Source organism: Pseudomonas saudimassiliensis (assembly GCF_000939975.1).
Lineage (GTDB): Bacteria > Pseudomonadota > Gammaproteobacteria > Pseudomonadales > Pseudomonadaceae > Halopseudomonas > Halopseudomonas saudimassiliensis.
The window spans coordinates 648,364-877,698 of record NZ_LK391969.1 but is presented as its reverse complement, the minus strand read 5'-3'; the positions used below and the strand labels follow the sequence as shown (position 1 = coordinate 877,698).

209 protein-coding genes, 5 tRNA genes, 1 pseudogene and 1 riboswitch (1 of these 216 only partly in view) are annotated in these 229,335 nt (G+C 63.2%); of the genes and pseudogenes, 144 read left to right on the top strand and 71 right to left on the bottom strand.

From position 1 onward, the window contains the following. Window positions 1–256: 256 nt before the first annotated feature. The 7 genes from VG99_RS04170 (at window position 257) to VG99_RS04140 (ending at window position 9,602) form a co-directional block, all read left to right on the top strand. Window positions 257–1,492, top strand: coding sequence for an NADH:flavin oxidoreductase (locus VG99_RS04170; protein ID WP_044498462.1), 1,236 nt, complete (start codon window positions 257–259; stop codon window positions 1,490–1,492). A 35-nt stretch (window positions 1,493–1,527) separates the two neighbouring features. Then, a complete protein-coding gene (locus VG99_RS04165) occupies window positions 1,528–3,006 on the top strand; it encodes an FAD-dependent oxidoreductase (protein ID WP_044498461.1) in 1,479 nt (492 codons plus the stop codon). Between the two features lie 122 nt (window positions 3,007–3,128). Then, window positions 3,129–4,319, top strand: a complete 1,191-nt coding sequence (locus tag VG99_RS04160) for an acyl-CoA dehydrogenase family protein (protein ID WP_044498460.1) — start codon at window positions 3,129–3,131, stop codon at window positions 4,317–4,319. A 10-nt stretch (window positions 4,320–4,329) separates the two neighbouring features. Further along, a complete protein-coding gene (locus tag VG99_RS04155; RefSeq protein WP_044498459.1) occupies window positions 4,330–5,460 on the top strand; it encodes an acyl-CoA dehydrogenase family protein in 1,131 nt (376 codons plus the stop codon). Between the two features lie 41 nt (window positions 5,461–5,501). Beyond that, window positions 5,502–7,169: a class I adenylate-forming enzyme family protein gene (locus VG99_RS04150; RefSeq protein ID WP_044498458.1), complete on the top strand. Its 1,668-nt coding sequence runs from the start codon at window positions 5,502–5,504 to the stop codon at window positions 7,167–7,169. A 21-nt stretch (window positions 7,170–7,190) separates the two neighbouring features. After that, on the top strand, window positions 7,191–7,982 hold the full coding sequence (locus tag VG99_RS04145) for an SDR family NAD(P)-dependent oxidoreductase (protein ID WP_044498456.1): 792 nt from the start codon (window positions 7,191–7,193) through the stop codon (window positions 7,980–7,982). Window positions 7,983–8,021: 39 nt separating this feature from the next. Next, window positions 8,022–9,602, top strand: a complete 1,581-nt coding sequence (locus tag VG99_RS04140) for an MFS transporter (RefSeq protein ID WP_044498455.1) — start codon at window positions 8,022–8,024, stop codon at window positions 9,600–9,602. 141 nt (window positions 9,603–9,743) lie between these two features. Here the strand turns inward: VG99_RS04140 and VG99_RS04135 are convergent, their stop codons facing one another. The 3 genes from VG99_RS04135 to VG99_RS04125 are packed head-to-tail and all read right to left on the bottom strand — an operon-like array spanning window position 9,744 to window position 14,025. Next, complete coding sequence (locus tag VG99_RS04135) at window positions 9,744–11,867, bottom strand: NAD(P)/FAD-dependent oxidoreductase (protein ID WP_044498454.1); 2,124 nt, start codon at window positions 11,865–11,867, stop codon at window positions 9,744–9,746. A gap of 41 nt (window positions 11,868–11,908) precedes the next feature. After that, window positions 11,909–12,745, bottom strand: a complete 837-nt coding sequence (locus VG99_RS04130; protein ID WP_044498453.1) for an alpha/beta fold hydrolase — start codon at window positions 12,743–12,745, stop codon at window positions 11,909–11,911. A gap of 2 nt (window positions 12,746–12,747) precedes the next feature. After that, window positions 12,748–14,025 (bottom strand): spinster family MFS transporter, encoded by a 1,278-nt coding sequence (locus VG99_RS04125; RefSeq protein WP_082050074.1) that lies wholly within the window; start codon window positions 14,023–14,025, stop codon window positions 12,748–12,750. A gap of 281 nt (window positions 14,026–14,306) precedes the next feature. On the opposite strand from VG99_RS04125, the gene VG99_RS04120 reads away from it, so the two are divergent. From VG99_RS04120 to VG99_RS03940, 37 genes are all read left to right on the top strand, one after another. Continuing rightward, window positions 14,307–15,041: an SDR family NAD(P)-dependent oxidoreductase gene (locus VG99_RS04120; protein WP_044498451.1), complete on the top strand. Its 735-nt coding sequence runs from the start codon at window positions 14,307–14,309 to the stop codon at window positions 15,039–15,041. Between the two features lie 10 nt (window positions 15,042–15,051). Then, window positions 15,052–15,825, top strand: coding sequence for an SDR family NAD(P)-dependent oxidoreductase (locus VG99_RS04115; protein WP_044498450.1), 774 nt, complete (start codon window positions 15,052–15,054; stop codon window positions 15,823–15,825). Window positions 15,826–15,875: 50 nt separating this feature from the next. Further along, window positions 15,876–16,502 carry a nuclear transport factor 2 family protein gene (locus VG99_RS04110; protein WP_044498449.1) on the top strand — a complete coding sequence of 209 codons (627 nt, stop codon included), beginning with the start codon at window positions 15,876–15,878 and terminating at the stop codon, window positions 16,500–16,502. Between the two features lie 10 nt (window positions 16,503–16,512). Then, on the top strand, window positions 16,513–17,598 hold the full coding sequence (locus tag VG99_RS04105) for an alkene reductase (RefSeq protein WP_044498448.1): 1,086 nt from the start codon (window positions 16,513–16,515) through the stop codon (window positions 17,596–17,598). Further along, window positions 17,595–19,448, top strand: a complete 1,854-nt coding sequence (locus VG99_RS04100; protein ID WP_044498447.1) for a long-chain-acyl-CoA synthetase — start codon at window positions 17,595–17,597, stop codon at window positions 19,446–19,448. Before VG99_RS04105 ends, VG99_RS04100 begins: the two co-directional genes overlap by 4 nt. Next, entirely contained in the window at window positions 19,448–20,539 is a 1,092-nt protein-coding gene (locus VG99_RS04095) for an MBL fold metallo-hydrolase (RefSeq protein WP_044498446.1), read from the top strand. Before VG99_RS04100 ends, VG99_RS04095 begins: the two co-directional genes overlap by 1 nt. A gap of 40 nt (window positions 20,540–20,579) precedes the next feature. After that, window positions 20,580–22,160: a DUF1302 domain-containing protein gene (locus VG99_RS04090; protein WP_044498445.1), complete on the top strand. Its 1,581-nt coding sequence runs from the start codon at window positions 20,580–20,582 to the stop codon at window positions 22,158–22,160. 110 nt (window positions 22,161–22,270) lie between these two features. Next, a complete protein-coding gene (locus VG99_RS04085; protein ID WP_044498444.1) occupies window positions 22,271–23,653 on the top strand; it encodes a DUF1329 domain-containing protein in 1,383 nt (460 codons plus the stop codon). A 183-nt stretch (window positions 23,654–23,836) separates the two neighbouring features. Further along, window positions 23,837–25,048, top strand: coding sequence for a thiolase family protein (locus tag VG99_RS04080; protein WP_044498443.1), 1,212 nt, complete (start codon window positions 23,837–23,839; stop codon window positions 25,046–25,048). A 2-nt stretch (window positions 25,049–25,050) separates the two neighbouring features. Further along, on the top strand, window positions 25,051–25,989 hold the full coding sequence (locus VG99_RS04075; protein ID WP_044498442.1) for a bifunctional OB-fold nucleic acid binding domain-containing protein/MaoC family dehydratase: 939 nt from the start codon (window positions 25,051–25,053) through the stop codon (window positions 25,987–25,989). 358 nt (window positions 25,990–26,347) lie between these two features. Beyond that, on the top strand, window positions 26,348–27,247 hold the full coding sequence (locus VG99_RS04070) for a VOC family protein (protein WP_044498441.1): 900 nt from the start codon (window positions 26,348–26,350) through the stop codon (window positions 27,245–27,247). Beyond that, window positions 27,247–28,122, top strand: a complete 876-nt coding sequence (locus tag VG99_RS04065) for a CoA transferase subunit A (protein WP_044498440.1) — start codon at window positions 27,247–27,249, stop codon at window positions 28,120–28,122. Before VG99_RS04070 ends, VG99_RS04065 begins: the two co-directional genes overlap by 1 nt. An 11-nt stretch (window positions 28,123–28,133) precedes the next feature. After that, window positions 28,134–28,943, top strand: a complete 810-nt coding sequence (locus VG99_RS04060; protein ID WP_044498439.1) for a CoA-transferase subunit beta — start codon at window positions 28,134–28,136, stop codon at window positions 28,941–28,943. Then, window positions 28,940–29,839 (top strand): enoyl-CoA hydratase, encoded by a 900-nt coding sequence (locus tag VG99_RS04055; RefSeq protein ID WP_044498438.1) that lies wholly within the window; start codon window positions 28,940–28,942, stop codon window positions 29,837–29,839. Before VG99_RS04060 ends, VG99_RS04055 begins: the two co-directional genes overlap by 4 nt. Continuing rightward, window positions 29,839–30,954, top strand: a complete 1,116-nt coding sequence (locus VG99_RS04050) for an NAD(P)H-dependent flavin oxidoreductase (protein ID WP_044498437.1) — start codon at window positions 29,839–29,841, stop codon at window positions 30,952–30,954. Before VG99_RS04055 ends, VG99_RS04050 begins: the two co-directional genes overlap by 1 nt. Beyond that, on the top strand, window positions 30,951–31,703 hold the full coding sequence (locus VG99_RS04045; protein ID WP_044498436.1) for an enoyl-CoA hydratase family protein: 753 nt from the start codon (window positions 30,951–30,953) through the stop codon (window positions 31,701–31,703). Before VG99_RS04050 ends, VG99_RS04045 begins: the two co-directional genes overlap by 4 nt. Window positions 31,704–31,712: 9 nt before the next feature. Beyond that, a complete protein-coding gene (locus VG99_RS04040) occupies window positions 31,713–32,879 on the top strand; it encodes an acyl-CoA dehydrogenase family protein (RefSeq protein ID WP_044498435.1) in 1,167 nt (388 codons plus the stop codon). 10 nt (window positions 32,880–32,889) lie between these two features. Beyond that, window positions 32,890–33,948: an acyl-CoA dehydrogenase family protein gene (locus VG99_RS04035; RefSeq protein ID WP_044498434.1), complete on the top strand. Its 1,059-nt coding sequence runs from the start codon at window positions 32,890–32,892 to the stop codon at window positions 33,946–33,948. Window positions 33,949–33,951: 3 nt separating this feature from the next. After that, window positions 33,952–35,103 (top strand): acetyl-CoA C-acetyltransferase, encoded by a 1,152-nt coding sequence (locus VG99_RS04030; protein WP_044498433.1) that lies wholly within the window; start codon window positions 33,952–33,954, stop codon window positions 35,101–35,103. A gap of 83 nt (window positions 35,104–35,186) precedes the next feature. Then, the gene (locus VG99_RS04025; protein ID WP_044498432.1) at window positions 35,187–36,419 is read left to right on the top strand and encodes a helix-turn-helix transcriptional regulator; all 1,233 of its coding nucleotides are present in this window, start codon (window positions 35,187–35,189) and stop codon (window positions 36,417–36,419) included. A gap of 141 nt (window positions 36,420–36,560) precedes the next feature. Next, a complete protein-coding gene (locus VG99_RS15920; protein ID WP_044498431.1) occupies window positions 36,561–37,445 on the top strand; it encodes an SDR family oxidoreductase in 885 nt (294 codons plus the stop codon). A 15-nt stretch (window positions 37,446–37,460) separates the two neighbouring features. Then, window positions 37,461–38,642, top strand: a complete 1,182-nt coding sequence (locus VG99_RS15915; RefSeq protein ID WP_044498430.1) for an acyl-CoA dehydrogenase family protein — start codon at window positions 37,461–37,463, stop codon at window positions 38,640–38,642. 10 nt (window positions 38,643–38,652) lie between these two features. After that, window positions 38,653–39,834, top strand: a complete 1,182-nt coding sequence (locus VG99_RS04010; protein ID WP_044498429.1) for an acyl-CoA dehydrogenase family protein — start codon at window positions 38,653–38,655, stop codon at window positions 39,832–39,834. A 2-nt stretch (window positions 39,835–39,836) separates the two neighbouring features. Further along, window positions 39,837–40,631 carry an SDR family oxidoreductase gene (locus tag VG99_RS04005; RefSeq protein ID WP_082049982.1) on the top strand — a complete coding sequence of 265 codons (795 nt, stop codon included), beginning with the start codon at window positions 39,837–39,839 and terminating at the stop codon, window positions 40,629–40,631. A 446-nt stretch (window positions 40,632–41,077) separates the two neighbouring features. Further along, on the top strand, window positions 41,078–41,548 hold the full coding sequence (locus VG99_RS04000; RefSeq protein ID WP_044498427.1) for a MaoC family dehydratase: 471 nt from the start codon (window positions 41,078–41,080) through the stop codon (window positions 41,546–41,548). 11 nt (window positions 41,549–41,559) lie between these two features. Continuing rightward, window positions 41,560–42,762, top strand: a complete 1,203-nt coding sequence (locus VG99_RS03995; RefSeq protein WP_044498426.1) for an acetyl-CoA C-acyltransferase — start codon at window positions 41,560–41,562, stop codon at window positions 42,760–42,762. A 256-nt stretch (window positions 42,763–43,018) separates the two neighbouring features. Further along, complete coding sequence (locus tag VG99_RS03990; RefSeq protein WP_044498425.1) at window positions 43,019–43,987, top strand: WD40/YVTN/BNR-like repeat-containing protein; 969 nt, start codon at window positions 43,019–43,021, stop codon at window positions 43,985–43,987. A 9-nt stretch (window positions 43,988–43,996) separates the two neighbouring features. After that, window positions 43,997–46,405, top strand: coding sequence for an efflux RND transporter permease subunit (locus tag VG99_RS03985; RefSeq protein ID WP_044498424.1), 2,409 nt, complete (start codon window positions 43,997–43,999; stop codon window positions 46,403–46,405). After that, window positions 46,402–47,550, top strand: a complete 1,149-nt coding sequence (locus VG99_RS03980; RefSeq protein WP_044498423.1) for a helix-turn-helix transcriptional regulator — start codon at window positions 46,402–46,404, stop codon at window positions 47,548–47,550. The genes VG99_RS03985 and VG99_RS03980 overlap by 4 nt, the downstream gene beginning before the upstream one ends. Window positions 47,551–47,750: 200 nt before the next feature. Then, the gene (locus VG99_RS03975) at window positions 47,751–48,971 is read left to right on the top strand and encodes a helix-turn-helix transcriptional regulator (protein ID WP_044498422.1); all 1,221 of its coding nucleotides are present in this window, start codon (window positions 47,751–47,753) and stop codon (window positions 48,969–48,971) included. A 128-nt stretch (window positions 48,972–49,099) separates the two neighbouring features. Beyond that, window positions 49,100–50,353 carry a helix-turn-helix transcriptional regulator gene (locus VG99_RS03970; RefSeq protein WP_204216687.1) on the top strand — a complete coding sequence of 418 codons (1,254 nt, stop codon included), beginning with the start codon at window positions 49,100–49,102 and terminating at the stop codon, window positions 50,351–50,353. A 111-nt stretch (window positions 50,354–50,464) separates the two neighbouring features. After that, window positions 50,465–51,316, top strand: a complete 852-nt coding sequence (locus tag VG99_RS03965) for an SDR family NAD(P)-dependent oxidoreductase (protein WP_044498421.1) — start codon at window positions 50,465–50,467, stop codon at window positions 51,314–51,316. Between the two features lie 189 nt (window positions 51,317–51,505). Further along, window positions 51,506–52,546 carry a 3-ketosteroid-9-alpha-monooxygenase, oxygenase component gene (locus tag VG99_RS03960; protein ID WP_044498420.1) on the top strand — a complete coding sequence of 347 codons (1,041 nt, stop codon included), beginning with the start codon at window positions 51,506–51,508 and terminating at the stop codon, window positions 52,544–52,546. A gap of 130 nt (window positions 52,547–52,676) precedes the next feature. Further along, window positions 52,677–53,561, top strand: coding sequence for a cache domain-containing protein (locus VG99_RS03955; protein ID WP_044498419.1), 885 nt, complete (start codon window positions 52,677–52,679; stop codon window positions 53,559–53,561). After that, window positions 53,558–54,199, top strand: a complete 642-nt coding sequence (locus VG99_RS15455) for an EthD domain-containing protein (RefSeq protein ID WP_052508689.1) — start codon at window positions 53,558–53,560, stop codon at window positions 54,197–54,199. The genes VG99_RS03955 and VG99_RS15455 overlap by 4 nt, the downstream gene beginning before the upstream one ends. 44 nt (window positions 54,200–54,243) lie before the next feature. Further along, entirely contained in the window at window positions 54,244–55,764 is a 1,521-nt protein-coding gene (locus tag VG99_RS03945; RefSeq protein WP_052508688.1) for an amidase, read from the top strand. An 82-nt stretch (window positions 55,765–55,846) separates the two neighbouring features. Continuing rightward, window positions 55,847–56,614, top strand: coding sequence for an SDR family oxidoreductase (locus VG99_RS03940; protein ID WP_044498418.1), 768 nt, complete (start codon window positions 55,847–55,849; stop codon window positions 56,612–56,614). A 14-nt stretch (window positions 56,615–56,628) separates the two neighbouring features. Here VG99_RS03940 and VG99_RS03935 read toward each other — a convergent pair whose 3' ends face one another. The 6 genes from VG99_RS03935 to VG99_RS03910 all read right to left on the bottom strand — a co-directional run bounded on the left by VG99_RS03935 (window position 56,629) and on the right by VG99_RS03910 (window position 62,698). Next, window positions 56,629–57,942 (bottom strand): spinster family MFS transporter, encoded by a 1,314-nt coding sequence (locus VG99_RS03935; RefSeq protein ID WP_044498417.1) that lies wholly within the window; start codon window positions 57,940–57,942, stop codon window positions 56,629–56,631. Window positions 57,943–58,121: 179 nt separating this feature from the next. Beyond that, a complete protein-coding gene (gene dmpG, locus VG99_RS03930; RefSeq protein ID WP_044498416.1) occupies window positions 58,122–59,147 on the bottom strand; it encodes a 4-hydroxy-2-oxovalerate aldolase in 1,026 nt (341 codons plus the stop codon). A gap of 10 nt (window positions 59,148–59,157) precedes the next feature. Continuing rightward, complete coding sequence (locus tag VG99_RS03925; protein WP_044498415.1) at window positions 59,158–60,078, bottom strand: acetaldehyde dehydrogenase (acetylating); 921 nt, start codon at window positions 60,076–60,078, stop codon at window positions 59,158–59,160. A gap of 16 nt (window positions 60,079–60,094) precedes the next feature. Then, window positions 60,095–60,886: a fumarylacetoacetate hydrolase family protein gene (locus VG99_RS03920; RefSeq protein WP_044498414.1), complete on the bottom strand. Its 792-nt coding sequence runs from the start codon at window positions 60,884–60,886 to the stop codon at window positions 60,095–60,097. A 13-nt stretch (window positions 60,887–60,899) separates the two neighbouring features. After that, on the bottom strand, window positions 60,900–61,673 hold the full coding sequence (locus VG99_RS03915) for a glucose 1-dehydrogenase (protein ID WP_044498413.1): 774 nt from the start codon (window positions 61,671–61,673) through the stop codon (window positions 60,900–60,902). Between the two features lie 11 nt (window positions 61,674–61,684). Further along, a complete protein-coding gene (locus VG99_RS03910) occupies window positions 61,685–62,698 on the bottom strand; it encodes a flavin reductase (RefSeq protein ID WP_044498412.1) in 1,014 nt (337 codons plus the stop codon). 185 nt (window positions 62,699–62,883) lie between these two features. On the opposite strand from VG99_RS03910, the gene VG99_RS03905 reads away from it, so the two are divergent. The 8 genes from VG99_RS03905 to VG99_RS03870 all read left to right on the top strand — a co-directional run bounded on the left by VG99_RS03905 (window position 62,884) and on the right by VG99_RS03870 (window position 74,098). Next, window positions 62,884–64,314 carry a coniferyl aldehyde dehydrogenase gene (locus VG99_RS03905; protein ID WP_044498411.1) on the top strand — a complete coding sequence of 477 codons (1,431 nt, stop codon included), beginning with the start codon at window positions 62,884–62,886 and terminating at the stop codon, window positions 64,312–64,314. A gap of 247 nt (window positions 64,315–64,561) precedes the next feature. Then, on the top strand, window positions 64,562–65,752 hold the full coding sequence (locus VG99_RS03900) for an acyl-CoA dehydrogenase family protein (protein WP_044498410.1): 1,191 nt from the start codon (window positions 64,562–64,564) through the stop codon (window positions 65,750–65,752). Between the two features lie 58 nt (window positions 65,753–65,810). Then, a complete protein-coding gene (locus VG99_RS03895; protein WP_044498409.1) occupies window positions 65,811–67,553 on the top strand; it encodes an FAD-dependent oxidoreductase in 1,743 nt (580 codons plus the stop codon). Then, window positions 67,534–68,295, top strand: coding sequence for a glucose 1-dehydrogenase (locus VG99_RS03890; RefSeq protein WP_044498408.1), 762 nt, complete (start codon window positions 67,534–67,536; stop codon window positions 68,293–68,295). Before VG99_RS03895 ends, VG99_RS03890 begins: the two co-directional genes overlap by 20 nt. A gap of 2 nt (window positions 68,296–68,297) precedes the next feature. Continuing rightward, on the top strand, window positions 68,298–69,332 hold the full coding sequence (locus VG99_RS03885) for a ferredoxin--NADP reductase (protein ID WP_044498407.1): 1,035 nt from the start codon (window positions 68,298–68,300) through the stop codon (window positions 69,330–69,332). Window positions 69,333–69,351: 19 nt separating this feature from the next. Further along, window positions 69,352–70,968, top strand: coding sequence for a FadD3 family acyl-CoA ligase (locus tag VG99_RS03880; RefSeq protein ID WP_044498406.1), 1,617 nt, complete (start codon window positions 69,352–69,354; stop codon window positions 70,966–70,968). Between the two features lie 78 nt (window positions 70,969–71,046). Then, window positions 71,047–72,705 (top strand): DUF1302 domain-containing protein, encoded by a 1,659-nt coding sequence (locus tag VG99_RS03875; protein ID WP_239419805.1) that lies wholly within the window; start codon window positions 71,047–71,049, stop codon window positions 72,703–72,705. Between the two features lie 13 nt (window positions 72,706–72,718). Next, a complete protein-coding gene (locus tag VG99_RS03870) occupies window positions 72,719–74,098 on the top strand; it encodes a DUF1329 domain-containing protein (protein ID WP_044498405.1) in 1,380 nt (459 codons plus the stop codon). A 71-nt stretch (window positions 74,099–74,169) separates the two neighbouring features. Here the strand turns inward: VG99_RS03870 and VG99_RS03865 are convergent, their stop codons facing one another. After that, window positions 74,170–74,955, bottom strand: coding sequence for an enoyl-CoA hydratase (locus tag VG99_RS03865; protein WP_044498404.1), 786 nt, complete (start codon window positions 74,953–74,955; stop codon window positions 74,170–74,172). Window positions 74,956–75,095: 140 nt separating this feature from the next. Here VG99_RS03865 and VG99_RS03860 point away from each other — a divergent pair, with 140 nt between their 5' ends. Genes VG99_RS03860 through VG99_RS03835 form a run of 6 tightly spaced genes read left to right on the top strand, consistent with a single transcriptional unit; the run spans window position 75,096 to window position 80,828 of the window. Then, the gene (locus tag VG99_RS03860) at window positions 75,096–75,881 is read left to right on the top strand and encodes an SDR family oxidoreductase (RefSeq protein WP_044498403.1); all 786 of its coding nucleotides are present in this window, start codon (window positions 75,096–75,098) and stop codon (window positions 75,879–75,881) included. A 56-nt stretch (window positions 75,882–75,937) separates the two neighbouring features. After that, the gene (locus VG99_RS03855) at window positions 75,938–76,918 is read left to right on the top strand and encodes a bifunctional MaoC family dehydratase N-terminal/OB-fold nucleic acid binding domain-containing protein (RefSeq protein WP_044498402.1); all 981 of its coding nucleotides are present in this window, start codon (window positions 75,938–75,940) and stop codon (window positions 76,916–76,918) included. Between the two features lie 13 nt (window positions 76,919–76,931). After that, window positions 76,932–78,068, top strand: a complete 1,137-nt coding sequence (locus VG99_RS03850) for an acyl-CoA dehydrogenase family protein (RefSeq protein WP_044498401.1) — start codon at window positions 76,932–76,934, stop codon at window positions 78,066–78,068. Next, window positions 78,037–78,459 carry a MaoC family dehydratase gene (locus tag VG99_RS03845; protein WP_044498400.1) on the top strand — a complete coding sequence of 141 codons (423 nt, stop codon included), beginning with the start codon at window positions 78,037–78,039 and terminating at the stop codon, window positions 78,457–78,459. The genes VG99_RS03850 and VG99_RS03845 overlap by 32 nt, the downstream gene beginning before the upstream one ends. Window positions 78,460–78,472: 13 nt before the next feature. Continuing rightward, a complete protein-coding gene (locus VG99_RS03840) occupies window positions 78,473–79,651 on the top strand; it encodes a lipid-transfer protein (RefSeq protein ID WP_044498399.1) in 1,179 nt (392 codons plus the stop codon). Window positions 79,652–79,661: 10 nt separating this feature from the next. Further along, window positions 79,662–80,828 carry an acyl-CoA dehydrogenase family protein gene (locus VG99_RS03835; RefSeq protein WP_044498398.1) on the top strand — a complete coding sequence of 389 codons (1,167 nt, stop codon included), beginning with the start codon at window positions 79,662–79,664 and terminating at the stop codon, window positions 80,826–80,828. Window positions 80,829–80,931: 103 nt separating this feature from the next. On the opposite strand, the gene fdxA is transcribed toward VG99_RS03835, so the two are convergent. Both fdxA and mutS read right to left on the bottom strand, forming a co-directional pair. Then, entirely contained in the window at window positions 80,932–81,255 is a 324-nt protein-coding gene (gene fdxA / locus VG99_RS03830) for a ferredoxin FdxA (RefSeq protein ID WP_044498397.1), read from the bottom strand. Window positions 81,256–81,399: 144 nt separating this feature from the next. Next, window positions 81,400–83,976 carry a DNA mismatch repair protein MutS gene (mutS, locus tag VG99_RS03825; protein ID WP_239419802.1) on the bottom strand — a complete coding sequence of 859 codons (2,577 nt, stop codon included), beginning with the start codon at window positions 83,974–83,976 and terminating at the stop codon, window positions 81,400–81,402. 85 nt (window positions 83,977–84,061) lie between these two features. Between mutS and VG99_RS03820 the strand changes: the two genes are divergently transcribed. The 3 genes from VG99_RS03820 to VG99_RS03810 all read left to right on the top strand — a co-directional run bounded on the left by VG99_RS03820 (window position 84,062) and on the right by VG99_RS03810 (window position 86,224). After that, window positions 84,062–84,580 carry a CinA family protein gene (locus VG99_RS03820; RefSeq protein ID WP_044498396.1) on the top strand — a complete coding sequence of 173 codons (519 nt, stop codon included), beginning with the start codon at window positions 84,062–84,064 and terminating at the stop codon, window positions 84,578–84,580. Between the two features lie 140 nt (window positions 84,581–84,720). Beyond that, window positions 84,721–85,761, top strand: coding sequence for a recombinase RecA (gene recA / locus VG99_RS03815; RefSeq protein ID WP_044498395.1), 1,041 nt, complete (start codon window positions 84,721–84,723; stop codon window positions 85,759–85,761). A gap of 67 nt (window positions 85,762–85,828) precedes the next feature. After that, the gene (locus VG99_RS03810) at window positions 85,829–86,224 is read left to right on the top strand and encodes a regulatory protein RecX (RefSeq protein WP_044501420.1); all 396 of its coding nucleotides are present in this window, start codon (window positions 85,829–85,831) and stop codon (window positions 86,222–86,224) included. Window positions 86,225–86,268: 44 nt separating this feature from the next. Here the strand turns inward: VG99_RS03810 and VG99_RS03805 are convergent, their stop codons facing one another. Together VG99_RS03805 and VG99_RS03800 are read right to left on the bottom strand one after the other, a co-directional pair. Then, window positions 86,269–86,667, bottom strand: coding sequence for a PA3611 family quorum-sensing-regulated virulence factor (locus VG99_RS03805; protein WP_052508687.1), 399 nt, complete (start codon window positions 86,665–86,667; stop codon window positions 86,269–86,271). 87 nt (window positions 86,668–86,754) lie between these two features. Continuing rightward, window positions 86,755–87,684 carry a DMT family transporter gene (locus tag VG99_RS03800; protein ID WP_044498393.1) on the bottom strand — a complete coding sequence of 310 codons (930 nt, stop codon included), beginning with the start codon at window positions 87,682–87,684 and terminating at the stop codon, window positions 86,755–86,757. Window positions 87,685–87,857: 173 nt separating this feature from the next. Between VG99_RS03800 and VG99_RS03795 the strand changes: the two genes are divergently transcribed. The 5 genes from VG99_RS03795 (at window position 87,858) to VG99_RS03775 (ending at window position 93,605) form a co-directional block, all read left to right on the top strand. After that, on the top strand, window positions 87,858–88,529 hold the full coding sequence (locus VG99_RS03795) for a response regulator transcription factor (RefSeq protein ID WP_044498392.1): 672 nt from the start codon (window positions 87,858–87,860) through the stop codon (window positions 88,527–88,529). Window position 88,530: 1 nt separating this feature from the next. Then, a complete protein-coding gene (locus VG99_RS03790; RefSeq protein ID WP_044498391.1) occupies window positions 88,531–88,911 on the top strand; it encodes a diacylglycerol kinase in 381 nt (126 codons plus the stop codon). Window positions 88,912–89,003: 92 nt separating this feature from the next. Then, window positions 89,004–92,477, top strand: coding sequence for a hybrid sensor histidine kinase/response regulator (locus VG99_RS03785; RefSeq protein ID WP_044498390.1), 3,474 nt, complete (start codon window positions 89,004–89,006; stop codon window positions 92,475–92,477). An 85-nt stretch (window positions 92,478–92,562) separates the two neighbouring features. Next, window positions 92,563–93,282 carry an AzlC family ABC transporter permease gene (locus VG99_RS03780; RefSeq protein WP_044498389.1) on the top strand — a complete coding sequence of 240 codons (720 nt, stop codon included), beginning with the start codon at window positions 92,563–92,565 and terminating at the stop codon, window positions 93,280–93,282. Then, complete coding sequence (locus VG99_RS03775) at window positions 93,279–93,605, top strand: AzlD domain-containing protein (protein ID WP_044498388.1); 327 nt, start codon at window positions 93,279–93,281, stop codon at window positions 93,603–93,605. The genes VG99_RS03780 and VG99_RS03775 overlap by 4 nt, the downstream gene beginning before the upstream one ends. On the opposite strand, the gene VG99_RS03770 is transcribed toward VG99_RS03775, so the two are convergent. Continuing rightward, window positions 93,596–94,810: an MFS transporter gene (locus tag VG99_RS03770; RefSeq protein WP_158023877.1), complete on the bottom strand. Its 1,215-nt coding sequence runs from the start codon at window positions 94,808–94,810 to the stop codon at window positions 93,596–93,598. The two genes, VG99_RS03775 and VG99_RS03770, sit on opposite strands and share 10 nt — an antisense overlap. Window positions 94,811–95,020: 210 nt before the next feature. On the opposite strand from VG99_RS03770, the gene VG99_RS03760 reads away from it, so the two are divergent. Continuing rightward, a complete protein-coding gene (locus tag VG99_RS03760; protein WP_044498385.1) occupies window positions 95,021–96,124 on the top strand; it encodes an AI-2E family transporter in 1,104 nt (367 codons plus the stop codon). Between the two features lie 22 nt (window positions 96,125–96,146). Here VG99_RS03760 and VG99_RS03755 read toward each other — a convergent pair whose 3' ends face one another. Both VG99_RS03755 and VG99_RS03750 read right to left on the bottom strand, forming a co-directional pair. Further along, window positions 96,147–97,205, bottom strand: a complete 1,059-nt coding sequence (locus VG99_RS03755; RefSeq protein WP_044498384.1) for a metal-dependent hydrolase — start codon at window positions 97,203–97,205, stop codon at window positions 96,147–96,149. Further along, window positions 97,205–97,894 (bottom strand): crotonase/enoyl-CoA hydratase family protein, encoded by a 690-nt coding sequence (locus VG99_RS03750; protein ID WP_044498383.1) that lies wholly within the window; start codon window positions 97,892–97,894, stop codon window positions 97,205–97,207. Before VG99_RS03750 ends, VG99_RS03755 begins: the two co-directional genes overlap by 1 nt. A 153-nt stretch (window positions 97,895–98,047) precedes the next feature. On the opposite strand from VG99_RS03750, the gene VG99_RS03745 reads away from it, so the two are divergent. Beyond that, window positions 98,048–98,138 (top strand) — tRNA-Ser (locus tag VG99_RS03745). A 176-nt stretch (window positions 98,139–98,314) separates the two neighbouring features. Then, window positions 98,315–98,686, top strand: a complete 372-nt coding sequence (locus VG99_RS03740; RefSeq protein WP_044498382.1) for a globin — start codon at window positions 98,315–98,317, stop codon at window positions 98,684–98,686. Window positions 98,687–98,766: 80 nt separating this feature from the next. Here the strand turns inward: VG99_RS03740 and VG99_RS03735 are convergent, their stop codons facing one another. From VG99_RS03735 to VG99_RS03725, 3 genes are all read right to left on the bottom strand, one after another. Further along, entirely contained in the window at window positions 98,767–99,795 is a 1,029-nt protein-coding gene (locus VG99_RS03735; protein WP_044498381.1) for a methionine synthase, read from the bottom strand. A gap of 23 nt (window positions 99,796–99,818) precedes the next feature. After that, window positions 99,819–100,802: a DUF1852 domain-containing protein gene (locus tag VG99_RS03730; protein ID WP_044498380.1), complete on the bottom strand. Its 984-nt coding sequence runs from the start codon at window positions 100,800–100,802 to the stop codon at window positions 99,819–99,821. A 312-nt stretch (window positions 100,803–101,114) separates the two neighbouring features. Beyond that, window positions 101,115–101,732, bottom strand: coding sequence for a DUF3010 family protein (locus VG99_RS03725; protein WP_204216686.1), 618 nt, complete (start codon window positions 101,730–101,732; stop codon window positions 101,115–101,117). A 14-nt stretch (window positions 101,733–101,746) separates the two neighbouring features. Between VG99_RS03725 and VG99_RS03720 the strand changes: the two are divergent. Further along, window positions 101,747–102,604: pseudogene (locus VG99_RS03720) on the top strand (restriction endonuclease). Here the strand turns inward: VG99_RS03720 and VG99_RS03715 are convergent. The 11 genes from VG99_RS03715 to VG99_RS03665 all read right to left on the bottom strand — a co-directional run bounded on the left by VG99_RS03715 (window position 102,571) and on the right by VG99_RS03665 (window position 114,964). Beyond that, window positions 102,571–103,269, bottom strand: a complete 699-nt coding sequence (locus VG99_RS03715) for a lysoplasmalogenase (RefSeq protein WP_044498378.1) — start codon at window positions 103,267–103,269, stop codon at window positions 102,571–102,573. The pseudogene VG99_RS03720 and the gene VG99_RS03715 overlap by 34 nt on opposite strands. Window positions 103,270–103,456: 187 nt before the next feature. After that, window positions 103,457–104,866, bottom strand: a complete 1,410-nt coding sequence (locus VG99_RS03710; RefSeq protein ID WP_204216685.1) for a spinster family MFS transporter — start codon at window positions 104,864–104,866, stop codon at window positions 103,457–103,459. Between the two features lie 425 nt (window positions 104,867–105,291). Further along, on the bottom strand, window positions 105,292–105,609 hold the full coding sequence (locus VG99_RS03705) for a DUF3325 family protein (RefSeq protein WP_044498376.1): 318 nt from the start codon (window positions 105,607–105,609) through the stop codon (window positions 105,292–105,294). Then, window positions 105,602–107,284, bottom strand: coding sequence for a PepSY-associated TM helix domain-containing protein (locus VG99_RS03700; RefSeq protein ID WP_044498375.1), 1,683 nt, complete (start codon window positions 107,282–107,284; stop codon window positions 105,602–105,604). Before VG99_RS03700 ends, VG99_RS03705 begins: the two co-directional genes overlap by 8 nt. A gap of 10 nt (window positions 107,285–107,294) precedes the next feature. Continuing rightward, window positions 107,295–107,594: a DUF3649 domain-containing protein gene (locus VG99_RS03695; protein ID WP_204216683.1), complete on the bottom strand. Its 300-nt coding sequence runs from the start codon at window positions 107,592–107,594 to the stop codon at window positions 107,295–107,297. Then, window positions 107,591–109,726, bottom strand: coding sequence for a TonB-dependent siderophore receptor (locus VG99_RS03690; protein WP_044498374.1), 2,136 nt, complete (start codon window positions 109,724–109,726; stop codon window positions 107,591–107,593). The genes VG99_RS03695 and VG99_RS03690 overlap by 4 nt, the downstream gene beginning before the upstream one ends. 222 nt (window positions 109,727–109,948) lie before the next feature. Continuing rightward, window positions 109,949–110,500 (bottom strand): ATP:cob(I)alamin adenosyltransferase, encoded by a 552-nt coding sequence (locus VG99_RS03685; protein WP_044498373.1) that lies wholly within the window; start codon window positions 110,498–110,500, stop codon window positions 109,949–109,951. A 3-nt stretch (window positions 110,501–110,503) separates the two neighbouring features. Then, on the bottom strand, window positions 110,504–111,232 hold the full coding sequence (locus tag VG99_RS03680) for an ABC transporter ATP-binding protein (protein WP_052508686.1): 729 nt from the start codon (window positions 111,230–111,232) through the stop codon (window positions 110,504–110,506). Next, on the bottom strand, window positions 111,223–112,209 hold the full coding sequence (locus VG99_RS03675; RefSeq protein ID WP_044498370.1) for a FecCD family ABC transporter permease: 987 nt from the start codon (window positions 112,207–112,209) through the stop codon (window positions 111,223–111,225). Before VG99_RS03675 ends, VG99_RS03680 begins: the two co-directional genes overlap by 10 nt. Continuing rightward, the gene (locus VG99_RS03670) at window positions 112,197–112,961 is read right to left on the bottom strand and encodes an ABC transporter substrate-binding protein (protein WP_239419796.1); all 765 of its coding nucleotides are present in this window, start codon (window positions 112,959–112,961) and stop codon (window positions 112,197–112,199) included. The genes VG99_RS03675 and VG99_RS03670 overlap by 13 nt, the downstream gene beginning before the upstream one ends. A 95-nt stretch (window positions 112,962–113,056) precedes the next feature. Beyond that, entirely contained in the window at window positions 113,057–114,964 is a 1,908-nt protein-coding gene (locus VG99_RS03665) for a TonB-dependent receptor domain-containing protein (protein WP_044498369.1), read from the bottom strand. A gap of 118 nt (window positions 114,965–115,082) precedes the next feature. Continuing rightward, a riboswitch (cobalamin riboswitch) is annotated at window positions 115,083–115,302 on the bottom strand. Between the two features lie 125 nt (window positions 115,303–115,427). On the opposite strand from VG99_RS03665, the gene VG99_RS03660 reads away from it, so the two are divergent. Together VG99_RS03660 and VG99_RS03655 are read left to right on the top strand one after the other, a co-directional pair. After that, entirely contained in the window at window positions 115,428–116,066 is a 639-nt protein-coding gene (locus VG99_RS03660; RefSeq protein ID WP_044498368.1) for a 2'-5' RNA ligase family protein, read from the top strand. Between the two features lie 101 nt (window positions 116,067–116,167). Next, on the top strand, window positions 116,168–116,605 hold the full coding sequence (locus tag VG99_RS03655) for a CBS domain-containing protein (protein WP_044498366.1): 438 nt from the start codon (window positions 116,168–116,170) through the stop codon (window positions 116,603–116,605). 35 nt (window positions 116,606–116,640) lie between these two features. On the opposite strand, the gene VG99_RS03650 is transcribed toward VG99_RS03655, so the two are convergent. Further along, a complete protein-coding gene (locus VG99_RS03650; RefSeq protein ID WP_044498365.1) occupies window positions 116,641–117,696 on the bottom strand; it encodes an NAD(P)-dependent alcohol dehydrogenase in 1,056 nt (351 codons plus the stop codon). Window positions 117,697–117,842: 146 nt separating this feature from the next. Between VG99_RS03650 and VG99_RS03645 the strand changes: the two genes are divergently transcribed. After that, entirely contained in the window at window positions 117,843–118,808 is a 966-nt protein-coding gene (locus VG99_RS03645; RefSeq protein ID WP_044501417.1) for a 2-hydroxyacid dehydrogenase, read from the top strand. A gap of 64 nt (window positions 118,809–118,872) precedes the next feature. Continuing rightward, on the top strand, window positions 118,873–119,745 hold the full coding sequence (locus VG99_RS03640; RefSeq protein ID WP_044498364.1) for a YihY/virulence factor BrkB family protein: 873 nt from the start codon (window positions 118,873–118,875) through the stop codon (window positions 119,743–119,745). Here the strand turns inward: VG99_RS03640 and VG99_RS03635 are convergent, their stop codons facing one another. Then, window positions 119,746–120,687: an endonuclease gene (locus VG99_RS03635; protein WP_044498363.1), complete on the bottom strand. Its 942-nt coding sequence runs from the start codon at window positions 120,685–120,687 to the stop codon at window positions 119,746–119,748. 272 nt (window positions 120,688–120,959) lie between these two features. Between VG99_RS03635 and VG99_RS03630 the strand changes: the two genes are divergently transcribed. The 5 genes from VG99_RS03630 (at window position 120,960) to VG99_RS03610 (ending at window position 125,217) form a co-directional block, all read left to right on the top strand. Further along, window positions 120,960–122,180, top strand: coding sequence for a 3-hydroxyacyl-CoA dehydrogenase (locus VG99_RS03630; protein ID WP_044498362.1), 1,221 nt, complete (start codon window positions 120,960–120,962; stop codon window positions 122,178–122,180). 146 nt (window positions 122,181–122,326) lie between these two features. After that, a complete protein-coding gene (gene cobU / locus VG99_RS03625; RefSeq protein ID WP_044498361.1) occupies window positions 122,327–122,860 on the top strand; it encodes a bifunctional adenosylcobinamide kinase/adenosylcobinamide-phosphate guanylyltransferase in 534 nt (177 codons plus the stop codon). A gap of 13 nt (window positions 122,861–122,873) precedes the next feature. Continuing rightward, the gene (gene cobT, locus VG99_RS03620; RefSeq protein ID WP_044498360.1) at window positions 122,874–123,935 is read left to right on the top strand and encodes a nicotinate-nucleotide--dimethylbenzimidazole phosphoribosyltransferase; all 1,062 of its coding nucleotides are present in this window, start codon (window positions 122,874–122,876) and stop codon (window positions 123,933–123,935) included. Further along, window positions 123,929–124,504 carry an alpha-ribazole phosphatase family protein gene (gene cobC, locus VG99_RS03615; protein WP_044498359.1) on the top strand — a complete coding sequence of 192 codons (576 nt, stop codon included), beginning with the start codon at window positions 123,929–123,931 and terminating at the stop codon, window positions 124,502–124,504. The genes cobT and cobC overlap by 7 nt, the downstream gene beginning before the upstream one ends. Continuing rightward, window positions 124,492–125,217 carry an adenosylcobinamide-GDP ribazoletransferase gene (locus VG99_RS03610; RefSeq protein WP_044498358.1) on the top strand — a complete coding sequence of 242 codons (726 nt, stop codon included), beginning with the start codon at window positions 124,492–124,494 and terminating at the stop codon, window positions 125,215–125,217. The genes cobC and VG99_RS03610 overlap by 13 nt, the downstream gene beginning before the upstream one ends. A 48-nt stretch (window positions 125,218–125,265) precedes the next feature. Here the strand turns inward: VG99_RS03610 and VG99_RS03605 are convergent, their stop codons facing one another. Genes VG99_RS03605 through purM form a run of 3 tightly spaced genes read right to left on the bottom strand, consistent with a single transcriptional unit; the run spans window position 125,266 to window position 127,749 of the window. Continuing rightward, window positions 125,266–126,021: a DUF3108 domain-containing protein gene (locus tag VG99_RS03605; protein ID WP_044498357.1), complete on the bottom strand. Its 756-nt coding sequence runs from the start codon at window positions 126,019–126,021 to the stop codon at window positions 125,266–125,268. After that, on the bottom strand, window positions 126,014–126,685 hold the full coding sequence (gene purN, locus VG99_RS03600; protein ID WP_044498356.1) for a phosphoribosylglycinamide formyltransferase: 672 nt from the start codon (window positions 126,683–126,685) through the stop codon (window positions 126,014–126,016). The genes VG99_RS03605 and purN overlap by 8 nt, the downstream gene beginning before the upstream one ends. Further along, on the bottom strand, window positions 126,682–127,749 hold the full coding sequence (gene purM / locus VG99_RS03595) for a phosphoribosylformylglycinamidine cyclo-ligase (RefSeq protein WP_044498355.1): 1,068 nt from the start codon (window positions 127,747–127,749) through the stop codon (window positions 126,682–126,684). Before purM ends, purN begins: the two co-directional genes overlap by 4 nt. 192 nt (window positions 127,750–127,941) lie before the next feature. On the opposite strand from purM, the gene VG99_RS03590 reads away from it, so the two are divergent. After that, window positions 127,942–129,141, top strand: a complete 1,200-nt coding sequence (locus tag VG99_RS03590) for a DUF2066 domain-containing protein (protein ID WP_044498354.1) — start codon at window positions 127,942–127,944, stop codon at window positions 129,139–129,141. A 55-nt stretch (window positions 129,142–129,196) separates the two neighbouring features. Continuing rightward, window positions 129,197–129,910 (top strand): DnaA regulatory inactivator Hda, encoded by a 714-nt coding sequence (gene hda / locus VG99_RS03585; protein ID WP_044501416.1) that lies wholly within the window; start codon window positions 129,197–129,199, stop codon window positions 129,908–129,910. Here hda and VG99_RS03580 read toward each other — a convergent pair. Genes VG99_RS03580 through arsC form a run of 3 tightly spaced genes read right to left on the bottom strand, consistent with a single transcriptional unit; the run spans window position 129,897 to window position 131,267 of the window. Beyond that, window positions 129,897–130,313, bottom strand: coding sequence for a DUF2069 domain-containing protein (locus tag VG99_RS03580; RefSeq protein ID WP_044498353.1), 417 nt, complete (start codon window positions 130,311–130,313; stop codon window positions 129,897–129,899). The genes hda and VG99_RS03580 overlap by 14 nt on opposite strands. Beyond that, window positions 130,300–130,917, bottom strand: coding sequence for an NAD(P)H:quinone oxidoreductase (gene wrbA / locus VG99_RS03575; protein WP_044498352.1), 618 nt, complete (start codon window positions 130,915–130,917; stop codon window positions 130,300–130,302). The genes VG99_RS03580 and wrbA overlap by 14 nt, the downstream gene beginning before the upstream one ends. Continuing rightward, window positions 130,914–131,267 (bottom strand): arsenate reductase (glutaredoxin), encoded by a 354-nt coding sequence (arsC, locus tag VG99_RS03570; RefSeq protein WP_044498351.1) that lies wholly within the window; start codon window positions 131,265–131,267, stop codon window positions 130,914–130,916. Before arsC ends, wrbA begins: the two co-directional genes overlap by 4 nt. A 160-nt stretch (window positions 131,268–131,427) precedes the next feature. On the opposite strand from arsC, the gene VG99_RS03565 reads away from it, so the two are divergent. After that, on the top strand, window positions 131,428–132,681 hold the full coding sequence (locus tag VG99_RS03565; RefSeq protein WP_044498350.1) for a YihY family inner membrane protein: 1,254 nt from the start codon (window positions 131,428–131,430) through the stop codon (window positions 132,679–132,681). Continuing rightward, window positions 132,678–133,115, top strand: coding sequence for a TlpA family protein disulfide reductase (locus tag VG99_RS03560; protein WP_044498349.1), 438 nt, complete (start codon window positions 132,678–132,680; stop codon window positions 133,113–133,115). The genes VG99_RS03565 and VG99_RS03560 overlap by 4 nt, the downstream gene beginning before the upstream one ends. A gap of 32 nt (window positions 133,116–133,147) precedes the next feature. Here VG99_RS03560 and VG99_RS03555 read toward each other — a convergent pair whose 3' ends face one another. The 4 genes from VG99_RS03555 to VG99_RS03540 all read right to left on the bottom strand — a co-directional run bounded on the left by VG99_RS03555 (window position 133,148) and on the right by VG99_RS03540 (window position 137,627). Further along, window positions 133,148–133,732, bottom strand: a complete 585-nt coding sequence (locus VG99_RS03555; protein WP_044498348.1) for a lytic transglycosylase domain-containing protein — start codon at window positions 133,730–133,732, stop codon at window positions 133,148–133,150. Between the two features lie 2 nt (window positions 133,733–133,734). Then, the gene (locus VG99_RS03550; RefSeq protein ID WP_044498347.1) at window positions 133,735–134,421 is read right to left on the bottom strand and encodes a hypothetical protein; all 687 of its coding nucleotides are present in this window, start codon (window positions 134,419–134,421) and stop codon (window positions 133,735–133,737) included. A gap of 11 nt (window positions 134,422–134,432) precedes the next feature. Next, window positions 134,433–136,169: a proline--tRNA ligase gene (locus VG99_RS03545; RefSeq protein ID WP_044498346.1), complete on the bottom strand. Its 1,737-nt coding sequence runs from the start codon at window positions 136,167–136,169 to the stop codon at window positions 134,433–134,435. Window positions 136,170–136,346: 177 nt separating this feature from the next. Further along, a complete protein-coding gene (locus VG99_RS03540; protein WP_044498345.1) occupies window positions 136,347–137,627 on the bottom strand; it encodes an OprD family porin in 1,281 nt (426 codons plus the stop codon). Window positions 137,628–137,907: 280 nt separating this feature from the next. Here VG99_RS03540 and VG99_RS03535 point away from each other — a divergent pair, with 280 nt between their 5' ends. Together VG99_RS03535 and VG99_RS03530 are read left to right on the top strand one after the other, a co-directional pair. After that, window positions 137,908–138,339, top strand: coding sequence for an HIT domain-containing protein (locus VG99_RS03535; RefSeq protein WP_044498344.1), 432 nt, complete (start codon window positions 137,908–137,910; stop codon window positions 138,337–138,339). Then, window positions 138,336–138,551: a SlyX family protein gene (locus VG99_RS03530; protein WP_044498343.1), complete on the top strand. Its 216-nt coding sequence runs from the start codon at window positions 138,336–138,338 to the stop codon at window positions 138,549–138,551. Before VG99_RS03535 ends, VG99_RS03530 begins: the two co-directional genes overlap by 4 nt. Here VG99_RS03530 and VG99_RS16350 read toward each other — a convergent pair whose 3' ends face one another. Beyond that, window positions 138,552–139,139, bottom strand: coding sequence for a cold-shock protein (locus VG99_RS16350; RefSeq protein ID WP_052508684.1), 588 nt, complete (start codon window positions 139,137–139,139; stop codon window positions 138,552–138,554). 157 nt (window positions 139,140–139,296) lie between these two features. Then, window positions 139,297–139,767 (bottom strand): Dps family protein, encoded by a 471-nt coding sequence (locus tag VG99_RS03520; RefSeq protein WP_044498342.1) that lies wholly within the window; start codon window positions 139,765–139,767, stop codon window positions 139,297–139,299. 242 nt (window positions 139,768–140,009) lie between these two features. On the opposite strand from VG99_RS03520, the gene aspS reads away from it, so the two are divergent. The 13 genes from aspS to VG99_RS03455 all read left to right on the top strand — a co-directional run bounded on the left by aspS (window position 140,010) and on the right by VG99_RS03455 (window position 150,560). Then, window positions 140,010–141,785, top strand: a complete 1,776-nt coding sequence (aspS, locus tag VG99_RS03515; RefSeq protein WP_044498341.1) for an aspartate--tRNA ligase — start codon at window positions 140,010–140,012, stop codon at window positions 141,783–141,785. 81 nt (window positions 141,786–141,866) lie between these two features. Continuing rightward, window positions 141,867–142,613: a YebC/PmpR family DNA-binding transcriptional regulator gene (locus VG99_RS03510; RefSeq protein WP_044498340.1), complete on the top strand. Its 747-nt coding sequence runs from the start codon at window positions 141,867–141,869 to the stop codon at window positions 142,611–142,613. Window positions 142,614–142,685: 72 nt separating this feature from the next. After that, on the top strand, window positions 142,686–143,216 hold the full coding sequence (gene ruvC, locus VG99_RS03505) for a crossover junction endodeoxyribonuclease RuvC (RefSeq protein WP_044498339.1): 531 nt from the start codon (window positions 142,686–142,688) through the stop codon (window positions 143,214–143,216). A gap of 44 nt (window positions 143,217–143,260) precedes the next feature. Next, window positions 143,261–143,863, top strand: coding sequence for a Holliday junction branch migration protein RuvA (gene ruvA / locus VG99_RS03500; protein WP_044498338.1), 603 nt, complete (start codon window positions 143,261–143,263; stop codon window positions 143,861–143,863). Window positions 143,864–143,908: 45 nt separating this feature from the next. Beyond that, entirely contained in the window at window positions 143,909–144,952 is a 1,044-nt protein-coding gene (gene ruvB, locus VG99_RS03495; protein WP_044498337.1) for a Holliday junction branch migration DNA helicase RuvB, read from the top strand. 78 nt (window positions 144,953–145,030) lie between these two features. After that, window positions 145,031–145,486 (top strand): tol-pal system-associated acyl-CoA thioesterase, encoded by a 456-nt coding sequence (ybgC, locus tag VG99_RS15650; RefSeq protein WP_076939720.1) that lies wholly within the window; start codon window positions 145,031–145,033, stop codon window positions 145,484–145,486. 4 nt (window positions 145,487–145,490) lie between these two features. Next, the gene (gene tolQ, locus VG99_RS03485) at window positions 145,491–146,165 is read left to right on the top strand and encodes a protein TolQ (protein WP_044498335.1); all 675 of its coding nucleotides are present in this window, start codon (window positions 145,491–145,493) and stop codon (window positions 146,163–146,165) included. A gap of 2 nt (window positions 146,166–146,167) precedes the next feature. Further along, a complete protein-coding gene (gene tolR / locus VG99_RS03480; protein ID WP_044498334.1) occupies window positions 146,168–146,614 on the top strand; it encodes a protein TolR in 447 nt (148 codons plus the stop codon). A 14-nt stretch (window positions 146,615–146,628) separates the two neighbouring features. Continuing rightward, a complete protein-coding gene (gene tolA / locus VG99_RS03475) occupies window positions 146,629–147,699 on the top strand; it encodes a cell envelope integrity protein TolA (RefSeq protein ID WP_044501414.1) in 1,071 nt (356 codons plus the stop codon). Further along, a complete protein-coding gene (tolB, locus tag VG99_RS03470; RefSeq protein WP_044498333.1) occupies window positions 147,699–148,997 on the top strand; it encodes a Tol-Pal system beta propeller repeat protein TolB in 1,299 nt (432 codons plus the stop codon). The genes tolA and tolB overlap by 1 nt, the downstream gene beginning before the upstream one ends. Before the next feature lie 44 nt (window positions 148,998–149,041). After that, window positions 149,042–149,548 (top strand): peptidoglycan-associated lipoprotein Pal, encoded by a 507-nt coding sequence (gene pal, locus VG99_RS03465; protein WP_044498332.1) that lies wholly within the window; start codon window positions 149,042–149,044, stop codon window positions 149,546–149,548. An 8-nt stretch (window positions 149,549–149,556) separates the two neighbouring features. Continuing rightward, window positions 149,557–150,372 carry a tol-pal system protein YbgF gene (gene ybgF / locus VG99_RS03460; protein WP_044498331.1) on the top strand — a complete coding sequence of 272 codons (816 nt, stop codon included), beginning with the start codon at window positions 149,557–149,559 and terminating at the stop codon, window positions 150,370–150,372. A 112-nt stretch (window positions 150,373–150,484) separates the two neighbouring features. Continuing rightward, a tRNA-Lys gene (locus tag VG99_RS03455) sits at window positions 150,485–150,560 on the top strand. Window positions 150,561–150,588: 28 nt separating this feature from the next. Here VG99_RS03455 and VG99_RS03450 read toward each other — a convergent pair. Beyond that, window positions 150,589–151,044, bottom strand: coding sequence for a hemerythrin domain-containing protein (locus VG99_RS03450; protein ID WP_044498330.1), 456 nt, complete (start codon window positions 151,042–151,044; stop codon window positions 150,589–150,591). A 166-nt stretch (window positions 151,045–151,210) separates the two neighbouring features. Between VG99_RS03450 and VG99_RS03445 the strand changes: the two genes are divergently transcribed. After that, window positions 151,211–151,672: a PA2169 family four-helix-bundle protein gene (locus tag VG99_RS03445; RefSeq protein WP_204216681.1), complete on the top strand. Its 462-nt coding sequence runs from the start codon at window positions 151,211–151,213 to the stop codon at window positions 151,670–151,672. A 12-nt stretch (window positions 151,673–151,684) separates the two neighbouring features. Beyond that, window positions 151,685–152,737: a DNA topoisomerase IB gene (locus VG99_RS03440; protein WP_044498329.1), complete on the top strand. Its 1,053-nt coding sequence runs from the start codon at window positions 151,685–151,687 to the stop codon at window positions 152,735–152,737. Here VG99_RS03440 and VG99_RS03435 read toward each other — a convergent pair. After that, window positions 152,729–153,376, bottom strand: coding sequence for a Yip1 family protein (locus VG99_RS03435; RefSeq protein ID WP_044498328.1), 648 nt, complete (start codon window positions 153,374–153,376; stop codon window positions 152,729–152,731). The two genes, VG99_RS03440 and VG99_RS03435, sit on opposite strands and share 9 nt — an antisense overlap. A 162-nt stretch (window positions 153,377–153,538) precedes the next feature. On the opposite strand from VG99_RS03435, the gene nadA reads away from it, so the two are divergent. Further along, window positions 153,539–154,573 carry a quinolinate synthase NadA gene (nadA, locus tag VG99_RS03430; RefSeq protein WP_044498327.1) on the top strand — a complete coding sequence of 345 codons (1,035 nt, stop codon included), beginning with the start codon at window positions 153,539–153,541 and terminating at the stop codon, window positions 154,571–154,573. Here nadA and VG99_RS03425 read toward each other — a convergent pair whose 3' ends face one another. After that, window positions 154,574–155,986, bottom strand: a complete 1,413-nt coding sequence (locus VG99_RS03425) for a M48 family metalloprotease (protein WP_044498326.1) — start codon at window positions 155,984–155,986, stop codon at window positions 154,574–154,576. 138 nt (window positions 155,987–156,124) lie between these two features. Here VG99_RS03425 and VG99_RS03420 point away from each other — a divergent pair, with 138 nt between their 5' ends. The 4 genes from VG99_RS03420 to VG99_RS03405 all read left to right on the top strand — a co-directional run bounded on the left by VG99_RS03420 (window position 156,125) and on the right by VG99_RS03405 (window position 163,343). Beyond that, on the top strand, window positions 156,125–156,385 hold the full coding sequence (locus VG99_RS03420) for a sulfurtransferase TusA family protein (RefSeq protein WP_044498325.1): 261 nt from the start codon (window positions 156,125–156,127) through the stop codon (window positions 156,383–156,385). Between the two features lie 131 nt (window positions 156,386–156,516). Then, window positions 156,517–158,988 carry a type VI secretion system Vgr family protein gene (locus VG99_RS03415; RefSeq protein ID WP_082049979.1) on the top strand — a complete coding sequence of 824 codons (2,472 nt, stop codon included), beginning with the start codon at window positions 156,517–156,519 and terminating at the stop codon, window positions 158,986–158,988. A gap of 6 nt (window positions 158,989–158,994) precedes the next feature. Next, window positions 158,995–162,225 (top strand): phospholipase D-like domain-containing protein, encoded by a 3,231-nt coding sequence (locus VG99_RS03410; RefSeq protein WP_044498324.1) that lies wholly within the window; start codon window positions 158,995–158,997, stop codon window positions 162,223–162,225. Beyond that, window positions 162,222–163,343, top strand: a complete 1,122-nt coding sequence (locus VG99_RS03405; RefSeq protein ID WP_239419793.1) for a T6SS immunity protein Tli4 family protein — start codon at window positions 162,222–162,224, stop codon at window positions 163,341–163,343. Before VG99_RS03410 ends, VG99_RS03405 begins: the two co-directional genes overlap by 4 nt. Window positions 163,344–163,438: 95 nt before the next feature. Here the strand turns inward: VG99_RS03405 and VG99_RS03400 are convergent, their stop codons facing one another. Further along, window positions 163,439–163,906: a peroxiredoxin gene (locus tag VG99_RS03400; RefSeq protein ID WP_044498323.1), complete on the bottom strand. Its 468-nt coding sequence runs from the start codon at window positions 163,904–163,906 to the stop codon at window positions 163,439–163,441. Window positions 163,907–163,924: 18 nt separating this feature from the next. Beyond that, window positions 163,925–164,482, bottom strand: coding sequence for a glycine cleavage system transcriptional repressor (locus tag VG99_RS03395; RefSeq protein WP_044498322.1), 558 nt, complete (start codon window positions 164,480–164,482; stop codon window positions 163,925–163,927). A gap of 206 nt (window positions 164,483–164,688) precedes the next feature. Here VG99_RS03395 and dapA point away from each other — a divergent pair, with 206 nt between their 5' ends. The 6 genes from dapA to VG99_RS03365 all read left to right on the top strand — a co-directional run bounded on the left by dapA (window position 164,689) and on the right by VG99_RS03365 (window position 171,228). After that, window positions 164,689–165,564 (top strand): 4-hydroxy-tetrahydrodipicolinate synthase, encoded by an 876-nt coding sequence (dapA, locus tag VG99_RS03390; protein WP_044498321.1) that lies wholly within the window; start codon window positions 164,689–164,691, stop codon window positions 165,562–165,564. A 32-nt stretch (window positions 165,565–165,596) separates the two neighbouring features. After that, entirely contained in the window at window positions 165,597–166,709 is a 1,113-nt protein-coding gene (gene bamC / locus VG99_RS03385; RefSeq protein ID WP_044498320.1) for an outer membrane protein assembly factor BamC, read from the top strand. A 1-nt stretch (window position 166,710) separates the two neighbouring features. Further along, window positions 166,711–167,508, top strand: coding sequence for an MBL fold metallo-hydrolase (locus VG99_RS03380; RefSeq protein WP_044498319.1), 798 nt, complete (start codon window positions 166,711–166,713; stop codon window positions 167,506–167,508). Beyond that, window positions 167,508–168,221 (top strand): phosphoribosylaminoimidazolesuccinocarboxamide synthase, encoded by a 714-nt coding sequence (gene purC / locus VG99_RS03375; RefSeq protein WP_044498318.1) that lies wholly within the window; start codon window positions 167,508–167,510, stop codon window positions 168,219–168,221. The genes VG99_RS03380 and purC overlap by 1 nt, the downstream gene beginning before the upstream one ends. A 44-nt stretch (window positions 168,222–168,265) precedes the next feature. Next, window positions 168,266–168,355: transfer RNA gene (locus VG99_RS03370), tRNA-Ser, on the top strand. A gap of 422 nt (window positions 168,356–168,777) precedes the next feature. Continuing rightward, the gene (locus tag VG99_RS03365; RefSeq protein WP_239419790.1) at window positions 168,778–171,228 is read left to right on the top strand and encodes a mechanosensitive ion channel domain-containing protein; all 2,451 of its coding nucleotides are present in this window, start codon (window positions 168,778–168,780) and stop codon (window positions 171,226–171,228) included. A 47-nt stretch (window positions 171,229–171,275) separates the two neighbouring features. On the opposite strand, the gene VG99_RS15450 is transcribed toward VG99_RS03365, so the two are convergent. Next, a complete protein-coding gene (locus VG99_RS15450; RefSeq protein ID WP_052508683.1) occupies window positions 171,276–172,502 on the bottom strand; it encodes a hypothetical protein in 1,227 nt (408 codons plus the stop codon). Window positions 172,503–172,786: 284 nt separating this feature from the next. Here VG99_RS15450 and nirB point away from each other — a divergent pair, with 284 nt between their 5' ends. The 18 genes from nirB to bamD all read left to right on the top strand — a co-directional run bounded on the left by nirB (window position 172,787) and on the right by bamD (window position 192,499). Further along, window positions 172,787–175,345, top strand: coding sequence for a nitrite reductase large subunit NirB (nirB, locus tag VG99_RS03355; protein WP_044498317.1), 2,559 nt, complete (start codon window positions 172,787–172,789; stop codon window positions 175,343–175,345). Continuing rightward, window positions 175,345–175,749: a nitrite reductase small subunit NirD gene (gene nirD, locus VG99_RS03350; RefSeq protein ID WP_044498316.1), complete on the top strand. Its 405-nt coding sequence runs from the start codon at window positions 175,345–175,347 to the stop codon at window positions 175,747–175,749. Before nirB ends, nirD begins: the two co-directional genes overlap by 1 nt. A 23-nt stretch (window positions 175,750–175,772) precedes the next feature. After that, a complete protein-coding gene (locus VG99_RS03345) occupies window positions 175,773–176,597 on the top strand; it encodes a formate/nitrite transporter family protein (protein WP_044498315.1) in 825 nt (274 codons plus the stop codon). Beyond that, window positions 176,594–178,372, top strand: a complete 1,779-nt coding sequence (locus tag VG99_RS03340) for a bifunctional protein-serine/threonine kinase/phosphatase (RefSeq protein WP_044498314.1) — start codon at window positions 176,594–176,596, stop codon at window positions 178,370–178,372. Before VG99_RS03345 ends, VG99_RS03340 begins: the two co-directional genes overlap by 4 nt. A gap of 122 nt (window positions 178,373–178,494) precedes the next feature. Further along, a complete protein-coding gene (locus VG99_RS03335) occupies window positions 178,495–180,591 on the top strand; it encodes a PhoX family protein (RefSeq protein WP_044498313.1) in 2,097 nt (698 codons plus the stop codon). 321 nt (window positions 180,592–180,912) lie between these two features. Beyond that, a complete protein-coding gene (gene gspC / locus VG99_RS03330; RefSeq protein ID WP_052508682.1) occupies window positions 180,913–181,764 on the top strand; it encodes a type II secretion system protein GspC in 852 nt (283 codons plus the stop codon). Between the two features lie 7 nt (window positions 181,765–181,771). Continuing rightward, window positions 181,772–183,826 (top strand): type II secretion system secretin GspD, encoded by a 2,055-nt coding sequence (gene gspD / locus VG99_RS03325; RefSeq protein WP_076939719.1) that lies wholly within the window; start codon window positions 181,772–181,774, stop codon window positions 183,824–183,826. Continuing rightward, window positions 183,823–185,337, top strand: coding sequence for a type II secretion system ATPase GspE (gene gspE / locus VG99_RS03320; protein WP_044498312.1), 1,515 nt, complete (start codon window positions 183,823–183,825; stop codon window positions 185,335–185,337). The genes gspD and gspE overlap by 4 nt, the downstream gene beginning before the upstream one ends. 2 nt (window positions 185,338–185,339) lie before the next feature. After that, entirely contained in the window at window positions 185,340–186,551 is a 1,212-nt protein-coding gene (gene gspF, locus VG99_RS03315) for a type II secretion system inner membrane protein GspF (protein ID WP_044498311.1), read from the top strand. A 1-nt stretch (window position 186,552) separates the two neighbouring features. After that, window positions 186,553–187,026: a type II secretion system major pseudopilin GspG gene (gene gspG / locus VG99_RS03310; RefSeq protein ID WP_044498310.1), complete on the top strand. Its 474-nt coding sequence runs from the start codon at window positions 186,553–186,555 to the stop codon at window positions 187,024–187,026. 2 nt (window positions 187,027–187,028) lie between these two features. Further along, window positions 187,029–187,574, top strand: a complete 546-nt coding sequence (gene gspH, locus VG99_RS03305) for a type II secretion system minor pseudopilin GspH (RefSeq protein WP_052508681.1) — start codon at window positions 187,029–187,031, stop codon at window positions 187,572–187,574. Beyond that, complete coding sequence (gspI, locus tag VG99_RS03300; protein WP_044498309.1) at window positions 187,552–187,953, top strand: type II secretion system minor pseudopilin GspI; 402 nt, start codon at window positions 187,552–187,554, stop codon at window positions 187,951–187,953. The genes gspH and gspI overlap by 23 nt, the downstream gene beginning before the upstream one ends. After that, window positions 187,950–188,582 (top strand): type II secretion system minor pseudopilin GspJ, encoded by a 633-nt coding sequence (gspJ, locus tag VG99_RS03295; RefSeq protein ID WP_044498308.1) that lies wholly within the window; start codon window positions 187,950–187,952, stop codon window positions 188,580–188,582. Before gspI ends, gspJ begins: the two co-directional genes overlap by 4 nt. After that, window positions 188,579–189,382 carry a type II secretion system protein GspK gene (locus VG99_RS03290; protein ID WP_052508679.1) on the top strand — a complete coding sequence of 268 codons (804 nt, stop codon included), beginning with the start codon at window positions 188,579–188,581 and terminating at the stop codon, window positions 189,380–189,382. The genes gspJ and VG99_RS03290 overlap by 4 nt, the downstream gene beginning before the upstream one ends. Window positions 189,383–189,394: 12 nt before the next feature. Continuing rightward, entirely contained in the window at window positions 189,395–190,615 is a 1,221-nt protein-coding gene (gene gspL / locus VG99_RS03285) for a type II secretion system protein GspL (protein WP_044498307.1), read from the top strand. After that, window positions 190,612–191,100: a type II secretion system protein GspM gene (gene gspM, locus VG99_RS03280; protein WP_044498306.1), complete on the top strand. Its 489-nt coding sequence runs from the start codon at window positions 190,612–190,614 to the stop codon at window positions 191,098–191,100. Before gspL ends, gspM begins: the two co-directional genes overlap by 4 nt. Next, window positions 191,097–191,852, top strand: a complete 756-nt coding sequence (locus VG99_RS15445; RefSeq protein WP_052508678.1) for a type II secretion system protein N — start codon at window positions 191,097–191,099, stop codon at window positions 191,850–191,852. The genes gspM and VG99_RS15445 overlap by 4 nt, the downstream gene beginning before the upstream one ends. Before the next feature lie 32 nt (window positions 191,853–191,884). Beyond that, window positions 191,885–192,499 carry an outer membrane protein assembly factor BamD gene (gene bamD, locus VG99_RS03270; RefSeq protein WP_044498305.1) on the top strand — a complete coding sequence of 205 codons (615 nt, stop codon included), beginning with the start codon at window positions 191,885–191,887 and terminating at the stop codon, window positions 192,497–192,499. Window positions 192,500–192,948: 449 nt separating this feature from the next. On the opposite strand, the gene rdgC is transcribed toward bamD, so the two are convergent. Next, complete coding sequence (gene rdgC / locus VG99_RS03265) at window positions 192,949–193,866, bottom strand: recombination-associated protein RdgC (protein WP_044498304.1); 918 nt, start codon at window positions 193,864–193,866, stop codon at window positions 192,949–192,951. A 194-nt stretch (window positions 193,867–194,060) separates the two neighbouring features. On the opposite strand from rdgC, the gene VG99_RS03260 reads away from it, so the two are divergent. From VG99_RS03260 to VG99_RS03250, 3 genes are all read left to right on the top strand, one after another. Then, a tRNA-Val gene (locus tag VG99_RS03260) sits at window positions 194,061–194,136 on the top strand. 13 nt (window positions 194,137–194,149) lie between these two features. Next, window positions 194,150–194,226, top strand: a tRNA-Asp gene (locus tag VG99_RS03255). 89 nt (window positions 194,227–194,315) lie between these two features. Next, window positions 194,316–195,941 (top strand): FMN-binding glutamate synthase family protein, encoded by a 1,626-nt coding sequence (locus tag VG99_RS03250; RefSeq protein WP_044498303.1) that lies wholly within the window; start codon window positions 194,316–194,318, stop codon window positions 195,939–195,941. Between the two features lie 102 nt (window positions 195,942–196,043). Here VG99_RS03250 and VG99_RS03245 read toward each other — a convergent pair whose 3' ends face one another. The 7 genes from VG99_RS03245 to VG99_RS15645 form a co-directional block, all read right to left on the bottom strand. After that, on the bottom strand, window positions 196,044–196,505 hold the full coding sequence (locus VG99_RS03245; protein WP_044501403.1) for a DUF4142 domain-containing protein: 462 nt from the start codon (window positions 196,503–196,505) through the stop codon (window positions 196,044–196,046). A gap of 318 nt (window positions 196,506–196,823) precedes the next feature. Beyond that, window positions 196,824–197,573: an alpha/beta hydrolase family protein gene (locus tag VG99_RS03240; protein ID WP_044498302.1), complete on the bottom strand. Its 750-nt coding sequence runs from the start codon at window positions 197,571–197,573 to the stop codon at window positions 196,824–196,826. Then, window positions 197,543–198,670 (bottom strand): DUF3182 family protein, encoded by a 1,128-nt coding sequence (locus VG99_RS03235; protein WP_044498301.1) that lies wholly within the window; start codon window positions 198,668–198,670, stop codon window positions 197,543–197,545. Before VG99_RS03235 ends, VG99_RS03240 begins: the two co-directional genes overlap by 31 nt. Window positions 198,671–198,707: 37 nt before the next feature. Then, window positions 198,708–198,965, bottom strand: coding sequence for a DUF2892 domain-containing protein (locus tag VG99_RS03230; protein ID WP_052508677.1), 258 nt, complete (start codon window positions 198,963–198,965; stop codon window positions 198,708–198,710). Between the two features lie 10 nt (window positions 198,966–198,975). Beyond that, window positions 198,976–199,350, bottom strand: a complete 375-nt coding sequence (locus tag VG99_RS03225) for a Rho termination factor N-terminal domain-containing protein (RefSeq protein WP_044498300.1) — start codon at window positions 199,348–199,350, stop codon at window positions 198,976–198,978. A gap of 18 nt (window positions 199,351–199,368) precedes the next feature. Continuing rightward, entirely contained in the window at window positions 199,369–200,535 is a 1,167-nt protein-coding gene (locus tag VG99_RS03220) for a zinc-dependent alcohol dehydrogenase (protein WP_044498299.1), read from the bottom strand. Window positions 200,536–200,561: 26 nt separating this feature from the next. Further along, a complete protein-coding gene (locus VG99_RS15645) occupies window positions 200,562–200,777 on the bottom strand; it encodes a hypothetical protein (RefSeq protein ID WP_076939718.1) in 216 nt (71 codons plus the stop codon). A 187-nt stretch (window positions 200,778–200,964) separates the two neighbouring features. Between VG99_RS15645 and ku the strand changes: the two genes are divergently transcribed. Both ku and ligD read left to right on the top strand, forming a co-directional pair. Next, window positions 200,965–201,840: a non-homologous end joining protein Ku gene (ku, locus tag VG99_RS03210; RefSeq protein WP_044498297.1), complete on the top strand. Its 876-nt coding sequence runs from the start codon at window positions 200,965–200,967 to the stop codon at window positions 201,838–201,840. 31 nt (window positions 201,841–201,871) lie between these two features. Beyond that, the gene (gene ligD / locus VG99_RS03205; protein WP_044498296.1) at window positions 201,872–204,460 is read left to right on the top strand and encodes a DNA ligase D; all 2,589 of its coding nucleotides are present in this window, start codon (window positions 201,872–201,874) and stop codon (window positions 204,458–204,460) included. A 48-nt stretch (window positions 204,461–204,508) separates the two neighbouring features. On the opposite strand, the gene VG99_RS03200 is transcribed toward ligD, so the two are convergent. Continuing rightward, the gene (locus VG99_RS03200) at window positions 204,509–204,844 is read right to left on the bottom strand and encodes a DUF3509 domain-containing protein (RefSeq protein ID WP_044498295.1); all 336 of its coding nucleotides are present in this window, start codon (window positions 204,842–204,844) and stop codon (window positions 204,509–204,511) included. Between the two features lie 319 nt (window positions 204,845–205,163). On the opposite strand from VG99_RS03200, the gene VG99_RS03195 reads away from it, so the two are divergent. From VG99_RS03195 to glgB, 8 genes are all read left to right on the top strand, one after another. Next, a complete protein-coding gene (locus tag VG99_RS03195; RefSeq protein ID WP_044498294.1) occupies window positions 205,164–205,679 on the top strand; it encodes a ferritin-like domain-containing protein in 516 nt (171 codons plus the stop codon). A 138-nt stretch (window positions 205,680–205,817) separates the two neighbouring features. Continuing rightward, the gene (locus tag VG99_RS03190; protein ID WP_044498293.1) at window positions 205,818–205,982 is read left to right on the top strand and encodes a con-10 family general stress protein; all 165 of its coding nucleotides are present in this window, start codon (window positions 205,818–205,820) and stop codon (window positions 205,980–205,982) included. A gap of 129 nt (window positions 205,983–206,111) precedes the next feature. After that, window positions 206,112–207,281, top strand: a complete 1,170-nt coding sequence (locus tag VG99_RS03185; protein ID WP_044498292.1) for a hypothetical protein — start codon at window positions 206,112–206,114, stop codon at window positions 207,279–207,281. A gap of 10 nt (window positions 207,282–207,291) precedes the next feature. Further along, on the top strand, window positions 207,292–208,011 hold the full coding sequence (locus VG99_RS03180) for a ferritin-like domain-containing protein (RefSeq protein ID WP_044498291.1): 720 nt from the start codon (window positions 207,292–207,294) through the stop codon (window positions 208,009–208,011). Between the two features lie 51 nt (window positions 208,012–208,062). Beyond that, the gene (locus VG99_RS03175) at window positions 208,063–208,917 is read left to right on the top strand and encodes an SDR family oxidoreductase (protein ID WP_044498290.1); all 855 of its coding nucleotides are present in this window, start codon (window positions 208,063–208,065) and stop codon (window positions 208,915–208,917) included. After that, entirely contained in the window at window positions 208,910–210,886 is a 1,977-nt protein-coding gene (locus tag VG99_RS03170) for an alpha-1,4-glucan--maltose-1-phosphate maltosyltransferase (protein ID WP_420848275.1), read from the top strand. The genes VG99_RS03175 and VG99_RS03170 overlap by 8 nt, the downstream gene beginning before the upstream one ends. A 9-nt stretch (window positions 210,887–210,895) precedes the next feature. Next, window positions 210,896–214,234, top strand: coding sequence for a maltose alpha-D-glucosyltransferase (gene treS / locus VG99_RS03165; RefSeq protein WP_044498287.1), 3,339 nt, complete (start codon window positions 210,896–210,898; stop codon window positions 214,232–214,234). Next, entirely contained in the window at window positions 214,212–216,398 is a 2,187-nt protein-coding gene (gene glgB, locus VG99_RS03160; protein ID WP_044498285.1) for a 1,4-alpha-glucan branching protein GlgB, read from the top strand. The genes treS and glgB overlap by 23 nt, the downstream gene beginning before the upstream one ends. Before the next feature lie 73 nt (window positions 216,399–216,471). Here the strand turns inward: glgB and holA are convergent, their stop codons facing one another. Genes holA through leuS form a run of 3 tightly spaced genes read right to left on the bottom strand, consistent with a single transcriptional unit; the run spans window position 216,472 to window position 220,685 of the window. After that, entirely contained in the window at window positions 216,472–217,509 is a 1,038-nt protein-coding gene (gene holA, locus VG99_RS03155; RefSeq protein ID WP_044498284.1) for a DNA polymerase III subunit delta, read from the bottom strand. 3 nt (window positions 217,510–217,512) lie between these two features. Continuing rightward, window positions 217,513–218,058: an LPS-assembly lipoprotein LptE gene (locus tag VG99_RS03150; RefSeq protein ID WP_052508676.1), complete on the bottom strand. Its 546-nt coding sequence runs from the start codon at window positions 218,056–218,058 to the stop codon at window positions 217,513–217,515. A 20-nt stretch (window positions 218,059–218,078) separates the two neighbouring features. Beyond that, a complete protein-coding gene (gene leuS / locus VG99_RS03145) occupies window positions 218,079–220,685 on the bottom strand; it encodes a leucine--tRNA ligase (RefSeq protein WP_044498283.1) in 2,607 nt (868 codons plus the stop codon). Between the two features lie 242 nt (window positions 220,686–220,927). On the opposite strand from leuS, the gene VG99_RS03140 reads away from it, so the two are divergent. Beyond that, a complete protein-coding gene (locus VG99_RS03140; RefSeq protein WP_158023876.1) occupies window positions 220,928–221,194 on the top strand; it encodes a hypothetical protein in 267 nt (88 codons plus the stop codon). On the opposite strand, the gene lnt is transcribed toward VG99_RS03140, so the two are convergent. From lnt to miaB, 5 genes are all read right to left on the bottom strand, one after another. After that, the gene (gene lnt, locus VG99_RS03135; RefSeq protein ID WP_044498281.1) at window positions 221,156–222,682 is read right to left on the bottom strand and encodes an apolipoprotein N-acyltransferase; all 1,527 of its coding nucleotides are present in this window, start codon (window positions 222,680–222,682) and stop codon (window positions 221,156–221,158) included. The genes VG99_RS03140 and lnt overlap by 39 nt on opposite strands. A gap of 15 nt (window positions 222,683–222,697) precedes the next feature. Next, window positions 222,698–223,537, bottom strand: coding sequence for an HlyC/CorC family transporter (locus VG99_RS03130; protein ID WP_044498280.1), 840 nt, complete (start codon window positions 223,535–223,537; stop codon window positions 222,698–222,700). Window positions 223,538–223,550: 13 nt separating this feature from the next. Further along, window positions 223,551–224,009 carry an rRNA maturation RNase YbeY gene (gene ybeY / locus VG99_RS03125; protein ID WP_044498279.1) on the bottom strand — a complete coding sequence of 153 codons (459 nt, stop codon included), beginning with the start codon at window positions 224,007–224,009 and terminating at the stop codon, window positions 223,551–223,553. Continuing rightward, window positions 223,999–225,012 carry a PhoH family protein gene (locus VG99_RS03120; RefSeq protein WP_044498278.1) on the bottom strand — a complete coding sequence of 338 codons (1,014 nt, stop codon included), beginning with the start codon at window positions 225,010–225,012 and terminating at the stop codon, window positions 223,999–224,001. The genes ybeY and VG99_RS03120 overlap by 11 nt, the downstream gene beginning before the upstream one ends. 120 nt (window positions 225,013–225,132) lie before the next feature. After that, a complete protein-coding gene (gene miaB / locus VG99_RS03115; RefSeq protein ID WP_044498277.1) occupies window positions 225,133–226,473 on the bottom strand; it encodes a tRNA (N6-isopentenyl adenosine(37)-C2)-methylthiotransferase MiaB in 1,341 nt (446 codons plus the stop codon). A gap of 328 nt (window positions 226,474–226,801) precedes the next feature. On the opposite strand from miaB, the gene VG99_RS03110 reads away from it, so the two are divergent. Next, complete coding sequence (locus VG99_RS03110) at window positions 226,802–227,143, top strand: DUF1820 family protein (protein WP_044498275.1); 342 nt, start codon at window positions 226,802–226,804, stop codon at window positions 227,141–227,143. A 36-nt stretch (window positions 227,144–227,179) separates the two neighbouring features. On the opposite strand, the gene VG99_RS03105 is transcribed toward VG99_RS03110, so the two are convergent. The 3 genes from VG99_RS03105 to thiE form a co-directional block, all read right to left on the bottom strand. Next, a complete protein-coding gene (locus tag VG99_RS03105) occupies window positions 227,180–227,728 on the bottom strand; it encodes a tetratricopeptide repeat protein (RefSeq protein ID WP_076939777.1) in 549 nt (182 codons plus the stop codon). Window positions 227,729–227,878: 150 nt separating this feature from the next. Beyond that, window positions 227,879–229,159, bottom strand: coding sequence for a glutamate-1-semialdehyde 2,1-aminomutase (hemL, locus tag VG99_RS03100; protein ID WP_044498274.1), 1,281 nt, complete (start codon window positions 229,157–229,159; stop codon window positions 227,879–227,881). A gap of 11 nt (window positions 229,160–229,170) precedes the next feature. Then, a protein-coding gene (thiE, locus tag VG99_RS03095) for a thiamine phosphate synthase (RefSeq protein WP_044498273.1) crosses the window boundary here: on the bottom strand, window positions 229,171–229,335 show its 3' end. The gene runs 462 nt beyond the window's last position; 165 of the gene's 627 nt are visible here — the last part of the coding sequence; its start codon lies off the right edge, out of view; it ends in the stop codon at window positions 229,171–229,173.

The window sequence follows — 229,335 nt, the reverse complement described above, 5'->3', positions numbered from 1 at the left end:
GGCAGCCGGGATGGCTGGGTCATGGAAGGCATTAGGGATAGAAAAAGTGGGGGCGGATCATTCCGCCCCTTTTTTCGTTTGTAGGATAGGGTTTTACCAGTTTCTCCGCAGCACTTTCCTTCTCCTCGTCTGATCAGACGATGCCGGTCCCCAGCGGACTTTCCAGAATCGATGCCATTCACGCTAGACAGTGTCGGTCGAGCCGTCCTCACGGGCCTGCCTGGCCGGCTGCTGTCGATCCGCTCCGGAGCTCGGCATGGCACGCATCGAACAACCATTATCCCAGGCTTATACACCGCTCAGTATCGGTCCGCTGACCCTGCGCAGCCGCTTCATCAAGTCTGCTACCAATGAGGGTATGTCCCCGGATGGGGTGCCCTCGCGTCAACTGGTGCAATTCCATGCGGCCATGGCCGCCGGTGGCGTCGGCCTGACCACGGTGGCTTATTGCGCCGTCAGCGCCGATGGTTGCACCTTGCCCAACCAGATCTGCCTGGATCGCGCCACGCTGCCGCACCTGCGGGCGCTGACCGACGCCGTGCACAGGGAAAACGGCGCAGTCTCGGCGCAGATCACCCATGGTGGTTGTTTTACCTTTATCCAGCCACCAGGGCAGGGCCGGCCGCTGTCGGCCAGCGGGGGCTTCAACAAGATCGGCTTGATGAGCGGGCAATATCTCAAGCGCGAAATGAGCGTGGCGGATATGCAGCGGGTCGCAGCGGACTTTGCCAACGGGGCCCGGCTGGCCCGGGAGGCCGGATTTGACGCGGTCGAAATTCACATGGGCCACGGCTATCTGCTCAGCCAGTTCCTCTCGCCGCTCTACAACAAACGGCGGGATGATTATGGCGGCAGCCTGGCCAACCGGCTGCGCTTTCCCCGTCAGGTGCTGCGTCAGGTGCTGGACGCGGTCGGCGATGAGCTGGCGGTGATCTGCAAGTTCAGCATTACCGAGGGAGTGCGCGGCGGTAACAGCATCGAGGACGGGGTGCAGATCGCCCGTGGGCTGGCTGCCGAAGGGGCGCATCTGCTGGTCCTCAGCGCCGGCCTGAATGCCGAGTCGATCACCACCATGTTCGGCTCGTCCTTTCCGCCGGAGAACCGGGCGGTGGTGACCAATCCGGTGATGAAGGCGGCGATGTTCGTGCAATCGCTGGTCGAGAAGCCGGTGCCCTTCCGTGAACTCTATCTGCTGGAACACGCCCGCCGCATCCGCGCCGCCGTGGACATCCCGCTGGCCTACCTGGGTGGCGTGACGTCGGCGCAGGGCGTGGCGCAGCTGATGGAAGAAGGGTTCGATACGGTCGCCATGGGGCGGGTACTGATCCATGACCCAGGCTGGGTCAACCGCCTGCGCGACGGGCAGCTCGAGCGCAGCGGCTGCACGGCCTGCAACCGCTGCGTGACCATGATGTATACCGAAGGGGGCACCAGCTGCGTGCTCAACGGACCGGGTAATGTGGTGCTCAACCGCACGCCTGCCGCCGGTTGAAGATTCCCATAACAACAACATAGAAGGACGCTGCAATGCTTGCTGACAAGACTTATTCCCCCGGCCGTGCCTGCCCGCTGGCCCAGGTACCCCATTGGGACCAGGAAACCGATGTGGTAGTGGTGGGCTTTGGCGCTGCCGGTGCCTGTGCCGCGATCGAAGCGTGCGAGGCGGGTGCCGAGGTGGTGGTGCTGGAGGTGGCCGGCGTCGGCGGCGGTAGCGCCAGCCTGTCGGGCGGCGAGGTCTACGTCGGCGGCAATGGCGGCACCGACGTGCAGCGCGAGCATGGCTTCGAGGATGCCACCGAGGATTTCCAGCAGTACCTGATGCTGGCTGGCGGCCCGGCTGCCGATGCCGAACGGGTGGCCCTCTATGCCGACAGCGGTGTCGCGCATTTCAACTGGCTGCGTGACCAGGGGGTGCCCTTCAAGGGCACCTACCTGCCGGGAAAATGGATAGAACCGCCCACCGACGATACCCTGCTGTGGTCGGGCAATGAGAAGGCCTGGCCCTATGTGGAGCAGGCCAGGCCGGCGCCCCGGGGACACACGGTGCAGTTCGTGGGTTGGGGGGGCGGTCAGGTGCTGATGGGTATTCTCTGTGCCCGTGCCGAAGCGCTGGGTGCCCAGGTGCGCTATGACAGCCGGGCCCTGGCGCTGGTCGTGGATGAGCAGCAGCGGGTGGTCGGAATAGTTACCCGGGAATCCGGCAGCCCGCGTTTTATCCGGGCGCGGCGGGGGGTAATCCTCTGCGCCGGCGGCTTCATTGGCAACCGCGCGATGGTCCAGCGCTTCGTTCCCGCTGCGCTGGACTGCGAGTTGCAGGTCAGTGCCGGCAACGATGACGGCTCGGGTATTCGCATGGGCATGAGCGTGGGTGCCGCTACCCTGAACATGCAGGAGTTTTTCGCCACCCTGCCGTTCTTCCCACCCGCCTCGCTGGTCCAGGGCATTTTCGTCAACGAGCGCGGCCAGCGTTTCGTCAATGAGGACTGCTATCACGGGCGGGTCGCGCACCATGTGCTGCGCCAGCCCAACGGGCGCGCCTGGCTGCTGGTCGATAACGAGACCTTCGGCCGGCCGGTCATCCAGCCGGATATCCCGGTAGCAGCGGTGGGTGAGAGCTGGGAAGAGGTTGAGCAGGAGCTGGGGCTGCCGGCCGGCGCCCTGGTGCATACGGTCGAGGAGTTCAATCGGCTGGCAGGGGAGGGGCGCGATCCCTATTTCCACAAGACGGCCGAGTGGCTGCGCCCGCTGACCGAGCCGCCGTTCGCCGCGCTGAGCTATTGCCAGGGCGACTTCCAGGCCCACGCCTTTACCCTCGGCGGACTGGCGACCCGGCCCAGTGGCGAGGTACTGGACGCGGACGGCCAGCCGATCGCCGGGCTCTACGCCGCCGGTCGCACTGCCTGCGGCCTGCCGCGCTGGGGCGAGGGGTACGCCTCGGGCCTGTCATTGGGTGATTCCACCTTCTTCGGGCGGCTGGCCGGCCGCCACGCCGCTTCCGCCAACTGAACAGCGCTCGTCCCGCCATCTCGTCCGTCCGGACGATTGGCGGGTTCCGGGCCGGGGTTAGAGTTGACCCATGACCGGCGACGGATTCACGGCCCGGTGCAAAACAACAAGCAGGTAACACGATGAATGAGCTAGAAGCATTTCGCCAGGAAACCCGTGCCTGGCTCGAGAGCAACTGCCCGCCTTCCATGCGCACACCCATGCCCTCCGACGAGATGGTCTGGGGCGGGCGCACCGTGGAATTCAAGCATGAGGACCAGCGCCTGTGGTTCGAACGCATGCGCGACAAGGGCTGGTTCTGCCCCGACTGGCCGGTGGAATACGGCGGCGGTGGGCTGAATCCGCAGCAGGTAGCCATTCTCGATGGAGAAATGCGTCGCCTGCATTGCCGCCCGCCGCAGATCAACCTGGGTATCTGGATGCTCGGGCCGGTGCTGCTGGAGTTTGCCAGCGAAGAGCAGAAACAGCGCTTCCTGCCGCCCATGGCGCGGGGCGAGATCCGCTGGTGCCAGGGCTTCTCCGAGCCCAACGCCGGCTCCGACCTGGCCAGCCTGCGCACCTCGGCCGTGCTCGATGGCGATGACTTCGTCATCAATGGCACCAAGATATGGACCTCCTACGGCAACAAATCCGACTGGATGTACGCGCTGGTGCGCACCGGTCCGATGGAGCCCAAGCAGGCCGGCATCAGCCTCATCGTGCTGGACATGACCTCACCCGGAGTAACGGTTGCGCCGATCGACCTGATCAGCGGCAAGTCCAGCTTCTGCCAGGTGTTCTTCGACAACGTCCGGGTCCCGCGCACGCAGCTGATCGGCGAGCTGAATGGCGGTTGGGCGCTGGGCAAGGCGCTGCTGCAGCACGAGCGCGCAGCCATGTCCAAATTCAGCGAGTCGGCGTTGCCGACCCATTTCGATCTCGACGAGTTCGTGCAGAAATACCTGGGAGCGCCGCAAACGACCGCGGAAACCGTGCTGCAGCAGCGCGCCATTGCCTGCCTGATGGAGGAAGAGGCCTTCCGCCTGACCAACCGCCGGATCTACGACACCCTGCGTGCCCGACAGGACGCGTCGGGTCTGATGGCCATCGCCAAACTGGTTCATACCGAGCAGGAGCGCAGCAAGTTCGAGTTGTTGCTGGAGATCATGGGCAATCACGCCCTGGGATGGGAAGGGGAGGGCTTCGACCAGCGTGAGCTGGATCTGACCGGCGCCTGGTTGATGAGTTTTGCCCAGACCATTGCCGGTGGTTCATCGGAAGTGCAGTTGAACGTGATCGCCAAGCGTGTGCTTGGCCTGCCGGAAGCCAAGTGAGGAGATTGCCGTGAGCCTGGTATATAACGAAGATCAACTGCAGTTGCAGGATAGCGCCCGTGACTTTCTCGCGGCGCGCTCGCCGGTAGCCGTGCAGCGGGCGCTGCGCGACGAGCGCAATCCGGCCGGCTATAACAGCGACGTGTGGAACGGCATGCTGGAACTGGGCTGGAGCGCCGTGGCGTTTTCCGAGCAGGATGGCGGGCTAGATTTCGGTTTCGCCGGTTTCGCCCCCCTGTTCGAGGAGATCGGCCGGCACCTGAGCGCTTCGCCGCTGTTGAGCAGCGTCGTGCTTTGTGGCGGGCTGATCGAACAGCTGGGTACCGAGGAACAACGCCAGCAGTGGCTGCCGTCATTGATCAGCGGCGAACGCCGGTTGGCGCTGGCGCTGGACGAAACGGCCCGGCATGCGCCGGAGGTTATTACGCTGTCGGCCCGGCGAGAAGGGGCTGGTTGGCTGCTGCACGGCGAGAAATCCTGGGTCGCCGATGGGCTGGCAGCGGATGGCTGGCTGGTGGTGGCCCGGGAGGCTGATGGCCGCTGTGGCCTATTCCTCGTGCCCGCCGACCAGCCCGGTGTGCAGCTCAGCGCCCGGCAGATGATCGACTCGCGCAACATGGCGGCGCTGCGCCTGGACCAGGTGCAGCTGGCCGAGGCTGCCCGGCTGGGCACCGCCGATGCCAGCGCCGCGCTGGACCTGGTGCTGGACCGCGGCCGCGCCTGCCTGGCCGCCGAATTGCTCGGTCTGGCGGAAACCGCCTTTGCCATGACCGTGGACTATCTCAAGACCCGGGTGCAGTTCAACGCGCCCATCGGTAGTTTCCAGGCCCTGCAACACCGCGCGGCGCGCCTGTATGCCGACTTGCAACTGGCCCGCAGCAGCGTGATGGCGGCGTTCGAGGTGCTGGATCGCGACACCGGCCCGCTGGCTGAGCGCCGCCGTCTGGCCAGCCTGGCCAAATGGCAGGCGGGCCAGGTCGCCCAGCGGGTCAGTAACGAAGCGATACAGATGCATGGTGGTATCGGCGTCACCGATGAATATGATCTCGGATTGTTCCTCAAGCGCATGCGGATGGCGCAGAACCAGCTGGGCAATGCCGATTATCACTGCCAGCGGTACGGCGACAACCGTGGCGCCTGAAACAGCCGTCGGCCCATTACAACAATTACAAAGAGGTACCCATGCACACCAGTCTTGTGGAACAGTGGCGGACGTGTCGCCAGCAGCTATTGAGCGCCCCATCACCTTTCGCCCTGGCCGATGACGAGCAGGGGCTGAAATATTTCGTCAACGCACCGGCCACCCTCACTGATGCGATTCAGGAAGGCCGCCGGCACGGGGACCTGCCATTCCTGCTATGGCGCGACCAGCGCCTGAGCTTTGCCGAGTTTTACGCCGCGGCGGATCAACTCACCGCCGCCTTGCAACAGCGCATCCAGGTCAAGGCGGGGGAGCGGGTGGCGATTGCCATGCGCAACCGGCCGGAGTGGATGGTTGCCTTCGTGGCTTGCGTCCAGGCCGGTGCGATTCCGGTGCCGCTGAACAGTTGGGGGCTGCGCGATGAGCTGCTGCATGCCATCGAGGATGCCGATGCCCGGGTCGTATTCTGTGACCCCGAGCGCCATCAGCAGCTCGATGGCAGCCTGGCGGGCCGTGCGGTAGTCCTGGTCGATGGCGATAGCCCGGACGCCCATGCCTGGCAGGCCCTGATGCGTGCCGAGCTGGCGCCCATGCAACGGGTGCAGGCAGCACCGCAGGATCCAGCCCTGCTGCTCTATACCTCGGGTACCACCAGTCGCGCCAAGGGCGTGCTGTCGTCCCATCGCGCGGTGGCCCAGTCCCTGTTCGCGCTGGATTACCAGGGCGCCTTTTCCGGCATGACCTCGCCGGAGCGAGTCAAACCGATCATCGAATCGGGCCTGCAGCCGACGGCCCTGCTGTGCTTTCCGCTGTTCCATGTCAGCGGCCTGCACGCGCAGTTCCTCAGCATGCTGCGCCATGGCCGGCGCATGGTGATCATGTACAAGTGGGATGTGGAGGAGGCGCTGCGGCTGATCGAGACCGAGCGCTGCACCCAGTTCAATGGTGCCCCGGTGATGATGCAGCAGTTGATCAATCATCCGCGTTTTGACAGCCCGGCGACCGCCACGCTGTTTGCCCTGGGCCTGGGCGGCGGCGCCTCGTCTCGGGTGATGCTCGACCGATTGATGACCTGCAAGCCGACCGCCATGGCGGGCACCGGCTACGGCATGACCGAAAGCAACGGCATCGGCGCGACCCTGGCCGGTGAGCAGTTTGTACATTTCTCGACGAGCTCCGGCTGGCCTTATCCGCTGATTGACCTGGTGGTCGGCCAATCCCCTGACCAGCCGCTGCCCCCCGGTCAGGCCGGGCCGATCTGGTTGCGGTCGGTGACCTTGATGCAGCGCTACTGGAACCGCCCGGAGGAAACCGAGCAGGCACTGCACAATGGCTGGCTGTTCAGTGGCGATGTGGGTTACCTCGATGAGCACGGCTTCATCTACCTGACCGACCGGATCAAGGACATCATCATCCGCGGCGGCGAGAATATTTCCGCGCTGGAGGTCGAGCAGCGGGCCGCCGAGCATCCGGCGGTCGTCGAGGCCGCGGCCTTCGCCCTGCCGGACGAGACCCTCGGCGAGTCCGTCGCGCTGGTTGCCCATATCAATGGCGCCGTGGACGAAGCGGAGCTGCGCGAGTTCCTGGCGACCCGACTGGCATCATTCAAGTTGCCGGGGCGGATCTGGTTTACCGATCAGCCCCTGCAGCGCAACGCCACCGGCAAGCTGCAGAAACCCCAGATCAAGCAGTCGCTGGGCTTGGCCTGAGCCACTTCGCGGGAGATTGACATGAGCAAGCTGAACGCAAAGGTGGCCATTGTCACCGGTGGTGCCCAGGGCATTGGCCGGGGCATCGTCGAGGCCTACGTCAACGCCGGCGCCAAGGTATTACTGAGTGACATCAACGGCGCCGCCCTCGACCGGGCGGTTGCTGAACTGGAAGCCATCGGCCCCGGCCAGGTGCTGGGCCGGGTGGTGGACGTTACCTGCAAGGAGCAGGTGCAGGCCATGGTGGCCGCGGCCATCGCCCATTTCGGCCGCCTGGACATCCTGGTCAACAATGCCTGGAAGGGCGCGCCGCTGGCCCGACTGGAACAGCAGAGCGACGACCAGCTGCGCGGCGCCTTCGACATGGCGGTGATGGCGGCGTTCTGGGCCATGCAAGCCGCGCTGCCGGAGTTCCGCCGGCTGGGTGGCGGGAGGGTGGTCAATCTCTGCTCGCTCAATGGCGTCAATGCGCATATGTACAGCGCCGACTACAACGCGGCCAAGGAAGCGCTGCGCAGCCTGACGCGCACCGCGGCCCGGGAATGGGCGCGGGATCAGATCTGCTGCAACATCATCTGCCCCGGCGCGGCCAGCGAAGCCTATCGGCGATTTGCCGAAGCCAGCCCGGATAATGCCGCCGCCATAGCCCGGGCCAACCCTATGGGCCGAATCGGCGATCCGCTGCAGGATATCGGCCCGGTGGCGGTATTCCTCGGCAGCGACGACTGCCGTTATGTCACCGGCAATACCTTCTTTGTCGATGGTGGTGCGCATATCAATGGCGTGCACTGGGAGCCCCAGCTGCCGTCCTGACGCCGCCCTTCGTATCGCCCCTTGCAGATGAGATCCGCCATGAACAATACAACGGCCAATCCCTGGGTGAGCTTTATCGCCCTGCTGTTTGCCACCTTCGTTACCATCGAGGCGGCGGCGTTCCAGGCGCCGGTGCTGCCCAGCGTCACCGCGCACTTTTCCATCCCGGTCAATCTGGCCGCGCTGATCCTGATCGCCTATTTCATTGCCGTCGCTGTATGCGCACCGGCGATGGGGCGCTTGGGCGACCAGTATGGGCGGCGCTACATGATCAGCCTCGGGCTGGTCATCTTCGGCCTGTCGGAACTCATGGCCGCCTGGGCGCCGGAGTTCTGGCTGTTCCTGGCGGCGCGGTTCCTCCAGGGGCTGGGCGTGGCCTGCATCTTTCCTGCGGTATTCAGTTATGTGAACCATTTGTTCCGCGAGGACCAGCGTGGCATGGCCCTGGGGGTGCTGATGTTCGTCATGACCTTCGGCGCCGCCAGTGGCGGTCTGCTGGGCGGCCTGATGATCGACTCCTTCGGTTGGCGCAGTGTCTATCTGGTCAGCGGGGCACTGGCCCTGCTGGGATTGGTCCCGCTGCTGCTGTGGGTGCCGGAGAGCAAGGGCACGCCGGCGGCGGGGCGCTTTGATTGGATGGGCGCCTTGCTGCTACTGGTGACCATAGCCGCCTTGCTGTCGCTGCCCACCTGGGCGGCCAATTTCGGCCGCGACTCGGCGGTGACCTGGGGCATCGTAGTGCTCGGCATCGTCAGCCTGCTGTGGCTGTGGCGGCACAGCGGTCGGCAGCCGGCGCCGATACTGGATGTATCACTGCTCAAGGATCGGCGCTTTGCCATTCCCAGCGCCATCTACTGGATGCAGATGATCCTCAGCAGCGGGCTGGTCTATTCACTGGCATTCTTCATCAACACCCGGCCTGGCGGCAGCGCCTCCCAGTTCGGCATGGTCACTTTGGCCTTCTTCGGCTGCACCATGCTGGCCTCGCCAATCTCCGGCCGCTTGATCGACAAGGTCGAACCGCGGTTGATTGCCACCCTGTCGCTGGTGGGCAGCCTGGTGGCGGTGGTGCTGTTCGCCCAGCTGGAGACCTCGGCGTCCCTGACCTGGATCCTGTTCCTGGTGGGCTTTCTCGGGTTGATGATGGGGGCCAACGTGCCGGCGCTGATGAAGCTGGCGCTGGGTGCGATACCGGCGCACAAGGCCGGTGCCGGCTCGGGCCTGTTCAGCATGTTACGGGATATGGGGCTGCCGACGGGGTCATCCTTTTCGCTGGCGATCTTCGGTCTGTCTTCGGCCTACCACACCCGCCGGGTAACCGAACAGACCGCGGCTGATCTGGGACTGAACGCCCCGCAGGCCGCTGAATTGCTGCAGGCGGCGAGCCAGCGTGGCAGCGAGATCGGCGCCAGCCTGAGCGCGGCACTGGCCGAATCGGGGGCTGGGGTCGAACAGGTGCTGGAGAGTATCACCGTCGCGTCGCTGGGCGGGGCGATCGGCAGTGTGGGCTATCTGCTTACCGGCCTGCTGGTGGTGGCGCTGGCGTTGACTCCCTTCCTGGGGCGCCGGGTGGATGTGCAGAAGGTGTCCGAGGAAATAGAGGGCGTCGTGCAGAACTGATCGGCAGACCGTGCCTGCGGCCAGCGTCGCCGCGGGCGATGCGGCGATCCGATCGCGGCTCCTACAGCAACAAGCGGGACCCGCAACTGCCCGTCGCGATGGCGTCCGTCAGGACGCCGGGTTGAGGGCAATCAGCACAGCTCAGAGTGCCAGCGCGATGTCCGTGGCCGAGCGCAGGGCACCTTCGATATAGCCCAGTTCATGGCTGTCACCCAGGCGGTGGATGGGCAGGCCGCTGCCGGCCAGCTCCTCGGCCAGGCCAGGGTTCGGGCCGGCGCCGATGGCCAGAACCACCGAGTCCGCGGCCATGTTCAATTGGTCGCTGTCCTGGGTGCGGTAATGCACCGCGCGCTCATCAATGCGGTCGATCTGCACGCCGGTCAGCATGAGCACATCGTGGCGCCGCAGGTTGTCCAGCACCCGCCAGCGGCGCACGATCGATAGTTCACGCCCAAGATCCGCGCCGGGCTCCAGCACCGTCACCACGCGGCCCCGCTCAATGAGGAACTCGGCCAGTTCCAGCCCGACCAGCCCTCCACCAATGATGACCACCCGCTTGCCCAGCGGCATCCACAGCTTCGACAGCTGCTTGATGGCATCGGTGCTGTTGGTGGCGCCGGTCAGGCTACCGGCCTTCATCATGGTGCGCTGGGTCAGGGACAGCTTGGCTCTGGCGATTTCCTCGGCGCGGTCACCGGTCATCATGCGGCGCAGTTCATCGCCGCTCCACACGTGCTTCAATTCGGCACCAGGTATCGGCGGCGCGGCGCGGGAGGCGCCGTTGGCCACCAGCACCTGATCGGCACCCAGCTCCTGCAGCAGGGCGGGCGTGGCGCTGGTGTTCAGCCGTACTTCGATGGGCAACTGGCTGACCTGATACACCAGGTTGTCCAGCAGCGCGCCGTTTTCCGGATAGGCCAGGGCGGCGAAGAACAGGGTGCCGCCGAGCCGGTTGCTGCGCTCCAGCAGGGTCACCCGATGGCCGCGCAGGCTGGCCAGACGGGCAGCCTCCAGCCCGGCCGGGCCGCCGCCCACCACGACGATATGCTGGGGCCGTTCGGCGGGCAGGATGACCTTCTGGCTTTCCTGGCCAGTGAACGGGTTGACCGCACACTTGACCCGCTGGTTGACGAAGATCTGGCTGACGCAGACGTAGCAGTAGATGCACGGGCGAATGGCCGCGGCGTCACCCTTGATGAGCTTGTTGGGCAGCTCGGGATCGGCCAGCAGCTTGCGTGCCATGGCGACGAAGTCGCACTTGCCCTCGGCGATGGCGCGGTCTGCGGTGGTCGGGTCCAGGCGGCCCACGGCGATCACCGGGACGCTGACGGCCTGTTTCACCTTGGCCGTCCAGTCAAGGAACCCGGCCGGCTTCTGCACCAGGGGTGCTTCGGTAAAGGCGACGCCGGTGGTGGTGGCGGCATAGGCCGACACCGATACGGCATCGACGCCGGCCTGCTCGGCCAGGCGCGCAAAGGCCTGGCACTCCTCCAGGGTGATACCGCCGTCCAGCCGTAACTCCTGGGCGTCCAGCCGCAGCCAGACACCGAAGTCGTCGCCGGTGCGCCGGCGCACTTCATGCAGTACTTCCAGCATCAGGCGGGCGCGGTTTTCCAGGCTGCCGCCGTATTCATCCTCGCGCTTGTTGTAATAGGACGAGAGGAAGCCGGCGATGATATAGGTGTGGGCGGCGTGCACCTCCACCCCATCGAAGCCGGCGCGCTTGGCGCGGTCGGCGGCATCACCGAACCACTGCACCATCTGGGCGATGTCGTCCCGGTCCATGACCCGCACCTGGGGCCTGGTCTTCGGCTTGCCGGAGCTGATGAAGGCGCCCAGCTCCTCGGCGGTGAGCGAGGCCATCATGTCGGTCTTGAAGGGCGGCGGGAACGACGGCACCCAGAGCTCGCGCCCTTCGGCGATATCGCGCACGGCGGTCTTGCCCGCGTGCTGCAGCTGGATGGCGATCTTGGCGCCATGCCGGTGCACGCGGTCGACCAGTTGGCTCAGGCCTGGCAGGAAGCGGTCATCCGACAACCCGACCTGATAGGGCTCGGCGGTCCCTGCCGGAAAGGCGATGGCACCGACGCCCATGATCAGCAGGCCGGCACCGCCCGCAGCGCGGGCTTCATAGTAGGCCTGGATGCGTTCACCACAGGTGCCATCGGATTCGGCGTAATTGGAGCCCATGGGGGCCATGATGATGCGGTTGCGCAGCTGCAGCTTGCCGATGGTGGCCGGCTGCAGCAGATGGGAATAGCTCATGGGGTAACCTCGGAACCGGGGCCGACCGGCCCCGGCGTCATTCACTCGGACAGGAAGGCAATGCATTCCCGGTTGAACAGGGCCTCGTGCTCGACCTGGACCCAGTGGCCGCAGCGGTTGAGCATGACGAAACGGGCATGGGGGGCGTTATCCAGCACCTTGAACGCCCCGGCCGGCGGGTTGAACAGGTCGTTGGTGCCCCAGAAGCCGAGGATCGGTACCTGGATTTCCTTGAGGCGCTCGGTCATGTTGGGCACCAGCATGCTGGAGAACAGATTGCCCGGCTGGGTCACCGCCACCGCTGCGCGCTCCTGCAGCAGCGCCTCGTCCAGTTGGGTCGGGTCGAACAGCTGCAGGGTCATCACATGGCGCATCTGCTCCACGCCCATGGGGCCCTGGCCGAACACCTCGACCATGCGCTGGATGCCGGGCATCTGGAAGTAGGTCTCGCGTTCTTCCACACCGCCGGGGGCCATGAGGATCAGCTTTTCCACCCGCTCCGGGTAGGCGAGGGTCGCGCCCAGGGCAATGGCGCCGCCAAGGGAGTTGCCCAGCAAGGTGCAGCGGTCGATGCCGGTCTTGTCGAGAAAGCCCTGCAGGCTGCTGACAAAGAAATCCAGGTCGTAATTGACATCATCTGGCTTGTCGGAACGGCCGAACCCCGGCAGATCGAGCACGATGTTGCGGTAGCCGGCCTCGGCGAACACCGGGTAGTTGCCCTTGAAGTTGCTGTAGCCGCTGGCCCCCGGGCCGCTGCCGTGCAGCCAGACCACGGTGGGGCCGGTGCCGGCCTCCAGATAATGCAGGGTCAGGCCGTTGTCCAGGGTGACGTAGTGGCCGGTCGGCAGGGGCAGGCTGTCGTTATGGGTGCTGTTCAAGATCAGGCTCCTTCAGGCAGGGATTCAATGGGCAGGTCGACGTCATGGCCGTCGACCTGCCGGCGGTAGTGGGGTATGGCCAGGGCCAGTGAGATACAGGGCAGCAGCAGGATGACCATGGTGGCGGCCATGGCGTAGCGCAGCGCCTCGGCACCAATGGCCAGCTCGAACACATCGCTGAGCACACCGACCACCAGCGGGCCGAGACCGACACCGAGCAGGGTCACGCCCATCAGGAACATGGCCGTGCCCTGGGCCAGGCGCGAAGCCGGGAACAGATGGGTCATGGCGCCGAAACAGGGCACCGACCACCAGGTACCGAAGAAGGCGAAGCCCAGGTACAACGCAAAGGCCGTGGGTACGGCGAGGCTGCCGATCTGCAGGGCGGACCCGGCCGGCCAGAGGAAGAACAGCAGGCCGAAGGGGATGCTCATGGCCGTGCCCAGCAGCGCCGCGCCCAGCTGCCAGCCGGTGTCACGCCGCACCATGCGGTCGGTGAACCAGCCGCAGGTCAGGGTGCCGATGACCGACATCAGGCCGCCGCCGATGCCCAGCAGCGCACCGGCCTCGGTGAGCGTCACATTGTGCGAGCGAATCAGGAAGCTGGGCGCCCAGGTACCCACAGCGTAGGCGGCGATCGCCGCGGTGCTACCGGCGAACACGATCAGCGCATAGGAGGGAGTGCGCGCCAGGGATTTCATGGTCTGGAAAAAGCTCTCCCGGGTATCCGCTGCGCTGGCCGGTTGGCGGCGTGGCGCCCGCACGGTAAAGGCCAGCAGCAGTCCCAGCAGCACGCCCGGAGCGCCGATCAGGATAAAGGCCCAGCGCCAACCGTAGGTATCGGCAATCCAGCCGCCCATGCCCAGGCCGAATACGGCGCCCAGCGCCGGCCCCATGAGAAATACCGCCAATGCGCGGGAGCGGTGCGACGGCGGATACAGATCGGACACCATGGCCACCGAGGGCGCGGAGCCTCCAGCCTCGCCAATGGCCACGCCGATGCGAAACAGCAGCAACATGGTGAAGCTGGTGGCGATGCCGCAGAGCACCGTCATCAGGCTCCAGGCGATACAGGCCAGGGCGACTACCGGCTTGCGCCCGATGCGGTCGGACAGGCGCCCCAGGGGCAGGCCGAAGACGGTGTAGAACAGGGCGAAGGCGACCCCCGAGAGCAGGCCGATGAGCGTATCGGATACCCCGAATTCCAGCTTGATCGGCTCGATCAGGATGGAGACCAGCAGCCGGTCTATGTAGTTGAAGATGTAGATCAGGGCGAGCATCAGCAGCGCATAGTGGGTACGCCAGGTGACGCTGCGCTGGGTCGTGGGGAGGGCGGCTGGCGAGCTCACGGTGTGCTCCGGTCTTATTGTTGGTTTTGCCGATCATCCACCGGGGTCACCAGCCCTTCATCGTCCATTCAGACCATGGCGGCGGGCCGCCGCAAGCCCGGTCCCGACGCGCATTCAGCTTAGTCTCAACGGACGATGTTGGGGGTTGGTCGCGCATGAATCATAGCTGCAACCGTTAATGGGTCGATGCCGTTCGGCCAATAGGAGCAGCGATGAAACTCGATAACAAGATTGCGTTCGTGACCGGAGCCGCCCAGGGCATGGGGGCTGCCATTGTCCGCCAGTTCGTGGAGCAGGGCGCCGTGGTATACGCCGCCGACATCAATGAAGAAGCCATCAACGCCAGCGTTGCCGACCTCGAAGGTCGTGCCCACGCCGTGGTCTGCAACGTGATGGACGAGGCCTCGGTACAGGCTGCCATGCAGCGTATCGCTGACGAAGCCGGACGCCTGGACGTGCTGGTCAACAACGCCGGCACCGGCTCGGTGGACAGCTTCCTCGATACCCCAGTGGAGCACTGGGATCGGGTGGTTGGCGTCAACCTCAAGGGCACCTTCCTCTGTGCCCGCGAAGCCGCCCGGCTGATGGTCTCCAAGGGCACTGCCGGCACCATCATCAACTTCTCCAGCACCGGTGCGCTGACCGGTGAAGGCCCCAGCCACTACGTCGCCTCCAAGGCGGGCGTGATGGGGCTGACCCGCAGCCTGGCCCGTGAGCTGGCGCCGCAGAAGATCCGCGTCAACACCATAGTGCCCGGCCCGACCGACACGCCAATGATGGCCGGCATTCCCGATGAATGGATGCAGGCGATGATCGCCGCCATCCCGCTTGGTCGCCTGTGCCAGCCCGAGGAAGTCGCCCGCGTGGTGGCCTTCATGGCCAGCGATGACGCCGGCTTCATCACCGGCCAGAACATCACCGTCAACGGCGGTTCGGCATTCCTCTGAGGAGAAGATCATGACAGCACGCATGCAGAACAAGGTGGCCTTTGTTACCGGTGGTGGTTCGGGTATCGGCGCCGCCACCGCACTCAAGATGGCTGCCGAAGGCGCCACCGTGGTGGTCTGTGGTCGCCGCGAAGAGCCGCTGCAAGAGGTAGTGGCAAGGATTGAAAGCGCCGGCGGCAAGGCTGCCTACCGGGTGGCCGATGTCAGCAACGAGGAGTCCTTCGTCGGGGCGATCAAGTCCACCGCCGCGGAATTCGGTCGCCTGGATGTGATGGTCAACAACGCCATGGCCTTCACCTGGGGCGGCGTCGACACCATGACCACCGCCGACTGGCACGCCAACTTCGCCACCACCGTGGACGGCACCTTCTGGGGTACCCGCGCGGCAATGCAACTGATGAAGGAGCAGGGCGGCGGCGCCATCGTCAACATCGCCTCCATCTGCGGGGTGTTCGGGACCGCCTGGATGTCCGGTTATTCCGCGGCCAAGGCGGCGGTCATCAACTTCAGCCGCGCCGTGGCGTCCGAGGGTGCACCTTACAAGGTACGTTGCAACGTGGTGGTCCCGGGTGTGGTCGCCACACCGTCCACCGCCGGCATGCTCGGCGATGACAAGACCCGCAACAACACCGAAAAGCTCATCCCCATGGGGCGCGTGGGCGAGGCCGACGAGCTGGCCAACGCCGTGTTCTTCCTCGCCTCGGATGAAGCCTCCTACATCACCGGCGCCAGCCTGCCGGTCGACGGCGGCCGCAGTTCCGATCTGTACACCGTACTGGAATGACCTGCGGGCCTGCGGGCCCGCCCCGGCAGTCAACCTGATAAGGCAACACCATGGATCAGAATACTCTACAGCGTCTTGATCGGCTGGAGTCGATCGAGGCCATCCGGCAACTGGCGGGCAAATACTCCCTGTCACTGGACATGCGTGACCTGGACGCCCACGTCAACCTGTTCGCCCCGGATATCCGCGTCGGCGGCGGCAAGGTTGGCCGCGCCCATCTCAAGAGCTGGGTGGATGACACCCTGCGCCACCAGTTCACTGGTACTTCCCACCACCTGGGTCAGCACATCATCGAATTCACCGACGCGGACCATGCGGTGGGCGTGGTGTATTCGAAGAACGAGCATGAGACCGGCGCCGAGTGGGTGATCATGCAGATGCTCTACTGGGACGACTACGAGCGCATCGATGGCGAGTGGTTCTTCCGCCGCCGCCTGCCGTGCTACTGGTACGCCACCGACCTGAACAAGCCGCCGATCGGCGACATGAAGATGCGCTGGCCCGGCCGCGAGCCCTACCACGGCACCTTCCAGGCGCTGTTCCCCTCCTGGCAGTCCTTCTGGGCCAACGCGCCGGAACGCGACAGCTTGCCCGAGGTGGCCGCACCGGCACCGGCCGAGCAGTTCCTGCGGCGCATGCGGGCAGACACGCCTGCGCCCAAGATCCGTGTGCGCTGAGGGGGCCGGAATGAATTCACTGATGCAACCCATGCGCATGGGCGAGCTCGAGCTAGCCAATCGCATCGTCATGGCCCCGATGACCCGCAGCCGCGCGGACAGCGACGCGGTGCCCACCGCCATCATGGTCGACTACTACGCCCAGCGGGCCGCGGCCGGCCTGATTGTCGCCGAAGGCACCGCGCCATCGGCCGATGGCCTGGGCTACTGCCGGACGCCAGCGATCTACAACCAGCAGCAGATTGACGCCTGGCGCCAGGTCACCGAGGCGGTACACGCCGCGGGCGGCCAGATCGTGCTGCAGCTGATGCATTGCGGGCGCGCGGCGTCACGGCACAACAAGCCGGAGAGCAGTCGTACGGTGGCACCTTCGGCGGTACGCGCCGAGATCCAGCTGTTTACCGATGCCGTGGGCATGGCCGATACGGATGTACCCGAGGCCCTCAGCCGCGACGATATCCGCCAGGTCATTGCCGACTATCGCCAGGCGGCGCTGAACGCACGGGCGGCAGGGTTCGACGGGGTGGAGTTGCACTGCACCAGCGGCTACCTGCCCATGCAGTTCATGTCGGAGAACGCCAACCAGCGTACCGATGAGTATGGCGGCAGCGCGGACAACCGGGTGCGCTTTGCCATCGAGGTATTGCAGGCGATGGCCCAGGCCATCGGCCCGGGTCGGGTCGGGGTGCGTTTCTGCCCAGGCAACAAGTTCAACGACATCGCCGACAGCGACCCGGCCGCGACCTTCGACGCCCTGCTGCGCGGCCTGGACGGGTTGAACCTGGCCTACCTGCACATCATGCGCGCGCATACCCGCAAGGTCGACGCCTTTGCCCGTGCCCGCGCCGCCTTCAGTGGGCCGCTGATCGTTAACGATGGCTTCGAGCCCGACAGCGCCGAGCAGATGGTCGCCGAGGGTCTGGCCGATGCGGTGTCCTTCGGCCGGCACTTCATCGCCAACCCGGACCTGGTCCGGCGCATCGATGAGCAATTGCCGCTGGCCGAATTCGACCGCCACACGCTGTATTCCCCCGGTCCGGAAGGCTACATCGATTACCCCGTCGCTGATTCGCGTTCTCTGGAGGAGTTGTCATGAGCACATCCCTGGCCCAGCAAGCCCCCACCGCCAGACTTCTGCCCAGCCGGGAACAGACCCAGGCCAAGCTCGACCTGCGTTCGGCTGCCGCCAGCCGGATCAAGCCGGCACAACGCTACACCGTGGCTGATCGGCTGGAAACCCAGGTGGATCGCTTCGGCGAGCGGCCCTTCCTGGTCTATGGCCAGCAGCGTTTCAGTTACCGCGAGGTGGACGAGCGCGCCAACCAGTACGCCCATGCCTTTCTCGCCCGCGGCATCAAGCCGGGGGACGTCTGCGCCATGGCGTTGGAGAACCGCCCGGATTTCTTCTTCTGCTGGTTCGGGCTGACCAAGATCGGTGCGGTGACGGCCTTCATCAACTACCACCTCAAGGGGCGGGCGCTGCTGCACGCGCTGCAGTCCACCTCGGCCAAGGCCGTGGTCATCGGCGAGGAGTGCCTGGAGGGTTTCCTCGAGACCGAGCAGACCGCCGACTACCCGCGCTGGCTGGTACCCGACAGTGAGAATCCGGTCGATCCCGGCCAGTTGCCGGCCACCCTGGACCGGCAGTTCCATGATCAGGTGCAGGATGCCTCGCGCAGTCGTCCCGATACGGCGCTGCGGGCGAACATCAAGGCTGAAGATGACATGCTGTACATCTTCACCTCCGGCACTACCGGCCTGCCCAAGGCGGCGCGCTACAGTCACATGCGCTGGATGACCTCCGGTGATGTGATGGAAGTGACCATGGAGATCACCCCGGATGACATCTTCTATTGCTGCCTGCCGCTCTACCATGGCGCTGCCGCTACCTCGGTGACCTCTACCGCGCTGGCCGCCGGTGCGTCCATCGTGTTTCGCCGCAAGTTCAGCGCCAGTCAGTTCTGGGCGGAGATCCGCCAGCACCAGGTCACGGTATTCCAGTACATCGGGGAAATCTGCCGCTACCTGCTGAACAAGCCTGCCCAGGCCAATGACCGCGAGCATGGCCTGCGCTGCATGCTCGGCGCCGGCCTGAGCCGGGATGTATGGAGCCGTTGGGTCGAGCGGTTCGGTGATCTGGACATCTTCGAGGGTTGGGGCGCCACCGAGGCCAACGCGGCGGTGCTCAACGTCGACAACCGCGTCGGTTCCTGTGGCCGGGTGCCGTTCTGGGACAAGACCAACCTGCGCCTGCTCAAGTACGACACCGGCACCCAGACCCATCTGCGCGATGCCGAGGGGCGCTACATCCACTGCCAGCCCGGTGAAGTGGGCGAAGCGGTGGGCATGATCGTCAACCACCCGGAGATTGGAGCGGGGCGTTTCGAGGGATATACCTCGCCCGAGGCGACCGAAAGCAAGATCCTGCGCAACGTATTCAGCGACGGGGATGCCTGGTGGGCCTCTGGTGATCTGCTGCGGTACGACGAGGACGGTTACTGCTACTTCGTTGACCGCATCGGCGATACCTTCCGCTGGAAGAGCGAGAACGTCTCCACCCTGGAAGTGGCCGATGCGCTGGGCGACTTCCCCGGGCTGGAGCTGATCAACATCTACGGCGTGCTGGTGCCGGGCCATGAAGGCCGAGCCGGTATGGCTGCGGTGCTGATGCAGCCGGGCCAGCAGTTCGACCCCCAGGCGTTCTTTGCCTTTGCCAATGACCGTCTGCCACATTACGCCTTGCCGGTGTTCGTGCGGGTATCGGCCATGGCCGACATGACCAGCACCTTCAAGTTGCGCAAGATCGACCTGCAGCGTCAGGGTTATAATCCGGCGCTGTTCACTGATCCGCTGTTCGTCAAGGATGACCAGGCCGGCACCTATGTGCCGTTCAGCGCCGAGGTGCTGGAGCGCCTGGAGCTGCCTGCCTTCGCCGGAGAGACCTGATGAGCGGCCTGGAGCTGCACGAAGGGCAGACCCGGGACAGGCTGAGCTTCCCCTGGGAAACCCCGCCGCAACCGGGCCACACCCGCGAAGTGGCGCCTGGGGTGTTGTGGCTGCGCATGCCGCTGCCGTTCGCGCTGGATCACATCAACCTGTACCTGCTGCGCCATGAGCATGGCTGGGTGGTGGTCGACACTGGCTTGAACACGCCCCAGAGCCGTGAGGTATGGGAAGCGGTATTTACCGAGGTGTTTGCCGGGGCGCCGGTGCTCGCGGTGATTGCCACGCATTTTCACTACGACCACAGCGGCATGCTCGGTTGGCTGGTGGATCGCTTCCAGTGCCCGGCGTACATGAGTTTCGCCGAATACCAGGCACTCTTCGTCACCCCACCCAAGGGGGATGAGCCGAACTGGGCGTTCTCCCAGTTCTTCCAGCGCTGCGGGCTGGATAGCGACCAGGTGGCGAGCTTCCGGCCGATGCTCAGCCAGATGGCCTACGACACCCACGCGCCCACCAGCTTCCGGCGGCTGCGGGAAAACGACCTGCTGAAAATCGGCGAGCGCTGCTGGCGGGTGGTCATCGGCTCGGGGCACTCCCCGGAGCACGTCTGCCTGTACAGCGAAGACGATCAGTTGCTGATCGCCGGCGATCAGATCCTGCCGCGCATTACCTCCAGCATCTTTGTCTCGGTGACCGAGCCGGAAGCCAACCCGCTGGGCGACTGGCTGGCGTCGCTGCGCCGGTTCCGCCAGTTGCCCGACGCGGTGCTGGTGCTGCCGGCCCACGAGCGGCCCTTCCAGGGGCTGCATCACCGTATCGGCCAGTTGCAGCAGCACCACGAAGCCCATCTCGAAACGCTGACCACCGTGCTGAAGACTGGGTCGCAGACGGTAGCGGCGCTGTGCCCGGTGCTGTTCCCGCGGCTGCGCGGCAGTTTCGACTTGTTGATGGCCATGGGCGAGACCCTGGCCCACATCAATTTCCTCAGGGAGGAGGGAGTACTGACCCGCACGCTGGAGGACGACGCCTGGCGCTTCGGCCTGGCCAGCAGTGGGGAGCAGGTTTTTGCAGCTGAAGACATCCACGTTTAACCAAACAGGCACGTTGTTTCACCTGAACCCAGGAGTAGTTATGCAAAACAATAACAAGAAGGTCATGCAGCGGAGTTCGACAGGGTTTGCATTTGCCTCGCTGGCGCTTGCCGTCGCCGCGTTCCCTGCCCACGACGCCCAGGCCGGCGAGACGTTCCGTTTCGACAATGGTGCCACCCTGGATTGGTCGGTCACCACCAGCTACGGTCTGGGCATCCGCATGGAAGATGCCGACTCCGACTTGCTGGATGGCCAGGCCAACGCCGATGACGGCAACCGCAACTTCGACCGTCATTCGCTGATGACCCACCGGGTCACTGCGCTGGGCGAGATGATCCTGCGCAAGGACAACTATGGCGCCGTGCTGCGCGGTAGTACCTTCTATGACGACGTCTACCATCGTGACAACGACAATGATTCGCCGGGCACCGTCAACAAGGACGGCGACCACGACAAGTTCACCAGCGATGCCAAGAAATATTCCGGGGGCCGCAGCCGCTTCCTGGACGCCTACGTCTTTGCCGACTTCGAGTTGCCCGCCCGGCAGCGCCTGGGCGTCAAGGCTGGCCGCCACGTAGTGGCCTGGGGTGAAGGCCTGTTCTACCCCGGGGTAAACGGCGTGCAGGGGCCGGTCAACGTGGTCAACTCCGGCCAACCGGGGATCGAGGTCAAGGACATCATGCTGCCGATTGGCCAGGTGTCAGCCAACTGGGAGGTGACGCCCGACTTTGGCCTGTCCGCCTATGTGCAGTACGAATGGAAGGGCAATGAGCTGAACCCGGTGGGTTCCTTCCTGTCCACGTCGGATGTGACCGGGCCAGGGCGCCAGTTCATGATTCTGGGGCCGGGGTTCAATGCGGCTTACGCCGGTACCAATGACCCCCGTGACAGCGGCCAGTATGGTATTCGCGCCATGTACCGGCCCACGTTGTCCACCGAGCTGGGCTTCTTCCATGTGCGGTACCACGACCGCAACCCGGCCGGTGTCACCATCGCCCCGGATTTCCAGAGTTATGAGATCAACTATGTCGAGGATATCAAGCTTACCGGCATGAGCTTCTCAACCAGCATGGGGGATACCCAGGTGGGTGGCGAGTGGTCATACCGTACCGGTGCGCCAGTCATGCTGGCGAATAATGCCGGAACCACCACCGGTTCCGGCCAACAGATGCAGCTGAGCTTCATTCGTGCACTCGGCGATATGCCCTGGGCCAAGTCGACCACGCTGATGGGCGAAGTGGTGCACGTGCGGGCCGACGACGTAGACAAGATCGGCGACAACGACGACTTCACCTTCAAGACCGACACCTCCTGGCAGACCAAGACCTCCACGGCCTACACCCTGCAGGCGGTACTGTCCTACCCCGGCATCTTCTCGGGCTGGGACCTGAACGTGCCGGTCAACTGGGCCCACGTGGTGGAAGGCAACACCCCGATGAAGGGTGCGATCTCGGCCGGTGCGGGAGACAAGCGCATGTCGGTCGGCGCGACCTTCAAGTACCTCGGCAACCTGGAGCTGAACACCACCTACACGGCGTACCTGTACTCGGCAGATCCCGGCCGCAACCGGATGCTGGCTGACCGCGATTACCTGACCCTTTCGGCCAAGTACTCGTTCTGACAATGAATAGCCAAGCGACTTTCCCTGTATCCGCCGGCTTAGTCTGATCAGACGATGAGGCGCTAACCGGCAGGGTAATAATGGATTGCGTATACCTGTGGAGAAGAATAATGAGTAGACATGGTGTAGTAGTTTCCCTGGCCGCCGCCATCAGCATGAGTCTTGCTGGGCTGGCCACTGCTGCCGTATCCCCGGAGGAGGCAGCGCGCCTGGGCCAGGACCTGACCTGTATCGGCGCTGAACGTGCCGCCAACGCCGATGGCAGCATCCCCGAGTTCAAGGGCACCCATGTGGGCAAGGTGCCCGGCTGGGATGCGCCGCCGCACAGCGGCGCCCATCCGGTCGACCCCTTTGCCGATGACCAACCGATCCTGGTCATCACTGCCGCCAACGTGGCCGAGCATGCCGACAAGCTGACTGAAGGCCAGCAGGCGATGTTCAAGCGTTATCCCGACACCTACAAGATCAACGTCTATGAAGGTCGGCGCGAATTTGCCTACCCCGAGGTGGCGTGCGAGCGCGCCCGGTGGAACGCGGAAAATGCCGAGATCGTCGATGATGGCTTCGGTTACACCGGCCTGGGCTACATTCCCTTCCCGATTCCGAAGAGCGCCATGGAAGTGCTCTGGAACCATCAACTGCCGTTCCGCGCCTGGACCCAGGATGAGATTCGCGATATCGCATCGGTAACTGCCAGTGGCAGCATTGGTTGGGGCCGTTCCCATGGTCGCTGCCTGGCGCCGCCCATGGATCCGGATCCGAGCCTGCGTCCGCATACCGATGACGGCGTCTCGGCCTACTGCACCACCGAGGTACTGCTGCCACTGCGTGAGCGCGGCAACTTCTCGATGAACCATGAGCCCTATAACTACCGCACCTCGGCGCGTACCGCCTGGTCCTATAACACCGGGACGCGGCGGGTACGCCTGGCCCCAGGCTATGGCTACGACCAACCGCTGGGCGGCAGTAACGGCTTGATGACCATCGATGAGGACCGCCTGTTCAACGGTGCGCCGGATCGCTACGACTGGACCCTGGTGGGCAAGCAGGAGGTCATCATTCCGGCCAACGCCTACAAGGTGCACAGCAAGGACATCAGCTACGCGGACCTGTTGACCGTCAACCATCCCAACCCCGAGTTCCTGCGTTACGAGCTGCGGCGGGTCTGGGTGATCGAGGCCAACGTCAAGGAAGGCAGCCGGCACCTGTATGGCAAGCGCCGCCTGTTCATCGACGAGGACACCTGGCACGCAGTGCTGGCGGACAACTACGACAGCCGCGGGGAGTTGTGGAAGCACGCGATCATCAACTATTACTACCATCCGGACACCAGCGCCTGGCAGGCTGGCTCCTCCTTCTTCCACGACCTCAACAGTGGCAGCTATATCGGCTATACGCTGTTCAACGAGCGTGAGCGGGCGGCCATCCTGAACAAGGGCGAAATGGATCCGAGCCAGTTCACCCCGGACCGGCTGCGCGCCCTCGGCCGCTGATCCCGGACCGTCTCGGCAAGCACAGAGGCCGGCTCCCGCAAGGGGCCGGCCTTTTGCTATATCGGGGTCGACAAAATCTCCCCAGGTAGGCTTAACGGACGATGAGCCGCCGGGCAGGGGACGCAACAATCCGGGCAGAGGGTGACGTTTTCCCGGTCGCCCGCAGCCGATGAGGGGACAGTCATGGGTTTGAAAGGAACGGCCGCCATTGTTGGCGCCGCGCAATACAAGCCGGAAAAATATTCCACCGCACCGCAGATGTTCCACCTGGAGCAGGTAGCGGACCTGGCCGCGCAGGCCCTGGCCGACGCCGGCCTCAAGGCCAGCGATATCGACGGACTGTGTATCAATGGTCCGCATTTTCATGAGGCCTCCAGTTTCGTGCCGGCAATGGCCGCGGAATATCTGGGCATCGCACTGAATTTCGCCGAGGTCGTGGACCTGGGCGGCACCACCGCCGTGGGCATGATCTGGCGCGCCGCCGCTGCCATCGAGCTGGGCATCTGCCAGGCCGTGCTCTGCGTGATCCCGCAGCGCATGGCACCCTTCGGCCCGGACGATGATCCGTCGGCCATGGCCCGGGCCATGCGTTTCGGTGGCCACAGCACCCAATACGGTGCGCCGGAAGCCGAATTCGACCTGCCCTACGGCCACATGGGCCAGAACACCGGCTACGCCATGATCGCCCAGCGCTACGCCGCGCAGTACGGCTACGACCAGCGCGCCATGGCCAAGATCGCCGTGGACCAGCGCTTCAATGCCCAGGCCCACCCGGATGCGATCTTCCGTGGGCAGCCACTGACCATCGAGGATGTGCTGGGTAGCAAGCTGGTTGCTGATCCGCTGCACATTCTTGAAATCGTCATGCCGGTCGCCGGTGGCGCCGCGGTGATCGTCGCGTCCAGGGAGCTGGCCGCCCGCAGCAAGGGGCGTCCGGCCTATATCACCGGCTTCGGTGAACGCCTGGGCTACAAATCACCCAGCTATTCGCCCGACATGACCGAAACCCCGGTCGGTCCGGCTGCCCGCAGCGCCTTCGCCATGGCCGGGCTCAAGCCCGCCGACATGCACGCGGCGCAGATCTACGACTGCTACACCATTACCGTACTGCTCAGCCTGGAGGATGCCGGGTTCTGCGCCAAGGGTGAGGGCATGCGTTTCATCCTGGACAACGACCTGACCTACAAGGGCAACTTCCCGATGAACACCCACGGTGGGCAGCTGAGCTTCGGCCAGGCCGGGTCGGCGGGCGGGTTCTCCCAGGTGGTCGAGGCCTACCAGCAGGTAGCCGGCAAGGCCGGTGATCGCCAGCTCAAGGTCTGTGATCAGGTATTCGTCTCGGGCACCGGCGGTGTCATGAGCGAGCAGGGCGCATTGATTCTTCAGGGGGCTTGAGCATGAGCAACAAACCTATGCCGCTGCCAACGGCAATTTCCGCACCCTTCTGGGATGGCTTGAAAGAAGGCAAGATCCTGTTGCAGCAGTGCAACGCCTGCCAGCACTGGATCTTCTATCCGCGGCGCCACTGCAGCAGCTGCCTGTCCCACGACCTGAGCTGGAAGCAGGTGTCGGGCGCCGGCACGCTCTACACCTACACCGTGGCCCGGGTACCGACCCTGCCCGAGTTTGCCAGTGCCGAGCCACAGATACTGGCGGTGGTCGAACTCGACGAAGGCGTACGCATGAACACTACCCTGATCGGGCTCGACCCCGGGCAGATCAAGGTTGGCATGCGCCTCAAGCCGGTGCGCGCCACCGTCAATGCCGACGGCGCTGTGCTGCTGCGCTATACCGGCGCCGACGTGCCGCTGGAGGAGCGCGACGAAGTCGTCAGGGCGCCCGAGGCACCGGCGGCCGAGTCCGGCCCGCCCAAGCGCAAGATCGACGTCAAGGACATCGAGACGCTGAAATCCCTGGTCACCGGCGAGTTCAGCGACTGGAGCAACCAGGTGCTGGTGGACCAGGAGTTGATCAACCAGTTTGCCGAGCTCTCCGGTGACAGCTACTGGATCCATACCGATCCCGAGCGGGCCCGCAAGGAGAGCCCCTTCGGCGGCACCATCGCCCATGGCGCCCTGGTGCAGGTGCTGATGTCTCGCATGCAGGTGCCGCTGAGCTTCGAGGTGACCGGTTTCACCAACATGGTGAACTACGGCTCCGAACGCCTGCGCTTCCCCAGCCCCGTACCGGCCGGCTCGCTGGTGCACTCGCGCACCCGGGTCAAATCGGTAGAGGTACTGCCGCGAGGTACCCAGATGGTGCTGGAATGCAACATCCACGTGGTAGGTCAGGAGCGCCCGGCGGTGATCAACGACCTGGTCATCCTCTACATGTAAGCGTTTGTTGTGCTGCCCGGCCTGGGTCCAGGGTCGGTTCCTTTATCGCCCACCGGTTTGTGCCATGGGCGATTTTTTTTTGCTTGTCTTGGTAGGGGTGGCTGGCGATCTGTGCAGGCCTCTGCGTTGGTATGCCCCTGCCACGACACGCCGTGAACCCATCCATGGGGGCTCGTTGATGCCATCCCTGGCATCAAACGGTCGTGGCAGGGGCACCCCAGCACGGCCTTGCACACACTCACCGCAACATGCCCGCCCACCGCAGCCCATAACGTTAGTCTCAATGGACGATGAATGCGCCGCCGCCCAAGGGCAACAATCCACCCATGCTTCAAGACCCTGAATGAGGAGTGGCGGCATGAGTGAGATTCGAGCGCTGAGCTATTTTGTCGCGCAGATTGGTGATGTGCAGAAGTGGCAACACTATGCCGAAAACGTGCTGGGCATGATGACCAGCCCGGCCGCCGGCGGCGGATTGTATATCAAGATGGACGATCGTCCGTTCCGCATGCTGATTGTCGAAGGCGCCGAGTCGCGCTACCTGGCCTCCGGCTGGGAGCTGGGCAGCAAGACCGCCTTCGACGCCATGCTGGCTCGGCTGGATGCCAGCGCGGTCGCCTATGAACTGGCCGACGCTGCTTTCTGCGCCCAGCGTCAGGTCAACGAAGCCGCGCTGCTGCAGGACCCGGCCGGCAACCGGCACGAGCTGACCTGGGGCTACCGCTCCGACTGTCAGCCCTTCGTTTCCCCCCAGGGCGTACCGCGCTTTCTGACCGGCGACATGGGGCTGGGTCACACCGTCCTGCCGACGCCGAATTTCGATGAGTGCGCCGCCTTCTACCAGAACGTGCTGGGCTTCGAAATCTCCGACATCTTCAATTTCCGCCCGGCCCCCGACGCGCCCGCGACACGCATCCACTTCCTGCATTGCGGCAACGCCCGGCACCACAGCCTGGCCATCGCCGAATACGACGTGCCAAGCAAGTGCGTGCATGTGATGGTCGAGGTTGACTCCATGACCGAAGTCGGCCGCGCCCACGACCGGCGCCAAGCCCATGGCGTACCGCTGTCCGCCACCCTGGGGCAGCACCTCAACGACAAGATGACCTCGTTCTACATGAAAACCCCGTCCGGCTTCGATCTCGAGTACGGCTGCGGCGGGCTGCAGGTCGATTGGAACCAGCACACCGCTTTCGAATTCACCAAGGTCAGCATCTGGGGACATGACTTCAATGCCGGCCGGCAGGAGGAGCAATAATGAACAAGCAGATGACTGCTGCGGATGTAGTAGGACAATTACGCGATGGCATGACCATCGGTTTCGGTGGCTGGGGCCCGCGGCGCAAGCCGATGGCGATCGTGCGTGAGATCCTGCGCAATGATGTGAAGGACCTGACCGTGGTGGCCTACGGCGGCCCGGAAGTCGGCATGCTCTGCGCGGCTGGCAAGGTCAAGAAGTTGATCTTCGGCTTCGCCACCATGGACGCCATTCCGCTGGAGCCCTATTTCCGCAAGGCCCGGGAAGCCGGCACCCTGGATGTCATGGAGCTGGATGAAGGTCTGTTCCAGTGGGGCTTGAAGGCTGCAGCCATGCGCCTGCCGTTCCTGCCTGCCCGTGCCGGCTTGGCCACCGATGTGCTGACCCATAACCCAGAGCTGAAACTCATCACCTCGCCCTATGCCGACGGCGAAGTGCTGTTGGCCATGCCGGCGCTGGAACTGGACGTGGCCTTCGTCCACGTGAACAAGGCGGATCGCCTGGGCAACACCCTGATTACCGGCAACGACGTGTATTTCGACCACCACGTCGCCCGCGCTTCCAAGCAGTGCTTCGTGTCCGCCGAAGAAGTGGTCGAGCGCCTGGAACTGGACGCGGCGACCGCCCGCTTCAGCACCTTCGAGCGCTCGATGGTCACCGGCGTGGTGGAAGCCCCACTGGGCGCGCACCCCACCGCCTGCGGCCCCGCCTATGGCTGGGACATGCAGCACCTGAAGGACTACAGCGACAGCGCCGGCGAAGACAACGGCTGGCAGCGCTACCTGGATACCTATGTCAATTGCAGCGAAGCCGACTACTGCGAGCGCAACGGCGGTGCCGAGCGCATGGCCAGCCTGCCCCTGCCGACGTTCTGAGGAGTGAGACCATGAGTTCCAATACTTTCAGCCTGGCTGAACTGATGATCGTTGCTGCCTCGGAAGCCTGGCGCGACAACGGTGAATTGCTGGCCTCGGGCCTGGGCATCATTCCCCGGCTGGGCGCCAGCCTGGCCAAGGTCAGCCACAGCCCCGAGCTGCTGATGACCGACAGCGAGGCCTTCCTGGTCGAGGAGCCGATTCCGGTCGGCCCGCGTGGCGACTATGTGCCCAAGTACTCCGGCTACCTGCCCTTCGAGCGGGTATTCGACTGCGTCTGGCACGGCCGCCGCCATGCCATGGTCGGACCGACCCAAGTCGACCGCTGGGCGCAGACCAACCTGTCGGTGATCGGCGACTACGCCAAGCCCAAGGTGGCCATGCTCGGTGTGCGCGGCCTGCCGGGGAACAGCATCAACCACCTCAACTCCTTCTACATCCCCAACCACAGCAAGCGGGTGTTCGTCGAAGGCGAGGTAGACATGGTCTCCGGCGTCGGCTTCAACCCCGAGCGCTGGCAGCCAGGCATGCGTAACGACCTGATGGGTATTGGCCGGGTGATCACCGACCTGTGCGTCATGGACTTCAATGGCCCGGATCACGCGGCGCGGGTACTGTCGCTGCACCCCGGGGTGGACTTTGCGTTAGTGCAGGAGCGTACCGGCTTCCCGCTGCTCAAGGTCGACAACCTGGGCGAGACCCCGCATCCGACCGCCGAACAACTGGCGAGCATCGCCCGGCTGGATCCGCATAACCTGCGGGCCCGCCAGCTCAAGGGCAATCCGGCCGGTATCCGTACGGCGGAGGAGGTGCGCGGATGAGCGAATTCGTCGAGCGTGAGGACACCGCGGTCTACGAGACCGAGGAACCGGTGTCCTATCGGGTAGCGGACGGCGTGGCGATCGTGACCATGAGCCGCCCGCAGTACAACAACGTACAGAACTCGCAGATGACCTACGCGCTGGACGACTGTTTTCGCCGCGCGATCAACGATGATGAGGTCAAGGTCATCGTGTTGTGTTCGACCGGCAAGCACTTTTCCGCCGGGCACGATATCGGTACGCCCGGGCGGGATGTAACCAAGTCCTTCGAGCACAAGCACCTGTGGTGGGACCACACCAACAAGCCCGGTGGCGAGTTCCTCTATGTGCGCGAGCAGGAGGTCTACCTGAACATGTGTCGGCGCTGGCGCGAGATGCCCAAGCCGACCATCGCCATGGTCCAGGGTGGCTGCATCGCCGGTGGGCTGATGCTGGCCTGGGTCTGCGACCTGATTGTCGCCAGCGACGACGCCTTTTTCCAGGACCCGGTGGTGCGCATGGGCATCCCCGGCGTGGAGTACTTCGCCCACGCCTTCGAGATGCACCCGCGTATCGCCAAGGAATTCCTCATGCTGGGCGACCGTATGCCGGCGGCCCGGGCCTACGAGCTGGGCATGGTCAACCGGTTGGTGCCGCGCGAGGAGCTGGAAAGCGCGACCCTGGAGATCGCCCAGCGTATCGCCAAGCAGCCACGCATGGGCCTGGCGCTGACCAAGCAGGCGGTCAACCATATCGAGGACCTGCAGGGCAAGCGTACCGGGATGGAGGCGGTGTTCGCCTGGCATCATTTTGCCCACGTGCACAACGAGCAGATTTCCGGCGACAAGCTCGGCGGCTTCGACGGTAAGGCTATGGCCGCTGCCAACAAGGCCCAGGCCGAGCGGGAGCAAGGCTGATGCGGGCCCTGCAAACGCGGCTGACCGACGCGCTGGGTTGCCGGTATCCCATAGTGCAGACGGCCATGGGCTGGGTGTCCGACGCCAACCTGGTGATCGCCACTACCCGCGCGGGGGGCTTCGGTTTCCTCGCCGGCGCCACCATTGCCGCCGACCAGCTGGAAGCGGAGATCCAGAAGGTGATTGCCGCCACCGGTGGCAGCAACTTTGGCCTCAACTTCCACATGTTCCAGGACAATGCTGCCCAGTGCGTCGATCTGGCCATCCAGTATCGGCTGCGGGCGGTGAGCTATGGTCGCGGGCCGGACCAGCACACTATCCGCCGCTTCAAGGAGGCCGGTGTGCTGTGCATCCCCACCGTGGGTGCGCTCAAGCATGCGCTCAAGGCAGTGGAGCTGGGTGCCGACATGATCACCATCCAGGGCGGTGAGGGCGGCGGCCATACCGGCGGCGTGCCCACCACCATCCTGCTGCCCCAGGTCCTGGCGGCGGTGGATGTGCCGGTGATTGCCGCCGGCGGCTTCTCCACCGGTCGCGGGCTGGCGTCGGCGCTGGCCGCCGGTGCCGAGGGCATCGCCATGGGCACCCGGTTCATGATGAGCAGCGACTCACCCACGCCGAAGGCCACGCTGCAACGCTATCTGGCAACCCGGGATACGCAGCAGATCCGCGTCACCCTGGCGGTGGACGGCATGCGCCACCGGATGGTGGAAAATCCCTTCATCAACAAACTCGAAGCGGCTGGCCCGATCGGCCGGCTGTGGATTGCACTGAACAGTGCGCGCAAGTGGAAAGCCCAGACCGGCATGACCACCGGCCACATGATCCGCACCTTCTTTACCGCCATCAAGGACGACCCGGGCGCCATGTCCCAGGTGGTCATGGCGGCCAACCAGCCGGTGCTGCTGCAGCGGTCGATGGTCGAGGGTTTTCCCGATGAGGGAATTCTGCCCAGTGGCCAGGTCGCCGCGGCGATCAATGAATTGCAGAGCTGCGAGGAGATCATCCAGGAGATCGCCAGCGAGGCCGAGGCCTGCCTGCAGCGCCTGTTTCAACGCATGCATTCCACCCCGGCGGCAGTGGCCGCCGACCCGACAGAGAGAGTCCAGGCATGAACCCCGCATTCAACGTGGAAATCAATCAGGGCATTGCCGAGCTGGTGATCAACAAGCCGCCGGTCAATGCTCTGGACAGCAACGAGTGGCTGGCCCTGGCGGCGCAGATTGATGCGCTGGGTGCCAACCCCGAAGTGCGTGTGCTGATCCTGCGCTCGGAAGGGCGCGGCTTCTGCGCCGGTGTGGACATCAAGGAACTGGACGCCCATCCCGAGCGCATCGTGCGGGTCAACGCCGGCAACTACGCCACTTTTAAGGCCATCCACCGCTGCGCGGTGCCGGTGATCGTCGCGGTGCACGGTTTCGTGCTGGGCGGCGGCATCGGCATGGCCGGTGCGGCGGACATCCTCATCGCCTCGCGCTGCGCGACCTTTGCCGTGCCCGAGGTGGACCGTGGCGCCATGGGCGGCGGGGCGCACCTGCAGCGGCTGTTCCCGGTGCAGAAGGTGCGCTACATGTACTTCACCGGCGAGACCGTGTCCGCCCCGGACGCCATGCAGTACGGCTTCATCGAACGGCTGGTGGAGCGCGATGAGCTGGCGGCCACGGCCCGTGACGTGGCGGCGAAGATCGCTGCCAAGAGCCCGGCGATGATCCGCATCGCCAAGGAAGCCCTCAACGGTATCGAAGACGGCAACCTGGAAGACAAGTACCGCTGGGAGCAGGGCTTCACGCTGGAAGCCTACACCATGCCGGACTCCGCCGAGACTCGCCGCGCGTTCGTTGAAAAGCGCGACGCCAGCTTCTGAGAACCTGCCATGCAACTGACCTATACCGCCAAACAACAAGCCTTTCGCGCCGAAGTGCGCGCCTGGCTCAAGGCCAATGTGCCGAACAAGCCGCTGGCCAGCTATGACACCCGCGAGGGCTTCGAGGAACACCGGGCCTGGGAAGGCAAGCTGTATGACAGCCGCCTGTCCATGGTCATGTGGCCGGAACACCTGGGAGGCCGTGGCTGCGACCTGATCGAGTGGCTGATCTTCGAAGAGGAATACTACGCCGCCGGCGCGCCGATGCGGGTCAACCAGAACGGCCAGCTGCTGCTGGGGCCGACCCTCATGGAATTCGGCACCGAGGAGCAGAAGCGCCACTTCCTGCCGCGCATTGCCTCCAGCGAGGACATGTGGGCCCAGGGCTGGTCCGAGCCCAATGCCGGCTCCGACATGGCAGCGATCCGCAGCAAGGCGCTGCGCGATGGCGATGAATTCGTGATCAACGGCCAGAAGACCTGGTCCACCCGGGCGACCTTCGCCGACTGGATCTTCGGCCTGTTCCGCACCGACCCGCAGAGCAGCCGCCACCATGGCCTGAGCTACCTGCTGGTACCGCTGGACAGCCCCGGCGTGACCATCCGCCCGATCAAGGCACTGAACGGCAAGGACGCCTTTGCCGAAGTGTTCTTCGACGACGTGCGGGTGCCGGTCGGTAACCTGCTGGGTGCCGAAGGCCAGGGCTGGCATGTGGCGATGGCCACCGCCGGGTTCGAGCGCGGCCTGCTGCTGCGTTCACCGGCGCGCTTCCAGCAGACCGCCCGGCGCCTGGTCGACCTGTACAAGGCCAACCCGCAGGTCGCCGAGCGCGATCCCGGGGTGCGCGATGCGGTCATTGAGAGCTGGATGGGCGCCGAAGCCTACGCCCACGCCGCCTACCATACCGTCGGCCTGGTCGAGAAGGGTGCCAAGATCGGCGCCGAGGCCAGTATCAACAAAGTGATCTGGTCGGAACTCGACCTGAAGATGCACGAAACCGCCATGCGCATCCTCGGCCCCTACGGCGAGCTGACCGGCCAGGCGCCGGAAGCGGTGGACCACGGCAGCTGGCTGGAGGGCTTCCTGTTTGCCCAGGCCGGCCCGATCTACGCCGGGACCAATGAAATCCAGCGCAACATCATTGCCGAGCGCATGCTCGGTCTGCCGAAAGCCTGAGGAAGCCGACATGGACTTTACCTTTACCGAAGACCAATTGGCCTTTCGCGAAGCGATCAGCCGCTTCCTGATGACCGAGGCGCCGCCGGAAATGCTGCGCGACATCTGGGATACCAATGACGGACGCTCGCCGGAGCTGCGCCGCAAGATGGCCGAGCAGGGCCTGACCGCGCTGTCGGTACCCGAAGAACAAGGCGGCCTGGGCATGGATGATATCGCCTGGTCGCTGCTGACCCAGGAGCTGGGCTACTACGCCATCGCGGACTCCATGGCCGACACCGCCTATGTTGCCACCGGCCTGCTCCGGGCACTGCCCGAAGGCACGCCGCGCCGGGACGAAATGCTTGGGCGCATCGCCGAGGGCAGCGTCCGCATTGCGGTGGGGCACAGCGTCAACCCGCTGATCGCCGATGTGCACCTGGCGGATGTGGTACTGCTGGAGCACCAGGGCGAAGTGCACGGCCTGCGCCGTGACGCCATCGGCTACGAACGCAACCCGAGCATCGACAGCTCGCGGCGGCTGAGCCGGGTTAACTTCAACCCCAGCGCCGACAGTCTGGTGCTGGGCGCCGAGCAGGGCCACGGGGTCTGGGCCGAAACCCTCAACCGCGGCGCGCTGGCGGTAGCCGGCCAGAGCCTGGGCCTGGCCCAGCGCATGCTCGACCTGTCGGTGGACTACGTGGTTCAGCGCAAGCAGTTCGGCAAGCCGATCGGCAGCTTCCAGGCGGTCAAGCACCACCTGGCTGATGTGGCGGGCAAGATCGAGTTTGCCAAGCCGGTGTTGTATCGCGCCGCCCATGCGCTGGCGCACAACGAGGCCAATGCCGACCTGCACGTCTCCCACGCCAAGCTGACCTGCTGCGAAGCGGCCTGGCTGGCCGGTCGCCACGGCATCCAGGTACATGGCGCCATGGGTTACACCTGGGAAGTCGACCTGCAGATGTTCATGAAACGCGCCTGGGCACTGGATTCGTCCTGGGGCGATCGCGCTTTCCATAAATCCCGGGTGGCCAATGCCATCCTCGCGGCCGATGCCCCTATCGGCCCGCAATTCACCTTCGGGGAGTGAATCATGGCCCAAGCCTATATCGTTGACGCCCTGCGCAGCCCCACCGGCCGGCGCAAGGGCAGCCTGGCCAATGTGCATGCCATCGACCTGGGCGCCCATGTGCTCAAGGCGCTGGTCGAGCGCAACGCCATTCCCGCCGACGAGTATGACGACGTCATCTTCGGCTGCGTGGATACCATCGGCTCCCAGGCGGGGGACATTGCCCGCACCAGCTGGCTGGCTGCGGGCCTGCCGCTGAACGTGCCCGGCACCACCGTGGACCGCCAGTGCGGCTCGTCCCAGCAGGCGCTGCACTTCGCCGCCCAGGCGGTGATGAGCGGCACCCAGGATGTGGTGGCGGTGGGCGGCGTGCAGACCATGACCCAGATTCCGATTTCCTCGGCCATGCTGGCCGGCCAGCCGCTAGGCTTTCCCGACCCGTTTTCCGGTAGCCAGGGCTGGCAGGCGCGTTTTGGCGGCCAGCCGGTCAACCAGTTCTATTCCGCCCAGCGTATCGCCAGCCACTGGCAGATCAGCCGGGCCGAGATGGAAGCCTTCGCCCTGGAAAGCCACCGCCGTGCATTGCAGGCCATCGCCGAAGGGCGCTTCGAGCGGGAAATCGTGGCCCTGAACGGCCTGGCCGTGGATGAAACGCCCCGGGAGACCACCCTGGAGAAGATGGCGTCGCTGGAGCCGGTCGATCCGCAGTTCCCGGATATCACCGCCGCGGTATCCAGCCAGACCTGCGACGCCTCGGCCGCCATGCTGGTGGTCTCGGAAGCGGCGCTGAAACGCTACAACCTGACCCCGCGGGCGCGGGTGCATAACCTGACGGTGATGGGCGACGACCCGATCTGGCACCTGACCGCGCCCATCGCCGCGACCCGCAAGGCGTTGCAACGGGCCGGCATGCAGATGGCCGATATCGACCTGGTGGAGATCAACGAAGCCTTCGCCTCGGTGGTCATGGCCTGGCAGAAAGAGCTGGACTACGACCCCGCGAAAACCAACGTCAATGGCGGCGCTATCGCTCTCGGTCACCCCCTCGGTGCCACCGGCGCGCGGCTGATGACCAGCCTGCTGCATGAGCTCGAGCGCAGCGGCGGCCGCTACGGCCTGCAGACCATGTGTGAAGGCGGCGGGCAGGCCAACGTGACCATTATCGAGCGGCTGTAGCAGCACCGTGGCGGCTCGACTGCCCCCAGGCTAGGGGGCAGCTGAGCTGCGCAGGGCGCGTGCAGCATCGCAAGGGGGCTCTGATGTCGGTGAATACTGAAGCAACTCGTTCCTCCCGGTTATCGCTGGACGAGTATGACCGCATCGTCGGCAAGATCTACTCGGGCGCACTGCATACCGAGCATCTGCATGATGCCCTGGAAGAGCTGCGCGGCCTGTTCGCGGCCAACTTCGTATCGCTCATCCTGCATATCTCCGAGGCGGAGGACGTGGCGCTGATGCTGGTGGCCGGCAGTCATCAGGTGGAAGGCCGGGTAGCGCTGTTCAAGTATTTCCCCGGGGATACACCGTTGGCGCGGCTGCCGGTGGACCGGGTGTTCTGCATCGAAGACCTGATGAGCAGGGCCGAATGGGAAAGCAGTCGCTACTACCGGGAATACGCCCGGCCCAGTGACGCCTACCATGTCATGGGCGCGGATCTGAGCACCCAGTCGGGGATCATCGGCCTGCGCATTTCCCGAGGCCATGGCCAGCCTGCCTTTGCCGAGGAGGACCGGGCGCTGTGCGCGCGGTTGCTGCCGCATCTGCGCAGCAGCCTGGACTTCCATGACCTGCTGGAACGGCGCGAGTCCATGGGCAATCTCTACTCCGAGGCGGTCAATCGGTTGTCAATTGCCAGCCTGGTTCTGGACGAGGCGGGCAACGTGCTGCAACTCAATGCGGTGGCGCGGAGCCTGCTGGCCCAAGCCGACGGGCTGAAGCTGGTCGGCTCGCGGTTGGAGGCCAGCTACCCCAGTGATAACCGCGAGCTGTACCGGTTCATCCGCTATGCCGCCGAATCCAGGGACCTGCGTACCGCGCAGGCGGTCTCCGGCGCGATATCCGTGGCTCGGCCATCCGGCCAGGTGAGCCTGGGCGTAGTCATCGAGCCCATCCGCAGCTCCGGATGGATGGAAGGGCGCGGCCAGCCGGTGGTCATGGTCTATGTGCGTGATGCGGTGGGCGACGTGCAAATGAGCAGCAAGGTGGCCCAGGAGCTGTTCGCCTTCACCCCGGCCGAAACCACCCTGGCGCTGGAGCTGGCCAACGGCCTGTCGCTGGAGGAAACCGCCGAGAAGCTCGGTATCACCCGCAACACCGCCCGCGCGCATCTGCGCTCGATCTTCGCCAAGACCGGCATCAAGCGCCAGGCCGAGCTGGTCAGGGTCATGCTCAACAGCATTGTCTCCCTCGGGCTGGGCGATATCGCCCACCTGGAGCAACGTCCAACGCCGGTAATCATCCAGCCGGAACAGCGGTTCAGGCCGGAGCGCTAGCCCCGCGTGCGCGGTGCGCACCCGTCAACTCGGCCCTTTAGTCTCTATGGACGATGATTGCAAAGGGGCCGCTGGCAACAATCATTCCCCACGCCTGACAGCGCCGCTGGGCGGCGTCGGCACACGAACAGGGGAACAGAGATGGGAATTCTTAACGACAGAGTAGTCATCATCACCGGCGCCGGTGGCGGACTGGGTGCGGCCCATGCACGGGTGTTTGCCAGTGAAGGTGCCTGCGTACTGGTCAACGACATCAACCGTGACGCCGCCCAGAAGGTGGTGGACGAGATCGTTGCAGCGGGCGGGCGGGCAGTGGTCAACACCTCCGATATCACCCACTACGCCGACAGCGAGAATGCGGTCAAGCAGGCCATCGAGACCTACGGCGACCTGCATGTGGTGGTCAACAACGCCGGGGTCAACCGCGACCGCATGTTCGCCTCCATGACCGAGGCCGAATGGGACACCATCATGGCCGTGCATCTCAAGGGCCATTTCTGCATCAGCTCCCACGCCGTGCACTATTGGCGCGACCAGGCCAAGGCCGGCAACAGGGTCGATGCGCGCATCATCAATACCACCTCCGGCGCCGGCCTGCAGGGTTCCATCGGCCAGTCCAACTACGCCGCCGCCAAGGCCGGCATCGCCGCGCTGACCCTCAACCAGGCCGCCGAGCTGCGCCGCTACGGTATCACCGCCAACGCCGTGGCCCCGGCGGCCCGCACCGGTATGACCACCGCGGTCGAATCCATGGCGACCCGCATGGCCAAACCGGACGACGGCAGCTTCGACTACTGGGCCCCGGAAAACGTCAGCTCGCTGCTGGCCTGGCTGGCCAGCGCCGAGGCGGCCCACATCACCGGTCGGGTATTCGAATCCGAAGGCGGCAAGATCTCCATCGCCGATGGCTGGCGTACTACCCAGGGCGTGGACAAGGGCGCCCGCTGGCTGCCCGCCGAAGTGGGCGAGGCCATGCAGGCCCTGCTGGCGGCCGAGATTCCAGCGCAGCCGGTATACGGCGCCTGATTCGGAGGAATCGCCATGGAATTCCGTTTCACCGAAGAGCAGCAGATGATCCGCGACACCGCCCGGGCCTTCCTGGAGGACGTGTCCACCCCGGCCGCGGTGCGCCAGGCCATGGCCACCGAAGCGGGATTTGACCCGGAACTCTGGCAACGCATCTGCCAGGAACTGTGCTTCCAGGCGATCAGCGTGCCGGAGCAGTACGGCGGCATGGGCCTGGGCTATGTCGAACTCTGCGCGGTGCTGGAACAGATGGGCCGGGTACTCCTGTGCTCGCCCTTCTTCAGCACCGTCTGCCTGGGTGTCAGCAGTTTGCTGGTGGCGGGCAACGACGAGCAGAAGCAGCAATACCTGCCAGCCATCGTCGATGGCAGCCTGACCGCGACCCTGGCCTGGACCGGCCCGCAGGCGGCGCACCACGGCGGGCAATGGGACTGCAACGCGGTGACCGCCACCTGGCGGCCCGGCGCCGACGGCTTCGAGCTGGACGGCGAGCTGCGCTACGTCATCGACGGGCATACCGCCGACCTGCTGATCATCGCCGCCCGCCAGCCGGGCACCAGCGGCACCGACGGCATCTCCCTGTTCGCGGTACCGGCCTCCACGCCGGGCATACAGCGCCAGTGGCTGCCCACCATGGATCAGACCCGCCGCCAGGCCGCGCTGCAACTCAGCCGCGTGCAGGTGCCGGGCAGCGCCCTGCTCGGCGAGGCCGGGCAGGGCGGCGCGGCACTGTGCACGCTGATCGATCTGGCCAAGGTGGCACTGGCCGCCGAGCAGATGGGCGCCGCCCAGAAGACCCTGGACATGAGCGTGGCCTACATGCAGGAGCGGGTGCAGTTCGGCCGCCCCATCGCCAGTTTCCAGGCGCTCAAGCACAAGGCTGCAGACATGCAGCTCAAGTGCGAAGTGGCGCGCTCGGCGGTGTACTACGCCGCCTGCGTCGCCCAGGAAGCCCTGAGCGCTGACGGTGACCCGGCGCTGGCTGCAGAGCTGCCCGAAGCCGCCGCCATGGCCAAGGCCTACTGCTCCGACACCCTGTTCTTCAACGCCGGCAGCGCCATCCAGTTGCATGGCGGCGTGGGTTTTACCTGGGAATATGACGTGCACCTGTATTTCAAACGGGCCAAGGCCAGCGAACTCTACCTGGGCAACGGCGATGCGCAGCGCGAGCTGATTGCCGGCCTGCTGCTGGATTGAGGAAACCAACATGAAACTGACCTTCAGCGCTGCCGACGAAGCCTTCCGTGAAGAGATCGCCGGCTGGCTACGCGATAACCTCACCGGCGAATTTGCCCAGCTGAAATTCCGCGGCGGCCCCGGCGACGAGCATATGTTCCCCGCCGAGCGCAAACGCTGGGAGCAGCACCTGGCCGCTGGCGGCTGGACCTGTGTCGGCTGGCCAACGGAATACGGCGGCCGCGGCGCTTCCATCGAGCAGCAGGTGATCTTTTTCGAGGAATACGCCCGCGCCGGTGGCCCCGGCCGTGTAGGCCACATCGGCGAAGGCCTGGCCGGCCCGACCCTGATCGCCTTCGGCAGCGAAGACCAGAAACAGCGCTACCTGCCGGGCATCCGCGCCGGCACCGAGCTCTGGTGCCAGGGCTACTCCGAGCCGGGCGCCGGTTCCGACCTGGCCAATGTGCGCACCCGCGCCCAGCAGCACGCGGACGGGCAATGGCGCATCAACGGCCAGAAGGTCTGGACCTCCCTGGCCCACGAGTCCGACTGGTGCTTCGTCATCGCCCGTACCGACCCCGACTCCCAGGCCCATCGCGGGCTGGGCTTCTTCCTGGTGTCCATGCACCAGCCGGGCATCACCGTACGACCGATCGAGCAATTGACTGGCACCTCCGAATTCAACGAGGTGTTCTTCGACGACGCCGTCGCCGCGGATATCGTCGGCGAGCCGGGTGACGGCTGGAAGGTCGCAATGGGGCTGCTGGGCTTCGAGCGCGGCGTCTCCACCCTCGGCCAGCAGATGCAGTTCCAGAACGAACTGGACGACATCGTCCGCATCGCCAAGGCCAACGGCGCAGCCAGGGTCCCGGCCCTGCGCCAGCGTATCGCCGAGGCCCACACCGGTCTGCGGCTGATGCGCTACAACGCCATGCGCATGCTCTCCGGCACCGACCAGGGCCAGCCCGACAGCTCCGCCCTGGTCTACAAACTGCACTGGTCCAGCTGGCACCGCCACTTGGGCGCATTGGCCATGGACGTGCTGGGCCCGGAAGCGGACATCATCGACGCCGCGCCCTACGAACTGACCCGGCTGCAGTCGCTGTTCCTGTTCACCCGCTCGGACACCCTCTACGGCGGCACCAACCAGATTCAACGCAACATCATTGCCGAGCGTGGCCTCGGCATGCCCAAGGAAGCCAAAGGCAGATAACCATGAAAGACCTGAAGAATCCTGAATATGTATCCGGCCACGGCCTGCTCAAGGGCAAGTCGGTATTGATCACCGCTGCTGCGGGCGCTGGCATTGGCGGCGCCGCGGCGCTCAAGGCGGTCGAGGAAGGCTGCCGCGGCATCGTCATCAGCGATGTACACGAGGGGCGCCTTGCCGCATCGGTTGAAAAGCTCAAGCAGGACACGGGCCTGGCTGAGGTCTGGGGCAAATTGTGCAACGTGACCGATGAAGCCGAGGTGCGGGCGTTGATCGACTTCGCCGAGGACAAGCTGCAGGGCATCGATGTGTTGATCAACAACGCCGGGCTGGGCACCACCAAGGCGCTGATCGAGATGGAAGACGCCGAGTGGAACAAGGTCATCGACGTGACCCTCAACGGCACCATGCGCATGACCCGTTACATGCTGCAGGTAATGAAGGCGCGTGGGCAGGGCGGCGTCATCGTCAACAACGCCTCGGTGCTGGGTTGGCGCGGCCAGAAGGAACAGGCCCACTACGCCGCCGCCAAGGCCGGCGTGATGGCCCTGACCCGCTGTTCGGCGCTGGAAGCCGCCGAGCTCAACGTGCGCATCAACGCGGTGGCGCCCTCGCTGGCCGTCCACCCCATGCTCCGCAAATCCGCCCCCGAGGCGCTGCTCAAGGAGCTGGAAGGTCGCGAGGCCTATGGGCGGGGGGCAGAGTGCTGGGAGGTCGCCAACGTGATGATGTTCTTGGCCAGTGACTATTCGAGCTACATGACTGGCGAAGTGGTGCCGGTGAGTTCGCAACAGGCCTGATGTTGTGTGTCGGTGGGTTGGTGGCTGGGTGTCCTGGTGGTTGCGCGCTTGCCGGTGGGCTACTGCGGACACGCCGTGAATACGTCCCTGTAGGCTCGCGGTTGCCATCCATGGCAACCGACGGTCCGCAGTAGCCCACCGGCAAGCACGCGTAACTGACATCGTGCAGCGGAGAAAAAAACCAAACATCTTCCAGCCTTGGGGCTAGACCTCAATCCGGAGTTGCGGTTGGGGGGTGGGGTTTTCGTTCAGCCCGCACGGAGATCGAGAGGGCGGGTCCGAGGCACCTATCTCAGACCGTCGGTTGCCAGGGATGGCAACCGCGAGCCTCCAGGGATGGATTCACGGCGTGTCTGAGATAGGTGCCTCGGACCTGCCTCATCACCCGAACGACCAGCACACGAACAGACCAGCACAACGAAATGAAGAATTCGAGGAGTACACACATGACCACTACGTTCAACAACGCAGCCGCCCTGGAACAAGCCATAGGCCAGAGCCTGGGCGTAACCGAGTGGATCACCATCGACCAGCAGCGCGTCGATACCTTTGCCGAGGCCACCGGTGACCACCAGTGGATTCACGTGGACCCGGAGAAGGCCAGGACCGGCCCGTTCGGCGGCACCATCGCCCACGGTTACCTGACGCTGTCACTGGTCAACTACTTCCTGCCGCAGTTGATGAGCGTGGAAAACCTGCAGATGGGCGTCAACTACGGCTGCGATCGGGTGCGCTTCCCGGCGCCGGTCAAGGTGGGGGCGCGGATTCGTGGCGCCGGTGAGATTACCCAGGTCGAGACCCTGGCCAATGGTTCGGTACAAGTCGTGGTGCGGGTGACGGTGGAAGTGGAGGGCAGTGAACGACCTGGCTGCGTCGTCGACACCATCAGTCGCTACACCTTCAATCAAACAGTTTGAGGAAAATCAGCATGCAAGAAGCAGTCATCGTCGCCACTGCGCGCACCGCACTGACCAAGTCATTTCGCGGCTCCTTCAATGACACCGAGGCCCCGGTCCTGGGTGGGCACGTGGTGCGGGCCGTGGTCGAGCGGGCCGGTATCGATCCGGCGGACGTGGGTGATGTGATCATGGGGGCGGCGGTGCAGCAGGGCACCCAGGGCTACAACATCGGCCGTCTGTGCACCTATACCGGCGGGCTGCCGGATTCGGTACCGGGTATGGCGCTGGATCGTATGTGTGCGTCTGGCCTGATGGCTATCGGTGAAGCAGCCAAGGCCATTATCGCCGGCGAACTGGACGTAGCCATTGGTGGTGGCGTGGAGTCCCTGTCGCTGACCCAGACCAAGCACAAGAATGCCCACCGGGCGCGCTCCGAGGCAGTGATGGAAATCGCGCCAGCGGCGTATATCCCGATGATCGAGACTGCGGAAATCGTCGCCGAGCGTTACGGCATCAGCCGCGCGGCGCAGGACGAGTACGCCCTGCAGAGCCAGCAGCGCACTGCGGCGGCGCAGCAGGCGGGGCTGTTCGACGAGGAAATCGTGCCGCTGACGGCCAATAAACTGCTGTTCGACAAGGAAGGCAAGCCGGCCGGGCATGAGCAGGTAACGGCAGACCGCGACGAGTGCAATCGGCCGAGCACCACGTTGGAAGGTCTGCAAGGCCTGGCGCCGGTATGGAAGGATGGGCAGTGGATCAAGCAAGGCCAGCACATCACCGCCGGTAATGCCTCGCAGTTTTCCGATGGTGCCGCCGCCTGCCTGCTGATGAGCCGCGCCGAAGCCGAGCGCCGTGGCCTCAAGCCGCTGGGCACGTACCGCGGGATTGCGGTGGCCGGTTGCAAGCCGGAGGAGATGGGGATCGGGCCGGTGTATGCCATTCCCAAGTTGCTGCAGCGCTTCAATCTCAAGGTCGAGGATATCGGCCTGTGGGAAATCAACGAGGCCTTCGCCAGCCAGGTGCTGTACTGCCGTGATCACCTGGGCATCCCGGATGATCGGCTGAATGTGAATGGCGGCGCGATTTCCATCGGCCACCCGTTCGGCATGAGCGGGGCCCGGATGGTCGGTCATGCGCTGCTCGAAGGGCGTCGTCGGGGTGTGCGTTATGTAGTTGTTTCCATGTGCATCGGGGGCGGCATGGGGGCTGCTGGGTTGTTCGAGCTGGACTGAGGTCCTGCCGTCTCACCGGAGCCCGCATTCTGCGGGCTCTTGCTTTTCCGGGTGACCTTTTCCTTCGGCGGGGTCGCCTGCGCCTCCCTTGATATCCATCAAGGACATAAGCCGTTTGGACGATGTTGACAGGCCGGCTGCTGGACCACCATCCAATCACTCGCTGTGCTGCCTTTATGTCTCAAGCATGAACAGCTGCAGATTCATAAAAACAACAGGTGCCCTGCCAAGGGATACCCACAGGTTGGATTGAGCCATGAGTAAATTGATCAGCTATTCCTTCTGTCTCGTAGTCATCGCCCTGGTGGCGTACGCCTTCTCTCCGCGGCAGCAGACCGATGGTCAGCAAGTCGAACTCGATCTGGCCCGCCTGCAGATCAACGATCTGGCCCGGCTGGACGACCGCGTCATCGCGGTGGGTGAGCGCGGCACCATTATCGTCAGCGATGATCTGGGTGATACCTGGCGCGAGACCCATGGCGACGACCAGTTGCCCGTCACCCTGACCGGCATCAGCCCGCTGGGCGGCGACACGCTGCTGGCGGTGGGACATGACGCCGTGCTCATGCGTAGCGATGATGCCGGCGACAGCTGGGAGGTATTGATGCAGGACCAGGAGCTGGGCGAACCGCTGCTGGGCGCCTGGAGCGCGGACGGCGAAAAGATCTTCGCCTTCGGTAGTTTCGGCAAGTTTTTCAGTTCCAGTGACCGTGGCCAGAGCTGGCAGGAGCGCGAGCTGGATATCCATGGCGAGCACCTGAACGACATGGACGGCGACGGCGAGCGCCTGCAACTGATGGTGGGCGAAATGGGCCTGGTGCTGCGCAGCCAGGACCAGGGCGAGAACTGGGAGCGCATCGAACCTTTCTACCGCGGCTCACTATTCGGCGTGGCCTACCTGGGCGATGCCGTCTGGGTTACCTATGGCATGCGCGGTCACGTTTTCGTCAGCCGCGACGATGGCCAGAACTGGAGCCAGGTCGAGCTGCCGCACCGCCTGCCGCTCTACGGCCATGCCGAGGATGCCTCGGGGTTGGTGATCGTCGGCACCGGTGGTGCCTTCGTCAAGATTTCACGCGATGGCGAACTCAAGGACACCGGCTACCTCAGTGGCCTGGGCACTTTGACCTCCGCCGTGGTATTGCCAGGCGGCGATCTCTTTGTCGCTGGCCAGCGGGGCCTGCTGCAGCAGGACCGTGGTTATCTCGCTGTCATCGGTCAATAAGGGGGAAGTATGGCCAAGCATAGTCAGATGGTGGCGCGTTGGGTGGAGTCCATGGCAGATGGGCTGCTCGGTAACCGCAAGCTGTTTCTCACGATTTTCGTCCTGATTACCCTGGGGCTGGGGTACAGCGCCACGCAGATCAAGCTCGACCCGGGCTTCAACAAGCAGATCCCGGTCACCCACCCCTACATGGAAAACTACCTGCATTACAGCGAGACCTTCAGCGGTGCCAACACCATCCTGGTGAGCGTCAACTGGAAGGGCGAAGGGGATATCTACAACGCCGAATTCCTCGATGTACTGCGCCAGGTCACCGATGAGGTGTTCTTCATTCCCGGGGTGCGCCGGGCCAGCGTGCGCTCGCTGTTCACCCCCGATGTGCGCTATGTGGAGATTTCCGAGGACGGTTTCGTGGGCGATGTGGTGATCCCACCGCATTTCTCCGGCACCCCCGAGGACCTGGAGCAGGTACGCAGCAATACCGCGCGGTCAGGCGAGATCGGCCGTCTGGTAGCCAATGACCTGAGCGCCGCCATCGTCAATGCCGAGCTGCAGGAATTCAATCCCGAGACCGGCGAGCAGATTTCCTATACCGAGATCGCCGCCCAGCTGGAAGAGATCCGTACCCGTTTCGAGAACGACAATATCCAGATCAATATCGTCGGCTTCTCCAAGCTGACCGGTGAGGTGATCGACGGCCTGCTGATGGTGATCGGTTTCTTCGCCATCGCCTTCATCATTACCGCGCTGATGTTGTGGGTGTATACCCGCTCCCTGGTGCAGACCATAGTCGCGCTCTGCGTGGCGCTGGTGCCGGTGGTCTGGTTGCTGGGTGTGCTGCCGCTGATCGGCATGGGCATCGACCCGCTGTCGATCCTGGTGCCTTTCCTGGTGTTCTCGATCGGCGTATCCCACGCGGTGCAGATGACCAACGCCTGGAAGCAGGACATTCTCGGCGGGCACAACTCCCTGGAAGCCGCGCGGGTGTCGTTCTGCAAGATCTTTATCCCGGGCGCACTGGCGTTGCTGATGAACGCCCTGGGTTTTGGCGTGATCATGCTGATCGACATCCCGATCGTGCATGAGCTGGGCCTGACGGCCTGTATCGGCGGTTTGCTGATGATTGTCACCAACAAGATGATGCTGCCGATCATCCTCTCCTACCTGCGGCTGGACCGGCGCGCCTACGCGCAGCGCGCGTTGAACGCTGATGGCAAGCATGCGCTGTGGTGGAGCCTGTCGGTACTGGCAACGCCCAAGGCGGCGCTGGGGGTCTTTGCCATCAGCCTGGTGCTGCTGGTGGCCGGGGCCTGGAAGAGCCGTGACCTGATCGTCGGTGACGTGGGCGTCGGCGCGCCGGAGCTGCGGGAGGATTCGCGCTACAACCAGGACAATGCGCAGATTTCCAGCAAATACTCCATCGGCCTGGACGTGCTGTCCATCTACCTGGAAACCGATATCGAGGAAGCCTGCCTGGATGCCGACGTCATGCGCGCGGTAGAGGAGCTGGACTTCCACGCCCGCAGCATCGACCGGGTCAGCTCGGTGCACAGCGTGGCGGGCATGGGCAAGGTGTCCATCGCCGGGAATAACGAGGGTAACCCGCGCTGGGCGGCCATTCCCGGCTCGTCCCGCGGCCTGATGCCCGGTTCGCGCGCCTATTCCAGCTCCCACGGGCTGGTGGTCGACGGTTGCCAGACCATGCAGGTGCTGCTGTTCCTGACCGACCATGAAGGTGACACCATCGCCCGGGTAACCGAGCAGGTGGAGCAGATTATCGCCAACATCGATGAGCCCAAGGTCGAGTTCAAGATGGCGGGCGGCAATATCGGCGTGATGGCTGCCTCCAACGAGGCAGTGCAGAAGGCCGAGATCCAGATGCATGGTTCACTGCTGCTGGCGGTGGCGCTGTTCTGCTGGCTGACCTTCCGCTCCGTGCGCGCGGTGCTCTGCCTGCTGATTCCGCTGGCCATCGTTGCGACCCTGTGCAACGCGGTGATGGCGGTCTTCGGCATCGGTCTCAAGGTCGCTACCCTGCCGGTCATGGCACTCGGCGTAGGGGTAGGGGTCGACTACGGTATCTACCTGTACGAGCGCATGCAGCATGAGCTGGCCATGGGCAAGGACGTGCGCACCGCCTTCTACGAAGCCATGTGCCAGCGGGGCACGGCGGCGCTGTTCACCGCCGTGACCATGTCGGTGGGTGTGGGCACCTGGGTATTCGCGCCGCTGAAGTTCCAGGCTGACATGGGTGTGCTGCTGGCCTTCATGTTCCTGGTCAACGTGTTCGGCGCCATCTTCCTGCTGCCCGGGCTGGCGGCCTGGTTCAACCGCAGCAAGCCGCTGGTGACGGTCCAGGCGGCATCGGCAACCACCGGCTATGCGGCCGCGCCGGGCGGGCCATTGACCACCCCATGAATGCCGATCAGCGATCGCTGCCGCTGGAGAGCTCGTCCTTCGACCTGTTGCTGGGCGAACTCTACGACGCGGCCATGGATGATCACAGCTGGAGCCGCTATCTGACGCGGCTGCAGCAGTTGTTCCGCGCCAACTATGTGACCCTGATCCTGCGTATCCCGCAGGATTCGGATAAGGGGTTGATGCTGGTGATCGGCGACATTGAAGGGCAGGGCAGCATCTCCTATATCACCTACCCGTTATCGGAGACGCCCTTCGTCAACTGCCCGGTCAACCAGGTGTTCACGGTCACCGACCTGATGAGCATGGACAGCTGGCGCAGCTCGGATTACTACCAGCGCTACTGTCGGAAGCAGAACGTCTTCGACGTCATGGGCGTGGATATTGCCCCGCCCAGTGGCGGGGTGTTTCGCTTCCGGGTGACCCGGGCACCGGACCAGCAGCCCTTTTCCGCAGCGGACCGGGCCCTGTGCAGCACGCTGATTCCACATATGAGCCGGGCGCTGCACATCCACAGCCTGCTCGGCCATCGCCACTCCCTGAGTGCGCTCTATGCTCAGGCGATGGGCCGGTTGGCGGTCGCCACGCTGATCCTGGACAGCAGTGGCCAACTGCTGGAGTCCAACCAGGTGGCGCGGGACATGCTGGCCGCCGGCGACGGGCTCAAACTGGTCGGCGGGCGGCTGGAGGCCAGCTACCCCGGCGACAACAAGCGGTTGTACAAATCGATCCGGGCGGCCAGCGCCTCCACCGAGGGCCGCGTGGCCTTGGCTGAGGCGTTGTCCATTGCCCGGCCATCGGGGCAGGTCAGCCTGGGCATCGTCGTCGAGCCGGTGCCCCAACAGAACTGGGATGAGGGCGAGAGCAGGCCGGCGGTGGTGATCTACTGCCGCGATGCGGTGGGCCAGTCGCTGCTCAGCACCTCCGTCACCCGCCAGGTCTTCGGTCTCACCCCCTCGGAAACAGCCTTGGCGATGGAGCTGGCCAATGGTCTGTCGCTGGAGGAGGCGGCCGCCTCGCTGGGCATCCGGCGCAACACGGCCAGGGCCCATCTACGGGCGATCTTTTCCAAGACCGGCGTACGCCGACAGACCGAGCTGGTCCGCCTGGTGCTCAACAGTGTGGTGACCCTGGGGCAGCCATGATCAGCCAAAAAGATGGATTCAGATCAGTAGTACCGATGGAGGCACGGGGGGCTGGCCTAAGCGGCTCGAACTGAGCAATATAGGCGCCAGCCTGAAGTGCCAAATAACGATAAGAGACCGGCTTCTGCGGAAGCAACAAACGGCATGAGGTTGCAGCGATGACAACAATAAGCACAACACATACACCACGTACCACAACAATGCAGTTACCGCCCAGCGTGTCCCTGTCCCTGGATGATTACGACCGGATCATCGGGCACATCCATGATGGCGGCCTGGAGACCGAGCAGCTGTCCGTAGCCCTGGAAGAGCTGCGCAATCTGTTCCACGCCAACTATGTCACTCTCATCCTGCGCATTCCCGGGGTCGAGGATGTGGGCCTGATGCTGGTGGCGGGCAATCTGGAAGGCAGTGGCAAGGTCACCTATTTCCGCTACCTGCACGGCGAGACGCCCTTCGCCAGCATGCCGGCCGATCGGGTATTCACCGTGGCCGACGTCATGAGCCCCGCCGAGTGGGAAAGCAGCGCCTACTACCGCGAATACAGCAAGAATAATGATGTCTATCACGTCATGGGCGCGGATATCTCCACCGCCGATGCCGGCGTTCTGCGTTTTCGCATCACCCGTGGCCACCAGCAACCGGCCTTCTCCGAACAGGACAAGGCGCTGTGCACGCGGCTGTTGCCGCACCTGCGGCGCAGCCTGCAGGTGCACAATCTGCTTGGGCGCAGCGAGTCGCTGGGCAGTCTCTATGCCGAGGCCATCAATCGCCTGTCGGTCGCCACCCTGGTGCTCGACGAGGCGGGGAGTGTGCTGCAGCTCAACGACGTGGCCCGGGCGCTGCTCAAGCAAGCCGACGGCCTGAAACTGGTTGGCTCGCGGCTGGAAGCCAGCTACCCCAGTGACAACCGCGAACTGCACAAGCTGATCCGCGACGTACTCGAATCCAAGGATGCACCCCAGCCCCGGGAAGTGCGCGAAGCCCTGTCCATTGCCCGGCCCTCCGGTGAGGTCAGCCTGGGGCTGGTGGTGGAACCCATCCCCGGCGCCCAATGGGCCGAAGGCCGCGGCCAACCTGCGGTGATGGTGTATATCCGCGATGCAGTGGGTAAATCCCAGGTGGATAACCGGATCGCCCGCGAGCTGTTCAACTTCACCCCGGCAGAAACCCTGCTGGCGCTGCAGCTGGCCAACGGGCTGTCGCTGGAGGAAGCAGCCGAAGAGCTGGGTATCATGCGCAATACCGCACGGGCTCATCTGCGGGCGATCTTCTCCAAGACCGGTGTGCGCCGCCAGGCCGAACTGGTCCGAGTGATGCTCAACAGCGTCGGCTCGCTGGGCCGGGGCCAGGTCAGCCCACTGGGCAATCGCGGCGCAATCATCCCGCAACCGGAGCTGCGTTCCCTGCGTAGCCGCTGAATAGGGTCTGAAGGTCGACCCCGGACGGTCGACCTGGAAAGCACGGAGGCTTCAGGCTGACCCCAAGGTCAGCCGCTAATAACGATAAAAAGCCGGCTTAGCCAAGCCAAAGGCAGAGGTACTACAGCATGACAACAACAATGACCACGGCAGTAACTGCACTCCCGATCAGCCACCCGTCCCTGTCGCTGGATGACTACGACCGTATCGTCGGTCTGATTCATGATGGCGCATTGGAGACCGAGCAACTGTCCCTGGCACTGGACGAGCTGCGCGTGTTGTTCCAGGCCAACTATGTCAGCCTGATCCTGCGCGCGCCCTGCGCCGACAGCATGGGCATCACCCTGATCTCCGGCCAGCCCGAGTGGGCCGGCAAGCTGGCCTATTTCAATGATTACCGCTGGGATGCGCCCTTGGGCCGTATGCCGGCCGACCAGGTCTATAGCATGGACCAACTGATGAGCCGCGAGGAATGGGAGAGCAGCACCTACTACCGCGACTACAGCCAGCCCAACGACGTCTACCACATCATGGGCGCCAATATCGCCACCGCCGATGCCGGCGTGCTGGGCTTCCGGCTGACCCGCAGCCAGCGCCAACCGGCTTTCGACGAACAGGACCGGGCCCTGTGCCTGCGGCTGTTGCCGCACCTGCGCCGTAGCCTGCAGGTGCACAACCTGCTGGGGCGCAGCGAGTCGCTGGGTAACCTGTACGCCGCGGCGGTCAACCGGCTGTCGGTGGCTACCCTGGTGCTGGATGCCGCGGGCGGCGTGTTGCAGCTCAACGACGTGGCCCGGGAGCTGCTGGGTCAGGCCGATGGCCTCAAGCTGGTCGGTTCGCGGCTGGAAGCGAGCTACCCCAGCGATAACCGGGAACTGCACAAACTGATCCGCGATGCGGTGGAGTCCAAGGACGCGCCGCAACCCCGGGGCGCCCGGGAGGCGCTGTCGGTCGCCCGGCCCTCCGGCGAAGTCAGCCTGGGTGTGGTGGTCGAGCCCATTGCCGGCGCCGAGTGGGCCGAAGGCCGGGGCCAGCCGGCGGTGATGGTGTATATCCGGGATGCGGTGGGCAAATCCCAGGTAGATAACCGGGTGGCCCGCGAGCTGTTCAACTTCACGCCGGCGGAGACGGCCCTGTCGCTGCAACTGGCCAACGGCCTGTCGCTGGAGGAAGCCGCCGAGGAGCTGGGCATCATGCGCAATACCGCGCGGGCGCACCTGCGGGCAATCTTCTCCAAGACCGGGGTACGCCGCCAGGCCGAGCTGGTGCGGGTGATGCTCAACAGCGTCGGCTCGCTGGGGCGCGGCGGCAATATCAGCCCGCTGCACAAGCCGATCCATGTGATCAGACGCCCGCAGCTGCGCGCGGTACCGGCCAGCTGAACGACGGGCGGCGCCCCCCGCCAGCGGTTCCTAGTCTGCGCAGACGATGAGCGCTGCGCAGCACCCTTCGATACTGCTCCCGGCATAGCCTCAGGCATTCAGGAGCAGAATATGAACAAGGTGGTATTGGTGACCGGCGCCAGCCGTGGCATCGGCCGGGAAACCGCGCTGGCTTTCGCCCGGGCCGGCTTTGATGTGGCGATCAGTGCACGGACGCTGGAAGAGGGGCAGCAGCATGAGCATGCGCTGACCGGAGCGGACGGCAAGCCACTGCCGGGTAGTCTGGCCGCGGTCGCCGCCGAGATCCGCGCACTGGGTCGCCAGGCCTGGTGCATCCCGATGAACCTGCTGGACGCCGCCTCGGTGCAGGCCGCCGCCGAGCAGTTGCTGCGGGAGGCGGGGCGCATCGATGTGCTGGTCAACAACGCGGTGTATCAGGGCAGTGACCTGAACGCCACCTTCCTCGCCCTGACACCCGACACGCTGGAGCGCATGCACCGGGGTTATGTGCTGGCGCCGGTACTGCTCACCCAGCGGCTGTTGCCGGCCATGCTGGAGCAGGGCGCCGGGGTGGTGATCAACATCACCTCGGGGGCCGGCGAGAGCAATCCGCCGGTGGCTGCGGACAAGGGCGGCTGGGGCTATGCCTATGGCGCCGGCAAGGCGGCGGTCTCGCGGCTGTCCGGCGTACTCAGGGCAGAAATGGGCGGGCAGGGGCTGCGCGCCTACACCGTCAACCCCGGGGTAGTCACCACGGACGCACTGAAGGCCACCATTGGCGAGGCCGGGGTACGAGCGCTGGGCGCCGGCTCGGCGCCGCCGCCGGTTCCGGCCGCCGTGATCTGCTGGTTGGCACTGCACGACGAGCAGGGGTTGCACCAGAAGCGCACCGTACATGCCCAGCCCTTTGCCCTGGAGCACGGCATAGTGCCGGCCTGGAACCATCCCGACCAGGCCGTCTGATGTCACCCGCTGGCGCCCTAGTCCAAGTGAGGGATGTAGCGGGCGCCATGCTGGCGCGAAGATACCGCACATCGGATGTGGTTTTCCGACAGGTTCATGCCGCCGCATCGGGCGGTGCTGCATGGTGGGCTGAACCGAGCCGTGCCGAAAAACTATAACAACGCTCAACGCTCAGTGAGGATCGGGATTATGAATCAGATGATCGAAATCAAACCCGTGGCGGAAACGGCAGAGTACCGTTACGCCCGCGGTTGGCATTGTATTGGCGAAGCAGCCAGCTTCCGTGACGGCAAGCTGCACACCCTGAATATCTTCGGCACGCGCCTGCTGGCCTTCGTCGGCAAGGACGACCAGATCGCCGTGCTGGACTCCTATTGCCCGCATATGGGCGCAGACCTGTCCCAGGGCCAGCTGGTGGATGGCAAGGTGATCTGCCCGTTCCACCATTGGCAATTCGATGCCAGCGGCCGCTGTACCGACATTCCCTACTGCAAGCGCATTCCGCCCAAGGCCAAGACCCGCAAGTGGCTGACCTGCGAGGTCAACCGGTTGCTGTTCGTCTGGCACAACCCGGAAGGCTTGCCGCCGGCAGAGGGCGTCGAGATCCCCTACTTCCCGGAAATCGACAGCCCCGAGTGGGACAACGACTGGCACCTGGACCTGATGATCATCGACACCCACCCGCGCGAACTGGTGGACAACCTGGTCGATGCGCAGCATTTCGGTCCGGTACACGATGCGCCGACCAAGTATTTCCGCAATACCTTCCAGGGGCACATCGGCACCCAGCTGTTCCACGGTGATTCCGAACGCCTGGGCGGCGACCTGGTGGCGGACTCGGCCTATTACGGCCCGGCGACCCACTTCACCCGCATGACCGCGGAATACGACGGCATGAAGGTGGAGTCGATCCTGCTCAACTGCCACGTGCCGACCAAACCGAACCAGTTCGAGCTGCGTTTCGGCGTACTGGTCAAGAAAATCCCCGGCTGGACCGATGAACAGAACCAGGCGCTGGCGCTGGAGTATGTGCAACAGAACCGCAACTCCTTCTACCAGGACGTGGATATCTGGAGTACCAAGCGGCCGGTGGACTTCCCGGTACTGGCGGAAGGGGACGGCCCCATCTACCAGCTGCGTGAATGGTACGCACAGTTCTACACCGATGAGGCCGAGATCCCGGCGGAGATGAACGAGCTGCGCGAGTTCATTACCGTCGACAATCGCTGAGCCGGACCGGCAGTGAACAGGGCCGCCCCATGGGGCGGCCTTTTTCGTTGCTGCCGTCCGAACGGACGATGTTGCCGCCGGCGGCATATCCTACCGTCAGGGCTACCCTGTGACGGATCGGGAGTTGCTGATGACACCAATGAAGAAATGGCTGGCGGCCGGTATGCTGCTGTCGGCGCTGTTCTGCGGCGTACTGGTCGCCGCTACCACGACCAAGAGTGACGAGGAGCGCGCCCGGGCGTTGCTGGAGCGGGCGGTGGCCTATTACCAGGAGGAGGGCGAGCGCGCCTTTGCCGCCTTCAGCCGGACCGGGCCCTTCTCCGAGGATGACCTGTACGTCTTTGTAGTCGACCGTAAAGGCACCATGCTGGCCAGCGGCGGCCCGTCGCGCAAGCTGATCGGGCGGGACATATCGCCCCTGCTGGATGACCAGTTGCAACTGGGGTTCGAGGCGGTGCTGGCGCAGCCGGTCACCGGCCAGATCCAGCAAGGCGAGTATCGCTGGATCAATTGGCGGCAGGGCCGGGTCGAGCGCAAGAAGGCCTTCTACCAGATCCTCGATGAACACATCCTTGCCGTCGGCTACTACATTCCCCGCTCCGATCCCGCCGATGCGCAGAACATGCTGGAACGGGTCGCGGCCGCGCTGACCGACGATGCCGAACAAACCATCCGCCAGATCAACCAGCTGGATGCCCAGTTCTACCAGGACGACACCTATCCGGTGATCATCGACAGCGAGACCGAGCGTTTCGTTGGCCATGGCTACAACCGTGGCCTGGTCGGCAGCCGCTTCGACAATGTCGACGACCATGCCGGCGAGCCCCTGGGGGCGCCGCTGCTGGAATATATGCAGGGCCGTGACACTGGCCAGTTCAGTTACCAGTGGCGCAACCCGGCGACCCAGAAGGTCGAGCCCAAGACGGCGCTGATCCAGCGGGTGGGCCGCTACTTGGTACTGGTTGGCTGGTACGGCGAGATGCCGGACAACCCGATGGCGAAGGAAAAGGAATGAAAGCTGTTTCCCTGGTTTCACGGCGCGCCGACCTGGACCGCGCCGGGTTTCGGGATTACTACGAAACCACCCACTGCCCGCTGGCCATGCAGTATTTCCCGTTCCTGGGCTATACGCGCAACCATCTGCTCGATCATCCGGAGCTGGATTTCGATTGCATCAGTGAATTCGAAGCCCCGGCCTGGCTGGATGACGTGGATGTGATGGGCTCCCGCTCCCGGCAGCTGGTCATGGACGATGAACTGAAATTCATGGACCCGGCGCGGATCCGCGTCGCCGGGGTGCGCCGGCATGTGTTGATCACCCCAGCCCGGGACCCGGCGACAGGGCGGCTCGACAGCCGGGTCCTGCTGCTGGAATGGCACGGGGACAGTCTGCTGGCCGAGGCGCGGCAGTTGGCCGAGCAACTGACGAGTGCCCGCCCGGATCTGCACGGCATGCACCTGGACCTGCTGGACAATGACCCGCGCTGCCCGCTGCCCTGTAACGCGCTGTTATGGATCGACTGGCTTGATCGCAGCGAGCCGCTACCCGCCGCGCTGACGCAATTGCCCGGGCTGCAGAGGATGGTGCAGGTCGAGCGATGTGATACCCCACTGGCGACCCTGCAGGAAAGGTTCGTCGCCTTTCAGCCGTGACCAAGACAAGACAAAACACCACACAATAAGAACAAGGAGGGGTGATGCCCGGGATAACACGACGGCATTTCCTGCAGGGCACGGCCTGCCTGGCGGCCGGCACCGCGTTGGGCCTGCGCCCGCTGCCGGCAATGGCTGCAGGCAGCATGGGTTTTAATGAATACCGGCGCTGCGATGGCCTGGAGCTGGCCCGGCTGGTCCGGCAGGGCGAGGTCAGCCCCGCCGAACTGCTGGAGCTGGCGATCGCCCGTACCGAACAGGTCAATCCCCACATCAACGCGGTGGTCATCAGGCATTATGAGACTGCGCGCCGGCTGGCCGGGGAGGCCCTGCCCGACGGCCCGTTCCGTGGGGTGCCCTTCCTGCTCAAGGACCTGGGTGTCAGCATGGCCGACACCATCACCACCCACGGCTCGCGGTTCTTTCGCGAGGCCCGGGTTGCGGCGGACGATGCCTATGTGCGCCGGGCGCGCCAGGCGGGATTGGTGATCTTCGGCAAGACCAACAGTCCCGAGTTCGGCAACAGTCCGTCCACCGAAGGCACCCTGTTTGGCGATACGCGCAATCCCTGGAATCTTGAACACAGCGCCGGCGGCTCTTCCGGGGGCGCGGCGGCGGCCGTGGCGGCGGGCATCCTGCCGGTGGCCCATGCCAGTGATGGCGGCGGCTCGATCCGCCTGCCGGCGTCCTCCTGCGGCCTGTTCGGTCTCAAGCCGAGTCGCGACCTGGTGCCGATCGGCAATGGCCCGGGCGAAGCCCGCGGCCTGTTGTCGGCGCAACATGTGATCAGCCGCAGCGTGCGTGACTCGGCCGCCATGCTCGATGCGCTGGCCTGGGAAACCCCCGGGCCGGGTTTCGGCGCGCCGGGGCAGGGCAGTTATCTCGACCAGCTGCAGCAGGCGCTGCGGCGTTTGCGCATTGCGGTGATGCGCAAGCCGCTGCTGGAGATGCCGGTGGACGCGGTCTGCCTGGCGGCGCTGGACCAGGCCGTGCAGCTGTGCAGCGAGCTGGGCCATGAGCTGGTGGAGGCGGTTCCCGAGGTGGACATGCGCGCCGCCATGCAGGCTTCCGGTACCCTCAGTGTGGCCGGCCTGGCCGAACGGGTGGCTCAGCGGGAAACCCAGCTGGGGCGCAAGGTGACCGCGGACGATCTGGAACCGGTGAACATGGAGATGCTGGCCTGGGGGCGGCAGCTCAGCGCCGTGGATTACCTGCGCGCCCAGGAAGGGTTGCGTCAGACCAGCCGTGACATGACCCGCTTCATGGAGCACTTTGACCTGGTGCTCAGCCCGACCATGACCTGGGCGCCCCCGCCGCTGGGCGTGGTGGACATGGACCTGCCGCTGGATCAATTCGGCCCGGTGGCTACCCGCAGTTCGGTATTTACCGTGCTGTACAACATCACCGGCCAGCCGGCGATGTCGGTGCCCTTGTACTGGAGCCCGGAGGGATTGCCGGTCGGCGTGATGTTCGCCGGCCGCTTCGGTGCCGAGCGCACCCTGCTGCAGCTGGCCGGCCAGCTGGAACAGGCGCAGCCCTGGTTCGATCGGCTGCCGCCGGTCTGATCCAGCTGCTTCACCAAGGAATAGAGACCGGGCTGGTCGACGTCGGCCAACCTGCAAGAGCCATCACAACAGGAGTTCAAGCATGCCCATTACCGCCATTACCGGCGCCGCCTCCGGCATCGGTGCCGCGCTATCCCGGCAGTTGCAGGAGGCCGGCCACACTGTTATCGGCATTGACCGCGCCAACAGTGACATCAACGCCGACCTGGCCACCGCTGCGGGGCGCCAGCAGGCGATCAGCGAGGTACTCGACCGCTGTGGCGGAACGCTGGATCATCTGGTGCTGTGCGCCGGTGTTGGCGTCACCGCGCCAAGTTGCGGGCTGATTCTGGCGGTCAATTATTTTGCCGCCAGCAGTCTGCTCGCGGGTCTGGCTGATGCGCTGAGCAAGGGTAGCCAGCCGTCCGCCGTGGTGGTCGGTTCGGTCGCCTCGGTGCAGCCGGGGGCGGACAAGCAAGCCATCGTCGAGCTGATGCTGGCCGGTGAGGAAAGCGCCGCCATCGAAGCGGCCAATCAGGCCGCCGAGCCGAGCATGGCCTATGCCGGTTCCAAATACGCCATCAGCGCGCTGGTGCGCCGGCAGGTGCACGACTGGGCCAGACGCGGCGTGCGGCTCAATGTGGTCGCGCCGGGCGTGGTCGAGACGCCCCTGTACCAGGCGTCCACCGAGGACCCGCGCTATGGTGAGGCGACCCGCAAGTTCGTCGCGCCGCTGGGCCGTGGCAGCCAGCCCGGGGAACTGGCCGAGGTGATCCGCTTCCTGTTGTCGCCGCAGGCGAGCTTCATCCATGGCACTGTGTTGTTTGCCGACGGCGGCATGGATGCCATGGTACGCCCCGGTCGCTTCTGAGCGCCGGGTTCCCCTCACGTTGCTGGCAACGCCTGCGCTGGCGCGAAGGCCTGCTGGCGGTACAGCCGCCACAGCAGGAACATCGCTAGCAGCAGGCTCAGGTGCACCAGCAGCAGGGCATGCCGCAGCGACTCGCCGCCACTCCAGGGCAGCAACAGGTCGCTTAACGCACCGGTCAACAGCGGCCCGAGGCCGATCCCGGCCAGGGTAGTGCAGATGGTCTGCAGGGCAATGGCGGTAGCGCGCTGCCAGGGGCTGACCATCTGCGTCAACAGATTGAAGCAGGGCGCCACCCACCACATGGTGAAGAAACCCGCCAGCGCGCACCAGAGCATGGCGGCTGGCACATCGACCGCGCCCACCCGGAACGCGATGCCCGGCGGCCAGAGCAGGTACAGCAGCATGCTGAGCAGGGTGAAGCCAGTGCCAATCAGCGGCAAGCCCAGCAGCCAGGCCGGGCTGCGCACATTCAGCCGATCACTCAGCCAACCGCTGAACAGCCCGCCCACAGCCGCGCTGCAACCGGTGACCACTCCGGCGAGGATGCCGGCACTCTGCAGCGACAGGCCATGGGAGCGGATCAGGAACGGCGTGTTCCACATGGCAAAGGCCAGCCCGCTGAAACTGAACCAGGCGCAGGCGGCGACCAGCTTGCGATAGTGGGGGTTGCCCAGCAGCTGCCCTGCCGAACGCCACAGGGTCAGCCCCGGTGCACCGGCATGCAGTGGATTGTCGAAACGGCCGCGGGGTGGCTCGCGCACGGCGAGCGCCAACAGTACCGAGATCAGCAGCGGGGGCGTGGCGATGATATGAAAGCCGGTGCGCCAGCCCCAGGTGTCGATGACCCAGGCGCCCAGGCTCAACCCGACGATGGCGGACAGCGTTGGTGCAGCGGTAAAGCAGCTGATGGCCAGGGAACGGTTGCGTGCCGGGTACAGGTCGGCAATCAGCGATAGGGAGGCAGGGGTAACCGGTGCTTCGGTCACCGCCACCAGCATGCGCGCCACCACCAGCATCGGGAAACTGACGGCCAAGCCGCAGATAACCGTGGTGATCGCCCAGACGACGCCGCACAGGGCCAACAGGCGAACCCGGGAGTGGCGGTCAGCCAGGCCCCCGGCAGGCAGGCCCATCAGGGCGTAGGCCACGGCAAAGGCCAGCCCGGAAATCAGTCCCATGGCGGTATCGCTGGCACCGAACTCGAGTTTGATGGGCTCTATCATCACCGCCATGATCTGGCGGCCGAGAAAGATGCTCGCATAACCCCCGACCAGCAGGGCCAGCACCGTATGGCTGGCTCTGCTGGTGTGGATATCGGTTGCCGACATGGTGGATCTCCTGGGTTGGGGGAGGGCAGCGGGCCTGGGAGCTGCGCCCCGGCTACGACCGGTCGGGCCGAATCCGAGGCGCGCCAGACGCGACCAGTCCAGTCCGCCGGCAGCGGTTGCGGTGCCGGCTAGCCTTGGTACGAGCTGGTGCTCGAACCATCCCAGATGGTGCCGCTGGCTCAGCCCTGGCGCTGCTTGAGCAGGGTAAGCGCGGTGTCTTCGATCATGTCTTCCTGGCCGCCAACCATGCCGCGGCGGCCCATCTCGACCAGGATTTCCCGGGCCGGTACGCCGTACTTCTTCTCGGCGCGCTTGGCGAACAGCAGGAAGGAGCCGTAGACGCCGCCATAGCCCATGGTCAGGGCGTCCTTGTCGCTGCGGATGGGGAAGTCCATGATCGGCACCACCAGGTCGTCGGCTACGTCCTGGATACCGAACACGTCAACGCCGGTCTCGATACCCATGCGCGCGCACACGGCGACCAGGATCTCCATCGGCGTATTGCCGGCGCCGGCGCCCAGCCCTGCAGCGGCGGCGTCGATACGGGTAGCACCGCACTCGATCGCGGCGATGGAGTTGGCTACGCCCATGGCCAGGTTGTGGTGACCGTGGAAGCCTATCTCGGTGTCCGGGCGCAGGGCGGCGCGCACCGCGCTGATCCGCGCGCTGACATCATGGGGCAGCATATAGCCCGCCGAGTCGGTGATGTATACGCAGTTGGCACCATAGCTTTCCATCAGCCTGGCCTGCTCGGCCAGGCCTTCGGGGCTGTTCATGTGCGCCATCATCAGAAAGCCGACGGTGTCCATCTCCAGCTTGCGGGCCAGGTTGATGTGCTGTTCGGACACATCGGCCTCGGTGCAGTGGGTGGCCACGCGGATAGTATTGACGCCGATCTCCCGGGCCATTTTCAGGTGGTCGATGGTACCGATGCCCGGCAGCAGCAGGGCGGATACCTTGGCGTTCTTCATCAATGGCACCACGGCCGACAGGTACTGCTCGTCGGTATGCGCCGGGAAGCCGTAGTTCACCGAGCTGCCGCCCAGGCCGTCACCGTGGGTTACTTCGATCAGCGGAATGCCCGCATCATCCAGACCTTTGGCGATGGCCTGCATCTGCTCCAGGCTGATCTGGTGGCGCTTGGGGTGCATACCATCACGCAGGGTCATGTCGTGCAGTGTGATTTTCTTGCCTTGCAGGTTCATGGGCGGCTCCTTACAGGGTGGCGGCAATGGCGTCGGGGTCGAAACTGCCATCGAGCATCTTCTCGGCGAACAGTTCGGCGGTGCGAGCGCCGGCGGCGGTCATGATGTCCAGATTGCCGGCGTACTTGGGCAGGAAGTCGCCAAGACCCTCGACCTCCATGAACACCGAGACGCGGTTGCCGTCGAATACCGGGCCGTTGACCAGCTTGTAACCGGGCACGTATTTCTGCACCTCGGCAATCATGCTGTGGATCGAGTCGGTGATGCGCGCCTGGTCCGGGGTGTCGGTCGTCAGGCAGTGGATGGTGTCGCGCATGATCAGCGGCGGCTCGGCCGGGTTGATGACGATGATCGCCTTGCCCTTCTTCGCGCCGCCCACCTGCTCGATGGCGCCGGAGGTGGTGCGGGTGAATTCATCGATATTCTTGCGCGTGCCCGGTCCTACTGAGCGGGACGACACGGTCGCGACGATCTCGCCGTATTCCACCGATTGCACACGGGATACCGCGGCGACCATGGGAATGGTGGCCTGGCCACCGCAGGTGACCATGTTGACGTTGAGAATCGGCTGACCTGCGTGTTCTTGCAGATTCACCGAGGGCACCACGAAGGGGCCGATCGCCGCCGGGGTCAGGTCGATCATCCATACGCCCAGCTCGTTGAGCTTGCGGCTGTTCTCGGCATGCACATAGGCCGAGGTGGCATCGAAGGCGATGCGGATGTCGTCGTCACGTACGTGCGGCAACAGGCCATCGACACCCTCGCTGGTAGTCTTCAGGCCCATTTCCTCGGCGCGCTTGAGGCCCTCGGAGGTGGGGTCGATGCCGACCATCCACACCGGCTCCAGTACCTCGCTGCGCTGCAGCTTGTACAGCAGGTCGGTGCCAATATTGCCAGGCCCGATCAGGGCACAGCGGATCTTCTTGCTCATGGGTTGCCTCCGGACGTTAGTCGATGAAACGCAGGCTGGCATTACCCAGTCCGCTGATGTGCATGTCGATATGGTCGCCGGCACTGACCGGCACCAGCGGCGCCAGCGCGCCGGACAGGATGATTTCGCCCCGGCGGAAGGGGATCCCGAGCTTGCCCAGGGTGTTGGCCAGCCAGGCGACGGCCTCGCAGGGGTGGCCCTGGACGGCCGAACCCAGGCCGCTACCGGCCGGCTGGCCGTTGCGGCGCATGTTCAGTTCAACCGCGGCCAGATCCAGGCTGCGCGGATCGATGCGCGACTCGCCCAGTGCGAAGACCCCGCAGGAGGCGTTGTCCGCCACGGTATCCTCGATGCGGATCTGCCAGTTGGCGATACGCGAATCGACAATCTCGAAGCAGGGCGCCACCGACTCGGTCGCCGCCAGCACATCGCCGGCGGTCATGCCGGGGCCGTTCAGGTCCTCGGCCAGGATGAAGGCAATCTCGCCTTCGGCGCGGGGGGCGATCAGGTTGTATTCGGCCAGGCTCACGGCGCTGTCGTCGGCCACCTGCATGCGGTCGGTGAGAAAACCGAAGTCCGGCTGGTGCACATTGAGCATGTCCTGCACGGCCTTGCTGGTAACGCCGATCTTCTTGCCGATCACGCGCTCGCCCAGCGCCTCGCGGCGCTGCAGGAACTGCAGGGAAATACGGTAGGCATCGTCCAGGGTAATCTGCGGGTAGCGCTCGGTCAGTGGCGCCAGCGCCGTGCGGTCGCGCAGGGCGGCATGCAGTTCATCGCCCAGCGCCTTGATCAGTTGTTCGTCCATTATCGGGTTCCGTTCAGGTAGGGAAGACGCTGGTTTCGGCACCGCCATCGACTTCGATGACCTTGCCGGTCACCCAGCGCGAAGCCGGGGACGCCAGGTAGAGCGCCGCGGCGGCGATATCTTCTACTTCGCCCAGGCAGCCCAGGGGCGTATTGTTTTCCATGATCTGGCGAATCTCGTCGGTCATCACCCCAGCCAGCGCGTCGGTCATGATCGGCCCGGGGGCGATGGCGTTGATGCGGATCACCGGGGCGAAGTCCTGGGCCAGCATCTTGCCCAGGTGAGTCAACGCCGCCTTGGCCGCGGCGTAGCGGCTGAAATTGCGCTGGATATAACGCGCCGCCCCGGAGGTAATGTTGATGACGTTGCCCTGGCCGGCCTCACGCATGTGCGGCGCGCACAGCTGGATGAGGTGATAGGCGCTGGTAACGTTGAAGTGCATTGAGCGGTCGAACTCCTGCCAGCTCAGTTTCAACGGACTGTTGGGCCCGCCGCCGCCGGCGTTGTTGACCAGATGGGTCAGCTTGCCGAAGGCCGCCACAGCGGCGGCAACGGCGGCTTCGCGCTGGGCGGCGTCATTGACATCGCAACTGAGCGCAATGGCCTGGCCGCCCTGGCGGCGAATCTGCTCGGCAACGGCTTCCACATCAGCCAGGGTGCGGGCGGCGCAGACGACACTGGCACCAGCCTCGGCATAGGCCAGGGCAATCGCCTGGCCAATACCCTTGCCGGCGCCGGTGACCAGGGCCACGCTGCCATCCAGGGAAAATCGCTCAAGGAGTGACATGCCGCGGCCCCTTAATCAGCGTTAGGCTGTTGATCAGCCGGGCCGTCGAGGGTCCAGAGATCGGGCAAGCCGGGGTCGGTCGCCTGGATCAGTCGCTTGAGCAGGAACTTCAGCGCCTGGGTATCGCCGACGCCGAGCTTTTCGGTGACTTCTTCCTCGACAGCCTTGGCCAGCGCCACATGCTCCAGGGAGACTTCGCGGCCTTCCCCGGTCAGCAGGAAACGCTGTTCACCGGATTGTTCGTCAGCCACGATGTAGCCCTGTTTCTGCAGGAACAGCAGCATGGAGATCGACACCTCGCGTCCGGTATAGGCGACGAAGTGGTTGATTTCCTTGAGGGTAAGGTTGTCCTGGATACTCAGTACCGACAGTACGAAGAAGGCGTGTTCATCGAGCTGGTGGTTCTGCAGCAGGGTGCGCAGGTAGGCTACCAGCTGGTAGTGGGCGCGGCCGGCCAGGTAGCCCAGCAGATCCTCGGTATAACTGCAGTCCGGGGCGACCTGCTCAATCCGCGACAGGCGCACGCCTTCGCGCGGCTTGCGTGCGGTCAGGGCATACTGGCCGCTCTGGAAGGCCAGCGGCGGCAGGTGGCTCTGGTCGAAACCGAGCACCTCGCCGACAAATATCATGTGGTCGCCGCCCTCGTACATGAAGGCGGTGCGGCACTGGAAGCGTGCAGTGCAGTTGTGCAGCAGCGGGATGTCGTTGATGCCGCGATCCAGTTCGATGCCGGCAAACTTGTCTTCGCCACGGGCGGCAAAACGGCCCGACAGGCCTTCCTGCTCTACCGAGAGCACATGTACGTTCCACTGCTTGGTATGGGCGAAGGCATCCAGGCTGTAGGCGGACTTGGCCAGACTCCACAACACCAGTGGCGGGTTGAGCGATACCGAGTTGAAGCTGTTGGCGGTAATGCCAACCGGTGAGCCATCTGCAGCACGGGTGGTGATGATGGTCACGCCCGTGGTGAAGGTGCTCAGGGCGTCGCGAAACGCCCTGGGATTGAAGCTTGCCTGAGCAGTCATATCTGCCTCGTATTATTCAGGTTCAGTGGCCGCAGTATTGGGCGGGGACACTGGCCGGTCATCGTCTTTATGGACTAACGCAGAGTGGGGATACTGGTCCGAATGGACGAGGTGCGGGGCAGGGCGCTTATCTATCTTGCGGGCTACTACGATGCTACGGCAAACAAGAACAAGGAGAAGGCTGCATGCGTGCCCATCTGCAATCCATCGACGAGTTATCTTCCCTGCTTGCAGCTCAGCGCCAGGCATTTGACCAGCAGGGTCCGGTCAGTGCCGAGCAGCGCCGCAGCCGCCTTCAGCAGGTGATCGATCTGCTGGTCGACCACCATCAGCCGCTGGCCGAGGCCATGGATGCCGACTTCGGCGGGCGCCACCCGGGCTTCGGCCTGATGAACGATGTGCTGGGGTCGCTGGGCTCACTCAAGCATGCCCGCGATCATCTGGAGGGCTGGATGGCAGACGAGCCACGCCCGGTGTTTGCCCCCTATGACCAGCTGGGCGCCCAGGGCTGGGTTCGTTACCAGCCCAAGGGTAGTGTCGGCATCATCGGCACCTGGAACGCACCACTGTTTACTTTGCTGAGCCCATTGGCTTGCGCTTTTGCCGCCGGCAACCGGGCGGTGCTCAAACCATCGGAAATCGTCCCGCGCACCGCCGAGCTTTTGGCGCAGTTGATTGGCGAACGCTTCGACCCGTTGGAGCTGGCGATCATCACCGGCGGGGTGGAGGTGGGGCAGGCCTTCGCCAGCCAGCCCTTCAATCACCTGGTATTCACCGGCAGCACCGAGGTGGGCCGCGACATCATGCGCCGGGCCGCGGACAACCTGGTGCCCGTGACCCTGGAGCTGGGCGGCAAGTCGCCGGTCGTTATCGGTGAGAGTGCCGATATCGCCGAGGCGGCGCGACGGCTGGCCATTGCCAAGGGCACCAATGGCGGGCAAATTTGCATTTCCCCGGATCGGGTATTCGTGCCGGTGGCGCAGCGCGAACAATTCATCCGCCAGTTCGCCGAGGCCTACAGCGGGCTGTACCCCACGGTGACGGATAACCCGGATCTGGTCAGTGTGGTCAATGAGCGCCATCTCCAGCGCCTTGATGCCTACCTGGACGAGGTCCGCGACCTGGGCGTGGAGGTTGTCCAGTGCCCCGACGTGGCCTTCGATGCCAGCCAGCGCAAGCGGCCCCTGAGCCTGGTGATCAATCCGCCCTTGACCAGTCGCATCATGCGCGAGGAAATCTTCGGCCAGGCGCTGGTGGTGCTCAGCTACAGCGACATCCACCATGTGGTCGAGGAGATCAACCAGGGCGAACGGCCGCTGGCGCTGTACTACTTCGGCAGCGACCAGGCCGAGCAGCACTATGTGCTGGGCCACACCCTGTCCGGCGGCGTGAGCATCAACGATGCGCTGATGCATGCGGCGCTGGAAAACGCACCCTTCGGCGGCGTCGGCGCCTCCGGTCTGGGGCGTTACCACGGCCATGAAGGCTTTCTCGAGTTCAGTCACGTGCGCACGGTATACCAGGCGCCGGCCACGGACCCGCGCGGCGACTGGGGCATGCTGCCGCCCTACCACGAGGGTTTTACTGCGGTCATGCAGTCGCAGATCAGCCGCTGAACCCGCGCTATTGATGGACCTCTCGGCCTTCCTGGCCGGGAGTTGCCCCATGCCTGCACGCCTATGCGCGCTGGGTCACCGACCGGTGGCTCGGCGTTGCCGCTATTCTGCGGTTGCCGGAATTACCTCATTTTCGCCTACTGGCCCAGCCATAGTCCGCTTTGACGATGAGTGGCCGGCACCGGCTCCAGATAATCGAAACAGCTGCGCATAGGGGCGCTGCCGATAGTCTCTGGAGGAGCACACGATGGGTGTCACCCGCGAAAGAAGTGAAAAAGAACGCGAATTGCTGGCCAGCGCACGGCAGTTGATCCCGGCCCTGCGGGCGCGAGCCGAACAGGCTGACCGGGACATGAAAGTGCCGGTCGAGACTGTGGCTGATATGCGCGAGGCGGGACTGTTCCGCGCCATGCAGCCCAAGCGCTTCGGCGGTTTCGAGATGGACCCGCGTGGGTTCTTCGAGATCCAGATGGCACTGGCCGAAGGCTGCATGTCCACCGCCTGGATCTACGGCGTGATGGGCGTACATCCCTGGCAGCTGGCACGCTTCGACGTGCAGGCCCAGGAAGATGTGTGGGGCGACAACCCCGACACCCTGGTGGGCTCGACCTACATGCCGGTCGCCAAGGTCACGCCGGTCGAGGGTGGTTATCGCATCAGCGGCCGCTGGGGTTTCTCCAGCGGCAGCGAGCACTGCACCTGGACCCTGCTGGGCGGCATCATCCCGCCGGATGCCAATGGCGAAGGCGCCGAACATGGCACCTTCCTGGTGCCGATCAGCGACTACCGTATCGAGCGCAACTGGGATGTGCTGGGCCTGCGCGGCACCGGTAGTCATGACATCGTGGTGGAAGATGCCTTCGTGCCCTTCCACCGGGTCCAGCGCACCAACAACACCAGCATGGAGGCCACCCCCGGTCGCCTGGTCAATACCAATCCGCTGTACGCCATTCCCTTCGCGCAGATCTTTACCCGCGCGGTATCCAGCTCCTGCCTGGGTGCGTTGCAGGGGGCGATCAACGAATTCCGTGCCAATGCTGCCAAGCATATCGGCAAGCACGGCGCCAAGACCGCGGAAGACCCGCTGGCCCAGGAAGTGGTGGCCGACGCGACCCTGACCCTGGACCAGCTCCGGCTGGTGCTCGAGCGCAACATGGCGCACCTGATGGAGCTGGCCGAGCGCAACGAGTTCCCCGATGTGGAAACCCGTCTGCTGTACCGCTACCAGTCGGCCTACGTGACCAATATCTGTGCCGACAAGGCCGATCAGCTGCTGCGCTGCATGGCGGCGTCCGGCCTGTACAACACCAACCCGGTGGCCCGCGTGTTCCGCGACCTGCACCAGGCGCGGGGGCATATCTCCAACAACGTGGCGGCCTTCGCCCGGACCTACGGTGCGGTGCAGCTGGGCCTGCCCAACCCTGACCCCTACGTCTGATCCAACCTGGCCGCCGGCCCGCCGGCGGCACCTGCTGAACAGTGACAAGAGTCTCGACATGCATAACAACAATGAATTCAGCGCAGAGTATGACCTTATCGTGGTGGGCTCCGGCGCGGGCGGCATGACCGCCGCAGTGACCGCCGCGGACCAGGGCCTGAAGGTACTGGTGGTGGAAAAGGCCGACCAGTACGGCGGAACCTCGGCCCTGTCCGGCGGTGGCATCTGGATCCCCAATAACCATTACTTCCGGGCCAAGGGCGGTAATGACAGTGAAGAGTTGTCCTGGACCTACCTGAAGGCCGCTGTCGGCGACCGGGTTGACGAGCGCCGCCTGCGCACCTATCTGAAGAAAGCCCCAGAAATGATCGCCTGGCTGGAAAAGCACACCCGGGTGCGTTACGCCGTGGCGGAAAAATACCCCGATTACTATCCCCACCTGCCTGGCTCGCTGCCGGGCGGTCGCAGTCTGGACCCCGAGCTGTTCGATCTCAGCCAGCTGGGTGACGAGCTGCACGCCATGCGCGAGGGTGCGCCGGGCAACATGCTGATGGGCCGCATCGCCTGGACCGCCAGGGATGCGCACCGCGCCATGTCCAAATCCCGTGGCTGGCGGCTGATGGTGCTGTGGATGATGCTGCGCTACAAGCTCGACTTCGCCTGGCGGCGCAGGACCAAGAGCAAGCGCGACCGCCGCGCGGCGCTGGGCAGCTCACTGGTAGCCAGTCTGCGTGCCTCCATGATGGACCGCGGTATCGCCCTGTGGCTGAAGACCGACATGCGTGAACTGATCGAGGAAGATGGCCGGGTCACGGGCATTCTGGTGGAGCGTGAGGGCCAGTTGCAGCGTCTGCATGCACGCAAGGGAGTGGTGCTGGCTGCCGGCGGCTTCGAACAGAACCAGGCGCTGCGGGACAAGTATCTGCCCCAGCCCAGCAATGTCGCCTGGAGCGCCACGCCCGCCGGCAACAATACCGGGGCGGCGCTGCTCGCCGCCCAGCAACTGGGCGCGGCCACCGATCTGATGGACTGGGGCTGGTGGGCGCCGAGCCTGCTGGTGCCCGGCGAGGACCGCGCCCGCGGCGTCTTTGCCGAGCGCGCCTTCCCCGGCGCCATTGTGGTCAACGGCCAGGGCAAACGCTTCGTCAACGAGGCGGCGCCTTACCTGGAGTTCGTCACCGCCATGTACGATGACCACCAGCAGACCGGCGCGAGCATTCCGGGCTGGGTGATCTTCGACAGCAAGTTCCGCTTCAACTACGCCATGGGTCCGTTGATGCCGGCGCAGATCATGCCTGACAGCCGCCTGCGCAAGGCCTGGCTGAACAACGTCTACTACAGGGCCGAGTCGCTGGACGCCCTGGCCGGCCAGATCGGCGTTGACGCCAGCGGTCTCAAGGCCACCGTGGAGCGGGTCAACGGTTTTGCCCGCAGTGGCGTGGACGAGGATTTCGGCCGTGGCGGCAACGTGTTCGATCGCTACTACGGCGACAGCAACGTCACGCCCAACCCCTGCCTGGCGCCGCTGGAGAAGGGCCCGTTCTATGCCATGCCCATGTACGCCGGCGACATCGGCACCAAGGGCGGCCTGCTGACCAACGAGCATGCGCAGGTGCTGCATGAGTCCGGCGAGCCGATCGCCGGGCTGTATGCCATCGGCAATACCTCGTCTTCGGTGATGGGCACCACCTATCCGGGCGCGGGCGGCACCCTGGGTCCGGCGATGACCTTCGGGTATGTCGCCGCGCACCATGCCGCGCAGGCCCGGCAGGAGCAGCGGCATGCAACCGCGACTGCTTGACCGGGTAGCGGTCGTCACCGGCGCCGCCAGCGGTATCGGCGCTGCGGTGGCCCGGCGCTTCGTGGGTGAAGGAGCGCAGGTGGTGCTGACTGATCTGAATGTGGAGCAGGGCGAGCGACTGGCTGCCGAGCTGGGCGACCAGGCGTTGTTCCTGCGTCAGGACGTCAGCGACCCGGCGGACTGGCAGGCGCTGGCGGCGCTGGTGCGCGAACGCTTTCCGCGGCTGGACGTGCTGGTCAACAACGCCGGCGTGCTGATTCCCGGCAGCATCGAGGAAGCCACGCTGGAGCAGTGGCACCGGCTGCTGCGGATCAATTCGGACAGCGTATTCCTCGGTTGCCAGACCGCCGTGGCGCTGATGAAGGATGCCGGCGGCGGCTCCATCATCAACATGTCCTCGATCGCGGCGCTGGCCGCGCGCCATGACTATCTGGCGTACGGCGCCAGCAAGGGGGCAGTTGCCGCGCTGACCCGCAGCGTGGCGGTGCACTGTCGCCGCGCCAAATACCGCATTCGCTGTAACTCGGTCCATCCCGACGGGGTCATGACCCCGATGACCCAGGGCGGCTATCCGCAGGGGATGGATTCATCGCTGTTTACCATCGATCACGATCCGATGAACCGCGCCTGCCTTCCCGAGGATGTCGCCGGGGCTGTGCTGTATCTGGCTTCGGACGACTCCCGGGCCGTCAACGGCATCGAGCTGCGCGTGGACAGCGGACAATTTGTAATGAGTATCTGATTATGACGACGCCCGAATACATCACCCTGGAAGTGGCCGCGGTTATCGCGGAAACCCACGACAGCTGCTCCTTCGAAATGACAGTGCCACCGGAGCTGGCGGAGCGCTTCCGCTATCGCCCCGGTCAGTTCCTGACCCTGCGCATTCCCCATGGCGACGACTGGCTGCCGCGGTGCTACTCGCTGTCCAGTTCACCCTTCGCCGAGGAAAACCTGCGGGTCACGGTCAAGCGTGTGGACGACGGGCGCGGCTCCAACTGGCTGTGTGACCAGGTCAAGCCCGGCGACCGCATCCAGGTGCTGGCGCCGGCCGGTGTATTCGTGCCACGGCAGCTGGACGGCGACTTCCTGCTGTTCGCTGGGGGCAGCGGCATCACCCCGGTGCTGTCGATCCTGCGCTCGGTACTCAGCCAGGCAGACGGCCGGGTGCGGCTGGTGTACGCCAACCGGGATGAAAAGTCGGTGATCTTCCAGGAGCTGCTGCAGGGGCTGGTGCGCGAATACCCGCAGCGGCTGCAGGTGATCCACTGGCTCAACAGCGTGCAGGGCCTGCCGAGTGTGCCACAGCTGGCCCATCTGGCCGCGGGCTTCGAGCATGCCGAGGCGTTCATCTGTGGCCCCGGCCCCTTCATGGATGCCTGTGTCGAGGCGCTGGGCGTGGCCGGCCTGCCGGGCAAGGCAGTGCATGTGGAGCGCTTTGTATCCCTGCCCAGTGAAAGCGAGCAGCCGAACGTGTCCATCGTCGAGCATCTGGGCGCGGCGGCAACCCGGCTGGTGGTGGAACTGGATGGAGAAACCCACGAGATCGATTGCGAGGAGGGCGAGCTGCTGCTGGCTGCCATGCGCCGCGAGGGCATCCAGGCGCCGCACTCCTGCCTGGTCGGATCCTGTGCGTCGTGCATGTGCACCCTGGTCGAAGGCAGCGTGGACCTGATGAACAACGACGCTCTGGACCAGCAGGAGCTGAACGAAGGCTGGACGCTGGCCTGCCAGGCGGTCGCCACCAGCGACCGGGTGCATTTGCGTTTCCCCGACTGAACAAGTGAGACAAGTAGTCATGGCCAGTGTATACCCGAGCTTTGAAGATCTGCCCGCATCCATCCCGGCACTGGTGCTGGAGGCTGCCGAACGCCATGGCCCACGCGCGGCGTTGGAGCATGGCGAGCAGCGCATCACCTATGCCGAACTGCCCGGACACATGTTGCAGGTCACGCGCGCGTTGATCGCCGCCGGCATCGGCAAGGGCGACCGCGTGGTGATCTGGGCGCCCAACTGTGTGGAGTGGGTAGTGCTGGCCCTGGGCTTGCAGGCGGCCGGTGCGGTGCTGGTGCCGCTCAATACCCGCATGAAGGGCGCCGAGGCGGCGGATATCGTCGCCCGCAGCGGCGCGCGCCTAGCCTTCGTCCAGGGCAGTTTCCTCGGTACCGACTACCCGGCGATGCTGGATCAGTACCGCCCGGCCACGCTGGAACGCATGGTCGTCATCGGTACTGCGCCGAGCCAGCCGGGCGACCAGGAACTGCAGCAGTTTCTGGCCGGCGCCGGGCAGGTACCCCTGGAGCAGGCGCTGGCCAGTGCCAGGTCGATCGCCCCGACGGATCTGTCCGACCTGCTGTTCACCTCGGGCACCACCGGCAAGTCCAAGGGCGTGATGTGCGCCCATGGCCCGTCCCTGCGCGCCTTCAACGAATATGTGCGGATCATCGGGCTGGTACCTGGCGATCGCTATCTGGTGGTCAACCCGTTCTTCCATTCCTTCGGCTACAAGGCCGGTTGGCTGACCTGCCTGCTGGGCGGCGCAACCATCCTGCCGCAACCGGTATTCGATGCCGATGAGGTCTTCCGGCGGGTGGCCGAGGAGCGCATCACCGTGCTGCCTGGGCCGCCGACGCTGTACCTGTCGATGCTCGATCACCCCGAGCTGGGCCGCAAGGACCTGTCCAGCCTGCGGGTCGCGGTCACCGGCGCCTCGACCATTCCACCGGTGCTGATCCAGCGCATCCGCCAGGAGCTGGGCTGCGCGGTGGTCACCACTGCCTATGGCCTGACCGAATGTGGCGGTCTGGCGACGATCTGCGATCCGGCGGACTCGGCCGAGGTGATTGCCGGCACCAGCGGTAAGCCGATCCCCGGCACCGAGCTGGCGATCCTCGATTCCGAGGGCAAGCCGGTTCCGGTGGGGCACAACGGCGAGATATGCCTGCGGGGCTTTCATCTGATGCAGGGCTATTTCGATGACCCCGGGGCTACCCAGGATACGTTTGATGCCCAGGGCTGGTTGCATACCGGAGACATCGGCAGCCTGGATGGACAGGGCAATCTGCGCATCACCGGGCGACTCAAGGACATGTTCATCGTCGGTGGCTTCAACTGTTATCCGGCGGAAATCGAAGCAGCGTTGAGCGAACATCCAGCCATTGCCCAGGTGGCAGTGTTGGGGGTGCCGGACGAGCGCATGGGTGAGGTCGGTTGCGCCTGCGTGGTGCTGCGACAGGGCGAGGCCCTGACGGCAGTGGAGCTGATCACCTGGAGCCGCGAGCGGATGGCCAACTACAAGGTGCCGCGGCGGGTGGAATTCTTCGAGCAACTGCCCACCAACGCCTCGAACAAGGTGGACAAGCTGCTGCTGGCTCGGCAGCTGCGGGAGGAAGAAAGCGCTTCATACTCTGTATGAGGTATGCGGTTCGCTGTCGCCATTCTGATACTTGAAGCTCGCAAACCACTGTGCGAACAACAACATCAGGAGCAGACAGTGAATAACAAGAAGATCCCTCTTGCGCGCCTTGCAGTGCGGGGTACACCCCTCGCGATGGCCGTTGCGGTTGCGTTGAACAGCCCGACGGCCACTGCCTTGCCCTCGCTGGATTTCAGCAACGGGCTGAGCATCGATTCCCAGATTACTGCCAACTACACCTATTCCTTCCGGACCCGCGGCCCTGACAGCCGCTACCTAGCCCCGGAAGCGCTGAACAACGACGACGGCACCCGCAACTTCGACCGCTATGCGCCGGTGAACAACCGGGTCAGCCTGTTCGGCGAGATCCTCGCCACCAAGGACAACTACGGTGCGGTACTGCGCGCCAGTCATTTCTATGACGACGTCTACAAGGGCACGAACGACAACGACTCGGCCGCCACGGTCAACCGCCTGGTGGGTCAGGGCGGCGACGAGCAGCACTTCGTCAGCAAGACCCGCAGCGAGAGTGGCAGCCGCTTCCAGCTGCTCGATGCCTACGTCTATGGCAGCTGGCCGATCGGCGAAGAACAGTACCTGTCAATGAATCTGGGCCGCCATCTGGTGGCCTGGGGCGAGAGTCTGTTCTGGACCAACATCAGCCAGGGCCAGGCGCCGGTGGATGCGACCAAGTTCAACGTCCCCGGTACCGAAGCCAAGGATGCCTACCTGCCGGTCAACCAGTTCTCCTTCACCTACGCGCTGAACGATCGATGGGCATTTACCGGTTTCTACCAGTTGGAGTGGGAAAAGACCCGCCTGAACCCGGTGGGTGACTTCTTCAGCACCACCGACTTCTTCGGCCCCGGCGCGCAGTTCATGCGCTTTGCCCCGGGGGTAATCGACAGTCTGCCGGACGGTGCCGTGGTGGCCAGTGCCGGCGATCGCGACCCGCGTGATTCCGGCCAATGGGGGTTGGGGGTGCGCTGGAATATCGACTTCAACACCGAGGTCGGGCTCTACCACTACCGCTATCACGACCGCGTTGCCTCCATGTTCCTGGATATGACGGGCACCACCCGCTACTCGTCCCTGGACAGCATCGACCACCTGGACGCCGCCGGCCCGGTGATCAAGTTCGGCTATTTCGAGGACATCAAGCTGACCGGCCTGAGCCTGACCTCCAAGGTGGGCGATGTGCAGATCGGCTCGGATATCAGCCTGCGCCAGGATGCACCCGTGGTGCTGGCCGGCGGTGCACCGACCACCGGTGAGCTGCTGATGACCAGTGCCAACTTCGTCTACATGATGGGTCCCAACGGCCTCGCCAACCAGACGACCCTGATGGGGGAAGTGGTCAACCAGCGCATCATGGATGTCGACACCCTCTACATGGACGCCGGCGGGGTAATCTCCACCGACGACGACTACACCTATGGCACCCAGACCCGCTCCAGCACCCTGCTGGGCCTGGGTGCGGTCCTTGATTATCCGAGCGTATTCACCGGCTGGGACCTGAGCCTGAACGCCACCTGGCAGCAGAACCTCGATGGCAGCGCCTACCAGGGCCTGGGTCGCGACGAGAAGACCCTGACGCTGGGCGCGGACTTCAGCTACATGGGCAACTTCGAGATCGGCACCACCTGGGTCAACTACCTGTCCTCGCCGGATGTCGACAAGGGCCGCCTGATGGCCGACCGCGACTATCTGTCATTCAACGTCAAATACACTTTCTGAGGGAGCAAACCGCATGCGCATGATCAAACCTCTGGGTGCGGCCGTGGTGGCTGCGAATATGCTGCTGGGTGCAGGGCTGGCACACGCTGCTGCCACGCCGGAAGAAATCGCCCGCCTGGGCAAGGATCTCACCTGTGTTGGCGCCGAGAAGGCAGCCAACGCCGACGGCAGCATCACCGCGTGGACCGGCAAATGGCTGGGCGTGCCGGATCACATGGAAGCGCCGATTCCCGGCCAGCATCCGGTAGACCCCTATCCCGATGACCAGCCGCTGTTCACCATTACCGCAGCGAACATGGCCGAGCACGCCGAGCGCCTGTCGGCCGGCCAGAAGGCCCTGTTCGAGACCTATCCGGACACCTTTGCCATTCCGGTATATGAAACCCGCCGGGACTTCCGCTTCCCCGACAGCGTCTGTGAAGCGACCCTGGAGAATGCCAAGTCAGCCAAGGTGGTCAGTGATGGTGAGGGCGTCGAGGGAACCACCGGTGGCATCCTTTTCCCCTTCCCGAAAACCGGGCTGGAGCTGATGTGGACATCATCCTTCTTCACCTACCGCCCCTGGACCGAAGAGCTGGTGTCGGATAACGCCTATGTGCTGAGCAACGGTCGCATCACCTGGGGCCAGGTGGCGTCGAAGAACCTGGCGCCGCCACTGGAGCCGGGCAAGATCGGCACCACTACCGGCGCATCATCCTACTACCGCAATGAGACGCTGCTGCCCCAGCGCGACCGGGGTGAAATCAACACCGGCATCGAGTTCTTCGACCATGCCAAGGAGCCGCGTCAGAGCTGGCGCTACGACCCGGGTACCCGCCGTGTGCGCCAGTCGCCGGAATATGGCTTTGACATGCAGTTCCCCGGCTCCGGCGGCACCATCACCGTCGACGAGGTGCGGATCTTCAACGGCTCGGGCCAGCGCTACAACTGGAAGATCGTCGGCAAGCAGGAGATGTACGTACCGGCCAACGCCTATCGCATCCACTCTCCGGAGGTGAAATATGAAGACCTGCTGACCCCGGGCCACGTCAATCCCGAGTACATGCGCTATGAGCTGAGAAGGGTCTGGGTGCTGGAAGCCAACATCAAGGACAACTACCGCCACCTGTACACCAAGCGGCACATGTATGTGGACGAGGATACCTGGCTGATGGTGATGGGCGACAACTACGACGCCCGCGGTGGCCTGTGGCGCACCTCGATGGTCAACTACTATTACGCGCCCGAAGCCCAGACCTGGCAAGCCGGTGCCGGTCTGTACCATGACCTGCAGGCACGCAGTCATCTGGCGTTCAACCTGGTCAACGAGCAGCCCAAGGGCTATCTCCTCAACCAGGGCGGGCTGTCGTCCCGCGATTTCGGCCCTGAGGCCGCGCGCCGCGCGGGTCGCTGACCACGGGTCCGCTCCTTGGCGCGGACTAGTGCTAGAAACAATAATCCCGCCGCTGGCGGGATTATTGTTTGTCAGTTGCCGGTAAACCGCGGCCGGCGCTTCTCGATAAACGCCTGCATCCCTTCCTTCTGATCCTGGGAGGCGAACAGCAAAGCGTTAGCCTTGCGCTCCAACGCCAGCGCCGCCTCCAGCGAGGCGTCCATGCCGGCCAGGATCACTTCCTTTATCTGCTCGGCGGCCAGCGGCGGCATCCCGGCAATCAATATGGCCTGCTCCAGGGCCGCAGCCTGTACCTGGTCGTCCTCCACTACCTCGCTGACCAATCCGGCGATATGGGCTTCTTCGGCGCTGATGGGCCGGCCGGTCAGCGCCATCTGCATCGCCTTGGCCTTGCCCACCGCGCGCACCAGCCGCTGGGTGCCGCCGATGCCAGGCATGATGCCGATGCGGATTTCCGGCTGGGAGAAGCGCGCGCTGCGCCCGGCAATGAGGATGTCGGCATGCATTGCCAGTTCGCAGCCGCCACCGTAGGCATAGCCGCACACCGCGGCGATCACCGGCTTGGGGCATTGCTGGATCGGCGCCCAGGTGCGTTCGGTATGGCGCTGGTAGATATCGATGGCGCCAACCCCGGCCATGCTGGAGATGTCGCCCCCGGCGGCGAATACCTTGTCACCGCCGGTGAGGATGATGCAGCGGATCTGCGGGTCGGTGGCCAGTTGGCGGAAGTGCTCGGCCAGCAGTGCCTGCAGTTCGAGGCTGAGGGCGTTGGTCACCGTTGGCCGGTTGAGGGTGAGCCGGGCCACGCCGGGGGCGGGCAGGTCGAGCAGGACGCAGGGGGAGTCGGATGAGGACATGGTAGGCCTTTGGCTGCAGAGGATGGGAACTGGCTTCGATTGTTGGTTTGGCATGGGTGTGCTTCATCGTCCGTTCAGACGAAGTGAGGAGACGGTCGAGCCCATAGAGTGAGGCCATGACTTCAAATGAGGGGTGGTGTATGCAGTCTCCCAGCCAACTGGATTATCGCGGCAAGGTGGTGCTGGTTACCGGCGGCACCAAGGGTATTGGTGCGGGTATCGCCAGTGCCTATCTGGCCGCCGGGGCGCAGGTATTCGTCTGCGGGCGCCAGGAGCCCGAGCACTTGCCCGAGGCGGACGGTCGCCAGGCGCAGTTCCTGGCCGCCGACGTACGGGATGTGGAGGCCACGGCTGCCGTGTTCGAACGTATCGGCGAACTGGCCGGCCGGCTCGATGTGCTGGTCAACAATGCCGGCGGCAGCCCCTATGCCGAGGCCGCCACTGCCTCCCCGCGCTTCAGCGAAAGCATCCTGCGCCTGAATCTGCTGGCGCCGCTGAACATCGCCCAGCAGGCCAACCAGCTGATGCAGCAGCAGGCCGAGGGCGGGGTGATCATCTTTATCGGTTCGGTCAGCGCCTCGCGTCCCTCGCCCGGTACTGCCGTCTATGGTGCTGCCAAGGCCGGCATCGTGGCGCTGGCCAGCTCGCTGGCGGTGGAGTGGGGCCCCAAGGTCAGGGTGCTGACCATCAGTCCCGGGCTGATCCGCACCGAACAATCCCATCTGCATTATGGCGACGAGGCCGGTATTGCCGCGGTGGGGGCGGGCATTCCCGCTGGCCGCATGGGCGAGCCGGAGGATATCGCCAATGCCTGTCTGTATGCCGGCTCGCCAATGGCGGCCTATTTCAGCGGTACCAACCTGCTGTTGCACGGCGGCGGAGAACGGCCAGCGTTTCTGGCTGCCTCCAATGCCGGCAAGGCGTGACCCAACCTGACGACGCCGACAACGGCAGCGTCCAATAGAACGATCAGGAGACGAACTTGGCTGAACAAGAATTGCTAGACAAGATACAGGCCATGGTCGGGCGCGAGTACGGTCGCGTCTACGCCTGGGATCGGGTGAATGCACCCATGATCCGGCAGTGGTGCGAGATCATGGGGATCAAGAATCCGCTGTATACCGACCCGGCATTTGCCCGTGCCCAGGGCCACGCCGATGTGGTCGCACCGCCCGGCATGCTGCAGGTGTGGGGCATGGGTGGCCTGGACCAGGAGAACTTCCCCGAGGGTTCGAGCAAGGAGAACAACTTCGAGGTGCTCAAGGTCATCGAGCCCTACGGTTATCCAGCGGTGGTGGCGGTCAATTCGGATCTGCACTTCGACCGCCCGGTCATTGCCGGTGAGCGTCTGTTCTTCTCCAGCAAGCTGGACAGTGTCAGCGATGAGAAGACCACGCCCCTGGGTACCGGTTTCTTCGTAACCGTGCTGATGACCTATTTCTCCCAAGGGGAAAACGGTGCCAGCGACGAGGAAGTCGGGCGCCAGCTGTTCCGCGTCTTCAAGTTCAAGCCGGCCCAGCGTCCCGAGGCCGCCAAGGCCCAAGCCCAGCCGAAGGAAGCCCCCAAGGCCAAGCGCCCGCTGCCGGGCAAGAGCGATGACACCCGGTTCTTCTGGGACGGCTGCGAGGCCGGCAAGCTGCTGATCCAGCGCTGCACCGATTGCCAGACGCTGCGCCATCCGCCCGCGCCGGTGTGCATCAAGTGCCACAGCTTCGAGTGGGACACGCAGGAAGCCAGCGGCAGGGCCAGCCTGTATTCCTTTGTCGTCATGCATTACCCGGAAGTCCCGCCGTTCGATTACCCCAACCCGATTGGCCTGGTCGAGCTGGAGGAGGGCGTACGGTTGATCGCCGGCCTGGTGGGCGTAGAGCCGGAGCAACTGGAAATCGGTCAACAGCTGCAGGTGGAATTCCAGCGTTTCGACGACCGGCAGACCCTGCCGCAATTCCGCCCGGTGGGCTGACAGGAGGCGTGCCATGGATTTTTCACTGAGTGAAGACCAGCGGGCTATCGCCGAGATGGCGGACAGCGTGTTTCGCGACTACTGCACCGATGAGCAGATGCGCGAATTCGATCTGGATGATCAGCCGTTCATGCTGCCGCTGTGGCAGACCTGCATCGAGACTGGCCTGCAGGCGCTGGCGATCCCGGAAGCCTTCGGCGGCAGTGGCATGGGGATTACCGATCTGCACTGCGTGCTCAAGGCGCAGGGCGCTGGGCTGGGCCAGGTTCCGCTGTGGCAACACCAGTTGACCGCCGCCTGCCTGGTCGCGCATGGCACCGACAGCCAGCGTGAACTGGTCCAGCAGGCCGCCGCCGGTGAGCTGCTGCTGAGCCTGTCGCTGCAAGGCCTGGCCGCTGGCCGCGGCCTGGCCCTGCAACTGGTACAGCAGGAAGGGCGCTTGCAACTGCAGGGCCAGGCCAACGCGGTGGATGTCGCCGCCCAGGCGGATCGCCTGCTGCTGGTGGCTGATAGCGCGGAAGGCCCGCGACTGGTGCTGCTCGATCCGCGCAGTGAAGGCGTCGAACTGGTAGCGGGTGTTGCCAATCACGGCCTGGCGGTAGCGGATGTGCTGTGCCGCAACGTGCTGGTCGAGGCGGACCAGGTACTGCCCGCGGCAGCCTTGCCCTGGCTCGAGCAGCGCGCCATCGCCGCGGTGGCGGCGCTCCAGCTGGGCGTCAGCGAAGAGCAGGTGCGGCGTACCGTGGAGTACATCAACCAGCGCGAACAGTTTGGCCGGGCTATCGGTACCTTCCAGGCGGTGCAGATGAGCATGGCCGATTCCCATATCGCCCTGGAAGGGTTGCGGACCGCGCTCTACCAGCTGTGCTACCGCCTGGATGCCGGCCTGCCAAGTGATTCCGAGGCGCTGGCGACGCGCTTCCTGGGTACCGAGGCGGCCCACCTGGTCGGCCACAAGACCCAGCATGTGCACGGCGGTATCGGTGTCGACCTGACCTATCCGATTCACCGTTTTCTCTACTGGAGCCGTTACCTGAGCCTGACACTGGGCGGCTCCGCTGCCACGCTCGAGCGTCTCGGTGACTGGCTGGCCAACAATGACAAGCTTGGATGGAAATATGACCTCGATGAAAACAATAACCTTTGCTGAAACCAGCCTCGGCGAGCAACTGCCCGAGCTGTCGATTCCGATCACCGTGACCCTGATCAACGGCGGCGCCATCGCCACCCGTGACTACTTTCCCGGCCACCACGACGTCGAGGCCGCCCGGGAACTGGGCTCGCCGCACATCTTCATGAACATCCTCACCACCACCGCGCTGGTGCAGCGGTTTATCGAAGACTGGGCCGGCCCGCTGGCCAGCTTCAAGGATATCCGCATCAAGCTGGGGGTGCCGAACTACCCCGGTGACACCATGACCTTCAGCGGTGAGGTAACGGAGCGGGATGAGGCCAGCCGATCGGTGGTCATCACCCTCAAGGGCAAGAATTCCATGGGCAACCACGCGGCCGGTACGGTCAGCCTGGTCCTGCCCGCATAACGGAGACGCACAGATGAATGATGCATTGCTTTCCGGCAAGGCTGCGATTGCCGGCCTGGGCGCTACCGAGTTTTCCAAGAATTCCGGGCGCACCGAACTGCGCCTGGCAATGGAAGCGACACTGGCGGCCCTGGCTGATGCTGGTATCGACCCCAAGGATGTTGACGGTTTCAGCTCCTACTCAGTGGACAAGGTGCCCGAGTACGAGATCGCCCGGCTGCTGGGCTGCGACCAGGTCAAGTTCTTTTCCCAGGTGCCCCATGGCGGCGGCGCGGCCTGTGGTCCGGTGATGCACGCGGCCATGGCCGTGGCCACCGGCGTGGCGAAGACCGTGGTGGTCTACCGGGCAATGAACGAGCGCTCCTGGTACCGCTTTGGTACCGGCAGCTACGGCTTCGGCGACACGCCGTTGTTCGATAACGTCAACTATGGCTGGTACATGCCCCACGGCTTCCATACCCCGGCCTCCTGGGTCGGTATGTTCGCCCGCCGCTACATGCACACCTATGGCGCCACCACCGAGGATTTCGGCCGGATCGCCGTGGCCGCTCGCGACTTTGCCGCGACCAATCCGGCGGCGTTTTTCCATGGCAAGCCGATTACCCTGGAAGATCACCAGAACTCCCGCTGGATCTGCGACCCGCTGCGCCTTTTAGACTGCTGCCAGGAATCCGATGGCGCAGTGGCCATGGTCATCACCTCGGTGGAGCGCGCCCGTGATCTGCAGCAGAAGCCGGTGATCATCAAGGGAGCGTCCCAGGGTATCGCCGAAGGTCAGCAAAGCATGACGTCCTTCTACCGTGACGACATCACCGGCCTGCCGGAGATGGGCGTGGTGGCCAGGGAGATCTACCGCCAATCCGGCCTGGGTCCGGATGCGATCCAGACTGCCGTCATCTATGACCATTTCACGCCCTTTGTCATGCCGCAGCTGGAAGAGTTCGGCTTCTGCGATCGGGGCGGCGCCAAGGAATTCATCCGCGCCGGGCACCATGCCCGCGGCGGGCGGCTGCCGATCAATACCCATGGCGGGCAGTTGGGCGAGGCCTACATCCACGGCATGAACGGCATCGCCGAGGGCGTGCGCCAGGTGCGCGGCAGTTCGGTGAACCAGGTGGGCAATGTGGAAAACGTACTGGTTACCGCCGGCACTGGTGTGCCGACCAGCGGCCTGATTCTGGGCGTAGCCTGAGGAGCGCAGCATGTTTGTCGATCTGACCGCGGAACAGAAAAAGCTGCGCCTGGAGGTGCGGGATTACTTCAACAACCTGATGACTGACGAGCTGCGCTGTGAGTTGCGCGGCGCGGAGGGCTCGGACACGTCGAACCGGCTGGTGCGGCAGATGGGCAAGGACGGTTGGCTGGCGGTCGGCTGGCCGAAGGAATACGGCGGGCAGGGCTATGGCCCGACCGAGCAGTTGATCTTCTTCGAGGAGGCCAACATTGCCGGCGCGCCGCTGCCCTTCGTCACCATCAGCACCGTAGGCCCGGCACTGATGCAGCATGGCTCGGCGGAACAGAAGGAAAGCTTCCTGCCGGGTATCGCCGCCGGGGAGATTCATTTTGCCATCGGCTACTCCGAGCCGGGCGCCGGGTCCGACCTGGCTACCCTGAAAACCACGGCGCGGGTCGAGGACAACGGCTTCGTGGTCAATGGCAACAAGCTGTGGACCTCCGGTGCCCATTCCGCCGACTACATCTGGCTGGCGGCGCGGACCAACCCGGAGGAGGCGCGGCACAAGGGTATTTCCATCCTGATCGTCGACACCCAGGCCGAGGGCTTCTCCCATACCCTGATCCCGACCTGCAGCAACCCGACCGCGGCGACCTACTACGACAATGTGTTCGTCCCGTCGAATCGCTTGGTGGGTGAGTTGAACAAGGGCTGGAACCTGGTGACCGCCCAGCTCAACCACGAGCGGCTGGGGCTGGGTTCCTGGTCGGATCGGGTGGTGGGGATCTTCCGCAAGGTCTATCTATGGGCGCGGGCGGAGGATGAACAGGGCCGGCGCGCGACGGATCAGGCCTGGGTGCGCAGCCTGCTCGCCGAGTGCTACGCCAGGATCGAGGCCATGCGCCTGATCAATTTCCGCATTGCCGCCGACCTGGAGCAGGGGCGCATGGATGTAGCGCTGGCCTCGACCACCAAGGTATTCGGTTCCGAGGCGGTGGTCGATATCCTGCGCAAGCTCAGCGAAGTGGTGGGCGCCAACGGCCTGATCCGCGAGGGCAGCGCCGCTGCCTTCCTGCAGGGTGAGCTGGAATATGATGTCCGTGCCTGCGTGACCCTGACCTTCGGGGGTGGGACCAACGAGATCCAGCGTGAGTTGATCGCGCAGTTTGGTCTGGGGATGCCGCGGTCGCGGTAGGTGACGCTGGGGGCGGTTCAATCCGCAATCCAGCATCCCAGCTCGATGGACCATAAAAAAGGCCGATCATCAGATCGGCCTTTTTCTACTTCCGGGGCTGAACTCAGCGCTCCAGATGCTCCAGCTTGTCCGCCACACCGTCCCACTCTTCCGCATCGGGCAGGGAATCTTTCTTTTCGGTGATGTTCGGCCAGATGTCAGCCAGTTCGGCGTTGAGCTCGATGTAGACCTGCTGGTTCTCCGGCACCTCGTCCTCGGCGAAGATCGCGTTGGCCGGGCACTCGGGCTCGCACAGGGCGCAGTCGATGCACTCGTCGGGGTGAATGACCAGGAAGTTCGGACCTTCGTAGAAGCAGTCTACAGGGCAGACCTCAACGCAATCGGTGTACTTGCATTTGATGCAGTTGTCGGTCACAACAAAGGTCATGGCTGGTCTCCCAAAAAGGCGTGACGAAAGATGGCGCGTATTCTAGCAGCAAATTTCCCGGTGGGGCACGTCGCAAGCGGATATTTACCCGCTGGCGACATTTGGCTGCAGTTTAATGATAATTAGTATCATTTATCCTGTTTTTCAGCCTGCTTCTGCCTTCCATTGATACAGTAATTCCAGCGCCTGGCGTGGGGTCAGTTCGTCCGGCTTGAGACGCTGCAGCGCTTCCAGCACCGGATGGGGCGCCGCGGCGAAGAGGTCGTTCTGCACCGGCATGCTGTGCTGGGTCGAGCCGCTGGAGAGCTGTTTCAGGCTCTGCTGCTCCAGGTCGGCCAGGTGCTGGCGTGCCCGCTCGATTACCGGTCGCGGAACGCCGGCCAATTGGGCCACCTGCAGGCCATAGCTCTGGCTTGCCGGGCCGGGTAATACGGTATGCAGGAAGACGATGCGCTCGTTATGTTCGGTGGCGTTCAGGTGCACGTTGGCCACGCCCGGGTCGCTGTCGGCCAGGGCCGTCAGCTCGAAATAGTGCGTGGCGAACAGGGTAAACGCCCGAACCTGGGCCAGGTATTCGGCGGCTGACCAGGCCAGCGACAGGCCATCGAAGGTACTGGTACCGCGGCCCACTTCATCCATCAGCACCAGGCTGCAATCGGTGGCGTTGTGCAGGATGTTGGCGGTTTCGCTCATTTCCACCATGAAGGTCGAGCGGCCGCCGGCCAGGTCGTCGCTGGAGCCGATGCGGGTGAAGATACGGTCGACCGGGGACAGCTCCACTTTGGCGGCCGGCACAAAGGCCCCGATATGGGCCAGCAGCACGATCAGTGCCGTCTGGCGCATGTAGGTCGATTTACCGCCCATGTTCGGACCAGTGATGACCAGCATGCGGGTGTCTGCGGTGAGCTGCAGGTCGTTGGCGACAAAGGGGCCGTCGAGCACCTTCTCCACCACCGGATGGCGGCCCTGTTCGATGCACAGCTGGCTGCTGCCGGGGATGAAGGTCGGGCGGCAATAGTCGAGGGTGGCGGCCCGTTCTGCCAGGCAGGTCAGCACGTCCAGCTCGGCGAGGCTGGCGGCGCTGTCCTGCAGTCGAGCCAGGTCTTCGTTCAGGCGGTCCAGCAACTCGTCGTAGAGCTGTTTTTCCCGGGCCAGGGCACGGCTGCGCGCCGACAGGGCCTTGTCCTCGAACTCCTTGAGCTCGGGGGTGATGAAGCGCTCGGCGCCCTTGAGGGTCTGCCGGCGAATGTAATCGGCTGGCGCCTGCTGCGACTGGCCGCGGGACAGCTCGATGAAATAGCCATGCACGCGGTTGTAGCCAACCTTGAGGGTCGACAGGCCGGTGCGCTCGCGTTCACGGGTTTCCAGGTCGACCAGGTATTGCCCGGCGTTCTCGCTGATGTTCTGCAGCTCATCCAGTTCGCTGTCATAGCCGGCCTTGATCACGCCGCCGTCGCGGATCACCGCGGGCGGATTGTCGATGACGGCCCGCTGCAGCAATTCGGCGAGCTCGGGGTAGGTCGAGACCGTCCGCGCCAGTGCGGCGATGTGGGGAGTGGTGACCGGCTCGAGGGTGGCCTGCAGCTCCGGCAGGGTGGCCAGCGCATCGCGCAGCCGCGCCAGGTCCCGCGGGCGGGCCGAGCGCAGCGCGACGCGGGCGAGGATGCGTTCGATATCGCCAATGCCCTTGAGCACTGGATGGATGGTCTCGTAGTGGTAGCCATCGATCAGCCCGGCGATGCTGTCCTGCCGTGCCTGCAATACGGTCAGGTCGCGCAGCGGGCGGTTCAGCCAGCGGGCCAGCAGGCGGCTGCCCATGGCAGTGGCACTGTGATCCAGCACATCGAGCAGCGTATTGTCGCGGCTGCCCGCCAGGTTGCAGTCGATCTCCAGGTTGCGCCGGCTGGCGCCATCGATCACCACGCTGTCTTCGAAGCGTTCCTGCACAATGCTGCGCAGGTGGGGCAGGGCGGTGCGCTGGGTTTCCTTGGCGTAGCACAGCAGCGCCCCGGCAGCGCCCAGGCCCAGGGTCAGGTCGGCGCAACCGAAGCCGACCAGGTCCTTGGTGCCGAACTGCTGGGTCAGGGTCTTGTGGGCGCTGTCCTGGTCGAATTCCCAAGGGGCGCGGCGGCGTACCGAGCGGCGACGCTCAATCGGTGTGTTGGCTTCCCAATCGTCGGGGATCAGCAATTCCGCGGGCGCCAGGCGTTCCAGCTCGCCGAGCAGGGTTTCCCAGCCGCCCAGCTCCATGGCAGTGAAGCGCCCACTGTTGATATCCAGGGTCGCCAGGCCGAAGCGCCGTTCGTTGCCGACCAGGGCCGCCAGCAGGTTGTCGCGGCGTTCATCAAGCAGCGCCTCGTCGCTCACGGTGCCGGGGGTAAGGATACGCACCACCTGCCGCTCGACCGGTCCCTTGCTGGTGGCCGGGTCACCGATCTGCTCGCAGATCACCACGGATTCGCCGAGCTTGACCAGCTTGGCCAGATAGCCCTCGGCGGCATGGAAGGGGATACCGGCCATGGGGATCGGTTGCCCCCCGGAGTTGCCCCGGGCAGTGAGGGTGATATCCAGCAGGCGCGCGGCCTTCTTCGCGTCCTCGTGGAACAACTCGTAGAAATCGCCCATCCGATAGAACAGCAACTGATCGGGATGCTGCTGTTTTATGCCGAAATACTGCTGCATCATCGGCGTGTGGGTAACGGATTTCTCGGCGCGGCTCATGAAGTTCCCTGATCGATAGTTCTGCAAGAAAAGGGCATAGTCTAACAAAGCGGTGCCGTCTTTCACGCAAGATGAGGAGATGCTGATGTCACACTATGATCCCTTGATCGATTCGGCTGCAGCCCGGCTGGGCAATGCCCTGCGCCAACAGGGGCTGCGGGTGACGGCCGCCGAATCCTGCACCGGCGGCGGCATCGCCGAGGCAATCACCCGGGTGAGCGGTAGCTCCGGCTGGTTCGATACCGGTTTTGTCACCTACGCCAACCACAGCAAGGCGCGCTGGCTGGGGGTGGATGAGGCGGATCTGCAGCAGTTCGGTGCAGTCAGCGAGCCGGTGGTGCGGGCCATGGCCGAGGGCGCGCTGGAAGCCGCCGAGGCGGACCTGGCGGTCGCGGTGAGTGGCATTGCCGGTCCGGAGGGCGGCACACCGGACAAGCCGGTCGGGACTGTGTGGTTTGCCTGGGCGGTGCGCGACCGGGGCGTGCTCAGTCAGTGCCGCCGCCTGCATGGCAGCCGCCGGGATGTACGCGCACAGACGGTGTTGCACGGACTGGAGGGATTGATCCGGGAACTGGAGAAACTGGCGGCTAACCGGTCGGGATAAATTGCTGATCGCCGCACAGTCTCGATGAAAGGGGGTAGGCGATTCCGGGCAACTGTGGAATAATCACTGACCATACATACAGTATTTTGTTTCTCCAATTTCGGGACGCTCGCGTACCCCCCCATACCAGAGGATGCACAATGGACGACAACAAAAAGAAGGCGCTTTCGGCGGCTTTGAGTCAGATTGAACGTCAATTTGGCAAGGGCGCGGTCATGCGCATGGGCGATCATGAACGCCAGGCGATCCCGTCGATCTCCACCGGCTCGCTGGGTCTGGATATCGCCCTGGGCCTGGGCGGTCTGCCCAAGGGCCGTATTGTCGAGATCTACGGTCCGGAATCATCCGGTAAGACCACATTGACCCTGTCGGTCATTGCCCAGGCGCAGAAGAACGGCGCCACCTGCGCCTTCGTTGACGCCGAGCACGCGCTGGACCCGGAGTACGCCGGCAAGCTGGGCGTGAATGTCGATGACCTGCTGGTCTCCCAGCCGGATACCGGTGAACAGGCTCTGGAGATCACCGACATGCTGGTGCGCTCCAACGCCGTCGACGTGATCATCGTCGACTCCGTGGCGGCGCTGGTGCCCAAGGCCGAGATCGAAGGCGACATGGGTGACCACCACGTGGGCGTGCAGGCGCGACTGATGTCCCAGGCGCTGCGCAAGATCACCGGCAACATCAAGAATGCCAACTGCCTGGTGATCTTCATCAACCAGATCCGCATGAAGATCGGCGTGATGTTCGGCAACCCGGAAACCACCACCGGTGGTAACGCGCTGAAGTTCTACTCCTCGGTCCGTCTGGATATCCGCCGTACCGGCGCGGTGAAGGAAGGCGACGAGGTGGTCGGCAGTGAAACCCGGGTCAAGGTCGTGAAGAACAAGGTGGCGCCGCCGTTCCGTCAGGCCGAGTTCCAGATCCTGTACGGCACCGGCATCTACCACAACGCCGAGATCATCGACCTGGGTGTACAGATTGGCCAGATCGAGAAATCCGGTGCCTGGTACAGCTACAAGGGCAACAAGATCGGCCAGGGCAAGGCCAACGCGGCCAAGTTCCTCGCGGACAACCAGCAGATTGCCGATGAAATCGAAAAGGCCATCCGCGACGAATTGCTGCCCAAGCCCAGCAACAAGGCCGCTGCAGCAGTTGAAGAGAATGCCGATCTCGACGGTTGATATCGTCTGCTGAGCCGTGTTCGGCAAACAGACCCTGGATACCCCGGCAGCGATCCGCCGCACCGCGATGGATCTGCTGGCCCGGCGGGAACACAGCTACGCCGAGATGCTGCGCAAGTTGCGCCAGCGCGGTGCTGCCACCGAGCTGGCGGAAATCGAACTGGATCGGTTGCAGGAGCAGGGGCTGCTCAGTGATGAGCGCTTCTGTGAAGCCTATGTCTATTCCCGCAGCCAGCGCGGTTATGGGCCGGTCCGGCTGCGCGAAGAGCTACGCCAGCGGGGTGTGGCGGAGCGGCTGATAGATGAGGTGCTGAGGGATGACGCCTGGGATTGGGGCGCCCTGGCCCAGAGCGCATTCGCCAAGCGCTTCCCCGAAGGTCAGGCCACTGATCTCAAGGAGCGTGCCAAACAGCAACGCTTCATGCAGTACCGCGGTTTCGGCGGTTACTTCCACAACATCTGATACGGTCCGAGCGTGCAACTTGCACGCCCGTTAGCCCGTATGGGTTACATCGCCTGGCAATGATCTGCCACGAAACTCTGGGTCAGTACCGGCTGGTTGGAGTCGGCCAGGACGAAATGGTAGGTCAGGGTGGCACCCATATCCAGCAGGCGGCGGAAGCGCTGATCGGCGCATACGCTGCTCTGCAACTGGCTGCGCACCACCAGCGGATCACTCTGCATGTGCGAGGCATAGACGGTATCGACGGTCAGGTGATTGATGAGTTCCTGGCCCTGGGCGGTGAAACCTTCATCGACGATGTTGGCGTTCAGTTGTCGAGGCGTTCCCTTGCTGCTCTGTTCCGCCACCGTCTTCAGGGCGGATTCCAGACGGGTTTCGCGCAATGATGCCGCCTGGCTGGGCAGAGCGATCAACAGGGTAAGCATGACGATAAGGTAACGCATTAGGGATCTCCGGCGACTTTTCATGTGTGCGAGCGTACATCTGTGACCGCCTTCACCCCGACTGGTTCTGGGCTGGCGGAAATTTACTCAGTGATGGCCAGCCGGCTCCTGTTGAACCGTGGCCGGGCTGTGCCGGCGCTGCCGATACAGCGGCACCAGCTGGGCGATCAGCATGCCGGTCAGCATCAGGCCACAGCCGATGAAGCCGCGCACGCTGAGGGTTTCGTTGAGCACCAGCCAACCGGCCAGCGCGGCAAATACCGCTTCCAGGCTGAGGATGATAGCGGCATGTGATGCTACCGCGTCCTTCTGCGCCACCACCTGCAAGGTGAAACCGATACCCACCGCCAGCAAACCGCCGTAGAGAATGGCCGGCAACGCCAGGCGGATGGCGTTCGGGTCGATTTCCTCCAGCAGCAGGGCCAGCACGGCGCTGATGAGCGCACATACCACGAACTGGATAAAGGCAACGCGAATCGGATCAAAGCGCGAAGCCAGTGTCCCGACCAGCAACACATGAACCGCCCAGCAGGCCGCGCCAGCCAGTTGCAACAGGTCGCCGGAGGCAATGCGGTAATCGGCGTTGACGCTGAGCAGCAGCATGCCCACCACCGCCAGCCCGGCGCCGCCCCAGGTCGCCAGACCGCTGCGGATACCCAGCAGCAGGCTGAACAGGGGGACCAGGATGACGTAAAGCCCAGTAATGAACCCCGAGTTGGTCACCGTGGTGAACATCAGGCCGATCTGCTGCAAGTTGATGCCCAGGGTCAACACCATGCCCAGCACCACACTGCCCAGCACCATCGGCTTGCTGAAGCGGCGTGCCGCAGGATCGGCGCTGGGCCGAACCAGCAGCACCAGCGGCAGTATCACCAGTGAGCCAATGGCAAAGCGCAGGGCGGTGAAGAGAAATGGACCGATGTGAGCCATGCCCAGACTCTGGGCCACGAAGGTGGTGCCCCAGATGAGCGCGGTAATCAACATCAGGGCGTCCGCCCGGTAGCTGCGCAGATTCATGCAAGCCCTTGTACTGTCAGAAAAAAGAGGTGAATTATGCGCAGCTCGACCGGTACAAGACAACGTGTCATTCATAGGGTTCCGGCAAACGAATTGACGGATGCTGTCTCCAGTGTCAGTCTGTGTCGCTGCGCGATGACATATCCGGACACATTACACAGGCAGGGAGCGGCATGGGGCCAATCTACGAGATTCTGATTGCGGACGACCATCCCTTGTTTCGCAGCGCGCTGTTCCAGGCGTTGAGCAGCGGGCTGAATGCCGAGATCAAGTTGACCGAAGCCGGGTCGATTGCCGAATTGCAGTCCCTGCTCGATCAGCGCAGCGCCTGGGATCTGGTCCTGCTGGATCTGAACATGCCGGGCGCCCACGGTTTCTCCGGGCTGGTACTGTTGCGCAGTCATTATCCCCATGTGCCGGTGATCGTCATCTCCGCCCAGGAAGAAGCTGCGGTGGTCAAGCGCGCCCGGGACTTCGGCGCCAGCGGCTTCATTCCCAAATCCTCCAGCCTCGAGGCTATCCAGCAGTCGGTGCAGGACGTCCTCGACGGCGATGTCTGCTGGCCCGCCCAGGTAAATGAAGCGGTCGCCCCGCTCAGCGCCGAGGAGGAGGCCATCAGCGCCCAGCTGGCCAGCCTGACGCCCCAGCAATTCCGGGTATTGAGCATGGTCTGTGACGGTTTGCTCAACAAGCAGATCGCCTACGAGCTGAATGTCTCCGAGGCCACCATCAAGGCCCACGTGACCGCCATCTTCCGTAAGCTGGGCGTACGTACCCGCACCCAGGCGGCGCTGGCGCTGCAGCATATGGAGCTGGCCAAATCGGGGCGCCAGCCCCTCGCCTGACATGGAACCGGCAGACAACCCCTATAAAGGCATCACCGGCATCCGCCGCATCTGGCGCGCCTGCGGCTATTCGCTGGATGGGCTCAAGGTGGCCTACCGGGGCGAAGCGGCTTTCCGGCAACTGGTCTGGATCGCGGCGCTGTTGTTGCCGGTGGCCTGCCTGGTGCCCGTCACGCCGACCTCCCGCGCCCTGCTGATTGCGGTGGTGCTGCTGTCGCTGGTGGTGGAATTGCTCAATTCGGCGATCGAGACGGCTATCGATCGCATCTCGCTGGAGCGGCACCCGCTGTCGAAAGCGTCCAAGGATATGGGCAGCGCGGCGCAGCTGCTCAGCCTGGTGATGATCGCCGTGGTTTGGGCGCTGGTCCTGCTCGGCAGCTGAGCGGCTTCGACTTAGGTCTGAGACCCTGCTTCTGGGCAAAGCGGGCGCTGCCTGCCAGACTACGCACTCCCCATTTTCGAGATTGACCGTCAATGATGCTTTCCGGCGGACTGGTTGCGTCCATTTTCCTGATCTACATGGCTTGCCTGTTCGCCATCGCCTTCTGGGGTGATCGGCAGACCGGCGAGTTCAGTCCCCGGGTGCGCGTCTGGGTCTACAGCCTGTCGCTGGCGGTTTGGTGTACCAGCTGGACCTTTTTTGGCGCGGTGGGCATGGCCGCGGGCCAGATCTGGGATTTTCTGCCGATCTATATCGGCCCGGTGATCCTGTTCATGCTCGGCTGGCGCCTGTACGCGCGCATGCTGGCGATCAGCAAGCAGGAAAACATCACCTCCATCGCCGACTTCATCGCGTCGCGCTATGGCAAGTCCCAGGGCCTGGGCGTGGTGGTGGCGCTGCTGTGCCTGGTGAGCGTGCTGCCCTATATTGCCCTGCAGCTAAAGGGCATAGTGCTGGGGTTCACCCTGCTCACCGGCGCGCAGGCGTCGCTGGCCGAGGGCGGGCAGGGGGCAGAAGACACCGCGCTGGTGGTGACTTTCCTGCTGGCATTGTTCACCATCCTGTTTGGCACCCGCAGCCTGGATGCTACCGAACACCACCGGGGCATGATGCTCGCCATTGCCTTCGAGTCGCTGGTCAAATTACTGGCCTTTATCGCGGTGGGTGTATTCGTCACCTTCGGGCTGTTCGGCGGCTTTGCCGACCTGCTTGAGCGGGCGGGCAATAGCCCGGAGCTTGCCGAGTACTGGCAGCGCGAGACCCTGCATACCAACCTGCTGTTCCAGACCTTCATCGCGATCCTGGCCTTCCTGTGCCTGCCGCGCCAGTTCCAGGTCACGGTAGTGGAGAATATCCAGTCCACCGACCTGCGGGTAGCGCGCTGGGTTTTCCCAGCCTACCTGGTGCTGGCCGGCTTGTTCGTGGTGCCGATCAGCCTGGCCGGCCAATTGAATTTTGGCACGGCTTACTCCCCTGATTCCTATGTCATCAACCTGCCGCTGATGGAAGGCCAGCCGGTGCTGGCGCTGCTGGCTTTCATCGGCGGCGCCTCGGCGGCCACCGGGATGGTGATCGTCGCGGCCATCGCCCTGAGTACCATGGTCTCCAATGACGTGGTGCTGCCGCTGCTGCTGCGCAACCAGAAGCAATCGGAGCGCTCCTACGAGGAATTCCGGGGCTGGCTGCTGAATATCCGCCGCAGCAGCATCTTAATCATCCTGCTGCTGGCCTATGTGGTCTATCGCGTGATCGGCAACGCTGGCAGCCTGGCCAATACCGGGCAGATTGCCTTTGCCGCGATCGCCCAGCTGGCACCGGCGATGTTCGGCGCGCTGTTCTGGAAGCAGGCCAACCGTACCGGCGTCTTCGCCGGGCTGATGGTGGGGATCGCCCTGTGGCTCTACCTGCTGATCCTGCCTGTGCTGGGTATCGATGGCATCGCGGACTGGCCGCTGCTGGCGGAGATGTACGACAACGCCTTCGGCCTGCCGGTCGATGGGCTGACCCTGGGCAGCATGCTGGCCCTGGGCTGCAACTTTGCGGTCTTCGTGGTGGTGTCCATTTTCAGCCGGACCCGGGTACTCGAACACTGGCAGGCCAGCCGCTTTGTCAGTCTGGACGGCGACCAGTGGGCCGACGGTCCCAGCCGGGCCATGTTGCGGGTTACCGTGGAAGACCTGCTGACCCTGGCGGCGCGCTTTGTCGGTGACGAGCGGGCGCGGGCCGGGTTCGAGCGTTTTGCCGAGGCCCAGGACGTGGCCTTCGTCCCGAGCCAGGTGGCCGACAGCAGCTGGATCACCCAGACCGAGCGGCTGCTGGCCGGGGTACTGGGCGCGTCCTCGGCGCGGGTGGTGGTGAAAGCCGCCATCGAAGGGCGCGACATGCACTTCGAGGACGTAGTGCGCATCGTCGACGAAGCCTCCGAGGTATTGCAATTCAACCGCGGGCTGCTGCAGGGCGCGATCGAGAATATTACCCAGGGCATCAGCGTGGTGGACAAGGAGCTGCGCTTGGTGGCCTGGAACCATCGCTACCTGGAGATGTTCCAGTACCCTGAGGGGCTGATTACCATCGGCCGGCCCATTGCCGATCTCATCCTGTGCAACGCACGCCGTGGCCTGTGCGGGCCGGGCGATCCGCAGATGCACGTGGAAAAGCGCGTCAACTGGATGCGGCGCGGCACTGCCCACCGCTCCGAGCGCCTGTTTCCCAATGGTCGGGTGATCGAGATTATCGGCAACCCCATGCCAGGCGGCGGCTTCGTCATGAGTTTTACCGACATCACCGCCTTCCGCGAGGCCGAAAAGGGGCTCAAGGAATCCAATGAGGGCCTGGAGCAGCGGGTGGCCGAGCGTACCCGGGAACTGTCCGAGCTCAACCAGGCGCTGATCCAGGCCAAGGCCCAGACCGAGCAGGCCAGCCAATCCAAGGGGCGCTTCCTCACTGCCGTGAGCCATGACCTGATGCAGCCGATGAACGCGGCCCGGCTGTTCTCCGCCTCCCTGGCCCACCAGCCGAACCTGCCCGCTGAAGCCCAGGAACTGGTGCGGCACCTGGATACCTCGCTGCGTTCGGCGGAGGACCTGATCTCCGACCTGCTCGACCTGTCACGCCTGGAATCCGACCGCATCACCCCGGAATGGAGCAGCTTCCTGCTGACCGAGTTGCTGGAGCCGTTGCGCATCGAGTTCGGCGCACTGGCGGCGGAGCAGGGCGTTGATTTGCGGGTCTACGGCAGTCGCCTGCGGGTGCGCAGCGATATCCGCCTGCTGCGTCGGGTGCTGCAGAACTTCCTCACCAACGCCTTCCGTTATGCGGCCGACTCCCGGGTGGTGCTGGGTATGCGCCGGTTGCCGGGTAAGGTACGCATCGAGGTCTGGGACCAGGGGCCGGGTATCCCCCGGGACAAGTTGCAGACCATCTTCGAGGAGTTCCAGCGGCTGGATAACCACCGCACCCAGGCCGAGAAGGGCTTGGGGCTGGGGCTGGCCATCGCCGATGGCCTGTGCCGCGTGCTCGGGCATGAGCTGGCGGTGCGGTCCTGGCCGGGGCGCGGCAGTGTGTTCAGCGTGACCGTCCCGGTGGACAGCTATGACCGCCGGGCCAGGACGCCCCACGCGCAGAACGTGCCGGCGCTGAGCGGCGCCCAGGTGCTGTGCATCGATAACGAGCCCAACATTCTCACCGGCATGAACAGCCTGCTGAGCCGTTGGCAGTGCAATGTCGGCATCGCCCGGGATCGGCGCGAAGTGCAGGCGCTGCTGGACTCGGGCTTCCGCCCGGAACTGGTACTGGTGGACTACCACCTGGACGAAGGCGATACCGGCATCGAGCTGATGACCTGGCTGCGCGGCTTGTCGGAAACGACGCTGCCGGGCGTGGTGATCAGCGCTGATGGCCGCGACGAGCTCATCATGCGCATTCGGCTCAATGGCCTGGATTACCTGCCCAAGCCGGTGAAGCCCGCAGCGCTGCGGGCGTTGATCAGTCGCTACGTCAATCTCTGACCTGGCGCTGGCAACTTGCTAGAATTGGCGCTGGTCGGTCATGCACCGACCAGCGCTTCCCCTTCATGAACCAATAGAGAATCTGATGTCCGCTTCCAGGGAGTTCCTGCTGGGTATGCGGGACACCGTCCCCATGCTTGTCGGCACCTTGCCGTTCGGTATTGTCTTCGGCACCCTTGCCGTGTCCTCCGGCCTGTCGATCACCGCGACGTTGGCCATGTCTGCCCTGGTGTTCGCTGGCTCGGCCCAGTTTGTCGCCGCGAGCCTGGTGGCCTCCGGCGCCGGGCTGGTGGTGATCCTGCTGACCACCCTGATCGTCAACCTGCGCCATGCCCTGTACAGCGCCAGCCTGCTGCCCCACGTCCGGCATCTGCCGCAGCGCTGGCGGATACCGCTGGCCTTCTGGCTGACCGACGAGAGTTTTGCCGTGGTGCATCGTCACTACCTGCTCGGCCAGGGGCCGCTGGAGCACAAGCACTGGTATTTCCTGGGCTCGTGCCTGGCGATGTACAGCCTCTGGTTCGTTTGTACCCTGGTCGGCGTACTGCTCGGCCAGGCGCTGCCGGGGCTGGGGGACTGGGGGTTGGATTTTGCCATGGTCGCGACCTTCATCGGCATCGTGGTGCCGCTGCTGCGCAACCGGCCGATGATAGTCGCGGCGCTGGTGGCGGGCGCCACCGCGGTGCTGGCCCACGGGCTGCCGTTCCAGCTGGGGCTGATGCTGGCAGCCCTGGCGGGCGTCGTGGCTGGGGTCTGGGCTGAAGGGGCCAAAGGGCGCCGCGACTCACTGCCGGAGGCACCATGAGCAGCTTCGAGATCAGCCTGATTCTGGGGATGGCGGTGATCACCTTCGCCATCCGCTACACCCTGTTCGCGGTGGGCCACCGGGTGCGTTTCAACCCGCTGGTGGCGCGCGCTCTGACCTATGTGCCGGTTGCGGTGCTGACGGCCATCGTGGTGCCCATCATGCTCATGCCCGACGGAGAGGGGCTACAGCTGTCGCTGGATAATGCCTACCTCGCCGGCGGGGTGGTCGCCATTATCATCGCCGCGCGCTGGCGCAACCTGCTTGCGACCATTGCCGGCGGCATGCTGTGCTTCTTCTGCTGGCGCTATCTCTACGGCTGAACCCGGCGGCGCATGAACATGATGCCCAGGGCCGCGCAGCAGATCAGCGCGACGAAGCCCAGGGTGCTGTTCACCAGGCCGATCTGGTCACTGGCAAAGCCAATGCTCAGGACGATGGTCGCCATGGTCAGGTAAGCCACCAGGAAAAACGCCGAATTCATCGCGCCGCGCTCGGACGGCGGCGCGGACCGGGCGATGGTCACGGTAGCGATCACGCCGATAGTGCCCGCCGCTATACCGGTCATGACCGTCGCGCCAATGAACAGCCAGACGGAGGCCTGCCACACCGCACCGCCCAGGGCAATCAGGCCCAAGATCAACAGCACGGGGCCGGCCATCAGCAGGCGATTCAGCGGCTGACGCTGGGCCGCGAACTGACTCAACCCCGCAACCAATTGCCAGGCGGCCGCAAACAGCCCCGCCAGCGCCAGGTCACTGACGCCGATCAGCTCCCGCGCCAGGGTCGGGCCCAGCGCCGAATACAGGCTCCCGGTGGACCAGGCCAGGGAAATGGCCGCGGCAGCAAAGGTGAAGGTGCCCAATAGCGCACGGGGCACCCTGACCGGCGTCGGTCGCCAGGCGCGCCAGCGGAAGTCTTGCTGGCGCTGGCCTAGGTGGGCCGGCCAGGGCGCCCGTGCGAGCATGACCAGGGTGATGAGGCAGAGGGCGATGGCCACCAGAAACGACCAGACGGTGCCGTGGTCGGTCCAGCGCAAGGTCATCGAGCTGACTGTCGGGCCGGTGGCCGCGCCAAGGGTGAAGGCGAGTGCCGACAGGGTGGCGCCGCGGGTCCAGTTGCCGTTGGGTTCCAGCTCGACCACTGCGGCGGTGGCGGCGCCGGTTACCAGGCCGGTGCCGATGCCGGTCAGCAGGCGCGCCGCCGCCAGGTGGTAGATATCCGCCGCCAGCATGAAGATGACCGAGCCGACCATGATGAACAGCAAGCCCGGTATCAGCATCTGGCGACGGCCCAACTGATCCGACAGCGAGCCCATGGTCAGCAGGGTGATGACCACACCCAGTACGTAGATCGAGAAGACCGCCGTCAATGCCGTGGCAGAGAATCCCCAGGCCTGTTGCCAGGCGGCATACAGGGGGGTCGGCATATGGCTGGTGAGGATGGTGGTAAACAATGCCAGCATGCAGGCAGCCATGGGCAGGGTATTGCTGCTTTTCAGAGCGGGGGATGCCACCGGGCTGTGCATTGATAAAGTCTCGCTAGCGGAAAACCGCACCATTATTACAGACGCAGCGATAGTATGGGCGCCACAGTCGGTATCAAGGGGGCTTATGCAGTTGCATGTGGATCACAGCTTGTAAAAGTAAAGCCGCTGCCGCTGAGCCCGCTGCTGCTATGATGACGGGGCGGTTACGCGAGAATGACCCCGGGCATTACCGGACCACAAAGGGAGCTTATGAGTACAACGCCACCCCCATCCATCATGCCGTCCAACTCGGCGGCCCGCTGGCTACTACTGCTGGTGATCATTGCCGGTATCTATTTCTTCCACGGCTTCATCGTCCCCGTTCTCGCCGCCTTGATCATCGCTTTTGCCACCTGGCCGTTGTATCAGCGTCTGATACGGCTGTGTGGCGGTAGTCGCGCGCTGGCCGCGGCCATCGCCATTCTGCTTATTCTGGGCGTGCTTATCGTGCCCCTGACCATGGCGTTCACCTTCGCCCTGGAGGAAGCCCAGAGCTGGGTAGCCTGGTTGGTGGAAGCCAACCGCGAGGGCACCGATGTGCCCGGCTGGATCGGCGCCTTACCCTTGGTAGGCACCTGGCTGGCGGAGCAGTGGGACGAATACCTGAACCATCCCCATGCGATCAGCGAGATCATCCAGATGGCGAGCGGTCAGCACCTGGGCAACATCTCCCGCATCGTCATGACCATGGGGAGCAAGGCGTTCTCTCTGGCGCTGGCGCTGCTGTTCATGCTGATCACGCTGTTCTTCCTCTACCGTGACGGGCATCTGCTGGTGCGGCAGGTGGATCGGGTCGGGGAGGAGGTGCTCCCGGCCCGCTGGCAGCGCTTCTCCCGCATGGTGCCAGCTACCGTCACCGCCACGGTCATCGGCATGGGGCTGATCGCCATTGGTGAAGGCATCATCCTCGGGATCGCCTACTGGATCGCCGGCGTGCCGTCGCCGGTGGCACTGGGGCTGATCACCGGGGTGATGGCGCTGATCCCCGGCGGCGCGCCGCTGGCGTTCACCCTGGTATCGCTGTATCTGGTGGGTAGCGGCAACACCGTGGCGGGTGTGGGGCTGTTCATCTGGGGCTCGGTGGAGCTGTTCATCGTGGACAAGACCATTCGCCCATCGCTGGTCGGTGGGCCGATCAAACTGCCGTTCCTGCTGACCTTCTTCGGCCTGATCGGTGGGGTAACCACCATGGGGCTGGTCGGTTTGTTCATCGGCCCGGTGCTGATGGCGTTGTTGCTGGCCATCTGGCGGGAATGGGTGCACGAAGAGGATACCGCCACCGCACTGATTACCCAGTACCAGCAGCGAAACTAGGGGAATCGATTCCGCCGCCCCGTCAGGGCGCGGCGGGCGACTCTGCCAGCGGTGCCGCCAACCGTGCCAGGGACAGCGGATAACCTTCGTCCAATGCGCGCCGCTGCAGCGCCTTGAGATCTTCGAGGTCGGCGTCCGGGGTAGGCCACAGCTCCGCGTGCTCGATCAATTGCACACCGGCGGGCCCGACCCGGGCCAGGGCGAAACGGAAGGGGTGATACCCGGTCATGCCGAGGCGCAGATCAGTGACCACCCACTGGTTGTCGATCAGGTCATAGCGCAGCACGTCCTGGGTAAACCAGCGCAGCCGTTGATGCTGCGGCGACTGCTCCAGCACCGGTTGGGCGGCACTGGCATGGCGCGGCAGGCGTTCCAGCTGCAGTGGTTGGCGATCGAACCAACCGGTCAACCCCTCGTAATAGTCATCCCCCGCCACGGCGACCACGCGCCACAACACCGTATTGAATGGAGTAGGGGAGGTAAAGGTCGCCTCGGCCTGGATGCCCTCGGCGGCCAGCGCCTGTGCCAATCGGTGCTCGGCCATCTGCTTGCCCGCCAGGGTGCTGGCCAGATAGACACTGCTCAGTGCCAGGGCGGCGTATTGTAGGCGCCAGCCGGCCTGTCGTTTGAAGCCCAACATCAGGGCGCCGACCACTGCCAGCAACAGCGGCAGGGTATACAGCGGGTCGATGATGAAGATGCTCGAGATCGCCACCGGTGGGGTGGGCAGCGGCCAGAACAGCTGGGTGCCATAGGTCGTGAAGGCATCCAGCAGCACATGGGTAGTCAGGATCAGCCAGATGCACAGCCACAGCCGGGTGCCGCTGTAGTGCGGGTGTGGCCGCCAGCGGCGCACCAGCCAGGCTAGCACCACGCTGAGCACCCCGAGCACCAGCAACGAATGGCTGAAACCCCGGTGGTAGGTCATGTCGGCAACGGCATCGCCGTAGTCCAGCACCACATCCATATCGGGCACCGTGCCCAGCATCGCGCCATAAAGCAGTGCTTTGCGGCCCTGCCAGCGTCCGAGCAGGGCGCCCTGGAGTGAGGCGCCCAACACCGCCTGGGTAATGGAATCCATCAGAGATTGTGCAGCTTGTCTTCTTCGATGGACTCATCCAGCAGCTCAAGCAGTGCCTTACGGCTCTTGCGCTTGGTATTACGGTGGGCAGTCATGTTCAGCTTGGCCAGTTGCGCCGCCATCGCCATGGCTTCGCTTTCCAGCGCCTCGGCGGGTACTACCCGATCCAGAAAGCCCGCGGTAACCGCATCTTCTGGCGAGAACAGTTCGGCGTTGATCACCGAACGGGTGAAGGCGCTGTTGGTCAGGCGTGCCCGGGCCAGTTCGATACCCACATGGTGCATGGTCATGCCGATGGCCACTTCATTGAGGCCGATCTTGAACGGGCCCTGCACACCGATGCGGTAATCTGCTGATAGCAGCAGGAAGGCGCCCTTGGCAATCGCGTGCCCGGTGCACATGGCTACGACCGGGAAGGGGTGCGCCAGCAGCCGGCGGGAAAGCGTCGAGCCGATCGCAACCAGCCCCTTGGCCGCCTCCGGGCTTGAGGTCATGACCTTGAGGTCATAGCCGCCGGAAAAGATGCCTTCCTTCCCCTTGATGACTACCACGGCCCGATCCTGCTCGGCCCGGTCCAGCGCAGCATTGAACGCCTCGAACAGCTCGGGGGAGAGGGCATTGGCCTTGCCATTGTCGAGACTCAACAGGGCAACACCGTCGGAAAAACTGTAGGAAACCAGCTCGCTCATCCAGGAACCTCATCAATTGTAATTAGCCAGGCCAGGGCGCAGTGTACCAAGATGAAGATGACTGGCGAGTCTGCAAATTAGGGTTTGCCAAACCGCTCTGTTTTGGGTACATTAGCGCGCCTCGGAACAGGGGAAACCCAGTGACGAGATTGCGGAGAGGTGTCCGAGTGGCTGAAGGAGCACGCCTGGAAAGTGTGTATACGTTAATAGCGTATCGAGGGTTCGAATCCCTCCCTCTCCGCCAGACAAAACGAAAAGGCCCAGCTGAAAAGCTGGGCCTTTTTCGTTTGCGCGGTGCCGCGGCAGGTGAGAACCCTAATGGTTCGACCGAAGCCTGCCACGCAGACGCTGGCACTTACCCAGATGGAACGCACTTAATGTACAAAATAAGGGAACCCCGTGAGACCTGACGAACTGGTAATGCAGAGCTATGGACGCTGCTGTGCCTCCGCCGCCTTCTTCGATGATTTCTACCGCACCTTTCTCGCCTCATCGGCGGAGGTGCGCGCCAAGTTCGAACGCACCGACATGCCGGCGCAGAAGCTGTTGTTGCGCCAGGGCATCCTGAACCTGGTGCTGTACGCACGCGGGCTGCCACCCACCAAGCTGCAGGCGCTCGCGGCGTCGCATTCGCGCGACAAGCTGAACATCGAGCCGCATCTGTACGATTACTGGCTCGATGCCCTGCTGGCGACCATCGCCACCCATGATGCTGCCTTCGACAAGGAAATAGACGATGCCTGGCGGGGTATCTTGCGCAAGGGTATCGAGGTTATCCAGGCGGGGTATTGACGCTCGGGTGCTTTCAGGCGCCCCCGCGGCGCGGCGCCCGGCCGCCCCTGGCGAGGCGATTCCGGCGCGTTACCGCAGCATCAGCCCAGCAGTTCCCGCCGGACGATATCCGCGCCGGCAGCCAATGCGTTTAGCTTGCCCCTCGCTACCTGGCGGGGCAGGGGCGCCATGCCACAGTTGGTACAAGGGCAGAGCTTGTCGGCGTCCACGAACTGCAGCGCCTTACGTAGGGTATCGGCCACCTGCTCGGGTGTTTCGATGACGTTGGTCGCCACATCAATGGCGCCGACCATCACCTTCTTGCCGCGCACCAGTTCCAACAGCTCCATCGGCACACGGGAGTTCTGGCATTCCAGTGAAATGATGTCGATGTTGGAGGCCTGCAGCTTGGGGAAGATTTCCTCGTACTGCCGCCACTCCGAGCCCAGCGTCTTCTTCCAGTCAGTGTTGGCCTTGATGCCATAGCCGTAGCAGATGTGCACGGCCGTTTCGCACTTCAGGCCCTCGATGGCGCGCTCCAGGGTAGCGATCCCCCAATCGTTGACCTCGTCAAAGAACACGTTGAAGGCGGGTTCATCAAACTGGATGATATCCACGCCAGCGGCCTCCAGCTCTCGGGCCTCCTGGTTGAGAATCCCGGCGAACTCCCAGGCCAGCTTTTCCCGGCTCTTGTAATGGGCGTCATACAACGTGTCGATCATGGTCATGGGGCCAGGCAGGGCCCATTTGATGGGCTGGTCGGTCTGCCGCCGCAGCAACTTGGCGTCTTCCACAAACACCGGCTTCTGGCGGCTGACAGCCCCGGTAACCGTCGGCACGCTCGCGTCGTAACGGTCACGAATCCGGACCGTCTCGCGTTTCGCAAAATCCACCCCATCCAGGTGCTCGATAAAGGTGGTGACGAAGTGCTGGCGTGACTGCTCGCCGTCACTCACGATATCGATGCCGGCCTGTTGTTGCTCATGTAATGACAAACTCAGGGCGTCCTGTTTGCCTTCGATCAGTTCATCGCCCTGCAACTTCCAGTCTGACCAGAGTGTTTCCGGCTGGGCCAGCCAGGAGGGTTTGGGCAAGCTGCCCGCTGTTGAAGTGGGTAACAACTTTTTCATCATTAATGCCTTATTTCAATCAGTTAAAGAGCGTAATTGGCGGACCATTGTTCGAGAAAGTTCCGGTAGGGTTTGATAAAAGTTTCCTCAACTAATCGGCCCTGCTCGCGAGCCAGTCGGCTGCGCTCTTCCCGGTCATACACAATACGCGTCAGCGAATAATCCTGGTTGTTCAGACTCGGCTGGTAGCACTTGCCTGCCGCCGAGTTCGCGTTGTAGATTTCCGGCCGGTAGATCTTCTGGAAGGTGTCCATGGTGCTGATCGTGCTGACAAGTTCCAGGTGCGTGTAATCAACCAGCAAGTCACCGGAAAAATAGAAGGCCAGGGGCGCGACGCTATTGAGAGGCATGAAATAACGAACCTGCAATCCCATCTTCCTGAAATAGTCATCGGTCAGGGAATATTCATCCTGCTGGTACTCAACGCCCAGTACCGGATGCTCATTGCCGGTGCGATGGTACACCTTGGTGTTGGACACGCTCAGGCAGATCACCGGCGCCTTGGTGAAATGCTCTTTGTAGGTCTTTGATTCCACAAACGATTTGAACAGCTTCCCATGCAGATCGCCGAAGTTGTCCGGCACGCTGAATTCAGCCCGGTTCTGGTTATGCTCATGCAGCAGAACGCTGAAGTCGTAGTCACGCACATAGGAAGAAAAGTTGTTCCCGACAATACCATCGATCACCTTGCCGGTTTTCTGATCGACAATCTGTGTCTTCAACACTTCAATAAGAGGAATGCCGGGTCCGCCGATCTGAGCATCAGCGTCCAGTTCCACGGAAATGATCTCAAGCTCGACGGCATAGCGATCGCTGTGCGGGTTATCCCAGTGCGCCAGGGTATTGAAGCGATTGTTAATCATGGTCAAGGTGTTGCGCAGGTTTTCCTGGCGATTCTCTCCCCGGGCCAGGTTCGCGAAGTTAGTGGTGATTCGCGTATTGCCGGAGGGGCGATAGTGTTCGTCGAAGCGAGTACGCTTGATGGTGAATGTCAATTCTGTGTTCATGGTAAACCTGATGCCTTGGTCTTTAGATAAAGCTGGAGTTTTTTAGTGTCGCGATTACGCCGGCTTTAGTGCTGAATAATGTTGGGTATTATCTTTTTGCCTGGCTGTATCTTAGGTCGCGAGACTGAAAGACGGTAATGAATTGATTTCACGGCATCTTTAGGGAAATTAATGATGTGATGTATAGCGGGTTGCAAAGTTGGGGCGGCAGATGCGAACAGGGGGCAGGGCTGAGGCGGGGCTGGCGGCAGCTTGGGTAGGAAGGGCAGTTGGGGGCGTCGCCCAGCTGTGAAGCTGGGCTCTCTGGCAGGGTCAGTCCAGGTAATGGCCCGCATAGGCGGTAGTGAATGCCGCCTCCTGGAACTGCTTCAGCCCGGTCTCCGCAAAGGGCACCGGCAACGGGTTATCAGCCAAGATGGCCTTGATCTGGGATGCCGAGACCAGCGCGACCTCGATACCCGGCTCGGTAATCAGCTGGATCGCAGCTTCCAGCTTGAAGCTGATTGCGCCGCCGGCAAATTTCCCTTTCTGCAGCCGCTCCTTGATAACGACTTTGTTCACCTTGTAATCCTTGAGAAACTGCACCAGATCAGCCTGAAAACGCTGCAAATCGGCGCGGGTCGGGTCCTTCTTCAAGGTGAGCTTACGGATGCGCGCATCCGGCAGGTTGAACAGCCCCTGATCCTTGTGAAGCAGGCATACCACGGCATCGCTGCCAGTCAATTCGATACCACAAATCCGCATACTCATACTCCGCTGCCGGCGGCAGCACTCGCTGATAGAAACATTGGAAGGCGACTCGGTCAGCCCGCCGTAGTGACCATTCTCGGTTAAAAAGCCGACAGGTGCACCCGGCAAGTGAACAAGGACCGACTTTACCAGCGTGGATGAAAAGGGGTACCGTGCTGGGCAGCGATAGATTTTGGTCAAGCAGGAGTCCATGGATGGCCCGACGCAGAAGTACGCCCTTTGAAGACCTCGTAACGATACTGGCCCGGCTCCCCTGGTGGGCTTGCCTCGCCATAGCCCTGGCGAGCTGGCTCTTCTTCAAATCGATAGCCGGTAGCCCGATCCAGACACCCAGTACCGTCACACCAGATGATCTGGGCGGGCTGGTAGCCGGGCAAATGCTCCGCTCCTTAGCCCTCGGTCTGCAGTAGGTAATTCCCTTTGCCTGTGTGTTAGCCGCCATCGGCTCGGTGGTCACCCGTGCCCGCCGCAGAAAACTCCTGTCCGACGTACAGGCCGCCACCCAATCCGGCCAAGCCATCGACGGACTCAGCTGGCGCCAGTTCGAACAACTGGTCGGGGAAGCCTTCCGCCGTCAGGGCTACAGCATCAACGAAACCGGCGGCAATGGCCCGGACGGCGGTGTGGACCTGATCTTGCGCAAGGATGGTGAAAAGCATCTGGTGCAGTGCAAACACTGGCGCGCTCTGAAAGTCGGCGTTGCGGTTATCCGTGAGTTCTTCGGCGCCATGGCAGTGGAGGGCGCCGCGGGTGGATTTGTTGTTACCTCGGGGCGGTTCACCAAGGAGGCCCAGGACTTTGCGTCTGGCCGTAATATTCGGTTGATCGACGGGCCCATCCTCAAACGGTGGATAGCCCAGCACAAAGCTCAGCAGGGAAAACCCGCTCCCGCACCGACCACACTCGTTACACGCGAGCAACCACGCGCACCGAGCTGCCCGCAGTGCAATGCCCCAATGACCAAACGCACCGCCAAGCGCGGTGCGAACGCCGGCAATGTGTTCTGGGGCTGCACGGGTTACCCCAGATGCCGGGCCATAGTAAGTATCTGAAAGGGATGGGCGGATAAACCATTGGGCCCTCCCCGCAACCCCACCACCCCCGCCGCAATCAACACCTGCCCCGTAAAATAAATCGTCACAATCACCGGCACCGCATACGCAAACGGCATCGCAAACTTGTTCACGCCAATTAGCGAGTCTGCTATCACAAACAGCATCGCTCCCAGCCACAGCAGCCCGGGTTTTTCTTCTACCCGGCAGGCCATGATGGCCATGGCGTAGAGGCACAGCAGGTAAATGGCGACGGGTATCTGGTAGGCGCCGGAGGCGGGTACCAGCCAGAGGGCGAGCAGCAGGCTGTAGAGGGTGACGGGGAGCATGCGCCAGCGTAGCCAGGGTTTGCCTTTGGCCATGAGAGCGAAGGCGGCGATGAGGGCGAGCTGGTTGACCAGAAAGGAGCACAGCGCCTGGATGAACAGGCCGTCGCGGTCACCGTAGTCGAGGAAGAAGTCGCCGCCGGCGGCTCCGATAAAGGCCACGCCCAGTAGTATGCCGGTGATGCCAGGCCAGGCGCGCCAGGCGAGCACGGCAAATATGAGCATGGGGATGGGTTTGAGTAGCCAGCTCAGTGGGTAGGGCTTGAGGGGCAGCAGGGCGAGGTAGATCAGCCCCAGGGCTACGGCCACGGCAAAGGCGCGGCGCTCGATGGCGGTCATGCGGTACTCCTGACGTTGTTATTGTTTTGCCAGCATGCTCGCGTTTCGGGTGCGGGCCGTCAAGTGCGGGTGTCTGGCTGGCTGATCGTCTCGCCCAAGCCAGTACAATCCGCGGACAGCGTTGCTGGAAGTCGCGCAAAAAAAGAGGGCGCTATGCGCCCTCCGAATACTGATTTGCGGTGGCCGGTTATTTCCCCTCTCTGTCCACCATGTCCTTGCCCAGTCGGGTCCAGGTCAACAGGAAGCACAGAGCGCTGGCGCCGTACAGGCAGGCCATGATGACCATGGAGGTTTGCAGGCTTTGTGCGTAGACCTGTCCACAAACGCCCTGCAGGTTCTCGGCCAGTTGACCGATGACGGCGGGGTGACACTGATTACGCGTGAGTTCGCCAGCCGCAACCCCGAGGTCGGCGACGCCGGAATTGAAGAAGATGTCGGAGATGGCGCCAATGAACAGCGGGCCGAAGCCGTAGCCAAGCAGGTTGACGAGCAGCAGCATCACTGCCGTGGCCATGGCGCGCACACGCATGCTGACCACACCCTGGCCGATCGTGTATTGAGCGGCCAGGTAGCCGTACTTCACAAAGCCGCCGATGATCAGGCCGATTGCAGCATAGAGCAGATTGTTGGTGGTGAAGGCGAAGATATAGAAGGGAATCGACAGTGCCAGGCCTATCGCCGGTACCCAGGCGATAGCGCCGGGGTGCTTTTTGTAGATCCTGGTCGCTAGCCAACCGGTGGCGAAGGTGCCAACGGCGGCGGACAGGGCAACCGGCGTGTTGATCCAGATCGCAGCCTGGCCGGCGGTAATTTCATAGGTGCGCACCAGGAAGAGCGACTGGAACGAGGAGATACCGTAACCGCAGAACGCGGCAATGGTGGCGCCGGCGGTCATCAGCCAGAAAGCAGGCTTGCCCGCCAGCTCGTGGATAGCCTCGCGCAGGCTGGCTCGTTCTTTTTTCGTGGCTTCCGGCGGATCGGTGTAGCCCCGCGGCGGCTCTTTGACCGTGAACTTGAAGATCAGGGCGACCAGCAAGCCCGGCAAACCGACGACGAAGAAGGCGGTGCGCCAGTCGAACATGTCGGTAACCCAGCCGCCGACGAGGTTGGCGACCATGGTGCCGAGCGTTACGCCCATGGCGTAGAAGCCCAGTGCCTGGGACCGTTCACGCGGGATGAAATAGTCCGCGATCAGGGAGTTGGCTGGCGGCGTACAGCCGGCCTCGCCAATACCCACGCCGACGCGACACATCAGCAGAATCCAGAACGCACCTATGGTGACCGAACCGATGGTGACTTCCGTCGCCAGGCCGCAAAGCGCTGTCATCAAGGACCACAGGGCCACGCAGACGGTCATGATCCACACGCGGTTGGCGACGTCGGCAAAGCGCGCCAGCGGGATGCCCACGGCGGTGTAGAGCAAGGCGAAACCGAAGCCGGTGAGAAGGCCGAACTGGGTGTCGGTAATGCCGAGGTCCGGCACCAGATCGGGGCCGACGACCGCTAGCAGGGCGCGGTCGACGAAATTCAGGATGTAAATGAATGTCAGCGCAAAGAGCACGTAGTTGCGGTACGCCTTGGAGCCGTAGCCGGCCAAGTGGCCTTGGGCTCCCCCCTCTCTGGTAGTGATGGCTCTCATGGAGAATACGCCTTCTAGGTCTGTTGTTATAAGTCGATGCGGGCTGTAATCGCACGCCGATATTACCCACTCCGGGCGGTGTCTGCCTGGCCCCAAGGCGGTTGAAAGCCCTATCCGACTAGACGACCTTTGTCACTATATCGGCATAGTGGGGTAGGGTGGCGCGCAGAATTGTTGCGTTTTGTCGCGAGTAATATTCAGTCGCGAGCGACTGCCAAGGCTCAGACTTGATAGTCACCGTGACGCGTAACATAGCAGCGTAGCAGCGGGACGGCTTGGCATGGTCGAGCCAAACAGCCTTTTTGAATACCAGTGCATAAGCAGGTGAAATAGCTTGAGCAGCACGCTGCTGAAACGCAGCCGAGGAGGGTTGTCGCGCACTCTTATCGAGCGCGCATAAATACCGGGCAGACCGTGCGTAGCAGCGCCGGTCGGTAGCTCAGCGCCATGGCTGTTGCTAGAGCGACAACCGGCAACAGGGTGAACCAGACCAGCACTGCCATGGACGGATGGTCGGCCTTGAAGCAGCACAGCACCGATACCGACAGCGCCAGCCACCCCAGGGTGCGCAGGTAGCCCGGGGCGACTTCATCGGCGCTGAACACCTGGCGCCAGTGCGCCGGCAGGGACAGCGCCAACCAGCTGGTCGCCAGGCCCATGCTGGCGGCGGCCGCCAGCAACCACAGGCCTGCGTTACTCATAGGCCACCCCACCGATGCGGGTGCTGTCCATGACCTCAACGGGTCTTGCCAGGCGGCGGGCCGTTAGTAGCGCTACCAGCGCACAGGTCAACAGGCTCAGGTCCACGCCGGCCACCGCCCAGTAGGGGTCAAGCAACATCGTCTTGAGCAGGTGGTCGCCGGTGGTGATCCAGTTGAGCAGTACCGCAGCGACGCAGAGCAGCGCCACGGCCCAGCATTGCTCGCGCCAGGCGGGGTTGTGCCGCGCCTGCGCCACTGGCGCACTCCGCCACAGTGCATGCAGTAGACTCAGCAGCCAGGCACCCCAGAACGCCCACTTTTCCCATTCGCCACGGCCGGGCATGGCCTCGGGCAGCAGCCGGTTGGCCGCCAGCATGGCAACCGTTGCCAGCAGCATGCCGGTAACCGTGGTGACCGCCATGGCATCAACCAACCGATAGCCCTGCAGCCCGCGTCGGGCGTGCTCCTGCTTGCGCTTCTCGACAAAGAACACAAAGCCGGTGGCGATGCACATACAGCCCAGCAAACCGCCCGCCACGTACAGCCAGCGCAGGGCCCAGTGTTCAAAGTGCTGCAGGTGCAAGCCGGTCAGGAACTGATTGACGGCGCCAATCGGATCACTCGCCGGGTCTTCGCGCAGTAGCGCGCCGGTGCTTGCCTTGAAGTGAATGCCTTCCCCAACCAGCGCCACACGATCGCTGCCGGCGCGGTAGATGCTGACGTAGCCGTTGGCGTCATTCAGGTGCTCGATAGTCAGCAGGCCAACCTCTCCGGGCATTTCGCGCTCAGCCCAGATGCGCTTGGCCTCGGCCACCATGGCATCGACGGAGGCCATCTGCGCCGGCACACCGGCTTCATCATGGGGCAAGCCGGTATGCGCCGCCTCGATCACCTCATGCCGATCATGCAGCGGTTTGAGCAAGGTGCCGGAGACAGGGAAGTAATAGATCGACGCAAAGATCACCAGCCCCGTGAAGGCAAAAAAGAAGTGAAACGGCAACGCCACTACGCCGCTCATGTTATGCAGGTCCAGCGCGCTGCGCTGGGTCCGCTTGCGTGGACGGAAGGTGAAAAACTCCTTGAAGATCTTGCGGTGCATGATCACCCCGGTGACCAGTGCGACCAGCATCACCAGCGCCGCCAGCCCCACCACAAAGATGCCCAGATTCTTCCAGTGCAGCTGCAGGCTGTAGTGCATTGGATAGAACCAGTTGCTACCGATCTTCAGCTGGTCATCGGGGAGCATGTCACCGCTGCGGGGGTCGACGGTCGCCCAGCCATGCACGTGCAGATGATCATCCGCCGGGTTCTTCGGCTGGTTGGGGATACCAAACTCGCCACCAATGCTCAGCACCGGGTCACGGTGGGTGGTGTAGGCATAGAGCGAGACCATGGGCATGGTCTCCGGCGCCGGCAGGTCACCGATTACCCGCCCGGCGGTGGCCGCCATATCCACCGGATGCGGTTTGAGATCGGCAAATACCTGTTTCAGCAGGTTGTCGTAGGACGGCATGGGCTGGGGCTCGAAGCGGGTATCGGGAGTCGCCCAACGGTCGATCTCGCGGTCGAATACCGACAGCGCACCGAAAAAAAAGACGACCATCAGCACGAATCCCAGCACCAGACCGAACCAGGTGTGTACCCAGGCCATGGATTGGCGGAAGTTGTTCAGCATCGTTCTGCTCCTATCCAACGATCATGCGCTGCAGCTGCCAGGCGGCAACCAGCATCACGGCACTGCCTGAGGCCAGTACCACCCAGACCCGCCACAGACTGGCTGCGGCAAAGGTCCAGAGAAACAGCACCAGGTACAGGAGAAAAGCCAATATCATCATCGCCTGCTCGGCGGCATGGTATTCGACTCCGACCCCATTCAGCGCCGCCACACCCAGTGCCACTACGCCCCAGACGAAGGCGTAGCAGCCAAAGATCGCGGCCAGAATGCGGGACACCACCGCAGCCGGAGACATGGTCGACAGGCTCACCAGCTGTAACTCAGCTTGGCGGTGAGTTCTCGGCCTGGATTGTAGTAATCCGCAGTACCGGACCCCACAACATGCTGCTCATCCAATAGATTGCTGACGTTGACCGCCAGATCCGTGCCCGGAGCAAGCTGGTAATTGAAGGCAGCATCAAACAGGGTCGTCGCCTCGCTCTCGCCGGTATCGTTGAAGTTGCTGAACTGGTAGCTACCCACATAACGGGCGCCCAGGCCGACACTGACATTCGTGCTCGGCACACTGTAATAACTCCATAGCGAAGCCGAGTGCTTGGGTGCGGAGACGAATTCGTTGCCCTCGATTGATACAACCCCTACGCCCCAAACATTCAGTGCCCCGCGAAGCACCTCGGTGTCCATAAAGGAGTAGCCGCCGATCAGGCTCAGGTTCTCGGTCAGCTCGGCCTTGGCCTCAAGATCCAGACCACGTACCTGCTGCTCGCCCACCGTCTGCTGTTCAATGGCACCATTCGGCTGCACGACGGCGGTGGCAACGTCATCCTGGGTCAACTCGTAGACGGCGGCCGAGAACAGCGCATTTATCGCCACCGGGGAGTACTTCACACCCAGCTCATACTGGCTGCCCCGCTCCGGGGTGACGCCGACCTCAGGTGGAGCAACGGACTCCACCATGCTGACATAGGCAGATACCTCGTCATTGACGATATAGGTCAACGCGCCGCGCAAAGAGTTTTCCGAGAAGCGGTCTGAAGACCGGATTTCGGAAAGGTGGTCGGTTTCGGAAATGTCCATGGAATCATGGCGCATGCCAAGCGTGAGAATGACCCGCTCGTAGAACGACAGGTTCTGCTGCAGGAACAGGGACTTGATGGTGCTGTCCTGATCCTTGTCCTGGTAGACGATGGCGGGCGAAACGCCTCGGTATACCGGACGGGTAACGTCTATGGGATCGGCAGAGCCATACACAGATACATTTTCGGAAGACGCATCGAGGTATTCCACCCCCACAATGGTGCTGCTATCGATATTCTCGAAGCGCGCATCGTACTGCAGCATCAGGTTGCCATTGAGCTGCTCGGCTTCACCATCAGAACCCAGGTAGCCGCGATCGACCAACGGACCGGTGCGTCCAGCAACGTCATTGATATAGACATAGCCGTACTCATCACTCAGGTCGCTGTGACGCAGGTTGCTGCGCAACGTGAAACCGTTGTCGAAATCATGGCTGAAGCTGCCGCTGATATTGGTGCGCTCGACATCGTGGAAGTTGTAACTCGGCTCACCGAAGAACGTGTCGCGATCATATTCCCGGTCCTTCGGGTAACCGCCACTGTTGGGGGTACTGTCCCGGCGCAGATGATCCACTATCAGCGTGGCCGAGGTGAAGGCGGTCGGCTCCCAGGTCAGGCCGCCCATGGCGAACCCGTTGTCATCCTGGGAGTGATCGTACTCCCGCTCGCTGTCCTGCATCTTGCCGATGAATCGATAGGCCAGCGTGTCACTGCCGCTCAGCGCATCGCCCACGTCCACGCCCGCTTCTTTATGGTCAAAGGAGCCGTAGGTGACGTATCCCTGACCAATGCGCTCGAAACGCGGCTGCTTGCTGACAAAATTGACCGAGCCGCCTGGGTCTGCCGGACCAAACAGGGTGGAGTTGGCTCCACGCAGCACTTCAATGCGCTCATAGGCAAAGGGCTCCTCGCGTACACCGCGCATCGAACCCAGGGTCAGGCCGTCCCGGTAGGTGGTGGCCTGGAAACCGCGAATCTGGAAGTAGTCGTTGCGATCGTCAGTACCGTAATAATCGGTGATCACCCCAGGCGTGTACTGGAGCACCTCTTCGGTGGTGCTGGCGCTGCGCTGTTCTATTTCTTTCTGCGTAATGACCGAAACCGAGGCCGGGGTATCGAGGAGGCTGGTCGCGACCTTGCCACCTACCCATAGCTCCTTGGCAACCACCGAATTGGCATCATCATCAACCGCCGCCTTGGCGTTGACGATAATGGGCGCGAGACGAAATGCCTCGTCACTCGCGGTGGCCTCCTGTGCGAGGCTGCTCAGGGGCACAGCAGCCAGCGGCGCGCAAAACAGGACCGCACCGGTCGTGCGTTGCCAGGGCGTGCGGGCGGGAATCAGCCGAGTCTTATTGTCAGCCATGCTCAATACCTTTCCGTTGGATCAGGCAAATGCCACGCTCTCTGCAAGCATGCATTGTAAGTAAATGTGTAAGTGATGATGCGAACGGGAGTATAAGCTAAAGAACGCAAGAACGATAATCGTTCTCACATTGGGCGGGGGAATTTACTCACAGGCTCTGTCCTCTGCTAATAGCCGAAAGCAGGCGTTGATCCGAGCAGCATTGGTCGTTGTCCCAGCAACTCAACTGTTCCCGGCCAACTCCCGCCCATAACTTCGACTAACAAACTCCGGCTCCACAACTCCCCGCCGTTTATTAATTACCAAGGTCAACACAAAGAAAAAATTACACAGCATATTGCACATCCGTGGCAGCAGCATGGGCACCTCCTTGCCTTCCTGATCGACCTCGACCATGGCGCGAATGGCTTTCTTGCAGGCGGAGCGGGCCAGGTGCAGTTGCGGGATCGGTGGGGTACCGCGCGGTAGCACGAAGCCGTCGAGACGGTCGGCTACTTCCTGTTTGTAGTGGTTCAGGCGTGTCTGCAGCCAGGCCTGGTCTGCTTCACCGACGGCGAGGCGGCCACGGATGGAGCCGTTGATGTGAAAGGCCAGTGGCTGGATGTGTTCGAGGTCGGTGGCAATGTCAGGCATGTCTTCGGGCAGGTGGGAGATGATGGCGCCGATGTGGCCGCAGAGCTCGTCGGTGATGATTTCGAAGTCACACAGCGACGCGGCTTCGTACATGAAGGGATAACACATCTCGTCGATATTCTTGCCGAATTTCAGGGCCATGGGTTACCTCGGAATGATAATCGGTGGGTCGCTGGCCAGGTCGATGTGGGCATCCACCTGGAAGGCTTGTTGCAAGTGCGGGCCGGTCAGTACTTCGGCGGGGGTGCCCAGGGCCAGCAGGTGCCCTTCGTGGAGCAGGCACAGGCGGTCGCAGTAGCGGGCGGCGAGCGACAGGTCGTGGATAGAGAGCATGACCGCGCGCCCGCTCTGGGCGTAGCGGCGCAGCAGGCGCAGGACGTTCTGTTGCTGGAACAGGTCGAGGCTGGCGACCGGCTCGTCGGCCAGCAGTAACCGGGGTTGTCCGGCCAGCACACGGGCCAGCCAGACCCGCGCCTGTTGGCCGCCGGAGAGCTGGTCGACGGGGCGGTCCAGCCAGTCCTGCACCTGAGCGACGGTGGCGGCCTGGGCGATTGCTTCCAGATTGTTATCACCCCAGGGCAGCCGTCCGAGGCTGATGACGTCGCGGACCGACAGGGCCCAGGCGCTCTGACTGTTCTGTGGCAGAAAGCCCAATTGCTGCGCGCGCTGGCGCTCGGCCACCGCGGCAAGCGGGGTGCCGGCCAGTTCGATGCTGCCCTGGTAGGTCTGGATGCCGGCCAGGCAATGCAGCAGGGTGGATTTTCCGGCGCCGTTGGCGCCGATGACGCCGAGCATTTCCCCGGCGCGCAGGTTCAAGTTGATGTTGACCAGCCGCTGGCCGACCTGAAGGTTGCGGATACTGATCAGATCCACCGTTTGCGCTCCTTCCATACCAGCCAGATAAACAGCGGTGCGCCCAGCAGGGAGGTAAGCACGCCGAGCTTGAGTTCGCGCCCCGGCGGCAACAGACGTACGACCATGTCAGCGGCGCAGACCAGGATGGCGCCCGCCAGTGCCGCCGGGACCAGCAGCCGCTCTGGTCGGTGATTGACCAGCGGACGCAGCAGATGTGGCACCAGCAGTCCGACAAAGCCGATGCTGCCGGCCACCGCCACCGAGCTGCCGACCAGCATGGCGGAGCCGAGCACGATCATGATACTGCCATGGCGGTAATTCAGGCCCATGCTGCGGGCCACCTGATCGCCCAGGCTCAGGCCGCTGAGCAGGCGACGCTGGCTGAGGATAAGCGCGCTGCCGATCAAGAGGGCGGGCAGCAACAGCCACAGGTGTTCCAGCCCGCGCTCGGATACCGAGCCAAGCAGCCAGAACACCAGTTCCTGCATGGCGTAGGGGTTGGGGGCAAAGTTCAGCACGGTCGCCAGCGCCGCGCCGGACAGGGTGGAGATGGCGAGTCCGGCCATGATTACCATGTGTGATCGGGCCGAGCCGGCCAGTGCCAGCATCAATACCAGCGCCACGGCAGCGCCGATCAGTCCGGCGACGCCGGGGGCGGCGCTGCCGAGTCCGGGAAACAGCCCGAAGTAGAACACGCTGGCAGCGCCCAGCGCCGCGCCCTGGCTGGCGCCGGTTAGGCCGGGTTCGGCCAGCGGATTGCGTAGCAGCCCCTGCAGCGCGGCGCCGCTCAGACCCAATGCCGCGCCTACCGCCAGAGCGATCAGAGTTCGCGGCAGGCGGATTTCACTGATGACGATGGCGTTCAGAGTGCTCTGGCCAGTGAGGAAGTCGTATAGCCCGGGCAGCACTGCCACCGACGTTGAGCCGACTGCCAGTGAAGTCAGGGCGGTGGCCAGTAACAGGGCTAGCAGAGCAGGAGTTATCAGTCGAGCCATTGGTTGAGTTGCCTTATCAGATCCCAGGTCCAGGGGCCGGGACATTGCCAGCGCCAGTAGTCGGTACTCAGCCAGCCATCGGCGGGAATGCTGCGGCGCAGCACCGGATGTTCGGCAAAGCGGTTAGCCAGCGCCTGATGCTCTGGCGCGGCGAACAGGATGGCATCGGGTGGGTCACTGGCGATGCGCTCCAGATCCAGTTGCACATGCCCGGAATCGGTCAGGTAGTTACGCCAGCCGGCTTGCTCGATGATCTGATGTTCGAAGGTGTCGCGGCCGGTACCTATGCCATTGGAGCCAAGCAACAACAGGCGTTTAGCGCCGGGTTGTGGTGTGCTGGGAGCGGGTGCCGGCTGTGCCAGCTCCGAATTGCGCCCCATCAATTCGAGCAAGCGCCGCTCGTAGGATTCTACCTGTTCCAGGGTGGCGGGCAGCGGCAGCACCTGCACCGGATAACCGAGGGTGTTCAGGCGCTCACGTAGCAGCAACGCGCTGTACTGACCGGCTAATACCAGGTCGGGTTGCAGTTGTACTATTTGTTCCAGGGAGCCGTCGTGGTTGGGCCACAGCTCGCTGAGCCATTCGATCGGATAGCGCAGATGCAGCGGCGAGAGGGCAGCCACGCGGGCCGGATCGGCATGGTGAGCCAGGGCCCAGTCCATGCACAGATCAAGGGAAACGATGCGCTGGGGTGGCTCGGCGGCCAGTGCCATGGTTGCCAGGCTGCTCATCAGCGCTGTTGTCAGATGCACCAGAACCCCGCGCAGCAGCCGTGTCCCTGCGGTGGTCACCGGGGCGAGACGGAGAGTGTCTTGGTGTGGCTGGCGGCGGGGGGCGGTCATTTCATTCAGAGGTTCGGAGTCCAGGTCACGCCGAGCATAGCGGTGAAGGGTGTTTCCTGATAGCCATACTCCTGTCCGTTGTAGCTATACAGCAGGCGACTGTAGTCCTTGTCCAGCAGGTTGGCCAGTTTCACATCGAAGGCCACTTCGCTACTGGCCCGCCAACTGGCGCGCAGGTCCAGGACACCATAGCCGGCCAGTTTCGATGTGTTGGTGCCATTGCCGTAACTGCTGCTGACAGCGGTGAAGGTGGCGCCGACACCGATATCGCCGAACCGGCGGTCCAGGTTCATGTTCAGGGTGCGTTTGGCGCGGTTGGGCAGAATGTGGCCCGTTTCACGGTTGCGTGGATCGATGATGCTGATACCCAGGTCACCATGCCAGCCAAACAGTTCCTGCTTCAGGGTGGCCTCGAAACCGTTGACCCGGGCGCGATCGATGTTGGCCATGGTGCTGTAGTCGGCTGTGGAGACAATCAGATCTCGGAAGTCGGTACGGTACACCGAGGCTTCCACTTGGGTGCTCGGACTGAGCTGGCTACGCCATTGCAACTCGTAGCTGCGGGACTTTTCTGGTGTCAGGTTGGGGTTGCCTTGGTAGCCACCGTACAGCGGCCAATAGAGATCAGCAAAGGTGGGAACGCGAAAGCCTTCGGCGTAGGACAGGGTTAGTTGGTTAGCCGAGTCGACCTTGTAGCTGACAGCACCATTGAACGTGTTTTCGTTGCCGAATTGCTCATTGTCATCATGACGCATGCCCAATTCAGTGCCGAAGCGCTCGGCCTGGAAGCTGTGCTGGATAAACGCAGCCTTGTTGTCGCGGTTGTCCACGGAAAAGTCGTTGCTGCTTCGCACCTTATCCTTCAGGTAATCCGCGCCCAGCCGCAGGTTATGACCATTGCCCAACGTCAATGTATTGAGCCAGTTTGCTGAGTCGCGGTAGGTGTTGTTGACGGTGCTGCCAGGAAACAGCTTATCGAAGTTTTCCTGTTTGTCTTCGCTATGTCCAAGCTCGATACGGCTGCGCCAGATATCGTTGACGCGACCGTCCAGCCACAGGGTGCTGGTGCTGACACTATACTCGTCGTGAGGGGCTGCCGGCACAGAGGCACCCCATGGTGGGATGGTGTCATCCCAGCGTCCGAAAGGATTGTCGATCTCGGTCTTGCCGCGCTGATCCAGTACGGTAAAACCGGCTTCCAGATCAGCATTGAGGCGGTGGCTCAGACTCAGCGCCAGGGAGCGGTTACGATAGGCATCATCATCTGCGTCGCTGGTATAGGATGTGCGGGTGCGGTCGATGCCGGCTGTTTCTTCCAGCCCGGCGGACAGGTTGAAACGGGTACGCTCGTTGCCGCCGGAGAGGCCCAAGGTACGTTCCCAGGTGCTGTCACTGCCACCAGCAATGCGTATGTAGGGGTGCAGGCCTTCGCCTTCGCCACGACGGGTGAAAATCTGGACTGCCCCGCCCATGGCATCGGCCCCGTGGATGGCGGAACGCGAGCCGCGCAGCACTTCAATGCGCTCGATTTGATCGACGCTGAGAAACTGCAGAGCTGCGCTACCCGCGGTGGCTGAACCGGCACGCACGCCGTCAATCAATATCAGGGTCTGGGCGGTGCTGGTGCCACGCACGTTCAGACCGAACAAGGCGCCACGACCACCATAGTTGGAAACTTGCACACCTGGCACCTGAGTCAGTAGCGTGAGCACGCTGGCCGGGCGCAGCCGCTCGATATCCGCACGGGTAAACACGGTACTGGCGGCACTGCTGTCGCTGCGCTGCTCCACGTCGCGGTTGGCCGTGATCAGGGTATCGGACAGTTTCAGTGCCTGCTCATGGGAAACAGGTTGCTCAGCCAGTGCCACGCTTGGGGCCAAGGCAATACTCAGGGCAATACGGGACAGTTTCATTCTAGATCCTCAAAAGGTCGGAGTGACTTTCGAGGAGGGCAGGTAAGCAAGTGCGGACGGAGTTGGGGGAAAAAGAAAAACCGGCACGGCACTTGACGGTGATGCCCTCCGCAACACCAGTCGATATGTCATGCGGGCCGGCCTCCGGACTCTCGACACCCATTCGCTCACCTTCCCATGCCAAGGCACAGTGGTCATTGAGCGAACGCCGATCCAAGATCGGGGTCGATTACCGTTGCGGGGGCAGTGCCGGGATTGCTCCGTCATTAGCGACAAGGGGCGCACCGGCTTTCCGTTTCATGCCTGATATCAGGCACACCTGCATGAATAGCGCGCGCATGTTAGGCCCTTGGCAGGGCAAATACAAGCGACCGGATGGCACACCGGGACGGCGATTGGCGTGCCCCCTGCGGGCAGGGCATACTGCCCGCACTTCCGCCAATCACCGGGCTGGCTGCCAAGCATGTTGTTATCCGATACCGGCGCGTCCTTTGCCAAGACCACTGTTACGCAGTTGCGCGATTATCCCGAATGGCACCGTGGCCGCCGCCGTTACGCCATCTGGATGATCCCCATCAACTGCCCCAGTGTGCTGGCCTATATCGACCAGGTCACCGCATCGTTGGCGGACCTGTTGCACCCCAGCCGGCGCCAGCCGCATATCACCCTGTTCGTCTGTGGCTTCGAAGGAGAGCGCGTCAGATATGACGATGACTTCACGCCGGTGCAGCTGCAGAGGCAGCTGGCTGATCTCGATCGGCTGGAGTTGCGGCCATGCGAGCTGCCCATCGGCGCGCCGGACAGCTTTGCCAGCGCGGCCTTTCTGCCAGTAGGCGACCCGGAAGGGCATCTGGCCTGCTGGCGCGAGGCGCTGGCGGTCAGCTGCAAGGAGATTCGTCAGGCTGCCTATGTGCCGCACATTACCCTGGGGTTATACCGGCGAGCGGTTCGCGCGCAGGAGCTGCGTCAGCGCCTGGCGCAACGGCCGATACCTGGCCTGCTGTCATTGCCGGTGAAGCGGCTGGAATACGCTACCTATGCCAGCGATGACATGTTCGGGCCGCTGGAATGTCGGCAGAAGGTGTGGTGTTGCCCTCGATGAGGAAGTTCGGCGGTATTCATGAATTTTCTTTCTTTGCCTTGCCTGCCGCTCTGATTGAATATTGACTGTTATCATCGGACCAGCAAAAACAGGAGCAGCACATGAAGACCGTGGCGCAGATTATCCAGACCAAACAGATCCAGCAGGTTCACACCATAGATGCGGATGATACTGTTCTCGCGGCCTTGCAGCGGATGGCCGAGCATAACATCGGGGCCTTGCCGGTGACGGAGAATGGCAAGGTGGTAGGGGTGATCAGCGAGCGGGATTATGCCCGCAAATGTGTGCTGCAGGGGCGCTCTTCCATCGGTACCAAGGTGCGGGAGTTGATGAACAGTCCGGTCATTACTGTGTCGCCAGGCCAGAGCGTGGCCGACTGCCTGTCGTTGATTACCCATCGCCACCTGCGCCACTTGCCGGTCATCGATAACGATCAACTGGTGGGTCTGGTGTCCATCGGTGATCTGGTCAAGGAAACCATCGCCGAGCAGGAGGAACTGATCCGCCAGCTCGAGCAATATATCCGCGGCGAAGTCTGACGGGTGCGGCGGGGCCAGCCCGCCGCACTGCCGGTTTACTCGCCCTGCAGGCTATCCATGTCGATCACGAAGCGGTAACGCACGTCGCCCTTGAGCATGCGCTCGTAGGCCTCGTTGATCTGCTGGATGGGAATCATTTCGATGTCCGAGACGATGCCGTGCTCAGCGCAGAAATCCAGCATTTCCTGGGTTTCCTGGATGCCACCGATCAGCGAGCCGGCCAGCGAACGGCGCTTGAAGATCAGGCTGAATACGTCCGGTGAGGGGTGGGGCTCGGACGGGGCGCCAACCAGCGTCATGGTGCCGTCACGCTTGAGCAGGGCCAGCAGGGCATCCAGGTTGTGCGGGGCGGCCACGGTATTGAGGATGAAGTCCAGGCTGCCGCGTGCGGCGGCCATCTGCTCGGCGTCGGTAGAAATGATGGCGCCCTCAGCGCCGAGACGTTGGCCGTCGGCTACTTTGGCCGGCGAGGTGGTGATGAGCACCACTTCCGCGCCCATGGCCCGCGCGATCTTCACGCCCAGGTGCCCCAGGCCGCCGAGGCCGACCACGCCGACCTTCTGCCCTGGGCCGACCTTCCAGTGACGCAGCGGGGAATAGGTCGTGATGCCGGCGCACAACAGCGGCGCTACCGCTGCCAGATTCTCGGTATGGGGGACCTTCAACACGAATTCCTGGCGCACCACGATGTTGTTGGCATAGCCGCCGTAGGTGTTTTCCCCGCCGCCCATGGAGTGGCCGTTATAGGTACCGACGAAGCCGTTCTCGCAGTACTGCTCCAGCCCCTCGGCGCAGGAGCCGCAGTGCTGGCAGCTATCGATTATGCAGCCCACACCGACGATATCGCCGACCGCGAATTTTTCCACTGCGTTGCCCACCGCCGCCACCCGGCCGACAATCTCATGCCCCGGCACCGAGGGAAACAGGGTGTTGTTCCATTCGTTACGCGCGGTATGCAGGTCCGAATGGCAGACGCCGCAGTAGAGGATGTCGATCTGGACATCCCCGGGGCCCGGTGTCCGGCGTTCGAAGTTGAAAGGTTGCAGGGGTTGGTCGCCGCTGTGGGCGGCGTAGCCGCGAGTCTTGATCATCTGGATGCTCCTGTGCTGATGGTCGTGAAGGAGGACAATTGCACAGGATAGGCCAGTCTCACGCAAAAGGCGTGGCCAATAACAGCAGCCGGGCGGCGCAGCGCAGCGGCTATACTCTGACCTTCTCCATCAACCGGGATACAGCGATGAAAAAGAACGTGGTGGCCTTCAACCGCCTGGCTCCGGACCTGATCGAGCGGTTGGCCGTCGATTTCAACGTCACCCAGCTGGTATCACCCGCTGATCTGCCGGCTGCACTGGCGGCGGGTCCGGTGCATGGCCTGATCGGTGCCGGCTGGCAATTGGGACGCACCCAGTTGGCCGCGGCTGAGGGGCTGGAGGTGGTATCGACCATCTCGGTAGGTTATGACAATTACGATCTCGAGTATCTCAACGAGCGCGGCATCCTGCTTACCAACACCCCGGACGTGCTCACCGAAACCACCGCGGACCTGGCCCTGGCGCTGATGCTGGCCGCAGCGCGGCGCATCGTCGAACTCGATGGCTGGCTGCGCGCGGGCAATTGGCGCGCCGGTCTGGGGCCGGCACAGTTCGGCAGTGATGTGTATGGCAAGACGCTGGGTATTGTCGGGCTGGGCAACATAGGTGCGGCAATCGCCAGGCGCGGGCGCTTCGGTTTTGGCATGCCAATACTGTATGCCGGCAATAGCCGCAAGCCCGAGCTGGAGCGGGAGCTGGGCGCCGACTTCCGCGACCTCGACAGCTTGCTTGGGGAAGCGGATTTCGTCTGCCTGGTGGTGCCGCTCAGTGAGCGCACCCGCCAGTTGATCGGCCGCCGCGAACTGGGCCTGATGAAATCCAGCGCCATGCTGATCAACGTGGCCCGCGGGCCGGTGGTTGACGAGGCGGCCTTGGTTGAGGCGCTGCGTGATGGCCAGATCCGCGCCGCCGGGCTGGATGTGTACGAAGAGGAGCCGCTGGCCGAGTCGCCATTATTCGACCTGCCCAACCTGGTCTGCGTACCCCACATCGGCTCGGCGACCCACGAAACCCGCCGGGCCATGGCGGAGCTGGCGGTGCAGAATCTGCAGCTGGCGCTCAAGGGCGAGACGCCTGTGCATATGGTTAACCCGCAGGTGCGGGCTCGGTAACTCCGGCAAAACTTTTGCTGCCAGGCGCCGTCCCACTGAAGAGACACTGTGAAAGGGGGTGGGCATGGCCTTTTTGAAAGTTCGGGTTGGCATATTTACCTTGGTCAAGCGGACCATCAAGGTATTCAACGAACACGATCTGTCGACCTATGCGGCGGCATTGGCGTATCGCGCGTTGTTTTCGATCTTCCCCTTCGTACTCTTCCTGATGGCGCTGCTGGGCTTTCTGCATCTGCCGGATTTCTTCGATTGGTTGCGGGGGCAGGCGGCGTTGGTCCTGCCGCCGATGGCGCTGGAGCAGGTTAATCCGGTCATTGATCAGTTGCAGCAGAGCCAGGGCGGCCTGGTCTCCTTCGGTATTCTGCTGGCGCTCTGGACGGCCTCGATCGGTGTCCGTTCGCTGATGAATGCGTTAAACAAGGTGTATGCCGTGGAGGAAGGGCGCCCCGGGTGGAAGCTCATGCTGCTGTCGGTGCTCTATACCATCGGCATCGCGCTGATGCTGTTGCTGGCGGCAGGCTTGATGACCCTGGGTCCGAAGATAATGACCTGGCTGGCGGGGCAGGTCGGGCTGGAGCAACTGCTGGTGGTGGTCTGGAGCTGGGTGCGCTGGCCGGTGGCGGTGCTGCTGTTGATGCTGGCCGTTGCGTTGATCTACTACGCCATGCCTGACGTGAAGCAGGACTTTCGCTTCATCACCCCGGGCTCGGTGATCGCGGTAATCGTCTGGCTGGCGGCGTCGATCGGCTTCGGCATCTACGTGCAGAACTTTGCCGACTACAACGCCACCTACGGCAGCATCGGGGCGATCATCGTCTTGCTGCTGTTCTTCTATATTTCTTCGGCGGTGCTGCTGCTGGGCGCTGTGATCAATGCCGTGATCGAACATGCCTCCGAAGAGGGGAAGGACGTCGGCGACAAGGACCCGGAAAGCTGATCACCGGCAATTGCCCGCCCGCCGAAAACCGCTGTCGCGGGCCTGGGCCTCGCTGGCGAACCAGACGATATTGCGCTCGGCTACCTGGCTGTAGCCGGGGCAGCCCTGGGGCAGGTGGTACACCTTGCTGTTGCGATTGCCGATGATGCGGCGCTCCGCCGCCGGTGCTGTACTGCTGGGTTTGGCCTGCGGCGGAACCACCCCCGCGCCGCTGTTGCGGTGATTCAGCACCCACTGCCGCTCGCCGGTGACGAAGGGGTTGTCATGCCCCATCACCCGGCTGATGCGCTGGTTGCGCTCCTGCTCCCAGGCGGTCACCGGGCGCTGCCGATCCCAGGCCATTAACAGGCGCTGCTGCTGGCTCGACATAGTCAGGTCGTAGTGATCGTGCATGTAGAACCAGACGCGCGCGACCTGGCCTTTTACCGCATCCCGTGGCTCCACGGTCCGCTCGGCGAATTCCACCTTGAAATCGCACTGGCCATGTTGGTAGGTCGTGCCCGGCAGCACACCAAAGCGGTAATTGCTGCGGTCGGCGTTGACCTCGCCAATGGCCGGCGTCAGGTTGTGCAGGTCCGCTTCCATGGCACTGAACACCGGATCGGTTTTCTTGCAATTGCTGCGGCCACCCTGCTGCCAGCATTGGCGCTGCTGGCCAAACAGCGAGGCCGGCACTATGTGCTCCCACTCGATACGCTCGGCCCGGTTGGGTTGGGCGCGGGTGCGATAGCCGCAGCTGCTGGCATCCACCCGCCCGCCGGAGCGGCCGACCCACTCCCAGCTGCAACCACAGTAGAAACTGCCGTGGTCGTTACGGTCGTGGTACACCTGCTGGCGGGCCAGGATCTTGGCGGCCTCGAAGGAGGACGGGGCGGCAGACAGAATGGATGGGAACAGAAAGACGATCAGGCAAAGCGCTAGGGTACGACTGGATCTGGACATTGAACGACTTATAGCAATGAGAACCGGGGGATCCGATACTGCGGCGCCATTGTACCGAAAGGCTAACGGAAAATGTTCGCGCCAGCCGCTTCGCCTCATCATCGAGCCAGTTCTGGGGGCGGCGAATATTCATATCCTGAATGCCGCTTATCGGCGGGTTTCGTTTTTCATCGCTCCGTGTTTTGCGTAAGGTAATGGACCGTTCGGTCCCGCCGGCAAGGCTCTGTAAGCCCGGCCCGGCGCACAAACACAATGATTCTGGAGAGGTGGTCATGGCTTCGTTTGAAGACATCAAGCAGGTAGGGGTAATAGGTGCTGGTACCATGGGGCGCGGCATTGTCATGAACTTCGTCAACGCCGGCTACCCGGTGGTCTGGCTGGACGTCAACGGCGAGATGCTGGAGAAGGGCCTGGTCGAAATCGCCAACGTATACAAGCGCTCGGTAGCCCAGCAGCGGTTCGACGAGGCCGAGGCCGAAGCGCGGGTCAAGCGCATTACCACCACCCAGGACTACGCCGCCCTGGCCGACATGGACCTGGTGGTTGAAGCTGTCTATGAAAACATGGACCTGAAGAAGACCATCTTTGCCGAGCTGGACAAGGCGGTTAAGCCGTCCGCCATCCTGGCGACCAACACCTCCTACCTGGACATCGACGAGATTGCCTCGGCTACCGGTCGTCCCGCCCAGGTGCTGGGCCTGCATTTCTTCAGCCCCGCGCACATCATGAAGCTGCTGGAAGTGGTGCGCGGCAAGGCGACCGCCCAGGATGTGCTGGACGCTTGCCTGGCGGTCGGCAAGAAGATCGGCAAGGAGGCAGTGCTGGCCGGTAACTGCCACGGCTTCATCGGTAACCGCATGCTGTCCATGTATTCGCGCCAGTCCCGCGAAGTGGTACTCGAAGGCGCTACTCCATGGCAGGTGGACCAGGCCCTGCAGGGCTTTGGCATGGCCATGGGGCCGTACCGCATGTACGACGTGGTTGGGGTGGATCTGGGCTGGCGCTCGCGGCAGCTGGCCGGGCTGGGCCGCGGCGAGCCGATTGTGTGGCTGGACAACCGCCTGTGTGAAATGGAGCGGTTCGGCCAGAAGAGTGGCCATGGTTTCTATCGCTACGAGCCGGGTAGCCGCCAGGCAATCCATGATCCGGAAACCGACATGATGGCCCGTGAAGTGGCCGAAGAAGCCGGCTACACAGCGCGTGAGGTGAGTGACGAGGAAATCGTCCAGCGCTGCATCCTGGCACTGGTCAACGAAGGCGCGCGCATCCTGGACGAGGGCTTCGCTGAAAGCGCCGAGGATATCGACCGGGTATACCGGTTCGGCTACGGTTTCCCGGCTGAGCGCGGCGGGCCGATGGCCTATGCCGACAGCCTGGGGCTGGACGTGGTGCTTGAGCAGATTCGTGAGCTGGAAGCCCGTCAGGGCGAGTTCTGGAAGCCGGCCGCGGGCCTGGTCAAGCGTGCCGAAGCGGGCGAGAAGTTCATCGGTTAAGCTCTGTACTACCATTGCGGCGCCGAGAGGCGCTGCAATGCCCGTCAGCTTGTTCCCGCCTTTACTTGCCTGCTGAAAACTTCTAGTCTGCGCCTGCTTTCAGCCTGCCGTCTGGCAGCGCTCACACGTTTGCGGGGGGCTACCTCTTGATTGACCTCATATTGGGCGGGGCACGCTCCGGCAAGAGCCGGCTGGCTGAACAGCTGGCATCGGCCTCGGGGCTTGAGGTGGTCTACGTCGCTACCAGCCAGCCGCTGGATGATGAGATGCGCGAGCGCATCCGCCACCACCAACAGCAGCGTCCTGCCCATTGGCGGCTGCTGGAGGAACCACTTGAGCTCGCGAAGGTGCTGCGCGAGCAGGCTGCGCCGGGGCGCTGCCTGCTGGTCGACTGCCTGACCTTGTGGGTGACCAATCTGCTGCTCAATGACCGATCGCAACGTTTGGAAGACGAGCGCCGGCAATTGCTGGTAGCGCTCGACGACCTGCCTGGACACCTGATCATGGTGAGCAACGAAACCGGCCTCGGGGTGGTTCCGCTCGGTGAGCTGAGCCGGCGCTATGTGGATGAGGCCGGTTGGCTGCACCAGGAGCTGGCCCGGCGTGCTGACCGAGTGCAGTTCTGTGTGGCCGGTCTGACGATGCTGCTCAAGGGTGGCCCGACAATCAACGGAAAATGATCAGGAGACGATGATGCGCACAGAGTGGTGGCAGGAGCCGGCTGCGCCGATCAATGCGACAGTGCGGGAGCAGGCCAGACTGCGGCAAACCCGCTTGACCAAGCCCCAGGGAGCGCTGGGGCAGCTGGAGCAGGTGGCCATTCAATTGGCAGGCCTGCAGGGCGTCCCGGCACCGCAGCTGCGGCGGGTATGGATCAGTGTGTTCGCAGCGGACCATGGCGTGGCGGTGGAAAGGGTTTCCACCGTGCCACAGGCGGTAACCGGGCAGATGCTGCGCAACTTCGCCAATGGCGGTGCTGCAATCAGTGTGATCGCGCGGGAGCTGGGCGCGACGCTGGATCTGCGCGATCTCGGGCTGGCGGTGCCAATCGAGCCGCTACCCGGTGTGCACCATCTCAATCTTGCGCGGGGCAGCGCCAACCTGCTGCACGAGCCTGCTCTCACACCGCAGCTGTGTGAGCAAGCGCTGCTGGCCGGGCGTCAGGCGGTGCTGGATGCGGTCGAGCAGGGCGCCCAATTGTTCATCGCCGGCGAAATGGGCATCGGCAACACCACCCCCGCCTGTGCCATGGCCAGCCTGCTGCTTGGGCGGCCGGCTGCCGAGCTGGTCGGTCCCGGTACGGGCCTGGACGCCGAAGGCCTGCGGCACAAGACGGCGGTGATCGAAGCAGCGTTGTTGCTGCATCAACCCCATTGTGCCAACGCGCAAGATGTTCTGTGCCGACTCGGCGGGCTGGAAATTGCGGCCATCGCTGGCGCCTATCTAGCGGCGGCCCAGCAGGGGCTGCCGGTCTTGGTGGATGGCTTTATATGCTCTACGGCGGCGCTCTGCGCCGTGCGGCTCAATCCGTCATGCCGGGACTGGATGCTGTTCGGCCACCGCAGTGCCGAGCCAGGCCATGTTGGGGTGCTGGCCGGTCTGGCTGGTGAGCCGCTGCTCGACGTGGGTATGCGGCTGGGCGAGGGTACCGGAGCTGCTGCGGCAGTACCGCTCCTGCGCATGGCCTGTGCCCTGCATAATGGCATGGCTACCTTTGCCGAGGCGGCAGTGGCGGCAGGCCCCGCGGCATGCTGACACTGGATCTATTGCGCCACGGCGAGACCGAGCTGGGTGGTGGCTTCCGTGGCAGTCTGGATGACCAGCTCACGCCCAGTGGCTGGCAGCAGATGCGCGAGGCGACGAAGGAGTGGGGGGACTGGGACGCGATCATCAGTTCTCCCCTGCGCCGCTGCGCCGACTTTGCCTTTGAACTGGCCAGAGAGTGCCACCTGCCGCTGGTACTGGAGGATGACCTGCGTGAGTTACATTTCGGTGAGTGGGAGGGCCGCCATGCTGCGGAGCTGATGGATATCTGCGCTGAGGACCTGGGTCGCTTCTGGGCGTCGCCATACGGCTTCACTCCGCCCGGCGGGGAGCGAATGGAGCTGTTCGATCAGCGGGTGACGAATCTCATAGATGCGCTGTACCAGCGCCGTGCAGGGGAGCGCCTGCTGCTGGTGACCCATGGGGGAGTGATACGGTTGTTGGCGGCCAGGGCTCGGGGGCTGCCGCGGGATCAATTGCTGCAGGTGGAGATCGGGCACGGCCAGCGGCTGCGGCTGCAACGAGACACCAACGGAGCGCTGCACGAATGCCCCTGCTGATAGCACTGCAGTTTTTGACGCGCCTGCCGGTTCGCCTGCCGGGCGTGCCGACTCCGACTGAAACCGGCCGTTCGCTGCTCTGGTACCCTTTTGTCGGATTGTTGATCGGCGGTCTGCTGCTGCTCGGGTACGCGCTGACCAGTAGTGTTGCCGTGTCGCTGCAGGCGGCGCTGCTGCTGGCTGCTTGGGTCTGGCTCAGCGGTGGCCTGCACCTGGATGGCTTGGCCGATACCGCTGATGCCTGGGTGGGCGGCTACGGTGATCGCGAGCGCACCCTGGAGATCATGAAGGACCCGGCCTGTGGGCCGATCGGTGTGATCAGCCTGGTGCTGCTGTTACTGCTGAAATGGGCGGCGCTGGTGGCGCTGCTGGAAGCAGGGCAGTGGGTAGTACTGCTGCTGGCGCCCTGGCTGGGTCGTTGGGTTTTGCCACTGTTGCTGCTCACCACGTCCTATGTGCGGCCCGGCGGCATGGGGCAGATGCTGAGCGACCATATGCCCAGACGCAGTCTCCCGGCACTGTTGGCCCTACATGCACTGGCCATGCTGCTGTGCGGTTGGACCGGGTTATTGGGTGTTCTGGTGGCGATACTGGTGTGGACGGTGGTACGGCACTATTTGCGTGAGCGATTGGGTGGCACCACCGGTGATACCGCCGGTGCGCTGGTCGAACTGGTGGAGATGAGCGTACTGCTGGGCTGGGCATTGCTCTGAGGCATCAGGCAATGGCGTCGCTGGCGCCATTGCCGATAATCAACCGTTTCAGTTGGCGCTGATGGGCGTACCGATCACCGGCTCGCCATTCAGCGTCGCTTCCTTGAGCATGATCTGGTAATGCTGCCCATCGGTTTCCACCTGGCTCAGGCGCACCAGCAGATACTGCCAGTCCTTGGCGAACCACAGTGTTGTTTCCCGCTTGGCATCGGGCTCGCGGACCCGCTCAACCTCGACGGCGTCGAATTGCCCGGCGCGGGTGGTGACGCGTCGTTCACCGGTGACGCGGAAGCGGTACTCTTCGACCTCATCCTCATCAAACACGCGATATTGCATCTCTTTCTTGCCCGCCATCAGGTCGCGCTGCAGTGCCAACTGATAGGTGGTGCGGTCGAGTAGTCCGGGTTCGGTGGGCAGGCTGAAGGCGTCCTTCTTGTGCTCGCCGGTTACCAGGCCCGCCTCCCAGTCGAAGGTCTGGGTGGTCACGCGGCCACGGCCGAGGCCCTTGCGTTCGTAGCGGTAACTGAGGGGTACGAGTTGATCCCCGTCCAGCCGCAGGCGACTTTCCTCGGTGAGCCGGGCAACGAACATGCCGGCGTGGAAGGACAGGGTCCAGGTACCGTCCTCATTGGCCTGCAGGCTGTGGGTGGCTTCACCGTTGACCGGGATCTTCTTCATGTCCGCGGCATAGCTGGCAGTGAAGGGAACCAGTTCCTGTGCGCTGACCAGGGTGCTGCCGAGGGCCAGTACCGCGGCAGCCAACCAGCGGCCGGGGCGGGACAAGAGCGAACTGCTGTCAATCATGCAAGTGACCTCGCGTATCTGTTTCGAATTGATCCAGCCTGAGGCCGCAGGACGCGATGGGTGTGCCATCCAGGCATGCTTGGCCGTCCTTCAACCGCAGGCGACCACTGGCATAGAGCATAGCAGCCAGCGGATAGAGTCTGTGCTCCGTAACCCGCACCCGCTCCGCGAGCGTGTCGGGAGTATCGTCGGCCAGCACCGGCACGTGCGATTGCAGGATGGCCGGGCCGCCGTCGAGCTCCTCGGTGACAAAGTGCACCGTGGCGCCATGTTCCTTGTCGCCCGCCGCCAGCGCCCGCTGGTGGGTATGCAGACCGGTATATTTGGGCAGCAGTGACGGGTGGATATTCAGCAGCCGGCCCTGGTAGTGCTGGACGAAGCCGGCGCTGAGGATGCGCATGAAGCCGGCCAGGATCACCAGGTCCGGGGCAAAGGTGTCGATCAGCGCCGCCAGGGCCTGGTCGTAGCTGGCTCGATCAGCGTAATCGCGATGATCGAGCACGGCGGTGGGAATATCGGCGTTGGCGGCGCGCTCCAGGCCGAAGGCATCGGCGCGGTTGGAGATCACCGCGACGATATCAGCCTGCTGGCGGTGCAGGGTATCGATGAAAGCCTGCAGGTTGCTGCCTGATCCGGAGATCAGGACGACGATGCGGCAACTCATCCGCGACCGTTACGCAGTACAACCGCCTCGCCGCTGGCGTCGGCGGTTTCAATGCTGCCGATGACCCAGGGTTGTTCGCCGGCGTCCTGCAATACCTGCAGGGCGGCATCCGCCTGGTCGGCGGCCACGCAGATGACCATGCCGACGCCGCAGTTGAGCACGCGGTGCATCTCGGTTTCGTCCACGTTGCCCTGCTCCTGCAGCCAGTTGAACACCGCCGGGCGCTGCCAGCTGCTCAGGTCGATACTGGCGCTGGCCCCTGCGGGCAGCACGCGGGGAATGTTCTCCAGCAGGCCACCGCCGGTGATGTGGGCCATGGCCTTGACCGCGCCGGTCTGCTTGATCAATTGCAGCAGCGCCTTGACGTAGATGCGGGTGGGCGCCATCAGCAGCTCGGTCAGCGGCTGGCCGTCCAACTGCACGCTGCCGATATCGGCGCCGGCGACTTCGATGATCTTGCGGATCAGCGAATAGCCGTTGGAATGGGGGCCGGAGGAGGGCAGCGCCAGCAATACGTCACCGGGCTGCACCTTGGTGCCGTCGATGATGTCGGCCTTTTCCACCACGCCGACGCAGAAGCCAGCCAGGTCGTAATCGTCGCCCTCGTACATGCCGGGCATTTCCGCGGTCTCACCACCCACCAGGGCGCAACCGGCCAGTTCACAGCCAGCGCCGATGCCGGTTACCACCTGGGCAGCAACGTCTACATTGAGTTTGCCGGTGGCATAGTAGTCGAGGAAGAACAGCGGCTCGGCGCCGCACACCACCAGGTCGTTCACGCACATGGCCACCAGGTCGATACCGATCTGGTCGTGCTTGTTCAGGTCCATTGCCAGGCGCAACTTGGTACCAACGCCATCGGTGCCCGAGACCAGCACCGGCTGCCGGTAGCCGGCCGGGATCTCACACAGCGCACCAAAGCCACCCAGGCCACCCATGACTTCCGGGCGCGCAGTGCGTTTGGCGACATGTTTGATGCGATCTACAAGCGCGTTGCCGGCGTCGATGTCGACCCCGGCGTCCTTGTAGCTGATGGAGGGCTTGGCGGGCTTCTGGCTGCTCATGCGTGGGGTCTCGAGTGATCAAAGTGGGGAGCGCGCTAGTGTACCAATTCATCACGCGGGCGACCATGCTCGTGCTAGTTTGCACCTCGGCGGTTGCTGCCGATCCAGTGCTTGTTTAATGTATGCGCTTCGGAGCCGTTGTTTCAGCGCTATTCGGGCGTTGGCTGTGGCAATCACCAGATGGAATTACCCATGCGTTTCATGCAAAGAATCCGGCTGCTTCTGTGGTGTGTTGCTGCGCTGGCACCGTTCAGCCTCAATGCCGCGGTATTGGACGACCTTTATCGGGTAGAGGTAATCCAGGCTGAGGATCAGAGTCGCGAGGATGCGCTGCGGGCCGCAACCCAGGTGATGTTGCAGCGCCTGGTAGGCGATGACAAGGCACTGCGCAGCGGGCCCCTGGCTGGCGCGCTGCAAAACCCGCAGGAGGTCATGCGCCGTATCGGCTCGGCAGACGGCAAGGTTCGCGTCGAGTTCGAGCCCGAGGCATTGAACGCGCTGGTGCGCGACGCGGGCGTACCGACCCTGGGGCGCAACCGCCCGGGTATCCTGCTCTGGGCGGTGGAAGCTGGCGAGTTGGGTGACCGCACCCTCAGTCCGGTGAGTCCCTGGGCGCTGACGCTCAAGGCGGCGGCGGATCATCGGGGCGTAGCGCTGAGTTTCCCCCTGGGCGATTTGCAGGACATGACCCAGGTCGACGAACAGACGATTCGCCAGGCCAGTCGGGATGAGTTGCTGGCGGCCAGCGAGCGTTATCCCGCCGAAGGTACCCTGGCACTGACGGTTACTGGTCAGGCGGAGCAGGCCGAGCTCGAATGGACGCTGTGGCTGAATGATCAGAGTGCTTCCGGGCGGATCTCGGGTAGCGCGGAGGCGGCCGCCGATGAGCTGATGGTTGCTCTGGCCAAGGCCGTATTTGCTCAATACGCGACCGCTGCCGGCACCACCCAGTCGGCGTCCGGCTGGCAGCTGCATGTGGAAGGCATCAACAGCGTAGCGGACTATTCCAACCTGCTGCGCTCAGTCAATCAGTTGGGCTCCCAGGCGCCGCGGCTGATTGCCATCGAGGGCGACAAGGTCCTGCTGCAGGTGAACTTCCCCGGCAGTGAAGCCCAACTGGAAAGGCTGATCAATCTGGATATGCGTCTGCAGCGGATTCCGGAGCCGGTAGCCGAGCCCGAGCCGCCTGCGGATGATTTGCTGGGCACGCCGGCCGACGCCGCAGCGCCGTCGCAGAGTGTAGATGGGGCAGACGCGGCGCTGGACGAGGGCGCCATGTCTGACGCCGAACTGCATGCCGAGCCGCCCGTTGCCGAGCCTGAGCCGGTTGCTGCCCCCGCCGCGCCTGCCGCACCGGCGCTACCCGCGCTGTACTTCCGCTGGCGCGGCTGATCATGAACCCATGGTCGATGCGCGACGGCGCAGCCAGCCGGTTGGAGCGGCTCTGATGCGGGCCGGCCAACCCATGCAGCTGCCCCTGGGCGTCAAGCTCAGGGACGAGGCGACCTTCGACAATTACTACGCTGGCCCCAATGCCGCAGTGCTGGCCGCGTTACAGACGCTGGCCGACCCCCAGGCGGTGCCGGCCGAGCTGTGCGTCTACCTGTGGGGTACCTCCGGCAGCGGTCGCTCCCACCTGTTGCAGGCCGCCTGTCACCGCATGGCGGAGCGGGGCGGTCTGGCCATGTATCTGCCCCTCGGAGAACTACTGGACCACGGCCCGGCCCTGCTCGAAGGCATGGAAGAATTCGACCTGCTGTGCCTGGACGAGCTGGATACCCTGGCGGGCCGGGAAGACTGGGAAGAGGCGCTGTTCCATCTCTATAACCGCATCCAGCAACGCCAGGGGCGCTTGCTGATCGCCGCTGCGGCTGCCCCGCGGGCGCTGGCCTTCCAGTTGCCGGACCTGGTTTCCCGCCTGGGCTGGGGACTGGTGTTCCAGCTGCAGGTGCTGGATGACGAGGGCAAGCAGCAGATGCTCAAGCTGCGTGCCGAACGGCGCGGGCTGCAGTTGCCCGACGAGGTCGCCCGTTACATCCTCAGTCGGGGCGCGCGGGGCATGAATGAGTTGTTCGCTGCCCTCGAACAGCTGGACCAGGCCTCCCTGCAGGCCCAGCATCGGCTGACCATTCCCTTCGTCAAACGCGTCATGCAGTGGTAGCGTTCGACCGCACTCGCATCGCCTGGAAGCTCCAGCGCACATAACCCAATGCAGCAATGAAATAGGTCACGCTGGTGCCGACCAGGACGGCGCCGTACAGCTGGCGCTCCGGCTGCAGGCAGGCCAGCACGCCATAGGCGAAATACAGGTTGATGGCGAAACACAACCAGGCATGCACCCGTGGGTTGCCGCTGATGATCCCGGGCAGGAAGATCAGCAGCGGGATCAGCATGAACACACCGATCACCAGCGGGTTGGCGCCATGCAGGTCCCGAAAGAAGGCGTTGTAGACAAACAGGCACGCCAGCAGCCCGACGTAGGCCAGGCCGGCTATCGCTCGGCTGACCCGGATCCGCGGTTGCAGGTAGCTCAGGGACGGCAGCGGCTTGTCAGCTCTGGACATGGGCGGCTCCGGCCAACAGCTGGCGGGTAACCGTGGCCACGCGCTTGCCGAGCGCCCGGCACAGGGCGGACTCGTGGTTGTCGAGTGGGCGTGCACCATCGCCCCCGGCCAGATGGCTGGCGCCGTAGGGCGTACCGCCGCCACGGGTCTCGGTGAGTGCGGCCTCGCTGTAGGGCAGGCCAACCAGCAGCATGCCGTGGTGCAGCAGCGGCAATTGCATGGACAGCAGGGTGCTTTCCTGGCCGCCGTGCATGCTGGCGGTGGTGGTGAACACGGCGGCGGGCTTGCCGGCCAGGCTTCCCGACAGCCACAGGCTGCTGGTGCCGTCGATGAAGTATTTCAGCGGTGCCGCCATGTTGCCGAAGCGGGTAGGGCTGCCCATGACCAGCGCCGCGCAATGCTTGAGGTCATCCTCGGTGCAGTAGAGCGCACCGCTGTCCGGGATCTCCGGTGCAGTGGCGCGGGTCTCGGTGGTGACCTTGGGCACTGTCCGCAGGCGTGCTTCCAGGCCGGCCTGTTCGATACCTTCGGCGATCAGGCGGGCCATCTTCGCGGTAGCACCGTTGTGGCTGTAGTACAGCACCAGAACATAGGGATCATTCATGCGTAGAGCTCCAGAACCCGCTCCGGCGGACGGCCAATGATGGCCTTGCCCTCGCGGATGATGATGGGGCGTTCAATCAGGCGAGGATAGTCGGCCATCGCCTGCACCAGCTCGGCCTCGCTCAGGTCGGCATCATCCAGGCTCAGTTCCTGGTAGATATCCTCGCCCTTGCGCATCAGCTCCCGCGCGGACAGCCCGAGTTGCTGCAGCAGGGCGCTGAGCGTGGCACTGTCGGGCGGCGTCTCCAGGTACTGGATGACCTCCAATTCATCCCCTTGCTGTTCCAGCAGCGCCAGGGCCTGGCGCGACTTGGAGCAGCGGGGGTTGTGATAGATGCTTACCCTGGACATGGCAATCTCCGTTCGGGTCGGATTCGGTCCGCCTGGCTATGGCCGGGGCGGGGTATGGAGGCTATTCTAAGCCCTTGAAGACCATTGACAACCTGCGGGCACCACCAGCTCCGGTTTTTCACCGGTAGGCTGATCCGCTGTGGAAGGATCTGACCCGTACATGCCGCGTCGTTTGCAAGTGTTATGGCATTTCTGCCGCTATCTGATCCGACGCTTCGGGGAGGATGACTGCGCCAAGAATGCCGCCTCGCTGACCTATACCACCCTGTTTGCGGTGGTGCCGGTGATGACCGTCACCTATGCGATGCTGGCAGCCATACCGGCCTTCAACCAGGTCGGCGGTCAGGTCGAAGCCTTCATCTTCGATAATTTCGTGCCATCGACCGGGGCGGCTCTGCGCGGTTACCTCCACGAGTTTTCGCAGCAGGCGCGCCAGTTGACGGGCATTGGCGTGGCGTTGTTGATGGTAACGGCGCTGTTGATGCTGCTGAATATCGAAAAATCCTTCAATGCCATCTGGCGCATTCGCTACCCACGCCGGGGTATTTCCAGTTTCCTGCTGTACTGGGCGGTATTGAGCCTGGGACCACTGCTGCTGGGCGCGGGATTTGTCGTCAGCACCTATCTGGCGTCGCTGTCGTTTCTGTCCGGGGATGCGGTGCTGGCTTCCGCCTGGCGGGGGTTGCTGGGCTGGCTGCCGCTGATGCTGAGCATCGCCGCCTTCACCCTCATCTACGTGGCGGTGCCCAACACCCGGGTGCGGCTCAAGCACGGCCTCGCCGGCGGTGTGCTGGTGGCGCTCCTGTTCGAAGGGGCCAAGGCCAGCTTCGCCCTCTACGTGGCCCTGTTCCCCAGCTTTCAGCTGATCTATGGCGCCTTCGCCGCCTTCCCGCTGTTTCTGTTATGGATCTACGTCAGCTGGATCATCATCCTGTTTGGCGCCGAGCTGGTGTGCAACCTGGGCAGCAGTTCCGCCTGGCAGCGCCCGGCCTATCCGCCGTTGATCTATCTGCTGGGGCTGCTCAGGGTCATGTTGCAGGCGCAGAAGCATGGCCGGTCAGTGACTCTGGCGCGGGTGAATCTCGCCGGCTGGGGGATGCCCGAAGACCTCTGGCTGCGGTTGACCGACTGGCTGGAAGTCCGGCGCATCATCACCCGGGTGCAGCAGGGCGGTTACGTGCTGAGTCGGGATCTGGACCAGATGGAGCTGGTCGAGCTGATCGAGGAGATGCCGGAGGCCTTGCCGAGCGTGGCCTCGCTGCCACTGCTGCTGCAGGGCGATGGCGCCTGGTATCCCGCGGTGCGCAAGGCGTTGGTAGAACTGGAAGATAATCGTCGCCGGATCATGGCTGGCAGTGTGAAAAGCTGGCTGGGTGAGGGCGACAGGGCTATTGGGGCAGGGGAGAACACATGAGAGCAGGACTGTACGGCATGCTGCTGGGCGCCGCCTTGCTGTTGGTGGGCTGTGGCGAGCAGCAATGGCTGGACCACAAGGGCAACACCCTATCCAGGGCGGATCTCCAGGGCCGCTGGATGGTGGTCAACTACTGGGCGGAATGGTGCGCGCCTTGCCGCCATGAGCTGCCGGAATTCAACCACCTGGCGGAAAACCCCGAGGTGGTGGTGCTGGGGGTGAATTACGACGGCATCACCGGCGAGGCGCTGAGCGACCTGGCGGATGAGATGGATATCCGCTTTGCCGTGGTTGGCCAGGATTTTGCTGACAGCTTCGGGCTTGAGCATCCCCAGGTGTTGCCGACCACCTATGTCTTCAATCCCGAAGGCGAGTTGCTGCATAGCCTGGCGGGGCCCCAGACGGAAGAAACGGTGCTGGCACTGATGCAATAAACGGTGGCGGCGTGCCGTGCACCCTGGCCTGATCAGTCCTTCACGTACCAATAGCGATACCAGTACTCCTGCACCTTGTCCGGGTAGCGATGGCTGCCCAGGCTGCCGTTGTAGCGTGCCAGGGCCCGGCGCAGGTTGCCCTTTTCCAGATCCAGATAGTATTTGAGGATAGTGCAGCCGTACCGCAGGTTGGTCGCCAGATCGATGAGGTTGTCCTCCGGGCGGCCCAATTCGTTCTTCCAGAATGGCATTACCTGCATGACGCCCTGGGCGCCCACCCGGGACAGGGCGTAGCGATCAAACAGGCTTTCCACATGGATAACTGCCAGCACCAGGTCGGGCTTGAGCCCGGCCCGCCGCGCCTCACGGTGGACCAGTTGCAGAAAGCGCAGCCGCTCAGCCTCGTCGGGCAGGTAATGGCGCAGGCGGGTCGACATGTCCAGCAGCCAGACTTCGGCATCGAAGGCGTCAGCGAAGCTGTCCGCCTGGGAGACGGTGTGCATCAGCAGCGCCCGCAGCTCGGGGTCGACCGGCGGTGAGGCGGGCTGGTTGGCGGCCGTTGCCACCGGGGGTAAGCCCAGGACCAGGCAAAGCACTATCCATGTGCGGTGGGGCATGGTCAGGGTCGCGGATCGGCGTTCAGGGCCTGGAGAAACTCGTACTGCAGCTCGGGGTCGGCGATGGTCAGCACCATGAGCATGTTTTCCAGTTGGTTGGATTCTTCTTCCAGACCCAGTTCGTTGAGCCGGTGGATCCGGTAGACCCATTGTTCCACTCCGCTTTCCTCCAGGTTGTCGTAGACCAGGGCGACCGCCTCGCGCAATACGGCGCGCAACTCCCGGCTGATCAGCAGGGTCTGTTCCGCCACCACGGTGGGGTTGGCCCGTGCTACCAACTGGATGGTGCGCAGGTTGGTAAAGTCCAGGTCAATGAACTGTTCATCCAGCAGGTTCAGCCGCACCACGCCGTCATGATTGGTGCGCAGGGTGAAGCGCCGATCCTCGGCAATGAGGATGACCGGTTGGTCGTCCCAGGGCAGCGACTGGTGGCTTTCATGGCTGTTGGCCACCCGGTCCCGGGCATCGAACTCGGTGACCCGGTGCAGTTGCTGTTCGGTTACCCGGATCGTCCGCTGCGGTGAGGTCAGCACCAACTGCTCACCGGCATCGATGAGCAGGTTGTGGCTGACCAGTTCCCGCTCCACCCGAGTCGCAACGCCACCAGGCGGTTGCGGTTGGCTGCTGCAACCCACCAAGGTCAGTCCCGCACATAACCACAGGGCCCAGGGCAACATCGGATGGCGCATACCGGGAGACCTCATTGGGAGCGGGTGCGTTCGATCAGGAAGTCGAGCATATCGGCAGCGGGCACGTTGCAGGCGTCCTGGTCGCGGCGGTACTTGTACTCCAGCTGCCCTTCGGCCAGCCCGCGATCGCTGATCACCACGCGGTGTGGGATCCCGATCAGGTCCATGTCGGCGAATTTCATGCCGGGGCTGACTTTCTTGTCGCGGTCATCCAGCAGCACCTCGACACCAGCCTGCTGCAGGCCCTGGTACAGCTGCTCAGTGGCTTCGCGCACCGCGTCAGAGCTTTCCATCTTCATGGGCACCAGCACCACCTGGAAGGGTGCCAGGGCATCCGGCCAGATAATGCCGCGGGCATCGTGGTTCTGTTCGATGGACGAAGCGACCACCCGGGAAACGCCGATGCCATAGCAACCCATGATCAGGGTGGAGGTCTTGCCCTGCTCGTTGAGCACGGTGCATTGCATGGCTTCGCTGTACTTGCGACCCAGCTGGAAGATATGCCCGACTTCAATGCCGCGCTTGATGACCAGGGTGCCGTTGCCGTCCGGGCTGGCGTCGCCCTCGACCACGTTGCGCAGGTCGGCGACCTCATCGAAGCGTGCATCACGCTGCCAATTGACGCCACGCAGGTGCTTGCCGTCCTGGTTGGCACCGCAGACGAAGTCCGCGAGATGCGCCGCGCTGTAGTCGGCAATCACCTGCATCGGCAAATCGATCGGCCCGATGGAGCCTGGCTTGCAGCCAATGGCTTGCTGGATCTGTGCTTCGCTGGCAAAGGTCAGCGGCGCGTGGATGGCCGGGTGATTCTCGGCCTTGATCTCGTTCAGCTCGTGGTCACCACGCAGAATAAGGGCTACCAGCGGTTGGGGTGCCCCTTCTTCCTTGGCAACACCCAGCACGATCAGGGATTTCACGGTGCGCTCGGCGGGCAACCCAAGGAAGTCGCATACGGACTCGATGGTCTGCTGGTTCGGCGTGTCCACCAGGGTAAGCTCTTCGGCCGGGGCCGGGCGCTCGCCTTGGGGCAACAGGGCGGTAGCCTTTTCCATGTTGGCGGCGTAGGTGCCGGTATCGGAGAACACGATGGCATCCTCACCGGAGTCCGCCAGCACATGGAATTCATGGGAGCCTTCCCCGCCGATCGAGCCGTTGTCGGCGACCACCGGGCGGTAGTTCAGCCCCAGGCGGCTGAAGATATTGCAGTAGGCCTGGTACATGCGATCGTAGGTCTGCTGCAGGGAGTCCTGTTCCAGGTGGAAGGAGTAGGCATCCTTCATGGTGAATTCCCGGGCGCGCATCAGGCCAAAGCGCGGACGGATTTCGTCGCGGAATTTGGTCTGGATCTGGTACAGGTTGAGCGGCAGCTGCTTGTAGCTGGAGATCTCGTTACGCGCCAGCTCGGTGATCACTTCCTCGTGGGTGGGGCCCACGCAGAAGTCCCGGCCGTGGCGGTCCTGCAGGCGCAGCAATTCAGGGCCGTACTGTTCCCAGCGGCCGGATTCCTGCCACAGTTCCGCCGGCTGGATGGCCGGCATGAGGACTTCCAGCGCGCCGGCGCTGTCCATTTCCTCGCGCACCACCTTTTCTACCTTGCGCAGCACCCGCAGGCCCATCGGCAACCAGGTGTACAGGCCCGAGGCGATCTTGCGGATCATGCCAGCGCGCAGCATCAGCTGATGGCTGATGACGGTCGCGTCGGAGGGAGTTTCCTTGAGGGTGGAGATCAGGTATTGACTGGTGCGCATGGAGGAGATGGTCCTGAGAGCAGAATCGGATAATGCGGCTTATTGTACGTTCGTCCCCTGGCGGCGTATAGCCTGCCGCAGGGCGGACTGGGGAGCAGCGGCGGGCTTTTCAGCCGGGCGGTAAGCAAGAAAAAACCCGGCCGGAGCCGGGTTTGATCTGGCCTGGGGCCGCAGTGCTTAGAGCAGGTTCCAGGTATAGGAGGCGATCAAACGGTTTTCGTCGATGTCGCCGCCCAGGTTGGCATGCTGCCGAACAGTCGCGTTGCGCCATACCAGATCGACGCCCTGGAGGAAGCCGCGTTGGACTGTATAGCGAATATCGGTATCACGTTCCCAGCGCGAGTCCCTCGGGCTATCGGCGGTGGCAATATTGTCACCCGTGATATAGCGAGTCATGAAGGTCAGGCCGGGAATGCCCACGCCCTCGAAATCGTAGTCGTAGCGGGCTTGCCACGAGCGCTCGTCTTCGGCGTTAAAGTCGAGTACCTGTACCGAGTTGGCAAGATAGATACCGCTATCGAAGTAATCGAAGCCGGCATCGCCACCCATACGCTGATAGGCAACGGTAAAGTCATGGAAACCGGCGCCCAGGGTGACCGCCAGCGAGGTGGCGTTGTTATCGAACCCTCTGCCAAGGTTGGTACCCGCAGCACTGTCATCCGATGTCTTGTAGTAGGACAGGTCGGAGGTCAGGCTCAGGTCGTTGCCCAGATCTGCTTTGTGGGTTATGCCAGCGAAGTGACGTTTCCACAGATCTTCGGCCTTGGAGGTGTACAGCGAGGCGCTGAGGGTGTCGGCGAATTCGTAGGTGCCGCCCAGGTAATCGACCTTTTGGTCTTCATCTGCAACGAAAGCGCCTTCACGCTGTGAGGATGCTCCCATCTCACCACGATCGGTCATGCGACCTGCTTCAACGAAGAGGCCGTCGATGGACGTGTTGGCGATGCTGTAACCGAAATAGTGGTTAGGCAGCAGGCGGGCGTCCTCGTAATTGATAACCGGGTTCTCGACCATGTGAACGCCGTAGCGCAGCGTGGTGTCGCCTGCAATGTTGGCCTTTACCGCGCCGCGGATTTCAGCGTATTCGGCAACGGTGTCACCATCCGAGCGGGTGGGCAGCATGTTCAGGCGGCCGTTATGACCACCGCTGCTGTCCAGCTTTATGCCGGCGAGCGCCAGTACGTCCGCGCCCAAGCCAACGGGACCCTGGGTGTAACCAGACTGGAAGTTCAAGATGAAGCCGGTTGCTGCTTCTTCCGCACGGCTCATGTTGGCGGTGTTCTGGTTGGCTTGGCCTGGATCTCGATAGTCGCGGTTGAAATACAGTGTACGGCTTTCCAGTGTGGCGGTAGCACCTTCTACGAATCCTTCGCCCTGGGCGACAGCCTGAGTCGCAACAAGCCCATTTGCCGCGGCGACTGCCAAGGCGAGGGAACCCCATTTAACAGTGTCTTTCATGTCCTGTGCTCCTTACCTGTAATAAAGAATGTGCTCTGGTTACAATCCCGGCGCAGCTTCTTCAAAAACGTATCGCATTGAGTAAAGCAGCAAAGTTCCAAAAATGCGAAAGCGAAACGCAAAAAAATTCGTCCGACTTGCATTCGTTGGCCTCAGCTACTCCGGACCTGCTGTATTATTGCCAAGCACAGCAAGAGCTTAGCGTTTTCCTCCGTGATTTCCTTGACCTGTCTCATTATTTGGCGGGTTTATGGGACACTTTTTTGATAAAGGAAGTTCTATGTATAGTCTTCATCCGCAACTCGTCAATGATGGCATTTGGATAGGTGACTTCCCCCTGTGTGCACTGTTATTGATCAATGACGCCCAGTACCCGTGGTTTGTACTGGTGCCCAGGCGGGAGGATGTTGCCGAGATATTCCAGTTGGATCAGGCCGACCGGCAGCAATTGCTGGACGAATCCTGCCTGCTGGCCGAGGCGCTGAAAGACGCCTTCTCCGCCCACAAGATCAACATCGCAGCGCTGGGTAACATGGTTCCCCAACTGCACGTTCATCATGTCGTGCGCTATCGGCATGATCCGGCCTGGCCTGCGCCGGTATGGGGGAAGTTGCCTGCTGTGCCTTATACCGAAGAGCAATTGCACAACTGCGTCCGGCGCTTGCAGACTGTGCTGAGCTCAAACTTTGATTATGCGGAGCGGTTCAAATGAGTGAGCAGTTGATTACCAGAATGGATGAGCTGGAAACACGCCTGGCGTTTCAGGATGACACTATTCAGGCGTTGAACGATGTGGTGAGCCGTCAGCAGCTGGAACTGGAAAAATTGCAGCGGGCCCTGGAACTGCTGGCCCGCCGACAGGCCGATCTGGCGGCATCCATGCCGGGGGATGCGGAGGACGATCAGCCTCCGCCCCATTACTGATCAGTCGAGGGGCTCGACGTCTTCGGCCTGCAGACCCTTTTCCCGCTGGGCCACGATGAACTCCACCCGCTGGCCTTCCAGTAGTACCCGATGACCATCGCCACGGATGGCGCGAAAGTGCACGAACACGTCTTCGCCCTGGTCCCGGGAAATGAACCCGAACCCCTTGCTGGTATTGAACCATTTGACCGTGCCTGTTTCCCGCGGCCCGGTAGTGCCGTGCCGCGTGCTTTGGGCGAGCATGGCGGTCAGGGTGAGACCGGCAAACAGGCAGACCGCGGCCACGCTGAGGCCTACCGCCAGGGTCAGCAGGCCGCCAGCGGCCGGGTTGGCCAGCAGGATCACCAGCGGAATCAGCGCGCCGACCAACAACAGGATCGCCCCAAGTACGGCGAGTGCATTGCGGACCGGGGAGCGGCTGCGGTTACTGTGGCTGAACTGTTGGATATTGATCAGACCCAGCAGCAAAGCGGTGATGGCCGATAGGTCGATGAGACCGCTCTGGCTGAAAAAGGGCATGCTGTAATACAGGCCGGACAGCAGGGCTGCCAGACCGACAATCAAATGAAGGTAACGGATACTGTTCAAAACGATTCATCCTGTTGTAACTGTGGCTTTTAAAAGGCCGGCACCAGACCCGGGGCCGGGAGCGCACTCTAACCTGAAACAGGTGTAGTCACAAAGAGGATAGGAGAGGGGGTTAGGCAAGGAAGGGCGGACGAGTGCCCGCCCCCGGTTCAGGCTGTTACTTTTCCAGCAGGCTGCGCAGCATCCAGGCGGTTTTTTCATGGGCTTGCATGCGCTGGGTCAGCAGGTCGGCGCTGGGCTCGTCGCTGGCCTTTTCACAGGCAGGGAAGGCTTCGCGCGCAGTGCGGGCGCAGGCTTCCTGGCCTTCCACCAGCAGGCGGATCATCTCGGACGCTTCCGGCACGCCGTCTTCTTCCTTGATGGAGCTCAGCTCGGCGAAGGCCTTGTAGGTACCCGGCGCCGGGAAACCCAGGGTGCGGATACGCTCGGCGATCTCGTCGACCGCGGTGGCCAGTTCGGTGTACTGGGTCTCGAACATGGTATGCAGGGTCTGGAACATCGGGCCCTTCACGTTCCAGTGGAAATTGTGGGTTTTCAGGTAGAGCGTGTAGGTGTCCGCCAGCAAGTGGGACAGACCCTGGGCAATAGCTTCCCGATCCTTCTGGTTGATACCGATATCAATCTTCATACTTTATCTCCAGGTTGCTGCGGAAAATGTTTCACCAGTATATGCCGTAGCGGCCTGTCCTCAAGCCCTGTTTGCCAATCGTTGGGATTGCGGCGCCCTATGAATGGCGCATTGCCGCGCAATGCTCGCCTGGGATGGGTGACATCGGGTATATTATGGCGCTTTTATCTATCTGCGCTGACGTAGGGCCAAGGCGCTTGGCCAGGACGCAGCCGCTCTGTCGACAACAGGATTCCACACTCATGATGCGTACCCACTATTGCGGCCAGTTGAACGAAACGCTGGCGGACCAGGAAGTGACACTTTGCGGCTGGGTTCACCGCCGCCGTGACCATGGTGGGGTGATCTTTCTCGATATCCGTGATCGCGAAGGACTGGCTCAGGTAGTGTTCGATCCGGACCGCGAAGACACCTTCGCCCTGGCTGACCGGGTGCGCAGCGAGTATGTGGTCAAGGTGCGCGGCAAGGTGCGTCCGCGGCCGGCCGGCGCGGTCAACCCGAACATGGCGTCCGGCGCCATCGAGGTGTTGGGTTACGAGCTGGAAGTGCTGAACCAGGCCGAGACCCCGCCATTTCCCCTGGATGAATACTCCGATGTGGGTGAGGAGACCCGCCTGCGCTATCGGTTCATCGACCTGCGCCGCCCGGAAATGGCCGCCAAGCTGAAGCTGCGCTCGCGCATCACCAGCAGCATCCGCCGCTACCTGGACGACAACGGCTTCCTCGACGTGGAAACGCCGATCCTGACCCGTGCCACGCCGGAAGGCGCCCGGGACTATCTGGTGCCCAGCCGCACCCACCCCGGCCACTTCTTTGCCCTGCCGCAATCGCCGCAGCTGTTCAAGCAGCTGCTGATGGTGGCCGGCTTCGATCGTTACTACCAGATCGCCAAGTGCTTCCGTGACGAAGACCTGCGCGCCGATCGCCAGCCGGAATTCACCCAGATCGACATCGAGACCAGCTTCCTCGATGAACAGGACATCATGGGCCTGACCGAGGGCATGATCCGCGGGCTGTTCAAGGAAGTTCTGGACCTGGACCTGGGCGACTTCCCGCACATGACTTTCGAAGAGGCCATGCGCCGCTACGGGTCGGACAAGCCGGACCTGCGTAACCCCCTGGAACTGGTGGACGTGGCCGACCAGCTGACCGAGGTCGATTTCAAGGTCTTCAGTGGCCCGGCCAGCGACCCGAAGGGCCGCGTTGCCGCTCTGCGCGTACCAGGCGGTGCCGCCATGCCGCGCAAGCAGATCGATGACTACACCAAATTCGTCGGCATCTACGGTGCCAAGGGCCTGGCCTACATCAAGGTCAACGAGCGCGCCAAGGGTGTCGAAGGCCTGCAGTCGCCGATCGTCAAGTTCATCCCCGAGGACAACCTCAATGTCATCCTCGATCGCGTCGGCGCTGTCGATGGCGATATCGTGTTCTTTGGCGCCGACCGGGCCAAGGTGGTTTCCGAGGCGCTGGGCGCGCTGCGCATTCGCCTGGGCCATGATCTGCAGCTGCTTACCTGCGAATGGGCGCCGTTGTGGGTCGTTGATTTCCCGATGTTCGAAGAGAACGACGATGGCAGCCTGAGTGCGCTGCACCACCCGTTCACCGCACCCAAGTGCTCGCCGGAGGAGCTGCAGGCCAACCCGGCCGGGGCCCTCTCCCGCGCCTACGACATGGTGCTCAACGGCACCGAGCTGGGTGGCGGCTCGATCCGTATCCACCGCAAGGAAATGCAGCAGGCGGTATTCACCATTCTCGGCATCAGCCCCGAGGAGCAGCAGGAGAAGTTCGGCTTCCTGCTCGACGCGCTGAAGTACGGTGCGCCGCCGCACGGTGGCCTGGCCTTCGGTCTGGATCGTCTGGTGATGCTGATGACCGGCGCCCAGTCGATCCGCGAAGTGATTGCCTTCCCGAAAACCCAGAGCGCGGCAGATGTCATGACCCAGGCGCCTGGCCTGGTGGACGCCAAGGCGTTGCGCGAGCTGAGCATCCGTCTGCGCGAGCAGCCGAAGGTCGAATAACAGTAGGAGCGCCGCCTCGGCGCGATTGTGTGCCCGCTGGTTCGCTGGCGGGTGATGTTACCGAATTGCATGGAGTTGGTTATGGCTGGTCATTCCAAATGGGCGAATATCAAGCACCGCAAGGCAGCGCAGGATGCCAAGCGCGGCAAGATCTTCACCAAGCTGATTCGTGAGCTGACGGTCGCTGCCAAGCTCGGCGGCCCGGTGCCGGCGGACAACCCCCGGCTACGCGCCGCGGTGGACAAGGCGCTGACCGCCAACATGACCCGCGACACCATTGATCGCGCCATCGCCCGCGGTGTCGGCAGCAACGACGCGGACAACATGGAAGAGCTGACCTATGAGGGCTATGGCTCCGGTGGCGTGGCGGTGCTGGTCGAGGTGATGACCGACAACCGCAACCGCACTGTCAGCGAAGTGCGCCATGCGTTCAGCAAGTGCGGTGGTAACCTGGGTACCGACGGCTCGGTGGCCTACCTGTTCACCCGTCGGGGCCAGATCAGTTATGCGCCGGGTGTCGATGAGGATGCCCTGATGGAAGCAGCCCTGGAAGCGGGCGCCGAGGATGTTGTCAGCAACGATGACGGCTCCTTCGACGTATTCACCGCATTCGAGGAGTTCGGTGCGGTAAAGGATGCCCTGGACAGTGCCGGCTTCACCAGCGAGGCAGCGGAAATCAGTATGATCCCCGCTACCACCACGCCGCTGGATCTGGACACCGCGCAGAAGGTCATTCGGCTGATCGACATGCTGGAGGACCTGGACGACGTGCAGAACGTCTACTCCAATGCCGAGATCCCGGACGACGTGCTGGCGCAGATGGAGTGAGCAAGGCGACCTACTCGATGAAAGGGAGGCGTTGCCTCCCTTTTTCATGTCACCACCGGGGAGACCCAGCAGATGGCCCTGATTCTCGGCATTGACCCCGGTTCGCGGATTACCGGTTTCGGCATCGTCCGCGAAGGCCGCAACGGCTGCGAATACGTCACGTCCGGTTGCATCCGCCTTGGCGATGGCCCTTTTGCCGATCGCCTGAAACAGATTTTCGACGGCCTTGGCGAGCTGATCGGTAACTACCAGCCGGAAGTGCTGAGCATCGAGCAGGTATTCATGGCGCGCAACCCCGATTCCGCGCTCAAGCTCGGCCAGGCCCGGGGTGCCGCAATAGTGGCGGCTGTGCATGCCGGGCTGGAGGTGCATGAATATACGGCCCGCCAGGTAAAGCAGGCGGTGGTCGGTACGGGTGCGGCGGACAAGACCCAGGTGCAGCACATGGTTACCCAGTTGCTGGGACTGTCCGGCACGCCCCAGGCTGACGCGGCCGATGCGCTGGCCATCGCCCTGTGCCATGCCCATTCCCGCGCGCTCAAGGAGCAGGTCGGCGGCGGTGGGGTGATGGGCCTGCGCGGCGGGCGCATGCGGCGCCGCTGAGCTGTCGCGCGGTGCCGTACTATCTTTGAAGAGGACGAAACACGATGATTGGCCGGCTTTCAGGCATTTTGCTGGAAAAACAACCGCCGCACATCCTGCTGGATGTGAATGGCGTGGGCTATGAACTGGACGCCCCCCTGAGTACCTTCTATCGGTTGCCGGCGATTGGCGACAAGGTCACCCTGCACACCCATCTGGTGGTGCGTGAGGATGCCCAGCTGCTCTACGCCTTCGCGGAAAAGCGCGACCGCGCATTGTTCCGTGAGCTGATCAAGCTCAACGGCGTTGGACCGAAGCTGGCGCTGGCGTTGATGTCCGGGTTGGAGGTAGATGAGCTGATTGGCGCCGTCCAGGCCCAGGACACCAGTGCCCTGACCCGCGTACCCGGCGTCGGCAAGAAAACTGCAGAGCGCCTGCTGGTGGAGCTCAAGGACAGATTCAAGGCCTGGGAAGATATTCCCGGTGCTGCCGTACCCCTGGTCACCGGCACCGCGCCGGTTGCTGTGTCCGGTACCGCTGATGCGGTCAGTGCCTTGATCGCGCTGGGGTACAAGCCCCAGGAAGCCAGCCGCGCCGTCGCCAATATCAAGGAGGACGGGCTCAGCAGTGAAGAGTTGATTCGCCGCGCCCTCAAGGGCATGGTTTAATTTACCGGTTGATCGAACCATCAATCGAAGCACCACGGAAGCCCCATGCTGGAAGAAGACCGTTTGATCGCCGCCGCGCCCCGGCAGCAGGAAGAAATCATTGATCGGGCCATCCGTCCGTATCGCCTGGCTGATTACATTGGCCAGCCTGCCGTGCGCGAGCAAATGGAGCTGTTCATGGCGGCCGCCCGAGGTCGCAGCGAAGCCCTGGATCATGTGCTGATCTTCGGCCCGCCGGGGCTGGGCAAGACCACCCTGGCCAATATCATCGCCCAGGAGATGGGGGTGAAAATCAAGAGCACCTCGGGTCCGGTGCTCGAACGCGCTGGCGACCTGGCGGCGATGCTGACCAGTTTGGAAGCGGGGGATGTGCTCTTTGTCGATGAGATTCACCGCCTGTCGCCGGTAGTCGAAGAAATTCTCTATCCGGCGATGGAAGACTATCAGCTCGACATCATGATTGGCGAAGGGCCGGCCGCGCGTTCCATCAAGCTCGATCTGCCACCCTTCACCCTGGTCGGTGCCACCACCCGCGCCGGCATGCTGACCAACCCGCTGCGTGACCGCTTCGGTATCGTCCAGCGTCTGGAGTTCTATGGTACCGAGGACCTGGCGACCATCGTTTCCCGTTCCGCCGGCATCCTCGGACTCAAGATCCACCCCGATGGGGCCTTCGAGATCGCGCGCCGCTCCCGCGGCACGCCGCGGATCGCCAATCGACTGCTGCGCCGGGTGCGCGACTACGCCGAGGTACGTGGGCAGGGCAGTATTACCCGGGAGATTGCCGACAAGGCACTGGACCTGCTGGACGTGGACGCCCAGGGCTTCGACCATATGGACCGCCGCCTGCTGCTGGCGATGATCGACAAGTTCGACGGCGGGCCGGTGGGTATCGACAGCCTGGCCGCGGCGATCAGCGAGGAACGGCACACCATCGAGGACGTGCTGGAGCCTTTCCTGATTCAGCAGGGCTTCATCATGCGCACGCCGCGGGGCCGGGTCGTGACCCGGCACGCCTATCTGCATTTCGGCATGAATCTGCCGGCGGCGATGGAGCAGCAGCCGGACCGGGATCTGTTCAGCCAGTAAGGTCCGCCGCCCCCGTATAAAAATATTTTCGATTTGGAGGCAAAGCCGCTATGCAAACCCTTAGCTTGGCCCTACATTATGCGATCTGACATTTCAGGGCAGCCATTCGCGCTCAGAGCCCGTGTCTATTTTGAGGATACCGATGCCGGCGGCATTGTTTACTACGTCAACTATCTGAAGTTCATGGAACGTGCCCGCACCGAGCTGGTTCGTTCCCTGGGGTTTGATCAAAGCGCGCTGCAACGCGAAAACATCATCTTTGTCGTCCATTCGGTAAGCGCCCGTTACCACGCACCTGCGTGCCTGGACGATGAACTTGTTATCAGCGCTGATGTCTTGGAACTCAAGCGTGCAAGTGTCCGCTTCGCTCAGCAGGTTCGGCGAACGGATGGAAAATTGTTGTGTGAAGGGGAAGTGTTGGTGGCCTGCGTCAGCGCCGATCGCTACAAGCCCAGAATGATTCCAGCTGCCCTGGGCGCCGCCTTCGGGACGCGACAAAGCAGCCAAGAAGGAGAAGTGGATAGTGCAACCTGATCAAATGTCGATGTGGCACCTCATAAGCAGTGCCAGTGTGCTGGTGCAGTTGGTGATGCTGACCCTGCTGGCGGCGTCTGTCGCTTCCTGGGTGCTGATCTTCCAACGTAGCACGGTGCTGCGCTCGGCCAAGAAAACCCTGGATGATTTCGAGGACCGGTTCTGGTCCGGTATCGATCTGTCCAAACTGTATCGCCAGGTCACCGGCAATCCTGATCCCGACTCCGGGCTGGAGCAGATCTTCCGTGCCGGCTTCAAGGAATTCTCGCGCATGCGCCAGCAGCCAGGCGTGGATCCGGAAGCGGTCATGGACGCCGTGCAGCGTTCCATGCGGGTGGCTATCTCCCGTGAAGAAGAGCGCCTCGAACAGCACCTGCCGTTCCTCGCGACCGTGGGTTCCACCAGTCCATATATCGGCCTGTTCGGTACCGTCTGGGGCATCATGAACTCCTTCCGCGGCCTGGCTACCGTGCAGCAGGCGACCCTGGCCACCGTGGCCCCGGGTATTGCCGAGGCGTTGATCGCCACGGCCATCGGCCTGTTCGCCGCCATCCCGGCGGTAATCGCCTACAACCGCTTTGCGGCCCAGTCGGAAAACCTGATCAATCACTACTACACCTTTGCCGATGAGTTCTCCAGCATCCTGCATCGCCGCGTGCATGCCAGCGAAGGGGAGTGAGCATGCTACACAGAGGCAGACGCCAGAAACGTAAACCGGTTGCCGAGATGAACGTCGTGCCCTATATCGACGTGATGCTCGTGCTGCTGGTGATCTTCATGGTGACGGCGCCGATGCTCAACCAGGGCGTGAAGGTCGACCTGCCGCAGGTGGCCAGTGAGGTCCTGCCGTCCGACTCCAACCAGCAGGTGCTGACATTATCGGTCCTGGCCGATGGCACGTATTACTGGAACCTGGGTGAAACCGTGGATACGGAGAATCAGACCGACAGCGCCGTGTCGCTGGAGGAAATGACCGACGGCGTGACCAAGGTCATGCGGGCGCGCCCCGACACCCTGGTTTACATCCGTGGTGACCGCGATGTGAATTACGGCGTCGTTGTTACTGCAATGGCTTCCCTGCAGCAGGCAGGCGTGCCGAATGTCGGCCTGATTACCGAGGCACCGTGAACAACCGCGACCCCATGCCCTCATCCGGTCAGGACCGTTTCACCGCATCGATTATCAAGGCGGTGGCGCTGCACCTGTTGGTGCTGGTGTTCCTGTTCGTGTCCTTCAGTTCGGCACCGGAATTCGAGCCGGCCAAGCCGATCGTGCGGGCGACGCTGGTGCAGTTGAACTCGAAGAGCCCGGCGACGACCCAGACCGATCAGAAGATCGCCGGGGAAGCCCAGCGCACCGCCGCCCAGCGCCACGAAGCCGAAGAGCTGCAGCGCGAGCAGCAGAAGCGCCAGGAAGCGCAGGAAGCCGCCCAGCGTGCTGCCGCCGAACAGCGTCAGGCCGAGGCAGCTGCTGCTGCGGCCAAGGCGACCGAGGCCAAGGCGGCCCAGGATAAGGCGGCCGAGGAACGTCGGCAGGCCGCGCAGGTCGAACAACAGAAGGCGGAGGAGGCCAAGCGCCAGGCGGACGCCGCGAAGAAGCTGGCCGAAGCCGAAGCCGCGAAGCAGAAGGCCGCCGAGGAAGCCGCCAAACGCAAGGCGGCGGAAGACGCGAAGAAGGCCGCGGACGCCAAAGCCGCCGAGGCCAAAAAAGCAGAAGAAGCCAAACGCAAGGCAGCGGAAGAGGCCAAGCGCAAGGCTGATGCCGAAGCGGCGGCCAAGAAGGCCGAGGCAGACCGGGTGGCCAAGCTCAAGCGTGAGCAGGAGGAGGCCAAGGCCAAGGCGCTGGCCGAGCTGCTGGCCGACGATACGCAATACCAGCAGGCTCAGGCCGATCAGGTTGGCGATGAGGTAGCTGCCAGCTACGATGATGTGATACGCCGCTATGTCAGTGAGCAGTGGCGCCGCCCGCCGACTGCGCGCAATGGCATGGTGGTCGAGGTGCGGATCAGCATGTTGCCCTCGGGCGACATAACCGATGTGGTGGTACTGCGCTCCAGTGGTGACGCCGGCTTCGACCAGTCGGCGGTACAGGCTGTGCGCAACGTGGGCCGGATCCCGGAAATGCAGCAGTTGTCCCGGGAAAGTCCGTCGACCTTCGATCGTTTGTATAGGCAGCGTACCCTACGCTTCAAACCAGAGGACTTGGCATTTTGATGAAAACCATGAAGTACTGGCTCACCTGTGCTGCCATGCTGTTGCTGGCACAGACGGCGCTGGCTCAAGAGGCCATCGAAATCACCCGGGGCAGCGACAAGGCTACGCCTATCGCGGTCGTTCCTTTCGGTTGGCAAGGCGGTGCGCCCCTGGCTGAAGACATCGCCCAGATTACCGGCAACGACCTGCGCAACTCGGGGATGTTCACCCCGTTCGCCCGGGAAAACATGCTCAGCCAGCCGACCCGCGCCGAGGAGATATTCCCCCGCGACTGGAGACTGCTGGGGGTGGAGTACGTTCTGGCTGGAGAGGTGACCAGCACTGGCTCGGGCTACCAGGCGCAATACCACCTGTATAACGTCGCTCGGGAGCAGGTAATCCTGTCGCGCACGGTAAGCGGCAGCCAGAACCAGCTGCGGGATATGGCGCACAAGATCAGCGATGAGGTCTTCGAGCACATTACCGGCATCAAGGGTGCGTTCAGCACCAAGCTGCTGTACGTGGCAGCGGAACGCTTCTCGGCGGACAACACCCGGTACACCCTGCAGCGCTCCGATTACGACGGCGCACGCGCGGTAACTCTGCTACAGTCACGCGAGCCGATCCTGACCCCGTCCTACGCACCGGATGGCCAGCGTATCGCCTACGTGTCTTTCGAATCGCGGCGGCCGGAAATCTTCATTCACTACGTCCAGACCGGACGCCGTGAGCGCATCACCAATTTCGAAGGGCTTAACGGCGCGCCAGCCTGGTCGCCAGATGGCCAGCGTCTCGCATTTGTGCTGTCACGTGACGGCAACCCGGAAATCTACGTCATGGAATTGGCGACTAAACAGATGCGCCGGGTAACCAATCACTTCGGTATTGATACCGAGCCGGACTGGCTCGATAACAACACCCTGGTGTTTACCTCCGATCGTGGGGGGCGGCCGCAGATTTATAAACAGAGTCTGAATAATGGCAGTACTGAGCGCCTTACGTTCGTGGGCAACTATAATGCCAATGCCAAAGTGTCAGTGGATGGCCGCACCATGGTCATGGTTCACCGGCAGGACGGCTACAGGAATTTTCATATTGCCACCCAGGATCTGGAAAGAGGCAATCTGAAAGTATTAACAGAAACGTCATTGGATGAGTCGCCTACTGTCGCACCCAACGGCACTATGTTAATTTACGCTACCCGTCAACAGGGACGGGGTGTACTTATGCTGGTTTCGACCAATGGTCGTGCACGGTCGGAGATTCCGACGAAGTTCACAGACCTGCGCGTACCATCATGGTCCCCATACCTGCCATAGGGTATACCAACACTAAACCAAATGGGGTTTATCAGGAGTCTATGATGGAAGTTATCAAGTTCGGCAAGTTTGCAGCTCTGGTTGTCGCTTTCGGCGTTGTGGTTGGCTGTTCTTCCAAGGGCGGCGATGCAGCCGGCACTGGCGCAGTCGATCCGAACGCTGGCTACGACAGCTCCGCTTCTTCCTCGGCTGGTGCCGGCAGCGTCAGCAGCGAAGAAGCTGCTCTGCGTGCCATCACCACTTTCTACTTCGAGTTCGACAGCTCCGAGCTGAAGCCTGAAGCCATGCGCGCCCTGGACGTACACGCCAAGGATCTCAAGGCCCAGGGCAACCGCGTAGTGCTGGAAGGCCACACTGACGAGCGTGGTACTCGCGAGTACAACATGGCTCTGGGTGAGCGCCGTGCGGCCGCCGTACAGCGTTACCTGGTTCTGCAGGGCGTATCTCCCGCTCAGCTGGAACTGGTTTCCTACGGTGAAGAGAAAGCAGCTGTTACTGGCACTGGCGAAGAAGCCTGGGCTCAGAACCGTCGCGTAGAACTGCGTAAGTAAGAGGTCGCATGAAAGGGTATCAGGGATTAGTGCTGGGTTGTCTGCTGCTGCCGGTCACGGCAATGGCCCAAGTTCCGGTAATGGAAGGCTCGGGCGGAAACGCTTCGGGCTACCCGACGCAGGCGCCGTCACTGCCTGATACCCGATCGTCCTCGGCTGGCCTCTCGGTAGAGGGCCAGCTTATGCAGCAGCTGTATCAGATGCAGCAGGAGGTCTCCATGCTGCGTGGCCTGCTCGAAGAGCAGGAGCATCGACTGAAGAAGTTGGAAAAGGATCAGCTTGATCGTTATCAGGACATTGATCGCCGACTTTCCTCGATTTCCGCAGGATCGCCCGCGCCGTCAGGCTCGAGCGCCCCTGCCAATGGTAATACCCTGCCGCCGGTGACACCGGCTGGCAACGCCCCGGCGACCGGAGCGGCCCCGCAGGCATCCGCCGAGGCGGACCCCGCCCGTGAGAAGCTGCTCTATGAAGCCGCGTTCGATCAGGTCAAAGCGCGCGACTTTGAAAAGGCCGAGATGGCCTTCAATGCCTTCCTGCGTCGCTACCCGAATAGTGATTACGCCGGCAATGCCCAGTATTGGTTGGGTGAGGTCTACCTGGTCCAGGGTAGTCTGGAGTCGGCGGGGCAGGCTTTCGCCAAGGTGATCAGCCAATACGCTGGCCATCGCAAGGAATCCGATGCGCTGTATAAACTGGCCGAGGTGGAGCGGCGCTTGGGCAATTCGACCAAGGCTGCCCAGCTCTACCAGGAGGTACTGGACAAGCACCCGGATGCCTCCGCCGCGCAACTGGCTCGCCGCGAGCTGAACAACCTCCAGTAATATTGCCGCCTGGCGAAAAAGACCGGTGTGCGGGGGATCGGGCACACCGGAAAAAAATTCAAAAAAATTCTTGAGTTTCAGTGATAAATCAGTAAGATATCGCGCATCGAAAGGGTCGTTAGCTCAGTTGGTAGAGCAGTTGGCTTTTAACCAATTGGTCGTAGGTTCGAATCCTACACGACCCACCATTTCGCGCCTGATAGCACTCCATGTTATTCAGGCTGCCTTCTTCAGGCTTTTCTTCTTTTCCTCCATTTGCTTGCCCAACGTTTCCAGTTGCTCTTCGCTCATCAATTCGGTGGCGGTGGCGAACATCTCTTCTTCTTCCTCTTCGATATGATGCTCAAGTAGCTCCTTGAGGACCTTGATGCGTCCGGAGAATTCCACGCTGCCGGGGTCGGTTTTGAGCAGGTCAGGCAATACCAGGGCTTCGACCGCACGGTGTTCTTCCTTTGCCTCGTGGTACATCTTCAGCTCTTCCTTGGCTCCGGCCTCCTTGAAGGCGGGATAGAAGTCTTCCTCTTCAATGGTGGTGTGGATACTCAGCTCCATTTCGATCTTCTTCAACAGTTCTGCGCGTTTCTTGAAGGCGCGCTCGCTGGTGGAACTGATCTCTTCCAGAAGTTGCTTGACGACCTCATGGTCGGCTTTCAAAAGTTCAATGGCGTTCATTTTTTATCATCCTCATCAGTTGGGCGGTACCCAAGGATTTGGACGGTTTCGGTGCGCGGCTGTTCAGACTATTTGCTCGGTTGGCATGGATTGAAATCAGATGGAACCCGCTCCGCCTGCGCGGGGTCAGTTGTATACCACTCAGCGTAATAGCAGGAGTTGTTTCATGAATGCCATTGATACCAAAGAAATTATTTCTACCCTGAACGATCTGATCGAGACCAGCAAGGACGGCGAAGAAGGCTTCCGCGTCTGCGCCGAGGACATCAAGCGTCCCGAACTGAAGCAGCTGTTCACCGAGCGCGCCGCGGGCTGCGCCAAGGCTGCCCAGGAGCTGCAGGCCATCGTGATCCGTCTGGGCGGTGACCCTGAGGACAGCACCAGCATGAGCGGTGATCTGCACCGCCGCTGGGTTGATCTGAAATCCCTGATCACCGGCAAGGATGACGAGGCCATCCTCAACGAGTGCGAGCGCGGTGAAGACGTGGCCAAGAAGAGCTACCGTCAGGCGCTGGAAAAGGCGCTGCCGGAAGATATTCGCCAGGTAGTTCAGCGTCAGTATGACGGTGTACTGCGTAACCACGACCAGGTGAAAATGCTGCGCGACGCCGAACGTGCCCGCAGCTGATATGTAACTGCGATGAAGCCGGCGGCCTCGGAATCCCCAGACTGGTGTCCGCCGGCGCTTCATTATGTCACCGACAGCGCGCCGGGCTACAGCCGCAAGGTGCTGGACGGCGTCGCTGCCTATTTTGATGAAGAAGGCCGTCGCATTCGCGATCAGGCTGTTATCCAACGAATCAACGCCCTCGCCATTCCCCCGGCCTATCGGGACGTCTGGATCTGTCGCGATCCCCTGGGCCATCTCCAGGCCACCGGACGCGATGCCCGTGGGCGCAAGCAATATCGCTATCATCCCCTCTGGCGGGAAGTACGTGACGCGGCCAAGTATGAACGGCTATTGGCGTTCGGTAACGCCCTGCCCAAGTTACGGCGGGAGCTGGACAAGCGTCTCCGGGTCCGCGCGCTGAAGCGCGAGAAGGTGATCGCTGCGGTCATCATGCTGCTCGACGAGACCTGCGTCCGGGTGGGCAATCAGGAGTACGCCCGGCAGAACAAATCCTACGGCCTTACCACGCTGCGCAACCGGCATCTGACCCTGCGCGGCGACAGCATCCGCTTCCGCTTCCGTGGCAAGAGCGGCGTGGAGCATCACATCAATCTGCGTCATCCGCGCCTGGCGCGGGTGCTGCGGCGCTGCAAGGAATTACCGGGCCAGCATCTGTTCCAGTATCTGGATGACGAGGGCCACCCCTGTTCGGTCAGCTCATCGGATATCAATCAGTGCTTGCGGGAGATCACCGGTGGGGATTTTACCGCCAAGGATTACCGTACCTGGGCCGGCAGCAGTCTGGCCTTGGCCAGCCTGCGCCAGTTGGTTGCCGAGGGGCGCAAGCCGAGCAAGCAGGCGGTGGCCGAGGTCGTCAAGGACGTAGCAGGGGAGTTGGGGAATACCCCGGCGGTATGTCGCAAGTGCTATATCCACCCGGCGATTCTGGATAGCTATCTGCGCGGTGAGCTCGATGGAGTGCGCTGGAGCAAGGGGCGAGCCAGGCGCCGCTGGCTCAAGCCGGAGGAAGTGGATCTACTGGTGTTTCTGCAGGGCTGCTCGGCAAGCCAGGCGTCAGGGTGACGCCGGCTCGTTATCTTGTTCGATACGCTCCTCGACACCCTGATATTCACCCGGTGGGGAAACCGCCCGCCAGCTTTCCAGATAGAACAGGCCGACGCTAACGATGGCCAGCAAGCCGATGGCAAGGATGCAGGTGGCATAGAAATACGCCTTGCTCTTGCTCAACCGCATGAAGATCGGCAGCCCGAGGTACAACTGCAGGGTCGAATAGCTGCCAATGACGCCCAGGGCGAGCACCATCAACCAGCGCTGGGGCAGCAGGGCCGCCAGGGCACCCAGCATGAAAGGTACGGACAGGAAGGTAGCGAATGCCATGCCCCGTAGCACCGAGGGGCGCACCGGCGTGCGGAACAGAACCCAGCGCACCATGAAGCCCATGATGACCGCATTGCTGACATAGGCCAGCCACACCGCCAATGCCAGCAGCGCTGCGCTGTACGGGCTGAGGAATTTCTCCTGGTCTGCGCCGAAGAATTCCCAGCCGGAGATGGCGCCACCGTAATAGGCGCACAGGGCGGGTATCAGCGAGCCGATCAGCAGCAGGGGAATGAAGCCGCCGGGGCTGCGTTCGATGTCGTCGTGGATGCGGTTCCAGGTTGCGCTGGGCGCGTAGAAAAGACCGGGTACGTGTCTGAACATGGGAGTCCTGCCTCGTCATAAGTGTCTGTCCCAGAGACACCGGTATCCAGCGCCTCCCTAATCCTTGACTCGCCTCGCTCAGCGGAGTTCCGGTTGGGTAATCGGTAGAACCGGGCGACCGTGGTATGATGTCGCCCGTTCCATTCCCGGAGGGGTTGTTAGATGTCTCAGATTTCCGAAAGGTTGCTGGTGCAGGCCCATCTGGCTGCGAAGCAGCCTGCGCCGCTGACCGATACCGAGCGGGCCGACTACAAGGTTCGCATCGCCACGGCACTGAAGGCCCATGACGCGGTACTGGTTGCGCATTACTACACTGACCCGCTGCTCCAGGAGCTGGCGGAGGAAACCGGCGGTTGCGTGTCCGACTCACTGGAAATGGCCCGCTTCGGCAAGAATCATCCGGCCAGCACCCTGGTGGTAGCCGGCGTGCGCTTCATGGGTGAAACGGCGAAGATCCTCAGCCCCGAAAAGCGGGTGTTGATGCCCACCCTGGACGCTACCTGCTCGCTGGATATCGGCTGTCCGATTGACGAATTCTCCGCTTTCTGTGATCAGCACCCGGACCGGACCGTGGTGGTGTATGCCAACACCTCCGCTGCGGTAAAGGCGCGGGCCGACTGGGTAGTTACCTCCAGCTGCGCGTTGCCGATTGTCGAAAGCCTGATGGACCGGGGCGAGAAGATTCTCTGGGCGCCGGACAAGCACCTGGGCGGCTATATCCAGAGCAAGACGGGTGCTGACATGCTGCTGTGGGATGGCGCCTGTATCGTCCACGAGGAGTTCAAGGCCAAGGCCCTGCTCGATCTCAAGGCAGTCTATCCGGATGCGGCCATCCTGGTGCACCCGGAATCCCCGGCCTCGGTGGTTGAGCTGGCGGATGTGGTCGGCTCGACCAGCCAGCTGATCAAGGCGACCCAGGAGCTGTCGAACCCGACCTTCATCGTGGCGACCGACAAGGGCATCTTCTACAAGATGCAGCAGGCTGCGCCGGGTCGACGGTTGATCGACGCGCCCACTGCGGGTGACGGAGCGACCTGCCGCAGCTGCGCCAACTGCCCGTGGATGGCTATGAACACCCTGCCACGGGTGCTGCAGAGCCTGGAGCAGGGCACTAACGAGATTCTGGTACCGGAGGCGTTGATTCCGGCCGCGGTGCGCCCGCTGGAGCGGATGCTGGAATTTACCCGCAACCTCTGATCAGAAGCTCTTGATGATCTCCCGCCGACGCGCGACCTCTTCCTTGCGCGCGTTGATGCGGGAGCTCTCGACAAAATTGTCGGCGCGCTTGAGCGCCTCATCCAGCTGCTGGTCGGCCTGATCCAGGTCGCCGGCCAGCATGAAGTATTCCGCCCGCGCCTGGTGCACGCCGAGGATATTCTTGGCCAGCCCGCGAATTTCCGAGACCAGATACCACACGTCCGGGTCCTCCGGGCGAAGCCGTGCCAGGTGATCGGTAACTCGTTCAGCCCCTTTGTAGTCGCGCTGGCGCAGCAGGATATCGGCCTTGGTGTTGAGTAGCGGATAGTTGTCAGGCCGGGTGGCAAGCAGACGATCGATGCGTGCCAGGGCGTCGCCTTGCTGGCCAAGACTGCTGTCGAGCTCGACCTTGGCCAGTTGCACGGCGATGTTGTTCGGATATTGCTCCAGTAGCGGCTCCAGCTCCGCCGCCGCCTCAGCCTGCTGGCCACTGCGGATCAGCGCCAGGGCCAGGCCGTAGCGCGCAGCGTTGTGCTCACCCTGATGACCGTCCAGCAGGGCGCGGAAGCGACGCGCGGCCAGGCCGGGGCTTTCCTCGTAGAAGAGTTGCACCCGGGCGCGCATCATCTGGTAATAGAGGCTGTCCTTGCGCCCCTCGCCGCCGAGCTGGTCGGCGCGGGCGCGGGAATCGGAAATTCGCGACTGGCTGACCGGGTGGGTCAACAGGAATTCCGGCGGAGTACGACTGAAGCGGCTCAACTTGGCCAGCCGCTCGAACATTTCCGGCATGGCCTCGGGGGCGAAGCCTGCTGCCTGCAGGTTGAGCAGGCCGATGCGGTCAGCCTCCTGCTCGTTCTGCCGGGAAAAGCGCCGTTGCTCCTGGATCGCTGCCGCCTGGGTCGAGGCCAGGGCGGCGAAGCCGGCATCACCGCCGCCGCTGGCAGCCAGGACAATACTGGCCAGCATCGCGGTCATCAACGGTATCCGGTTCTGCTGCTGGTGCTGCAGCCCGCGGGCGAAGTGGCGCTGCGACAGGTGAGCCAGTTCGTGGGCCATGACCGAGGCAAACTCCGCCTCGGTATGGGCGTGCAGGAACAGCCCGCCGTTGACGCCAATGATGCCGCCGGGGGCAGCAAAGGCGTTGAGCTGGGGGCTGTCGATGGCCACGAAGGTCAGGCGCCGGTCATCCAGCTGGCTGGTTTCCGCCAGTCCGAAGACGTGACCTTCGATGTAATCCTTCAGCAGCGGATCTTCCAGCGTCCGCACCGAGCCCCGGAGCATCGACAGCCAGGTGCGACCGAGCTGGTATTCCTGTTCCCGAGACATGATCGAGGAGCTGGTGTCGCCCAGCGAAGGCAGGTTGAATTCAGTGGCCAGCAGCGGTGTCGATACCGGCACCGCCAAGGCAGTCATGACCGAAAACAGTAGAGCTTTGACAGGCACGCGGGCCGTTTTGATACATTGCATGAAAACACTCTAACCCGTTTCTGTTTCAGGTGTCTGCCGCTTGCTCCGCGAGGGTATACTCGCGGGCTCAACGGGAGTGTAAGCATGGTTGATGAAAAAAGTGAACTGCCGGCTGATCAGTCGGTGGATGCCCGCGGGCTATCCTGTCCCTTGCCCTTGCTGCGCGCCAAGGTAGCACTCAATAGCATGGAGGCGGGGCAGGTACTGCACCTGGCGGCAACGGATGCGGGTTCGCAGCGGGATATCGCCCGCTTCGCGGAGCTCACCGGGCATGCGTTGCTGCGTGCCTACGAGCGCGACGGGGAATTTCATTACTGGCTGCGCAAGGCCGAGTCGTTGCATTAGCTATAGGCCTCTTCTGACCGAGGAGAGTGCTCATTTCTGCCAACTGACTCACAACCCTGGCCCCTGGGGCGGCCTTGGCGGCTGCGGTCTGCTATAACGGCCACTTTGTTCGTCAGACAAAGGGAAACAGGATGTTCGCCCCGGCCAATACTGTCCATTTCAGCCTTGCGATGCCCCACCTGGACCACGACTTCAAGGTGCTGGCCTTCCAGGGTACCGAAGCCATCAGCCAGCCCTACTGCTTCGAACTGGACCTGGTGAGCGAACGGCCGGACCTGGATATCGAAGGGCTGCTGATCCACAGCGTCGCCCAGGGCGAATCCGGCAAACGCCTGACCCGCTACCGCATCACCCTGGTCCCGCGCCTGGCCTACCTGCAGCACGCCACCAACCAGCGCATCTTCCAGCACCGCACCGTGCCGCAGATCATCACCGAGGTGCTCAAGGGTCACGGTATCTTTACCGACAGCTTCCGCTTCCAGCTGCGCGACGAGGGCCCCGAGCGGGTCTACTGCACCCAGTACGATGAAACCGACCTGCACTTCATCCAGCGTCTGTGCGAAGAAGAAGGTATCCACTACCACTTCCAGCACAGCCCCGAGGGACATCAACTGGTATTCGGCGAAGACCAGACCGTCTTCCCCAAACTGGCCCCCACCCGCTTCAACCAGGGCAGCGGCATGGTCGCCGACGAGCCGGTCATCAAGCGTTTCAACCTGCGCCTGCAGACCCGCCCCAGCCACCTCAGCCGCCGCGACTACAACTTCGAAAAACCCCGTCTGCTCATGGCAAGCCAGGCCCAAACCGGCGCCCTGCCTGTTCTGGAAGACTACGCCTACCCCGGCCGCTTCATGGACCGCGCCCGCGGCACCCACCTGGCCACTCGGCAACTCGAAGCCCACCGCACCGACTACCGCCTGGCCCAGGGCTACAGCGACCAGCCGATATTGCTCAGCGGACATTTCCTGGCACTGACCGAGCATCCCCGGGCAGACTGGAATGATCTGTGGTTATTAACCTCCATCAAACACGAGGGCAAGCAGCCCCAGGTATTGGAAGAATCGATCACAGACGCCGACGCTGCAGGCCTGCACACACAAGCCCCCTCTCCCCTTGTGGGACAAGCGCAGCGCAGAACAGCCGCAGGCTGGCCCGAAGGGCGAGCCCCGGAGGGGCGAGTAATGGGCTGGGGAGAGGGGGAAACCCACACCCCCTTCACCCAAGGTTACCGCAACACCTTCACCGCCACCCCCTGGGACGTCACCCACCGCCCCCAGCCCAGGCACCCCAAACAACCCATCAACGGCACCCAAACCGCCGTCGTCACCGGCCCAGACAACGAAGAGATCCACTGCGACCAATACGGCCGCGTCAAAGTCCAATTCCACTGGGACCGCCACGGCCAGGCCAACGACAAAACCAGCTGTTGGTTGCGCGTAGCCAGCAACTGGGCCGGCGACCGCTACGGCGGCATCGCCATCCCCCGGGTGGGCATGGAGGTACTGGTCAGTTTCCTCGAAGGCGACCCCGACCAGCCGCTGATCACCGGCTGCCTCTACCACAAGACGCATCAAGTCCCGTATAGCCTGCCGGAGCACAAGACAAGAAGCGTCTTCAAAACCCTCAGCAGCCCTGGCGGCGAAGGCTTCAACGAACTACGCATCGAAGACAAGGCCGGTGAAGAACAGATCTCCATCCACGCCCAGCGCGACTGGGACCAGAACATTCAGCACGACCAGCACATCCGCGTCGGCAACGAACGCCACGATCGCGTCGAAGCCAACAGCTATACAGAGCTGCTGACTGAGGAACATCACACCACCCACGCCGACCGCAAAACCGAGATCAAGTCAGACGACCACCTAACCGTGGCGGGCAGCCAGCACATCAGGATCGGCACTGGTCAGTTCATCGAAGCCGGCAACGAGATTCACTACTACGCCGGCACCAAACTGGTCATCGACGCCGGCGTGGAGCTGACCGCCAAGGCCGGCGGTAGCTTTATCAAGATCGATCCGAGCGGCGTGACGCTGAGCGGACCTACAATCAGGATCAACTCGGGAGGAGCGGCAGGACAAGGTAGTGGTCTGGACATCCGCTTGCCGGTTGTGCCAACGCTGGCGGCGCTTGATCTGGTCGGCAATCAGCTGGGCACGGCTCGGGCTAATGCAGTGACTACAAAGCTCGAGCCGGAACCGGCCGAGCACCGGTTCAATATGCAATTGTTGGATGTGCCGGGCGACGATGGTTTTCCGCTGGCGTATACCCCCTGGCAATTGGTTGATGGAGGGGGAGAGGTGATCTGTGAAGGCGAGACCGACGAGCAGGGCCTGGTACGTCTGGACGAAGCTCAGCAGCAAGTACTTTCCAATCGCTATCACACAACGGGCCCGATCTGGCTGTGCTATCCAGGCCAGCGTGTGAAATTGAGCATGCATATCGAGAGGGAGAACTGGCATGCAGACAGCGTAGCGATGGCTGCCCTCGATTACAGCGACCATGTCAGCCCCGCTCAATGCAATGCGCCGCTATTTGCCCAGCGAAGCAAAGAGGACAGCCAGTGCGCGGCGGACCTTTATACCCATCTGCAATCCAAGGCTTGATTGACCATGACTGAAACCACCGCATACAACGGCGTTCGTGCCAAGCAAGTCAACCAGATCAATCAGCAGGATGGTGAGGCTCTTGTCGCCTATTCGGCGCCAGACTTTTTTATTCGCGACGACTCGGTATTTGCCGCCAAACGAACGGGTAACCAGGTGCAGTTCTTCACTACAGGTGAGGACTACTTCAAAGACCTGGCCGGTGCGATAGGCAACGCCGAGCGCTGCATCTTCATCACCGGTTGGCAGGTGAACTACGACGTATTGCTGGACGACACGCGCACGCTCTGGCAATGCTTGCATCAGGCACTGACCAGCAAGCCGCAACTGCGAGTGTATGTCATGCCTTGGCTGAGCCCCGGCAGCAGCGTAGGCACCTACGATATCGAAACCATGTTGGCGATATTTCAGCTGAACGCGGGACTGGAAGGTGGGCCTCGCGCATTCTGCACGCCGGCGATTCAGCAAAGTGATATGAAAGGTCTCGGTGCAACCTTTTCGCATCATCAAAAAAGTGTGGTGATCGATAACACCCTGGGGTATGTCGGCGGTATTGATTTGGCTTATGGGCGTCGAGATAACAACAACTTCAGTCTGAGCCACGCAAGCAGACGGGGTAATGACGCCTACAACCCGGGTCTACCCAAGCTCGGTTGGATGGCGCTGGATGAGCACGTCAGCCGAACCGGTCTTATCATGGCGGCACTGTTCGATCTGTCCAAACCAGCGCTGGGTGGGTCTGTTCCGATACCCTCCAAGGCTCAGGTCGGTAACAGTATCAATCATGTTTTGGATTTCTTCCGAGGCCCTCCGTTGCCTCTCATGCAGGCCATTCGGCAAGGAATGGAGAGGTTTGGCGGTACGCTGGAGCGGGGACGCAGGAGCATCGTAGAACTCAAATACCAGTTCATGGAGCGGTCCATACGCGCCACTGCTGAGCTGATACAGTTGTTGGTCGATGACTTGTCGGGGACCCCTGAATTGAAGGAGCGGCTGCGGCAATGGTTAGCCGAGCTGCAAAGCAACCCGGGTAACCTGACTGGGGCACTGCGTATCAAGAGTATCCATCTGATCAACCTGTGGATGTCGGAAACCGATATAGGGCAGATCTTCAGGCTACTGTCTGGCGCGTCATTCGATACGTTACCGGCTTATCTGGTCCCCAAGGTCAATGAGCTGGGGAGCTCGGTGCTGTGGCATCTGTACGGTCTACTGCAAGAGCAGGCGAACAGCAATCAGGCGCCTTATCCTTATCTGCTCGAGCACGCCCAACCGTTATCGTCTCCGGATAACAGCTGCCTGGCTCCGGACCAGCCACGGATGCCCTGGCAGGACGTACACTGCAGTATCATCGGCCCATCGGTATATGACCTGTCGCGTAACTTCATTGATCGGTGGAACGGTCAGCAAGCCTATCTGGCCAACACGCCGGCACCACAACATACCGCCATAGTCAGCAAGACCCTTGAAACGGTCATGACTTGGCTCAACCTATTGACCCGCAAGGCACATCTGCATCACTTCCTGGATAACGATAACTTTATCCGCCTGGACCTGAAGCAACCCACTCCAGTCTGGATTGCAGATCCACAACGCCTGCCCGCCTACCCTGAATCTATTCCCGGCGGTGTCAGCGTGCAGGTATTGCGTAGCGCTGGGGAGAGGATGCTCAGTCAGGAACAGGTCGGTCGCCGTCAGGCGTCGGTCAGTTTGCCAATACTTCCCGGGTTTGAGAGCCGTGGCATACAGGCAAACTGCAAGAGCGCCATGCTGCAGGCGATCTCCAGCGCGCAACAATTCATCTATATCGAGAATCAATTCTTTCAGACTGAGTTCGGTCGGGAAGGTGAGCTTTTTGAAGATGTTCCGCTTTCTGGTCCAATGGCGAGCCTTCGCGACCCTAAGACTCTTCGCCAGGATCTTGTGCTCCGGGTGCGTTTGCGTGAAGCCTTGGAGGCCCGGGATATCTGGCGTCTCGACTGGATAGAGATCGACGCCATCTCACGCAACGCCGATAAGGAAAGCAGCGACTTTCTCGACCAACTGTTCGGCATGTGGGGGCTCAATGCGCAAGGGTGGCTCAGCCATCGTCTGGGTGAAGTGCAACAGGGTGTGATCAACGATATCGGCAAGGCGCTGGCAGAGCGTATTGGTCGCGCTATCGACGAGCACCGGCCGTTTCATGTCTACATGATCCTGCCTGTCCATCCGGAAGGTCCGCTCAACGTGCCCAACATCATGCATCAGGTGCACCTGACCATGCAGAGCCTCGCGTTTGGGGAGCAAAGCCTGATCAAGCGAATCCAGCGCCGCATGGCCATTCGCGGGCTACTGGACCGAGGCATCAGTCGGGACGAGGCCGAGCGGATCATAGAGCGTCGCGGTTCTGACAATCGTCCGGTCTATGAACTGCAGGACTGGAGCCGCTACCTGACCCTGCTGAACCTGCGTACCTGGGACGAGTTGGACGGGCGCGTGGTTACCGAACAGATCTATGTTCACAGTAAACTGCTGATTGCCGATGACCGCGTGGCCATTCTCGGCAGCGCCAACATCAACGATCGCAGCCTGCTCGGCCCACGCGACTCCGAACTGGCGGTGATTGTACGTGACAGTACACCGGTCACGGTGAAGCTGGATGGTAAGAATCCCCAACAGGTCAGCAAGGCGGTGCATGGGTTGCGGATAGATTTGTGGAAAAAGCACTTTGGGTTGAGTTTGAATAAAGCGTCCAATGTGCAGCCGGCTATAGGGTTGCAGCGTTATCTTACCCAGCCGGCAGCGGAGGCTAGCTGGCGAGCAATGCAAGTGCGCGCGAAAAAAAATACAGAGGCGTACGAAGAGACTTTTGATTTTATCCCGCGTAATGCCAGCCAAGTTCAGCCGCACATAATGCCGAATCTGGAAGAATATCCTGAAGGCTTCCCCGCTTCCATCTGGCCAACTTGGGTTTACCGTAACCTTAGGAACCCATCAGGCGGGGGCGACCTGATTGAACCCATGCCCTACGAAAAAAGGTTTTGGAATGGGGATGCCTATCTGCCAGCCCGTGCCTACTCTGCTCCAACTGGTGTGCAGGGGTTTATTTGTCAGTTACCTATACGATGGACGCGGGGTGAAAATAACGACTCGGGCATCAACTTGGCTATCCTGGCCCAGTTTATGGAGCAACAGCAATATCATGCACTTGTCAGCAGGTCACAGGAGTCAACGGAAAGGACATCTAATAAAACATGATCAAACCTATTCTAGCGTGCCTGTTATGTTTACCGCTCGGTGTGGTATTTGCTGGTACTTCTCGGCAGGAATGCTTGGGCCGCTTGACCTTTGATGTGCCCGAAGAAATGGAGTGGGCCACCTATGATGCGGCAAGAGCATTCAAGATTTCGGCGGGAGGGGGGCATAACTTCACATCCCAAGTCACGGCGAAGGGCGACCTTACCGTTTATGATTTTCACGATACGATGGTTTACGTTAGCGATATAGTGGATCGCTCGGAATTTGAAGCTGCTGCGGGTTACCAGAAAGGTACCGGTATGCGCTATCAGAAACATTTGCGGGAACGAATTGAAACCAATAAAGGGCGTCTTGCTGAGCTTCCGGAAATGGGTTACGGCCCTGAAGTGATTGCCAAACTTGAGCAGAGCATCAAGGATCTGGAGGATCAAGCATCTCGCGCAGTTCCTATACAGCATGATCTCGGCATTCCAGACGCTTATTTCCTAGGGGGGCAATCATATCCGACTACAGGTTATCTCTACCGCAATCAACGTGTGTATTTCTTTGCCATGAACAAACCTGACAAACACTCCGCCGAGCGTTTCAAGGACGTCGTCAGCCGCTTTCGGCCCCGTGACTTATATGAAGTACCTGAAGGTCCCGGTATCTGCTTTCCCTATGGCTTTATCGCCGACGACGGCAAGACGGCCTATGCGATAAAGAACAGTCTGCGTTTTACCAGCACACCCAATGTGATATTCACTCTAGTCGCAGCCTCAGCCAATGACCCTTGGCAGACCCAACCCACCATGGGCACCTACGACACGGATTATCGACCCGGTTACGACGGCACTAAATGGAAGCTGACGCGTTTTATCGAGCCCAGTTATATCGGCGACCGCCTGGCCGGATTGGAAGGGTGGCGCCTCGACCCCAAGCCGGACTCCGGTGAGCAGGAACGGGCCTGGTTTGCCCTGGCCCACACCGGTGGTCTGCTCAATCCGTTGATTGCCGTGCAGATATTCACTTTCCAAAAAGGAGTGGACAACCTCACCGACTTCACGCCACCCCCGGAAGATGTCCTGCCGCGCTGGAAGGCGTTGAGTGGAAGTATTCGGGTGACGCTGGATAAATAATAAGCCCCAGGCACATTATCAGCGTAGTACGGAGATGAGCCCGCATTGATTGAGAATAGGCAGCCCAGCCGTGAAGGCTGCCTGTGATGAAACGCTTACGCCAGTTCGCGCGCCGCCTCGAGCACCTCGGCAACATGGCCGGGCACCTTCACCTTGCGCCACTCACGGCGCAGCACGCCTTCGCGGTCGATCAGGAAGGTGCTGCGCTCGATCCCTTCGTATTCCTTGCCGTAGAGCTTCTTCTTGCGGATCACATCGAACAGCCGGCAGAGGCTTTCATCCGGGTCGCTGATCAGCTCGAAGGGGAAGCCCTGCTTGGCGCGGAAGTTTTCGTGGGTGCGCAAGCTATCCCGGGACACGCCGAATACCAGGGTGTCGGCCGCCAGGAAGTCTTCATGCATGTCGCGAAAATCCTGGCCCTGGGTAGTGCAGCCGGGGGTGTGGTCCTTGGGATAGAAGTAGATCACCACCTTCTTGCCAGCCAGCTCGGACAGGGTGACGGTCATGCCGCTGGTGGCCGGTACGGTGAAGTCGGGCAGAGTGGAATCCAGTTTGATGCTCATTGACAACCTCGTCATCGGTCAGTGAAGGGGACGCCAGGGCTCCATCACGGCGTCCAGATTGAGTTCGTCGCAGAAATCGAGGAACTGTTCGCGCAGCCAGCTCAGCTGGGTCTTCACCGGGATGGCGATGGTCAGCGTCAGGTTCAGCATGGCCGTGCCGGTATGCTGGGCCAGGTAGGTGAAGCTGAACATCTCCTCGATGTCGATTTCCAAGTGCTGGAAGAATGCGCAGAGCTCGGCAACCAGCTCCGGCCGTTGCGCCGCGGTCACGAACACGTTGTAGGGCAGGGCCGAGGGCCGCTCTTCCAGCGCGCTGCTGCGGTACATGGACAGGGTGAAATGCTCACGCTTGGCCAGCGGCGGCAGCAGGGTTTCCAGTCTCGCCAGGGCGTCCCAGTTACCGCTGACCTGCAACAATAGCGCGGTGCAGGTGCCGTGCCGGCTCATGCGGCTGCTCACGATCAGGCAGCGCTGCTCCATGCACAGGCGAGTCAGCATGCTGGCCAGAGCGGTGGTCTGCTGCCCCATGGCATTGATCACCAGGAATTGCTCCCGGGGGCTGGGCACTGTGGACATAAAATTCCTCGAAGACTGGGTAACCTACCGGGTCGCAATCCGCTTGATGGCATTACGACAAGCTGTCTATTGTCCCCGTCTGTCGTCGGCGGTTCAACCATCAGTTTTACTGCCTCCGGCAGGCTTAACGGAGCCGCCGTCCCTTGTGCTGAATCCATGGCGAAAGTACCATTGCCGATTAACGTATACCTTGTGGAGCCCCTTGCATGATTTCAGGCAGCCTTGTAGCGCTGGTAACCCCGATGGACTCGCGTGGCAGCCTGGACTGGCAGGCGCTTGAGCGTCTCATCGACTTCCATCTGGAGCAGGGGACCGACGGCATTGTGGCAGTGGGGACCTCCGGCGAGTCCGCTACCCTTGATATGGACGAGCACAAAGAAGTCATCCGTCGCGTGGTGGACCAGGTGGCTGGGCGCATTCCGGTGATTGCCGGTACCGGCGCCAACTCCACCAGCGAAGCAGTCGAGCTGACCGAGGCGGCGCGCAGCGTGGGCGCTGATGCCTGCCTGCTGGTCACGCCCTACTACAACAAGCCGACCCAGGAAGGTCTCTACCAGCACTACAAGTTCATCGCCGAGGCGGTGGCCATCCCCCAGATTCTCTACAACGTGCCGGGGCGCACCGCCTGCGACATGCTGCCCGATACCGTGGTGCGGCTGGCCGACATCCCCAACATCATTGGTATCAAGGAAGCTACCGGCGATCTGCAGCGGGCCCGTGAGCTGGTCGAGCGCATCGGTGACCGCATGGCGATCTATTCCGGTGACGATCCGACCGCCGTGGAGCTGATCCTGCTGGGGGGCAAGGGCAATATCTCGGTGACCGCCAACGTTGCCCCCAAGGCAATGCACGATCTGTGCGCCGCAGCGCTGGCCGGTGACGCCGATACCGCGCGCCGCCTGAACGACATGCTCATGCCGTTGCACCGCAAGCTCTTTATCGAATCCAATCCGATCCCGGTGAAATGGGCTCTGCATGAAATGGGCCTGATCGCCGATGGCCTGCGCCTGCCGCTGACCAGTCTCAGCGCGGGTTGCCAGCCGGCGGTGCGTGAAGCCCTGCAGGAATGCGGCCTGTTGTGATCCCGAGGAACCATACCATCAAGGAATTCCAAATGAAGCCTGTGCTCAATGCACTGACCCTGGTAATGATCAGCGCTGGCCTGAGTGGCTGCGGCTATCTGTTCGGCGAAGATGGCTATTTCCGTGATCGTGGCTCCGACTACCGGACCGCCGTGGTCGAGCCGCGAATGACCGTGCCGTCCGACCTCGACAGCAAGCCCATCGGTGACCTGCTGCCAGTGCCTGGCCAGCGTGGCGCTGCCGTCGCCGCAGAAGGCAAGTTCGAGCTGCCGCGCCCCCAGGGGCTGGCTGTTGCCGCGGACTTCAGTGAATTTTCGATGCAGCAGAATGGCAGCGAGCGCTGGCTGCAGGCGCAGCGCGCCCCGGCTGCGCTGTGGCCGCAGGTGCGCCAGTTCCTGAGCGAGTACCGGGTGCCGGTGGCGAATGAATCCACCACCCTGGGCGAGATGGAAACCGGCTGGCTGGCATTCGATACCGATGCGGACAATCCGCTGATGCGTCGGCTGTTGCCCGCCGTGGGTGAAAACCGCCGCACCGATGGCCAGGAGCAGCGCTTCCGCATCCGGGTCGAGCCCGGTGTGCAAGCTGGCAATAGCGAAGTCAAGGTACTGCACATGCAGCGCAGCCAGGGCAGTGACCGTGCCGAGTGGCCATCCGTATCGGACAACAGCAATCTCGAGCGCGCGTTGCTCGCCGAACTGGAAACCTACCTGAGTCAGACCGATGAGCTGGATTCGGCAGCCCTGTCGAACATCGGCGAAGCGCCTGCGGCCCGCCGCAGCACGCTGGACCAGGACGGCGCTGGCAACCCGGTACTGAACATGCCTACCGACTTCAACCGCGCCTGGGCGGCGGTAGGCCAGGCCTTGGCCAAGGCCGATGTGCAGGTCAGCGATATCAACCGCAGCGCTGGGGTCTATTACGTCAACCCGGACCAGAGCGCCGGCGAGGACAAGCCGGGCTTCTTCGGTCGCCTGTTCGGCCGTGACGCCAAGCCTGAGCAGGAATCTGCTCAGCGGACCCAGGTACGGCTGACGCCCGTGGGCAATCGCATCCAGGTGACTGTGGAAGACAGCATCGACTCCAGCAGCGACTCCAGCCAGGCCAGGGAACTGCTCCGCCGGATTCACGATAACCTGAACTGACATGCGCTATTGCTCGCTCGGGAGTGGCAGTCGCGGCAACGCCACTCTGATTGAATATGGCCAGACCCGGTTGCTGGTGGATTGTGGCTTCGGCCTGCGCGCCACTGAAATACGGCTGGCCGCGGCCGGGTTGAGCGCCCATCAGCTGACGGCCATCCTGGTCACCCACGAGCATTCTGATCACATCAAGGGCGTCGCGCCCCTGGCCCAGCGTTATCGTCTGCCGGTGTACATGACGGCGGGTACCTACCTGGGCATGGACGAAACCGAGTTGCCGGTGGAACTGATCCGTTTCGGCCAGGACTTTGTCATCGGCGATATCCGGGTAACCCCGGTGCCGGTCCCCCATGACGCCCGGGAACCCTGCCAGTACATTTTCGACAGCGGCACCCACAAGCTGGGCGTGCTCACCGACACCGGTACGATCACCCCGCTGATCACTGAAATGTACAGCGGGCTGGATGCGCTGTTTCTCGAAGCCAATTATGATCCGCTGATGCTCGCCAACGGACCCTACCCGCCGTTTTTGCGGGCGCGGGTCGGCGGCCGTCTGGGCCACCTGAGCAACCAGCAGGCAGCGGGCTTGCTCGAGGCGGTGGACATGAGCGCACTGAAGCACGTCGCCATTGCCCATATCAGCGAAAAGAACAACCGACCGGAGCTTGCCCTCGGCGCGCTGTCCAGCGTACTGGATGGCTGGGACGGCGAGCTGCGGCTGGCAGTACAGAATCATGGCCTGCCCTGGCAGGACATCACAGGTTATACCCAACCTCATTTGGCGCATATCGGGAGCCGATAATGGAAAAACGCACAGAACTCTACCGGGGCAAGGCCAAGTCGGTTTACACCACCGATGATCCGGATCGGCTCATCCTGTTGTTCCGTAACGACACTTCCGCCTTCGACGGCAAGAAGATCGAGCAGCTGGACCGCAAGGGCATGGTCAATAACCGCTTCAACGCCTTCATCATGCAGAAGCTGCAGGGCGCCGGCATCCCGACCCAGTTCGACCAGCTGTTGAGCGACACCGAGTGCCTGGTCAAGAAACTCGACATGGTGCCCGTGGAATGCGTCGTGCGTAACTACGCTGCCGGCAGTCTGGTCAAGCGCCTGGGTATCGAAGAGGGCCAGGAGCTGACGCCGCCGACCTTCGAGTTGTTCCTCAAGGACGACGCCAAGGGCGACCCTTTCATCAACGAATCCCACGTGGTCACCTTCGGCTGGGCCACCGCCGAACAGCTGCAACGCATGCGCGAGCTGACCTTCAAGGTCAACGACATCCTCAAGCAGCTGTTTGACGATGCCGGCCTGCTGCTGGTGGACTTCAAGCTGGAGTTCGGCCTGTTCAAGGGCGAAGTTGTACTGGGCGACGAATTCAGCCCCGACGGCTGCCGCCTGTGGGACAAGGAAACCCGTAAGAAGATGGACAAGGACCGCTTCCGCCAGGGGCTGGGCGGCGTTATCGAAGCCTACGAAGAAGTGGCGCAACGGCTCGGTGTTCCGCTGTCTTAACGCTTTATCGGCCGCAGCGAAGCTGCTATCATGCGCGCCGACTTGGAGAGTTGCCGGAGTGGTCGAACGGGACGGATTCGAAATCCGTTGTACCCGCAAGGGTACCCAGGGTTCGAATCCCTGGCTCTCCGCCAAATAAACAAAAAACCCAGCTTCGGCTGGGTTTTTTGTTTATCAGGTGAGCCGTCGGAAAGAACCCTCGTTCGACCGGAGCCTGCGCAGCAGGCGGAGGAACGTCGGAGCGAAGCGACGACGGCCCCGAAGGGGTGAGGCGCAGAGCGCCGAATAATCCCTGGCCCTGCCAACCAAACGAAAACCCAGCTTCGGCTGGGTTTTTTGTTTATCAGGTGAGCCGTCGGAAAGAACCCTCGTTCGACTTCATTCAGCGCTCTGTCCCCCTCAGCAAGATTGGCCTGCTTTCACGAATGTAACCTGCGCAGCGTCACCCACGTCTGCCTGTGACGGCGGCAGAATCGGTACAGCCTTCAATTTTTGGCTGTTTACCCCGCGCTCACCCATACTTGACCGCGTTATTTCCGGACTTTGGACACACAACATGCTGAAAACAATGCTGCCTCGGTTGCTTGCCTTGACGTTCGCCTTGCTCTTGCTGCCGGTCACCATTGTGGGGGCGCAGTCGGTTGATAAGGTCGAGCTGGATCCGGAGCAGGCGCGGCAGGTACTCGATACGCTGCAGGACGAGAAGCGTCGTGAGGATGTGGTACGGGCGCTGGAGGTGATTGCCAGCGAGGAGCCGGTGGAGGAGGTGCCTCCGGTGGTGGAAGAATCCCCCTTGAGCACCATCGTGCCGCTGGAGGAGGGCGGGTTGGTGGCCCGTACCCTGGATCAGGTCGCTGATTGGGCGGATGGGCTGCGCGCGCAGCTGGTGCGTATTGGCCTGGCGTTGGGCGAGCTGCCGGCCTGGTTCCAGGCCACTTTCTTCAACGAGGTGGGGCGTCAACTGCTATGGCAGACGCTGGCGGACCTGGCCATCGTGTTTGGTGCCGGGTTGTGTCTGGAATGGTTGCTGCGCCGGGTGCTGCGCAAGTCGGTGCTTAGCCTGATGAGCAGCGCCAACCGGGCCGAGTCGCGGGTGGGGACGTCCTCACCCCCGGTGGAGTTGGCCGATCCCGCTGCGGTGGCGGCGCTGCGCCCGCGCGATGAGGGCACGGCGCTGGTGCCGACCCTGCGTGATGGGGTGGAGCGGGTCGAGGCAGTGCCGGTCGGGCCTTACGAGTCGGGCGCTGACATGGCACCGCCGGCCGATGACCCTGCTACGGCCGCGCCGATGCCGGTCGAGACCCAGTTGAAGGCCTTGCGCCGTCTGCCCTTTGCGATTGCCGGCTTCGTGCTGGATCTCCTGCCCCTGGGATTGTTCTTCGGCATTGCGGCGCTGGTATTGCAGCTGCTGCCCGGGTGGGATCCGCGTACCCATATGGTGACCCGTGAATTCATCTATGCCTATGTGATCACCCGCGTGGTCATGGCCGTGGTGCGGCTGTTGCTGTCACCCGCGGATGCCAGCCTGCGCATAGTGCAGTGGGGCGATGTTGCCGCCGAGGAGATTCACCGCTGGACGCGGCGACTGGTCATACTCGCCACCTTTGGCGTAGCGACCGGTAACGCGCTCGGTATTCTGGGTACGGGGACCGAGGCCCAGCTGGTCGTGGTCAAGACGACGTCGCTGCTGGTGCATCTGAACCTGTTGTTCCTGGTGTTCCGGTTCCGCCAGTCAGTGGCGTTGTGGATTGCCGGGCCGGCCGACCGGCAGGGTGCCATGCACGCGCTGCGACACTGGCTCGCCAGCGTGTGGCCAGTGCTGATGACGGTGCTGATCCTCGGTGGCTGGTTCGTCTGGGCGCTGCGGATCGAGGATGGCTTTACCAAGCTGCTCGAGTTCATTGGCATCTCGGCGGCGATTATCGTGCTGGGGCGCCTGGCTGCGGTGTTGGCCCTGGGCGTCCTGGGGCGGCTGGCTGGCATCAGCGAGGATCCGGACCTGCCGCAGTCGCCCGGGCGCACCCGCCTGGGTAGCCAGCTTGCCCAGCGGTATTATCCGCTGCTGCGTGGCCTGGTTACGCTGGTGGTCACGGTGGCCACCCTGGTGGCACTGCTGCAGGCCTGGGGGCTGGACGCCCTGCAATGGTTTGCTGCCGATACCATTGGTCGCAGCCTGGCCTCGGCATTCGTGACTATAGTAATCGCCGTGGCGCTGGCCCTGGCGGTCTGGCAAGGGGCCAATGCATCGATCGAAAGCCGTATCCTCCGCTGGCGGGAGCAGGGCGATATGCTGCGCGCTGCGCGCCTCAATACGCTGCTGCCGATGCTGCGTGCCGGCCTGTTCATCATTATTGCGTTGATCGTGGGCCTGACCACCCTGAACCAGATCGGCGTCAACACCACGCCGTTGATCGCCGGGGCCAGTATCATTGGCGTGGCTGTCGGCTTTGGTTCGCAGAAGCTGGTCCAGGACTTTATCACCGGGATCTTCCTGCTGATGGAGAACGCCATGCAGGTAGGCGACTCGGTGACCGTCGCGGGGGTGTCGGGTACCGTGGAGAATCTGTCGATCCGCACCGTGCGGCTGCGGGCAAGCGATGGCTCCCTGCATATCGTCCCGTTCAGCTCGGTGACCACGGTCAATAACGCCCACCGTGGTCTGGGCAACGCGGCGGTGCGCATCAGCGTCAGCTACGACACTGACATCAACCAGGCCATCGCCGAGCTCAAGGCGATTGGCGCGGCGATGCGCAACGATCCTGCCTACGCGCCGCAGATCCTGGCGGATATCGAGATCTGGGGTGTGGATGCGGTGGATGGCTCCATGGTGACCCTGGCCGGCCAGATGCGCTGCATCGACAAGGGGCGCTGGGGCGTGCAACGGGAAATCAACCGGCGCATCCTGGAGCGCTTCCGCGAGCTGGGCATCCACATTGCCGACCCGCGTGAACGCCCGCTGGTGTCCGCGTCCCCGTCGACTCTTGCGGCAGGGGGCGACGGCGTCTGAAGGTCCAGGGTGGCTCGTCCACCCGGTGCCCTGGATAAATGTGACCACTAACTGACTCGCGGTGCCCTGACCGGCACTGCCAACCCCGCCAGGTCGATACCCCATACCCTTTTGCAAACCTTGATAAAGCCCAGCAGAAACAGGATGGGCAGCAGCATGGTTTTCAGGGTGAACAACACCATGACCGTGATGATGGGCTCGACCATGTTCTCGAAGGTCTGCGTCAGCTGGCGATAGGTATCCAGATCCGTCAGTCGCGCCAGCTTGTCTCCCATTCCGGTTACCCCCTTGCCGACCGAACTCCAGAACCCGGGTGCGTTATCCGCCTGCGCCATGGCGCTGCGCTCCTGGGCGAGGGCGGCGAGTTGGCGGTCCACTGCGTCCCGTTCGTTGTGCCTGGCTGCCAATTGTTCTTCGATCCGCTCCATGCGTGCCAGGGCGAGGTGGTGAGCTTCGCTTCTCCCCAGCGGATTGAGGCGCTGAATGGCGGACAGATCGCGGGTGATCTGGTCCACGACACGCCTGGCCTCGGCCAGCTCACCTGCTGCGGCGCGGGCTTCGCTATCCAGCCGTTCCCGTGTTTGCGTGAGGGATTGTTCGCGGGCGTCGAATTCAGCCTCCGCTGATTGCCGTAATTCCTGGAGCGCCGGATCCGGTACGGCGGCGTCACCACCCTGCTGCTGTAGCAGGTCGAGGCTACCGGGCAGGTCGTTGAGCAGCTTGACGTCCTGGCGCGTCTGTTCGGCCAGGAACAACTGGTCCACTGCACCGTTGAGCAGCACCACCAGCACCAGGGCAAACCGCAGGAACACCATGAACACGAAGGTTTTCAACATGGTCGCGGCCAACCGGGGCCGGTCCAGGTAACTGCTGACAACCAGGCCAACCCCGGCCAGGGTGATCGCCAGTTTGAAGGCGAGCTCGCTGACAATGGCCAGCAGTATCTTCTGCAGGATCAGGGAGGCCACGGCCATCTGCATCAGGCCGGCGAATTGCTCGATCATGTCATTGATCGGGTCCAGCGCCTGGCCGGGGCCGAAGCTGGCGATGGCCGCGCTGATTTCAATGGATTGCAGGGTAGAAATCACTGCGTTCAGGGCCCGGGCCACGGCGAAGGCGACCGAGGCCTGGATCAGCGCGCCGTCCAGGTAATCCGCCGAGAGTCGGTCGAGCGTCCCCAGCCACGACAGCGATACCATCAGCACCACACCCAGAAGCAGGAATAATCGGGCCCGGCTCGGGCGGGCACCGGTGACAGCGTATGTAGGGTCCATTGCGTCCGATCCTTGCTCGAAGTGGCCAGGCAGGCAGAGTAACCCAGGCACCACTGCCGAGCCAGAGCGCACCAAAGCGGACCTCGGATCACGGCGGCCTGCCCTCTGATGGGTCAACCCTTCAGGGGAAACGCCTCCTGAAGACCGTCCCGCTCATTGCCGTTAGGGGCGCGCTGAGGCTTTGCACCGCGGTATTGCGCGTTATCGACCGGCTGCCCGGGAATCTGGCACGCCCCTTGCTCTGCTCTGCCTATATATCGGTTTGCAGCGAGTGGAGAGAGCTTATGAAGGGTGAGATCACGACAACCTACCGCAAGACATTGGTGGTGGTGGGTAACGGTATGGTCGGTCACCACTGCGTTGAGCAACTGGTGCAGTTGGGCGCCCTGTCGCGGTATGACATCCATGTGTTCGGCGAAGAGGGCCAGCGGGCCTATGACCGGGTGCACCTGTCCGAGTACTTCGGTGGCCGGGATGCCGAGTCGCTGGCGCTGGGTGAGACAGATCTTTACCAGCAGCCGGGCGTGCACCTGCACCTTGGCACGCCCGTGCTCAGTATCGACCGCGCCAACCGCCAGGTGGTCACCGCGGCGGGTTGCACCTCCTACGATCATCTGGTTCTGGCTACCGGTTCCTTCCCCTTCGTGCCGCCGATCGCTGGCGCCGAAGGTACCTCACGACTGGTCTACCGGACTCTGGCGGACCTGGATGCCATCCGCGCCGCAGCGGCGGGCGCCCGGCGGGGCGTGGTGGTGGGTGGCGGTCTGCTGGGCCTTGAAGCGGCCAATGCGTTGCGCTCGCTCGGGTTGGAAGCCCATGTGGTGGAGTTCGCACCGCGGTTGATGCCGGTGCAGCTGGACAGTGAAGGCGGTGCCGCCCTGCGGGCACGCATCGAGGCGCTGGGCGTGGCCGTACACCTGTCCCGTGCTACCAGCGAGATCAGCGCCGGCGCGGAGTATCGCTGGCGGATGAATTTCGCCGATGGCGAGTGTCTGGAAACCGACCTGGTGGTGTTCTCCGCCGGCATCCGCCCGCAGGACGCCCTGGCGCGTTCGGCAGAACTGGCGGTGGCCGAGCGGGGTGGGGTGGTGGTGGATAACTACTGTCTCACCAGCGACCCGGCCATCTACGCCATCGGCGAATGCGCCAGCTGGAACAATCAGGTGTTCGGGCTGGTAGCGCCGGGTTACCAGATGGCGCGCCTGGTCGCCGCCCGGCTGACCGACCAGGAATGCGAGCCCTTTACCGGGGCGGACATGTCCACCAAGCTCAAGCTGCTGGGAGTGGATGTGGGCTCCATCGGCGATGCCCAGGGCGCAACGCCGGGCTCGCGCAGTTATCGCTTCATCGACGAGGCGAACGCGGCCTACCGCCGGCTAGTGGTGTCGGCCGATGGGCAGCATGTGCTCGGAGCGGTGCTGGTAGGCGACAACAGTTATTACGACACCCTGCTGCAATATGCCCAGAACGGCATCAAGTTGCCGAAGGATCCGGCCAGTTTGATCCTGCCACAGAGCGAGGGCCGACCCACATTGGGTGTCGACGCGCTGCCGGATGCGGCGACGATCTGCTCCTGCCACAACGTCAGCAAGGGTGCGGTCTGCTGCCAGGTGGATGCTGGCGTGACCGACCTGGGCGAGCTTAAGGCCGCGACCCGGGCCGGTACCGGCTGCGGCGGCTGCAGCGCCCTGTTGAAACAGGTCTTCGAGCACGAGCTCAGCGCCCGCGGCGTGGAGGTAGAACGTAGCCTGTGCGAACACTTCAGCCATACCCGCCAGGAGCTGTACGGCATTATCCGCGTCGAAGGCATCACCCGTTTCGAGCAATTGCTCGCCCGCCATGGCAAGGGCGACCTGGGCTGCGATATCTGCAAACCGGTGGTGGGGTCGATTCTCGCTTCCTGCTGGAACGAGCCCGTAATGGATCCGGGGCTGGTTGCGCTGCAGGATACCAACGACACCTTCATGGCCAACATGCAGAAGAACGGTACCTACTCCGTGGTGCCGCGCATTGCCGGCGGCGAGATCACCCCGGAGAAGCTGATCGTGCTGGGCGAGGTGGCCCGCAAGTATGACCTTTACACCAAGATCACCGGCGGCCAGCGGATCGACCTGTTCGGCGCCCAGTTGCACGACCTGCCGGATATCTGGGGCGAGCTGATCGCTGCTGGCTTCGAGACCGGACATGCCTACGGCAAGTCCCTGCGCACCGTGAAGTCCTGTGTCGGCAGCACCTGGTGCCGTTACGGTGTGCAGGACAGTGTCGCCATGGCCCTGCGCCTGGAGAACCGCTACAAGGGCCTGCGCGCGCCGCACAAGATCAAGTTCGGCGTATCCGGCTGTACCCGCGAATGCGCCGAGGCCCAGAGCAAGGACATCGGCGTGATTGCCACCGACCGCGGGTGGAACCTCTACGTCGCCGGCAATGGCGGTATGCGGCCGCGTCACGCCGAACTCTTCGCCACCGATCTGGATGACGAGACCCTGGTGCGCTACATCGACCGCTTCCTGATGTTCTACATCCGTACTGCCGACCGCCTGCAGCGCACCTCAACCTGGCGGGAAAGCCTGGACGGCGGGCTCGAATACCTGCAACAGGTGGTCATCGAGGACAGCCTCGGCCTGGCCGCGGAGCTGGAAGCCCAGATGCAGCTGGTGGTGGACCGCTACGAATGCGAGTGGGCCAACGCCATCAACGACCCGGAAAAACTCAAGCGCTTTCGCACCTTCGTCAATGATGAGCGCGGTGATCCGGACATCCACTTCGTCAAGGAACGTGGGCAGCGCCGGCCGGCGCGTGCCGCAGAATTGAAACTCATCCCGGTAAGCGAGGAGGCACTCTGATGACCCAGGCACAGGCACTTTCCATCGATTCGACCCCGGCATCCGCCCGTTGGCACGGCCTCTGCCAGCGCCAGGATCTGGTCCCCAACTCCGGCGTGGTCGCCTGGTTTGCCGGCGCGCAGATCGCCCTGTTCTACCTGCCCCTGGCCGACGGGGGCGAGCGGGTATACGCCATTGAAAATCGCGATCCGCAGGCAGGGGCCAACGTGATCGGGCGCGGCATTGTCGGCAGCATCAAGGGCGCTGCGGTTGTTGCTTCACCTATCTACAAACAGCATTACCGGCTCGAAGATGGCCAGTGCCTGGAGTACCCCGACCAGGTGCTGCAGGTCTGGCCGGCCCGGCTCAATGGCGATCGCGTGGAGATTTTTGCCACCGGTAACCACGCCGCCGTGAACCTCTGATTCTCCTATAAGGAAACACCCCCATGTCCTATCTCGTTCCTGCGGAATTCGTCACCAAGATGGTCGACGCCGGTGAGTCCAAGTTGTTCATGTCCACCCGCGATACCCTGATCCGTGCCTACATGGCTGGCGCCATTCTGGCCCTGGCGGCGGTATTCGCCATCACCGTCACTATCCAGACCGGCTCACCATTGATCGGCGCGGCCTTTTTTCCGGTCGGTTTCATCATGCTCTACCTGATGGGCTTCGACCTGCTGACCGGTGTATTCATGCTCACGCCGCTGGCGCTGCTGGATCGACGGCCTGGCGTTACCGTGTCAGGCATCTTGCGCAACTGGGGCTGGGTGTTCCTCGGTAACTTCGCCGGCGCCCTGACCGTTGCGGTGATGATGGCCTTCGTCTTTACCTATGGCTTCTCTATCGACGGCGGCGAAGTGGGTGAACGTATCTCCCACATCGGCGAAAGTCGGACCTTGGGCTATGCCGAGTACGGCGCGGCGGGCTGGGCGACCATCTTCCTGCGCGGCATGCTGTGCAACTGGATGGTGTCCATGGGTGTGGTCGGTGCGATGATCTCCACTACCGTCAGCGGCAAGGCTATCGCCATGTGGATGCCGATCATGCTGTTCTTCTACATGGGCTTCGAGCACTCGGTGGTGAACATGTTTCTGTTCCCCTTCGGCATGATCATGGGCGGCGACTTCTCGGTCATGGACTACATGATCTGGAACGAAATTCCCACTGCGCTGGGCAACCTGGTGGGCGGCTTGGCCTTCACCGGGCTGACGCTGTACACCACCCACGTGCGCACCGCGCCCAAACGCACCCAAGTGCGCCAGGTGGCATGACATCTGCCGCCCAGGCCCGACCGGTGTCCGGTCGGGTCGCGCCAGGAGCGCGTCTGGATATCGCCCTCGGTCAGGCTTCTGACCGGGGGCGTAAGGCGGTAAATCAGGACTGCCATGGCGGCTGTGTGCCCGCAGAACCTCAGCTCAGCGCCAAGGGCGCCGTGGCGGTGCTGGCCGACGGCATCAGCAGCAGCGCGGTCAGCCATATCGCCAGCCAGACGGCAGTGGCGGGGTTCCTGGCGGATTACTACTGCACGCCGGATGCCTGGTCGGTGCGCAAATCGGCGCAGCGGGTACTGGCGGCCACCAATGCCTGGCTCCATGGCCAGACCCGGCGGGGCGCGCCTGGCCAGGACGCCGACCGGGGGTATGTGTGCACCTTCAGTGCGCTGATCATCAAATCCGCCACCGCCTACCTGTTCCATGTGGGCGATGCGCGCATCTACCGGCTGCGCGGCAGCGACCTTGAGCAACTGACCCGGGATCACCGTCTGCAGGTATCGGCCGAGCACAGCTATCTTGCCCGGGCCCTGGGGATCGGCCCCCATCTGGAGATCGACCATCTCACGCTCGGCATTGAGCGTGGCGATCTGTTTCTGCTGGCCACCGACGGCGTCCATGAATACCTTGATCCGCAGTGGCTCTATCCTTTGCTTGCCGAGCACCACAGCGATCTGGACGCCGCTGCCCAGCGCATCATCGAGCAGGCGCTGGCGCTGGGCAGCGCCGATAACCTGACGGTGCAGCTGGTGCGCATCGATAACCTGCCGCCGCTTGCCATGGCCGAACACAGTGGCAAGCTGGCGGACCTGCCGCCTGCGCCGCTGCTGGAAAGCCGCGCCGAGTTTGACGGTTTCACCGTGGAGCGCGAGCTGCATGCCAGCAGCCGCAGCCATGTATATCTGGTCACGGACAGGGAGTCCGGCAAACGGCTGGTGCTCAAGGTTCCCTCCACCGATCAGCGGCAGGATAGCCAGTATCTCGAGCGGCTCATGCTGGAGGAGTGGGTCGCCCGGCGGATCGACAGCCCCCATGTGGCCAAGGCCGAGCCGCTGCCGCGCCAGCGGCGTTATCTCTACAGCGTCAGCGAGCTCATCGAGGGCCAGACCCTGCATCAGTGGATGCTCGACCACCCGCAGCCGGACCTGCAACAGGTGCGTGATATCGTCGAGCAGATTGCCAAGGGGCTGAGGGCCTTTCAGCGGTTGGATATGCTGCACCAGGACCTGCGCCCGCAGAACATCATGATCGACCGGGCCGGGACGGTGAAGATCATCGATTTCGGCTCGGTGCAGGTCGCCGGTCTGGAGGAACTCGATGCTTCGGCATCGCCACCGCCCATGCTTGGTACCCTGCAGTACTCGGCGCCGGAATACTTCCTCGGTCTGGGTGGCTCCCCGCGGTCGGACCTGTTTTCCCTGGGCGTGATTACCTATCACATGCTGACCGGCAACCTCCCTTATGGTACCGAGCTGGCCAAGGCGACCACCCGTGCCGCTCAGCTGCGGCTCGGCTACCGCAGCGTGCAGGACTATCGTCCGGACCTGCCGGTCTGGCTGGACGAGGTGCTGAAAAGGGCAGTGCATCCCGATCCGCACAAGCGTTATGCGGCGTTGTCGGAGTTCACCTTCGACCTGCGCCAACCCGGCGGTGCGCGTTTGGCCGGGCCACGTCCGTCCTTGCTGGAGCGCAACCCGGTGGCCGTCTGGCAGGGCATTGCCCTGGGCCTGGCGGTGGCCCTGGTGCTGGCGCTCAGCCGCCTCGCTAGCGGCTGACATCAAGGCGCAATTATTGCGCCTTCTTTTCGTCTTCTAACCTTAACTCAACCGTCGCGCGGTTTTCATCTGCGGCTCTCATCCTCTAGCGATCATAAATAAGCCTGTAGAGGGAAGATCGGATGTCTGAGGAAATTCGCAACAATGTCATCGTCGTGGACAACGGCAATGGGGATGAGCCGCAGCAGGACTATTCTGGCAACAGACACTTCGCCAGTGTGCTGGAAGCGCGTCTGGCGCGGCGCACCCTGCTGAAGAGTACTGCGGGTGCCGCGGCGCTCGGGTTCATGAGTCTGGGCCTGGCTGGCTGCCTGAGCAGCGACAATGACGACGATGACGATCGTGCGCCGGGTGCCGGCGATGGTGGTGAAGCCGGCCCGCTGCTGGGCTTTACCGCAGTGCCGACCAGCGAGTCCGACGACATCGTGGTCCCCGAAGGTTACAGCTTCCAGGTCATCCTGCCCTGGGGCACGCCGATCCTCGGCTCCATGCCGCCCTTCGCCATCGACAATACCGGCGAAGAGCAGGCCATGCAGATGGGCTCGCACCACGACGGCATGCACTTCTTCCCGATCGAGGGCGAAGAACCCTTCGAAGGTAGCTCGGAGGAAGGCCTGCTGGTGATGAACCATGAGTACGTCGAGCCACGCTTCATGCACGCCGACCATATCGGCGTCGCCCTGGGCAGCGGCGCCATCGTCATGCGCGACGACGGCACCCGTGACCGCGACCAGGCACTCAAGGAAATCAACGCCCACGGCGTCTCGGTCGTGCATGTGCAAAAGCGCAGCGACAACCGCTGGGAACATGTGCAGAGCGATTACAACCGCCGCATCACCGGCCTGACCCCCATGGAACTGCATGGCCCGGTGCGCGGCAGCGATCTGGTCAAGACCAAGTACAGCCCGGACGGCACCGCCACCCGCGGCACGCTGAACAACTGCGCCATGGGTGTCACCCCATGGAATACCTATATGGCCGCCGAGGAAAACTGGGCTGGTTATTTCGGCAACCGCGACGAGACGCTGCCCCGCGAGCACCAGCGCTATGGCATCCGCGCCAGCGACAGCCGCTATCGCTGGGCCCTGGCCAATGGCGGCGGGGAAGAGTTTACCCGCTTCGATGCCACCAGTACCGGCGCATCCGCCACTGAGGACTACCGCAACGAGCCGAACTGCTTCGGCTGGATGGTCGAGATCGATCCCTTCGACCCCCAGAGCACACCGAAAAAGCGCACCAGTCTCGGCCGTTTTGGTCACGAGGGCGTGGTCTTCGCCCCGGCCGTGGACGGCCAGCCGGTGGTCTGCTATTCGGGTGACGACTCCACCAACGAGTTCATCTACAAGTTTGTCAGCGAGCAGCCCTTCCAGAAGGGCGTGACCGATGGTTCCATCCTGGATACCGGCACCCTGTACGTTGGCCGCTTCAATGATGACGGCACCGGTGACTGGCTGCCGCTGGTGCATGGCCAGAATGGCCTGACCGCGCCGGATTTTGTCGACCAGGCCGATGTGCTGGTCAATACCCGCCTGGCCGCCGGCATCGTCGGCGGTACGCCGATGGACCGCCCGGAGTGGGGCGCGGTCGACCCCAATAACGGCGATGTCTACTTCACCCTGACCAATAACAGCGGTCGCAGCGAAGCGAACGGCGCCAACCCGCGCACCCAGAACCGTCATGGGCATATCATTCGCTGGGCTGAGGCCGGCGGCGAACACGCCTCCACCACCTTTGAATGGGATATCTTCCTGTTCGGCGGTGATGCCGGGCAGAGTGGCCAGGGCAACCTGGCGGGTGCGGGCCCGGATGGCGCCGCCCTGACCGCCGACAATCTGCTGAGCTCGCCGGACGGCCTGTGGATCGACAAGGACAGCCGCGTATGGATCCAGACCGATATCGGTGAAGGCAGCCAGAACAACGGCGTATTCGAAGTGTTCGGCAACAACGCCATGCTCTGCGCTGATCCCCACACCGGCGAACTGCGCCGCTTCCTGACCGGCCCTATTGGCCAGGAAATTACCGGCGTGATCACCACCCCGGATCAGAAGACCATGTTCATCAACGTCCAGCATCCGGGCGCTACCACCTCCGCGGAGGAGTGGGCTGCGGGGCAGCGCTACGTGCGCAGCACCTGGCCGGACCGCAACCCGGTGCGGGTGCCGCCCCGTTCGGCCACGGTCGTTATCTGGAAGGATGACGGCGGCGTCATCGGCAGCTGACCATGGCAATAACCAACAGGGCCCGATCGGGCCCTGTTCTGCACCGTAACGGCGCCGCTGCGCGCCGCCTCTGCCCTGCATCAACTTCTCTGAACCGCCGCTTTCACCCAAACAGGTTATTGAGCAGCCTCTTGCCTGCCCGGTAGCGTGCTGTGCCTCTGATATGCAATTTAGGGGGTTGCCGGTGTGTGGCAAATTCGTGACAATCATCCGACTGAGACAGCAGTTCAGGGACATAACAATAAAACTGCAAAGAAAGATCGGTAGCCTCTGGCGCCTGATCTTGTGGCCTGTCGGCCACTGGCTTTGCCTGGAGAATGCATGCCACTGGTAGCCCGTTTCAATCTGGATGTTGTGGTCAGGTTTTCAACCTTCCTGTTGGTGGCTTTTTCTGCTGTTTTGCTGGGACGTTTGACCTGGGCCGTGCTCGAGCCCTCCAGCATCCTGCCGGCAGCTGCCGCCCCCGCCCATCTCAATCAACCCGCTGAGACGGCCTCCGCACGGGGCGGTTTTGCCGAGCTCGCCAGTCTCTCGGTATTCGGTACCGCTGCGTCCAAGGGTGGCAGCCGCACGGTGAACGCACCGGAAACCTCCCTAAGCTGGTCCCTCAAGGGCGTGCTGTCCAATCCCGACCCGAGCCGCAGCGCGGCTATCCTATCGCCGCAAGGGCAAGCCGAGAAACTGTACCGGGTGGGCGCCAGCCTGCCCGGGGACGTCACCCTGCAGGAAGTCCTGGCCGATCGGGTCATTCTCAATCGCGCTGGTCGGCTGGAAACCCTGCGGCTCAAGCGCCATGACACGGCCGGCGCGTCTGCCGGCAGTCGCCGAGCCCCAGCCTTACCCACCTCCGGAGCTGCCGATGGCGGCTCGCCGCGCATCGATCGCGATGCCTGGGTGGACAATCCCCAGCGTTTTCTTGATGTCATCAGTGCCAACCCGGTCATGCAGGATGGCGCGCTGTACGGGCTGGAAGTCAGTCCGGCGCGCAACGCCCGGGAATTTGAAGCAGCCGGGCTGGTGGCTGGGGATGTGATCACCGAGGTCAATGGCAGCCCGGTAGCCGATATCAAGGATTACCGTGACTTGCTCAAGGAGCTGGCGGATGCCAGCTCGGTATCAGTGTCTCTGGAGCGTAACGGAGAGCCAATGAACATTACGATTAGCATGGACTGAGACCAGGATGCCCAAGTTGTTTGCAAAGAACCGCTTTACCCTGCCGCTGGCCTTGAGCCTGAGTCTGATGAGCGCGGCTACCCTGGCCCAGGCGCCGGTTGAACGGACCGGGGACGAGCTGGTGCTGAACCTGCGCGATGCCGATATCAATGGTCTGATCGAGATCGTCAGCCAGGAGACCGGCATCAATTTCATTGTCGACCCGCGGGTACGTGGGCAGGTCAACGTGGTATCCGGCCAGGCCATCAAGCGCGACGAACTCTACGACCTGTTTCTAGGGGTGCTGAAGTCCTATGGTTTCGCCGCCGTTACCGGGGCGGAGGGGACGGTGCGCATTCTGCCCGAGGTGCAGGCCAAGGAAAACGAAGTCGGCACCCTGGAGCACAGCAGTCGTGGCGACGAGTTCATCACCCACGTGATCAGCGTACGCCATCTGGACGCCAGCCAGCTGGTACGCATTCTGCGCCCGTTGGTGCCCAAGGGCGGCCACCTGGCCGCGGCGGCGGAATCAAACTCGCTGGTGATTGCCGATACCGCCGCCAACGTGCGGCGGATCGAAGGCCTGATCCAGCGTATCGATCAGGAGTCCATCGAGGATTTCGAGGTCATTCCGTTGGAACACGCCTCGGCCCTGGACCTGGTGCGGATAGCCGAAGGGCTGCAAAGCTCCTCACCCGAAGAAAACGCGACCAAACGCGTGCGCATCATCGCCGATGAGCGTACCAATACTGTGGTGCTGCTGGGCGATCCCCAGCGGCGCCTGGCCTACCGGGCGATGATTCGCCAGCTGGATGTGGAGGGCGATGAGGGCAATACCCAGGTGCATTACCTGCGCTACGCCAAGGCCGAGGATGTCGCCGAGGTGCTGCGGGGCATCGCCGAGGGCCGGGATGTGGACAACGGCGTGACCGGCGGTACGTCATCCTCCTCCGGCAGTGGTACTTCCTCCGGCTCCTACGGCTACGGCAACCAGGATTCCCGGGTGCGTATCCAGGCCCACGACAGTACCAACTCGGTAGTCATCTACGGGCCGGCCGAGCTGACCCGGGAAATGTCGCAGATCATCCGCCAGCTGGATATCCGCCGCGCCCAGGTGCTGGTCGAGGCGGTCATTGCCGAAGTGTCCTACGACCGCGCCAAGGAGCTGGGCGTCCAGTGGGGCTTTGCCAACGATGGGGCGGGTGTCGGCGTCATCAACTTCGCCCGCGGCGGCGGTGGCATCCTCAACCTCGCGGCGGGCCTCAACGGCTATCTGGAAGGGGACATCACCACGCCGCCCTCGCTGGCCGATGGCGCCACCCTGGGTGGTGTCGGTACGATCGGCAGTACCCAGATCGGCCTGCTGATCAACGCCCTGCAGGGCGACAGTTCGAGCAATATCCTGTCCACGCCGAGCCTGCTGACCCTGGACAACGAAGAAGCCGAAATCGTCGTTGGTCAGAACGTGCCCTTCATCGTCGGTCGCTCGGTGGAAAACTCCGGCCAAGCCTTCGATACTATCCAGCGCGAGGATGTGGGTATCAAGCTGCGGATCCGGCCCCAGATCAACGAAGGTAATGCGGTGCGCCTGGAAATTGCCCAGGAAGTGTCGCAGATTGCCCCCGGCGCCAGCGGCGCGGCTGACCTGATTACCAACAAGCGCAGCCTCAATACCCATGTCATGGTTGATGACAACCAACTGATCGTACTGGGCGGGCTGATCGACGACCAGATGGTGGAGACCCGCGACAAGGTGCCCCTGCTGGGTGATGTGCCGGGCCTGGGGCGGTTGTTCCGCTACGACACGGCCAGTGTGGAGAAGCGCAATCTCATGGTGTTCCTGCGGCCGGTAATCGTGCGTGACACTGCGGTGGCGGAGAGCCTCACCCACGCCAAATACAGCTTCATACGCGACCAGCAGCTCAAGGAGCAGGGCCGTAACGACAGCCTGCTGCCGCGTCGGGACATGCCGGTGCTGCCAGACTGGAACTACCTGCTGACGCTGCCACCACCCTTTGAAAATGCCAGCCAGGCCAGCCTGTCGGTCAGGCAGCCCATACCTGCGCCGCCGGGGGCGAGATGACGGCCCCGGCGGATCTCAGCGCCGTGCTGCCCGAGGCGGGCGTGCAGACCGAGACCGATTACCGGTTTGCCCGCCGGTTCGGCGTGCTGCCCGGCCAATTGCGCGACCGGCAGCTGGATGTCTATGTTCGCGCCGACTGCGATCCCCAGGCGCTGTTGGAACTGCGCCGGCTGGCCGGCCACCCGCTGCGGCCGATCGTGCTGGATGATGACGCCTTCGCGGCGCGCCTGCGTGATCGCTACGAGCGCTCGGCCAACGATGCCATGCAGTTTGTCGAAGGTCTGGGCGAAGACGCCGACCTGATGTCGGTGGCCCAATCCCTGGCCGAGCCGGAGGACCTGCTCGAATCCCAGGACGAGGCGCCGATCATCCGCCTGATCAACGCGTTGCTGTCGGAGGCGGTGAAGGAGAACGCCTCGGATATTCATATCGAGCCCTTCGAGAATCGCCTGTCGATCCGCCTGCGCGTCGATGGAGTGCTGCGCGAGGTACTGGAGCCGCCCCGGGCACTGGCGCCGGTCATCGTGTCGCGGATCAAGGTGATGGCCAAGCTGGATATCGCCGAAAAACGCCTGCCCCAGGACGGCCGGATTGGCTTGCGCCTGGTCGGCCGGGCGGTGGATGTGCGGGTATCGACGCTGCCATCCGGGCATGGCGAACGGGTGGTGCTGCGCTTGCTGGACAAGCAGGCGGGGCGGTTGGAACTGCGCCACCTGGGCATGTGTGACGAGCATTATCAGGCGATGGAGCGGGTGATCAGCCGGCCCCACGGTATCGTGCTGGTGACCGGGCCCACCGGCTCGGGCAAGACCACTACCTTGTATTCGGCACTGATGCGCCTGAATGACCGCAGCCGCAATATCCTGACGGTGGAAGACCCGATCGAGTATTACCTCGACGGTATCGGCCAGACCCAGATCAACACCAAGGTCGACATGACCTTCGCCCGCGGCCTGCGCGCAATCCTGCGCCAGGATCCGGACGTGGTCATGGTGGGTGAGATCCGTGACGTGGAGACGGTGCAGATTGCCATCCAGGCGAGCCTTACCGGTCACCTGGTGTTCTCTACGCTGCACACCAATACCGCCGTCGGGGCGATCACCCGACTGCGGGACATGGGCATCGAGCCTTTCCTGTTGTCCTCCACGCTCAATGGCGTGCTGGCCCAGCGGCTGGTGCGCACCCTGTGCCCCGACTGTCGCAAACCCCACACGGCCACCCCCAGTGAGTGCCGTCTGCTGGGCGTCGAACCTGCGGCCGCGCCGACCCTGTACAGTCCGGTGGGTTGCCCGCTATGCAATGGGGGCGGCTACCGGGGGCGGACCGGCATCTATGAATTGATCGAGATTGACGACACGCTGCGTAGCCTGATCCATGACGGTGCCAGCGAGCAGGCCATGGTGCGCCATGCGCGGCTGGCACAGATGGGCATCCGCCAGGATGGCCTGCGCCGCGTGCTGGCCGGCGACACCACGCTGGAAGAAGTACTGCGCGTCACCCGGGAGGACTGAGCATGCCGGCTTTCGAATACGTCGCGCTGGACCAGGCCGGGCGGACCCGCAAGGGGGTGGAGGAGGGCGATTCCTCCCGGCAGGTACGTGGGCGCCTGCGTGAGCAGGGTCTGATGCCCATGTCGGTCAATGAGGTGGCCGAAAAGTCGTCGTTGCTGCGCATGCCGTTGATGCAGCGCCGGATCAAGCCCCTGGAGTTGTCCCTGGCAACCCGCCAGATGGCAACCCTGGCGCGGGCCGGCATGCCGATCGAGGAGGTGCTCGGTACCGTGGCCCGGCAGAGCGAGTCGCCCAAGGTCAAGGCCACCCTGGCGGCCGTGCGCACCCGGGTGATGGAAGGTCTGCCGCTGGCCCATGCCATGGGCGAATTCCCCTCGGTATTCCCCGCCATCTACCGCACGACCATCGCCGCGGGCGAGCAGGCCGGGCGCATGGATGTGGTGCTAGAGCGGCTGGCAGATAACGTCGAGGCGCAGAACGCCATGCGGCAGAAGATCCAGCTCGCCATGTTCTACCCGGCGATTCTCACGGTAGTGGCGCTGCTCGTGGTGGTGGCCCTGCTGGCGTACGTGGTGCCGGAGGTGGTGCAGGTGTTTGCCGGCATGAACCAGCAATTGCCCACCCTGACCCGGGCACTGATCGCCACCAGCGACGCGGTACGGCACTGGGGCTGGCTCATGGTGCTGGTGATCGTCGGCGGAATCACCCTGACCCGCCAAATACTCAAACGTCCAGCGGCGCGCTATCGCTGGGACCAGGGCCTGCTCCGGCTGCCGCTGATCGGGCGACTGATCCGCGGGCTGAATACTGCCCGTTTTGCTCGCACCTTGAACATCCTGGCTGGCAGTGGCGTGCCGCTGCTGGAGGCACTGAACATGAGCGCCAGCGTCATCAGCAACACGCCCATGCGCGACGCGGTCAGTGACGCGGCCAAGCGGGTCCGTGAAGGCGCCGGGGTAGGGCATTCGCTCGAGCGCAGCGGCTACTTCCCGCCGATGACCCTAAGCCTGATCAAGAGTGGCGAAAGCAGCGGCACCCTGGACAAGATGCTCGAACGTGCCGCGGAAACCCAGGAACGGGAACTCGAAGCACGCATCGCCATGGTCATGGGTGTGTTCGAACCCTTGCTGATCCTGGCAATGGGGGGCGTGGTACTGATTATCGTACTGGCCATCCTGTTGCCCATCTTTGAACTCAACCAACTGGTCAATTGATATGCCTACAGTACGAAAAGCATCCCTTGCACAACGCGGTTTCACCTTGATCGAGGTCATGGTGGTGGTGGTCATTCTCGGCATCCTCGCCGCTGTGGTGGTCCCGCGGGTCATGGACCGGCCCGATCAGGCGCGGATCACCAAGGTGCAGAACGACATCCGCGCCATGGAAAGCGCACTGAACCTGTACCGGCTGGACAATTTCAACTATCCGACCACCGAGCAGGGGCTACGCGCCCTGGTAGAACGGCCGAGCGGCAACGATACCGCCCGGAACTGGCGTGCCGGTGGCTATATCGATCGCCTGCAGACCGACCCCTGGGGCAATGAATACCAGTACCTGCGCCCGGGGCGGGATAACCGGGAATACGACCTCTACAGTCTGGGCGCCGATGGCCGCCCGGGCGGCACCGATGCCAATGCCGATATCGGCAACTGGAACGTGGAACAGCCCGAGGGCGAGCGGGGGAGATAGGCTTGAAGACACTCGCCGGGTCGCCACACCAAGCCCAGCACGGCTTCACACTGATGGAGCTGCTGGTCGTGCTGGTGTTGATCGGTATCGTGGCGGGGCTGGCCAGTCTGTCCATCGGTGATGGCGCCGAGCGCCAGTTGCGCTCGGAGACCGAGCGGCTGGCCGCGACCCTGAGTCTGGCCCGGGATGAGTTGCTGATCACCGGCCAGTCGGACCGCGCCTTGGGCTTGCGCCGCGATGGCTACAGTTTTCTCGAGCTGGTGATGCTGGATGACAGCACCCGGGAATGGCGGCCCCTGGTCGATCCGCAACTGGGACCACGCCAGTTCGAGCAAGGACTGATCGAGCTGGAACTGGAAGTGGATGGAGAGCGTACACCGCTGCCGCAAACCCGGGGTTGGGAGCCGCATATCCGCCTGGGCAATACCGGTGAGATGACCCCGGCGCTGATCACCCTGCGGGTGCCCGGCAAGGATCTGGTCCGTCATATGAGAGTGGGCCTGGAAGGCCGCGTCGAGGTGCTGGATGCCATTCCCCAGCAAAACTAAAGGCGAAGCCGGATTCACCCTGCTCGAGGTGCTGGTAGCGCTGACCATTCTGGCGGTTGCGCTGGCGGCCCTGGTCAAGACCGGTGCCGACCACGCGCGCAACACCGCCTATCTGCAGGAGCGCACCCTGGCGCACTGGGCGGGGCAGAACCTGCTGACGGAATACCAGACCGGCATGCGCGCCATTGCAGAAGGCGGGCGCACCGGTGAAGTGACCATGGGGTCTTATCGCTTCGGCTTTGCGGTAGAGATGAGCGATTACACGGCCACATCGCCCTTTCCACTGCCGGCGGTCAAGCGGGTGGACGTGCGACTGTGGCTGGCGGACCGGGGTGAAGATGCCCAGCGCGCCACGGCCAGCGGGTTCATGTTGCCATGAGGCGCTTGGTGAACGGCCGGCAGTCCGGTTTCACCCTGCTGGAAATGCTCATCGCCATGGCGGTGTTCGCGGTGATGAGCGTGGTGGCCTACCAGGGGCTGCGCGCCGTGCTGAGTGCGGATTTCATTACCCGGGAGCAGGGGCAGCAGTTGGCGGATCTGCAGGTCACCTTGAGTGTCCTCGAGCGGGACCTGGCCCAGGTGGTGGATGTCACCGTGCGGGATGAGTTCGGCGATCCGTTACCACCGCTGCGCCTGCGGCCCGGCGCGGATGAGCACCTGCTGGAACTGGTCCGGGCCGGCGCCGGCGGCGAGCAGCGGCTGCGGCGTACGGCCTGGCAGATCACCGACCGCGGGCTGGAGCGTCGCCTCTGGCCCGGGGTGGATGTCGTGGATACCAGCAGCATGCGCATCCGTCCCTTTGCGAAACTGGCAGACGAGCAGCGCCTGCTGGGGGCCAACAGCGCCTTTGTGTTCATTGTCCGCACGCCGTCCGGGTTGGAGCGGGTCGAGGCCTGGCCATTGCCGGACGCCGATCCAGAGGCAAGCGGTCTGCCGGTGGCGGTGGAAGTGGTACTCGATCTACCCGGTCTGGGTGAGATTCGCCGCATGATGGCGGTGGGTCTATGACGTTGCGTCGGCAGCAGCAGGGTGTAGCGCTGATTACCGCGCTGCTGGTCATGGCCCTGGCGGTCGTCGCGGCGGTGGGGATGGCGATGCGCGGCCAGGCGGATATACGCCGGACCTCGGCGGTATTCGAGCGGGACTTCTCGCGCCAGGTTGCGCTGGGTGCGGAGAACATGGTGTTGCAGCTGTTGGAACGGGCCAAGGGGCCCCAGGATCTGCTGTGGGAAACCTGCCGGTCGCCGGTGCTGCCGTTCGAGGTGGATGGCGTACGGCTGGAGGCAACGCTGGATGATATGCGCTGTCGCTATAACCTCAACGCGCTGGCCGGCGCCGACGAGACCGAGCAGGCGTATTTTGCCCGGCTGGTGGACCAGGTCGGTCAACTGACCGGGGCGCGGATGCCGCCGGGCGCCCAGTTGGCGATGGCCGTGAGTGACTGGATGAATCCGGAGACCGATGACCCGGCCTACCGGCTTGAGGTACCAGCCCGGGTCTCGGGCAACCGGCCCATGGTGGTGGCGTCGGAACTCAACAGCGTCACTGGCATGACGGCCGAAGCCTGGCAGGCATTGGCGCCCTGGGTAACGGCCTATCCCGGCGCGGCCAGCCCAATCGATATCGAGCGCAGCCATGAGCTGATGCAAGAGGTCTTCGCGGATCGCGCCGCCGGGGACAATGCGCCCTGGTACATGCGTTTGCAGATCATGGCGGAGTTTGGCGAGCGGCGGTTTTATCAATGCACCTTACTGGATGCACCTAATGGAAAAGTGGTTCTCAGAGAACAGACGGCCTGCGAGCCATGAACGGATGACAACATGCTGATAGTGCTATTACCCGATACGCCGGGTCCGGCGGACCTGCATTGGTGGCGTACCGGCCGGGACGGTCGGCTGGAGGAGTCGGGTCAGGACAGCCTGGCACAGCTGCGCAGCCGGTTCCCGGCCGAGCGGCTGCGGGCGCTGGCACCGGCCACCGCAGTGAATCTGTACCGCGTGGCCATTCCGGTACGCCGGGCCGCGGCGGCGCGCGCTGCGCTGCCCTTTGCCCTGGAAGACCAACTGGGCCAGGAACTGGAAGAGCTGCATCTGGTAGCCGGCCCACCCAGGGCCGATGGCCGCTTTGCCGCCGCGGTTACCGAGCAGTGCCATATGGCGGCCTGGATCGAGCACTGCCAGGACGCTGGCTGGCGCCTGGAGGCATTGTTACCCCAGGCCAGCCTGCATGACGACATGCTGCCGGAGGCAGGACTGAGTGTGCAGCCGTCACCCTGGCCAGCCGCGGCTGACCAGGCCCTGATCACCAGCGTCGATCAGGAACCGGTGCTGGTCGAAACGGGCATGCTCGGCTTCTGGCTCAAGCAGCGGCTGGCACAGCTTGATGAGACGCAGCGAGTGCTCGAGCTCAGTGGCTATCAGCTGGCGGAACTGGGGCTCAGCGAGGCCGACTGCGAGGTGCGCCCATTGGCACGGCCAGCCACCCTGGAGGCCGCCCTGGCGCGTTGCCAACAGCCTGCCCGGGCGCTGAACCTCCTGGTCGGCCCCTACGCCAATGGCATGGCCACGCCGCCCTGGCGCAAGTTACGCCCGGTGATGGTCGCCGCCGGTGTGTTGCTGGTGGTATTGGTCGGTCAACTGGCATTGGAAGGCGCCATTCTGTCTGGCGAGCGGGAGCGGCTGCTGACCGAGATTGATCAACTGTTTGACCGCACCTTGCCGAACAGTCGTCGGGTCGACCCGGTTACCCAGTTTCAGCAAGCCCTGGCCGGCGAGGCTGGAACCTCGTCCCTGAATGGCACCGGTAGCTTGTTGTATGACGTACTGGCCGTGGTCGGCGAGGGTGAAACCGGCCGCATCCGCCAGTTCCGCGCGACACCCACCGAAGTCGAGCTGGAGCTGCAGCTGCCGTCTTTCGCTGAGCTGGAAGGCATACGCAGCCAGCTGGCGGCCGGGGCGGGGTTGAGTGAAACCCTTCAGGGTGCCGATTCCGGCGCTGATGGGGTAACGGCGCGGCTACGCGTGCAGCGAGGTGAATTATGAGCGCCTGGTGGGCGGGGCTGGCCCCGCGGGAACGCATCGTACTGGCCGGCGGCGCGATGCTGTTGGTGCTGGTGGTGCTCTGGTTGATGATCTGGGAGCCGCTGGCGCAGAAGCGCGAGCAACTGCGCGCGGATATCAGCGCCCTGACGGCGGATCTCAGCTGGATGGAGCAGGTCGCCAGCCAGGTCAAGCGCCGGGCCGCCCAGCAGGGCAGCGCGAGTAATGGCGCAGCGGCCGGCGGGTCGGTATTGACCCTGGTGGAGGTGTCAGCCCGGGCCGCTGGTCTGCGCGAGTCACTGGAGCGGGTGCAACCCGAAGGGCAGGGCGCGCGCCTGTGGTTCAATGAGACCAGCTTTGATGGGCTGCTGCGCTGGTTGGCCGAACTCGAGCAGCGCCATGGGCTGCAGATCAGCCAGCTCGCGGTGGACGCAGGTACAGCGCCTGGTGTGGTATCGGCGCGGGTGCTGGTGGAGCCGCGCCAATGACCAAGCGATGGAATATCAAGGCCCTGCTGGCCTGCGCCCTGGCGCTTTATCTGGTAACCCTGCTGTGGAACCTGCCCGCGGCCTTCGTCTGGAAACGGCTGGAAGGGCAACTGCCCGCCGCCGTGACCCTGCATGGATTGACCGGTACTCTGTGGTCCGGGCAGGTAGCGCGAATGGAAGTGGACGGCGTGGACCAGGGCCGGCTCGTATGGGATTGGCTGCCGTCACATCTGCTGCGGGGCAAGATCGGTCTTGACCTGCTCTGGCAGCCACGCAACGGCAAGGTCGAGGCAGAGTTGACCGCCGGTCTCGGCTCGTTGACGCTTAGCGCGATCAACGGCACCCTGGATGCAGCGAGCATGGCGGCCATCAATAACGCGCCCTTCGTGCTGCGCGGGGCCTGGCTGCTCGACGTGCCCGAACTGGCATTGGAAGATTTCGAGTCGGTAGTGGCAGCCAGCGGCCGGCTGGTGTGGCAGGATGCGGCAGGCGGTTTGCCCCAGGCGCTGCCCTTCGGACACCTCACCGCGACACTGGGAGCGGCCGAGGGCTGGCTGACCCTGGACCTGCAGGATCAGGGCGGCCCGCTGGGGCTCATGGGCGATGCGCGCTGGCGCCCGGGCCAGGCAATGAAGCTCAATGTGCAGCTGCAGGCGCGAGCGGACGCCGAACCCATGCTGGCCGAGGGGCTTGGTCTGCTCGGCCGGCCGAACGCCGAAGGCTGGGTGACTTGGCGCGCGCAGTTGCAATGAACGAACAAGACCAAGATGGCAGAGGATATTCGATGCGTTTATTAGCAGTGCTGTGGTTGTCGGTGGGGCTGGTGGGGTGCGCCAGCACCGGCTCGCCGCAACGCAGTGAAGAGGGACTGATCGATGCCCGGGCCAAGATCAGCATGGGCCGCTGCGACACCAAGCTGGTGGCGGACCTGCGCAAGCACCCGGTGCCGGAGCTGGACCAGCAGGCGGCCTATGTGTGCCTGCAACAAGGGGAGGTGAAGGCGGTGGAAGCCCTGCTCGAGGATTACCAGCAGCGGCATGTGGAGCCTCCGCATCCGGATTACTCCGCCTACTTGCTGACGCTGGCGCAATACGCCCGCTTCGAGATGGCCGCCGAGGATGATGTGCTGCGGCTGAAGGAAGGCCGCAAACTCCATGCGCAGTTCGCGGACTTCGTCCGACGCTTCCCCGACTCCGACTATCGCACCGAGATCGCGCCGCGCCTGCACGAATTGCTGGAAGGCATGGCCGCGGCTGAATACCGGTTGGCGCTCACGGCCGCTGAAGCCGGTGACCGCGAAGGTGGTCGACAGCGCATGGATTACGTCGCCCGTTACTACCCCCACACCGAATCCGGCCGGGAGGCCCGCGCCTGGCTAGAGCGGTTGCAGGAAGAGTAACCGGGCCTTCGCCCTGCCAATCCGGTGTCCAAGCATGGTCACCGCGCGATCGGATGTAGGAAAGCGTGGCTGGAAACCAGGGCGCTGAGCGGAGAAAGCGGGCAGGGATGCCCCTGCGGGAACGACGTATTTCCGCAAGCGCGTCAATAGCGCGGCGGGTTATTTAAGCAGGTTTTTTCGGCAATTTTCAGATAATGACGCTTGACATTGTGCACAGCTGAAGGGCTCCACGGACAGCGGTGGGCAAGACTCACGTATAACTATCTGAAATATCTCGCTTGTTCGTAACTTATTGATTTAAATAGCAAATTCTATTGGTCATATTTTGATCATTTTAACTCGCAGCCACGTATTACTTGCTGCGGGACGAGTTTTAGGCAGGCTATCCACAGAGTTTTCCACAGGTTTTGTGGATAGCTTGCCCAAGCCCCGTAGACCATGGGTTCCGGTCAGATTCCCTGGGGAATATCCTCGCCACCCAGCGCAGCGGTCAGCGCTGGCAACAGCTCCGACAGGGTGCGGGACATGATGACAAAGCTGGCATCGAGTTGGCCGGCCATGTCGTCACCACCCTGATCATCAGCTTCATCGCGCAGCAGTTCCTCAAAGCGCAGCCGTTTGACCGCGAGCTTGTCGTCGAGCGTAAAGGACAGCTTGTCGTGCCAGTGCAACGCCAGCTGGCTGACCTGCTTGCCGACGGTCAGGTGTTGCTGGATCTCGTCGCTGGATAGGTCCTGACGCTTGCAGCGGATAACACCGCCGTCTTCGCCGGTATCACGCAGCTCGCATTCGTCGGATATCAGCAGGCCTTCTGGCGCCTGGCCGGTCTTGACCCAATCGGTCATGCAGGCAGCGGGCGCCATCTTCACGTTCATCGGGCGTACCGGCAGGCTGCCGGTGCCTTCGCGCAACAGGCTGAGCAGGTCTTCGGCCCGTTTCGCGCTGGAGGTATCCACCGCGATCCAGCCTTCCTGGGGCGCAATGCAGGCCAGCGTGGTCTGGGTGCGGGTGAAGGCGCGGGGCAGCAGGGACATGACGATCTCGTCCTTGAGGGTATCGCGTTCCTTCTTGTAGACCTTGCGGGCATCGCGGGCTTCGATTTCTTCCACCTTCTCGGCCAGGGCGTCCTTCACCACGCTGCTGGGCAGAATGCGCTCTTCCTTGCGCAGCGCCACCAACCAATAACCATCGGCTACCTGCAGCAGGTTATCCGAGTGGCGACCGAAGGGCGTGGTCCAACCCAGGGTGTGGGTTTCCTGGCTGGCGCAGGGGCGGGCGGGGCGCTGCTCAAGGGCGGCAAGCAATTCTGCTTCGGTAAAGGGTACAGACTGGCTGAAACGGTAGAGCAATAGGTTACGAAACCACATGGGCATTCCTTGTGATGGTGCGTGTATATGAAAAGGGGAGTTGGCAGGGCGGCCATTATTGCGCGTGGGGCAGTTTTCAGCCAGTCCCGCCGGACGGCCGCATAACATATTGAAAGAAAGCGGGATTTATTTCACAAAAGGTATTGCCAGACGGGGTAAACCTGCCTAGAATGCGCCCCACTTCGAGAGCAAATGGGTGATTAGCTCAGCTGGGAGAGCATCTGCCTTACAAGCAGAGGGTCGGCGGTTCGATCCCGTCATCACCCACCACTCGAGGTAACGCGCAGCGGTAGTTCAGTTGGTTAGAATACCGGCCTGTCACGCCGGGGGTCGCGGGTTCGAGTCCCGTCCGCTGCGCCATATCCGAAACCCTCGCATCGAGAGATGCGAGGGTTTTTTCGTTCCGGGGCCTGCTAGACTCGATAGCAAATTTGTTATCGGAAGCCGGAATGAAATTGCCCTTGTTTGGTCGCTATACCTTCTTCGCCCTGTGCGTCCTGTTTACCGCACTCAGCCTGCCATTGCTCCCCAGTACCCCATGGTTGTGGCCGTTTACCCTGCTTACCGGTGCGCTGACCCTGGTGGGGGTAGTCGATCTGCTGCAACACAACCATGCTGTGCGGCGCAATTATCCCATCCTCGGCAACATTCGCTACCTCGTCGAAAGTATCCGTCCGGAAATTCGCCAATACCTGATTGAAAGTGATAACGAGCAGTTGCCCTTTTCCCGGGCGCAGCGGTCGCTGGTCTACGCACGATCCAAGAACGAGACGGCGGACACGCCCTTCGGCACCCTGAAGGACGTCAACCTGACCGGGTACGAGTTCATCAGCCATTCGATGTTGCCGGTGGTGCATGGCAATCCGGACGAGTTTCGCGTCACCGTTGGCAATAGCCAGTGCCGACAGCCGTATTCGGCCTCGGTGCTGAATATCTCCGCGATGAGTTTCGGCTCCCTGAGTGCCAATGCGATTCTCGCCCTCAACAAGGGCGCCAAACTCGGCAATTTCGCCCATGACACCGGGGAGGGGAGTATCAGCCCGTACCACCTGGAGCACGGCGGCGATCTGATCTGGGAGCTGGGCAGCGGCTACTTCGGCTGCCGTGATGAGAACGGCGCCTTCGACCCCGAGCGCTTCGCCACGCAAGCGCGCCGGCCTGAGGTAAAGATGATCGAACTCAAGTTGAGCCAGGGCGCCAAGCCGGGGCACGGGGGCATTTTGCCCAAGCACAAGATCAGCGCGGAGATTGCCGCCACCCGCGGCATCCCCCAGGATCAGGACTGCATCTCGCCCGCGCGGCACGCGACCTTTTCCACGCCTGTCGAACTACTGCAGTTTCTCCAGCGCTTGCGCGACCTGGCGGAGGGCAAGCCGGTCGGCTTCAAGCTCTGCCTGGGTCACCCCTGGGAATTCATGGCCATTGCCAAGGCAATGCTGACGACCGGCATAGTGCCGGACTTCATTGTGGTTGACGGCAAGGAAGGCGGCACCGGGGCGGCGCCGCTGGAGTTTACCAACCATCTGGGTGTGCCCCTGCGCGAGGGGGTGATGTTCGTGCATAACACCCTGGTCGGGGTCGGGCTGCGCGACCAGGTGCGCATCGGTGCCAGCGGCAAGATCATCAGCGCCTTCGATATTGCCTCGGTCCTGGCGATCGGCGCGGACTGGGTTAACTCCGCGCGGGGCTTCATGTTTGCGGTGGGTTGTATTCAGTCCCGTACCTGCCATACCAATCGCTGCCCGACCGGGGTGGCTACCCAGGACCCGCTGCGCCAGCGCGCCCTGGTGGTGCCGGACAAGGCGCAGCGCGTCTACCATTTCCATCGCAACACCATGGTCGCCCTGGCGGAAATGCTGGCGGCAGCTGGCTTGTCCCATCCCTCCCAGCTGGAGCCGCATTTTCTCGTACACCGGCTGTCTGCCACCGAGATCAAGTTGTACTCCCAGATGCATGTCTACCTCAAGCCGGGCGCCCTGCTCAGCGGTGAGGTGGAAGGGGAGTTCTATTGCCGCATGTGGTCCATGGCGCAGGCGGACAGCTTCGAGCCAGCTACGCCGGCGGCTGCCAGTTGATCGGGACCCGATTCTTGGCGTTGTAGGGCCCTGTGGCCGTCCGGTATTCCAACGCAAACAAAAAGGCCCGGCATATGCCGGGCCCGTGTTGACCGATCAGAATCAGTCTTCGGGGGTGGCTTCAACCAGCGCCTGGGCCCCTTTCAGGTGTTCCTTGAGCTTGGGCAGGGTTTTCTTGGCAAAGGCGGCAATTTCGGCGTCTTCCGAGCGGGCAGCCCGTTCAAACAACTCGATGGTTTGCTCATGGGCTACGACCTGGTTATTGGCGTAGGCCGCATCGAAGGATTCACCATCACGTGCATCCAGGATCATCGCCTTGGCCTTGTCCATGAGGGTCGCCTCATCGGAGATTTCCAGGTTCTTGGACGCCGCCAGCTCAGCCATCTTTTCGTTGGCTGCCGCATGATCCTTGATCATCATGTTGGCGAATTCCTTGACCTTCTCCGAGGTCGCCTGCTCCAGCGCCAGGCGTGCGGTTTCGATTTCCGCCACGCCCTTGGCCGAGGCTTCCTCCAGGAATTCTTCGGCATCAACGGTGCCTTCGGCGTTATTCATGCCGGCCATGCCACCGTCCACTTCCTGATCGCGAATCGCGCCGGTAGTGTCGGCGCTACCACCATCGCCAGTAGTCTCGGGCGTGCCGGTCGGCCCGGAGGTCTGGGTGGAGCGATCGATATTGGCGGGTGCGTCCTGAGCCTGGACGGCAAGGGTGGTGCAACCCAGGGCCACTGACATGACAGCGCAGGCCAGTAGATTCATATGCGTCGGTTTTTGAGTTTTATCCATGATGTCACCTCTGCTACTTGGGTATGTATTAAATAGATGAATTCTCGGTCCGTAAGGTTCAACCTAAATCGCGGATCTCACCGGAGAAGCACGTTGTCATGTCAGATGGCCGACCCGATCGCCAATGATCATTTCGGTAATCCAGCTGGTGAGGATACTGGTATAGGCCTGCTGACAGCGTTCACTGGATAACCCATGGTCGGCGCCGTCGATGATGCGGTGGGTCATTGAATGGGCTTTGCGGCAGGACGAGCGGTAACTCATGATGGTTTCGTGGGGCACATGCTCGTCGTGCTCGGACTCGACGATCAGCACATCCCCCTCGAAGGTGGCACAGGCGCCGAGGGCGCGATTGTCCAGCGGGCCGAGCAGGCTCTGCCGGTAGCGCATCAGCTGATCGCGGTCGAGCTGCTGCTTGGGCAGATTCCACTGCTCGTCCCAATACAGTGCCGGCACTCGCATCGCCAGCCAGCGGACCGGGCGCAGGGTAGTCAAGATGGCCGCCAGGTAGCCCCCATAGCTGGTGCCGATTACGGCAATACGGCTGGGGTCGACAGCGGGGTGGGCCACCAGGCGGTCGTAGGCCACCAGGATATCTTCCAGGTTATGGCCGCGGGTGACCGTCTGTTGCTGCACCCGGGTCTTTTCATGGCCGCGCAGGTCGAAGGTCAGGCATACGCAGCCCAGGCCGGCTATGCCCTTGGCCCGCATCATGTCCCGCGTCTGGCTGCCGCCCCAGCCGTGCACGAAAAGAATGCCGGGCATCCGCTCCTGGAGGGTGAGCAAGGTACCGGCGATCTGCTCGCCTTCTACAGTCAGTTCGATAGTTTCACTGGTTGCTGCCATGTATTTATCCTTACGCCAATGGTGATGGGGCCGGTGGCTGGCGCATCGCCCTGATAGAGTACCGTGACACCTACGGGGATATCCGGTGCTGCGCCGTAGGCCTCCCAGCTGGAGGCACATAGACGTTGCAGCGACGGGTCGGCGGCCAGCGCCACCAGGCCGTGAATTTCCGCGCTGCTGGCCCCGCCGATACGCCAGGACTGTTCCAGCACGCCAGTGCACTGCCGGCCCGCTGAATCCCGCCCCACGGCGACATCGTAGTTGCGTCGGGAGGCAAGAAAGCCGGGAAAGGCCTGCTCGGCCGCCTGCTCGTAGCGGCGGGCCTGATCGATGAGTTGACCGGTCAGGGGGTCGGTTATCTGTTGCAACAGGGCGTCATAGTCGCCGCGCACCAGCCATAGATCCGATCCGCCGTAGACCGCAGCGCCATCATTGGCGGTGGTCAGCTGCTGCTGGCCGAAGTAGCTGGCGACCTGCCCGCCGACCCGGACCTGCCCGACGCTATAGGTGCGAACGTCATTGAGGTTCCGTTCCAGCACAAGGCCTTCCTGGTCTACTGCCGTCGCATCCAGGCCGGTCAGCCAGGCGTCCAGCTCAGCCAGGGTGCGGATGACCTGCTGGCCCCGCCCAGCCCTGGCCATCACTTGCTTACCCCGAACCGGACCCTGTTGCAGCAGCCGCTCGCCAGCGCGCCGTGCATCGTCCAGCGTGAAGGCACTGAAACCGGGCAGCACCGCATCGCCGGCCAGTTGCATGAACTGCTCAGTCCAACCGACTGGCGCGCGGGCCTCAGGGCCGATCAGAGGATGGGAGATGGCTTTGCTGGCCATGAAGGGAAAGGCGACCAGGCCGCCAAAGAAATCCTGCTCCGTCTGGATGCCCGACTGGGGGGCGACCAGGGTGGTATCGGGAATGGCATACAAGCTGGGATCATCCAGCGACTGGCCGGTGCGAACACCTCTGAAGGGCAGGTTCAACAGGCCGGCCAACTGGCCGGCGAGGTGACTACGTACCTGGGTCTCGTGGGCCGACCCCGGGCCATCGGTCAGCAGTATGACAACGCCTGTTTTATCCGGCGACTGGACTTTGTTGGACATTCTTGCCTCGCTCGTCGGACTACTTTGCCGTTCCTGCTCAGCGTGGCGGCAGGGAAGGCGGGGTAATACGCTGGGCGCGCACCTTGCGCAGACGCTGCTTGGTCGGGCTGTAGCCGCGGGCGCCGCGGTACACGGCGGCGGCGCCCAGGGCCAGGTTGATCAGCCGCATCGGGCCGGGGCGGGTCAGCCCTTTACCGATGAGCAGCAGACCACCGCCAATGGACAGCCACTTTTCCATGGCGGTGACATTGGTGGTGGCCGGTTTGTGGGTCAGTTCGCGTAATAGTCGATTCATACCAGCCTCGTCAGTTGGTCTTGCGCAGCGCAGAAACCAGCTCCTGCTTGCGCATGGTGGAGCGGCCCTTGATGTTCTTGGCCCGCGCCTTGTCCAGCAGTTGCTGCTTGGTCTGGTCTTCCAGCGAGGCGGAGCGCGAGCCCGCCTTGCGCGTGGCAGCGGCCTGTTTTGCCGAGTCGCTGCGGTCAGCCGCCTTGGCCTTCTCGGATTTCTTCTGTCCCGAGCCGCCACTGCGGTTGCCCCCGCCGGACTGCTTGTTGACCGTAGCCCAAGCGCGGGATTCTGCCTCCTCCTTCGGCACCCCCTTGCGTTCGTAACTCTTCTCGATATGTTCCGCCTTGCGCTCCTGCTTGTCGGTGTACTTGTCTTTGTCGCCCTGTGGCATGGTGGCTCTCCCGTTGCGTTAGGGGCGCAGGATGACCTTGCGGCACTCCTGCTCCTTGCGGTCGAACATCCGGTAGCCTTCTGCCGCCTGCTCCAGGCTCATGCGATGGCTGATGATGATGTCGGGGTGCAGGTCGCCCTGCACGATGTGGTCGAGCAGTTTTGGCAACACGGCATGCACGTGGGTCTGCCCCATCTTGAAGGTCAGCCCCTTGTCGAAGGCGTCGCCAAACAGAAATCCATGAATGAAGCCGGCATAGACGCCGGGCACGCTCACGGTGCCGCCACGGCGCACCGCGGCAATACTCTGGCGTAGCGCCTTGCCACTGCTGCCCTCGAGCTTTAGGGTCTTGAGTACTGTCTCGGTCGTGCTGCCCTTGGCTTCGAAACCCACCGCGTCGATCACCGCGTCCACCCCGCGCAGGCCAGCGGTGTTTTCGATGATGGCGGCGGCCGGGTCGTCGTACTCGTTGAAGTTGATCGGGATCACCCCGTAGGTCTGCCGGGCGAACTCCAGGCGATAGGCGTGGTGATCGACCATGAAGATCTGCTCGGCGCCGAGCATGCGCGCGCAGGCGGCGGCCATCAGACCGACCGGGCCAGCGCCGTAGATAGCCAGGCTGCTGCCCGGCTTCACCCCGGCGTTGACCACCGCCTGGTAGCCGGTAGGCAGGATGTCGGTGAGGAAGAGCACTTTTTCGTCATCCAGTTCCGCAGGGTATTTGAAAGGCCCGGCATTGGCCTTGGGCACTCGCACATACTCGGCCTGGCCGCCGGGTACGCCACCGTACAGATGGCTGTAGCCGAACAGCGCCGCCCCCGGCGGAATCTGCTTCTTGTTGAGGATGGCGCCGCGATCGGGGTTGGTGGTTTCGCAGGCGGCATGCAGGTCCATATTGCAGAAGAAGCAATCACCGCAGGCGATGACGAAGGGCACGATGACCTTGTCGCCCTTGGCGACCGCAGTCACCGCCGGGCCGGCTTCCACCACTTCGCCGAGGAACTCGTGGCCAAAGATGTCGCCGTGTTTCACCCGGGGAATCGAGCCGCGGTACAGGTGCAGGTCCGAGCCGCAGATGGCGGTCGAGGTCACCTTCAGGATGATGTCGTCGTCTTCGAGAATGGTCGGATCCGGTACGGTTTCAACGCGGACGTCATGGCTGCCATGGTAGGTGAGAGCTCGCATAGGGAATCTCCTGGTCGCTGACGGTATCAGGGTTGGTAGTTATGGCCGGGCTCGGAATCGGGATGCAGGATGGGCGTGACCTGGATGTCAGTGATCTGATCCGAGGCGGTACTGTCATGGCGGGCTTCGACATGGGCTCGGGCCTGCTCGGGGGTAAGATGATCCCCCGTACATTCCACCTCCATGCTGGTCGGTTGATTATCAAGAATATAGCTGATGAGAAATCGCTGTTTATGCCGCATGAATCGTCCTCCCGTTGCCTCCGGCGCGGCTATCGCCGCCGCCTATACAGGTACAGACCCTTGATGGGCGGGGGGTGGTTCATTGTTTTTTCGCTCCCGCTCCAGTGGTCGCGCCTGGCGCGCCGGGACCTGAACTTTTGCCGCAGCCGTCGGGTCATCCGTTAACAGTCGTCGGGAGCAGTGAGTCATGGCACGGGCAATCTGGAAGGGCGCAATCAGTTTTGGTCTGGTACATATTCCGGTGTCGCTGGTCTCCGCCACCAGCGCCAGCGGCGTCGATTTCGACTGGCTGGACGAGCGCACCATGGACCCGGTGGGGTACAAGCGGGTCAACAAGGTCACCGGCAAGGAAGTGGCCAGCGAGCATATCGTCAAGGGGGTGCAATTCGAGAAGGGCAGCTACGTGGTCATCAGTGACGACGAGATCAAGGCGGCGCTGCCGGAAGCCACCCAGACGATCGACATCTTTTCCTTTATCGACAGCGCGGATATTCCGCTGCTGCATATTTCCAAGCCCTATTTCCTGGCACCCGACAAGCGCGGGGAGAAGGTATACGCCTTGCTGCGGGAAACGCTGATCAGCACCGGCAAGGTCGCCCTGGCCCATGTGGTCGTGCGGACCAAGCAGAGCCTGGCAGCGCTGATGCCGCTCGACTCGGCCCTGGCGCTGATCATGCTGCGCTGGCCCTCGGAGGTGCGCAGCATTGCCTATCTGGATCTGAAAAGCAGTGTGACCGAGGCCAAACCCACCGCCAAGGAGCTGGATATGGCCAAGCGCCTGGTGGAGGACATGGCCGGCGAATGGGAGCCGGACGAGTACCACAATACCTTCGAGGAAGACATCATGGCGCTGGTCGAGCAGAAGGCCAACGCCGGCGAGATCCAGGCGGTAGAGACCGGCGGGCAGGACGAAGAACGCCAGAGCGCCGATGTGGTGGACCTGACCGAACTGCTCAAACGCAGCCTGGGCGGAGGCAAGGGCAGCAAGGGTGGCAAGACTGCCAAGGCCAGCGAGTCCAAGGCCTCGAGTTCCGGTTCGTCCCGCAAGAAGAAGTCCGGTTGATCGCCCTTGAATCATCGACGGAGGATTGCCCATGGCCAGACCGCTGACCGAATACAACCGCAAACGGGACTTCGAAAAGACCCGTGAGCCGCCGGGCGAGACCGCACGGCGCAAGCGGGCAGCGGCGGGGTCCTTGAGCTTTGTCATCCAGAAACACGCCGCCCGGCGGCTGCACTACGATTTTCGGCTGGAGCTGGATGGCACCCTGGTGAGCTGGGCGGTCCCCAAGGGACCAAGCCTCGACCCCAAGGACAAGCGGTTGGCCGTGCACGTGGAAGATCACCCCATCAGTTATGGCAGCTTTGAAGGCAGTATCCCCAAGGGCCAGTACGGTGGGGGCGATGTCATCGTCTGGGATCACGGCATCTGGCAGCCCCACGGCGACCCGAGCAAGGCCTATCAGGAGGGCAAGCTGAAGTTCACCCTGATCGGCGAGAAGCTGTCCGGGGACTGGACCCTGGTGCGCACCCGGCTGCCTGGTAACAGCGACAAGGAGCAGTGGTTGCTCATCAAGGAGCGGGACCAGGCGGCGCGGCCCGCCGACGAGTACGACGTGGTCCGCGAGCGCCCCGAAAGCGTCATATCGGGCGCGGTCATCGATGAGAAGACCGGGCGCACGCAGCCGGCCGCCGGCACCGCCAGGGCGAAGCCCCCGAGTAAAACCAAAACGGACCCGCGGCCTGCCGCGGCCAAGGGCGGCAAGGGCACGGGTAAAAGTGCCAGCAAGAGTGCCAGCAAGAGCGCCTTCCCCCAGACCCTGTCCCCGCAATTGGCCACCCTCGCCAGCCAGCCGCCGGCAGGGGATTGGCTCTATGAAGTCAAATATGACGGCTATCGGGTCATGGTGCGTTTCGACGCCAAGGGCAAGGTCACCATCTTCACCCGCAACGGCCACGACTGGAGCGCGAAACTGCCGGAACAGGTCCGGGAATTGGGCCAGCTCAAACTGACCAGCAGCTGGCTGGACGGTGAGCTGGTGGTGCTCAACGAGGACGGCCTGCCGGACTTCCAGGCGTTGCAGAATGCCTTTGATACCAAGAGCACCCGGCAGATGCTGCTCTTTCTGTTCGATGCGCCCTTTTTGCAGGGCGAGGATTTGCGCCAACAGGCCGTGGAAGGCCGCCGCGGGGCCCTCCAGGAAGTGTTGGCAGAGCATCAGGGCGAGCTGCTGCGTTTCTCCGAGACCTTTGATGCGGATTATGTATCCATCTTCCGCAGCGCCTGTGCCATGTCCCTGGAAGGCATCATCGGCAAGCGGGCCGGCAGCCCCTATGTGTCCCGCCGCAGCGCCGACTGGATCAAACTCAAATGCAAGCAGCGCCAGGAATTCGTGATCATCGGCTTTACCGCGCCCAAGGGCAGCCGCAGCGGGTTTGGCTCCCTCCTGCTCGGGGTACATGACGAAGCGGGCAAGGAGCTGCGTTATGCCGGGCGGGTCGGTACCGGCTTCAACCAGGCCCGCATCACCGCCATCCATCAACAGCTGCAGGCCTTGCAGCAGAAGGAGCAACCGGTCGCCGGCAAGGTGCCGGATGCCCGCACCGCGACCTGGGTCAAGCCGCAACTGGTCGGCGAAGTGGAGTTTGCCGAATGGACGGGCGCCGGCGTGATTCGCCAACCGGTCTTTGTCGCCCTGCGCAGCGACAAGCCCGTTGAGGAGATCGTCCGCGAACAGCCTGCAGCGCCCGAAGAGGTGGAGAAAGTCATGGGTCGCAAACGAGTGTCCGGCAAGGTTGCCGGCGTCAAGATCAGCAACGCCCAGCGGCAGATCGATGAGCAGAGCGGCGCCACCAAGGGTGATCTGGCGGAGTTCTACGAAAGTATCTGCGACTGGATGATGCCCCACCTGGCCGGGCGTCCGGTGTCCCTGCTACGCGCGCCGGAAGGGGTGGGTGGCGAGCAATTTTTCCAGAAGCACGCCGAGCGCCTGGCCATTCCCAATATCCGCCATCTGGACCCGGCGCTGGATCCCGAGCATGGCAGCTACATGGAAGTGAACAACGTGCGCGCGCTGATCGGTGCGGTGCAGATGGGCACTATCGAATTTCATACCTGGGGGGCAGGCAGCAGCCGGATCGACCGCGCCGACCGGATCACCCTCGACCTCGACCCGGATCCGGACCTGCCCTGGAAGAGCATGCTCGACGCCACCCAGCTGGTGCTTGCGGTGCTGGACGAGCTGGGGCTGGAAAGCTGGTTGAAAACCAGTGGCGGCAAGGGCATGCACATCATCATCCCGGTGGCGCGGCACCTCGACTGGGAATCAGCGAAGGCCTTTAGCCGCGCGATCTCAAGCTTCATGGCCAGCCAACTGCCAGACCGCTTCACGGCCAAGATGGGGCCGAACAATCGGGTCGGCAAGATTTTCATTGATTACCTGCGCAACCAGTTCGGCGCCAGTACGGTCGCTGCTTATTCGGTCAGGGCGCGGCCTGGTCTGCCGGTATCCGTGCCCATCAGCCGGGACGAACTCCCGGAGCTGCGCAGCGCCGCCCAGTGGCATATCGGTAATCTGCAACAGCGGCTGGCCGGGCTGTCGGGCGATCCCTGGGCCGATTACCACAATCGGCAGCGCATCAAGCAGGACCATTGGCAGCAGCTGAACGCAAAAGCCCCCTGATCTTCAGGGGGCTTTTTTGGGGCTGTCCTTGGCTGTGTCAGCCGGGCCTCAGTGCGCTGAGCTCTTCAGCGCCAGGCGGCGTCTTTCCCAGAGGCTGGCTGCGCGGGTCTTGTGCAGCCGGCCATTGTTGTAGGTAGGTAGATTGGAAACATCGATGGTGCCGATCACTTCCCGGGTGGGCGATTGCCCCTTGGCCAGCATGAGATCCAGTTGCACCCGGCGCAGAAGTTGATGGGCGCCCTTGGAGTCGCTGGGCAGTACACGTCTGAGCTCTTTGCCATCTGCCGATTTCACTATCAACACAGCGCTGCCGTCAGGTCTCTTCTGCGTGGAGATATTGCAGTCCGGTAGCGCTGCACGCCATACGCTCATATCGGTAAGCATTGTGTCCTCCAGATTGGTTGGTAGTGGATTCAACTTAGACGAGGCGACCGAGATTGCAAATCGGCGGGTGATTAATCCGATGGAAGGAGAGCCGATATTGGCTTCCGCGAAGTTGGATAGCCGAGGTTACCGATTCGTTATGGAATATCGTCTGGCCAGCAATCTGATATTGCGCTACACAGAAAACGCCATGTTTCATTTATGTGTCGTACTGTCCCCAAGCCGCAAAATGTTACATCGGGATACTTCCTCCAACTTTATGCAGGTTCATTTGTCACAACCAATGCGGCCCAAGTTTAACCGCAACGGAGGAAAACCCATGAGTACCCAACAACCCCAAGAACACCTGCTGGACTGGCTGCGCGACGCCCATGCGATGGAGCAACAAGCGGAAACGATGCTGTCGTCCCAGTCCGCCCGGCTTGAACACTATCCGGTGCTCAAGGCGCGGATCGACCAGCATATTCAGGAAACACGCGGTCAGCAGGAACGTCTGGAAACCTGTATCAAACGGCTCAACGGCAGCCCCTCCACGATCAAGGACATCGGCGGCAAGCTGATGGCGATGGCCCAGGGTGCTACTGGCATGATGGTCAGTGACGAAGTGGTGAAGGGTGCCATGAGCGGATACGTATTCGAGCACATGGAAATCGCGTCCTATACCATCCTGATCGCGGCTGCCAAGGCGGCGGGCGACATGCAGACGCAACAGATCTGTGAGCAGAATCTGCAGGAGGAAGTCGCCATGGCCGAATGGCTGTTACAGCATCTTCCCGAAGTTACCCAAGCCTTCCTGGCACGTGCGGCCAATCCCGATACTGAAGCGAAACGGTAGCAGTTATATCCAAAATGAACATGATGATTATTGGATATAAAAAAGATCTGAACGAGTGATGTAACACTTTGCCTATTAATAGTGAGTTCCGTGATGGGACTGCTAGCTAAACCCAAGTAACGAAACGGGAGTAGAGAAATGGCTGAACATCGTGGTGGTAAAGGCAACTTCGCTGAAGATCCCAAGCGTGCATCGGAAGCGGGCAAGAAGGGCGGACAGAACAGCGGCGGTAACTTCAAGAATGACCCGCAGCGTGCATCGGAAGCCGGCCAGAAGGGCGGTGAGAAGAGCCGCCGGAACTAAGTCTACTGCGGTGGGGGAGTAATCCCCCGCCGCTTTTTCAACCCGAGAATCTCTCGATAAGTTCTCCATGTTTGCAGTTTTTATCCAGAGCTTTTTCTTTACTAACAACACGCCCTCGAAGGAGGCACCATGCACGGTCTTTCCGGAATTCTAGATAACCAGGGCACTCCCCTCGAAAAGCAACAATTCACCTGGAAGGAAATGGCCAGTCGGCCGATCAGCAAGTTGGATGACGATGCGTTTACCCGGGTGCGGATCATCCTCATGAACGGCGTGGAGCAGGATGCGCTGCGGCTCAAGCACCATCTTGCGCGTTTCGATAAGCGTCTACAGCTCCCCCTCGCCCAGATACGTCGTGTCGAGCAGCATCAGGCGACCGCCGTCAATTGGCTGCTCTCGGCTGACCATTCGCCACTGGAAACCACCATTGCCTATGAGCAGGTAGCCATCGAGGTGACCGCTGCCGTGGCGCAGAACGAACCCGATCCCTACCAGGCGCAGACCTACCGGTTCGGCCTGCTGGAGGATTTCGACCACCTGTATCGCTATTCCGCCATGCTCGACCGCCTGGAGGGCAAGGACGCGAACAATATCCTGCAGGGTTATACCGACCTGGTGCCGGGGCGCAAGACCTCCGAGCACCACCGTGCGCCGGAAAGCGACCTGCGGGAAAACTATGACAAGAACAACGCGGCGCTGATCACCAAGATCCATGCGGCGCTGATTACTGGTGCCGAATACCAGACCCATGACTACTACATGAATATTGGTCCGACCTTCACCGATCCGGTGGCCCGCATGCTGTACGCGGAAATCGCCTCGGTGGAAGAGCAGCACGTGACCCAGTACGAATCGCTGATGGACCCGTCTGAAAGCATCATCGAGAAATGGCTGGTACATGAAGCGATGGAAGTTTACACCTACGCCAGCTGTGCGGAACAGGAAGAGAACCCGCGGATCAAGGCGTTGTGGGAGCGTTTCCTGGACTACGAGCTCGGCCATCTGAATGTCGCTTGCGACGTCTTCAAGCAGATCGAGCGGCGCGACCCGGCGGAAATCCTGGGTGGCACCCTGCCGACCATGATCCAGTTCAAGAGCCAGCGGGACTTCGTGCGCAAGGTACTGGCCGAGGAAACCGATCTGCGCACCTCCGGCAGCGTCTTCGTGCCCAAGGAACAGGAAAGCCCGCTGTCCTTGGAATATCGCCGGCATATCAACTCCGAAGGTGTTGCCTCGGATATCGCCTCGGCTGGCTACAACTGGATGCCGGGTACTGAACTGAACCGCAAAACCCCGTGAGGACATGACAATGAATAAAGCAGCCAAACTCGGACACAACTTCACCGGGGCCCAGATGTCGCCCGACGATACGGCAAAGATGGTCGAATACGTGGGAGAGCGCCCGGCAGACATGCCGGGGGACGCCACTGATCTGGCCCGAGCCCGTGAACAGATGAACCGGGAAGAGGGCGATGTCGGTTCGGTGCCGATTCCCGGCTCGGTCAAGGGCATGCTGAAAAGCACCTTCGACAAGATGCTGGGTAACAACCCGGAAGTGCTGATCGATAAGCTGGGCGAACGCCTGGCCTATGAGCGCACCGGAGTACGCCTGTACGAGGCCCTGATCGCCAAGGCCGCCGCCTGCGAAACCGGTTCGGAGCTGATTCCCACGCTCAAGCAGATCCGGGACGATGAAGAAGCCCATATGTTCCTGCTGATCGAGGCAATCGAGACCCTTGGCGCCGACCCTACCGCCCAGACCCCCTGTGCCGACCTGACCGGGGTACTCGGTTCCGGAGCGCTGAAGGTCATTACCGATCCGCGCACCAACCTGGCCCAGGCCCTGAACGCCATGCTCACCATCGAGCTGACGGACAACGCCGCCTGGGAATTGCTGATCAAGCTGGCCGACGACAGTGGCCACGCCAATATCGGCAGCAGCTTTACCCATGCCCTGACCGAGGAGCAGCGCCACCTCAACACTATCCGTTCGCTGCTGGCTCGGGAATTGGGGATCGCCGGGGCCTGATGAGCCCCGGTTGTAACTGCGCCACTTTCTCTGGTTCTACAGGAGGGCTTCATGAGCGAGAAACAGACTCCACCACCTCAGCAGCAGGAGCAGCCGGGTTCTGAAGAGCAGATGCATCCGCAGCCGGTGTTCATTTCCGAGGAATACCGGTCCGGCGGCAAGTTGCAGGGCAAAGTTGCCGTGGTCACCGGCGCAGACAGCGGTATCGGCCGGGCGGTCGTGGTGCATTTCGCCCGGGAGGGCGCCAAGGTCGCCTTGCTCTACCTCGACTCCCATGAGGACGCGCGCAAGACCGAAGAGGAAATCCGCAAGGCGGGCGGCGAAGTGATTACCCTCGCGGGGGACGTTGCCGACGAAGGCTTCTGCCAGAAGGTGGTGCAGGAGGTAACCGGAAAATGGGGGCGGATCGACATTCTGGTCAACAACGCGGGTGAGCAGCATCCGCAGGAGAAGCTCGAAGATATTACCGCCGAGCAATGGCAGCAGACATTCCGCACCAATATCTTCGGCATGTTCCTGCTGACCAAGGCCGCTCTGCCGCACATCCCTGAAGGCGGCTCCATCATCAACACGACCTCCATCACTGCCTACAAGGGCAACCCGATGTTGATCGACTATTCCTCCACCAAGGGGGCAATCGTCAGCTTTACCCGCTCGCTGGCCATGAACCTCGCGGAACGGGGCATTCGGGTCAATGGCGTTGCGCCGGGTCCGATCTGGACCCCGCTGATACCCTCGACCTTTACAGCGGAACAGGTCTCCGAATTCGGCGGCAGCACGCCGATGGGCAGGCCCGGTCAACCAGCGGAGCTGGCACCCGCCTATGTCTACCTGGCGTCCAGCGACTCGTCCTACGTCAGTGGGCAGGTACTGCACATAAATGGAGGCACGGTCGTCAATGGATGAGCCGCTATCGGTCGAACAGGCTGTCAGCCTGCCACGGATAGCCATCGAGTCGATCATGCCGGCGGTGGAGCAGGGGGAGTATGCAGCCAAGGCGCTGCAAGGGCGGCCCCTGACCCTCTCCACTGTGCTGGTCTGCGATGGCCATGGAAAATTGGCCGGTGAGATCATCTGGCGCCGCAGCGCGGATGTCGACACCTGGCAACGGGTGCCGCTGGAGCATCAGGGCAACGATCTCTGGCAAGCTGAGCTGACCCCCCGTCAGACCGGCAAACTGTATTTCGCCGTGGAAGCCTGGGTAGATGCCTGGGCCTCCTTTTCCGATGAACTCAACAAGAAACACCTGGCGGGTGTGCCCGTGGGGTTGGAACTGCAGGAGGGCGAGCGCCTGCTGCAGGATACCCTGGAGCAAGCTGATCCGGTGCATATCGACATGCTCCAGGAGCTGTTGGTGGCCCTGGCCGAAAGCCGGGATGACCACGCGCGGGTCACCTTGCTGCTCAGCAGTCACACCCGCGACATCATGCGCCTGGCGGGTCAGCGCGCGCACCTGGTACGCAGCGCGGAATATCCGTTGGATGTGGAACGCCCTCTGGCTGAGTTCGCCAGCTGGTACGAGCTCTTCCCGCGTTCGGAAACCCGCGACCCCAACCGCCATGGGACCTTTGACGATGTCATCCAGCGACTGCCGGATATCGCTCGCATGGGGTTCGATGTGTTGTATTTTCCGCCGATCCATCCGATCGGACTGACCCATCGCAAAGGGCCGAATAACAGCTTGCAGGCTGGCCCGGATGATCCGGGTAGCCCCTACGCCATCGGCAGCGCCGAGGGCGGCCATGATGCCGTCCATCCGCTGCTGGGCGACCTCGATGACTTCCGTCGGCTGGTCACCGCGGCTCGCTCCCACAAGCTGGAGATTGCCCTGGACTTCGCCATCCAGTGTTCGCCGGATCACCCCTGGCTGCGGGAGCACCCCGGCTGGTTCAACTGGCGCCCCGATGGCACCATCCGCTACGCGGAAAACCCGCCGAAGAAATACGAAGATATCGTCAACGTGGACTTCTACGCCGAAGATGCCATGCCGGGGTTGTGGCTGGCGCTGCGCGATGTTGTGCTGTTCTGGGTAGAGCAGGGCGTTACCCTGTTCCGGGTGGATAATCCCCATACCAAGCCCTTGCCCTTCTGGGAATGGCTGATCGCCGATATCCGTCACCGGCATCCCGATGTGATCTTCCTTGCCGAGGCCTTCACCCGGCCGGCGATGATGGCGCGGCTCGGCAAGATCGGCTTCAGCCAGAGTTACACCTACTTCACCTGGCGTAATACCAAGGAGGAGTTGGAGAGCTACTTCACCGAGCTGAACGAGCCGCCATGGCGCGACTGCTACCGGCCCAACTTCTTCGTCAACACCCCGGATATCAACCCCTACTTCCTGCAGCGCTCCGGCCGGGCGGGCTTTCTTATCCGCGCCGCGCTGGCGACCATGGGGTCGGGCCTGTGGGGTATGTATTCCGGCTTCGAGTTATGCGAAGCGGAGCCAGTGCCCGGAAAGGAGGAATACCTGGATTCGGAGAAGTACCAGTTGCGGCAACGGGATTGGAATGCACCGGGCAATATCATCGCCGAGATTGCCCGGCTCAACCGCATCCGCCGCAACAACCCGGCGCTGCACAGCCACCTCGGCCTGCAGGTGTACCACGCCTGGAACGACAACATACTCTATTTCGGCAAGCGTACCGCGGACCTGTCGAATTTCATCCTCGTGGCCATCAGCCTGGATCCCTTCAACGCCCAGGAAGCGCACTTTGAACTGCCGCTATGGGAATTCGGTCTCAATGATGACGCCAGCACCCATGGCGAGGACCTGATGAACGGCCACACCTGGTTGTGGCATGGCAAGACCCAGTGGATGCGTATCGAGCCCTGGAACCTGCCCTTTGGAATTTGGCGTATCCGCCCCGCGGCCTGAGGTAAAAACATGGCAAGACGAGCCCGAGCACCAGCCTTTCTCAATGACCCGTGCTGGTACAAGGACGCAATCATCTACCAGATTCACGTCAAATCCTTTTTCGATGCCAACAATGATGGCATTGGCGATTTCGCCGGTCTGATCCAGAAGCTGGACTATATTGTCGATCTTGGCGTGAATACCCTGTGGTTATTGCCCTTCTATCCTTCTCCCCGCCGCGATGACGGCTACGACATCGCCGATTATCGTGGGGTACATCCGGACTACGGTACCATGGCGGATGTGCGCCGGTTCATTCGCGAGGCGCACAAGCGCGGCCTGCGGGTGATCACCGAGCTGGTCATCAACCACACCTCGGACCAGCACCCCTGGTTCCAACGGGCACGGCACGCGCCCAAGGGCTCGCCTGCGCGCAACTTCTATGTCTGGTCCGATACCGACCAGATCTACCAGGGCACGCGGATCATCTTCCTCGATACCGAAAAGTCCAACTGGACCTGGGACCCGGTCGCCGGCCAGTTCTTCTGGCATCGCTTCTATTCCCACCAGCCCGACCTGAACTTCGATAACCCTCAGGTGCTGCGCGCCGTACTATCGGTAATGCGGTACTGGCTGGACATGGGCGTGGACGGCATGCGCCTGGATGCCATCCCCTATCTGATCGAGCGGGACGGCACCAACAACGAGAACCTGCCGGAAACCCATGAGGTGCTGAAGAAGATCCGCGCCGAGCTGGACGCGCACTATCCCGACCGCATGCTGCTGGCCGAGGCCAACCAGTGGCCGGAAGATACCCAGTTGTACTTTGGTGGCGAAGATGGCGGACCCGGCGACGAATGTCACATGGCCTTCCACTTTCCGCTGATGCCGCGCATGTACATGGCCATCGCCCAGGAAGACCGCTTCCCGATTACCGATATCCTGCGCCAGACCCCGGAGATCCCGGAGAACTGCCAGTGGGCCATCTTCCTGCGCAACCACGACGAGCTCACCCTGGAAATGGTGACCGACCGGGAGCGCGACTATCTGTGGAACTACTACGCCGCAGACCGCCGCGCGCGGATCAACCTGGGGATCCGGCGGCGCCTGGCGCCCCTGGTGGAGCGCGACCGGCGGCGCATTGAGCTGCTGAACAGCCTGCTGCTGTCCATGCCCGGCACGCCGACCCTGTATTACGGTGATGAGATCGGGATGGGTGACAATATCTTCCTGGGCGACCGGGACGGGGTGCGCACCCCCATGCAATGGTCCACCGACCGCAATGGCGGCTTCTCCCGGGCCGACCCCGCGAGCATGGTGCTACCGCCCATCATGGATCCGCTGTATGGCTATCAGACCGTGAACGTGGAAGCCCAGGCCCGCGATGCCCACTCCCTGCTGAACTGGACCCGCCGCATGCTGACAGTGCGCAAGCAGCAGCAGGCCTTTGGCCGCGGCACCCTGAAGATGCTGGCGCCGGCCAACCGCAAGATCATCGCCTACCTGCGCGAATTCACCACTGAGGAGGGGCGCCACGAGCTCATTCTCTGCGTCGCCAACCTGTCCCGGGCGGCCCAGGCGACCGAGCTGGACCTGTCGGCCTGGGCGGGCAAGGTGCCGGTCGAGATGTTGGGGGGCAGCAGCTTCCCGCCGATCGGCCAGCTGCCTTACCTGCTGACGCTGCCGCCTTACGGTTTCTACTGGTTTGTGCTGGCGGACGAGAGCCAGATGCCGAGCTGGCATACCGAGCCGGTGCAGCCGATGCCGGAACTGGCCACCCTGGTGATCAAACACGACATGGCCGACCTGCTCAAGGATGCCTGCCGCCGGGTGCTGGAGCGCGAAACCCTGCCGCAGTGGCTGGGCAAGCGCCGTTGGTTCTCCGCCCCAGCGCAGGGCCGCGAAGCGGTCCGCCTGCTGTATGTCATTCCCTTCTGTGAACAGGGCGAGCCCTGCGTACTTTGCGAAATTGCCGTAGGTGATCAGCACTACCAGATACCCCTGGGCTACCTGCCGGAAGACGCGCCGTCCGACCCCGCTGGCCACGCCGCCGCCCTGGCCTTGGCGCGCCTGCGCCGGGGCCCGAAGTTGGGCCTGTTGACCGATGCGGCCATGCTGCCGGGCTTCACCCGCAAGGTGATCGACAGCCTTCGCCAGAACCAGGCCTGGGAGGAACAGGGCCAGCAGATCCGCTTTATTGCCGGTCCCAAGCTGGCGGAACTGGAGGACCGACCTGACGAGGAAATCCTGCCGCTGGCAGTGGAGCAGTCCAATAGCTCGGTGCTGATCGGCGAGCGCATGATGCTCAAGGTGATTCGCCGGGTCATGCCGGGGGTGCATCCGGAAATCGAGGTGGGTAGCTTTCTCACCGAGCGTGAGTTCCCTGCCATCGCCCCGTTGCTCGGTCAGGTACAGCGGATAGACGAGTCCGGCGAAATTCACACGCTGATGATCCTTCAGGGTTATGTCGACAGCCAGGGGGATGCCTGGCAGTGGACTCGCGATACCCTGGAGCGCGCCATCCGCGATCAGTTGGCGGGGGGCATGTCCGAACAGGAGAACCAATTCATCGCCCTGGCGGAACTGGAGTCCTTCGCCGGAACGCTCGGCCGTAGGCTGGGTCAGATGCATCTGTTGCTGGCTGATCCGGAAGGCGGCGACGGCTTCGGCTATGTGATCGCCGACGAGGGCGATTGCGCCCAATGGGCCGCCCACATCCGTGAGCAGCTGGACGCCGCCTTCGATGCCATCGAGCAGCCCCCGGCCCAGCCGGACACGACGGCTGCCCGGCAGGCAGCCTGGCTGCTGGAGCGGCGTGCGGCATTGGGCGAGGCCCTGGGCGAGCTGGCGCAGCAGTGCGCCGGTGGCGTGCGCATTCGGGTGCACGGTGATCTGCACCTCGGGCAGGTGCTGGTGGTGCAGGGCGATGCCTGTTTCATCGATTTTGAAGGCGAGCCGACCCGCAGTCTGGAACAGCGCCGGGAGCGTCATAGCCCGATGAAGGATGTCACCGGCATGCTCCGCTCGTTCGACTATGCTGCTGCCATGGCCCTGCGCAGTGCCCACGGCACCGACCACTCGGAGCAGGCCCAGGAAGCCCGCCAGCAGATCTGCGCCGCCTACCGGGAGCAGGCGGTAGCGGCGTTCCTGGAGGCTTATCTGGACGCCACTACCGAAATGCCCCATCGCTGGTCGGAGCAGGGCGTGCAGGCGGCACTGACCCTGTTCAGCATCGAAAAGGCGGCTTATGAGGTTTCTTACGAGGCCAGCTATCGGCCTGAATGGCTGGACGTACCCCTAGAAGGATTGACGAATCTATGCAAATCGCTGACGGAGAACGGCATTGATGAGCCATGGGATGAGCAGTGACAACGGGGATATCCAGGCCCTGATCCGGGCCGAGCACGGCAATCCCTTTGCCTTCCTCGGACCCCACCAGCGGGACGGGGTAACCCTGGTACGCACCTGGCAGCCAGGGGCGCTGGAAGTGGAATTGCTCGACGAGAGCGGCCAGCTGCTGACCCGGATGGATGAACCGGTACCGGGGCTGTTTGTGGCCGAACTCGGGCAACCCCAGTCCTACCGCCTGCGTATCCACTGGAGCGGCGGCCTGCAGGAGACCGAGGACCCCTATGCCTTCGGTCCCCAGCTGGGCGAGATGGATATCTACCTGTTCAACGAGGGCAACCACCGCCGGCTCGGCCGCTGCTTCGGCGCGCAGCCCTGGGTGGCCGATGGCGTGGCGGGCGTCCGCTTCGCGGTCTGGGCGCCCAATGCCCGTCGGGTCTCGGTGGTGGGTAATTTCAACAGCTGGGACGGTCGCCGGCACCCCATGCGGCTGCATCCGGGTGGGGGTGTCTGGGAGCTGTTCATCCCCCGGCTTGGGGCAGGCGAAGTCTACAAGTACGAGATTCTTGGCCGCGACGGGGTATTACCGCTCAAGGCCGACCCGGTCGCTCTGGCCACTGAACGGCCGCCGGCTACCGGCTCGGTCGTGGCCGCCAGCATGGACTTCCAGTGGGATGATGAGCAGTGGATGGCCGAGCGTGCTGAACGCCAGGCTCATGGGCGCCCCATCAGTATCTACGAAGTGCATACCGGGTCCTGGCGCCAGACCAGCGACAGCGACGGCGAACCCCTGAGCTGGGCGCAGTTGGCCGAACAACTGATCCCCTACGTGCAGGAAATGGGCTTTACCCATGTGGAATTGCTGCCGGTCATGGAGCATCCCTTCGGCGGCTCCTGGGGTTACCAGCCGCTATCCCAGTTCGCCCCCACGGCGCGCCACGGTACGCCAGCGGACTTCGCGGCCTTTGTCAACGCCTGCCACGCGGCCGGCATTGGCGTGATTCTGGACTGGGTGCCGGCGCACTTCCCCGGTGACGCCCATGGCCTGGGGCTGTTCGATGGCACGGCGCTCTATGAATACGCGCACCCCTTCGAAGGCTGGCACCCGGACTGGGACACCCATATCTACAACCTGGGCCGTACCGAGGTGCATGGCTTCATGCTAGCCTCGGCGCTGCACTGGTTGCGGGAATACCATGTGGACGGGCTGCGGGTCGATGCGGTGGCGTCCATGCTCTACCGGGACTATTCGCGCAAGAGTGGCGAGTGGATACCCAACCGCCATGGCGGTCGGGAGAACCTCGAAGCCATCGACTTCCTGCGCCACCTCAACGATGTGGTCGCCAGCGAAATGCCGGGTGCCCTGGTGATCGCCGAGGAGTCCACCGCCTGGCCGGGCGTCAGTCATCCGACCCGGGAGGGCGGGCTGGGCTTCAGCGGCAAATGGAACATGGGCTGGATGCACGACACCCTCAACTACATCAAGGAAGACCCGCTTAACCGGCGCTATCATCATCAGCAGATCACCTTCGGCCTGCTGTACGCCTTTACCGAGCACTTCATCCTGCCCATTTCCCATGATGAGGTGGTGCATGGCAAGGGCTCACTGCTGGGCAAGATGCCCGGCGACCGCTGGCAGCAGTTCGCCAACCTGCGGTTGTACCTGTCCTTCATGTGGAGCCACCCGGGCAAGAAGCTGCTGTTCATGGGCTGCGAATTCGGTCAGTGGCGGGAATGGAGTCACGATAACCCCCTGGACTGGTATCTGCTGAACCAGGACGACCACCGTGGGGTGCATGATCTGGTGCGGCAGTTGAACCGGATCTACGCTGAACACCCGGCCTTGCACCAGCGCGATCACAGCGCCGATGGCTTCCAGTGGCTGATCGGCGACGACAACAGCAACAGCGTCTACGCCTGGTTACGGCGAGGGGACGAGGGTGCCATGGTACTGGTGGTACATAACTTCACCCCGGTGGTGCGCAGCAACTATGTCGTCGGAGTGCCGGAGGCCGGCGCCTGGCGCGTCCTGCTCAACAGTGACGACCACGCCTTTGTCGGCTCGGGGGCGGGCAGCATGGGGGAAGTGTGGACCGAGGAACGGGAGAGCCACGGCCAACCCTGTTCACTGCGCCTGGAACTGCCGCCGCTGGGGACGCTGATCCTGGCTCAACCGCAGGATTGAAGGGAGGGCGCGCCGGGTCAGGGGTCCGGCGTATGCCAATACCTGATCCGGCACCGCGGATGTTCAGCTGGACTCAGCCCGCAACCAGGGGTAAACGGGCTCCTGCGGCCTGGACCACGATCAGTGCCAGGCTATCCCAGGGCGAGCCGGGCGCCTGGCCCTTGATCTGTTCGTCGGTCTGCTGCGCGAGCCGCAGCAGGCTTTCCCAGACCTTCACCGGATGCCGCTGCAGGGCCCGGGCCAGCAAGGGCTTGCGCTTGTCCCATACTGGGGGGCGCTGGCTGGCAAAGACCTTGTCCTGGGGAATGCCGCGGGCGACATCGTGGGCCATATTGTGCAGGCTGCGTAACTCCCGGGTCACCGCCCAGAGCACCACCGGTGCTTCTACACCTTCGCCCTTGAGCCCATGGAGGATTCGCAGGCCGTGCTGGGGTTCGCCCTGCAGCATGGCGTCGGTAAGGTTGAAGACATCGAACCGGGCGCTGTCGGCCACCACCTGCTGCACTGTCTCCAGATCCAGCTGCCCGCTGGCGCAGAACAACTTGAGCTTCTCGATTTCCTGGGCGGCGGCCAGCAGGTTGCCCTCGACCCGGGCACTGAGCAGGTCCAGCGCGTCGGGGGTGGCATGCAGCCCCGCGGCAGCCAGCCGATCACGCATCCAGCCCGGTAGCTGTTGGGCGTCCACTGGCCAGATCTGCACGAAGCGGCTGTGGTCGTGCTCGATCAACCCCTTGGCCCATTTGCTGCGCTGGGTGCTGCCATCCAGCTTGGGTAGGGTTACCAGCAGCGTGGTGTCCGGCGGTGGGTTGTCCAGCCAGGCCAGCAAGGCCTTGCCGCCCTCATCGCCAGGCTTGCCGCCGGGAATGCGCAGCTCCACCAGCCGCTGCTGGGCGAACAGCGACAGGCTGTGACTGGCGTCGTGCAACTGGCCCCATTCGAAGCTGCGGTCCACGTGGAATACCAGGCGCTCTTCGCAGCCAGCAGCCCGGCAGGCCTGACGGATCAGGTCCGCCGCTTCGCCGCTGAGCAGCGGATCATCGCCGCTGACGACATAGACCGGCGCCAGACCGTCGCCGAGCTGGCGGGGCAGCTGCGTCGCGTTGAGCTTCACCGGTCAGGGAGCCTGCTGGTCCAGCGACTGTTCGCGGTTGGCGAGGTCCCGCGCGGAGATGCTCGACAGGCGGAACATCAGCTGGCGTGTCAGGTCCTGGAGCATTTCCCGGTGCAGCAGGGCTTCCTCTTCGCTGGTGCCGACCAGGTTGTCCTTGTCGTTGACGTAGACCCGCTGGGTCGACAGGGTTTCTGGCCCGACCAGGGGGCGGCCCTGGCGATCGCTGATCTGGAACACCAGTTCGCTGGTCAGCTCGTACTCGGCCGGGGTCGAGCGGTAGGTATAGGTGACCGCCCGGCGTTCCCGGGTCTCATCCAGCAGCTGGAGCCGGTAGGGCGCCGCACTGCGCACATCCACCCCGTTGACCTGCAGCGCTTCGAGCACGCTTTGGTAGGTGGGGCCGTAGCTGTTGCGCGCGGTGACATTCAGTTCATCCAGCTTGACGCTGTCGACCCCGGTGCCGCGCAGGTGGAAACCGCAGGCGCTGAGCAGCAGGGTGGCGCCGAGCAGGGCGCAGCTCAGCAGATGACGTGGACGTTGCAGTGGCATGCCGATTTCTCCGTTGCGTATCAGTTGGCGACAATATTGACCAGCTTGCCCGGCACCACAATCACCTTGCGGATGCTCAGACCTTCGGTAAAGCGCAGCACGTTCTCATTCACCCGGGCCGCGGCTTCCACCGCCTCACGGCTGGCATCGGCCGGCACCTGGAGATGGCCACGCAGCTTGCCGTTGACCTGGATAACCAGGTCCAGGCTGTCCTGGACCAGGGCGCTTTCGTCCAGTACCGGCCAGGGCGCATCGATCACCGGGGTGTCATGGCCCAGCGCTTGCCACAGGGCATGGGCGATGTGCGGCGTAATGGGGGCCAGCAGCAAGGTAACGGTTTCCAGACCTTCCTGGAGCACGGCGCGGTCCTGCTCATCGCCCTGGGCCGCCTTTTCCAACACATTCATCAGGGTCATGACCGCAGCGATGGCGGTGTTGAACTTGTGATGCTGGCCGATATCCTGGCTGGCCTGGCGGATAGCCAGGTGGGTGGCGCGGCGTACGGTCTTCTGGGCATCGGTGAGGCTGGCAGTGCTCAGCGCACCGGGCCGGCCGCCGCTGACATGCTGCTGGGCCAGGCGCCATACCCGACGCAGGAAGCGCTGGGCACCTTCCACGCCGGAGTCGGACCATTCCAGGCTCATGTCCGGCGGCGAGGCGAACATCATGAACAGCCGGCAGGTATCGGCGCCGTACTGGTCGATCATCGCCTGCGGGTCGACGCCATTGTTCTTCGACTTCGACATCTTCTCGGTACCGCCGATGACCACCGGCTCGCCATCGCTGCTCAAGCGAGCGCTGATGACCTTGCCCTTGGCGTCCCGTTCGATATCGACCTCGGCGGGGTTGTACCAGGTCTTGGCGCCCTTGGCGTCGACCCGGTAATAGGTGTCCGCCAGGACCATGCCCTGGGTCAGCAAATTCTTGAAGGGCTCGTCCGAGTCGACCAGGCCTTCGTCGCGCATCAGCTTGTGGAAGAAGCGGGCATACAGCAGGTGCAGGATGGCGTGCTCGATACCACCGATGTACTGGTCTACCGGTAGCCAGTGGTTGGCTGCCGCCGGGTCAACCAGACCCTGCTGGTAATGGGGGCTGGCAAAGCGGGCGAAGTACCAGGAGCTCTCGACGAAGGTATCCATGGTGTCGGTTTCCCGGCGGGCCGGCTGGTTGCAGCGCGGGCAGGTGCACTCGTAGAACTCGGGCATGCGGGCCAGCGGACTGCCAGCACCATCGGGCACCACGTCTTCGGGCAATATCACCGGCAACTGCTCGTCGGGCACCGGTACATCGCCGCAGTTCGCGCAGTGGATGATCGGGATCGGGCAACCCCAGTAGCGCTGACGGCTGATGCCCCAGTCGCGCAGGCGGTACTGGGTGCGGGGCGCGCCCAATTCCTTTTGCTTGAGGACTTCGCCAATGGCGGTAAAGGCGCTGTCGAAATCGAGGCCGTCGAACTCCTCGGAGTTGATCAGCAGGCCTTTCTCGGCATAAGCGTCCTGCCAGGGCTCGGGGGTGGTATCCCCGGCGGAGGTACGGATAACTGGCTTGATCGGCAGGTGATACTGGGTAGCGAAGGCGAAGTCGCGCTCATCGTGGGCCGGTACGGCCATCACGGCGCCTTCGCCGTAACCCATCAGCACGTAGTTGGCGACCCATACCGGCAGCTTCTCGCCGGTCAGCGGGTGTTCGACGAACAGACTGGTCGGGCGACCCTTCTTTTCTTGGGTGGCAATATCAGCTTCGGACACGCCGCCACGCTTGCATTCATCGATGAACGCCTGCAGTGAAGGATCCTGGGCCGCCGCCTGGGCTGCCAGCGGGTGTTCGGCCGCCACTGCCACGTAGGTGGCACCCATCAGGGTGTCAGGGCGGGTGGTGAAGACCTTGAGCCGGCCGGCGTGGCCGATCGACGCCTGGTCATAGGGGAAGTGGACTTCCATCCCCACCGACTTGCCGATCCAGTTGCGCTGCATGGTCTTGACCTGCTCGGGCCAACCGGTCAGGTCATCCAGCGAGGTCAGCAGCTCTTCCGCATAATCGGTGATGCGGAAGTAGTACATGGGAATCTCGCGCTTCTCGATCAGCGCGCCGCTGCGCCAGCCGCGGCCGTCGATGACCTGCTCGTTGGCCAACACGGTCTGGTCGACCGGGTCCCAGTTGACGGTCCCGTTCTTGCGGTAGATCACGCCCTTCTCGAACAGCTTGGTGAACAGCCACTGTTCCCACCGGTAGTACTCGGGGGTGCAGGTGGCGAATTCGCGGGTCCAGTCGATCGCCAGGCCCAGGCTCTTGAGCTGGTTGCGCATGTAATCGATGTTCGAATAGGTCCAGGCCGCCGGCGCCACCTTGTTGTTCATCGCCGCGTTTTCCGCGGGCATGCCGAAGGCGTCCCAGCCCATGGGCTGGAGCACGTTCTTGCCCTGCATGCGCTGGTAGCGGGCGATCACGTCACCAATGGTGTAGTTGCGCACGTGACCCATGTGCAGCTTGCCGCTCGGGTAGGGGAACATCGACAGGCAGTAATAGGTCTCGCGGCCCGGAGTCTCCTCCACTTTGAAGGCGTCGGTTTGATCCCAGGAGGTCTGGGCGGCGTGTTCGATATCGCGGGGAGAATACTGTTCTTGCATGGGCGTGGACTGTCTGTCGACTCGTATGTCAGGGAAAAAGGGAATGAGGCAGGATACACCACCGGGCTCGGCACAGGTAGGGGCTGTTGCGTTGCCGACCAACGCAGCGGCAAGAAAGGGCAGCCGATGGCTCGGTGCTGCCATTCGTCGCGGGCGGCGCGAAACTCCAAGGTGCGGTCTATGCTGGTGGCAAAGGATGTCCAGCAACCTGGACAGCGAGCAGTCAGTCTATGGAGTACACCATGAAACATGTGCAGCCGGAGCTTCTAGCTGGCAGTCACGATTCTTCGTACGGGCGCCTGTTGCGCCGCCTTGATCACGCCCTGGACGTTGCCCGTACGCGCCAATGGCTGGCGGGGCAGCCCAGCGCGCCAGCCGAGCTGGAAGTCTACGGTCTGAGCAAACAGGACATGGAATTGCTTCGGCAGATCCTCCGCACCATGGCCCTGGAACCGGCAGCGGCCTCGCTGTCAGTGCTTGCGGCGTACGAAGACGCAGCCCAGCAGTAGCATCACCACCAGTGCCCCCAGCGGCCAACTGCCCCAGCGCAACCAGGGGGTCAAGCCCTCCCGCGGCTCCACCTGGCCGTGCAGCGCAGCCTGGGTGAATTGGGGAATCCGGGCGGTGATGTGGCCTTGATGGTCGATCAGTGCAGTGACGCCGTTGTTGGTCCCGCGGATCATCCAGCGGCCACTTTCAATCGCCCGCATGCGCGCCATCTGCAGGTGTTGCAGCGGCCCGATGGATTTGCCGAACCAGCTGTCGTTGCTGATGCTGATCAGCAGTTCGCTCTCGGCTGCCAGCCGGGCAGCGAAATCGGGATAGACGGTTTCATAGCAGATCAGCGGTGCCAGACGGTGGCCGGCGGCTTCCAGCGGCGCCTGCTGCGCTGGCCCGCGGGAAAAGTTCGACATCGGCAGATCGAAAAAGGCAATCAGGCCGCGCAGCACATCCTCCAGCGGCACATACTCGCCGAAGGGCACCAGCTTGTGCTTGAGGTACTGGCTGGTGTTTTCGCCGGCGACCATGATGCCGTTGTAGATGCGCATCTGGCCGTCGCTGTCGCGCTGGTCCACCGGAATCCCGGTGATCAGGGTCGTGCCCTGCTGCGCGAGGTTGGCCGCCATGCCCTGGACGAACGGCATAGCGTTGCTGCTGAGCACCGGCACTGCGGTTTCCGGCCAGAGCACCAGGTCGGCCTGTTGGGCATAGGTCATGTCCCGATAGGTGGCCAGGGTGTAGTCGATATGGGCGGGATCCCATTTGCGCGATTGTTCGATATCGGCCTGGATCAGGGCTACTGTCAGCGGCTTGCCGATCGGCTGGGTCCATTCAACCTGGGCGAGCAGGGCGCCACCGCCCCAGATGGCAATCAATGAGGTCGCTGCGGCCAGGCCATGGGCACGGCGGCGCCACAGCGTACCCTCGCTGAGCAGGCAGGCACTGAACACACTGAGAAAACCGGCCAGCCAGACGCCACCCAGAGGCGCCCAGCCCACCAGCCAGGTATCCGTGTGGGCGTAGCCCTGATACAGCCAGGGGAAGCCGGTGAGAAACCAGCTGCGAAAGAATTCCTGGGCCACCCAGAGCGCGGCGAAACCGCCACAGGCCAGCCAGCCGTGCTGCCCAGGGCGCAACCAGCGCGCCCAGATCCAGGTGGCCGTTGCCGGAATGAGCGCCAGGCCGGCGACCAGGCCGCCAGTCAACAGCGCCGCCAACGCTGGCGGCGCATAGCCGTGCACATGGATGCTGACATAGACCCAGGATATTCCACTGAGAAACAGCCCCAACCCCCAGCACCAGCCGCGCCACAGCGCTTGGCGTCCATTCAGTTCCCGCACGCCCTGGTACAGCAGGGCGGCGGAAACCAGTGCCAGCGGCCAGATATCGAAGGGAGTGAAGGACAGTGTGGTAAGCGCTCCGGCGAGCAGGGCGATTACATCGCCCGACCAACCGGGACTGCGCACCAGGCGGAGCAGCTGGTAAACGGGATTCATGGATGCTCGCAGAGGTCAGGCCTGAATGACGGAAACCCGCAGCAGATGCACGCGGCGGCTATCGGCATTGAGGATGCGTACACGGAATCCATCGAGTTCGACAATCTCGTTGCGCTTGGGCAGATGACCGAAGGCGTTCATGACCAGGCCGCCGAAGGTGTCGAACTCCTCATCGGAGAAGTCGGTATTGAACTGCTCGTTGAACTCCTCGATCGGCGTCAGGCCCTTGACCAGGAAATCGCCGGTGGGCAGTTCCTTGATGTAGTCCTCGTCGTCGATATCGTGCTCGTCCTCGATGTCGCCGACGATCTGCTCCAGTACATCCTCAATGGTGATCAAACCCGACACGCCGCCATATTCGTCGATGACGATGGCCATATGGTTATGGGTCGAGCGAAATTCCTTGAGCAGCACATTCAGCCGCTTGGACTCGGGCACGCAGGTGGCCGGGCGCAGCACATCCTTGATATTGAAACGGTCGGTATTGTCTTCCAGCAGCAGCGGCAGCAGATCCTTGGCCAGCAGGATGCCGAGCACGTCATCGATGCTTTCGCCGATCACCGGGAAGCGGGAGTGCGCCGCTTCGATGACCGAGGGCAGGAATTCACGGGGCGTCTGGGCGGCCTTGATGGTGCTCATCTGCGATCGCGGGATCATGATGTCCCGCACCTGCATGTCGGCGACCTGCAAGGCGCCCTCGATGATCGCCAGCGCCTCGACATCGAGGACCTCGTTGCGCTGGGCCTCGCGCAGCAGCTCCAGCAGCTCCTGGCGGTTGCGGGGTTCATGGACAAAAGCCTGGGTCAGTCTCTCCAGCCAGGACTTCTGTCCGGTGCTCGATCGATCGTCGTTCATGGGTTGTTACTCATCACTCTTCGATTTCAAGGTAGGGATCGGCGATGCCCAGTTCGGCCAGCAGCTGGCGTTCCAGCGCTTCCATGGCCTCGGCTTCGTCGTCTTCAATGTGGTCATGACCCAGCAGATGCAGGCAGCCATGGATGACCATATGGGCCCAGTGCGCCTCCGCCGGCTTGCCCTGCTCGGCGGCTTCCCGGTTGACCACGGGCACGCAGATGACCAGATCACCCAGCAGCGGGATCTCCAGTTCAGGGGGCAGGTCAGCGGGGAAGGACAGCACATTGGTGGGGTAGTCCCGGTGCCGGTACTCACTGTTCAATGCCTGGCTTTCCTCGGCATCGACCAGGCGAATGGTCAGTTCATGGTCAGGCTTGTCGCGCAGGGCCAGGGCGGCCCATCGTAACAAGCTGTCATCATCGGGTTGACCAGGGGCGTCAGTTGCCCTTTGTATGTCTACCTCAATGGTCATCGCGGCGCTCCCTGCGCTCCTGTTCCTGGCGGTTGTCGAAGCGGTCGTAAGCCTCGACGATGCGTTGGACCAGCGGATGGCGAACCACGTCCTTGGACTTGAAATGGGTAAAGCCGATGCCTTTCACGTCCTTGAGCACATCAATCACGTGATTGAGGCCCGAACGCGTGCCGCGGGGCAGGTCGACCTGGGTGATATCGCCGGTGATCACCGCGGTGGAGCCGAAGCCGATGCGGGTCAGGAACATCTTCATCTGTTCCAGCGTGGTGTTCTGGCTCTCGTCGAGGATGATGAAGCTGTTGTTCAGGGTACGCCCGCGCATATAGGCCAGCGGGGCCACCTCGATCACCTGTTTCTCGATCAGCTTGGCAACCTGTTCGAAGCCGAGCATTTCGTAGAGCGCATCGTACAGCGGGCGCAGGTAGGGATCGATCTTCTGCGACAGGTCGCCGGGCAGGAAGCCCAGCTTCTCGCCGGCCTCGACTGCCGGGCGCACCAGCAGGATACGGCGGATCTGTTCGCGCTCCAGGGCATCCACGGCGCAGGCGACCGCCAGGTAGGTCTTGCCGGTACCGGCCGGGCCAATGCCGAAGTTGATATCGTGCTCCTGGATCGAGCGCACATAGGCCTGCTGGTTCGGCCCACGGGGCTGGATGGTCATGCGCTTGGTGCGCAGCACCACCGGCTTCTGACCATCGCTGTGCTGCAGCGATTCGCTGAGGTTTTCCAGGCCCGACTCCTGCAGATACAGGTGCACGGTATCCGGCGGCAGATCCCGGTTGTCCCGGGTCTCGCGATAGAGCTGACGCAGGACCGCCTCGGCGGAGCGGGTGATGGCAGGGTCGCCGATCAACTCGAAATGGTTGCCGCGGTTGCGGACTTCGATGCCGAGGCGTTGCTCGATCATGCGGAGGTTTTCATCGAACTGGCCGCAGAGACTGGCGAAGCGCCGGGGGTCCACGGGCTCGATGCTGAAGCGATGAATAGTCAAGGGAACGTTCAAATTAGTCCGTTTTGGGCCGTGTGGCGATCAGGAAATCACAGCATAGCGCGCAAACCGGGCTATGCAAAGACAGGCGATGAGCTGCTGCCCGCGCTGGCGGGCGGCAGCTCGTGGTCCGGTTCACTGTACCGTTTCGGCTAGCAAGCTGCCACGCAGGGAGTGGGGCAGGGCCTCGTCGACGTGGACATCGACGAACTGGCCGATCAGCAGCGGATTATCGCAGCGGAAGTTGACGATGCGGTTATGCTCGGTGCGGCCCTGCAGCATGCCCGGGTCCTTCTTCGAATAGTCGGTCACCAGGATGCGCTGGGTGCTGCCGACCATGCGCCGACTGTTCTCGAAGCCCTGCTGGTTCAGGCGTGCCTGGAGGATCTGCAGGCGCTGCTTCTTGACCTCGACCGGGGTATCGTCGGGCAGGTCGGAGGCGGGCGTGCCGGGGCGAGCGCTATAGATGAAAGAATAGGAGAAATCGAAGCCGACTTCCTCCACCAGCTTCATGGTCTGTTCGAAGTCCCGGTCGGTCTCGCCGGGGAAGCCGACGATGAAGTCCGAGCTGAGAATGATGTCCGGTACTGCAGCCTTGAGCTTGCGCACACGGGACTTGTATTCCAGGGCGGTGTGGTTGCGCTTCATGCCCGCCAGTACCCGGTCGGAGCCGGATTGCACCGGCAGGTGCAGGTACTTGACCAGTTCAGGCACTTCCGCGTGGGCCTGGATCAGGCTGTCGGAAAACTCCAGCGGGTGCGAGGTGGTGTAGCGGATGCGGTCGATGCCATCGATTTCCGCAATCACCCGGATCAGATCCGCCAGGTCGGCGATGCCGCCGTCATGGGTCTGGCCGCGGTAACCGTTGACGTTCTGGCCCAGCAGGGTGATTTCGCGCACGCCGTTCTCGGCCAGGTGCACGCATTCGGCCAGCACGTCGTCGAAGGGCCGGCTGACTTCCTCGCCGCGGGTGTAGGGCACCACGCAGAAGCTGCAGTATTTGCTGCAGCCTTCCATGACCGATACAAAGGCGGTGGGGCCATTGACCTGGGGCTCGGGCAGACGGTCGAACTTCTCGATTTCCGGGAAGGATACGTCGACCTGGGCGGTCCCGGTGGAGCGCGCTGCGTTGATCATTTCCGGCAGACGGTGCAGGGTCTGAGGTCCGAAGACTACATCCACGTAGGAGGCGCGGTCGCGGATCGCCGTGCCTTCCTGGCTGGCCACGCAGCCGCCAACGCCAATGATGAGGTCCGGGTTCTTCTCTTTCAGCGGCCGCCAGCGGCCCAGTTCGGAAAACACCTTTTCCTGGGCCTTCTCGCGAATCGAGCAGGTGTTGAGCAGGATGACATCCGCCTCGTCGGGGCGGTCGGTCAGCTCCATTGCCTGATGTTCGCCGAGCAGGTCTGCCATGCGCGAGCTGTCATACTCGTTCATCTGGCAACCGTGGGTCTGGATAAAGAGTTTCTTGGCCATGGGATCCGTGCGGGTGGTTCATGAAGAAAAACGGCGATTATACACGGATGGCCAGGACAATGTGATGGCTCCTGGGCGGTTCGAGCACCCGCTCGTATCAATGGTAGCCGGTGTGATAGCTGTGGTCGGTCGGCGCCGCTCATCGGGCAGATGTTGTCCCTGCCACCGCTGCTTCCCCGGACGCTCCGGCGCAGCCCGACATCCGCCTCGACGCCCCTCATCGCTTGTTGCCTGAGCGATCGTTCTTGCAGATATGCTATGATCCGCGACCTTTGGCCGGGCATCGGCCACCGGCAGTCCCATCCATGTTGTCCCGTATGTGAGTTTCATGAGCAAAGACAAGCAGCAACCCATCTTCCGGGTGATTTTCATCAACCAGGGTCAGGTATACGAACTGTACGCACGGCAGATATTCCAGAGTGAGCTGTGGGGCTTCCTGGAAATCGAGGAGCTGGTGTTCGGTGAGCGTTCGCAGATGCTGGTCGATCCGGGCGAGGAAAAGCTCAAGAGCCAGTTCGAAGGCGTCAACCGCAGCTTCATTCCGCTGCAGGCCATAGTGCGAATCGATGAAGTCGAGCGGGTAGGGCAAGCCAAGATCAGCGAGGCCAAGGGCGGCAGCAATATCATGTCCTTCCCCATGCCGCCGGGGCCAGGACCGAGCAACAACTGATCCGCGCCTGAATCCCTGACCGTAGGGGAGCCGCGGTCAGGAAGCCGCGGGCTGCTCCGGGCGGGGGCGGGACTCGTCCTCGCCGTCCGGCTGGAACTGCCGCAATTGCTGCTCCCGAATATGCCGCAGGTAATTGCGAAACAGGGTGCCCAGCACCTGGTTGGCGGCGGCGACTTCCTCATCGGTCATCTTTTCTGTCAGCAGATCGCTGGCATCCATCGCCGCTTCCTGCCCATTGACCGCCGCCATTTTCAGAATGATGTAGGCCTGGGGCAGGTTGCGTTCAACCCCCTCACCATTCATGTGCATCAGGCCGAGGCGGTACTGGGCATCGGGGTGGCCTTGTACCGAAGCTTGTTCATACCAGCTAATGGCCTGGTCCAGGTCCCGCTCGGCCCGTTCACCATGGTAGTACAACTCCCCCATCTCGAACTGGGCCTGGATATCGCCGGACTCGGCGGCGTCGATGCAGTTTTCCAGGGCCAGGGGCAGGCTCTCATCATCCACGCGGTTGAAGGCGCAACGTTCTTCGGTGCTGATGAGCATGGGCGCCTGGGACTGGGCAAGGGCCACTACGGGGCCCATGCCTGGGGCGCACAGACCCAGGATGCCGAGAAATTTGACAAGCGAGCGGTTGATCATTGTTGGGCGTGCGCTCCGGAAGAAGAAGGCCAGATCATTGTGCGCTGGATCCTGGCGCCAGCCAAGCACCGTAGTGCTGGCTGGCGCGGTGAATCACAGGGCGGCGAAGGCCCGCTCGGCCGCGTCCAGGGTCAGTTGCAACTCGGTGTCGCCGTGGGCGATGGAAGCGAAACCGGCTTCATAGGCGCTGGGGGCAAAGTACACGCCCTGTTCGAGCATCTTGTGGAAGAAGATCTTGAAGCGTTCCGCATCGCTGGCCATCACGTCCTCGAAGGTGAGGATGTTGTCGGCACCGCTGAAGTACAAGCCGAACATGCCGCCGGCCTGGGTAGTGACGAAGGGGATGCTCGCGGCATCGGCGCGATCCTGCAGGCCCTGCAGCATGCGGCTGGTATAGCTGGTCAGCTCGTCATGGAAGCCCGGGCGGCTGATCAGCTTCAGAGTGGTCAGGCCGGCGGCCATGGCCAGCGGGTTGCCCGACAGGGTGCCCGCCTGGTAGACCGGCCCCAAGGGGGAGATGCATTCCATGATCTCGCGCTTGCCGCCAAAGGCACCCACCGGCATGCCGCCGCCGACGATCTTGCCGAAGGTGGTCAGGTCCGGGGTCACGCCGTAATGGGCCTGGGCGCCACCCAGGGCGACGCGAAAGCCGGTCATCACTTCGTCAAAAATCAGTACCACGCCATATTCATCGCAGGCTTCGCGCAGCCCTTCGAGGAAGCCCGGCACCGGCGGCACGCAGTTCATGTTGCCGGCAACCGGCTCGACGATGATGCAGGCGATGTCCTCGGCCACGCGGCTGAGGGTTTCGCGCACCGCGGCAATATCATTGTAGGGCAGCGTCAGGGTGTGCTGGGCGAAGGCAGCGGGCACGCCGGGGGAGCTGGGTACGCCGAAGGTCAGGGCGCCGGAGCCGGCCTTGACCAGCAGGCTGTCGGAATGGCCGTGATAGCAGCCTTCGAACTTGATGATGGTGTCCCGGCCGGTGTAGCCGCGGGCCAGGCGGATGGCGCTCATGGTCGCCTCGGTGCCGGAGCTGACCATTCGCACCATGTCCATCGACGGCACCATGGCGCACACCAGTTCCGCCATCTCGGTTTCCATGGCGGTCGGGGCGCCATAGGACAGGCCGTGGTCCAGCTGGCGACGCACCGAGTCGAGTACCTCGGGATGGCTGTGGCCAAGAATCATCGGACCCCAGGAGCCGACGTAATCCACATAGCGCCGATCATCCTCGTCGATGACGTAGGCGCCTTCGGCGTGCTTGATGAACAGGGGCGTGCCGCCGACACCACGGAAGGCGCGCACCGGGGAATTCACCCCACCGGGAATGTGTTTCTGGGCACTGGCGAAAAGGGTTTCCGAGCGGGACATGGCAAATTCTCTCAACAGGGTTTCAAGGCGGTGAATTCAAGGGCGCGGTGGCGGACCTCGGCGGCGGAGTCCACACCAAACAGGCCGTGGACCACGGCCAGCAGATCCGCGCCGGCATCGTGCAACTGTCGGGCATTGGCGAGGGTAACGCCGCCGATGGCGACAATAGGCAAGGC

Bases quoted from the DNA above. Each gene is read 5' to 3' on its own strand.
- VG99_RS04170 (WP_044498462.1), top strand. From the start codon at position 257: ATGGCACGCATCGAACAACCATTATCCCAGGCTTATACACCGCTCAGT.
- VG99_RS04165 (WP_044498461.1), top strand. From the start codon at position 1,528: ATGCTTGCTGACAAGACTTATTCCCCCGGCCGTGCCTGCCCGCTGGCC.
- VG99_RS04160 (WP_044498460.1), top strand. From the start codon at position 3,129: ATGAATGAGCTAGAAGCATTTCGCCAGGAAACCCGTGCCTGGCTCGAG.
- VG99_RS04150 (WP_044498458.1), top strand. From the start codon at position 5,502: ATGCACACCAGTCTTGTGGAACAGTGGCGGACGTGTCGCCAGCAGCTA.
- VG99_RS04145 (WP_044498456.1), top strand. From the start codon at position 7,191: ATGAGCAAGCTGAACGCAAAGGTGGCCATTGTCACCGGTGGTGCCCAG.
- VG99_RS04140 (WP_044498455.1), top strand. From the start codon at position 8,022: ATGAACAATACAACGGCCAATCCCTGGGTGAGCTTTATCGCCCTGCTG.
- VG99_RS04135 (WP_044498454.1), bottom strand. From the start codon at position 11,867: ATGAGCTATTCCCATCTGCTGCAGCCGGCCACCATCGGCAAGCTGCAG.
- VG99_RS04125 (WP_082050074.1), bottom strand. From the start codon at position 14,025: ATGCTCGCCCTGATCTACATCTTCAACTACATAGACCGGCTGCTGGTC.
- VG99_RS04120 (WP_044498451.1), top strand. From the start codon at position 14,307: ATGAAACTCGATAACAAGATTGCGTTCGTGACCGGAGCCGCCCAGGGC.
- VG99_RS04115 (WP_044498450.1), top strand. From the start codon at position 15,052: ATGACAGCACGCATGCAGAACAAGGTGGCCTTTGTTACCGGTGGTGGT.
- VG99_RS04110 (WP_044498449.1), top strand. From the start codon at position 15,876: ATGGATCAGAATACTCTACAGCGTCTTGATCGGCTGGAGTCGATCGAG.
- VG99_RS04105 (WP_044498448.1), top strand. From the start codon at position 16,513: ATGAATTCACTGATGCAACCCATGCGCATGGGCGAGCTCGAGCTAGCC.
- VG99_RS04100 (WP_044498447.1), top strand. From the start codon at position 17,595: ATGAGCACATCCCTGGCCCAGCAAGCCCCCACCGCCAGACTTCTGCCC.
- VG99_RS04095 (WP_044498446.1), top strand. From the start codon at position 19,448: ATGAGCGGCCTGGAGCTGCACGAAGGGCAGACCCGGGACAGGCTGAGC.
- VG99_RS04090 (WP_044498445.1), top strand. From the start codon at position 20,580: ATGCAAAACAATAACAAGAAGGTCATGCAGCGGAGTTCGACAGGGTTT.
- VG99_RS04085 (WP_044498444.1), top strand. From the start codon at position 22,271: ATGAGTAGACATGGTGTAGTAGTTTCCCTGGCCGCCGCCATCAGCATG.
- VG99_RS04080 (WP_044498443.1), top strand. From the start codon at position 23,837: ATGGGTTTGAAAGGAACGGCCGCCATTGTTGGCGCCGCGCAATACAAG.
- VG99_RS04075 (WP_044498442.1), top strand. From the start codon at position 25,051: ATGAGCAACAAACCTATGCCGCTGCCAACGGCAATTTCCGCACCCTTC.
- VG99_RS04070 (WP_044498441.1), top strand. From the start codon at position 26,348: ATGAGTGAGATTCGAGCGCTGAGCTATTTTGTCGCGCAGATTGGTGAT.
- VG99_RS04065 (WP_044498440.1), top strand. From the start codon at position 27,247: ATGAACAAGCAGATGACTGCTGCGGATGTAGTAGGACAATTACGCGAT.
- VG99_RS04060 (WP_044498439.1), top strand. From the start codon at position 28,134: ATGAGTTCCAATACTTTCAGCCTGGCTGAACTGATGATCGTTGCTGCC.
- VG99_RS04055 (WP_044498438.1), top strand. From the start codon at position 28,940: ATGAGCGAATTCGTCGAGCGTGAGGACACCGCGGTCTACGAGACCGAG.
- VG99_RS04050 (WP_044498437.1), top strand. From the start codon at position 29,839: ATGCGGGCCCTGCAAACGCGGCTGACCGACGCGCTGGGTTGCCGGTAT.
- VG99_RS04045 (WP_044498436.1), top strand. From the start codon at position 30,951: ATGAACCCCGCATTCAACGTGGAAATCAATCAGGGCATTGCCGAGCTG.
- VG99_RS04040 (WP_044498435.1), top strand. From the start codon at position 31,713: ATGCAACTGACCTATACCGCCAAACAACAAGCCTTTCGCGCCGAAGTG.
- VG99_RS04035 (WP_044498434.1), top strand. From the start codon at position 32,890: ATGGACTTTACCTTTACCGAAGACCAATTGGCCTTTCGCGAAGCGATC.
- VG99_RS04030 (WP_044498433.1), top strand. From the start codon at position 33,952: ATGGCCCAAGCCTATATCGTTGACGCCCTGCGCAGCCCCACCGGCCGG.
- VG99_RS04025 (WP_044498432.1), top strand. From the start codon at position 35,187: ATGTCGGTGAATACTGAAGCAACTCGTTCCTCCCGGTTATCGCTGGAC.
- VG99_RS15920 (WP_044498431.1), top strand. From the start codon at position 36,561: ATGGGAATTCTTAACGACAGAGTAGTCATCATCACCGGCGCCGGTGGC.
- VG99_RS15915 (WP_044498430.1), top strand. From the start codon at position 37,461: ATGGAATTCCGTTTCACCGAAGAGCAGCAGATGATCCGCGACACCGCC.
- VG99_RS04010 (WP_044498429.1), top strand. From the start codon at position 38,653: ATGAAACTGACCTTCAGCGCTGCCGACGAAGCCTTCCGTGAAGAGATC.
- VG99_RS04005 (WP_082049982.1), top strand. From the start codon at position 39,837: ATGAAAGACCTGAAGAATCCTGAATATGTATCCGGCCACGGCCTGCTC.
- VG99_RS04000 (WP_044498427.1), top strand. From the start codon at position 41,078: ATGACCACTACGTTCAACAACGCAGCCGCCCTGGAACAAGCCATAGGC.
- VG99_RS03995 (WP_044498426.1), top strand. From the start codon at position 41,560: ATGCAAGAAGCAGTCATCGTCGCCACTGCGCGCACCGCACTGACCAAG.
- VG99_RS03990 (WP_044498425.1), top strand. From the start codon at position 43,019: ATGAGTAAATTGATCAGCTATTCCTTCTGTCTCGTAGTCATCGCCCTG.
- VG99_RS03985 (WP_044498424.1), top strand. From the start codon at position 43,997: ATGGCCAAGCATAGTCAGATGGTGGCGCGTTGGGTGGAGTCCATGGCA.
- VG99_RS03980 (WP_044498423.1), top strand. From the start codon at position 46,402: ATGAATGCCGATCAGCGATCGCTGCCGCTGGAGAGCTCGTCCTTCGAC.
- VG99_RS03975 (WP_044498422.1), top strand. From the start codon at position 47,751: ATGCAGTTACCGCCCAGCGTGTCCCTGTCCCTGGATGATTACGACCGG.
- VG99_RS03970 (WP_204216687.1), top strand. From the start codon at position 49,100: ATGACAACAACAATGACCACGGCAGTAACTGCACTCCCGATCAGCCAC.
- VG99_RS03965 (WP_044498421.1), top strand. From the start codon at position 50,465: ATGAACAAGGTGGTATTGGTGACCGGCGCCAGCCGTGGCATCGGCCGG.
- VG99_RS03960 (WP_044498420.1), top strand. From the start codon at position 51,506: ATGAATCAGATGATCGAAATCAAACCCGTGGCGGAAACGGCAGAGTAC.
- VG99_RS03955 (WP_044498419.1), top strand. From the start codon at position 52,677: ATGACACCAATGAAGAAATGGCTGGCGGCCGGTATGCTGCTGTCGGCG.
- VG99_RS15455 (WP_052508689.1), top strand. From the start codon at position 53,558: ATGAAAGCTGTTTCCCTGGTTTCACGGCGCGCCGACCTGGACCGCGCC.
- VG99_RS03945 (WP_052508688.1), top strand. From the start codon at position 54,244: ATGCCCGGGATAACACGACGGCATTTCCTGCAGGGCACGGCCTGCCTG.
- VG99_RS03940 (WP_044498418.1), top strand. From the start codon at position 55,847: ATGCCCATTACCGCCATTACCGGCGCCGCCTCCGGCATCGGTGCCGCG.
- VG99_RS03935 (WP_044498417.1), bottom strand. From the start codon at position 57,942: ATGTCGGCAACCGATATCCACACCAGCAGAGCCAGCCATACGGTGCTG.
- dmpG (WP_044498416.1), bottom strand. From the start codon at position 59,147: ATGAACCTGCAAGGCAAGAAAATCACACTGCACGACATGACCCTGCGT.
- VG99_RS03925 (WP_044498415.1), bottom strand. From the start codon at position 60,078: ATGAGCAAGAAGATCCGCTGTGCCCTGATCGGGCCTGGCAATATTGGC.
- VG99_RS03920 (WP_044498414.1), bottom strand. From the start codon at position 60,886: ATGGACGAACAACTGATCAAGGCGCTGGGCGATGAACTGCATGCCGCC.
- VG99_RS03915 (WP_044498413.1), bottom strand. From the start codon at position 61,673: ATGTCACTCCTTGAGCGATTTTCCCTGGATGGCAGCGTGGCCCTGGTC.
- VG99_RS03910 (WP_044498412.1), bottom strand. From the start codon at position 62,698: ATGACTGCTCAGGCAAGCTTCAATCCCAGGGCGTTTCGCGACGCCCTG.
- VG99_RS03905 (WP_044498411.1), top strand. From the start codon at position 62,884: ATGCGTGCCCATCTGCAATCCATCGACGAGTTATCTTCCCTGCTTGCA.
- VG99_RS03900 (WP_044498410.1), top strand. From the start codon at position 64,562: ATGGGTGTCACCCGCGAAAGAAGTGAAAAAGAACGCGAATTGCTGGCC.
- VG99_RS03895 (WP_044498409.1), top strand. From the start codon at position 65,811: ATGCATAACAACAATGAATTCAGCGCAGAGTATGACCTTATCGTGGTG.
- VG99_RS03890 (WP_044498408.1), top strand. From the start codon at position 67,534: ATGCAACCGCGACTGCTTGACCGGGTAGCGGTCGTCACCGGCGCCGCC.
- VG99_RS03885 (WP_044498407.1), top strand. From the start codon at position 68,298: ATGACGACGCCCGAATACATCACCCTGGAAGTGGCCGCGGTTATCGCG.
- VG99_RS03880 (WP_044498406.1), top strand. From the start codon at position 69,352: ATGGCCAGTGTATACCCGAGCTTTGAAGATCTGCCCGCATCCATCCCG.
- VG99_RS03870 (WP_044498405.1), top strand. From the start codon at position 72,719: ATGCGCATGATCAAACCTCTGGGTGCGGCCGTGGTGGCTGCGAATATG.
- VG99_RS03865 (WP_044498404.1), bottom strand. From the start codon at position 74,955: ATGTCCTCATCCGACTCCCCCTGCGTCCTGCTCGACCTGCCCGCCCCC.
- VG99_RS03860 (WP_044498403.1), top strand. From the start codon at position 75,096: ATGCAGTCTCCCAGCCAACTGGATTATCGCGGCAAGGTGGTGCTGGTT.
- VG99_RS03850 (WP_044498401.1), top strand. From the start codon at position 76,932: ATGGATTTTTCACTGAGTGAAGACCAGCGGGCTATCGCCGAGATGGCG.
- VG99_RS03845 (WP_044498400.1), top strand. From the start codon at position 78,037: ATGACCTCGATGAAAACAATAACCTTTGCTGAAACCAGCCTCGGCGAG.
- VG99_RS03840 (WP_044498399.1), top strand. From the start codon at position 78,473: ATGAATGATGCATTGCTTTCCGGCAAGGCTGCGATTGCCGGCCTGGGC.
- VG99_RS03835 (WP_044498398.1), top strand. From the start codon at position 79,662: ATGTTTGTCGATCTGACCGCGGAACAGAAAAAGCTGCGCCTGGAGGTG.
- fdxA (WP_044498397.1), bottom strand. From the start codon at position 81,255: ATGACCTTTGTTGTGACCGACAACTGCATCAAATGCAAGTACACCGAT.
- mutS (WP_239419802.1), bottom strand. From the start codon at position 83,976: ATGAGCCGCGCCGAGAAATCCGTTACCCACACGCCGATGATGCAGCAG.
- VG99_RS03820 (WP_044498396.1), top strand. From the start codon at position 84,062: ATGTCACACTATGATCCCTTGATCGATTCGGCTGCAGCCCGGCTGGGC.
- recA (WP_044498395.1), top strand. From the start codon at position 84,721: ATGGACGACAACAAAAAGAAGGCGCTTTCGGCGGCTTTGAGTCAGATT.
- VG99_RS03810 (WP_044501420.1), top strand. From the start codon at position 85,829: ATGGATCTGCTGGCCCGGCGGGAACACAGCTACGCCGAGATGCTGCGC.
- VG99_RS03805 (WP_052508687.1), bottom strand. From the start codon at position 86,667: ATGCGTTACCTTATCGTCATGCTTACCCTGTTGATCGCTCTGCCCAGC.
- VG99_RS03800 (WP_044498393.1), bottom strand. From the start codon at position 87,684: ATGAATCTGCGCAGCTACCGGGCGGACGCCCTGATGTTGATTACCGCG.
- VG99_RS03795 (WP_044498392.1), top strand. From the start codon at position 87,858: ATGGGGCCAATCTACGAGATTCTGATTGCGGACGACCATCCCTTGTTT.
- VG99_RS03790 (WP_044498391.1), top strand. From the start codon at position 88,531: ATGGAACCGGCAGACAACCCCTATAAAGGCATCACCGGCATCCGCCGC.
- VG99_RS03785 (WP_044498390.1), top strand. From the start codon at position 89,004: ATGATGCTTTCCGGCGGACTGGTTGCGTCCATTTTCCTGATCTACATG.
- VG99_RS03780 (WP_044498389.1), top strand. From the start codon at position 92,563: ATGTCCGCTTCCAGGGAGTTCCTGCTGGGTATGCGGGACACCGTCCCC.
- VG99_RS03775 (WP_044498388.1), top strand. From the start codon at position 93,279: ATGAGCAGCTTCGAGATCAGCCTGATTCTGGGGATGGCGGTGATCACC.
- VG99_RS03770 (WP_158023877.1), bottom strand. From the start codon at position 94,810: ATGCACAGCCCGGTGGCATCCCCCGCTCTGAAAAGCAGCAATACCCTG.
- VG99_RS03760 (WP_044498385.1), top strand. From the start codon at position 95,021: ATGAGTACAACGCCACCCCCATCCATCATGCCGTCCAACTCGGCGGCC.
- VG99_RS03755 (WP_044498384.1), bottom strand. From the start codon at position 97,205: ATGGATTCCATTACCCAGGCGGTGTTGGGCGCCTCACTCCAGGGCGCC.
- VG99_RS03750 (WP_044498383.1), bottom strand. From the start codon at position 97,894: ATGAGCGAGCTGGTTTCCTACAGTTTTTCCGACGGTGTTGCCCTGTTG.
- VG99_RS03740 (WP_044498382.1), top strand. From the start codon at position 98,315: ATGCAGAGCTATGGACGCTGCTGTGCCTCCGCCGCCTTCTTCGATGAT.
- VG99_RS03735 (WP_044498381.1), bottom strand. From the start codon at position 99,795: ATGAAAAAGTTGTTACCCACTTCAACAGCGGGCAGCTTGCCCAAACCC.
- VG99_RS03730 (WP_044498380.1), bottom strand. From the start codon at position 100,802: ATGAACACAGAATTGACATTCACCATCAAGCGTACTCGCTTCGACGAA.
- VG99_RS03715 (WP_044498378.1), bottom strand. From the start codon at position 103,269: ATGACCGCCATCGAGCGCCGCGCCTTTGCCGTGGCCGTAGCCCTGGGG.
- VG99_RS03705 (WP_044498376.1), bottom strand. From the start codon at position 105,609: ATGAGTAACGCAGGCCTGTGGTTGCTGGCGGCCGCCGCCAGCATGGGC.
- VG99_RS03700 (WP_044498375.1), bottom strand. From the start codon at position 107,284: ATGCTGAACAACTTCCGCCAATCCATGGCCTGGGTACACACCTGGTTC.
- VG99_RS03690 (WP_044498374.1), bottom strand. From the start codon at position 109,726: ATGGCTGACAATAAGACTCGGCTGATTCCCGCCCGCACGCCCTGGCAA.
- VG99_RS03685 (WP_044498373.1), bottom strand. From the start codon at position 110,500: ATGGCCCTGAAATTCGGCAAGAATATCGACGAGATGTGTTATCCCTTC.
- VG99_RS03675 (WP_044498370.1), bottom strand. From the start codon at position 112,209: ATGGCTCGACTGATAACTCCTGCTCTGCTAGCCCTGTTACTGGCCACC.
- VG99_RS03665 (WP_044498369.1), bottom strand. From the start codon at position 114,964: ATGAAACTGTCCCGTATTGCCCTGAGTATTGCCTTGGCCCCAAGCGTG.
- VG99_RS03660 (WP_044498368.1), top strand. From the start codon at position 115,428: ATGTTGTTATCCGATACCGGCGCGTCCTTTGCCAAGACCACTGTTACG.
- VG99_RS03655 (WP_044498366.1), top strand. From the start codon at position 116,168: ATGAAGACCGTGGCGCAGATTATCCAGACCAAACAGATCCAGCAGGTT.
- VG99_RS03650 (WP_044498365.1), bottom strand. From the start codon at position 117,696: ATGATCAAGACTCGCGGCTACGCCGCCCACAGCGGCGACCAACCCCTG.
- VG99_RS03645 (WP_044501417.1), top strand. From the start codon at position 117,843: ATGAAAAAGAACGTGGTGGCCTTCAACCGCCTGGCTCCGGACCTGATC.
- VG99_RS03640 (WP_044498364.1), top strand. From the start codon at position 118,873: ATGGCCTTTTTGAAAGTTCGGGTTGGCATATTTACCTTGGTCAAGCGG.
- VG99_RS03635 (WP_044498363.1), bottom strand. From the start codon at position 120,687: ATGTCCAGATCCAGTCGTACCCTAGCGCTTTGCCTGATCGTCTTTCTG.
- VG99_RS03630 (WP_044498362.1), top strand. From the start codon at position 120,960: ATGGCTTCGTTTGAAGACATCAAGCAGGTAGGGGTAATAGGTGCTGGT.
- cobT (WP_044498360.1), top strand. From the start codon at position 122,874: ATGCGCACAGAGTGGTGGCAGGAGCCGGCTGCGCCGATCAATGCGACA.
- cobC (WP_044498359.1), top strand. From the start codon at position 123,929: ATGCTGACACTGGATCTATTGCGCCACGGCGAGACCGAGCTGGGTGGT.
- VG99_RS03610 (WP_044498358.1), top strand. From the start codon at position 124,492: ATGCCCCTGCTGATAGCACTGCAGTTTTTGACGCGCCTGCCGGTTCGC.
- VG99_RS03605 (WP_044498357.1), bottom strand. From the start codon at position 126,021: ATGATTGACAGCAGTTCGCTCTTGTCCCGCCCCGGCCGCTGGTTGGCT.
- purN (WP_044498356.1), bottom strand. From the start codon at position 126,685: ATGAGTTGCCGCATCGTCGTCCTGATCTCCGGATCAGGCAGCAACCTG.
- purM (WP_044498355.1), bottom strand. From the start codon at position 127,749: ATGAGCAGCCAGAAGCCCGCCAAGCCCTCCATCAGCTACAAGGACGCC.
- VG99_RS03590 (WP_044498354.1), top strand. From the start codon at position 127,942: ATGCGTTTCATGCAAAGAATCCGGCTGCTTCTGTGGTGTGTTGCTGCG.
- hda (WP_044501416.1), top strand. From the start codon at position 129,197: ATGCGGGCCGGCCAACCCATGCAGCTGCCCCTGGGCGTCAAGCTCAGG.
- VG99_RS03580 (WP_044498353.1), bottom strand. From the start codon at position 130,313: ATGTCCAGAGCTGACAAGCCGCTGCCGTCCCTGAGCTACCTGCAACCG.
- wrbA (WP_044498352.1), bottom strand. From the start codon at position 130,917: ATGAATGATCCCTATGTTCTGGTGCTGTACTACAGCCACAACGGTGCT.
- arsC (WP_044498351.1), bottom strand. From the start codon at position 131,267: ATGTCCAGGGTAAGCATCTATCACAACCCCCGCTGCTCCAAGTCGCGC.
- VG99_RS03565 (WP_044498350.1), top strand. From the start codon at position 131,428: ATGCCGCGTCGTTTGCAAGTGTTATGGCATTTCTGCCGCTATCTGATC.
- VG99_RS03560 (WP_044498349.1), top strand. From the start codon at position 132,678: ATGAGAGCAGGACTGTACGGCATGCTGCTGGGCGCCGCCTTGCTGTTG.
- VG99_RS03555 (WP_044498348.1), bottom strand. From the start codon at position 133,732: ATGCCCCACCGCACATGGATAGTGCTTTGCCTGGTCCTGGGCTTACCC.
- VG99_RS03550 (WP_044498347.1), bottom strand. From the start codon at position 134,421: ATGCGCCATCCGATGTTGCCCTGGGCCCTGTGGTTATGTGCGGGACTG.
- VG99_RS03545 (WP_044498346.1), bottom strand. From the start codon at position 136,169: ATGCGCACCAGTCAATACCTGATCTCCACCCTCAAGGAAACTCCCTCC.
- VG99_RS03540 (WP_044498345.1), bottom strand. From the start codon at position 137,627: ATGAAAGACACTGTTAAATGGGGTTCCCTCGCCTTGGCAGTCGCCGCG.
- VG99_RS03535 (WP_044498344.1), top strand. From the start codon at position 137,908: ATGTATAGTCTTCATCCGCAACTCGTCAATGATGGCATTTGGATAGGT.
- VG99_RS03530 (WP_044498343.1), top strand. From the start codon at position 138,336: ATGAGTGAGCAGTTGATTACCAGAATGGATGAGCTGGAAACACGCCTG.
- VG99_RS03520 (WP_044498342.1), bottom strand. From the start codon at position 139,767: ATGAAGATTGATATCGGTATCAACCAGAAGGATCGGGAAGCTATTGCC.
- aspS (WP_044498341.1), top strand. From the start codon at position 140,010: ATGATGCGTACCCACTATTGCGGCCAGTTGAACGAAACGCTGGCGGAC.
- VG99_RS03510 (WP_044498340.1), top strand. From the start codon at position 141,867: ATGGCTGGTCATTCCAAATGGGCGAATATCAAGCACCGCAAGGCAGCG.
- ruvC (WP_044498339.1), top strand. From the start codon at position 142,686: ATGGCCCTGATTCTCGGCATTGACCCCGGTTCGCGGATTACCGGTTTC.
- ruvA (WP_044498338.1), top strand. From the start codon at position 143,261: ATGATTGGCCGGCTTTCAGGCATTTTGCTGGAAAAACAACCGCCGCAC.
- ruvB (WP_044498337.1), top strand. From the start codon at position 143,909: ATGCTGGAAGAAGACCGTTTGATCGCCGCCGCGCCCCGGCAGCAGGAA.
- ybgC (WP_076939720.1), top strand. From the start codon at position 145,031: ATGCGATCTGACATTTCAGGGCAGCCATTCGCGCTCAGAGCCCGTGTC.
- tolQ (WP_044498335.1), top strand. From the start codon at position 145,491: ATGTCGATGTGGCACCTCATAAGCAGTGCCAGTGTGCTGGTGCAGTTG.
- tolR (WP_044498334.1), top strand. From the start codon at position 146,168: ATGCTACACAGAGGCAGACGCCAGAAACGTAAACCGGTTGCCGAGATG.
- tolA (WP_044501414.1), top strand. From the start codon at position 146,629: ATGCCCTCATCCGGTCAGGACCGTTTCACCGCATCGATTATCAAGGCG.
- tolB (WP_044498333.1), top strand. From the start codon at position 147,699: ATGAAAACCATGAAGTACTGGCTCACCTGTGCTGCCATGCTGTTGCTG.
- pal (WP_044498332.1), top strand. From the start codon at position 149,042: ATGGAAGTTATCAAGTTCGGCAAGTTTGCAGCTCTGGTTGTCGCTTTC.
- ybgF (WP_044498331.1), top strand. From the start codon at position 149,557: ATGAAAGGGTATCAGGGATTAGTGCTGGGTTGTCTGCTGCTGCCGGTC.
- VG99_RS03450 (WP_044498330.1), bottom strand. From the start codon at position 151,044: ATGAACGCCATTGAACTTTTGAAAGCCGACCATGAGGTCGTCAAGCAA.
- VG99_RS03445 (WP_204216681.1), top strand. From the start codon at position 151,211: ATGAATGCCATTGATACCAAAGAAATTATTTCTACCCTGAACGATCTG.
- VG99_RS03440 (WP_044498329.1), top strand. From the start codon at position 151,685: ATGAAGCCGGCGGCCTCGGAATCCCCAGACTGGTGTCCGCCGGCGCTT.
- VG99_RS03435 (WP_044498328.1), bottom strand. From the start codon at position 153,376: ATGTTCAGACACGTACCCGGTCTTTTCTACGCGCCCAGCGCAACCTGG.
- nadA (WP_044498327.1), top strand. From the start codon at position 153,539: ATGTCTCAGATTTCCGAAAGGTTGCTGGTGCAGGCCCATCTGGCTGCG.
- VG99_RS03425 (WP_044498326.1), bottom strand. From the start codon at position 155,986: ATGACTGCCTTGGCGGTGCCGGTATCGACACCGCTGCTGGCCACTGAA.
- VG99_RS03420 (WP_044498325.1), top strand. From the start codon at position 156,125: ATGGTTGATGAAAAAAGTGAACTGCCGGCTGATCAGTCGGTGGATGCC.
- VG99_RS03415 (WP_082049979.1), top strand. From the start codon at position 156,517: ATGTTCGCCCCGGCCAATACTGTCCATTTCAGCCTTGCGATGCCCCAC.
- VG99_RS03410 (WP_044498324.1), top strand. From the start codon at position 158,995: ATGACTGAAACCACCGCATACAACGGCGTTCGTGCCAAGCAAGTCAAC.
- VG99_RS03405 (WP_239419793.1), top strand. From the start codon at position 162,222: ATGATCAAACCTATTCTAGCGTGCCTGTTATGTTTACCGCTCGGTGTG.
- VG99_RS03400 (WP_044498323.1), bottom strand. From the start codon at position 163,906: ATGAGCATCAAACTGGATTCCACTCTGCCCGACTTCACCGTACCGGCC.
- VG99_RS03395 (WP_044498322.1), bottom strand. From the start codon at position 164,482: ATGTCCACAGTGCCCAGCCCCCGGGAGCAATTCCTGGTGATCAATGCC.
- dapA (WP_044498321.1), top strand. From the start codon at position 164,689: ATGATTTCAGGCAGCCTTGTAGCGCTGGTAACCCCGATGGACTCGCGT.
- bamC (WP_044498320.1), top strand. From the start codon at position 165,597: ATGAAGCCTGTGCTCAATGCACTGACCCTGGTAATGATCAGCGCTGGC.
- VG99_RS03380 (WP_044498319.1), top strand. From the start codon at position 166,711: ATGCGCTATTGCTCGCTCGGGAGTGGCAGTCGCGGCAACGCCACTCTG.
- purC (WP_044498318.1), top strand. From the start codon at position 167,508: ATGGAAAAACGCACAGAACTCTACCGGGGCAAGGCCAAGTCGGTTTAC.
- VG99_RS03365 (WP_239419790.1), top strand. From the start codon at position 168,778: ATGCTGAAAACAATGCTGCCTCGGTTGCTTGCCTTGACGTTCGCCTTG.
- VG99_RS15450 (WP_052508683.1), bottom strand. From the start codon at position 172,502: ATGGACCCTACATACGCTGTCACCGGTGCCCGCCCGAGCCGGGCCCGA.
- nirB (WP_044498317.1), top strand. From the start codon at position 172,787: ATGAAGGGTGAGATCACGACAACCTACCGCAAGACATTGGTGGTGGTG.
- nirD (WP_044498316.1), top strand. From the start codon at position 175,345: ATGACCCAGGCACAGGCACTTTCCATCGATTCGACCCCGGCATCCGCC.
- VG99_RS03345 (WP_044498315.1), top strand. From the start codon at position 175,773: ATGTCCTATCTCGTTCCTGCGGAATTCGTCACCAAGATGGTCGACGCC.
- VG99_RS03340 (WP_044498314.1), top strand. From the start codon at position 176,594: ATGACATCTGCCGCCCAGGCCCGACCGGTGTCCGGTCGGGTCGCGCCA.
- VG99_RS03335 (WP_044498313.1), top strand. From the start codon at position 178,495: ATGTCTGAGGAAATTCGCAACAATGTCATCGTCGTGGACAACGGCAAT.
- gspC (WP_052508682.1), top strand. From the start codon at position 180,913: ATGCCACTGGTAGCCCGTTTCAATCTGGATGTTGTGGTCAGGTTTTCA.
- gspD (WP_076939719.1), top strand. From the start codon at position 181,772: ATGCCCAAGTTGTTTGCAAAGAACCGCTTTACCCTGCCGCTGGCCTTG.
- gspE (WP_044498312.1), top strand. From the start codon at position 183,823: ATGACGGCCCCGGCGGATCTCAGCGCCGTGCTGCCCGAGGCGGGCGTG.
- gspF (WP_044498311.1), top strand. From the start codon at position 185,340: ATGCCGGCTTTCGAATACGTCGCGCTGGACCAGGCCGGGCGGACCCGC.
- gspG (WP_044498310.1), top strand. From the start codon at position 186,553: ATGCCTACAGTACGAAAAGCATCCCTTGCACAACGCGGTTTCACCTTG.
- gspI (WP_044498309.1), top strand. From the start codon at position 187,552: ATGCCATTCCCCAGCAAAACTAAAGGCGAAGCCGGATTCACCCTGCTC.
- gspJ (WP_044498308.1), top strand. From the start codon at position 187,950: ATGAGGCGCTTGGTGAACGGCCGGCAGTCCGGTTTCACCCTGCTGGAA.
- VG99_RS03290 (WP_052508679.1), top strand. From the start codon at position 188,579: ATGACGTTGCGTCGGCAGCAGCAGGGTGTAGCGCTGATTACCGCGCTG.
- gspL (WP_044498307.1), top strand. From the start codon at position 189,395: ATGCTGATAGTGCTATTACCCGATACGCCGGGTCCGGCGGACCTGCAT.
- gspM (WP_044498306.1), top strand. From the start codon at position 190,612: ATGAGCGCCTGGTGGGCGGGGCTGGCCCCGCGGGAACGCATCGTACTG.
- VG99_RS15445 (WP_052508678.1), top strand. From the start codon at position 191,097: ATGACCAAGCGATGGAATATCAAGGCCCTGCTGGCCTGCGCCCTGGCG.
- bamD (WP_044498305.1), top strand. From the start codon at position 191,885: ATGCGTTTATTAGCAGTGCTGTGGTTGTCGGTGGGGCTGGTGGGGTGC.
- rdgC (WP_044498304.1), bottom strand. From the start codon at position 193,866: ATGTGGTTTCGTAACCTATTGCTCTACCGTTTCAGCCAGTCTGTACCC.
- VG99_RS03250 (WP_044498303.1), top strand. From the start codon at position 194,316: ATGAAATTGCCCTTGTTTGGTCGCTATACCTTCTTCGCCCTGTGCGTC.
- VG99_RS03245 (WP_044501403.1), bottom strand. From the start codon at position 196,505: ATGGCCGGCATGAATAACGCCGAAGGCACCGTTGATGCCGAAGAATTC.
- VG99_RS03240 (WP_044498302.1), bottom strand. From the start codon at position 197,573: ATGGCAGCAACCAGTGAAACTATCGAACTGACTGTAGAAGGCGAGCAG.
- VG99_RS03235 (WP_044498301.1), bottom strand. From the start codon at position 198,670: ATGTCCAACAAAGTCCAGTCGCCGGATAAAACAGGCGTTGTCATACTG.
- VG99_RS03230 (WP_052508677.1), bottom strand. From the start codon at position 198,965: ATGAATCGACTATTACGCGAACTGACCCACAAACCGGCCACCACCAAT.
- VG99_RS03225 (WP_044498300.1), bottom strand. From the start codon at position 199,350: ATGCCACAGGGCGACAAAGACAAGTACACCGACAAGCAGGAGCGCAAG.
- VG99_RS03220 (WP_044498299.1), bottom strand. From the start codon at position 200,535: ATGCGAGCTCTCACCTACCATGGCAGCCATGACGTCCGCGTTGAAACC.
- VG99_RS15645 (WP_076939718.1), bottom strand. From the start codon at position 200,777: ATGCGGCATAAACAGCGATTTCTCATCAGCTATATTCTTGATAATCAA.
- ku (WP_044498297.1), top strand. From the start codon at position 200,965: ATGGCACGGGCAATCTGGAAGGGCGCAATCAGTTTTGGTCTGGTACAT.
- ligD (WP_044498296.1), top strand. From the start codon at position 201,872: ATGGCCAGACCGCTGACCGAATACAACCGCAAACGGGACTTCGAAAAG.
- VG99_RS03200 (WP_044498295.1), bottom strand. From the start codon at position 204,844: ATGCTTACCGATATGAGCGTATGGCGTGCAGCGCTACCGGACTGCAAT.
- VG99_RS03195 (WP_044498294.1), top strand. From the start codon at position 205,164: ATGAGTACCCAACAACCCCAAGAACACCTGCTGGACTGGCTGCGCGAC.
- VG99_RS03190 (WP_044498293.1), top strand. From the start codon at position 205,818: ATGGCTGAACATCGTGGTGGTAAAGGCAACTTCGCTGAAGATCCCAAG.
- VG99_RS03185 (WP_044498292.1), top strand. From the start codon at position 206,112: ATGCACGGTCTTTCCGGAATTCTAGATAACCAGGGCACTCCCCTCGAA.
- VG99_RS03180 (WP_044498291.1), top strand. From the start codon at position 207,292: ATGAATAAAGCAGCCAAACTCGGACACAACTTCACCGGGGCCCAGATG.
- VG99_RS03175 (WP_044498290.1), top strand. From the start codon at position 208,063: ATGAGCGAGAAACAGACTCCACCACCTCAGCAGCAGGAGCAGCCGGGT.
- VG99_RS03170 (WP_420848275.1), top strand. From the start codon at position 208,910: ATGGATGAGCCGCTATCGGTCGAACAGGCTGTCAGCCTGCCACGGATA.
- treS (WP_044498287.1), top strand. From the start codon at position 210,896: ATGGCAAGACGAGCCCGAGCACCAGCCTTTCTCAATGACCCGTGCTGG.
- glgB (WP_044498285.1), top strand. From the start codon at position 214,212: ATGAGCCATGGGATGAGCAGTGACAACGGGGATATCCAGGCCCTGATC.
- VG99_RS03150 (WP_052508676.1), bottom strand. From the start codon at position 218,058: ATGCCACTGCAACGTCCACGTCATCTGCTGAGCTGCGCCCTGCTCGGC.
- leuS (WP_044498283.1), bottom strand. From the start codon at position 220,685: ATGCAAGAACAGTATTCTCCCCGCGATATCGAACACGCCGCCCAGACC.
- VG99_RS03140 (WP_158023876.1), top strand. From the start codon at position 220,928: ATGAAACATGTGCAGCCGGAGCTTCTAGCTGGCAGTCACGATTCTTCG.
- lnt (WP_044498281.1), bottom strand. From the start codon at position 222,682: ATGAATCCCGTTTACCAGCTGCTCCGCCTGGTGCGCAGTCCCGGTTGG.
- VG99_RS03130 (WP_044498280.1), bottom strand. From the start codon at position 223,537: ATGAACGACGATCGATCGAGCACCGGACAGAAGTCCTGGCTGGAGAGA.
- ybeY (WP_044498279.1), bottom strand. From the start codon at position 224,009: ATGACCATTGAGGTAGACATACAAAGGGCAACTGACGCCCCTGGTCAA.
- miaB (WP_044498277.1), bottom strand. From the start codon at position 226,473: ATGGCCAAGAAACTCTTTATCCAGACCCACGGTTGCCAGATGAACGAG.
- VG99_RS03110 (WP_044498275.1), top strand. From the start codon at position 226,802: ATGAGCAAAGACAAGCAGCAACCCATCTTCCGGGTGATTTTCATCAAC.
- VG99_RS03105 (WP_076939777.1), bottom strand. From the start codon at position 227,728: ATGGGCCCCGTAGTGGCCCTTGCCCAGTCCCAGGCGCCCATGCTCATC.
- hemL (WP_044498274.1), bottom strand. From the start codon at position 229,159: ATGTCCCGCTCGGAAACCCTTTTCGCCAGTGCCCAGAAACACATTCCC.